A 230686-nucleotide genomic window follows, 5' to 3' on the forward strand; every position below is an offset into this window, starting at 1 on the left:
AGAAGGAGAAACCGAAGCACTACCATTCGTTCCACCGAAACAAGACACATTTGTCTGTGAACCGGTAGCAGTACTAATTGCCGAAGGCTGTGTAACAGAAACGGGAACCGTTCCCGTACAACCATTGGCATCGGTAATGGTTACGGAATATGATCCTGCTAAAAGAAGAACCCTGTCTTCGGTAGTAATACCACCACCCCAGTTGAATGTATAAGGGCCCGTACCACCTGTTGGTGTCAGGTTAATCGCACCAGTGTTACCGCCGTTACAAGCTACATTTGTGACAACTGTAGTTCCTGATACAGGAGCCGAAGGCTGGGTAACAGAAACGGTAACCGTCCCTGTACAACCATTGGCATCAGTAATAGTTACACTGTAGGTTCCTGCCGCAAGGCTAATCCTATCTTGGGAAGTAATACCACCACCCCAGTTATAAGTATAACCAGGTGTTCCACCAGTTGGTGTAAGATCGATTGAACCGTTAGTTCCTCCAAAGCAGGCTACATTGGTGACAAGCGTAGTTCCTGCTACAGCCAAAGGCTGGGTAACAGAAACGGGAACCGTTCCCGTACAACCATTGGCATCGGTAATGGTTACGGAATATGATCCTGCAGCAAGGGCAGTCCTGTCTTCGGTAGTAATACCACCACCCCAGTTGAATGTATAAGGGCCCGTACCACCTGTTGGTGTCAGGTTAATCGTAGCATTGTTACCGCCGAAGCAGGCTACATTGGTGACCACCGTAGTTCCTGATACAGGAGCCGAAGGCTGTGTAATGGTAACGTTTTTCGTTATTACTGTTCCTTCAGCATCAGTGATGGTACAATCATATACACCTGCTGTTAATCCAGAAGCTGTAGCTCCCGTTCCTCCTGAAGGGCTCCAGGAGTAAGTATAAGAAGCCGCTCCACCACTAGCTGTAACTGAAGCAGTACCATTACTACCCCCGAAACAAGATACGTTACTTTGGCCGGTTGTCGCTGATAAAGCAGCATTTGTTGTAAAGGTCAAATCGGCCCCATAGCTAGTTCCAAATGAGTTAGTAGCAAACGCTCTAAAATGAATTGTCGTGTTTGGTGGGACGCCAGTTGCAATTCCGCTAAAACTTCCTGTACCGGTTCCAGTCGATACAGCTGGGTCTACATTGATTTCTGGATCGGCAAATGTACTCCAGACAATACCTCTCCAGGTTACTGGATCTCCGCCGTCATTGGTCACATCGCCTCCTAAAGTGGCTTTTACCGCACCAACATTTGTTGCGGCGGATGTTACTACTGTTGGTGCTACCGGCACAGCTTTTACATTTGACACCATACGCCCCGGAGGATCAATGTCACTTGAGGCCATGACCTCAGTCTTTACCGCTAAGGTGAAAAATAATAACGCAAATGCGATCATACCTTTCCTTAATAAGTAGTTAAAAAAGAGTAATTGTTTTTTCATATAAAAGGTTTAAAAATGATGAGTACGAAACAAACGTGTTTTTCTGGTTAATTTTGTTGCCAAATTTACTTGTATCGCAAGTATTTCTGTCATTGCTAGATCCGAATAGTGGTACGGGATTATAATTCCGTACTCCTTTTTTCTTGTGATAGGTTAAATTGTTTATCTTAAATTAATTATTTGCTAATGTTTAGCTAATTGCCCGATGGGGATTATTGCACTTTATATCCTTTTATCGAAGCGTTGCGCCCCAAGGCATTAATTTAAATTATTTCGTAAGTTTGCGCCCATGTCAGCAGCAAATAAGCCACACATTGCAATCATAGGTTTAGGTTACGTCGGGCTACCTTTAGCCATCGAGTTTGCCAAACAATACCAGGTTCTCGGTTTCGATATCAATGAAACCCGGATACAAGAACTTTCGGCAAATAAAGATATTACCAAAGAAGCCGATTTAACTGCATTGCAGGAAGTGCTTGGTAAAGGACTTACCCTTTCTTCAGATGTCGATATGTTGCAGGAATGTAACGTGTATATCGTTACCGTTCCTACACCAATTGATCAGTTCAAGGCACCGGATTTAAAACCATTATTAGCCGCGACAGAAATGCTGGCGAAATACCTGGAAAAAAGTGATATCGTCATCTACGAATCTACCGTTTATCCGGGCTGTACAGAAGAAGACTGTGTGCCGGTGCTGGAGAAATATTCAGGACTGAAATACAATGTTGATTTCTACTGCGGTTATTCGCCGGAAAGGATCAATCCGGGAGATAAAGTAAATACCCTGACTAAAATCATGAAAGTTACCTCAGGCTCTACACCTGAAGTGGCCAATTGGATCGATGCACTATACGGTAGCATTATTACTGCAGGTACCCATAAAGCACCCAGCATCAAAGTAGCAGAAGCTTCAAAAGCAATTGAAAACGCACAGCGTGATGTGAACATCTCCTTTGTAAACGAGCTGGCGCTGATCTTCGATAAAATGGAGATCGATACTGCTGATGTAATCGCTGCTGCGGGAACAAAATGGAACTTCTTAAAATATAAACCAGGATTGGTAGGTGGACACTGTATCGGTGTGGATCCTTATTACCTGGCACATAAATCCAATGCACTCGGCTATACTCCTCAGGTTATCCTGTCGGGCAGAAGGGTAAATGAAAACATGGGTGTTTTCGTAGCCAGCAAAGTTGTAAAAATGCTGATCGCTAAAGATATCAATGTTAAAGGCGAGAAAGCACTGATTCTGGGCTTCGCGTTTAAAGAGAACTGTCCGGATGTGAGAAACACAAAAGTGATCGATATCTATACGGAATTGAAACAGTATGGTATGGATGTGCATGTGTATGATCCATGGGCTATTGCGGAAGAAGTGCATGAAGAGTATGGCATCACACTGGAACAAAAGTTGGATGATGACTATAAAGCCATCATCATTGCGGTAGCGCACAATGAATTCCTGAGCATCGATTATGCGAAGTATAAAGCCAGCGGAGCTATTATTTTTGATACCAAATCATTTATCGACCGCAGCTTTGCAGATGCGAGACTGTAAGAAAAAATAAATAAATCCGTATGTTTACGGCTGTAAATTAAAAGACAAAAATTGATGAAGGTAGCTTTAATAACTGGTGTTACAGGACAGGATGGTGCATATTTAGCAGAGTTCTTGCTAAAAAAGGGATATTTTGTACACGGTATAAAAAGAAGAGCCTCATCATTCAATACCGATAGGATTGATCATTTGTATCATGATCAGCACGAACAAGGTGTAAGTTTCAAACTGCATTATGGCGATCTGACCGATTCAACCAATTTAATTCGCATCATCCAGGAAACACAACCTGATGAAATTTATAACCTCGCGGCCATGAGCCACGTGCATGTAAGTTTCGAAATGCCCGAGTATACCGCCAATGCCGATGGTATTGGTACCTTAAGGTTATTAGAAGCCATCCGCATTTTAGGAATGGAGAAAAAGACCAAGATTTACCAGGCATCAACTTCCGAACTGTACGGATTGGTGCAGGCTGTTCCACAAAGTGAAACTACGCCTTTCTATCCGCGTTCGCCATATGCTGTAGCTAAAATGTACGGTTACTGGATCACGGTTAACTACAGGGAAGCTTATCAGATGTATGCCTGCAACGGGATCTTGTTTAACCACGAAAGTCCGCTTAGAGGCGAAACCTTCGTAACCCGTAAAATTACCCGCGCAGCGTGTAAAATTGCCTTAGGACTACAAAATTGCCTTTACCTTGGTAACCTGTCTGCACAAAGAGATTGGGGCCATGCCAAAGATTATATTGAAGCGATGTGGTTAATCCTACAACAGGAACAACCTGAAGATTATGTTATCGCTACCGGAATCACTACCACAGTAAGAGACTTCGTTAAAATGAGCTTCGCCGAACTGGGTATTGAAGTGGAGTTTAGCGGAAAAGATGAGTACGAGCGTGGTGTGATTATTGACGTTGATCAGGAAATGTTGGTAAAACTAGGCTTAAATGATACTTACCTGAAACCGGGAACCGTAGTGGTACAGGTAGATGAGAAATATTTCCGCCCAACTGAAGTTGACTTGTTGCTGGGCGATCCAACTAAAGCCAATACCAAACTGGGCTGGAAACCTAAATACGATTTACCTGCATTGGTGAAGGATATGATGCAATCTGATTTGCACCTCATGAAAAAAGACGAATACCTGAAAGAAGGTGGTTTTAAAACCTTAAACTATTTCGAATAGGGAGGACTTAATTCCTTCGCTTCCAGTACTCGGGATATCCTAGATATTACTATCTTGCTTTTTAATTTTAGGATAACCAATGATCATTATTATTCAGTGTAAAGACCGGGTAGGACTGGTTGCCGACATATCGGCTATATTATCGGAAGCAGGGTTGAACATCATTTCCATGCGTGAGCATGTGGATAAAGCCGGGGAACGGTTTTTTATGCGCCTGGAAGTGGACGGTACGACAGATGAAGTTGCCCTGGAAAAAAGCATGGAGCAGGTTTTACCCGAGGGCGCGCTGATCCATGTCAATCCGGTTCCTGATAAAAAGATCGTGGTGATGGTAACCCGCGAATACCATTGCCTGGCTGATATCCTGATCCGGAACAGTTTTGGTACGCTTGGCGCTGAGGTGCTTTGTGTGATTGGAAACCATAGCATCCTGCAAAAGATTTGCGAACGCTTTGATATTCCCTTTTATCTGATTCCTTACCATGAGGAAAAAGCAGTTTCCGAACGGGAGATCATTCATAAAATTAATTCCTATAATCCTGATTTCATTGTTCTGGCTAAGTTTATGCGGATTTTATCACCGGCATTCGTAGCCAGTTTCCCAAATAAAGTGATCAATATCCACCATTCCTTTCTACCTGCCTTTGCAGGGGCAAATCCTTACAGGCAAGCTTTTGAAAGAGGGGTTAAACTGATTGGTGCAACAGCGCATTTTGTGACCGATGAGCTGGATGAAGGACCGATTATTGCGCAACAGATTATACCGGTTAACCACTCCTTTACCGCTGCCGATATGGTGAAATCAGGGAAGGAAATTGAAACTGCTGTACTGGCAAAAGCCTTGCGCCTGGTTTTGAATGACAGGGTATTCGTCTACCAGAATAAAACAGTTGTTTTTGAGTAGTGCTCAAATCTTATTTTCCTCCTTCGTAAATCCTGATGATTTCGTATTGAAGTTTAATGACCGCACTATCTTTTTTTGCCAGTATGTTTTTTAGCTGCGCTATATTTAAGTAATGCTTGTTTTTTTCTTCTGGTGTAGTGACGAGCTCCGCAGGTTCTACATTGAATACTCCTGCAATTTGATTTAATCTGGAAAAATTTAAGTCTGTATCGCCGGCTTCAATTTTAGAAAGGGCTGGCGTTGTTATTCCTAGTTTTTTGGCCAGGTGTCCCTGAGTCCAGCTTCTTTGCTGGCGCAGGTGTCTAATGTTTTTGCTGATTGCGTTCATGTTTTTCTTTTCAAGATACTGAAATATCGGGAAAAGATCCTCGTGTTGGGTTGTGTTTTTGTATTCTAACTCAATATACCAGTTGCTTGAAAGCAAGCGCAGAATTATATTCTGTGAAGAGGAGTTCATTTGGTTACGAGAAGTATATTCTAATCAATGTCGACTAAGAGACAACCTCCCAAAGGGTTGTTTGCAAATTGCCTGCTCCATTATGGATACAGGCAATTTTATTGAATGATTAGGAAATTATTCCAGTTAAGGCTTAAGCCCAAGCACGGCTACAACCGGTAAATGATCCGATTGTTCAGGAGCTGAAATCACTTCATGAGCCTGAACAAGCAATGGTTTCCTAGTGGTAAAGCCTATAAAATCAATACATTTAACCGGTTTATCAGCAGGTATTGTTGGCCCACAGGTAAAACAAGTTCTTGTGAATACCTGATCCATTGCCATAATCACCTCGCTACCGGGCACTGCATTAAAATCTCCTGTAATAATAAATGGGGTGCTTTCCTTTAATGCAATTGCATTGATCTCTTTCATCTGCATACTTCTGTTTGTCGGATTACTTGTCGCATCCAGATGTGTGTTTGCAAAACGAATAACTTTGCCCGAAGGCAAAACTACGCTTGCCGTAACTAATACACGCGGTTCTGCATTTGTAGCAGGATCAGAACTCAGGGGGTAAACCTGAACATCACTAAGTTTGTATTTACATAAAATTGCCACACCATATGCTCCTCCCTGATAATCGATTGCTTTGGCGAAGTAATAGTTCATATTGGTCTTTGCAGCGAGTTCTTTTGCCTGGTTCAGTGCTTTGCCCGAGCGTGTCGTATTTACATCAATCTCCTGTAACCCTACAAAATCAGGTTTTGCAGTATTAATTACTGCGGCAATTGCATTCAAGTCGATCACATCAGGTTTTGCGGGGGGATTGCAATGATGAACGTTGTACGACATTATTTTAATGGTTTCCAGATCTTTGCCTCCGGGCTTAGCGATATGCTTTTTCTCCGAACAAGACAACAACAAAAGGCAGCCAGCTGTGATAAAGCAGAATAGATTCTTCATGTTTTAATAGTTAGGATTCTGAGTAAATCCAGGGTTCGCCTGCATTTCTAATTGTGGAATTGGCCATAAGAAATCTCTGTTTGCCTTTGCCAATCGCGTTTCAACAGGTACTGCAATCCCGGTTAAGGGATCAATAGCTCCGGTAACGGGTCCATTCATAACCTGTTCAAATATCCCCCAACGTCTGATGTCAAAATACCTTACACCTTCAAATGCAAGCTCTACTCTTCGCTCACGCCTAACCAGTTCACGTAATTTCTCCTTCGTATTATACACCGCTACATTTACATTTGGCATTCCAGCGCGGTTCCTAATTTCATTTAAGTACTTAACAACATCAGGATTTGTAAAGTCATCTGTTTCTATTAAAGTCTCTACATAGGTTAATAAAACCTCGGCATACCTGATAATCATAAAGTCGAGGGTTTTTGAGCCGGTCTTATCTTTTGGGTCAAGGTATTTGTTTTGCCAATATCCGGTCGCGGTTGAGTTCTGTGCACCAATTTTATCAGCGTTAAGTGGATTCAGATCAAAAGGCTTCAGTACAAGAGCTGCGTAGGTCTGTAGTGGAAACAATACCGAAAATGCTAACCTCGGGTCCCTGTTGTTTTTATATTTGGGGTCTTTTAAATAAATGGCTAGTGAATCGGGGCCCAGTTCGTAAATTGTTTTGCCCTGTTTGGTTTCATAACTGTTGATCATATCAGCGGTTGGCGACAACACCGTTTTACCACCCAGGCCCTGTGGAGCAAAAGTATCCCAGGCACCAGAACAACCATTTTCCCTAAAAAATATACGTTCTTTGTTTAGCTCTCCGGTGTAAAGAAACAAATCTGCATAGCTATTCTTCACGTTTGCACTCTTATAAAGCGCATAAATATCCAGTTTAATAACTTCCTTTGCAGCATTTTTAGCCACCTCGTAGTTCTTGTAAAAAGTAGCCAACCTGGTAATCAATGCCCAGCATACTCCCGAAGTTATTCTTTTAATGTCTGCATTGGTGTATTCCTTTGGCAAGTTACCGGCACATTCCGTTAACTCCGCCAACACAAAATCATAGACTTCCTTTTCGGTATTTCTTTTCAGGTAGCTGGCATCGGGAACCACAGAATTAGTCATCAATGGCACACCTCCAAAAAACAACAATAACTCCATATGGTAATAAGCCCGTAGCGCTCTGGCTTCATATTTATATCTTGTTTTCAACTCTTCGCCCATATAGCATTTATCTACATTTTCTAAAAAGCGATTCGCACGTCTGATTGTTTTATAATCGTCTCTCCATATGCCCAATCCCACACCCCAGGTGCCAGTCTGCAAGCCTTTTACATAAGACTCATAATCACCCCGGAAAGTCTGACGTGCAACATTTTCATCCGCCATCGCAGATAAAAATAAGGTTTGCCTGCCCGAAGCTCCATCAGGAATACCTACATATGCAGTGTTTAACGCATTTGTTGCATCAGCCTCTGTTCTCCAGAATTCTTCATCCGAAATACTCGTTGGATGATCATGTGTCAGAAACTTTTCGCATGATGTTAGCGTTGCCAGCATCATGACTATGATAAAATAAAATTCCTTTTTCATATTTAACATATATTAAAATTGAACGTTTAAACCAACTGTGTATGTTTTCATAATTCCATAAGTCCATTCATCTCCCCGGCTTTCCGGATCCGTGATTTTTAAGGAAGAATAGGTAACAGGGTTTTGCGCATTTACATAAAACCTGATTGAATTGATGCCCATCTGTTTCACAAAGGAATTATTCAGGTCATAACCCAACTGAATGTACTTTACCCTCAGGTAAGCTGCATTCTGGAACCAGAAATCAGATGACAATCTGTTATTAGAAGGGGCCGTCGAGATCCGTGGATAACGGGCGTCTGTACGTTCCGGAGTCCAGTAGTTCTCTGCATAGTAAATAGTTGGTACACCGCCATTTCCACTCATATCTAGTGGAAATGCGAATTCATTTAGCAAGGGGGCATTACTTTTTCCGGTTCCCTGTAATAAAAATTCGAGATTAATCTTTTTATAAGCAATTCTGAAATTTGCAAAATAATCTAACAGTGGGTTTGGATTGCCAATATTGGTTTGATCATCAGCATCGATAATGCCATTCTTATTTATATCCAGATATTTAATATCGCCGGGTTTTGTACCTGTTAATATTGGAGTCAATGGATTCCCATTGCTATCAAAATCGCTACTTTGCAACAATCCGTCAGTCCGATAACCATAAAAACTGCCAATACTACCACCTTCTTCATTCACTGTAGTTGTAGTTAAGTATGGTCCACCCTTTAAAGATAGAATCGTGTTTTTATTATAGGTAATTCCGGGCGAAAATGTGAAATCTACATGCTGGCCAAACTTCTCATTATAATTCAAAGACAGTTCGACACCTCTGTTTTTAACTTCTCCGGCGTTAATAGGTACTACACCTTCAAAACCACCGATTAAAGGCAATTGCGGGTTAAGAATAATCCCATCGGTAAGCTTGTTGTAATAATCAAAGGTTAGTCCCAGTTTATTTTTAAAGAGCGATAAATCCATACCGATATCCAACATGTTCACCGTTTCCCATGAAACATCTGCATTTCCATAAGTTGTTTCCTGCCCGTTGCTGTTACTAATTAAGGTCTGGTATTTGTATAATCCTATATTCTCATTTCCAAGCTGTCCGTATGATGCTCTCAGTTTCATGTTATTAATAAACTTCATCCCCTTCATAAAACCCTCGTTGTGAACGTTCCAGCCCACAGCTCCTGAGGGGAAAAAGCCAAATTTGTTTCCCGGACCAAAGCGTGAAGAACCATCGGTACGAACGGTTCCTTCCAGCAGGTACTTGTCTTTATAAGAGTAATTTAATTTAGCATAACCAGACATCATTGAATATACTTCCCAGTCACCACTATTCGTCTCCTCCTGAGAATAGCCAGCCATGGCAAATAAATAATGATCTTTAACATTCAGGGTATAATCGATATTACCTCCCATATAGTAGTAGGTCGTTCTGGCCATAGTTGCAGTTCTTTGTGCAGACCAGGATTGCAACAGCTGTCCGGTATTATAGTCGAAGAAATTATAAGCATCTCTTACATCTCTGCTTGCATCGCTGTTCAACCTGAAGCTAAACTGACCTTTAACATTAAAGTTCCTAAATACCTCCCATTTGGGTTGCATATTGATGCTGGTTTGCCCACTTTCATAATTTCTAACGCCTCCTTTTTCAGCGTAGGCCAATGGGTTTACAATGTCCACATATCTCCCATAAATGGTAGGTATACCTTCTTTTTCCGGATATTTAGGTAAAATGGTTGGCGGTGTGCGGTAAATGTCCTGCAAGAGCCTGTTTCCATTAGATCCACTCGGTCTGTTTGGTTGTGTGGTATTTCTTTTTATGGCAAGCATGTCCAGATTAACAAGGAAATTCTTACTCAATGAAGTAGAAGTATTCGCTCTGATGGTGATTCGGTTAGCATCGTTTATGGGTAACATTCCCTTTTGATAAAGGTAATTCCCCGTTAGTGCAAACCTGCTGGTATTGTTACCACCACTTACAGAAACTGAATGACTGGTAATTTCGGCCGATCTGTCTATGATCAGGTCAGCCCAGTTGGTATTTGGGTATTTAACCGGATCAACATTATCGATGGTATTTTGAATGTCTTCATTTGAATAAAACAAGGGCTTACCGGCATTGAGCTGACCTTCATTATACATATTCATGTAAGTAGACGCATCAACGGTTTTGGGTAAATAGGAAGGCGAAGCCAAACCAAAATAACTATCATAAGCAACTTTAACCTTTCCTGGCACTCCTCTTTTAGTGGTTACCAGGATCACGCCATTCGCTGCTCTTGCTCCATAAATCGCTGCTGCTGCGGCATCCTTCAATACCGTAACGCTTTCTACCGTAACAGGATCAATGTAGTTCATATCCATAGGAATCCCATCAACCAGCACCAGCGGATTAGAATTGCCTAAAGTGCTGATTCCCCTGATTTTTATCGTAGCTGCGTCGCCACCTGGTAAGCCAGAGCCCTGGGTTACATTAATCCCCGTTACGCCACCCTGAAGTGCTTGTGATAGGGAGGTGATCGGTTTTCCTACAATTTGGGAATTCACATCAAGGGAAGCGATTGAACTTGCAATGTGGTTCTTCTGTTGTTCAGATAAACCAACAACTACGATCTCATTCAAGGCTGAAACGTTCTCCTTCAGGGAAACATTCAAACTTCTGTCAGCTCTCAAAACGGTATATTCTGTACTCAGAAAACTAATCATGGAGAAAACCAATACATCATTTTTTCTGGCTTTAATGGTAAAGTATCCATCTCCATCAGTTGTGGTTCCTGTTGTTGATCCTTTTATCCTGATGCTGACTCCCGGAAGTACACTTGGTGGCTCATGCGTGTCATATACGCGTCCGCGAAGTGTTAGCAAACTGTCTTGCACAAGGCCCCGAGCCCTTTCCTTCGACAGAATTACAATTTGTCTGCCCGAAATGGTATAAGTAAGTCCGCTATCTTCTAAAGCTTTATCTAAAATCTCTTTAACTGTCTTTTTGTTCAGTTTTAAGTTTAGCTCTTCGTACTTATTTAATTTAATAAAATCGTCTTTATAAAGGATTTGGTAATCACTTTGCTTTTGAATTTGCTGAAATAATTCTGGTAAATTACCCCTTACAAGGTCTATATTCATCCGCAATTGAGCGGATGTATTGGCAAAAGTGGTCATCATTCCCATCCATAATAAAACCACTGTAACTTTCATAGTTCTTATTATTTTAGTTTTGAGCCTTAAATGGAATGCATGAGGTTCACATACATGAAGTTTTTTCATATTTTTGTTAATGAGTTAAATAATAGCTTGAATTGGTTATTGTTTGAAGGAGGTGTTGGCGCATCTCCTTTTTTTATCAAATAGTTAGCGTTTTCTCAGTTCGAGCCTCCTTTCTACACCATTATAAACGTATGGTGTTCCTGCGCATAAAATGTTCAATACGTCATCTGCACTAGATTGAAAATCCAGCCTTCCTGAAAATTTCTCATCGGACAGGTCTAAATTCTGGATGCTGATCTCCATATTATAATATTTAGCAACCCGCTGTATGATTGCATCTAAAGATTCACTGTTTACATCAATATAGCCTTCCTTCCATGACCGAAATTCGGTTGTTTTAACTTCAGCTATTGCAAGTGTATTTTCTTTAAGGTTGTAATTGATCCGCTGACCAGGCACCAATTGATGTTCTTTTTTATTTAGCCAGGTGCCTGTCGAAAATACAATGCTACCCTGAACCAGGACGGCATAGTTATTATCGTTCCCCTCACTGGAACTTACATAAAACTCTGTACCCAGTACGCTGATATTCATGTTGCTTGAACGTACATTAAAAGGATGCTCCTTGTCGTGCGTCACGTCAAAATAAGCTTCGCCTTCCAGATATACTTCCCTGATATCTCCCGAAAACTTAACCGGATAAATTAATCTTGAACCGGAGTTTAACCAAACCTTTGTACCGTCAGGAAGTTTGATTGCCGAACGCTTTCCATTTCCCACAACGAATGTGTTGAAATCATTTGTGGTGATGATGTTTTCTTCTTCACTTTCGTTGGAAGGTGCTGTTACATCTGTATTTGTTTTTGATGTCTTACTGCTAACATTCATGCTTTTTTTACCTACATTTTGTGCAGCAAAATCAAGTAGTTTATGGGTTGGTGTATTTTTCTGAAACTGCCAGATTCCAATGCCCAATACCATCAGCAGCATTGCTGCAATCTGCATATAGCGTCTCCATGGATATGATGTAGGTTTGTTGATGGTCTTTTCCTGAATTCTTTCCCATAGCTCGGCCTGTTCCAATAAGGGCATACGTTCATTGCCTACCCTTTTTAAGGTTTGCCTGATCTCGCCGGCAAGCTCGCGCTCGCTATCCGACATCAGCCTTTCTCTACCTTCAGGAATGCGGTCCGACAAAAAGTCTTCCGCGTTATAATTATTCTTTGAATCCATTATACGTCAATAGTATCTAACAGAGTAAAGAACTTGTGTTTTATAGACGCCAAAAAGAACAAATATTTGAAAATATATTCAAAAGTGCTTTAAGCCAGTGCTTTATGGATATGGCTGATTGTCATTTTTTCTCTCAATTGCTTTACACCCCGATATACAAGCGTACGGCAGGTCTCTAAAGAAATATTCATGATCAGGGCAATTTCCTCATATTCCAGTTCGGCATTGAATCTCAGATAGAGTGCTTCCTTTTGCCTGCTTGGTAATAATTCTAATTGTTTATTCAACTTTAATAAAAGCGCGGATTGGTTTTCGTCGTGTATAACTTGTTCTTCGATACTAGGGGAAAGTAAAAAAGGTATTTCAAAGCTATGGTTAGCGGCTGCTGCATTCTTTTTTAGCACCAGACAAATCTTACGTTTTAAAGATGTAAACAGATATGATTTTACGTTTACTTCAATAGCCAATGTCTCCCGGTACTTGTATAGGTCAACAAACAGGTCCTGGATACCATCCTTAACCAGTTCACCGTCATCTGTAAATCTTAATCCAAAAGCATATAGTACATCAATAAATTGCTTGTACAATAAATTCAAAGCATTGTCATCTCCATTAATGAATGAAGTCCATAAATCTCTATCTGCGTTTTTAAACATCATTCATCAGGTTTATGCAAAGCGGCTGGCAACGCTAATTGTATTTGGTTAAGTATCGAATGGATTGAAACGATCTCAATATTAGGGAAAATTTTCTAAAACCTTATCGAATTTAATACTGCAAACCTACGTCGGGGATATAATGTTAAGTGTAAGTCCTTGTTAAGAATGTATTAAGTCTGTAAGGACATTGGATAATAGAGAGTCCATCTTTGCTTTCAACCATATTTTATTTCGTTAAGCGTAGCCATTCTGGTGGATTCCACCAAATTTCCCAGTAGGTGGTGGTGCCCATTTGTGTTCAGTGTATTTTGGCTGAAATAATTTTCACATATGCTAAGCCCTACAGTCGTATCCGACATTAAAAGTATTATAAATACCGCGAGAGAAAAAGCTATACGTGCTGTTGATACTGAACGGGTACTGATGTACTGGCATATTGGTCAGAGAATATTTCTTGAAGAACAGCAAGGGAAAGAAAGAGCCGATTATGGAAGGTATCTTATAAAGTCGCTTTCCGAGAAACTTGAGCCAGAATATGGCACTGGTTTTTCATTTCGCCATTTGAACTGGTACCGTCAATTTTATCGCACGTTTCCAATTGTGAACGCACTGCGTTCACAATTGAGTTGGACCCACTATAGGCTTCTTATTCGCCTTGAGAGCCAAGACAAAATAGAGTTCTATATAGCTGAAGTCGTAAAAAACAATTGGTCTTCACGGCAACTCGAACGACAAATTTCTGGGCCATCGCCTTGTTAATCATTGCACAATTTAGCTTTCTATCCAAACGCCAGTACTTCAAAATTTTGCTATTATCTCCCTCATTATTAGCGGCCTTCATGGCTGTTATTATATAAAACAACACCTCTCATTTGACAAGAAAAATATTTATTTAAATCAGCTTTTTTCCTTAACTTGTATATAAACCTAGATGGTTCATATTCTTTTAGTTACCTAAACCTAAAATTGACCAATTATGAATCTTAAACTTTTACTTATTATTTTCTTGTCTGCCTTAAGTACTGCAAATGTATTTGCACAAGAAAAAAAGACAATCACTGGTATTGTCAGGGATGCGGCTGGCATCCCATTGCCGGGAGTTAGTATCAATGAAAAAGGAAGTACGACGGCTACTTCAACGGACAACTATGGTAAATTTGCCATTCGTGTAAATGCGAATGCTACCCTTAAATTTTCCTTTTTGGGGTATGCTTCGCAAGAAATTGCAATTGGCGACAATGCCACAATCAATGTAACACTGCTGGAAGATACCAGAGCATTGAGTGAGGTAGTCGTTACAGCCTTGGGTATTAAAAAGGAAAAAAGGCAATTGGGATTTTCTGTTACAGAAGTAAAAGGAGATGTCCTAGCCAAATCAAATGAAGTAAATCCAATTAATGCATTACAGGGAAGAGTGGCCGGGGTGCAAATTGATCAGGGCGCTGGTGGTCTGTTTGGAAATGCAAAGATTCTGATCCGTGGAAACTCTACGACTCGCAAAAACAACCAACCCATATTTGTAGTTGATGGAGTAATCATGGACAATGATGTGTTCGAAGGTACAGGCAGGGATTTTGGTAATGATCTTAAAGATTTAAATGCAGACAATTTTGAAACGATATCCATTTTAAAGGGATCTGCCGCTGCGGCCTTATATGGTTCAAGAGCTATGAATGGTGTAGTGTTGATTACTACTAAAAAAGGATCATTAAGGAAAGGTATTGGAATTACTTTCAATCATGCAACCAGCATTTCAAATCCTTATTCAGGCCCGGACTTTCAAAATGAATTTGGAGGGGGGTCTGTGGGTGGTTTTTTTACAGATAACAGAGATCCAAATTATCAAGCTGATAACTGGACAACAAAAGTTTTCCCTATTAACCCTTCTACCGGACTGCCTTATATAGATAAACAAATCGGGAGAGAGTTGGAAAACTGGGGTCCAAGAATGTTGGGGCAGGATGTAACCAATTATGATGGAACGCCAACGAAGTATTTACCTCAACCAAATAATTACCTGGATGCCTTTCAAAATGGTGTAGGTAACAATACAAATGTTGCACTGGAGGGAGGAACAGAAAACTCCACATTCAGATTAACATACAATCATAATGACGCCAAAGGTGTAACCAGAAACAATGACCTTACAAAAAATGCATTTGATCTGAGGGCTACACATAATTTCAATAAAAGGATAAGTATAGACGCAAGTATTTCTTACACCAATTTTAATGGGAAAAACCCACCAAGATTGGGTGGACTCGATGCATTTGGTTCTTTTAACCTTGGGCACATGTATACCTGGGTATTACCACGTAATTACGATACCAAGTATTGGATACAAAAGGATAAATACACCAGTATTTTAGGTGGTGCACCTGATCCGAATAATGCTAATGAGCCAAATGGTGCTCCGGAATCCAGATTCTGGTATTCTCTTTATAATAACAATTATACGCAAAATGAGCAATTGTTCAGGGGCCGTGCTGCCGTAACCACGGTATTAACCGACTGGGCAAAATTAGTACTGGAGGGCAATTTTAGTAATATTTACACCAAAACTGAAACTTCAGAACTAGGTTTAGGAATTAACTTTACCGGCGGATCTTATGGCCTTGGCTTTAGTAATAAGCAAAGCAACTCTTTAAAGGCTATGTTAATGATGAACAAAGACATCAGCGAAGACCTTACACTTAATGGCTATATTGGTGGGGAATCACAGCGCAACAGAGTTGATTTTGAAAACAGCACAACCGCTGGCGGACTGCTTTATCCGGGAGGATTCTTCCTTTCCAACTCTACTAATCCGGCTACTGTTAATGGTGGTGTTTTAAGTAGAAAGAATTATAATTCGTTGTATGCCAGTGCAGATGTAGGATATAAGAATATGTTGTTCCTTCAGGCAACATGGCGCGGCGATTGGTCATCAGCACTGACTTATTCAGATGGAAGTGGAAACAATTTTTATAATTATCCGGCAGTCAGTTTATCCTGGATATTCTCTGAAACATTTAAAACGCTTCCTTCATGGATCAGCTTTGGAAAACTGAGGACCAATATTTCTGCGCTAGGTAATGATACTGATCCTTATAAACTAAATTCAGGCTTTTTGATCAATGGATTTACAAATGCAAATGGCGGTACAGTGCCAATCTCTACTTACAGCACCAGTACCGTAAATCAGCCTAACCTTCAGCCTGAAAGAAAAATAGCTAAAGAAATAGGTCTGGAAATGCGCTTCCTGAAAAGCAAATTAGGTTTGGATTTCAGTTTTTATCAAGACAATACTAGAAATCAAATCATCAATATACCAACACCTGTTGAATCGGGCGTTGGGGCTATTCTGATCAATGCAGGTAATATCCAGAATAAAGGTATTGAACTGGCGATTGATGCAACACCTGTAGCAACAAAAAACTTTACCTGGAATACAGCATTAAACTTCTCCAGAAACAGAAATTTAATTGTTGAATTGTATCCTGGAAGATCAGAACTTAATCTTGATGCTAATATTACGGAAATAAGTACCTGGGCGGTTGTAGGTAAAGCTTATGGCACCTTACGTAGTCAAATTCATTCTACCAAATTCCAGGCGAAAGATGGAAGCGGTAACAATATTGATGATCCAAGGAATGGAAAGCCGATCCTGTCATGGCGTAGTGATGCCAGAGCTGCATTCCCGGCCAGAAGTAATCAGTTTCAGGATGTAGGTGATATCAATGCTAAGTACAGGGCGGGATTTGACAATACTTTCACCTATAAGAGCTTTAGTTTTAATTTCTTACTTGATGCTAAAATCGGTGGTGATTTTGTAATGGGATCTTACCGTTTCGGTACGCACACCGGTGCTTTGGCCAATACGCTGGCAGGAAGGGATGCAGCAACGGGTGGTATTACCTGGACGAGTAAATACAACAACGTACAATATGACGATGGAATGATTCCTGATGGGGTATTTCCGGCGGGACAAATGATAGCACAGCCAAATGGAAGTCAGGTTAATGTAGGTGGCATGACCTTTCAGGAAGCTTATAACCAGGGATTCGTAGAGCCCACACATGCTCCTCAGTTTTATTATCGTTATGGTTCATCTTCTACCGGTGTTTCAGATTACTGGATTAAGGAAAATTCATACATATCATTACGTCAGGTTGGGCTAACCTACAGCTTCCCTCAGCGTATATATGAAAAAATGAGGCTGAATGGCCTGACCCTTTCTGCTGTCGGACGTGACTTAGGGTATATTTATCATACCCTGCCTTTAAATTTCAATCCGGCATCTAACAATTCAAATAACACCGCTTATTCAGGTGAAAATGGATTTTTGCCAATGGTACGGTCTATAACATTCTCAGTGAGGGCATCATTCTAAAAGCGTTAATGAGAAAGGTTTATTTAAAAAATTAATTATTCAGATCATGAGAAGATTATTATTAATATATATAAAACTCGCAGCAGTTATAACCTGCCTGGTTTGTGTCTCATCTTGTAAAAAGAACTTTGGAGAGATCAATACAAATCCAAGTAGTGTTACGGTACCGGATATAAAGTTTTTATTTAGCTATTCAGAGGATAGATTGGCTACGTACCAGGGTACAGAATGGATATGGGAAAGCATGGAACAGCTTTGGCGTTTTACGCAACACATTACTTCCGATCCTTATGAGATATCCAATAATGTGAATAGCAGATACAATGCTTTTTATCAATCCATATTACCCAACCTTTTCGAAATCAGAAAGCAAATAAATATGAAAGCGGATAAGGATGCTTTTCAGAAAATGGCTGCTGTCACTTATGTCGTACAGGTAATGCAAGGAATTAAGGTAACAGATATGAATGGTTCTATTCCTTATAGTGAAGCTTTGAAAGGGAGATATGATGGTAGCTACAGTCCTGTATTTGATAACCAGGAAACCCTTTTCAATACCTGGCTTAAAGAACTGGATGATGCCATAGCTGTATTGGCAAATAATTCATTACCGGCACAACAAAGTTATGGTACTAATGATATTTATTACAAAGGCGATTGGACAAAATGGGTAATGCTGGCCAATACCTTAAAGCTGCGTATCGCTGCGAGGTTAGAAAATCAAAACCAGACCAAAACAAGGGAAATTTTTCAACAGGTAATGAGTAATGCAATAGGACCTATCAGCGTTGATAATGCGCAATTGTCTTACTCAAGCGTTGATTATTTCGGTCCGGCTGATATTGATTACCGATCTCCCCGTTACGCTACTACTTCAATTATGAATTTTTTGAAATCAGCGAATGACCCCAGACTACCTGTGTATTTTGACAAGAATGATTTACAGGGAGACTTTAGAACTGTTCTTACTCAAAATGGTGCAACACTTCCTTCCTTTATTAATATCAATGATCCATTGATTATGTACCAGGGCGGCCCGGCCGATTGGACTGTTAATCCTACCTTTGCCGCCTACATAAAGAATGCTTTTCAGGTGGGTAGCACTACAACAAGGTATTTTCTGATTTCCCGTATTAACCGAAAATTCTTTGCACCCAGGTTTGGTGGAAATACCACCGGTGTATTTACAGATGTAATGGTGAGCAATGCTGAATCTTGCCTGCTTGTTGCAGAATTTATTCAGAAGGGCTATGCAGGCGGTGTAAATACAAAAGGTACGGCCGAAGACTGGTATAAAAAGGGAATTACCTCTTCTATTAAAACCATGAACAGTATCGCAGTGGCAGCAGCATCAACCCCTGCGTATAGCACCGGCGATGGAACAACAGAAATCAATGCCTACCTGGCTAATGCCAGGGTGATGTTTAACGGAACTGGTAACCTGGAAAAGATCTATATACAACAATACCTTAACCTGTTCCGCAATCCTACAGAAGCATTTGTTTTTTGCCGTAGAACCGGATATCCCAGAAATAATTCTACCTATTATCCAAGAGAAGTATTTAATGAACTTATCCCACGCCGTTTCTGGACAAATGATCCAGGCGAAGTGAACAGGGCCAATTGGCAAAAAGCCTTACAAGAGCAGGGTTTTACACCATTGGCGCAAGATGTACCAACTTTAAACAGTCAAAGAATCTGGTATGATAAAAATGCCCCTGCTTTTGGAGGAGGTTCATAATAGGTTAAACACATAAATATGGTCAGCACATAAAGTAAACGGTCAGGTTCTGGAAACAGGGCTTGACCGTTTTGCAGTTTTAGTAGGAACCCGTCCACATATGTTGCAACATACTGTAAAGTATTACTTCTTGTACCCGATACGGAGATTTCCTGCAAACCCTTTTTTAAAACTGTTCCCTGATATAGTGGGAAGCTGACTTCCGCTTTTGATTCTCTTCAAAAAAAAACTGGAACTATTGCGATTTATAATAAACTGTATTATATTCGTGATATGTTCATACATATGAACAAAGTGCCATTGGCTGTCTTTACTTTGTTCCAGGACGTCATAAATGGGGCTTACTTCCCATTACAGGATTAACGGGTGATATGGATGCCGTAAGAACAATATCCAAAAGGTTGGCCTTTGCGTAGAAGGTATTAGTTTAATCAGATTTTTATGAGACAAAAAATAAAGGTGCTTTTTATTGTTATGCTATTAACAACAGGAGCACTTGCACAAGGGCAGAATAAAAATAATCAGGGCATTTCGAAAGTGACTGACGTATGGGTCGTATTTAAAACCCACTTTGATTTAGGATTTACTGATTTGCCGGAAAACGTTTTTAAACGTTACCGGGAAGAAATGATGGATAAAGCTTTGGGTGTAATAGAAAAAAATACAGCTACATCGACACAAAAGCAATTTGCATGGACAGTCCCCGGCTGGCCATTGTATGCTCAAATATTAGGCCCTTTGCAAACCCCCGAACGCAAAGCAAGGATAGAAAAAGCGATTAAAGATGGTTCCATTGTTGTTCATGGACTTCCCTTTACTACGCACACTGAGTCGCTGGATTATGAAGATTTGGTTCGTGGACTTGGTTATTCGTCCCAAATTGGTCGCACTTATGGACTTCCGCTCACCATCAGTGCAAAAATGACTGATGTGCCAAGCCATTCCTGGGTATTACCTACTTTATTGAATCATGCTGGTATAAAATTTTTACAATTAGGTTGTAATCCGGCCAGTCAATATCCGCGATTTCCGGAACTATTTTGGTGGCAAGGTGCTGATGGTTCAAAAATACTGTGTAATTACACTGCTTTGTATGGTTCTGACATTAAACCAACGAAAGATTGGCCAAGTAAGAACTATTTGGCCATGCAAATGACAGGCGATAACCATGGACCACCTTCTGAGAAAGATATTGATAAACTGTTAACATACGCAGAAAAGGAGATGCCAGGGGTGAAAATTCATTTTGGAACCCTCGACGATTTTGCCAAAGCGGTTTTAGCTGAAAATCCCAGGCTGCCTACTGTTAAAGGTGATGCTCCCGACACCTGGATTCAGGGATTACTTTCAAATCCTCAGGAAACAAAGCTTGCACGAAATATCCGTCCATTACAATCAGTGCTTGATGGACTAAATACACAAATGAGAATTTGGGGCATACCTGGTGGATCTATTTCGGAAAAACTGGCAAAAGCTTACGAGCAGAGCCTTTTGTATGCTGAACATACATGGGGTATGAATGCAGAGTATGGGCCACGCTACAGCTATGGTGATGATTGGAAAAAATGGATGGCAGAAGCTGCGGCAGAGCCTATTCCTGAAAATGGAGATTATTCAAAACTAAAAAATAGTTATGCAAGCGACACGAAAATAGGAAGTAAAAGAAAATGGTTGAATTCATATGATAAAAAACGTGAATACATCCTTAATACAAACAACATTGTAAGTGATGAATTAAAAAGTCATCTTGATTTACTTGCAAAATCGGTAAATGCCGCGGGAAAACGTTTAGTAGTTTATAATCCGTTACCTTGGAAAAGATCAGGAATCGTTGAAAATCCCTGGGAAAAAGGAAAATCGTTTTATGTTAAAGAAATTGAAGCATCTGGTTATGCTACCTACACTCAAAATGATTTAAAAGAATTAACAACTACAAATGATGAGCAATCTGCATTTAGCACACCTTATTTTAAAATAGTTTTTGATTTAAACAGAGGTGGAATATCTTCATTGATAGAAAAAACAACTGGTCGTGAATTAGTTGATAAATCCTCAAAATACGCAGTTGGTCAGTTTTTGCATGAGCGGTTTAGTACAAACGAAGTCGATAAATGGTTTAATGTTTACAGCAGGATAAAAGATGGATGGGGTTTAAATGATTTGGGGAAACCCGGAATGATGAATGCTGAAAAAGCGCCATATTTAACGTTTACGCCCAATGATTGGAAAATCTCTGTTTCTCATTCAGACATTGCAGATATCGCAACTTTGACAGCTGTTGACACAAAAGGCTTTGCAAAGAATTATACATTAACATTTACCTTCCCTCGAAGTGCTGCTTATGTAGATATAGAATGGTTTGTTGATTCTAAAACACCAGATAAACAACCAGAAGGAGGGTGGCTTTGTTTCCCTTTTGCCGTCAATAAACCTATATTCACAGTTGGTCGTCTAGGTGGCCCAATAAATCCTGCAACAGACATTATTCAAGGTACTAACAAATATTTGATGGCTGTAAATTCAGGGGTTTCAATTACACAGGCAGATAAGTCAGGCGTTGCGCTATCGCCAATGGATTCTCCTTTAATTAGCCTGGGTGAACCTGGATTATGGAAGTTTTCAATGGATCATGAACCAAAGATACCATCAGTATTTGTCAATATTTATAATAACATGTGGAATACTAATTTTCCATTATGGCAAGAAGGTACATGGAGTGAAAGGGTTCGTATCTGGGCTGTTGATAAACACGCTGCAACGGTGCCAAACCTAACCCAAAATTCATGGGAGGCCCGTTTGCCTTTATTAACAGGAATTGCAGAAGGAGAAGCGGGAAAACTATCAGTGAAAAAGAATGGTATATCCACTTCACGCCTCAATGTTTTGGTCACCGCTTTTGGTGAAAACCCTGATGGAAAAGGAATTATTTTGCGTTTGTGGGAACAAGGAGGGATTTCTGGTAATATGACGGTTAGATTACCTACAGGGTCAATTTACACTAAAGCAACTCCCATAAATCTTCGTGGCGAAGTTATTGGAAAACCTATCTCTGTTTCCAATAATAAACTGACGTTTTTTCTGAATGCATTTGCACCCGTTAGTTTTGTGATGGAATGAAAGGGATTAATTGCAGCATGGCATTAAAATATTAAACAATCATTAAAGAAAATTATGGCTACAAAAAAGATTAATCCTACAGCTATCTGTTCAGAAAGACAGGTTAAGCATTTTGTTTACATTGTGGCGTATAAAGAGAAGCTGTGTAAGCTTGTTAGCAAATGTATTTTTCCTGCTTTGCTCATAACAGCATCTTTATCTGCATTTTCTCAGAACTACAACAAACCCATCTCACCTATACCCGTACCAGCATCAGTATCAAATTTGCTACCTGGAAAAAAAGCACCTGTAGTAACCGATATCTGGGTAGTATTTAAAACCCATTGCGACCTGGGTTATACCATGTCTGCAGGTGCGGTATTTAAAAAGTATCGTGAAAATATGATGGACAATGCCATCCGTTTAATAGAAGCCGATAAGAAAAAACCGGTTGATGAACGTTTTAAATGGACCATTGCCGGATGGCCCATGAAAGGAGCCATATTGGGGCCATTGCAAACACCTGAGCGAAAACAAAAAGTGGAACAGGCACTCCGGGATGGTACTATGAGTGTACATGCCTTACCTGCCACTATGGAATCGGATGTAATGGAACAGGAAGACTATGTAAGAAGTTTGATCTTCTCTTCTCAGATTGCCCGTGACTATGGCCATAAGTTACCTATTGCGGCAAAGATGACCGATGTGCCCGCCCACAGCTGGTTGCTTCCTACTTTATTGCATCATTCGGGTATAAAATTTTTGCAAATAGGATGTAATTACACAGTGCAGCCGGTACGCCTGCCACAACTTTTTTGGTGGGAAGGACCCGATGGATCGAAAGTACTTTGCAACTACACGCCTCATTATGGTTCTGGTGTAACTCCTCCAGAGAATTGGCCCTCTAAAAATTACCTCGCCGTAATAATGACGCATGATAATGAGGGTCCTCCGTCATCCAAAGAAATTGAAGGCGTAAAAAAGCAAGTGGCTGGAATGCAAGGCGTTCGCTTGCATTTTACCGATCTGGAAGAATATGCAAAAGTTTTACTGGCCGAAAATCCACAAGTGCCTACCATTCGTGGCGATATGGTTGATCCATGGATCCATGGTGTAATGGCGATGCCACAGGAGTCGAAAACAGCCAGGAACATTCGCCCGCTCGAACCGGCCTTAGATGTATTGAATACACAATTGAAAGGATGGGGCATTCCAACCACTTCCTTAACCGAGCCATTGGCAAAGGCTTATGAAAACAGTATGCTCTTTAGCGAACATACTTTTGGCGCCGCCTCACCAGGTTATGGTGCATTTTCAAAAGATGGAAAAACACAACTGTCGGAAGCTGAACGTTATAAATACAATGAGGACTTCATTAAAGCAAGAAAAGAAGGCTTTTATGAAAAATTCGAATCCAGTTTTAGAGATAAAGCGAAATATATCAATACCACGGATAGCATTATTGGAACTAACATTACTGCACGCTTGAACCTGTTAGCCAATCATGTAAGAGCAAACAAAGGCGATATTGTCGTGTATAATCCATTGCCCTGGATGCGAAGCGGGGTTGTTGATTTTAATGGCGGAAAAATAGCAGTAGAGAATATCCCTGCCAATGGTTACAAGATAGTCAAGAATACCGCGTCAAGATATACGGTGTCAGATGCCAGCAAAACTACGCTAAATACAAAATTTTATACGGTAAACTTTGATACCCGGAAAGGAGGAATTGTTTCATTAATTGAAAAATCAACTGGCAAAGAATTGGTTGATCAACATTCGAATTATGCACTGGGTCAGTTTCTGCACGAACGTTTCAGTTTTGCACAAACCAAAGATTATCACGACAGAAATTATACAAGAAATAATTTTGCTGCAGGTCTAAAACCAAATTTACCTAAAGACATTTCTTATCTGGCTTCCACACCTACTGATTGGAAAATGAAAGTTGAACAATCCCCCGTTGCCGATAAGGTTACATTGGTTACAACCAATGCAAATCCTATTGCCGAATCGGTTGCTATTACGTTCACTTTCCCGAAAGCATCTGCTTATGTGGATGTGGAATGGAATGTTACCAATAAAATACCCAATACCGTTCCTGATGGAGGATGGCTTTGCTTTCCGTTTAATGTAAATAAACCAAAATACATCGTAGGTCGTTTGGGTGGTGCGATAGATTTAGCAAAAGATCAGATTGTAGGCGGTAACCGCTATCTCTACGGCGTACAATCTGGTGCATCCTTGGTTGCTCCGGATCAATCAGGCGTTGGAATTTGTCCTATTGATGCACCTTTACTCAGTTTTGGCGAACCAGGGCTATGGAAATACGATTATGATTATTTCCCAAAACAACCATCTGTATTTGTGAATTTATATAACAATATGTGGAATACCAATTTCCCTTATTGGACGGAAGGTTCCTGGAGCGAGCGGGTGCGTATCTGGGGCATCAAAAAAGGAGAAAAAGCGACAGAAAATCTCGCCATTCAATCATGGGAAGCAAGAACACCTCTTATGGCTGTTGCTGCAACAGGAAAGGGAACAAAACTGCCATCACAGCAAACTGGTATTTCTGTTTCACGTAAGGGGATACTGGTTACGGCGTTTGGTGAAGATCCTGACGGTAACAAAGGTGCCTTATTACGCCTGTGGGAACAAGGTGGCGTTTCAGGAAATACCACAGTTACATTGCCCAAAGGATCACATTATACTAAAGCAATTCCAGTTAACCTTCGAGGTGAAATAAGCGGGAAACAACTATCGGTTTCCAACGGTAAACTGACGTTTTTCCTGCATAATTATGCACCTGCAAGCTTTATACTTCAGTAAAAATCACATAATATAAAAAGATGGCCCTTATGAAAATAATTTTACGATGTACATTATTAAGTATCATTAGCTGGGGTATTTATGCGCAAAACAGTTTTGCCGACAGCAGCAAATCCCGTTATAAAGAATACCACGTATCAATAAAGGGTAATAATGCAAACGATGGAAGCCAGACAAAACCATTTAAAACCATTTCTGCAGCTGCTAATGTAGCGATGCCCGGAGATGTAATCACTGTTCATGCAGGAGTTTATCGTGAACAAATTACACCGCCACGCGGAGGAAATTCTGATAATGAACGCATTGTTTATCAGGCAGCAAAAGGAGAGAAGGTAGAGATTAAAGGTTCGGAAATAATTAAGGGATGGCAAAAAGAAAAAAACGATACCTGGGTTGTGAAAGTCCCCAATACGCTTTTCGGCAACTTTAACCCCTTTAATGATTTAATCCGTGGCGATTGGTATTGGCCACCTAAAGGGAGCAAGTTTCATACAGGAGCCGTGTACCTTAATGGCGATTGGTTGATGGAAGCGCTGACGAAAGAAAATGTCATGAAAGCTGCCAATGAAAAAAACACACTTTGGTGGGCAGATGTTGATTCGACTACAACCACGATATGGGCGCAGTTTAAAAATGTTGATCCTAATCAAGAAACGGTCGAGATTAATGCACGTCAAAAAGTTTTTTACCCTGAAAAACCATTTACTAATTTCATAACGGTTCGTGGTTTTATTATGGAGCATGCAGCGACCAATTGGGCACCGCCAACGGCAGAACAAATGGGATTGATTGGCACCAATTGGAGCAGAGGTTGGGTGATTGAAAACAATGTTGTTCAATATTCCAAATGTGTGGGTATAGCACTCGGTAAGTATGGTGATGCTTTCGATAACAAAGATACCGAATCGGCAGAAGGATATGTAGGTACCATCAATAGAGCGTTAAAGTTTGGATGGAATAAAGGGACTATTGGAGGACATTTGGTGCGTAACAATAAAATTGCTTATTGTGAGCAAACTGGTATTGTTGGCAGCATGGGATGCGCATTCAGTATTGTTGAGGGCAATACTATCCATGATATTCATGTCAGAAAATTATTTAGTGGTGCAGAAATGGCGGGCATTAAATTTCACGGTGCCATTGATGTGCAAATCCGCAACAACCATATCTATAAAACGAATATGGGTGTTTGGCTCGATTGGATGGCACAAGGGGCGCAGGTGAAAAATAATTTGATGCATGATAATGATTTGGATATCTTTTTAGAAGTAAATCACGGACCGATGCTGGTGAGCAATAATATTTTACTTTCTAAGGTCAGTTTATACATGAATTCAAGAGGTGCTGCGATTGCACATAATATTTTTGGTGGTAAAATGAATGTTATATCATATGATAGTCGTTTAACGCCATACCACAAGCCGCATGCTAGTGATGTAGTAGGATTGCACGATAACCCCGCTGGCGATATTCAATTCATCAACAATTTATTTGTGAATGGCGGGGATGCAAGCCAGTATAAGAAAAATATTTTACCCGTAATGTTCGATGGTAACGTATATACAAAAGGAGCAGTAAGAGCCGTGTCGGGCAATAAGCAAAGAAGTTTTGGTGATATGAGTGCAGAAGCAAGAGAAAAAATTAAAAGTGTTCCAGATAAAGACGCCGAGGAAAAGAATTTTATAGCAGATGAAAATTTTGATGCAGGAGCAAAGCTGATTAAGGAAGGGGATAAAATGTATCTGGAAATTTCATGGGATAAAAATTGGCTCACTAAACAAAAAAGAAAATTGGTAACAACAGCTTCATTAACAAAAGCGATCGTTTCTAATTTACCCTTTGAAAATGTAGATGGTTCACCCTTAAAAATCGATGTTGATTATTCTGGAAATAAACGCAATGTGCTTAATCCTTCGCCGGGTGTATTTGAAATAGTAAAAACCGGGAAACAAAAAATAAAAGTGTGGTAAGTTAAACAGTTAATTAAATAGTATATAACCCTAAAATAAAATGAAAAAGTCTGTTTTTTTAATACTAGTCATGTATAATTTAGTATCCTATTCGCAGAGAAATAGTATCTGGCAAGTAGGAAAAGCAGACAATTCTCCCAATGAATTTGCGCTAGCACCAAATAAATTCAAGGCTTTTATAGGTCATGATTTTGGTTATGAAGACAAGTTCTATTTAATTGGATTTTCAAAAGAAAAAGAAAATTTTCCTTATGTGCTGCCAGGTCCGGCAGATACTTGGGGAGGCACCTGGCCGACTTCGGGATGGAGAACAAATCAGGTTAATATTTTATTTGGTGTTCAAAAGTTATCCGTAAATGGAGAATATAAATTAGAAATTAAGTTGGCCGATTATGCGAAAAAATTCTTGCCCTTAATTAAAGTTTCTGTTAATAATTATGATAAAATTATCCAATTAGGAGCACCCGGTTATGATGTGAATAAGCAAGTTCACCCAAAACTAAATGAACCATATATAGATACCTTGTCAATTACTGGGAATTTAGTAGCTGCCACTCCAAAAATAATTGAAATTCCCATAGCACATAACGTAATTAAAAAAGGGGGGAACAGGGTTACAATAACGGTCTTGCAAGGCTCTTGGATACTATTTGATCAGATTCAAATGGATGGCCCCGCAAGTACATTATCAAAATCAACCAAATTGTTTGTTAGAAATGTTGCACCTGCCAATTATTCTTTAGGTAAAGGCGATAAAGAAATCCAACCTTTATTAGTAAACGTTGAACATCTGTTGGGGAAACCAAAACTAAGTGTTGAATTAGATGGCAAAAATGTATTTAATGAAATTGTTGAAAATGGAAATTATGAATTTGAAGTTCCTATGTCAATAGTTTCTGCGCCAATTCGAAGTAGATATAAAATTTTTGTAGATAATAAAATCGTTGAAGAAGGACTCGTTAATCGTTCTAAACAAAAGAAGCAAACGCCAGCTGATTATGTAGACACTCGTATGGGTACTTCACATTCCCGATGGATGATTGGCCCTGGCCCATGGATGCCATTTAGTATGGTTAAAATGAGTCCAGACAATCAGAATTCCGGTTGGCAGGCAGGGTATGAACCAGCTTATGAAAGCATTGGAACTTTTAGTCATATTCATGAATGGACATTAGGTGGATTAGGTGTTTTTCCAACAAACGGAAAGTTGAAAACATATATTGGAGATGATTTAAAATCCGAATCGGGCTATAGATCTAGAATAGATAAAAAGTCTGAAGAAGCTCCTATTGGATATTATACAGTGCTTCTTAAAGATTATGATATCAAAGCCGAAGTGACTTCGACTACCCGTTGTGGTTTTCAAAGATATACTTTCCCTAAAGATAAGGCCGATTCACGAATTTTGGTTGATTTGCATGTGCCTTCAGAATATAATTATCAATTGAAAGAAATTTTTATTCGTAAGGTAGGTGAAAACAGAATCGAAGGATTTTCTCATCAGTTATCTTCTCGTGTTTGGAGTAATGATGCCGATCAAGATTATACGGTCAACTTTGTTATTGAGTTTGATCAGCCAATAAAGAAGATGGGGAGGTGGATAGATGGGGATATTAAGTATGAAAATTCAATAAGCGCAAAAGACATTAAAAATGCTGGAGTTTTCTTAGAATTTGACACCAAAAAAAATCCTGTTGTTCAAACACGTTCAGGGATTTCTTTAGTAAACATAGCAAATGCTAGTCAAAATTTAAAAACAGAAGTAACTAAACCATTTGGTTGGAATTTTGATGCTGTTCGAAATAATCAAGTAAAAACTTGGAATGATATCTTTAATCGTGTTAAAATTACGACAACAAACAGGCTCGATAAAATTCGTTTTTACAATTCAATGTACCGTTCGGTTTGCAGCAGAAATATTTGGAGCGACTTAAACGGCGAATGGAAAGGAACAGATGGTAAAATTCAAAGACTTAAAGGGAAAGATGATGTAGCCTTGGGATGTGATGCCTTTTGGAATACCTTTTGGAATTTAAACCAATTCTGGAACCTTGTAACCCCGGAATGGAGTAGCAAATGGGTGAAATCTGAGTTAGCGATGTATGATGCTTACGGATGGTTAGCCAAGGGACCAGCAGGAATGAACTACGTTCCCGTAATGGTGGCAGAGCATGAAATTCCTATGATGGTTAGCGCCTATCAAATGGGAATAAGAGATTTTGACGTTAACAAGGTTTTGGAAGCGGCCGTTAAAATGCAATCTACACCAGCCCAAAAAATATTTACAGGCTTTGCAGGCAATAGAGATCTGGTAGAATATCTGAAACTTCATTATGTTCCTTCAGATAAAGGGCGTTTTTCTAATACTATGGAATATTCTTATGATGATTGGTGTGTGGGTCAATTAGCAAAATCAATAGGAGATTCGTCGGTTTATAAAACGTATAACGATAGAGGTTATTGGTGGAAAAATGCTATTGATAAGTATGGATATTGTCATATGAAGTTGAGCAACGGAGAATGGGCTCCAAATTTCGACCCTTTCCGTAGCGGTGCCAACGATCAATATGTTGAAGGAAACGCATGGCAACTGACCTTCTTTGTCCCACAAGATGTACCAGAATTAGCCAAAATGATTGGTAAAGAAGAGTTCACAAAAAGACTTGATTGGGGATTCAGCCAAAGTGAGCCATGGAGATACAATGGAATGAATGATCAATATTGGGACTACCCAGTCGTACAGGGAAATCAACAGTCAATGCACTTTGCCTATCTTTTTAACTGGGCTAATAAACCGTGGTTAACACAAAAATGGAGTCGTTCTATCATTGACCGTTATTATGGAAATGGAGTTGCCAATGCTTATCTTGGAGATGAGGATCAAGGGCAAATGAGTGCCTGGTTTGTTATGGCTTCAATAGGTTTGTTCCAAACAGATGGGGGAAGCCGATCAACGCCTATATATGAAATAGGAAGCCCACTTTACCAGAAGATTGAAATAGATTTAGGAAAGAAGTATGGCCGAGGAGAGAAATTCATAATTTCAGCCAACAATTCCAGCAGGCTTAATAAATATGTACAAAAGGCTACGCTGAATGGAAAACCATTAAATAATTTCTTGTTTCCAGCTAGCGAACTTCTTAAGGGAGGTACATTGATTTTAGAAATGGGTTCTGAACCAAATTATAAATGGGGAACAAACAGTAAAATGTAAATCTTAACCTATATAACAATACCATGCTAAAAGGAAACTTACTTTTACTAATTATTCTACTGACCATCTTTTTTCAGTCGATGGCTCAGTCGGTCACCAGGAAATTAACAGATTACGTTAATCCGTTTATTGGTACAGCAAAATCTCGTTGGTTCTTTTTTTCATCGGCAAGTCGCCCTTTTGGCATGGTAAGCCTTAGTCCGGATACCTGGGCCTTGGGTAGCTGGAACTCTGGTTACTTATATGATTCAACGGCTGTTCGCTGTTTCAGTCACATTCATTGCTGGGAAATTTCAGGTGTTCCTGTAATGCCTACTACAGGTACTGTTAAAGGGCATTTGGGCTTCGAAGCTACAAAATCAAGGTTTTCGCATAAAAATGAAATCGCAAAGCCGGGATACCATAAAGTGGTGTTGGATAATTATGGGATAACGGCAGAACTGACTTCTACAAACCGGGTTGGTTTTCACCGGTACAGTTTTGGAAATATCGATACAGCTAATGTTCTTTTTGATGTTGGTGCGGCCTTGGGTCAGGGCAAAATGGATTCGGCATCCATACAAATGAATAATGAAAAAGAGTTGTCGGGCTATTCGGTTATGTCGCCAACAAACCGTAGAAAAAAACCTTTAACTGTTTATTTTGTGGTTCAATTTAACACGCCTTTTTCAAAATTTGGCGGATGGAAGAAAAATGGATCTGCCAAGCAGCGAACATTACTTGAAAATGTAAAAGCCGTTTCGGGGAAAGAAGCAGGGGGCTATGTTTCTTATTATAAGCCCAAACAACCGGTTTTAGTAAAGGTAGGTATCTCATTTGTCAGCCTGGAGCAGGCGCGATTAAATCTTGAGGCCGAACTTCCGCATTGGAATTTTGATAAAGTGGTCAGCGAATCAACAGACGAATGGAATGCCGAACTTGGAAAAATACAAGTGTCGGGTGGTACAGAAAAGCAGAAGGTTAAATTTTATACCGATTTGTGGCACACGCTTTTAGGTCGCCATATTTATAGTGATGCAAACGGGAAATATGCAGACAATACAGGTGTCAAAACTGTGATCAGACAAGTACCTTTAGATAAAAAGGGGAAACCGCTTTTCAATGTCCATAATTCTGATTCCTTTTGGGGCTCTGAATGGAATTTGAATATCTTATGGTCAATAGCTTACCCAAAGGTAATGAGTGATATGGTATCAACCTTAGTTGAATACTATAAAAATGGAGGATTGATTGCCCGTGGGCCAAGTGGAGGTAATTATACCTATGTGATGATGGGTGATCAGGCAACCCCACTAATAGCAGCAGCATATAACAAGGGTATTCGCAGCTTTGATGTGGCGGCTGCCTATGCCGGATGTATTAAAAATTCCATGCCTGGTGGCATCAGAGATCATGCAGGATATGAGGTGGTGGGATATCCATTCGTAGATCAATACATTAAAATGGGTTTTGTACCTGAAGGTGTAGATGGCAAAGGCTGGCAAAGGGGAGGATGTGCATATACACTTCATTTTTCTTATCAGGACTGGTGTATGGCGCAGTTTGCAAAGGGGAGAAATAAGGGGGCGGATTATCAGCAATATCTAAAGCGTTCGTTTAATTACCGAAATATTTTTGATAAATCAACAGGTTGGATGCGGCCAAAAGAACTGGATGGTAGCTGGATGAAAGATTTTTCTCCGACAGCCAAAGGTTTTACCGCAAAAGGTTTTATTGAAAGCAATTCGGCAATTTATTCCTACTATGTTCCACATAATATGGCCGATTTAATTAAACTGATGGGAGGTAATGAAACGTTTGCTGATAAACTACAAAAGCAATTTGAGTTAGCTGCACCTCTGAAATTCATTGTTCCTCATGGCCATCATGCTGAAGGTTGGTTAGATTATGAAAATCAGCCCTCATTACACATGGCACATTTATTTAATTATGCTCAAAAGCCTTGGCTTACACAATATTGGGTTCATAGGATTAAAGAAGAGTGTTACGGTGATACCACACCGTATGGTGGTTATAATGGCGATGAGGATCAGGGACAAATAGGAAGTCTTAGTGTACTGATGGCAATGGGATTGTTTGATGTAGAAGGTGGGGCCTCTGTTAATCCACATTATCAAATCACAAGCCCGATTTTTGATAAAATAGTTATTCAGCTGGATGAACGTTATTATCCGGGCAAGTCATTTGTAATCAAAACAATTAACAATAAACCGAGTAGTATTTACATTCAGTCGGCCAAATTAAATGGAATTCCTCTCAATGATTTTCGGTTCCAGCATAGCACGCTGGCAAAAGGTGGAGTTTTGGAAATTAAACTGGGTGATACACCTAATAAAAATTGGGGAATAGGAAATACTAGACTTTGAGCAGTCAACATAAAATATTTACGATGAAAAAAAATTGGATTACGGTCTTGAAAACCGGAAGAAAAGTAAAAAGTGCATGTAAACCTGTAAGGATACTGATTGCTCTAATCACGCTTCCTGGCCTCTTGCTCGCACAATCAACCAGTTCGCTATTGCAATATGTCAACCCCAATATTGGAACGGCTCATTGCCGTTGGTTTCATTATGCACCTGGGGCTTTCCCTTTTGGGATGGCTAAGCCAGCTCCCTCAACCAACGGTAGCCTGGGCAATGCCAGTGGTTGGGAAGCCACAGGTTACGATTATCGAAATGAATCAATAGAAGGCTTTCCTAATTTTCATGAATTCCAGGTCGGTGGAATTGTGTTTGCTCCCATAACCGGGCAATTGCAAACTATTCCGGGCAGACTCGAAAAGCCAGATGAAGGTTATCGCTCAAAGTTCGACAGGAAAGATGAAATTACCACTGCAGGTTATTATGCTGTTTTGTTGAAAGACTACGGTATAAAAGCTGAAGTAACTGCTACACCACGGGTGGCCTTTCATCGTTATACGTTTCCTGAAAATAAACAATCGCATATACTTTTTGATATTGGAAATAAACAGGGGGAAAGCGGTGAAGTAAAAGACGCAAAAGTGGTTCTTACAACCGATGGCCGCATTGAAGGCTTTGTAACTACGTTACCGAGATATGTCCAAAAGTATCAGCCCGGCGCTGTAATAACCATGTTCTTTTCGGCAGTGCTGGATAAAAAACCAACATCATTTGGTGTATTCACTGGAAAAGAAGTTATAGTCGGTGGAAATGAACGATCAGGTAAAGGGGCAGGACTATATCTCACGTTTGATACGAAAGAAGGAGAAAGTATTACCATAAAAGCAGGTCTTTCTTATACTTCTGTTGGAAATGCCCGGTTAAATTTAACTGCGGAAGCCGAACAATTAAAATTTGATGATGCCCGGAAAAAATCAGCAGTTGCATGGAATAACTACCTCAGCAGAATACAAATTGAAACACCCATTTATAATGATAAAGTGAAATTTTATACGGGCCTCTATCATGCGTTGTTGGGTCGTGGGCTTGCCAGTGATGTAAATGGTGCTTATCCAAAAAATGATGGTTCAGTTGGACAAATACCATTGGATAGAAATCGGAAGCCACTTCACCATCATTATAACACAGATGCTATATGGGGGGCTTTCTGGAACCTTTCACAGTTATGGGTTTTGGCTTATCCCGAATATTATTCTGATTGGGTAAAAAGCCAGCTATTAGTGTATAAAGATGCCGGCTGGCTGGGAGATGGTATTGCTAACAGCAAATTTGTTTCGGGTGTTGGAACCAATTTTGTAAGCCTTGCTATTGCCAATGCTTACCTTTCAGGTATTCGTGATTTTGATATTGCGTTAGGCTATGAAGCCGCACTTAAAAATGAACTGGATGGAAAAGATCGTCCTTTTGGGGCTGGTAAATCAGATGTTGCCCAGTTTGTGAAAAAGGGTTATGTGGGCCATTTAGATAAAGGGAATGGGGGAAGTGAAACATGGCAGTTTTCAGCTTCTCATACACTTGAATATTCTTTCAGCAGTTATGCCGTTGCACAGTGGGCAAAATTATTGGGGAAGGAAAAAGATTACCAGCAATTAATGCAATTATCGAGAGGATGGCAACATCTGTTCAATCCGAAACTTAAATTGATTCAGCCTAAATTGGAAAGCGGAGCGTTCATTGCCAACTTCAAACCGGCTCAACCCTGGAGAGGATTCCAGGAAGGTAATGCCTGGCAATACAGCTTTTATGTTCCACACGATCCTTTGGGATTGGTTGCCAGGATAGGACGTGATACGTTTAATTTACGCCTGGATAGTGTTTTTAGTACAGCACAAAAAAATGCTTTTGGCGGCGGCAAAGTGATTGATGCTTTTGCCGGTGTTGAAAGTTTATACAACCATGGCAACCAGCCCAGCCTCCATACTTCCTGGTTGTTTAATTTTTCTCAAAAACCTTCGTTAACCCAAAAATGGGTAAGAGCTATTTGTAATGAGTTTTATGGCGTAGAAGGCATTCATGGATACGGATATGGACAGGATGAAGATCAGGGTCAGTTAGGAGCCTGGTTTGTCATATCAAGTATGGGATTGTTTGACGTTGCCGGCTTAACCGATAGTAAACCACAACTGGGCTTAGGAAGTCCGTTGTTTACTAAAATTAAAATTAAGGGCAATAAAAAATATTACGATGGAAATGATTTTGAAATTGAAGTGAAAAATAATAGTGCGGAAAATATATATGTGCAATCTTTCACCTTAAATGGAAAGACGCTACATCAACCTTTTATTCAATTGAGTGCTGTGCAAAAGGGGGGTAAGTTGATTGTCAAAATGGGTAAAGAACCCAGGGACCAATATTAAAAAAATCTTCAAAGTAATTTCAAAAAAACAAACATCAGGCATGAAAAATAAATCACTCATAATCTTATGGCTTATACTTTGTCCTTTCTTATTGTTTGCCGGACCAGGTAGTATAGCAAGTAAGGCAAGAATAACGGCTTCTTCCGAACTTGATAACAAAAGTGGTGCAAATCATATTGTGGATGGGGTTATCAGGGCCAACGGAACGGGAGAATGGGTCTCAAAAAGTAAGGTGACATTTTGGGGGCAAATAGATTATCCCTGGATAAAATTGGATTGGGATAAAGCACAAACTATTAATCAAATTATTTTATTCGATCGCTCAACAACGGACGCTCATATAGCTGGGGGCACTTTGTTTTTTAGTGACGGAACACAAATACCTGTTTTTGAAATACCGAATAATGGAGCTCCCAAAGTTGTTTCTTTCAAAGAACGCACTATAGAGTGGGTCCGTTTTGAAGTAACAGATGGAGACGGGGCAGCTCTTGGTTTATCAGAAATTGAAGTGTATCCAGCTACAAAACAGCTTGTATACCCAGTTTCTTTAGTTAACCCTTATGTTGAATCTGCTCGTGGGCGTTATTTTTTCTTTGTGACGGGAAGTCAGCCTTTTGGAATGATCAGTGCAGCACCATTAACGCGAAACAAAAATCAATATGGTGGGGGATATAACTACAATTCAAAAGAGGTGCTGGGGTTTCCTCAAATTCATTGCTGGATGCTTTCGGGCATTACGCTGATGCCTACAACGGGAAACATCGCACCCAATAAAGGTGAGCAGGGCTGGAAGTCAAAATTCTCGCATGAGGGCGAAATTGTTCAACCAGGTTATCATCGGTTATATCTTGACGACTATGATACCTGGGTTGAACAAACAGCAGGCGATCGGGTAAGCTTTTACAAGTTTACTTATACCAAAGATGCTTTAGCGAATGTTTTAGTAAACCTGGGTGGTTATGTTGGGGAATCGACGATGAATGATGCAAGGGTAATAAAGGTAAGTAGTACGCGTATTGATGGTTCTGTTAATACCACGGGTCGACTTTGGGGTGGTCCGGAAAACATCCGGATTTATTTTGCAATTGAATTTGAAAAACCTTTTGAAACATTAAATGGTTGGGATGGGAAGCAGGATCTTTCAAATGTTAGCGCGTTGAAAGGTAGTCCAGAAAAAAGAGCGAAAAATGCGGGAAGTATGAGTTATTACGATTCTCCAACAACAGGGGTATCCGCTCAATACAAAGTAAAAGCAGGTGAATCGCTTCAAATGAAAATAGCCATTTCTTATACCAGTATTGAAAATGCACGTAAGAACCTGGCGTCAGAATGTAACCATTGGAACTTTAATAAACTTCGGGAAGATTCTCAAAATGAGTGGAACCAAATGTTGGGGCGCATTGCAGTAAAAGGTGGCAGCGATAACCAACGAATAAAATTTTATACCGACTTGTGGCATGTGTTATTAGGAAGGCATAAACTGGATGATGTATCTGGAGATTATCCCGATAATACAGAGGGTGAAAGAGTTGGTAGCTCCACTGTTAATACTAAGTTTAAAATTCGAACCCTGCCAAAGGATAAAAATGGAAAAGTAAAATTCCACATGTATAATTCTGATGCGTTTTGGTTAACTCAGTGGAATTTGAACGTGTTGTGGGGGCTCGCCTGGCCTGAAGTAGTGGATGATTTTGCAGCTAGTTTAATTCAATATGCTGAAAATGGAAAGTTACTTCCAAGAGGCCCATGTGGCGGAGGATATTCATATATCATGACCGGGTGCCCGGCAACGAACCTCATCACAAGTGCTTATCAGAAAGGGATTCTGACAAAGAAAAGCCCACTTACTGCTTTTCAAATGATGAAGCAAAATCATGAACCGGGAGGGATGATGGGTGGAAAAGATGAACTGGCTTTTTATATCAAAAATGGATATTACCCCTCTAATGCAGGCATCACACTCGAAATTAGCTTCCAGGATTGGGCCTTGGCACAGATGGCGAAAAAAATGGGCAAAGAAGGAGATTATAAGTATTTTTTCAAGCGTTCACAGGGCTGGACAGAACTTTATGATAAGGAGAATAAATTAATTTTTCCAAAAGATAAAGAAGGGAAATGGTTACATAAGAATCCACTAAGCGGAGCAGGTTGGGTAGAGGCTAATGCATGGCAAGGCACATGGTCAGTCTCACATGGATTAGATCAATTGGGTAAACTAATGGGGGGAAAAGATACGTTGTGTTCAAAATTGAATTATGCTTTTGAAAATTCAAAACAAAGTGATTTTGTATTTGGCTATAGAGATGGGTATATAAGTTATGCGAATCAACCGGGATGTTCCAATGCACACATTTTTAATTACGCCGGCCGTCCCGATTTGAGCCAGTACTGGGTGCGAAGAGTGAAGGAACAGGCTTTTGGGGCAACTACCCCAGATAAAGGGTATGGCGGACACGACGAAGATCAGGGTCAGATGGGAGGAGTTAGCGCGCTAATGGCAATCGGATTGTTTAGTGTAAATGGGACGAGTGCTATCAACCCTACTTATGATATTACAAGCCCGATTTTTGATGAAATAGTAATCAAGCTTAATCAGAAATATTATCCAGGAAAAGAATTTGTGATTAAAACCTATAATAATTCCGAAAAGAATTGCTACATACAAAAAGCGACACTGAACGGAAAAGTTCAGAATGGATTTACTTTTTCACACAGCGATTTTATTCGTGGCGGAAAGCTGGAACTATGGTTGGATGGTAAACCCAATTTTAAGTGGGGAACGCAACAAAATTGATTTGGTAAAAAGCATCATCTCGATCCAGTGCTTTTTGATTCATTCTTTGTAGAATGTTTGTTTGTATGTACATTTTGCAAGCCCTCCATCCAGAGGGCTTTTTTTGCGCAATTGGCTGTTGTGTAGAGCTATCGTAGAGAGCTATTGAACCTGTTTGTCGAAAAAAGTAAAAAAAGAATTGCGATTTAAAATATTTAATGTATATATGTATATACAAACGGCAGTTCTGTAATGGTTAGGATTATTTGATCGTTGTTTGGCTAACAAACCAAATTTCAAACTAAACTATTATGTATCGAAGAATTTTTACTTGGCTAAGAGTGAAATACCTCTGCTATCTGCTTCTGTTAATGGCTACGGCTTTTAAATCAGTTGCTCAATCAAACATCACGATCACCGGTAAAGTAACGGATGTAAAAGGCGGGCCCTTGCCCGGAGTAAGCGTTAAGCTGAAGGGTAACACTAATGGTGATGTTACTAACGGAGAAGGAAAATATGCTATTAAATTATCAAGTGGAGGAGGAACCCTCGTTTTTTCATTTGTAGGCTATAAGAAACAAGAAATAGTTATTGCAGGCCGAAGGATCATTAATGTTGAGCTACAAGAAGACGATAACGCCCTGGAGGAGGTTGGTATTGTGGCGGCCTTCGGGGCAACACAAAAGAAGGGGACTCTGGTAGGTTCTATTACCACCATTAATCCTAAAGAATTAAAAGGGCCTACCAGTAACTTAACCACGATGTTGGCCGGTAAATTGCCAGGAGTAATTGCCTATCAAAGAAGTGGAGAGCCAGGTGCTGATAATGCGCAGTTCTTTATCAGGGGGGTTGCTTCTTTTGGATCAGGAAAGATTGACCCACTTATCTTGATCGATGGGATGGAGTCTACGCCTACTGACCTTGCAAGGATGCAACCAGATGATATTGCGGCCTTTTCAGTGTTAAAAGACGCATCTGCTGCAGCATTATATGGTTCCAGAGCTGCAAACGGCGTGATACTGGTTTCGACCAAATCTGGTGTTGAAGGCAAAACAAAGTTTAGCTTCAGGGCCGAAAACTCTGTTTCTGGTAACACGCAAAATTTCAAGCTGGCCGACAATATTACCTATATGAAGATGGCAAACGAGGCGGTATTAACCAGAACCCTACCGGGCCTCAAATCTAACCCGGAGCCATATTCTAAAACTAAGATTGACCGTACAGCTGCAGGCATGAATCCGTACTTATACCCAAATAACGACTGGATGAGCGCATTGATTAAGGACTATACCATGAATCAGCGTTTTAACATGAGCATGACTGGAGGGGGGAAAAATGCCCAGTACTACATTGCAGGTACGCACAATATAGATAATGGGGTGTTAAGAACTGAAGCGCTCAATAAATATGATAACAATATTAAATTAAAGACCTCCCAAATACGTTCAAACGTAAATGTTAAATTAACGCCAACCACCGAAGGAATTGTAAGAACTTCAGGTACTTTTGACGATTATCAAGGACCAATAGGTGGTGGGTCCGGTATTTTTAGTCAGGCCATCTCGTCCAATCCGGTATTGTTTCCAGCCATTTACCCGGCATCGGCATCACCATTTGAGAAACACCCTTTATTCGGAAATGCATTAATTGGTAATAGTACGACTAATTTCTACAATAACCCGTATGCCAATATGGTTTCGGGCTTCCAACAATACAATACGTCAACTTTAAATGTACAATTGGAATTAAAGCAAGACTTTAAGTTTATTACGCCAGGGCTTAGCGCTCGATTGATGGCTTATACCCAAAGGTATTCTTATTTCGATTTCAGCAGGAGGTTTAATCCCTACTACTATAGTGCAACGCCGACTGATGGAAGTGGACAAAATTATAACATCAGCTTGTTGAACGAATTTTCAATTTTCGGAGCACCTACAGAATACCTCAATTATGTGCCAGGTGAGCGTAAAGCAAATACTAAAACCTATATGGAGGCTGTAGTAAATTACAGTAATACATTTGGTGGAAAACATACAGTGGGGGGAACGTTGATTACTTTATTGAGCAATTATGTAACAGCGAATGCCAACGACCTTCAAGCGGCTCTTCCTGCCAGAAACCAGGGGCTTTCGGGTAAGGTTACCTATGGTTATGACACCAGGTATCTTTTTCAAGCAGATTTTGCGTATAATGGTTCTGAGCGTTTTGCTAAAAAAAACCGATTTGGTTTTTTTCCTACAGTTGGTGTAGCCTGGAACGCATCTAACGAGAAATTTTTTGAGCCACTACGCGCTGCCATTTCTAACCTAAAGCTTAGGGCTAGTTATGGTATGGTTGGTAACGACCAGATTGGAGAAGCAAAAGATCGGTTCTTCTATTTAGCTAATGTGAACTTAAATAGTGGTGGAGCATTTTTTGGTGCCGATAACGGATATTTTAGACCTGGTGTTGCTATCAGTAGATATCCAAATGAAAATATTACCTGGGAAGAATCAAGAACCCTAAATTTAGCGATGGATTTGAGCTTGTTTAATAGCTTAAATTTTGTTTTTGAGGCTTACAAAACGCATAGGAGCAATATTTTAATGCAAAGAAGTTCCATTCCAACTACCATGGGGCTTGCTGCCAATATCCAGACCAACGTAGGCGAAGCTGAATCACAAGGTATTGATGTTTCGATGGATTACAATAAAACTTTTGGAAACTTTTGGCTTCAGGGCAGGGGAACATTTACGTATGCCACTAATAAATTGCTGGTTAATGAAGAACCGGATTACGGTGCTTTAACCTACCTCTCCAGAGTTGGTAACCCACTTGGCCAAACTTATGGTTATATAGCCGAAAGGTTATTTGTTGATGACGAAGAGGTAAGAAACTCTCCTCTTCAATCCTTCGGAAATGAGCCGGTTAGAGGGGGAGATATCAAATATAGGGATGTGAACAGAGATGGTGTAATTAGCGGACTAGATATCGTTCCTTTAGGTTTGCCTACCTCTCCTGAGATTGTATATGGTTTTCAGGTAGCTACTGGTTATAAAAAATTCGAGATCGGTATATTCTTTCAAGGTTCTACCCGCTCTTCATTCTGGATTGACCCTGCTAAAATTACACCATTTGCCTTATACGGAGTTGACAATGGCCCTGTGAATCGTCAGAATGGTCTTTTGCAAGGGATTGCTGATAGCTATTGGTCTGAAGACAACAGAAATATGCAGGCATTTTGGCCACGTTTAAGCTCTTCTGTTAACCCAAATAATACCCAAACATCTAATTGGTGGATGCGAAACGGTTCTTTTTTAAGGATGAAATCCGTAGAAGTGGGTTATAATATTTCGGGGAAATCAATTCAGAAACTAGGTATTGGTTCCATTAAGGTTTATGCCAATGGTACTAATTTATTTGTTAAAAGCAGCTTCAAAATGTGGGATCCTGAACAAGGAGGTAACGGATTAGGTTATCCTCTTCAAAAGGTATTCAATTTTGGACTTAACGTGAATTTCTAATTTTTTTTAAGAAAAAGAGATGAAACTATTTAAAACTACATATTTTATTTTATCAGCTATGGTATTAACGCTCGTTATGCCATCCTGTAAAAAAGGCTTTCTGGACATTGTGCCGGACAATTTACCCACGCTTGATAATGCTTTTGTTAATCGAAGTGAAGCAGAAAAGTATCTGTTTACTTGCTACAGTTCTTTACCAGATGAAGCAAATCTAAATACTAACCCTGGTATGAATACAGGTGACGAGTTTTGGATTAATCCGATTACTGCTCCTTTCGCTCAGATCGGTACGCTTGAACCGTTTAATATTGCAAAGGGTTTGCAAAGTAAGATAAGCCCGGCCATGAATTACTGGGATGGATCTGGTGGTGGAAAATCGCTATGGTTAGGCATTCGTAACTGTAATATTTTCTTAGAGAATGTTGACAAACCAATCGATTTACAACCTTTTGAGAAAGAACGTTGGATTGCTGAAGCAAAGTTTCTGAAAGCGTATTTGCATTGGTACTTGTTCAGAATGTATGGCCCTATTCCTATCGTTGATAAAAATATAGCAGTTGACGCAAATGTTGAGGAAGTAAGAGTAAGTCGCCAACCGGTAGATTCTGTAGTCAATTACATTTCAAATTTATTGGATGAAGCCACAGCTGGAGGATCAGGAGTAGGATTGCCAGATAAGATCGTGAATTTATCTACCGAATTGGGACGGATCACTAAGCCTGCCGCCCTGGCCATTAAAGCTCGATTGCTGGTAACAGCTGCCAGTCCGTTATTTAACGGAAATCCAGATTTTAACAGCTTAAAAAATAAGGATGGGCAAGCCTTGTTTAACCCTACTTATGATGCAAAGAAATGGCAACGTGCTGCTGATGCTTGTAAAGCGGCCATTGATGCAGCAGAAGCGCAAGGAGTGGCTTTATATAAATTTTCGCCAAGCAGTCTTCAAACCGCTGATAATGCTACAAAAATTGAAATGAGCATTAGGAATGCAGTGTGTGAAAAATGGAACAAGGAATTATTATTTAATAGCATTGTGGGCAGTACAAGGAATATTCAAATGAACGCTTGTCCGAATTTATTTTTAGCTCCTAAGTTCGATAATGGCTTAAGTGCGCAATTGGCGCCTACACTAAAAATGGCCGAAATGTTTTATACCAAAAATGGTGTGCCTATTAACGAAGACCGAACCTGGGATTATGATAATCGTTATAATTTGAAGACCGTTACCGCTTTAGACTCGGCGATGGTGAAAGATTACCTAACGGTAGGACTGCATTTTGAAAGAGAGCCTCGTTTTTATGCTGATGTTATGTTTGACGGTGCAAAAATGTATATGCAAAGCAATCAAAAACCCGCAATACCGATCTATGCTAAAAGAAATGCAATTTCAGGAAAGAAACAAAATATAATCTATTCAATAAGCGGCTATTATACCAAAAAACTAATCAATATGAATTTGGTAGTTGGTGATAACGGCGGGGTGACCACAGAAAATTATCCGTGGCCGGTCATGAGACTTGCAGATCTTTATTTGCTTTATGCGGAGGCCTTAAACGAAACGGGAGATTTGGCAACCCCATTAATCTATCTTAACAAAATTAGAGAGCGTGCAGGTTTGCCAACAGTAGAAACTTCATGGACCAATTTCTCAACAAATCCTGGCAAGTACACCAATAAAGATGGATTAAGAGAGATCATACAGCGGGAGCGTACAATCGAATTGGCATTTGAAGGCAGTCGTTTCTGGGATTTGAGAAGGTGGAAGCAGGCAGCTAACGTACTCAATGCACCCATTTATGGCTGGAACGTTGATGTAGAGGGTGGTGCGACTACCAGTATTGCGGACCTTAATAAAAATGCTCAGGAATATAACACGCGGGTACTGTTATTTAATCAAACCTTTGTTAGTCCAAGAGATTATTTTTGGCCAATAAGAGAAAATAACTTACAGGTAAATCAACGTTTAGTACAAAATTTGGGTTGGTAATTTTTATAATTCATCAATTATTTAAATGGATAATTAAACTTAAGTAAAATGAAACGATTAATAAATAGATTGTTCATCGGTATGTTAGTTGTAATGACTACACAAGCCTGTAAAGAATCAGAAACAAGCACTATAGTAAATGATGGGGTGGCACCCGGTCCGGTAACCGGGCTAACCGTAACCAATCTTAGTGGGGCGGCAACCATAAAGTACAATCTACCTTCAGACCCTGATGTACTGTATGTAAAAGCAGTATATAAAACGAAACAAGGTATTGAAAGAGAGACGAAGGTAAGTTACTACAACAATACGATCACTGTTGTTGGCTTTGCAGATACCGACGGGTATGAAGTAAAATTATATGCGATAGACAAAGGCGGAAATACATCTCAACCGACATCGGTTACCGTCAACCCGCTAATGCCTCCCTTTAGAATAATCCGTAATAGCTTAGGGGTAATATCTAATTTTGGCGGGATTGATGTGAGTTTTGAAAATGCTACCCAGGCTGATGTGGCCATCGTCGTTATTGCCCCAAATGCCTTGGGGGATTATACTGCCGTTAATACCAATTATACGACGTTAAAAAAAGGAGTATTTTATACCAGAGACCTGAAAGCAGAGGAAACAAAGTTCGGTATTTATGTACGCGACAGGTGGGGCAATATTTCTGATACCTTACAAACAACACTTACACCTATATACGAAGAAAGGTTAGACCGGAAATTGATGAAAGGAATAAGCTTGCCATCAGATCCAGGTTTAGCCTATGGAGGATCGCTAAATGGTGTTTTTGATGGAAGTGTGACTGGTGGAACCTACCATAGCAACGATGCGGCAAGAATGCCTCAACAGTTTACTTACGATATGGGTGTAACCGCTAAATTAAGTCGCCTGGCCTGGTGGATGAGACCCGATGGAGGTGGTTATTATGCGATACACGCGCCAAGAAAAATTGAGATTTGGGGTTCAAACGCGCCAAATCCAGACGGAAGTTATGATGGCTGGACAAAGTTAGTGGATTACGAGCAAATTAAACCTTCTGGCTTGCCAGTTGGGCAGTTAACTACGGCAGATAATGATGCCGCCAAAGCAGGTGAAACCGTTTTGATACCATTGGATGCACCAAAAGTGCGTTACATTAGGTTTAAAACACTAACTAATTGGTCTGGTGGAACTTATGTATGCTTTTATGAATTGGCCATGTGGGGTAATCCGAAACAATAGAATTATAATTATTTAATGAATTAAATCATGGAAAGAATAAAATATTTGATTTATCCCTTTCTTATTGTAGCAGGATTATGTGTAATCTCTTGTTCAAAAGAAGACGGGTTTAAAGAATTTACAAAGAATGGGGAAATTACATACCCTGGAAAGCCAATTACAGTAATTGCTCAAGCAGGAAATAAACGGGTGCTATTAAGAGTGGTATTGGGACCAGATCCTGCAATTACAAAAATAAAGACGTATTGGAACAGTAGGACCGATTCTTTAGAAACCCCTGTGGTAAGAAGTAATGGAGATACGGTAAATATCTTTGTTACGCAACGTTTGAACGAGGGGGCGAATAATTTCGAGTTGTACGCGTATAACAATAAGGGCGACAAATCTATAGTAACCAATGTATCAGGAACGATGTTTAGCGATAACTACCTGAGTACGGTGCCGAAGACCAACAGGTCGATTACCTCGCTTAAATTTAGTGCTTTTGGTAAGGCTACAATTGCCTGGGGTCCCGCTTTAACAAGCGAACAGTTTATTGAATTAAAATATCTGAATGCAAAGGGAGTGGACACAACGCTTATTGCTCCCTCGCAGTCGATAACCACATTACCCAGCTATAAATTAGGAACAGCAATAACCTATCGTTCTATATATGCACCAGAGGCGACTGCTTATGATGTGTTAACAGTTGCTCCAAGTACGGTAGATTTAACTAAAGGAACCTATTCGGCTGTTACGTCGGGTTACTTATATTCTTCAACTACTAAAAAATTACTAGGCGCTGCAAAAGCCTGGGTTCCAAGTGGTACAAATGGTATTATTATAACTTCAGGAGATATAGGTGCTACTACCCAAGCCTTGATCGTTATTAACCCAGATAATACCTTAACCATTACGGCTGCTCCGGGGTCTGCAAATGGTCCGTTTACGATGTATACTTCGGGCTTACCAACACCTTATACAGCTGGCTGGCTAAATTCGGCAGCTTGCAACAACACTTATGATCCGGTTACCAAAACCTATAAAGTAAGGTATGGCATTAGTGGAACAGGTGCTCGTGTTATTGAAGAAATTATTGCACTTAACTAATTTTTACCCCGGTTTTCTTGAGACCTTGGGGATATAAATTTTATAACCATTTAATAATTAATATTTTGAACACCTGAGCGTTAAGCTTGGGTGTTCTTCATCTATATGAGTGCTTTTTAAATAGAAACATACAATCATTTCATAATAACCTTAAGCAATGAACAAATCGACGCTTGTCTTATTTTTTCTAATAGTGGTATGCATTGCCAAAAACAATGTTTGGGCGCAAACGGTAGTACCTCAAAAAAACAAACAACCCGACAGTGCTGCAATTAATAAAAATGTTAAAGAAATTATTGTGGTGTTTAAAACACATTTCGATATCGGCTATACACATCGTGTAAAAGACGTGGTTCAATATTACCGAACCGAAATGATTGATAAAGCACTCAAAGCCATGAGTACTTCACAGACAGTGCCAAAAGGACAAGAATTTAAATGGACTGCCCCAGGATGGGTAATGGCTAAGGCTATGGAACCATGGCAGGGGCAAACTCCAGAGCGGAGGAATAAACTTGATTACGCGTTCCGCAACGGGCGATTCATTACCCACGCAATGCCTTTCACGATAGAAACGGATGTTTGTGAACCCGAAGTAATTACCCGTGGACTTGGTTTTGCATCTCAACTTTCCCGCCAATACCAGCTCCCACTTCCAATATCGGCAAAGGTTACAGATATGCCCTCACATTCAGGAGAGCTGGCAACGGTCTTGGCAAATGCAGGTGTGAAGTTTTTACATATTGGTTGTAATTGGCCTAGCGGTTATGTGCGCACACCGGGAATATTCTGGTGGCAAGGACCGGATGGTTCCCGCTTGCTTACTTTTTATTCGAGTAATTATGGTACGGCAACCGGATTGGGCTGGCCACACGAATGGGGCAAAGGCGATAAATTTATTGGACGGAATTTAATGCCACCAGCCGACTGGCCTTATAAAGTATGGCCGGCAATTTTAGTAACAATGGATAACTCCGGACCACCTAAAGAAAGTGAAGTAAAGGCTTTGTTTGATGAAATTCATAAAAAAATGCCTGGTGTTAAGGTAAGGACGGGCAGTATGGACGATTTTTATAATGCTTTTATGGTAGAGAAGCCAACCTTACCTGTTTTTAAAGAAGAAATGCCCGATACCTGGGTTCACGGTGTAATGTGCGATCCGGGTGGTGCAAAGCTATCCAGAGAAACTGTGCCCTTGTTAGCAGCTGATGAATTAATGAACACCCAATTGAAAAATTGGGGAGTGCCGGCAACCGCTATCAGCGACTCTGTAAAAAAAGCTTTTGAGATGATGGTTCTGTATGCCGAGCATACTTGGGGCGGGTCGGCTTCGGTAAATAGTTATGGTGAGGCTTTTAAAAAACTACCAGCCACAAAATATGCTGCCCTTGAAGCTTCCTGGGAAGATAAAACGAATTATGTGCGAAACGCCTCGCGCATTGCTAATCAAGTGAAACAGGATAACCTGAGATGGCTGGCGCAATCCGTAAAAGCTACGCCGAATAGTATAATTGTGTACAACTCATTACCTTGGCAGCGTAGCGGGATCATAGAGGTAAATGGAACATCAATGTTTGTGAAAAATATCCCTGCAGGTGGCTATACTACAGTTCCCTTGCCTGCTAAACAGGTAACAACAACTTCGGGCAACAAGTACATCGAAAATCAATTTTATAAGATCACCTTCGATACTGATAAAGGCAACATCCTATCGCTTATAGATAAACGAACCGGCCATGATTGGGCAGCCAATCTATCGGGACACCAGACGGGAACCTATATTAATGAGCGGTTTACTTACGAGCAAACTGCAAAGTATACAGCAGACTATCAGGAAAAACGGGCATGGCAAATGTTTGGCGAAAGTGGCAATTGGTTGCATCCGGGGATAGCCAAGCCGGGTATGATTTCCGAAAAACAAGTACCTTATCGCAAAGCTTCTCCCGGGGGTGGTAAATTAACCGTCAGCAATAGTGCTTTGCAGCAAATAGCAACGCTGGAAATGCCTGCCGATACCGCTAACCATTTACCTGCATCACAATTAAAGGTAACACTGGTAAACGGGCAGCCTTATCTTGATTTGGAAATAACCATCCTCAACAAAGCAAAAGACAACTGGCCGGAAGCAGACTGGCTGGCACTTCCGTTTAACATCAGGAGTCCTGTTTTTAAGGTATATCGCCCATTGGGAATAATGAACCCTGCAACAGATATTGCAATCGGCGCCAACAAAAACATATATGCCGTAGGACAAGGTGTTACCATAACCGATCCAGAAGGTAAAGGGATTGCAGTAGCACCAATTGATCACCCACTTATCAGTTTGGATACAACAGGCATTTGGCAATTCTCACATGATTTTATACCAAAGAAGCCTATTGTCTATGTTAACCTATACAATAACCAGTGGAATACCAATTACCGATATTGGTACCCTGGTACCTGGAGCTCCCGGGTAAGAATATGGAGCTTTAATGGTAATACTGCAAAAGAAGAACAGATGGCTGTTCCTGCTTTGGAAGCACGGAATCCATTACAGGTAGTAAGAACTGAAAACAGTGCAGGCAAACTACCTGCCCAACAAAAAGGAATTGAGCTTTCCCGCAGAGGCATTGTTATAACAGCATTTGGGCAAGATCCAGATGGAAATAATAGTATCCTGTTGCGCGTTTGGGAGCAAGCCGGTAAAAGCGGTATCGTTAATATTACACTACCTGGAGGTAAAACATTCCGTAAAGCTACACCGGTTAATCTTCGCGGAGAAGTAAACGGGAAGCCTGTTAACATTGTTCAGGGAAAATTCAGTTGTACAATCAAGGCATTTGGACCGGCTAGTTTTGTGTTGGAGTAACTATTCTAAGTTTTTATTTATTAATCTTTTCGTTATACTTGCATAGCCTTAAACTTATGAAGTTCTCCATTGATCATAAAAGCCCTGTTTCTCTTCACATTCAAGCTGAAGAATTGTTGAGGAAGCTTATACAAGACCCTCAATATCAGGATGGGAAAATGCTTCCAAATGAAATTGAGCTTTCCAGGCGGCTTTGTATATCGAGGACAACATTAAGACAAGCATTAAATAAGCTGGTTTATGAAGGCTTACTCATTAGAAAAAAGGGAGTCGGAACAAAAGTTGTTGATGCGAAGTCGATCAGTTCAAAATCTAAAAACTGGCTAAGTTTTTCACAGGAAATGGCTGCCCGGGGAATCCCTTTAAAAAGCTTCGAATTGCATATCAGCTGGGTCTATCCTGAAGAAAAAATCGCAAACTTTTTTGAAATCAAAACAGATAAAAAAATTCTGAAACTGGTTCGTCTAAGAGGACGTCCGGAAGGGCCCTTTGTTTATTTTGAATCTTATTTTCATCCTAGAGTAGGCTTAACAGGAGATGAGGATTTTAAACGTCCTTTATATGAAATGCTGGAAAATGATCATTCCATTGTCGCTTACATATCCTCTGAAGAGATTAGTGCCCGCCTGGCAGATAAATTTATTGCAGAAAAATTAGAAGTTGAAGTAGGAAGCGCAATTTTACTACGTAAAAGATTTGTATATGATATTGCTGAAAGGCCAATTGAATATAATTTAGGCTATTATAAAGCAGATAGTTTTATCTATACAGTTGAAAGCAGAAGAGAATAGAGTACAGACGTCACTGGTATTGTCAGGGATGCGGCTGGCATCGCATTGCCGGAGTTAGTATCAATGAAAAAGGAAGTTGTAATGGAGCTATAGGCTCAAGTTAGTTATCTCGCTAATAGCATACAGAGGAAGATTGGTGAGCCAGTCTTCCTTTTTGAAATCAGACATGGAAGTTCTTATGGCCAGAGGTGGATTATATTTGTCGGTGAAGCTTTTTAAGCTTTTGGCGCGAAGGTTTTCTTCTGCTTTTACTTCTACCGGTATGATGTTGCTGGCGTGTTGCAAGAGGAAGTCGATCTCTGCGGTGGCCTTTTCTGCCGACCAGTAGTAAATGGTGATTTCTTTATTTGTTTTCATTTGTTGCAGGACATATTGTTCTGTGAGTGCTCCCTTAAATTCTTCGAATATTGCGTTTCCCTCCAGCAGTGTTTTGACATCAATATCACCCATAGCAGCCAACAGGCCAACGTCAAGTAAGAATAGTTTGAATGCACTGTGATCTTCGTATGCTTTCAATGGCATGGCGGGTTTACCAGCGCGGTAGACTTTGTGGACCAGTCCGCAGTCGATGAGCCAGGACATAGCCAATTCATAGTCTTTGGCACGGGAGCCCTGTTTTATGAGGCTGTATATGAACTTTTTGTTTTCCTTTGCCAGCTGGGCTGGTATAGCGTTCCACAGCATTCTGATCCTCGGCACAATTTCGTGAGGAGCATGCTTTGAAAAATCCTGTTCATAAGCGTCCAAAATGCGTTTTTGTATCGCTCTTACTTCTGTGAAATCGCCCTGCCTAAAAGCAAGTACGGCTTTCGGAGTATTTACAAGAAACCCGGACCATTGTTGCAGCCGCCGAATTTATCACTTTACTGCAGAGTAGTGACATTATTCACAACCGTCATAGGTCTGTTTTGTATGACCAGGGCATTGTTGATCTCCTGAGTAAGGACAAAATCTGCGGGTACATTCAAAAAATGAGGAAGGATAAGCAAGGTCATAAGTTTGAAGCCTGGCTACACATTAGAAATTACATAGGTCATATAGTCGCCTGCGAAAAGCCGAAGGCTGGCTTAAGTTTGTGGGTGGCTTTTCCTGATGCAGAATTACTGGCCGAATCCTTGTCTTTTTTCGAAAAATCTGGTTTTAAAGTACTGTATTTCCCTGGTTCCAGGAGGCCAGGGCCAGGTCTGAAGTATGTTCGTTTTGGCTTTGGCACATGGAATGTTGATGAACCTACGGAACCGTTAAAATTACTCTGCGAGAAACTAAGCTCCGTTCGTAAAGGCTGTTCATGAAGCGGTCGTAAATCTATCCCTATTGCGACGCCTCTTTATACTCTTAAAAATCTTTAATGTTTTAGTGAAAATTTTAAGCGAATTGACTGAAATCAGGTCAATCCTTAATTTAAAGCACGTTGACCAGCAGTTCGAAAATGAACAACTGCTGGACAATAGTGATGCTAAAAGTCTACTCAAAATCTGTGATAGAACGCTATATGAGTGGCGTAAACAGAACCTGATCTCCTATAGGGTAATCGGTAATAAATACTATTATCTGAAGTCCGACCTGCTTAAAATGAAGAAAGGTAAATAGGACAAAATCGGAATTATTCGGAATTGTCCGGAGGAATTCGGATGCAAGCTGTTGTTTTTTAGTTTTTTATGTTTTCCGATTCTACATTTGAACCGTTGTTGAATTGCGCAATTCCTCCAACCAGCCTCCCAGTACGAAAGGTGGAAAAAAGGAAGTTTAAAGGATGTTCGTAGGACCTTTATAGGGTCTGGCGTCCTTTGAAGGACCTTTAAGATACCTGTAAAGGTCCTAAGTTGAAAACATGGATCTGAGACAGATTGGGGAGGGAATTAAAAATGTTGTAACCCATAAAAAAAAACAAAATGGCAATAATTAGAAATGGTATTTTAGGACCGGTTTCCGGAAAGTTAGGTTCGGTAGTATTTGTACAAACTAAGGGCGGTAATTTTGTGCGGCAAGCGCCAAAAAAGAAACCAAAGGGTAGTCCACGTTCTCCTGCCCAGACTGCTAACCAGCAGAAAATGAAATTCTTCAACGAGTTTTTGACTCCCTTTTATCCTTTTTTCACCGTTGGTTTTCAAAATCTTCCGCCAGGTAAAACGGCCCTAAGTATCGGCTATTCGGTAAACTACCACAGGGTATTTACGGGCGAATACCCGAAATTGGGTGTGGATTGCAGTAAGGTGGTGATCAGTGAAGGAACGCTTCCCCAGTTGAACGAGCCGGAAATGAAACTCATTGCTGATGATATTCTGGAACTTACCTGGCAGCAGAATACAAATCCCAAAGCATCTTTTGATGATCAGGTGATGTTGGTGGTATACAGTCCCGAGCTTAAAATTGCGGACGGATTTACCGGTGGAGCAAAACGTACTTCAAGGCAATGCTTGTTTAGGTTTGATCGTAGACTTGTTGGAAAGCAGCTGGAAGTATATGTTGGGGTAACTTCCATGAACCGGAAAAAAGTAGCGGATAGTGTTTATTTAGGGAGGATAGAGGGATGATGAAAACGACATATCAATATGTGCCGGTTACAGACCGGCCCGATCGCTTGTCCATTCTGGCCGATAGATGTCTGGAGCACGTGCTTAGGCAAATGGAAAACAAAGCTGAATCCAGCTCAGAAGATCACCGGATCAGGGTAGTGTTTTCTGTTGACGTACTGGCTTATTTCTTTAAGCTTTTGCACAAGTCTGGTGCGCTGGATAGCGGACCACTTACTCAGCTGATGGAGGCCATTTCCAAAAACTTTGTAACTAAAGGTCTGGGACAAAACTTCATCTCGCCATATAGCTTAACTACCAAGTATAAGCAGGTAGTGCAAGGTACGGCTCGGACTGTAAGAGCCTTATTGGCTAAAATGCTAAAGCAGCTGGATGATGAATTTGAACTAATTTAAAATTTTTCAAAAAAAAGTAAATGCCCTGTGGTATGTCTCAAGCGGGTTTTTGGGGTGTTTTTGCTAAGGGGTACGGTACCCCCTGGGACTGCCACAGGTTTTTTCAATTCTGTCTCTTTGTAATGTCATTTGCAAACAACAATGAGGATAACCATCCTTCTTGTTCTACTCAGGTAAATGGCATTAACAAATTTTTTAACCATTTAAATTTTAAAAATTATGGGACTTATTGAAGAAGGAATGTTTGGTGCATTTCGTAAAAGAACGGGAAAACTGGTTGGCGCCCGATGGAGAAACCTGGATGTAATCAGGACGTTACCTCGTAAAAGTAGTAAGCCACCTACCCAGGCGCAAATCGATCAGCACTTGAGGTTTGCTTTGATCACCTCTTTTTTTAGTCGGATCAGCAACCTGATTGATGCTTATTTCGGTAAAGGAGATAGCACACCTACCCAGATGAACCTGGCGGTATCTTATCATTTGAAGCAAGCAATTACCGGGGTCTCGCCTAACTTTACAATTGATTATGCTAAAGTAAGGTTTAGTGTAGGTAATCTCAGTTTAGCTGATAGCCTTGCTGCCGATTCAGTTACAGCTGCAAAGGTTGACTTTACCTGGCAGGATGATGGGGAGGATAATAAGCTGAAGGATGCTACCGACATGGTTAACGTGTTGATCTACAATTCTACCAAGGATAAGTTTGTTATCCGCATGAAAGCGGCACCGAGGTCGGCCTTGACCTACAGTTTACAACTGCCGCCGAATTTTAGCGGTGACTCAGTTCATTGTTTTGTCAGTTTCACATCGGTGATGAAAAAGCAGTTACATAGTCGTAGTGAGTACTTAGGCCTGGTGCCGGTGCTGTAATGACGGCTTAGTAACAAGCTAAATTAACAGAGGGCCATTTTGTTTGAGTAGGGAATGGCCCTCTCATTTTATGAAATGTTTTATTTAAAAATCATGAACACATTAAAAATTAACAATGAAGAGCTTGCTATGAAGGCTTTTGTTGAAAGTGAAAACCGCGTAAATCGTTCCGTAAATTATGTGCCTTTTATATTGTTAGGCCTGTTGTTGTTGCTTTGGCCAATATTGCAGCACTTCATTATGCGTGGTGCCCCTAATGTTGCCTACCTGGATCCAAACATCTGGCTGTTGGTTTTATTAAGCCTGATTTGCTTTCTGATCTCGATCGGTTTATGCTGGTGGTTACTGCAGCAGTTTTGGACGAGTATAGGTTTGCCTTCAATAGGCGATATGGTTTTACAATTTAAACAATTACAGGGATGGCAACAATTAGGTTTTTACTGGGCGTCATTTGGCTTCTTGCTATTGGCAGCAGTTGGGGTATTGATCGCAATATTATAGGACATGGATCTACTTATAACAACAATTATAGAGGGTTCAGTTACGACGATAATAGTAGAAAGAAACTGGTATCAGCGGCACAAAATGAAGTTGGCGTACAAGAAATTGGGGGCAATGCTGGCGCGCAGGTGGATCAGTACAACGCGTACGTTGGTTTCAAAAAAGTACCCTGGTGTGCGTCGTTTGTTTCGTGGTGTTTTGGGCAAGTCGGGTATCCGCAACCGAGAACTGCTTGGAGTCCTGCGCTTTTTCCCGTTGCTCGGCTTACCAAGGATCCGATGGCTGGAATGGTGATGGGTATTTATTTTAAGGACCTTAAGCGGATAGGGCACTGTGGAATTTTGGAACGGCAGCAAGGAGATTTTTGGCAAATAATTGAGGGGAATACCAATGTTAAGGGCAGTAGGGAAGGCGATGGGGTTTGGCGAAAAATAAGGCATAGAAGAGCTATACATTGTTTTGCGGATTGGTGTAAAAAATGAGTGATATGAAAACAATAATAATTGCTATGGTACTGCTCTTATCTGGCTGCGCTTTGTTTAAGAACACCAGCAAGACCAATGTAAAGGAAATCCAGCAATTTTCGAAGGAGGTTGATTTCCGAGAGTTTGTTTTGAAGAGTGGTACTAAAGAAACACAGGTGTTCAGTTATCGGAACGATAGTGGATTTTATCAATACCAACGGATAATGGAGCAAGTGGATCAGTCAGCTTCCAGGGAATTGAAAACTGGAGAAGAAGCATTGGTGAAAAAGGAACTGCTAAGTAAGAAAACTGAACCGCCAGAATTTTTGGGTTGGTTTGTTGTGATGCTTATAAGTATGTTATGCTACTTATTATATAGAAGATTTTATCGGTAATCCTGTTGTGGCACAATAAATGTTAAATGCAATGGGAATTGTATTTGAAAAATTACATTTGTATTGTAATAAATAACAATAGGGGGAATTAAATGAAAAAATGTTTACTTGTCGCGCTCTCTCTTTTACTAACTAATGCCGCTTTTTCGCAAATGAGCGGTGATTATAACTACAGCATCGCTGTTCGTGGATACAGCTTGATGCAGATGCCTAAAGTCTTAAACCAAAAAAACTCGGACAAATTCCGGGAAGCTGCTTTTAGTGGTGGTATCCTGAAATTTAATGACAACCAGATCAGTTATCGACTGAGTGGTAATTACTTCAAAAAGGATGTTCAAATCGTGAACAATTGCCTGAACTGTGAAGAAGCCAATGGAAAGATGACGGATTATAGTTTTAAGATTGGGTTTGAGAAGAATATTAATTTCTCGATAATTCAGCCTTATTTCGGATTTGATATGGGGTATCGGAGTAATAAATTTGTAGGTATGTTATCTTCAAAAAGTTCGGCGGATGCAGCCGCAGTGGCGATTGTACCGGGCCCTGATGGTGTTGAAGCCAGCAAGTCGGGCTTTACTGCGGCACCGATACTTGGGGTAAAGGTTAATCCGATACCGCAAGTAACGCTATTTGCAGAGGGGAACCTTGAGTTCTTCTATTCATACGAGCGGCAGGAGACAGCAGGACCGAATCAGGAACGGACTTTTAAAAAGTTCAATAAATCTGAATTCCTGGTGAATCCTGTATCTATAGGTGTACAGATCAATTTAGGGAGTAATAGGTAGTGTTATGCTTGTGTTAAGCCTTTATCACAATTCAATTAAATTGATATATTTGCAACCGATACGAAAACCTATGAAATTGTCGAATAAATTCAACGATTTCTATTAAACCTCTCAATACTGAATATGAATTTTAAGAAATCGATCACCGCAATATTATTTTTATTTGCAGTTTTGATCACCCAGGTTGCATTTTCGCAATCTAACTATTCTAATGTAAAAGTTGATGAGTTATCTGATGCGCAGATCAGGGAAATGATTTCGCGCGCAGAATCTATAGGGTATAATGATGCTCAATTGGAGCAAATGGCTAAGGCGCAGGGAATGAAAGCCGAAGAGGTGGAGAAACTGCGTGCAAGAGTTGCCAAAATCAGAAGTGGAAAAGAGGATCAGGCTGCATCTAAAGCACAAGAAACAGACAAGGGCAGACAATTTGAAGGTGGAACTCAAGGGCGCAGAGATAGTACAACTACCAAAGTTGATCTATTTGAAAGTTTACGACCTAAGATTTTTGGTGCGGAATTGTTTGCTAACAGCAACATCTCATTTGAACCAAATTTTAGAATGGCTACGCCGAGGAATTATGTGATTGGTCCTGATGATGAGTTACTGATTGATTTGAGCGGTGATAACGAAGCTGATTACAAGTTAAAGGTTAATCCTGAAGGAATTATCCGCTTGCAATATACCGGACCGGTTTCGGTTGGTGGATTGACAATTGAACAAGCTATAGCAAAAATACGTACAAAATTAGCAGGTACTTATCCAGGTTTAAGAACCGGACGCACTAGTGTTGCTGTTAATCTAGGTAACATCAGAAGTATTAAAATCACTTTATTGGGTGAAGTGGTCAAGCCAGGTTCTTATACCCTATCTTCTTTATCTACTGTTTTTAATGCTTTGAATGCTTCTGGAGGTCCGAATATGAATGGTTCCTTCCGTAAGATTCAGGTGATCAGAGGAAATAAGATTGTTGCTACTGTTGACGTATATGATTTTCTGTTGAATGGAATTCAGAAAACCAATATCCGCTTACAGGATCAGGATGTGATTAACATTCCGGTTTACCAAAGTAGGGTAGAGATGTCGGGCGAAGTAAAGCGCCCGGCTTTGTTTGAGGTTTTAAGCAATGAGAGCCTAGCTGATGTTATTCGTTTTGCAGGTGGCTTTAGCAATGAGGCTTATACAGCACAGATTAAAGTTTTACAGAATACCAATAAGGAGCGTAGGATTACTGATGTGACAGCAGAAAAATTTGACACCTATGGTCCGTTAAACGGGGATAAATACATTGTTGAAGGTATTTTAGATCGCTTTGAGAACAGGGTAGAAATAGCAGGTGCTGTTTTTCGTCCGGGTAAATTTGAGCTGGACAAAGGTTTAACCTTAAAAGGTCTGATCGCTAAAGCTGATGGATTAAAGGAAGATGCGTTTTTAAACAGAGGTTATATCAACCGTTTAAATGCGGATAATACATTGGCCTTGATTTCTTTTGATGTGGCTAAGGTATTAGCGGGAACAGATCAGGACATCGCTTTGCAGCGTGAAGATAGGGTAACAATTTCTTCTTTATTTGATTTAAGAGATGAGTACAAGCTGAGCATCCAGGGTGAAGTTCGTGCGCCTGGTGATTTTGACTATGCAGATAACATGACTTTAGCGGATATGATACAATTGGCAGGTGGTTTTAAAGAAGGAGCTACACCTAATCGTATTGAGATTTCGAGAAGGGTGAGGAATAGCGATTCTCTTTCAAAATCGGCTATTACTGCGGAGTTGTTTACCATTAATATAGACAAGAACTTAAGGCTTGAAGGTGACCCTTTTATATTGAAGCCTTATGATATTGTTACTGTTCGTAATTCGGCAGGTTATGCAATACAGAAACAAGTTAAACTGGAAGGTGAAGTATTGTATCCGGGTGTTTATACGATTTCATCTAAAGATGAGCGGATTTCTGATTTGATTAAAAGAGCAGGCGGATTGACGCCAATTGCTTATGCAGAAGGTGCTTCGCTAAAGAGACCTGGAGCAGAGAAAGTGAATCCTGATGATAAGAATGCGATTGACAATAAGGAAGAAGAGAATAAGAAGTTTTTGAGTTTAAAACGTGCACAGGAGGCTGGCGTTAAGGATACGCTTCATGCAGATGTAGAACAGAAATTGATTCAGTCGGATTTAGTAGGAATTAGTTTAGAACGCATTTTACATAAACCACATTCAAGATACGATCTGATTGTAGAAGATGGTGATCTAATTCGTGTACCAAGACAATTGCAGACGGTTAAAGTAACCGGAGAGGTTTTGAATCCTAATAGCATTGTTTACTTGCCTGGTAAAAGCTTTAAGCAGTATGTGAATGGTGCGGGAGGTTTTACAACCAGTGCTTTAAAAAAGGGTGCATATATTAAATATGCGAATGGTTCTGTTGAAGCAGGTAGTAAGTTCTTATTCTTTAACAATTTCCCGAAGGTGAGACCCGGAGCGGAGATATTAGTGCCGAAGAGGGCAGAGAGAGAAAGAATGTCAGCACAGGGATGGATTGGATTGGGTACTGCTTTGGCTTCATTAGGGGCTATAATAGTTAGTTTGCTTAGATAGGCGCATAAAATTTAAAAAAAAAACATTTTTCTATCTTTTTATAAATTATGATAAATGGCGACTACTGAAAGTCTCAATAATATTAATACTAAGCAAAGGAGTGATGAAGTCACTTTGAGGGATCTAATTATACAAATTAAACAATGGTGTAATTATCTTATTTCTAAATGGGTAATTATTTTAATAGTTGGTGTAGTCGGTGCGATCCTTGGTCTTCTGTATTCTTCCTCTCAGGGAGTGGTCTATAAAGCAACTACAACCTTTGTGCTTGAAGACAGCGGAAGTAAGGGTGGATTGGGTCAATACTCAGGGTTAGCAGCAATAGCTGGTATTGACATGGGTGGGGGTGGAGGATTGTTTTCGGGAGATAATATCCTTGAGCTGTACAAGTCTAGGAGCATGATTAAGAAAGCCCTTCTACGAACAGCAATGTTCAAGGAAAAAGAGCAAACAGTGATTGATCGCTATATAGAATTTAATGATCTAAGAGAAAAGTGGGCTAAGGACCCAAAACTTAAGGATGTTAGTTTTTCTAATGATCGGGAGTTTACAGTTGTTCAGGATAGTATCTTAAATAGGATGATCATAGATATCCGTAATAACAACCTGTTTGTGAACTATTTTGAAAAGACAAAATCAATAATAGAGGTGGAAGTTAAAGGACCAGATGCTTTATTTGCTAAGGCCTTCAACGAAAGTATTGTTGCTACAGTTAATGAGTTTTATATTCAGACAAAAGCAAAAAAATCTTTGGAAAATCTAGTTATCCTGCAACATCAGGTTGATTCAGTTAAAGCGGTTTTAAATGGTTCAATTTTTAGTAGTGCTGCAACAATGGATGCAACACCAAATTTAAATCCTACCAGACAAGTCTTGAGGGCACCGGTGGAACGGTCCAGAATTAATGCAGAAACTAATAAGGTAATCCTTGCTGAATTGGTTAAAAATCTGGAAATATCTAGAATTTCAGTCAGAAAGGAAATGCCATTAATCCAGGTGATCGATTATCCTGTTTTACCTTTGGAAATTGAAAGGATGTCCAAATCTAGTGGAATTATTTTAGGCGGCTTTTTAAGTGGCTTTTTAATCATTTTTATATTATCATCAGTGTTCTTCTACAAAAAAATAATGTCAAGTGAATAAGTATAAAATCGCAGTAATAGGCCTCGGTTATGTGGGTTTACCATTGGCAGCAGAGTTTGCCAAAAAATACGCTACAGTTGGATTCGATATCAATAAAAAAAGAATTAAAGAGTTAAATGAGTGCATTGATAGCACATTGGAACTCAGTAATGAAGACCTAAAAATGGTTGTTCAAGGTGACAAGTACAGTCCTTTTGGTCTGGTTCCTACGGACGACATTAATTTAATTAAAGATTGTAATGTCTATATTATAACCGTACCTACTCCGACTGATAAGAATAATCGTCCGGTTCTTACACCGTTATATAAGGCAAGTGAGACTGTGGCGAAAGTGATAAAGAAAGGAGACATCGTCATCTATGAGTCTACAGTATATCCAGGCGTAACAGAGGATGAGTGTATTCCGGTTATTGAGAAAGCCTCAGGACTAAAATTCAATGAAGATTTTTATGCTGGTTATTCTCCGGAACGTATTAATCCTGGAGATAAGGAACATACTGTAAGTAAGATATTAAAAGTTACTTCTGGATCTACTGCTGAGATTGCCGAAATTGTGGATCAATTATATAAAAGTATCATTGTTGCCGGGACACATAAAGCACCTTCGATCAGAGTGGCTGAAGCGGCGAAGGTAATTGAAAATTCACAACGTGATATCAATATTGCCTTTGTGAATGAACTTTCAAAAATTTTCAATCTCCTTGGAATAGATACCAATGAGGTTTTGGAAGCAGCAGGGACTAAATGGAATTTCCTGAAATTCAAACCCGGTCTCGTTGGTGGTCATTGTATTGGCGTGGACCCATATTATCTTGCTCAAAAAGCACAGGAAGTTGGTTATCATCCAGAGATCATCTTAGCTGGAAGAAGGCTTAATGATGGCATGGGTGAGTATATTGCTCATGAGGTAATTAGACTTATGGTTAAAAAGGATATTCCTGTTAAGTCTGCTAGAATATTAATTATGGGTATCACTTTTAAGGAGAACTGCCCAGATGTGAGGAATACCAAAGTTGTCGATATCATTAAGATCTTGAAAGAATTTAGCATAGATATCACACTATGGGATCCATGGGCTAATCCTGAGGAGGTCTTTCATGAATATGGAATCAAATCTCTAAATGAATTATCCGATGGCGATCATTCATTCGATGGCGCGATATTGGCAGTTGCTCATAAGAGTTTTTTGGATTCAGACCTAAAAGCACTTTTAAAACCTAATTCTGTAGTTTATGACGTTAAATCTGTTTTGGAAAAAGTAGATGTTGATGGGAGACTTTAATTTATGAAACTTAATAAATATCATACCATGGATCTATCAAATTACTCTTTTCTTATCACTGGTGGTGCTGGATTTATAGGCTCAAATTTAGTAGAATATCTCTTGAACAACAATGCAAAATTAGTTCGTGTTCTTGATAATTTTGCTACAGGGAAAAGAGAAAATATAGCACCTTTCCTTCAAAATGAAAGATTTCAGTTGATTGAAGGAGATATTAGAGATTATAATACTTGTAAAGATGCTGTTGCAGCCATTGATTTTGTCTCACATCAAGCTGCTTTAGGTTCAGTTCCACGATCTATAAATGATCCTATTACGACCAATGAAGTAAATATTGCAGGATTCTTAAATGTGCTAAATGCGGTTCGTGAGTGTGGTGTAAAAAAAATGGTGTATGCTGCATCTTCTTCGACTTATGGAGATAGTAAAATATTGCCAAAAGTTGAAAATGTAATCGGCAATCCATTATCACCTTATGCAGTTACGAAATATGTTAATGAACTATATGCTCAAGTGTTTGCAGACCTATATAGTTTAAATAGCGTAGGGCTTCGCTATTTCAATGTGTTTGGGCCTAAGCAAGATCCTAATGGAGCATATGCTGCAGTAATTCCACTATTTATGAAATCTGCTCTGGCAAAGGAGTCTCCATATATCAATGGAGATGGAGAACAAACCCGAGATTTCACATATGTAGAGAACGCGGTTCAGGCAAATGTGAAAGCATTGTTGTCTGAAACAAATGGACATGAAGTGATGAATATTGCATTTGGTGAAAGAACTTCCTTAAATCAATTATGGAATTATATCACCGATTTGGCGGATGTCTCTCTGAAGCCAATTTACAGGGAGAATAGAGCTGGTGATGTTAGAGATAGTTTGGCAAATATTTCAAAAGCTACAAATACTATTGGATATGAACCCAAATTTTCCGTTGTAGAAGGTCTTGAAATTACATATAACTGGTATAAAGGCCATGAATAATGAGATTCAAATGGTTGACTTGAAAAGTCAATATCTGAAAATTAAGCCTGAAATTGATGAGGCCCTGTTAAATGCGGTTGAAGGTGTTGCTTATATTAATGGCCCCCAGGTAAAGCAATTTGCAAATAGTTTAAGGGAGTTCAATAAAGTTGCTTCAGCTGTTACTTGTGCGAACGGAACAGATGCTCTTCAAATTGCCATGATGGCTTTGGATTTTAAACCTGGAGATGAAGTCATTGTTCCTGCCTTTACTTACATCGCTACGGTGGAAGTAATTGCTTTATTGGGCCTTGTACCTAAATTTATCGATGTAATAGAAGATACCTTTGAGCTTGACCATACGAAATTGGAAAACTTAATATCTGATAAAACGGTTGGTATCATTCCAGTACATTTGTTCGGCCAATGTTCTAATATGGAGGCTATTCTATCCATCGCAAAGAAGCACAATATTGCAGTAATTGAAGACACTGCTCAGGCTATGGGAGCAGAGTATATTTTTAATGATGGCTCAAAACTTTTTGCTGGAACGATAGGAGATATTGGTACAACCTCTTTTTTCCCTTCTAAGAATCTGGGTTGTTTTGGTGATGGAGGAGCTTTGCTAACTCAAAATATTGAATTGGGCGAAAAGGTTCATATCATAGCCAATCATGGTCAAAGAAAGAAGTATTATCATGAGGCTATAGGTGTAAATTCTAGACTAGATACAATTCAAGCAGCGATTCTGGATATAAAGTTAAAATATCTTAATGATTATAGTTTCGAAAGGCAAAAAGTTGCTAAGAAATACGATGAATTGTTAAATGGGCTGCAAGGACTGAATATCCCGGCAAAGGCACCTTATTCCACTCACGTTTATAACCAATATACCTGTCGCATTGAAAATAATAGGAGAGACGAGTTAAAGATTTATCTTCAGGATAAAGGAATTCCTACTATGATTTATTACCCCGTACCGGTTCATTTACAAGACGCTTATCAGGTTTATGGATATAAAGAAGGAGATTTTCCAGTTGCTGAAAAATTATGTAAAGAAGTTATTTCTTTTCCAATACATACAGAAATGAAAGCAGAAGTTCAGGATTATATTATAGAAAACATAATTGGCTTTTTTAACTAATATGGAAGATAAATATTTTGTACACCAGACTGCAGTGATAGACGAAGGAGCAACGATAGGAACAGGCGTGAAAATCTGGCATTTTTCTCATATCATGTCTAACTGTGAAATTGGGGATAACTGTAATATAGGTCAGAATGTTGTGGTTTCGCCACGTGTTAAATTGGGACGGAATGTTAAAATACAAAATAACGTTTCCATTTATGAAGGAGTAACTTGTGATGATGATGTATTTCTGGGCCCATCAATGGTATTTACCAATGTCATCAACCCTAGAAGTGCCATAAACAGAAGAGGCCAGTACTCTAAAACAAATGTCGGAAAAGGAGCATCTATTGGCGCAAATGCGACGATTGTATGTGGCCATGATATTGGTCAGTATGCTTTTATTGGTGCGGGAGCTGTGGTCACGAAAACCGTTCCTGATTATGCGTTAGTTGTGGGAAACCCAGCTAAGCAAATTGGTTGGGTTGGCGAATATGGACATCGTTTAAATTTTAACGGAGATGGTGTAGCTGTTTGTGAAGAGAGTCTTCAGGAATACAGGTTAGAAAATAATGTTGTAAACAGGATAAAGTAAAATGACATCTAAAGAAAAAATAAGATTTGCAGTAATTGGTTGTGGACATATTGGAAAGAGACATGCTGAAATGATTGTTCGTAATGAGGAATCTGAATTGGTAGCTTTAATTGATACGAAAGAAAGAAGTGACTTAGGTATTGATCAATATGATGTTCCGTTCTTTAAGTCTTTAGAAGATTTTTTACAGACTAACATTGAGGTAGATGTCATTAATATTGCCAGTCCAAACGGCTTTCATGCAGAACAATCGTTGAAGTGTCTGGCTGCAAAAAAACATATTGTCGTAGAAAAACCTATGGGTTTACGCAAACAGGATGCAGAAAGTGTAATATTCAAGGCTTTACATGTACACAGACACGTATTTGCAGTGATGCAAAATCGATATTCTCCGCCTTCAGTTTGGATTAAAGAATTGATAGAAAGCAATAAGCTGGGGAAAATATTTATGGTTCAGATGAACTGTTATTGGAATCGTGATGATCGTTATTATAAACCGGAAAGTTGGCATGGTAAAATAGATCTGGATGGTGGGACATTGTTTACTCAATTTTCTCATTTTATAGATATCATGTATTGGTTGTTTGGAGATATTGAAAATATTCAGGCTAAGTTTGACGATTTTAATCATAAAGATCTGACTGATTTTGAGGATTCAGGTTTTGTAAATTTTGATTTTGTGAATGGAGGAATGGGATCTATTAATTATTCTACCGCTGTTTGGAACAAAAACATGGAAAGTTCCATGACCGTTGTTGCTGAAAATGGATCAATAAAGATTGGAGGACAATACATGAACGAGGTAGAATATTGTCATGTTAAAGATTACGAGATGCCAAAATTGAGCCCAACTAATCCGGGTAACGATTACGGGGCTTATAAAGGCTCCGCAGCAAATCACCATTATATTATTGAAAATGTTGTGGATGTATTAAAGGGAAGGGCTCCAATTACCACAAATGCCTTAGAAGGATTAAAAGTAGTTGATATTGTTGAACGTATTTATCAAGAAAAAAAGAAATAATAATGGATTTGAAAAACTCAAAAGTATTAGTAATAGGTGGTGCTGGTTTTATCGGCAGTTATGTAGTTTCTGAACTACTAAAAGAAGATATAAGCGAAGTTGTTGTTTATGATAATTTTGCCCGTGGAAAAAAGGAATATTTAACGGAATCATTAAAAGATCCAAGATGTAAAATATTTCCAGTTGGGGGGGATATCAGAGAAACAGATATTCTGAACGACGCCATGAAAGGTGTTGATTATGTTTTCTGTTTAGCTGCTATGTGGTTATTACATTGCAAGGACTATCCCCGTACTGCATTTGAAGTTAATATTGCTGGTACATTCAATGTTTTAGAAGCTTGTGTTAAAAATAATATCAAAAAACTAGTCTGGTCTTCTTCTGCATCTGTATATGGTGATGCTGTTGAGGTTCCTATGACTGAGGCTCACCCTTTTAATAATAAGAATTTCTATGGCGCTTCCAAAATTGCTGGCGAAGCAATGGCGACCGCTTTTAATGACCGTTATGGATTGGAAGTTATTGGTTTAAGATATATGAATGTTTATGGTCCTCACCAGGATCAGACAGCTGCATATACCGGAGTTATTCCAATTATGCTAAATAAAATTGATGCAAATGAAACTCCTGTGATCAATGGAGATGGAAGTCAAGCTTATGATTTTATTTACGTAGAAGATGTAGCACGTTGTAATGTAGAGGCGATGAGGAGTGCTGTAAAGCATGGTTTTTACAATGTTGGAACAGAGGTTCAAACTTCTATTGGCCAGCTTTGTGATACCATCCTGAGATTGAAAAAATCGGATTTAAAAGTTACTTATAAGCCTTATAGTGCTGATGATGCAAGAGCTATGGTTCAAAACCGTATTGGTTCCAAAGAAAAGGCAGAGAATGAGCTTGGGTTTACTTATAAATATTCTTTAGAAGAGGGGTTGTTGAAATTAATTGAATGGCGTAACAATAATCCTGTTAAATAATTAATGTATTCTAGAATTGGTATAATCGGTGGCGGTATCGTCGGACTTGCAACGGCATATAAACTGCAAAAGCAATACCCTAACAGTAAGGTTTATCTGTTTGAAAAGGAACAGGATCTAGGTATGCACCAATCTGGAAGAAACTCCGGAGTATTACACTGTGGATTATATTACGAACCTGGATCTTTAAAGGCAAAACTTGCTGTATCAGGAATTCAGCAGATGACAGACTTTTGCAGGGAACATCAGGTATCTCATGAAATATGTGGGAAAGTCGTGGTTGCTTCTGACGAACGTGAAGTAGGATTCTTAAATAATCTCGCAAAAAGAGGCGCGGCAAATGGTTTGCAGGGATTGAAATTTTTGAATAAAGGGGAGCTAAAGGAAAGGGAACCCTTTGTTGTTGCACAAGAAGCCCTGCTGGTCCCTGAAGAAGGGATTGTTGACTATAAAATGGTCATGCAAAAGCTTAGCCAATTGATTAAAGAAGCAAACGGGGAAATTCTATTAGGAATAAAAATAATTAAGGCCACAGAGCTGACAAACGAAGTCATCGTATCGGATGGGCAAAGGGAATGGGCTTTGGATCTAGTGGTTAATTGTACGGGCCTGCATACAGACCGTACATTTAAAGCGTTAACGAATAGAAAAGATAGTCCCATCAGAATTGTTCCGTTTAGAGGTGAATATTATAAGTTGCTACCTGAAGCAGAGAAATTATGTAATCACTTGATTTATCCTGTTCCAGATCCTGAATACCCGTTTTTGGGCGTACATTTTACCAGAATGATTGCTGGAGAACGAGAAGTTGGGCCAAATGCTGTATTTGCTTTTAAACGGGAAGGGTACACAAATAGTGATTTCTCCATTAATGATACGATTGAGTCTTTAACTTATAAGGGTTTTTTAAACTTTGTAAGACATAATTTTAAGTTTTCCATGGATGAGTTAGGAAGCTCACTTTTTAAATCATTATTCCTAAAGAAGGCAAGAAAGCTGGTCCCGGATTTAGATGGGAATCACTTTGTTAAGGGAATGGCTGGAGTAAGGGCACAGGCAATGGACAGTACCGGAAAATTGATTATGGATTTCCGAGTAGTTAGAGAAGGACGTCAAGTACATGTATTAAATGCGCCTTCACCTGGAGCAACTGCATCATTGGCTATTGCGGATTATATTATAAAAGAATATATCAATGAATCCTTATAAATTCAATTAATCGATCATATAAACTTATATGTTATTTCACTCTTTTGATTTTCTCATTTTTTTGCCCATCGTGTTCTTTGTATATTGGATGTTCTATGGTAAAACTAAAATCCAAAATGCAATTATACTAATTGCCAGCTATATCTTTTATGGTTGGTGGGATTGGCGCTTTCTCCTCTTATTACTTGTGTCAACTTTAATAGATTTTTTTTTCGGTCTAATAATTCACAGCAATACAGGCAGAAAGAAATTAATATATTTATGGTTGTGCATATTGAATAACCTTGGGATTCTATTCGTTTTCAAATATTATAATTTCTTTATAGAGTCATTTACAGAGTTATCTCAATCTATCGGATTTAATTTTAGTCCTTATTTTATCAGTATTGCTTTACCTGTTGGTATTTCCTTTTATACTTTCCATGGAATGTCTTATGTTTTTGATATTTACAGAGACAAAGCTGTTCCTACAAGAAATTTCATTAATTATGCGGGTTTTGTTTGTTTTTTCCCTCTTTTGGTTGCCGGACCGATAGAAAGAGCTTCAAACCTCTTACCTCAGTTCATTAAGGCCAGAAAATTTACAGTTGAAAATCTTGTTAATGGATTTAGATTAATCCTCTGGGGTTATTTTAAAAAGGTTGTTATAGCTGATAACAGTGGGATTCTGGCAAGTGATGTATTTAATCAATATGGGAGTGCCTCAAGCTTCGAGTTGATTTTGGGCGCATTTTTCTTCGCTTTTCAAATTTATTGTGACTTTTCTGGTTATTCTGATATTGCCATGGGTGTTGCAAGATTATTTGGATTTGAACTGTTAATTAATTTTAGAACGCCTTATTTCTCCAGAGATATTGCCGAGTTCTGGCGGAGATGGCATATTTCATTATCATCCTGGTTTAAAGATTATTTATATATCCCTTTGGGTGGAAGTAAAAATGGAATAGCAGCTACGATCCGAAATACTATAATTATATTTGTAATTAGCGGATTATGGCACGGCGCAAACTGGACATTTATAGCATGGGGTTTGCTTAATGCGCTTTATTTTATACCATTATTTCTTATGGGTAGAAATCGAAACAACATGGATCATGCTGCCGATGGCAAGCTAATTCCCTCCTTTCGTGAAATTGTAGGGATATTCACGACTTTCACCTTAACCTGTTTTGCCTGGATATTTTTCAAATCAACGACTATAAATGATGCTTTTTCATACATACATAAGATTTTTGTAAACCACAACACTGGAATTAATCTTGACTATAAACAGTCTTTAGTATTAGTTTTGATTTTTATTTTGATCGACTGGTTATTCAGAACAGATGTAATTCCATTTAAGATAATAAAAAGTAGAGGGATAAGATTTTCAAGTTATATTATCATTTTTACACTCATATGCTTGTTTGGTTCATTTATAAACAAACAAGATTTTATTTATTTTCAGTTTTAATATGAAATCATTTCTGATCCGTCTGAGTCTATTTCTTTTGTTTTCATTTATATTTTTATTTCTCTACAGCAGACTATGTGATTATTTATTTACAACAGTTGAGTATGCAAATAAGGCAGCGAAGAGAGAGTGGATTTTTATGAAGAACGGAGAAAAATATGATTATGTAATTCTGGGCTCAAGCCGGGCTGAAGGAGCTTTAGATATTAAACTTGTTGATAGTATTACTCAAAGAAAAGGGGTAAATCTTGGAGTAGGCGGTGCTGGATTTGCAGATAATTATTTGATCTTAGATAAATTTATAAAAAGTAATAAATTGAAAACAGTATATCTGCAAGTAGATTTGTATTCATTTGATTCTGATAAAGGATTTACAAACTCATTTAGTATACCGAATTATCTGCCGTTCTGGAATGAACCCGTTGTTAATGAGGTATTGCGTGATTTCAATCAAAAAAATGATAACGTGTTATGGACTTATGTACCTTTTACAAGGTATATGAAGTATAATAAGTATTACAATCCTTTTGAACTCTTGAGAAGGCTAAGGAAGATTGATGCGTATCAAACTGATAAATTTGATTTCTCTTCCGGTACGAAAAGCCCGGAGGAGAAGGTTTTCAATATGGATGTATTTAATACGAACTATAAGGTTAGTCAGAATTTCGATATCAAAAAGAAAGATTTGAAATACCTGAATAAAATTATTGAGTTGTGTAAAATAAATAATATCGAATTGATCACATTCCGAGCCCCTGAGTTTTACAAAATAAAAGATTTACAAGTAAATAGAGCGACGACTATGAGCCATATTTATAATCTTTTAAAAAATAAGAACCTACCTGTTCTAGACAATAATAATAGCATTGAAATTGATCATCGTAATTTTGTAGATGCAACGCACTTGTCAGTAAAGGGACAAAATTTGTTTACCTATAATTTCATACAACTTATAACTCAAAAAAATGATTAAAAGAAATATACCTATTGGCCTGCCTTCTATGGGCATTGAAGAATGGGAAGCTTGCAGAGGTCCGATTGAAAGTGGTTGGATAACTCAAGGACCCAAAGTAAAGGAATTTGAAACTAATTTTGCTAAAAGGCACCAAGTTAAACATGCCTTTGCGGTAAGCAACTGCACCACTGCTTTGCATCTTGCATTAGTAGCTTGTGGTGTTGAACCAGGTGACGAAGTGATTGTTCCGGCTTTCACATGGGTGTCTACCGCAAATGCGGTGAAATATTGTCATGCAACACCTGTTTTTGTTGATATTGATATTAATACTTTTAACATAGATATCAATAAAATTGCAGAGAAAATAACCGCCAAAACAAAAGCGATTATACCAGTTCATTTGTTTGGTTTGTGTGCTGATACTGAAGAGATTAGGAAGAGATTCCCACAACTAATGATTGTCGAAGATGGTGCATGTGCTGCAGGAAGCGCTTTAAATGGGAAACCAGCAGGAGGATTAGGTGACGTTGGGTGTTTCTCATTTCATCCCCGTAAGAGCGTAACAACTGGTGAAGGTGGGATGCTAACAACAGATAATGATGAAATTGCTGTCCGTTTAGACAGGCTAAGGAATCATGGCGCTTCAATCTCTGAAGAGCAACGTCATCACGGGCCAAAACCTTATATTCTCTCGGCCTTTGAAATGGTTGGTTATAATTATAGAATGACTGATATTCAAGGTGCAATTGGTGTCGTGCAACTTGGGAAGCTTGATCTTTTCATAGATGAGCGTCAAAAATGGGCAGAATATTACGCAGAAGAGTTGAAAGATATAGCCTGGTTAAAAACACCGGAAGTTCCTAAAGGATATAAACACGGTTGGCAAAGTTATGTAACTTATATAGACGAAAGTATCTCTCCACTGAAAAGGAATGACATCATGGAGTTACTTCAACAAAAGGGAATTTCTACAAGACCAGGTACACATGCAGTGCATATGTTGGATGTCTATGCAAAGATGTATGGAATTAAGCCGGAGGATTTCCCTGAAGCATTTAAAGCAGATCAGTACTCTATGAGTATTCCGATGCATAATAAAATGGTAAAGGAAGATTTTGAGTATATTGTTGAAGCATTAAAATCTATTCAATAGATGTGTGGAGTAGCTGGAATATTTAATTTAAACGGGGCACCTATTGCGAGGCAAACAATAAAAAAAATGGCTGATACCATGGCCCACAGAGGCCCAGATGGGGAAGGTTTTTTTATTGAGAATAATATTGCTTTGGCGCATCGGCGTTTAGCAATTTTAGATGTTTCAGAAAGAGGGGCGCAGCCTATGTCTTCCCATGATGGTGATTGGGTGATTAGTTTTAATGGTTGTATTTACAATTATTTAGAACTTCAACAGGAATTACGTTCCAAAGGGCATTCTTTTGTTTCAACGAGTGATACGGAAGTGATTTCAGAAGGATTGGCCGCTTATGGGCCATCTTTTTTTGAACGTTTAAATGGAATGTTCGTAGTTGCGGCATGGCATAAAAAGGAGAATACATTATACCTGAGCCGGGATCGGTTTGGGGTTAAGCCACTATATTATTGGTTTAATCATAAAAGTCTTGTTTTTGCTTCAGAGGTGAAAGCAATCATTGCCCACCCAGATTACAAGATTGGTGTGGACCTTGACGCTTTGAACCAATACTTTACGTTTCAAAACGTATTTACATATAATACCTTGTTTAAAGGGGTAACGATGTTACCCCCTGCAAATACAGTTAAAATCAATAGCCTTTCGAACCATGTTCATCACTATTCCTGGTGGGATTACAATTTTACCGAACCAGACAATAACATGTCTTTTGATGAGGCTAAAGAAGAAACAAAAAGGTTGTTTTCAAATGCTGTAGCAAGGCAAATGGTTTCAGATGTTCCGGTTGGTTCTTACTTGTCTGGTGGAATGGACTCAGGTTCTATTGCTGCTGTGGCTTCGAAACATGTAAGTCGTTTAACTACTTTTACTGCCGGATTTGATATGTCAGAAGTGACTGGTGTCGAAGCGAATTACGATGAACGAAGAGATGCTGAGCTCATGGCGAATCATTTTAAAACAGAGCATTATGAGCAAGTTATAAATGCGGGTGATCTGAGCTGGTCTCTGCCTAGGTTAGTTTATCATCTGGAAGACTTAAGGGTAGGTATGAGCTATCCGAATTATTATATCAGCAGATTAGCTTCAAAATTTGTTAAAGTCTGTCTGCAGGGTACCGGAGGAGATGAATTGTATGGAGGTTATCCCTGGAGATACTATCGGGTTTTCAAATCCCTGAATCAATCCGAATTCTTCGATAATTATTATGGGTTCTGGCAACGTTTGGTTGCAGATGAGGATAAAAAACGATTGTTTACTAAAGATGTGTTTTCAAAAATTGATTTGAGAGGACCACGGGATGTGTTTGAAAGGGTATTCACATTTAATGAAAAACTAAAATACGATACACCCGAACATCATATTGAAAATAGTCTGTATTTTGAAATAAAGACCTTCCTGCCAGGTCTATTACTAGTAGGGGATAAGTTGGCGATGGCAAGTGGCCTGGAAGAAAGGTTTCCTTTCCTTGATAATGACCTGGTAAACTTTTCTCAAAAAATTCCTGTTAGACATAAACTGGGGAACCTTGAGAACAGATTAAAAATCGATGAGAATTCCTATGGAGATAAACGTAAAACTTATCAGGAATTTGATGATGGAAAGAATGTTCTGAGAAAGGCAATGATGGATTTTCTACCTGAAAGAATTATAAACAGAAAAAAACAGGGCTTCTCTGCACCGGATGAGTCATGGTATCGCGGAGAGAATGCACAATACATTAAAGACTTGTTATTAAGTAAAAAAACAGTATCATCAGAGTTTATTGATCCGGCATATGTTGAACATATTATTCATGAACACATGGATAAAAGAATAAACCACAGGTTACTAATCTGGAGCTTTATGAATTTTGAATGGTGGTGTAAGATATTTTTGAACAATGAAAAGTTTGACTAGGATACAATCTTTATTCACGAGATTTTTTCGATTTAAACGTAGTCTTATACGGAATAAATACAATAGGGCATTACCTTTAAATGAACTTTTAACCGATCGATGGGAAAAAGCAAAGTTCTTAGGTTTTGGACAAGGAACCAGTGTTTATGATTCTTCTTTGATTATAGGAGATGTTGTAATTGCTGAAAATACCTGGGTTGGACCATTTACAGTAATTGATGGAAGTGGTGGTGTTGAAATTGGCAGTAACTGTTCCATCTCAGCGGGTGTTCAGATCTATTCTCATGATTCTGTTAACTGGGCAATTTCGGGAGGAGACAAGCCTTATGAATATGGCCCAGTGAAAATTGGTAATAATTGTTACATTGGCCCAAATGTTGTAATTACTAAAGGGGTTGAAATAGGTGATGGGGTAATAATAGGAGCGAATAGTTTCGTGAATAAATCATTCGGTTCAAAAAGTAAAATAGCAGGTAATCCTGCAAAGCAAATTTAAAGTAGGGAAAAATGAAAGTTTGTACAAGGTGTATTTATGATGAACGTGTAGCAAGTATAACTTTTGATGATCAGGGAGTCTGCAATTACTGTAAACAAATTGATGATCTGAAAATTCAATATAACACAGGCGAGAAGAAAGGCGAAGAAGAGCTGATGAGTATCGTTGATCGGATTAAAGAGGATGGGAAAGGTAAAAAATATGACTGTGTAATTGGAGTAAGCGGTGGTACTGATTCTTCTTATATGGTGTATTTAGCACTTAAGTGGGGGTTACGACCGCTCGCTGTTCACTATGATAATACCTGGAACTCGGCGATAGCTACTGAAAATATCAGAAAAGTACTGGGTAAATTAAAAGTGGACTTATATACACATGTTACCGATAACAAGGAGGCGGACGATATTTTTAAGTCATTTCTATATGCCAGTGTAGCTGAGATTGAAGCATCGACTGATTTGGCTCTGGCTGAAACGATGTATAGAGCAGCAGCTAAATATAATTTAAAGTATGTTTTAGAAGGACATTCTTTTGTCACTGAAGGTATTACTCCCGTAGGACGGAATTATTTTGATGGAAAGTATATCAAGTCCATCCATAACATGTTTGGTAAAAGGAAGATAAAGACCTATCCTTTAATGACATTCGCGAAATTCATGAAATGGACTTTGTTTAAAAGGATAAAAAAGATAAGGCCTTTCTGGTACCTGGACTATAATAAGCAACAAGCAAGGGAATTTTTAGAAAAAGAATATGGATGGACCTATTATGGAGGTCACCATCTTGAAAACAGAATGACTGCTTTTTTTCACAGTTATTATATGCCGGAAAAATTTAATACTGATTTCAGGAACAATACACTCTCCGCTTTAGTTCGAAATGGTGAAATGAAAAGAGAGGAGGCATTAAGACTTTACAGCGAACCGCCACACCTGGAAAATGAATTATTGGCCTATTTTAAGAAACGTCTTGAACTTAGCGAAGAAGAGTTTACCAGAATAATGAATTTGCCAACTAAATCATGGAAAGAGTATCCGACTTATAAAAAAAGGTTTGAGAGACTGCGTCCCTTGTTCTTTATTCTGGCTAAGAAGAACCTGGTCCCTATGAGTTTCTATTTAAAGTATTGTTTTCCATCTAAATAATTATGATTACTATAGTTGATTACGGAATGGGGAATCTTGGCTCAGTAGCCAATATGTTTAAAAAGATAGGTGCTACTACTGAGATAACCGGAGATCTGGAAAGAATAAAAAACGCAGAGAAAATTTTGTTACCTGGTGTTGGGGCATTTGATGCTGCAATAAAAAGAATCGATGAAGGAGGGTTCAGGTCTGTTCTTAACCAAAAAGCTTTGGAAGATAAGATCCCAGTATTGGGTATTTGTTTGGGTATGCAATTGCTTACCCGGAAGAGTGAGGAAGGAGAGTTAGCTGGTTTAGGATGGATCCCTGCCGACACTTTGAAGTTTTCCTTTAAAAGGGAAGAGAATTTGAAAGTACCACATATGGGCTGGAACCGTGTATATGAAGTTAATTCATCTCGGATTATACAAAATATGCCTGAAGAACCAAGATTTTATTTTGTTCATTCTTATTTTGTTAGGGCGGATAAGGATGATAATGTATTAATGCGGACACATTTTGGACATGATTTTGACGCGGTTATTACCAATGGTTCAAATATTTTTGGAGCTCAATTCCATCCTGAAAAAAGCCATAAGTTTGGAATGAAACTATTCGAAAACTTTGCTAAACTTTAATACATGTTACAAACAAGAGTAATTCCATGCCTCCAACTAATTGGAGATAGTTTAGTGAAAACGGTAAAATTTAAAAAACCGGGCTATATTGGTGATCCAATTAATACAGTTCGGATCTTTAATGAGCTTGAGGTTGATGAACTTTGCTTCTTGGATATCAGGGCGACCCTTGAAAATAGAAATCCAGATTTTGATATACTTCACCAAATTGCTGATGAATGCTTTATGCCTTTAGCTTATGGAGGAGGGGTGAAGGACGCAACAACGGCACAACGAATATTATCTATTGGTTTTGAAAAAATAATTATTAATAGCGTGATTCTTCAGAGGCCAGATATCATTGGAGAAATTGCAGCACATTCTGGTGTCCAGAGTGTGGTTGCATCTGTTGATGTGAAAAAGAACATCTGGGGAAAATACCAGGTATTTAGTCAGGATGGCACAAAAAAAGAAGATAAAGATCTGATCTCCTGGGTTCAAAAATTAGAAGAACTTGGCGCAGGAGAAATTTTGTTGACATCTATGGATAAAGATGGTACATGGGAAGGCTTTGATATCGAGTTGGTTAGACAGGTGACGAATTCTGTTTCCATTCCTGTGATTGCGAATGGAGGTGCTGGTAGTATTGCCGACATCGAAAATGTCGTGAAACAAGCACATGCCTCTGCCGTAGCATTAGGAAGTATGGTTGTATATCAAAAGAAAGGCCTTGGAGTTCTTGTTAATTTTCCTGATAAAGAAAAATTAAGCAATGTTTTATCATGAAAATTGCATTAGTTGGGAATTTAAATAATAATTTTAGTTCAATCGCCAGATATTTACTGGATGAAGGTTTAGACGCATCTCTATATAGATTCGAAAATGAACCGGATCATTTTGCACCCGAGCAGGATATGTTTATAAATGTGCTTGCGGATCGAACGTATATTTTACCTTTCTGTAAGACTATCGATATTTTTAACGGTAATTTGAGATCACTACGATTAGAATTTGATAAATATGATCTGGTTATTGGTTGTGGATATTTACCTGCATGGTTTAGTAAAATAGGTAAAAGGCTAGATGTCTTTATTCCTTATGGATCTGATATTTATAGCGCTCCATTTTTCAAATTCACACTTAACCCTAAATATTTTATAGGAAATTTAATTTTCAGCAAACATCAGAAAGAGGGGATTCGAAATACATGCTTTACTATGTTGGAAATCCAATCTGATCTTACGGAGCATCAAATATTGAAGATTGGCTTAAAAGGTAAAAGAGTCAAAACCTCCGTTCCAATGATTCACCTGCCAACATATCAAAATATTTCTGAAGAAAACTTAAAAAAACTACAGTTTTACCCACAGTATAAAGCATTGCGGGAAAAGTACGATTTAATCATTTTCCATCATTCGCGCCATTCATGGTTTAATCCTGAGGATTTAAATGAACAAAAAGGGAATGACCGTTTGTTTAATGGGTTTGCCCTGTTTTTAAAAAATAATCCTGAGTGCAAAGCCGCAATTATTACACTTGACTATGGAAAGGATGTAGATAAGTCCAAAGAACTGATCTCAGACCTGGGAATTGCCAAAGAAGTTTATTGGTTTCCCAAGCAATCGAGAAAAGAAATCATGGTAGGAATCAGTTTTGCAGATATTGTAGTTGCTGAACTTCATGGGGATTATAACTTATATGGAACGGTGGTAGAAGGCCTTGTTTGCGGAAAGACCATTATGCAATATAGAGATGAAAATAAGCATAGGAACGCTTATGATAAAGGTTTGCATCCGGCGCTTATTGCAAATAGCCCTGAAACAGTATATGAGCAACTTTCTATATTTAATAACAATAAAGCATTCTATGCTTCCGAGGGCCTAAAAGGACTTAGTTGGTATAAAGAGAACATTGTTCTACCTTTTAAGGAGGCTATCAATTATATTCTTAAACAAAAAAATGAGCGATCAAATTAATAAATTAAGATCATCTAATACTGCAGGTCGGTTTAAATTGTTGATGAAAGATTCTTTTGTCTTCGGTGGATTAAGTGCGTTTACCAAGTTTTTTTCTCTTTTTTTAACGCCCATTTTAACCAGACTTTTAACTAAGGATCAGTATGGTAGCATGGATATTCTCAACCCGATAATGGGAATTGCTGCGACTGTAATTATCTGCGGTATGGACAGCGCCGTTGCCAGGTTCTATTATAAAACAGAAGAGGTTGCTGAAAGAAAACAGATCATCAGTAATGGGTTTTGGGTACAGATCATTGTTAGTTTATTTGTAACAAGCTTGCTGTTTTTTTTTAAGAAGCCTTTACTGGAATGGTATTTAGGTGATAGTTATCATCCTGTTCAGGAATCCTACCTGAATATGATCATCTTAATTATCCTTTTTTCGGCACCGATTAGATATGCACAAAACCTTTTAATTTGGATTTTTAAACGAAAGCAATACGTTATCTTATCCGTAGGTTATATCAGCTCAAATTTCATTGGGATGATTGTGGCGATCTATTTATATGAAGATAAGGTTCTTGGCGTATTTGTAGGACAGGTGATCCCTGCTTTGTTTTTTGCAGGCATAGCACTTTTTTTTATTAAGGATAATCTTGCTTTCAAGATCAATAAGGAAGTCTTATTTCCAATGCTTAAATATGGGGCGCCACTCTTAATTGTGGCTTTTATTCCCGCATTAGTCCCGTCTCTGGATAGATTTATGATCAATAAATACCTCGGTTTATCGCAAGTTGCTACTTATGGGATTGGTTACAGGGTTGCATCACTGATAGCAATTCCGATAATGAGCATAAATACTGCATTGGGACCTTTCATGCTGGCATTACATAAAGAGAAGAATGCAGAGAAGCTGTTCAATCTACTTGCCTATTGCATTATTATTTTTATTTCCATCTTGATAATGGGAATGGTAATTGTTGCACCCTACATAATTAAGATTTTGGCTACTTCCGCGTATCTTCCCGGACTAATCGTAGTCATACCACTAAGTTTTTATTTTTTAACTGAGATGCTTAGGTCCATTGGTGCCGTGGGGATAGATTTGTCTATGAAGACCTATTGGAATTTGATTCTGTATCCTATCGCATTATTGATTTTATTTAGTTTGCTAACCATAATGACTAAACATTTTGGTATTGTCGGCGCGGCTAATGCACTGATGGTTTCTTCTCTTTTAAGTTTTTTAATATTTACTTTTGTAGGTACACAGTTATACCCTTTTAAATATAATCTATTCAAAAAAGTTATGGTTTTGGTATTTGCATACGCATTTTCATTATTAATATTAAATTTTGGACATTTATTGGGTAATACACTAGCTTTTATCACGCTTTTTACATTTGTAATCCTGTCCTATAATTTATTTTTAACAAAGGCTGAAAGGTCACAAATAGTTTCAGTTATTAGAACAAAATTCCTAAATAAAGGATGAAAGTAGCTTTTTTTATATTTCATCTTAGAAGTGGTGGCGCTGAACGTGTGATTACAACTCTTGCAAATAACTTTGTTAACAGTAATAATGAAGTAAAGATATATACTGTATCTGAAGAAGCTTCTTTTTATCCATTAGATGAAAAGGTAATGCATGTTAAATTTGGTTTAAGGTTTTTGGGAGTTTTAAGAAAGCTTAATTTCATCAACAGCCTGCTGTCCTTATACACGAATCTTAAAAAAGATCGTCCTGATGTTCTGATTTCTTTTATTGATAAGAACAACTTAATGGCAATTATTGCATGTCTGATGCTTAAAATACCTGTGATTATATCAGAAAGGTCAAATCCGGAAAAGTATAATCATGGAAAAGTGCTCATGCTTGGCTTTAAGCTTTTATATAAAAAGGCGAGTCTTATTGCACTTCAGACAAATGCTGTAGCTAAGAGTTTTTACAGATTGAATATTAAACTTCCTGAAATTGCTGTTCTACCCAATCCTCTTGGTTCGGGGTTTATAGATAACAATATCTCCATCAATAAAAAGAAAGTGATTTTGTCTGTAGGAAGATTATCTCAGGAGAAAGGACATGATATTTTATTGAAGGCCTTAACCGGAATCAAACTTGAGGGATGGATCGTAAAGATTGTGGGTGATGGACCTTTATTCCGTCAGTATCGGGAATATATTGATAACCATGGTTTATCTGAATTTGTAAGTCTTGAGGGGCGGAAAACAAACGTTGTTGATTATTATGATGAGGCAAAGATATTCGTCTTGCCATCAAGATTCGAGGGATTCCCAAATGCGATAGCAGAGGCCATGTCAAGAGGTTGTATGGTAATCTCTTCTGATTGTGAATATGGACCTTCGGAAATCATTAATCAGGGAGTGAACGGCTTTTTGTTTCCTTTAGAGGATGCAGAATCGTTAAGGACCTACATAAATGAAGCATGCAATACTGACGATGCGATCGGAATTTCTAACCAGGCTTTAAATACAGCAATGAAATATGACGCAGATATTATCAGCCGGGAATGGATGAACATTATAGAGAAGGTGGCTAAATGTTAAACTTTAATGAGATCATATCCTTATTAATAAGTATCTCTGTGCTTACATTCCTTTCAACAATCATTTTGTACTATTATACGAAACGATTTTTTTTCTCTGTTTCAGTTTCTATTATTAAATATGCCTTTTGTTTTATTTATTTTGTATTGTGGGTTCAATATCGTCCGATAATTCTTTTAGATGATCAGACATATTACGAACAATCTATTGTAATTTTCGAAAAAGCAAATGGCTCACTGACTTATCTTTTTAGTTTTAAGAACATTGCATTCATATCTTCTTTAGCAGGAGGAACTCACTTTGGTTATTATATTTACAACTTTATTTCGTTCATTATATTTGGACAAAATTATTATTCTCCAGTTATATTAAATATCCTTTTTTCTGTTATTACGGGGATTATAATTTATAAGACCTTATTGTTGGCTAAATTGGATAAGAAGTTTTGCATATTTTTTCTCCTCTTTTTTTTATTACACTGGGATATTTTAAGTTGGTCTAGTTTTATAAACCTAAAAGATATATTGGTTTTATTCTTTGTGGTATGGGCTTTAAACTGTATGATAAGGTTAAAAGAAAAAGGGAATCGATTATTCCTGATACTGAACCTCCTGTTAATAGGTACAGTTTTACTATTCTTTCGCTTCTATCTGGTTTATTTTCTTATTGTATCAGGAGTTGTTTATATGGTAATTACACAAATGTATAAGGTCAAATCCAGATGGACTGGTGTAGTTATGAGATCTCTAGTTTTAATTGTGATGCCAGTTTCCTTTTATCTTGTTTTTATAAAAGTATTTTCAGCTTCTCTTGCCGAAATAGGTGGGGCGACTAATGTTGTATCCGGGTTTATTAGATTTATTTTGACTCCCCTGCCATTTTCAATCGAAGAGAATTATTCGTTCTTGTTTATAAGTTCGTTGTTACATTGGATGATGCTACCTTTTATAATCTATGGAACTTATCTCTTCTTAAAAAGATATTTCATTTCTTTAATGCCTTTTGTAATTCTGGCATTGTTATTATGTGTTTTCTATGGCTCATTTGGCGAATTACAAGGACCAAGGCATAGGGTGCTCCTGTTATATTTCGTCTCATTAACACAAGCCTTATCGATATATGAGTTTTTAATATTATTAAGTAAATCAAAGCAAAAAATATGTGTGGAATCTTTGGAACAACAATAAAATATAAAGAGGCTGATATCTATGATAATAAGCTTGAAACGATGCGCCAGCGAGGCCCCGATTTTAGCAAACATATAGAAATTAATAATAAACTTGTTTTTGGCCACAACCGTTTGGCAATAGTTGATCTGGACGAGCGGTCAAATCAGCCCTTTGTCTATCAGCATATTTCCATAGTATTTAATGGGGAAGTATATAACTTTTTGGAGCTTAAAAGAGAATTAATTGAACTGGGTTATCATTTTGAGACTACCTCTGATACTGAAGTAGTTTGTGCGGCATATCTTGCATATGGAGAGAATTGTGTAAACCATTTTAACGGGATGTTTGCTTTTGTAATCTATGATCCAACGATGGAAATTCTGTTTGGAGCAAGAGATCGACTAGGCAAAAAACCTTTTTATTACTATTTGAATGATTCAGGATTTGAATTTGCGAGCAAGCTTTCTGCAATAGAAATAGGTAATGAATTGGAAATTGATTATGAATCACTAACACGATATCTATATTGGAATTACATTCCGGAGCCTTATAGCCCGTATAAAAAAGTTCATAAGTTACCGTCAGCGACCTGCTTCACATATGATTTAAATTCCAGCGTTTTTGAATCAAGGCTATATTGGGATTTACCCAATGAAAATAACGTCACTTACTCTGATTTTCAGCAGGCAAAGACAGATTTGAAAGGCGTATTGCAAGATTCTGTTAATATTCGTATGATCGCCGATGTTCCATTAGGTGTTTTTTTATCGGGTGGCGTGGATTCTTCGTTAATAGCCGCTATGGCCCAGCATAATAGCCCTAAGCCTATTAAGACTTTTTCAGTTAAGTTTAGTGAAAAGGGTTTTGATGAGAGTGTATATGCGAAAAAGGTTGCCGATATTTTAGGTACTGATCATACGGAAATACAATGTTCTTATGAAGAGGGGATCGATTTTATAAAGAATTTTAGTAAATACTATGATGAGCCATTTGCTGACAGCTCTGCAATTCCAACTCTTTTGCTTTCTAAATATACTAAGGAGAATGTAACAGTGGCATTGTCTGGTGATGGGGGAGATGAAACATTTTTAGGATATAATATCTATGATGTGGTTCAAAAAAGGAAGAAAATTTACCAAATTCCCTTTGCACTAAGATCTATGATTGCAGTTGTCTTAAAATATTTACCCGGTATCCGTTTTCAGATCATCGCTCGTGGACTCAAACTGAAAAATATCCGGGAATTTTATTTGTACTATTTTAAGACACTAAATACAAAATGGATCTTAAAGAAAGAGCATGATCCAAAATACTTATCTTATTTAAATAACAGTAAGAAGAATTTGCTAGAGGCTATTTCAGATTTTGATACAAAATCATATATGAACGGTGATTGTATTACAAAAGTAGAGCGAGGAAGTATGGCTTTTTCACTTGAAGTTAGGTCTCCTTTAATGGATTATAGAGTATTGGAGATTGCCAGGAAAATGCCTACCAATTTCAAATATGGAGATGATGGGAATAAGAAAAGAATTTTAAAGGAGGTACTTTATGATTATTTACCTAAGGAAATTTTTGAACGTAAAAAAGCAGGGTTCAGCATGCCACTTGGAATTTGGTTTAAATCGACCCTAAAAGATTTTGTAATGGAAACTTTTAGCAACGAGAATCTGAAGCTTGTTGAGCCTTTAATTGATAAACGCGAGTTTATGAAGATTGTTGAACAGCACATGAATGGCCAATGGGATCATACACCTAGAATTTGGAAAATGCTAGTTTTAATAAATTGGCTAAAAAGGAAAGATTATGCTTAGAAGAGGATTTTATCTGTTGTCGTTCTGGATAAAAGGAGGGGTTTTTTATGCAAGGCGGATGGGGGTTACTGTAGGTGATAACTGTAGAATTTATACGAGATATTTTGGAAGTGAGCCTTTTCTAATTTCGATTGGAAATAACGTGACTATAACAAAGGGCGTTTCTTTCATTACCCATGATGGTTCTCTTATATTATTTAGTGATGAAAAAGGTAGAAGATATAAGTATCAGAGAATTGATATCGGTAATAATGTTTTTATTGGTTTAAATAGCATTATTATGCCAGGTGTTAAAATTTCTGATAATGCCATTATTGCTGCTGGAAGTGTTTTAACTAAGTCTGTTCCAGAAGGTTCTATCGTTGCAGGTGTGCCAGCTAAAATTATAGGAAATTTTAATGAATTAAATGACAGATCATTAAAAGAATGTATTAGCGAAGTTGATATTGATTTTGACGAAAGCTATAAAAATCGGATACTTAAAGTTGCTGACTTAGATTTTAAACCTTATTTAAAAAGATAGTATAAATGAAAGTAGCCGTATTTTTACCTTCAGGAAGTTTAGGTGGAGCAGAGCAGGTCTTGTTGCAGATCGCTAATGCCTATGCAGAACGAGGAGTGGTTGTACATGTTTATCTGCTGACCAACTTAAAGGCCGATGATTTTAAAAAGCGCTTGAGAGATAATATTAAGTTAATCTGTTTTGAAACAGGCAGGGAATCCATTGGAATCTTTAAGTTTTTTATGCATTTTGTTAGAACGTATAATAATTGTGAATTTGACTTTGCTTATTCTTCTCATGTACATTTGAATGCTTTTGTTTCAGTCCTTAGAAAATTCTCAGCATTACGGATTAAAAAGCATATAGTCCGTGAATCGACTTTGATATTTAACAGATTTACGGGTTATAGACTTAAACTTTTTAGTTTTTTGTATAATATTGGTTATGGTAAAGTCGATTTAATAATATGTCAGACGGAACTGATGAAAGCCCATTTGGTAAGAAATAAGCCCAAGTTAAATACAGAGAAAACGGTGGTTATTAATAATCCCATCACACCGCTGAATGCTAATGTTAAGTTTTCAAATCCATATGTAGGAAAGCAGTATATTGTTTCCGCAGGAAGGTTGATTCCGGAGAAAGGGTTTGATCTTTTAATTAAGGCTTATCAAAAGACTCTTGTACAGTTTCCTGAGCTTGAATTGGTCATCTTAGGTGAGGGAAGCTGCCGCTTGGCTTTAACAGAGCAAATAGAGAAAGCTGACCTGACTAATCGTGTTCACCTGCGGGGCTGGACTAACGATGTGTATAGTTATTTTAAATACGCAAAGGCATGCGTTGTAGCATCGAGGATTGAAGGCTTTCCAAATGTCTTATTACAGATGATGACGGTAAATAATTCTGTGGCTTCCACTCTTTGTGCCGGAGGCGTAGATGAAATTGAAGGAATCCATACCTGTATGGTAAATAATGTAGATGAGCTAAGTAATGCGATTTTATTGGCATTGAGGACAGATCAAATAGAAACCAGAAAACTCTTTGATGCTTTCTTAGATAAGAATAATATTATTACATATATCAGAACTATTGAGCAGAATGTAAATTAGGCCATTATGGCCTAATTTACATTCTGCTTTGAATAAGCTGATCAATTGTCCTAAAGAGAACTGAAGGAATCAATGCAGGATAAATAAATGAATTGTTGAAATCATGAAAACAAAAGCAAACATTACCTTATTAATTTCTTTTTCAAAGGGGACTTTAGTTGTGGCACTCCTTTTTTTTATGACCATCCCTGTTTTTAGTCAGATTGGGCTTAACGTGAAAAAATATGGAGCTAAGGGTAATGGTATAAATAATGATACTAAGGCAATACAACAGGCTATTGATGAGGCAAAGAAAAGGAATACAAATGTCTACCTGCCTGCCGGTACCTATATGGTGACTAACCTGTCCATTCAATCTAGTATGTCAGGGGAAAAGAATACCATCATAAAAAAAATAAGCAACGCTGATGAAAAATATACTTTTTGTAACATCAGAAATCAGCGGAGTCTAATGATAAAGGATATCATCTTTGATGGTAATGTCAAATTGGATGCTAAGAAGGAGCCTGTAAGAGGAGCTATTCCATTATTTATTTTCACGAGTAATAATATTGAAGTCTTAAATTGTGCTTTTAACAATTCGGCTATGAGTGGAATTCGCATAGAGGGTTCTCAATTTATAAAATTAAGCAATTGTACACAAACGAATAGTTATGGCGTTTTTGGTGACGGCTATTACATTGATAGTAGCAATAATATAGACATTAAATCCTGCAAAGCTAATAATTATACCCGCATAGGTTTTGTGACAGATAGAGATACTAAAAACGTTAACTTTTTAAATTGCATTGCAACCAATGGTTCAAATGCGTCCATTTTAAAAGGCGGAACTGAAAGTAATGCAGGGTTTTGGTTTGAGCTATCGGCGTATATTACGGCAACGAATTGTATTGCTAAAAATAATATTCATTATGGGTTCGTTGTGACTTCTGGCATTTCAAAAGAAAAGATTAATAATGCAGCCTTTGTCTCATTCAATCTTAATGGTTGTAGCAGTACCAACAGCGCAGTGGGTTTTAAGTTAACTTCGGCGGGTAATGCAGTGAATACAAGGCTTCACAATTGTCAGGCGAATCAGGTTATGACGGGTTTTGTGGCTGCTTCTAATGATGTTAATGATCGATTTTATTTCACGAACTGTTCTGCCTCATTGCTCCCATCAACATCGGGCAGCGTAAACGATGCCGGTTTTATGTGGGAAAGTAAGTCAAATGTTAATGCTGGGCAAATGCCTTTATTCAGTTATACGAATTGTTATATAAAATATATTGAACCCGTTTCATTGAAAAAGTTATTTGATAGGAATACGAATAATGCTGATTTGAGTACGTATGGCGGAGGTACGGCTAGGATTTTAATAGATAATATGAAAAATTCTTTGCCAAATAGTGGTCCGGTTATAAAGGCAATAAAAGGGAACCCTTTCATTGAAATTAAAAATACAAAAGCAGACCTAAGATTTATGGTTAAAGGTCAAAATGTCAAAATTCAATAATGAAGAATATTTTATTTTTTTTTTCCAGTACACTGGTCGGAGGTGCTGAAACTAATATTCTTAAAATCTCTAGAGAATTATCTCTCGATGGGTATCACATTTATTGGTGCTACTTAATGGATGATGGGCCACTTCTGGACTTAGTAGATTTTGAATTGAAAGATCATTTAGAAACAGGTTTATTTTATAAAAGCCCAATGGCCTTTTTTTCAAAGTACAAGGCTTTTATTGAAAAGAACGAGATTGATGTAGTACTTAATTTTGGTCTGAGAACGGAAATTATCTCTCGATTGGTTTCTAAAAAATTTGGTGTAAAAAAAATGGTTTCCAATATTAGGAGTACTGATGATTGGAGAAAATGGTACCATACCACTTTAGATAGGTTGACAAAATCATCTGTTGATTTGTGGGTTTCAAATAGCATCGCAGGGAAAAGAATTTTTCATAAAAGGGAACGGATTTCTGAAGATAAAATTAAGGTGATCTATAATTTTTATGAGTCTCCTGAAAGCCATGAAGTACAAATAAATTTAATTAAACCCGGTATTTTGAAAATTGGAATATTGGCAAATATTACCAGAGAAAAGGGATATTTTGATTTAATAGATTTGTCTAAAGAATTAGAGTCGATGGGAATTGCACATCAGTTTACTTATGCTGGTATAGATAAACTCAATGGAGCGTTTGAAGCGGAACTTGAAAAGAATGGTTTGTCAGATAAATTTGAATACATGGGATATATTAAGAAAAAGAAGACTTTTTTTGATCAAATTGATCTCTTTTTATTACCTAGTTATCTCGAAGGGATGCCAACTGTAATTCTGGAAGCAATGGCATTCAAAAAGCCTGTGATTTCAACAACTGTGGGTGGAATTCCCGAGTTAATTGACAATGGAAAAAACGGCTATTTATGTCCTCCTGGTAATATCAAATGCTTTGCTCAATCTATAGAATCTGTTTATCATGGGAAATCAGTTTCTTTTCAGGAGGAGTGTGAGCAAAGACTGAAGGAGTTCTCCAAAGAGAGCATCATGACGAAGTGGAAAGAGGCAATAACTAATTATTTATAATATTTTGAAAGTTCTACACGTAGTTAATATTTCTTTTGTAATTCCTTATTACCTTGGCGCTCAAATAGATTATTTACAGCAAAGAAAGATAGACATTTTCATTGCCTGTACACCTTCGGAACATCTTTTTGAATATGCTAACGAGAAGGGGTTTATTCCGCTTGGAGTCTCAATTCTTAGAGAGATTAGTGTTCTGCAAGATCTGAAAGCAGTATGGACGTTGAGGAAGTTAATTAAAAAAGAAAGGATAGACATTGTGATAGGGCACACCCCTAAAGGGGCGTTAATTGGGATGTTGGCTGGTTATTTAAGTGGGACAAAGAAGCGCATTTATTTTCGGCATGGCCTCGTCTATGAAACTTCTAAGGGGCTTAAACGTATCGTATTAAAAACCATAGAGCGCTTTACAGGGTTTTTATCTACTAAAGTAGTTTGCGTCAGTCCCTCTGTTTTAGAGATTTCAAATCGAGAAAAGCTTAGTAATAGCTTGAAAAACGTAATACTCAATAAGGGAACCTGTAATGGTCTAGATGCTGAGGGGACTTTTAACCGGCATCTTGTCTCAGACACTGCCTTGAAACAGTTGAAAACAAAGTATCTCCTGGAGGATAATGATCGGGTTATTGGATATGTTGGAAGATTGGTTAATGACAAAGGAATCTGTGAATTGATTTCAGCCTGGCAGGAAATATGTAAAGAACATAATCATGTAAAACTTTTATTGGCAGGCCCGTTTGAGCGGCGCGATTCTATTGACGATGCTACTAAAAAGGTTATTATGGAAGAACCCTCGATTATACATACTGGTCTGATAAGTGATGTTGTTACCCATTACGCTTTGATGGATATTTTTATTTTACCGTCTCATCGTGAAGGATTCCCGACTGTAGTGCTTGAAGCATCAGCTATGGAGTTGCCCGTAATCACTACCAATGTGACTGGTTGTCGCGATGCCATTGTTCCAGGGGAAACGGGCCGTTTTACAAATATAAATCCAACAGCCATAGCAGAGAATGTTGGATACTATCTTGATAATTTTGAGCAGGCGAAATTAGATGGGATGAATGGACGTAAATTCGTTATTTCTAATTTTAATCAATTGGGAATCTGGGAAAAAATAGAGAGGGAATTAATACGATAAATACAGAAAGTTTAAATAAGTAGACCAAGAATTATATTGTAAACAGCGCCAGGGTAAAAGAGGTTTTAGGAGTTGATTGCTATTTTTGTGCTAAGGAAGGTTTAAAAATTATAGCTTCATCTTTTTTTATGTAATAATAAATATGAACAGCAACAATAAGATTTTAGTATTCGGAGGAATAGGCCAGCTTGGTCAATGTATCCAAAAGATCAGCATAGAGAGAAATTACGATCAAATCGTATTCTTAGATGAAATAGCAGGGAATATATTAGACCAAAATCTATTAAGAAAACTATTTACAACAAAAAAGCCTCAGTTTGTTATAAATTGTGCTGCATATACCGCTGTGGATAAAGCAGAAGATGAAGTGCTACTCTGCGAAAAGATCAATAAAGTAGGTGCCGAAAATTTGGCAAAGTCTTGTGCTGAATTTGGTGCTACACTGATCCATGTATCTACTGATTTCGTTTTTGAAGGAAATGTTCCTAAATTATTAAATGAGACAGATGAAACAACACCGATCAATGTTTATGGTAAGACTAAGCTGGAAGGGGAATTGGAAATCTGCAAAGTCTTAGATGCATATTATATTTTAAGAACGAGCTGGTTGTACTCAGAATTTGCCAGCAACTTTGTGAAAACAATGCGTAAGTTGGGTAGTGAACGTGATGAACTAAGTGTAATTGTTGATCAGGTTGGTACGCCCACCTATGCCATTGATTTGGCTGCTACGATTCTAGATATTATAGAAACAGATAGCGGTGCTTATGGTACTTATCATTACAGCAATGAAGGGGTAACTTCCTGGTATGATTTTGCCAAAGCTATTTTTGATATCAGTGAAATCACTGTAAAACTCAATCCAATTCCCGGATCGGCTTATCCGACAAAGGCAGTTCGTCCGGCATTTTCTGTAATGGATAAAACAAAGATTAAATCTACATTTGGTATTGAAATTCCTTATTGGAGAGATAGCTTAGTTAGATGTATTGCAAAATTAAATTAATGGAATTTAGGTCATAATGAATGTTTTAATTACTGGATCTACAGGATTCGTTGGAAGAAATCTTCTTGGTTATTTAGCTCTCATTAATGGAATAAATATCAAAAGATTAGATCTTAGAAAGGTGAATTGGGAAATAGCTGATGCAAAAGCAATTATCCATCTTGCCGGTAAAGCACACGATTTAAAAAAAACAGCTAATCCTGATGAATACTATCAGGTCAATTTCGAATTAACTAAAAAGTTGTATGATGCTTTTTTAGATTCTGATACTGAGAAATTTATTTTTATCAGCTCAGTAAAGGCTGCTGCTGATGTCGCTAAGGATGTTTTAACCGAAGAAATTATACCTAATCCCCAAACTCATTATGGTAAATCCAAATTGATGGCGGAGGAATACATCCAAAATCAGCCCTTACCGGCAGGTAAAACCTATTACATTTTAAGGCCTTGTATGATTCATGGCCCTGGTAATAAAGGGAATCTTAACCTTTTGTACAAATTTGTGCAAAAAGGAATTCCCTATCCACTAGCTGCTTTTCAGAACAGACGTTCATTTTTAAGTGTAAAGAACCTGTGTTTTGTAATTAAAACCATGCTGGAGAAGGAAATTCCTTTTGGTATTTACAATGTAGCCGATGATGAAGCTTTGTCAACTAATGAGGTGGTATCGATACTGGCACAATCAATGGATAAAAGACCTAAGCTTTGGGCAGTTCCATCAAAATGGATTCAGTTTGTAGCCAAGATTGGCGATAAAATTAAACTTCCTCTGAATACAGAACGCTTAAATAAGCTGACTGAAAATTATGTGGTAAGTAACGCTAAGATGCATCATGCTTTAGGGGAAGGAATGCCGTTAAGTGCTCAGGAGGGTTTGAAAATTACAGCTTCTTCATTTGGAAAACTAAAACTATAGGGAGTCCATATTTGATTTATAGAATGAATGCGTATAAAAACCAAGATTAGGTTTACCTTTGAACCCAAAATCTCATAAAATAGAATGCTTTATTTAATATTAATCGCCTTAATGTTTATTGTAATGGTGCTGTATTTCAAAATCGCAGATCATTACAACATCATTGATCACCCCAATGAAAGAAGTTCCCATACGGAAATTACGATCCGTGGAGGGGGAATCATATATCTTTTTGCTGCACTTGCAGCGCTAGTACTTCATACTGAATTCTGGTTGCCGGTTCTCGGCATGCTCATTATTGGAGTTATTAGTTTTATAGACGATCGTATTTCCCTGTCTAATAAAATCAGGTTGTTTTTTCATTTGGCCGCAGTTACCCTGCTTTTTATCTTTCTAAATGTGTTCCAGCTTTTTCCAATATGGTTGAGCATTATCCTTTACGTCTTTGTAATAGGAATCATCAATGCTTATAATTTTATGGATGGGATTAATGGCATTACCGGTATATATAGTCTGGTGGTGCTTGGGGGATTACAGTATGTAAATTATAACATTACCGAATTTATTGAGCCCGATATGATTTGGATGCCGATTATGGCTAGCCTGGTGTTTTTGTTTTTTAATTTCCGTAAAAAAGCGAAATGCTTCGCGGGAGATGTAGGAAGTGTAACCATCGCATTTTGGATCATATTCCTGCTGCTAAAATTGATGATACAAACAGGAAATTATGCCTATATCTTATTCCTAGCTGTATATGGTGTTGACGCTATTTTTACAATCATACATCGATTGATGCTCAAAGAGAACATTTTTGAAGCGCACAGGCTACATTTCTATCAGATTTTGGCCAATGATCAGAACTGGGAACACATATGGGTTTCGGCTATCTATGCCATGATACAATTGCTTATTGTAGCCATTGTTATTTTAGTTCCGTTTAGTTTTGAGCTACTCTTTTTGTTGACGACCCTACCATTAGTACTCGTTTATATTTATTTGAAGCCAAAATTGATGTTTAAGATAGATTAAGAGCGAAAACCACGATTATTAAATTTTACCCAATACTAGGGATTCAATTTTGGTTTAATTATTGTTAGTTTTGCCAAGGTCATTTTACTGAAGGAGTATGTTTACAAAACTACAAATTGTATCTCGCTGGGTTATTTTTACAATTGATATTTGCTTAAGTATCATAGCACTGCTATTTGCAGTGATTCTGCAGCGTAATTTTGTAGTCACCGGAATGGATTTTATTGCCTTCTACAAGGCAGTAGTAATGATGGTGGTGATTAACTCCCTGGTGTTTTTTAGTGTTAAAACCTATGCCGGAATTGTAAGGTACACTTCGGCCCAGGATTCTTTCCGGATCCTGTTTTCGGTAGTGCTGAGTTCATTAATTCTCTTTTTTTCACATGCAATTACCATTGTGGTAACCGGCCATCAGGTGATTAGCAGTGTGGTCATCGTGATTTATACTTTATTTAGCTTTCTCTTGCTTATTACCTATAGGGTAATTGTAAAGTACTTTTTTATGTACATCAAGAATGCCAATCTGGATAAGCGCAGGATCATCATTTATGGAGCCGGTGAAGCAGGGGTGGCTACAAAAAGAACTTTTGATCATGATGCTAAAGTAAACAAAACCATCATTGCTTATGTGGATGACGACGTCAGAAAAGTGGGTAAAACCATTGATGGGGTAAAGATTCTGGATGCGAAAGAACTGGAACATTTAATTGTAAAGCATGAAGTAGATGAGATCATCTTTGCATCTTATACCATTCCTTCAGAACGTAAGAACCAGATTGTAGACATCTGCCTGGAAAATGAAGTTAAGATTTTAAATATTCCATCCCCTGAAGTTTGGGCAAGAGGAGAGGTAACCACTGCACAAATCCAGAACATTAATATTGAAGACCTGCTGAATAGAAAGACCATTGAAATAGACATTGATGCGATTCAAAACCAGTTAAAAGGTAAACGGGTTTTAATAACCGGCGCTGCAGGCTCTATCGGTAGTGAAATTGTAAGGCAGTTGTTAAAATTTGAAACCGGTCTGATCATCCTTTGCGATCAGAGTGAAACTGCCCTGCACAATATTTATCTGGAATTAGAAGCAAATCATGTCAATACCAATTTTCATGCCTTTATAGGTGATGTGAAAGATATGAAACGTATGCAGCATTTATTTGAGACTTATAAGCCTCACTACGTGTATCACGCCGCTGCATATAAACATGTGCCTTTGATGGAAGATAATCCGGCAGAAGCCATTAAAACGAATGTGATGGGTACTAAAACCATTGCCGATCTATCCGTTAAGCACGGTGTACAAAAGTTTGTAATGATCTCTACCGATAAAGCGGTAAACCCAACCAATGTGATGGGCGCGTCGAAAAGAATTGCTGAGATTTATGTGCAATCTTTAAACCGATCATTGAATACGCCTGATTTTATCTTTTCTAATGGCCTGAGTTATTTAAATGATGGGAACGTTAAGGCGGTTACCAAATTTATCACCACGCGTTTTGGTAATGTATTGGGCTCAAATGGTTCGGTAATCCCACGCTTTAAACAGCAGATAGAAAATGGTGGACCTGTTACCGTAACGCATCCTGAAATTACCCGTTATTTTATGACCATCCCGGAAGCTTGTCGATTGGTACTGGAAGCAGGTTGTATGGGTAAAGGTGGCGAGATTTACGTATTTGATATGGGTAAATCGGTAAAGATTGTAGAGTTGGCCAGGAAAATGATCCGTTTGGCAGGTTTGGTGCCGAATCAGGATATAAAAATAACTTACTCTGGTTTAAGACCGGGTGAGAAACTATTTGAAGAATTGTTAAATGATAGTGAGAGCACCATGCCTACGCATCATGAGAAGATCATGATTGGCCAGGTGCGTGAATATATTTTTGATGATGTGGAAACTCAGATTTATCAATTGTTACAACATGCCGTTTCGAACAATACAAGGCAGGTGGTAAAACAGATGAAGTTAATCGTTCCTGAGTTCCTGAGTAAAAACTCTGTATTTGAGGAATTAGACGCCCAGATAGAGGTTGAAGAAAAACCCTGAAAATGAAGAAAATCCTTATGATGGGTGTGCTGGCTTTAGCATTCAATAGCCTAAAAGCGCAGACACCTAATGTAAACATACCCTACTCTTACCAATTTTATCAGAAGCTGAATAAATCAGTATATGATGTAAACAGTCGCTCGCACTCTGCGATTAAGAGTTTTTATGCTGATGATTCTTTACTAGTCAATCGTTATGAAGGCTTAATGCAAATGGGCGTTGATTCCTTAAACAAACGTTCATGGGTTCGCAGAAAATTAACAGAAGAACATTTGTTTAATTTTAAAGGTGAGGATTATACGGTGTATGCTGATTTTCTTCCCGATTTTCAAATTGGTCGTGATTTTAAGAACAGCAGCACGACCTGGAAAAATACCAGGGGCTTCCAGATTGGTGGTACGGTAGGAGAGAAGTTCTCTTTTTATACCAATGGTTTTGAAAACCAGGGCGTATTTGCCAACTACTTAACTGATTTTATCAATACCAATCAGGTGGTGCCAGGTGAGATGAGTGGTAAGTTTGGTAAAGAGACCAAAGACTGGTCATACGTTACTGCTTTATTATCTTATACGCCTAATAAGCATTTAAACATCGCATTAGGTTACGATAAGAATTTCATAGGTGATGGTTACCGTTCTATGTTATTATCTGATGTAGCGGCTAATTATTCCTTTTTAAGGGTAAGAGCTAGCTTAGGTAATGTACAATACCAAACCATATTTGGTTACATGCTGGATCCGGGAGCAGAAAAGCTAACCACCGACAGGCGTTTAGGCGATAGAGGTAAATGGGCTGCCATGCATTATGTGGATTGGAATGCGACCAAGCGTTTCTCTATCGGGTTTTTCCAGGCGGTAACCTGGGCTGATGCTGAACCAGAAGGTAAGCGTGGTTTTGATTTCAACTATGTACACCCTTTCATTTTCTTAAGGCCTGTTGAAGGAGCTAATGTGAATTCTCCAGATAAAATGCGTTTGGGTATCAACACCAAATATGAGATTCTGGATAAAACCACTTTGTATGGTCAGTTCATGATCGATGAGTTTACAGCAAAAGAGTTTTTTAGCAATAAAGGTTATTGGGCCAATAAATGGGCTTTACAAGTAGGGCTTAGAGGCGCGGATCTATTTAAAATAGAAAATTTGAATTACCTGGCAGAGTTTAATACCGCCCGTCCCTATACTTATGCGCATTTTGAACGTATATCTAACTATGCCGCGATGAACCAGCCCTTAGCTCATCCGCTTGGTGCGAACTTTAGAGAGGTGCTGGGGATGTTGAATTACAGTTATAAAAGGTTTGATCTGCAAGGTCAACTGATGTATGCCAGGTATGGACTGGATCCTGATGGTGCGAATTACGGAAAGGATATTTTTAAAGATTACGATACAAGATCAGTAGAGTATGGTAGCCATGTTGGTCAGGGTATAAAAACTGATCTTTACTTTGCAGAAGGTCGTGCTTCTTATCTGCTCAATCCAAAATATAACTTACGCCTGGAACTTGGCGGGGTGCTAAGACGAGAGGTTAATGGTGTTAAAAATACCAACACAGCCTTGTTTACTTTCGGCTTGCGCAGTACGTTTAGAAACTTGTATCAGGATTTTTAGTCTTCTTTGCTTTTCATAAATATTTTTATATTGTAGTACATATTAACAAAAAAATATCTCATTTTTGTTGCATCACTATGGCAATAAACGATTTAAGTAAAGACCTTGCTCCGATATCTTCCAACACAATGGCAGATATTGTAGAGATCAAGCTAAGAGAATATTTGAAAAAGAAGTCCTTCCGTCCGGGGGATGCATTACCTAAGGAACTGGAACTGGCTGAGGCATTGGGCATCAGCAGAAACGTTTTACGCGAAGCGCTGAGCCGACTAAGGATGCTCGGGATGATTGAGACGAAGAAAAAAAGAGGGATGATTCTGGCTCGTCCGGATATCCTTGGTTCTTTTGAACGTGTGCTGGATCCCCTGATTATAGATAATAATACCCTGCAGGATATTTTTGAGCTTCGCCTGGTCCTGGAGATGGGGCTGGCAGATCTGCTGTACATCAGAAAAACAGATAAGGATGTTGAAGAACTGGAGAACATTGCAAAGAAAGAAGCAAAACTGGATGAGTCCTTCCGCATTAAAAGTGAGATTGCTTTTCATGGTAAACTTTATGACATGACTGGCAATGATACCTTGAAAAGATTTCAGATTATGCTCATGCCTATTTTTGACTATGTGCTTACCCAGGAGAAGAAACCAATCAGAGGGAAAGTGAACCATATGGATCTGGTTCAAATTTTAAAAACCGGCACAAAAGAAGATTTTAAAATCGGAATGCAGGCACACCTGCAACCACATTTCGACAGAATAAATAAAATAAAAACCAATAAGTAGAAAATATTTTCTTGTTTGAAAGCCCTTTTAAGGGCTTTTTTTGTTTCGTAACAGGATTGTCACCTAAATTTAATTTGTAATTTGATAAAATAGTTCACACATTTGATATGTAGTACATAAATACTAAACCAAATATCAAATTTTGTATGATGAACAAAAAAAACATGCTTTGGCTGATAGGTATATTTTTACTTTTCGCCTATAGTAGTTATGCCCAAAAACCGGTTACAATTACTGGTACAGTAACCGGCAATGGTTCGGAAACGCTTCCTGGCGTTGGGGTTAAATTAAAGGGCAGCACCACAGCCTCTACCACAGACGTTAATGGGAAATATGTGATTCAGGTTCCGGATGGTAAAGGAACACTGGTTTTTTCCTATATCGGTTATGATACCAAAGAGCAGGCAGTAAACGGTAACACGGTATGGAATGTAAACCTGCTGTCGAATGTTAACGCACTGGATGAACTGGTCGTTATCGGCTACGGAGAGCAGTCGAGGACTACCCTGACGACTGCTGTATCCAAGATTAGTGCGCAGGAATTTAAAAACGCACCGGGAACCAACCCCCTGATGCAGCTGCAAGGAAAGGTAGCCGGACTTTCCCTTCAGATGTCGAACGGACAGCCTGGGGCAACACCACAGATTTTTATCCGTGGTGGGAGCTCAACTTCTCCTGAAGGTGATACACCACTAATCATCGTAGATGGGATAGTAGGTACATCCAGAAATATAGTTGACCTTAATCCTGATGACATCGAATCTATGCAGGTGCTTAAAGATGCGGCATCAACAGCAATTTACGGTGCCAGAGCAGCAAATGGAATTATCATCGTAAAAACCAAATCCGGCAGACAGGGAGCTACGCAAATAAATTTTAAAGTGTCATCGGGCGTAGATGTTCAGGCAAGCCAATATGATTTTGCCAGTGCAAGAGACTACGTGTACACCTCCCGCAAAAATATCATGAATTACAATAAGAATAATCCTGATTTTTTCCTTACTGGCGGCCGTTATGGCATGTCGACCGGCAACCCCAGGGATTCCAAAAACACATTGGAGTTTTTAGATACTTACATTCAGAATTATGGTCAGGAATATGTATCCTCCTTAATCGCAAATGAAGGTTGGGAAACCATGACAGATCCTGTGACCAACAAAAAGCTGATTTTTAAGGAAACAAATTACCAGGATGTATTTTTTCAAAATGCCTTAAAAATGCAGTACGACCTGAACCTGTCTGGAGGTAATGAAAAAGCTACTTACTACTTTGGTGCAAGTCATTCTGATCAGAAAGGAATAGTGCTGGGCACTGGCTATAAAAATTACAATGCTTTATTTAACGGTACTTATAAGCTAAGCAACAAATGGAGTTTAAATGCAAATGTTGCTTACTCCATCAGCGACAACGATTCGCCGACCAGTTATTTCAACTCCTTAAGCAGATCTGTCCTGATGCCTTTTACCTACAGGCTAAACTATGAAAGCGGATTACCTGCTCCGGGAGAAGGTATTGCTTCTTTTAGAAACCGTAATCATGAAGTGTATTATAAGGAAAATAATAACGACATTAAAGTTTACAGAACAACTTTAAGTCTTGGTGCCAAATGGGATATTTTGCCTGGCTTGAGTTTTGCCCCGACAGCCTTTTTGAATACAAGTGAAGGCATAGAGAATCGTTTTGAAGCCTTTAATGAAATTGTTGGAACCAGGCCGGTGAGTGCCAACCATAATTTTTTCAAAAAGATACAATTAGATGGGGTATTGACTTATGATAAAAACTTAACACCAGATCACCACATTAATGCTATCGTTGGTACCAGTTACACCAATGACTATACTTATAGCATGTCGGGTTCGGGAAACTCTGCACCTACCGATTATATCCCAACCTTAAATGCAACGGTAGCGACTACACAAAGGGTTTCCACCACGAAAGTTACTGATGTTGTGGATAGTTATTTTACCAGGCTGACCTATGACTTCAGAAAGAAATATCTGTTTTCGGGTAGCTTAAGGTATGATGGCTCTTCACGTTTCGCAGATCAACATAAAAGAGGATTTTTTGCTGGTGCTTCGGCCGGATGGAACGCCCATATGGAGGATTTCTGGCAACCCCTGCAACCTCTTGTGTCTACATTTAAATTGAGATCGAGCTGGGGACAAACCGGAAACGATGCCTTAACTATCGGCGATTCGCAGGGTGCTTATGCGACCGGCTATAATTATATGGGACAGGTTGGAATATTAAATACGGTGTTGGCAAATGGCAATCTGGTATGGGAAACTACTTCATCATTTGACGTAGGTGCAGACATGGGTTTGTTCAACAATAAACTCACCTTAGTGCTCGACTACTATAACAAAACTACATCCGACAGGTTGTTTGCCAAACCGCTGACCGCTACCACTGGTTTTACTTCTATAACCAGTAATTATGGCTCCATACGTAACCAGGGCTTTGAACTGGAACTGGCTTTTAACCCGGTTAAAAATCAGAATTTCTCCTGGAATACGGCTTTTAATTTCTCTTTTAACAGGGGGACAGCGTTGGAATTGCCGCAGAATGGGGAATATAAAAACAGGATTGGTGGAAATTATGTGTTCGATCCCGCAACGCAAACTTACATGAAAGTAGGAGGAGTGGCCGAAAATGAGCCTTATGGTCAGCGCTGGGCCTATAAGTCATTGGGGGTTTATGCAACAGATGCCGATGCAGCTAATGCACCTTATGATCAGGAAACAGGCGGGCGACAAAAGTTTGGCGGCGATGCAATATGGGCTGATTTAGATAATAACGGCCGTATTGACAACAATGACATGATTTTTATGGGGCTGATAAGACCAGACAAAACCGGGGGGATGGTAAACACCTTTAACTATAAGGGACTAAGCATGCGTGTGGTATTGGACTATGCATTTGGTCATGTGATTGACAACAACTTCAGGGCTAAAACTAACGGTAGTGCCCGGAATAACAACATGATGCTGAAAGATGCACTGGGACCTGATGCTTGGAAAGAACAAGGTGATGTGGCAACGATACCTAGATATACGGTACAGAGTGATGTGGATTATAATTTCAGGAACCATTTGCGCTTCTCCAATTCAATAGGTAACGACGCTGACGGCAGTAACAACTCCTTGTACTATTCGAAGGGCGATTACCTGGCTTTTAGAGAGGTGTCATTCGCTTACTTCTTCAAGCCTAAGTTTTTAGGGAAGACTTTTATTAAAGGGATTGAACTTACCGCGGGTATTTACAACATCGGTTACTTAACCAAATACGACGGGTTGAGCCCGGAAATTTTTACCGGCAGGGATGAAGGGAAATATCCCAGACCAAGACAGTATAGCTTCAGCTTAAATATGTCACTATAATTTAAAGCGCATAAACATGAATACATATATAAAAACCATTTCGCTGATCGCAATTGTATTTTTCACAGGGGGCTGTAAAAAAGTGCTCGATGTGAAGCCTGTTTCGAGTATAACCAGTGCCAGTTATTGGAAGTCTGAAGGTGATGTTACCGGTTATTTAACCGGGATATACACAGATTTCAGAGCTTCTGTTAATACAACTTTTTACATGGAAGACAGGGGCGATACTTTTAGTCCTGGCCTGGAATCTGGCTTGTCTAGTGCATGGCAACATAACCTGACTTCCTCAAACGCACCCAACTGGATCAATTATTATAACTTGATTCACCATTGCAATCTGGTAATCAAATATGGTAACATCATTTCATTTTCAAATGGCAATAATAGAAACAGGGCATTGGCTGAAGCTCATTTCATCAGGGCATTTACTTACTTCTGGTTGTTGCGCTCCTGGGGTGATGTGCCAATCGTACTGGAGCCTACAGAAAGTGACGATGTTGTACTTCCTTCCAGAGCACCACAAACGCAGGTGATGGACCAGATCCTGAATGATGTGAACCTGGCGATAACCTTATTCCCTGAAGCCGGCTTTGTAAATAAAAGCCGGGCATCGAAACCAGCAGCTTATGCCTTAAAAACGGATGCGCTGTTGTGGAAGGCTAAAGTGTTGGGCGGAGGTGATGCGGCACTTAATGAAGCGGTTACGGCGGCTGATCAGGCTATGGCAAGTGTTTCATTGGACCCTGTTTTTGCAAACATATTTTCGACCACCACTAAAAACGGGCCGGAGATTATATTTTCGCTGTTCTTTAAGAAGGATGAGAAATCTGATCATTACGGCAGTACGCTTAAACCAAGGGATTTGTTTGTTTTGGATGCTACGAACGTGAATGACATTGCTTTTTCCAGGACCGGTGCAAGGAGTGCTTATGCGCCAAGTGCAAAGTTCAGGGCCTTATTTACCAATGCCGCTGATGTGCGTAAAGCGGGTTCTTATATTGTCGCTGCTGCTGCTAACGGAAGTACCATCGGTATTTTTGACAATAAGTTTAGGGGAACCGCGATCGCTGGTGATGACAGGTATTGGGAAAACGATATTATTGTTTACAGGCTGGCCGAAATCATATTGTTTAAGGCTGAAGCGCTGGCGGCATTAAATCGGGTGCCGGAGGCAATTAATGAACTGAACAAGGTTAGAAACCGCGCCAAGATTGGCGACTACCCGGGATCTATAACAAAGCTTGCTGTAGAAACTGAGATTCTGGACGAGCGTTTCCGGGAGCTTTATCTGGAACTTAAAAGATGGCCTGATTTGATCCGTTTTCACAAAGCAGGAACGATAAACATTTATAATGAAGTACCTAATTTAGGTGCTAAAGGGAACATGCCGCTCTTTTTTCCGATTCCGAGAACACAAATAGATCTGAATCCTAATTTAATTCAAACGCTGGGCTATTAATTATGAAGAATATATTAAATCTAAAAAATGCTATGATCAGACCTGTTAGCAGCAGCAAATACCTGGTTGCGATGATCATGTTGTTAAGTTGTGCCGGTATATCGTGTGGTAAGCTGGAACTTGGTGGTGGTGGAACAACAACTTCGCCTAATGCTCCTGGCGGTGCTACCGGTAAGCAATTCAATTATATTTTTAAAGAAAAAACAAATGGCTTTGCTGTATTCAGGATTCCTGCTATTGCAAAAAGCAAAAACGGAACGTTATTGGCCTTCGCTGAAGCACGTAAACTGGCTTCGGCTGGGGATAGCGGCGATATAGACCTGGTTTTGAGACGTTCGTTGGATAACGGGAAAACATGGGAAGAGCTGATCACCGTGTGGAATGATGGTGCAAATACCTGCGGTAATCCGGTACCAATTGTTGACGAGGAAACGGGGGTAATTCACCTGCTGATGAATTGGAACAATGGGGAGGATACTTATGGCGAAATTAATAACATGACATCAATTGATACCAGAAGGGTGTATTATACGCAGTCGGCTGATGATGGTAAGACCTGGAAAACCCCGGTTGAAATTACATCATCAGTGAAGAATAGCAATTGGAGATGGCACGGTACCGGCCCTTGTCATGGTATTCAGATTTCTGAGGGCACATTTAAAGGAAGATTAGTAGTGCCTTGTTACTATTACGATGGTACAAATGGTAAAACCTATTCTAATACTGTTGTTTCTGATGATCATGGTCTGACCTGGAAATTGGCGGGAATTACGCCTCAGGATCAGGGTGGGGAATGTGCCGTAACGGAATTGTCGGGCGCTAAGCTGATGCTGAACATCAGAACAAATGCGACAAACAGATTGGTAACGACCAGTATTGATGGTGGAAATACCTGGGGAAATCTAAGTACAGATTTTTCATTACTCGATCCGCAATGTCAGGGTAGCTTATTGTCGTACAAGAACAATAGTGTAGTGAACCTGTTTTTTGCCAATGCAGCAAGTGCCGAGCGGGTAAACATGACGGTAAAACAGAGCCTTAACGAGGGTAGTACCTGGGCGAAAGTATTTACAGTACATACCGGGCCATCAGCTTATTCGGACCTGGTAAAAATTTCGGATCAGGAGATCGCTATTTTATATGAAGGTGGTATTGGCAGACCATATGAGGGGATTTCTTTCGAGATTATTAAAATTTCAGATTTTAAATAAGGGATGATGAAAGGATTTTTAACTGCGCTGCTCCTATTGTTGTCGGCCGGGATTTATGCCCAAAAGCGAGTGTTGCAGGATAGGCTTCAGGTGCCGGTATTAAAAGGCAAGCAGATTAACCCGGTGCTCAGACTTAAAGTTATTCCCTCGGGTACTGATGTTCCCGTTTTTGTAAAAAGCATTGCTTTAAGTGCTGCGGGGACAACGCAGCTGTCGGACATCAAGCGTGTTTATGTTTATCATGCGGTAAAGGACTCTACATTTGGTCATTTCGGCAATTTGAACAACGCAGTTTTGGTTGGAGCGCTATCTGCTCCTTTCGGCAGCAATCAGCTGATTGAAATTAACCAGTCGCTGGGCACAGGTACCAAATACCTCTGGATTGCTGTAGAGCTTAATGAAAAAGCCGATTTATTGAACAGGATAGCTTTAAAAGCTACTGCTGTTGCGTTTGACAATGGTAAGGTTAATTTACCGGCATCAAAAATGGATGCCAACAGAATTGGAATTGCCCTTAGGACGCATAAACAGGATGGGGTACACACCCACAGGATTCCGGGACTGGCAACAGCAAAAGATGGTAGTTTACTGGCAGTTTATGATGCGCGCAGGGATACGGGAAGAGATTTACAGGGGAATATAGATATCGGTGTATCGCGTAGTCTGGATAAGGGAAAAACCTGGCTTCCGATGGAGATTGCCATGGATATGGGTACCTGGGGTGGTTTGCCGGAGAAGTTTAATGGCGTATCGGATGCTAGTATATTGGTGGATAAAAACAGTGGAACCATATTTATTGCCGGACTCTGGATGTATGGGGTGATTAATGAGGATGGTAAATGGCTGGAAGGTCTCAATGAAGGAAGTAAAGACTGGAATCACCAGTGGAAAACCAGGGGCTCGCAACCGGGCTTCGGCGTAAAACAAACTTCGCAGTTCCTTATTGTGAAAAGTGAAGACCATGGAAAGAGCTGGAGCGAACCGGTAAACCTGACCAGGATGTGTAAGAAAGAAGAATGGTGGCTTTGGGCACCGGCACCCGGACAAGGTATCACCTTAAAAGATGGAACGCTGGTGTTTCCTACTCAGGGAAGAGATGGTACGGGAAAAGCTTTTTCGAACATCACCTATAGTAAAGATGGCGGCAAGACCTGGATCGTCACAAACCCGGCTACGGAAGAATCGACCACAGAAAATATGGCGGTAGAGGTGTCTGATGGTACGGTGATGCTGAACATGCGCTCGAATGCCAATACAAAAGATACGGGCAGTACTAACGGACGCGCCGTATCGGTTACAAAAGACCTGGGTAAAAACTGGAAAATCCATTCGAGTAACCATGGCGGACTAATCGAGCCAACCTGCATGGCGAGCATCATCAGACATGATTTTTCGCAGCAAGGGAAAAAAAGATCGGTATTGCTGTTCTCGAATCCGGACTCGAAGGTACTTCGCCACAGGATGACGATTAAAGTAAGTGATGATGATGGGTTGACCTGGTCGAAGGATAGGAAAATCATGCTCGATGAAATGAAAAGCAGGGGATACTCTTGCTTAACGAGTATCGATGAAAATACGATTGGGATTGTGTACGAAAGTAGTCAGGCCGACCTGGTGTTTCAAACGATAAAACTAACTGAATTACTGAAATAATTAAGGTGGTGGAACCATCACATGATAGCTTCATCGCTTTAAAAAACGAATTATATAACTAAAGAAATTTAAACAAAATGGATAAAATTAAGGGATTGGTTGCGGCAGTTTTTGCTGCTTATCACGAAGATGGGACAATAAATACAGCTATCATACCTGAATTGGTAGAGAAAATGATTGCCGACGGTTTGTCGGGGGTGTTTATTTGTGGTACAAACGGAGAAGGACCTAATTTGACCATGGAAGAGAGAATGGCCATTGCTGAAGCTTATGTACGTGAGGCAAAACAAAGAATAAAAGTTTTGATCCATGTGGGACATACCTCTATAGCGGAATCGCGTAAACTCGCGGCGCATGCACAGGAAATTGGTGCTGATGCGATCTCTTCTGTTGCTGCATTTTATTTTAAGCCTTCTGGCGTTAAAAATCTGGTAGACAGTATAGCGGAAATTGCTGCCGCAGCTCCGGAATTGCCTTTTTATTATTACCACATCCCTACCTTAACGGGAATTGCGATGGATATGGTTGAGTTTCTGGAAATCGCAGAAACCAAAATACCCAATCTTGCAGGGATCAAATACACTGCATCTACGTTACATGAATATCAGAGTTGTCTGAATTATAAGAATGGAAAGTTCGATATGCTGTTTGGATATGACGAAATGTTGCTCAGTGCATTGTCTGTTGGCGCTCAGGGCGCGATAGGCAGTACCTATACTTTTGCGGCTCCTTTGTATTTGAAAGTGATGTCGCTTTATGAGAACAATGAGCATGAAAGGGCAAGAGTAATGCAGTTGCATGCTGTAAATATGGTACGCTGCCTGGTTAAATTCCCTCCTATTCCGGCACAGAGAGCAATTATGAAGTCGGAAGGAATAGAATTGGGAACATGCAGACTTCCGCTGGTGGCTTTGGATGTGGAACAGGAAAAAGCTTTGCACAGTTCGTTAACAGCGGTAGGATTTTTTAGCATACTGAAAGATGTAACCCTGCTACAGGAGACAAAATAAACCTAACCGGGGAAACCATAACATGACCAAATATAAACTCATATGATAACGAATAGACTTTTAATTTTTTGCCTGATGGTGACGTCTGTTTACTGGATGTCCTGCAAAAAGAATGAGCTTCAGGAGCTGAAAGCCGATTTTAGTGCCTCTACTCAGGAAGTAAAGGCTGGTGCTGAGGTTGTTTTTACAGATGTTTCTGAAGGACAGCCAGCCAGCTGGAACTGGGTTTTTGAAGGCGGAATTCCAGAAACCTCTAACTTATCTACGCCAACGGTAAGGTATGATAAACCGGGTACTTATGCGGTTACCCTGGTGCTGAAAAATGGTAGCCAGGAATCGGTTGGTACAAAAGAAGGTTTTATAACTGTTGGGTACAATGATGTTAATCCGGACTTCGAAGCCAGTATAATTTCTGCGCTGGAAGGTGAAACGATTAAGTTTACAGATAAGACAACAGGATTACCGCAAACATGGAACTGGGAATTTAGGTCGAAGGACGGAGCCACAGTGCTTACGGCTACTCAACAGAACCCTGAGGTTAAGTTTATGGTGCCGGGTATTTATACCGCTAAATTGGTGGCCTCGAACCCTAAGTCTTCCAAAGAAATCGTTAAAACCGACTACTTAACCATTATCGATAAATTCTCGGTAATCGCAGAATTTGAATCGGAAGCTACGGCGACTTATGGAGGTGGACAAATTCAGTTTACTGATAAATCGATCGGAAATGCAACCAGCTGGGCCTGGACATTTGAAGGGGCTACTCAAACAAGTTCGAACGCACAGAATCCTAAGGTTACGTACCCCACTGCAGGAAGATTTAAAGTTAAATTAGTAGCTTCTAATCCGGTGAAGTCTTCGACGATAGAAAAGGAAAGTTATGTTTTGGTGGTGCCATCAAGTGGCTTGTCTGCATTTTTCCCGTTCAATGGTAACGTGAAAGATGTTGGGCCAAGTGGAACAATAGGCACAGTTACCGGAACCATCGCTTTTACTGCTGCGGATAGAAAATCGGTAACCAGTAACGTAGCTGAATTTAATGGGGCGAGTTACATTGTGGTGAATGACCATGCGGCATATAATTTTGGAAAGGGAGATTATTCTGTTGCTACCTGGATAAAAACAAACCGTACCAACCGGATGCTGATCTGGATGGAAAGTGGGGGCCTTGGCAGTAAAGATAATCAGACCTGGCTTCGCCTTGGCGCGAATACGACCACACAGTTGATAGGTTTTGCAACTGAAGATGCTGTCAGTGGTTCGTTCCTGGGAATGAGCGAGGCAGAAAAAGGTAAAATGTACGATAACGTATGGCATCATGTGGTATGCGTAAGACAGGGGTTGGTTACAAGGGTATATGTTGATGGTGTTAAAGCCAAAGAGGTGACCTCGACCAATGGAATTAAAGAAGTATCCAACACTGGCAACTTTAAAATAGGTGCCCAGGAAGGAGCGACTAGCTTCTCAAATTATTTTAACGGTCAGTTAGACGACATGATTATATATAAGAAGGCATTATCACAGGCAGAAATTACAGCATTATTTAACCTATAATGGACAAAAGCGCATTAACTAAAATATCTATAATCATTATGCTAAGTACAATTACTGCAGCTTGCAGTCAAAAAATGCCTGCAACATATAGCTGGAGTCAGCTTCCTGTAGTTCCTGATCCTGTTGGCTTTGCCGGTTCGTATTCGGGTATAAGTAATGGGGCGCTGATTGTAGCTGGAGGAGCAAATTTTCCGGATGGCGGTGCACCCTGGACGGGTTCAACCAAGGTATGGCATGATGATGTTTTTGTACTGGAAAAGGCGCATGGAAAATGGTTGCGGGCAGGGAAACTGCCTGCCCCTTTGGGCTACGGCGTTTCGTTGAGCTGGAAGGATGCTTTGGTGTGCATTGGAGGGAGTAATGTTTCCGGACACTACGCAGATGCCTTTATGTTGCGATATAAAGACCAGAACATGCAGGTAGAAAAACTGCCTGATTTGCCGGCTCCATTGGCAAACTCCTGTGGTGTTCTTATTGGTGATGTGGTTTACATTGCTGGTGGACAAAAAAATGCGGGTGACCTCGTGGCTTCAGATAATTTCTGGTCATTGGATTTGTCGGCACCTGAAAAAGGCTGGCAGATTTTGCCCGCATGGCCTGGCTTACCCAGGATGCTTGCGGTAGCTGGTACTGCTAAAGGTGCTTTTTATCTGTTTAGTGGCGTAGCACTTAAAGCGGGAAAAAGGGAATATCTGAAGGATGCTTTTAAATATGAGCTGGGTAAGGGATGGCAAAAGATTAGTGATTTGCCGGCTCCGGTGGTTGCGGCACCTTCACCGGCTTATAGTCCTGACAATACAAATCTGCAGATATTTGGTGGTGATGATGGAGCCCTTGCTGCCAGGGCTGCGGAGTTGAAAGGGAATCATCCCGGATTTTCAAAAGCTATTCTGAATTATAGTGTGATTGCAGACCGCTGGACAGTAGCCGGGCAGATTGAACCCACAGCACCCGTTACTACGCCATTGGTGGTGTGGAACGGGCAAGTCGTGTTGCCTGGGGGGGAAGTAAGACCTGCTACCAGGACGCCAAATGTATTGATTGTTAGTGTAGAAGAGACCAAAACCAAATAAGAGTTTTATGAATAAGAAATCCGCTGTATTGTCCTATCCATGGATAATCGTAGCCGTATTATGGGTTGTCGCTTTCCTTAATTATTTGGACAGAATCCTGATTACCTCAATGAGGGATCCCATTGTAAACGAATTTGGGCTTACTGATGCTCAGTTTGGCTTATTGACTTCTGTGTTTTTATGGTCATATGGTTTTCTCAGTCCTTTGGGTGGGTATCTGGCCGACCGGTATAGTCGTAAAAAAGTAATTGTTTTTAGCGTATTTGTTTGGTCGGCCGTGACGTTGTGGACTGGCTTTACGCGGTCTTTTGAAGAAATGATTGTGGCCCGGATTTTTATGGGGGTTAGTGAGGCCTGTTATATCCCGGCTGCATTGGCCTTGATTACAGATTATCACAAAGGCCGCACCCGATCGCTGGCCACAGGTTTACATATGAGTGGTCTTTATGCTGGCCTTGCGCTGGGCGGTATTGGCGGATATATTGCTGAGATTTGGGGTTGGAGATATGGTTTTCAGATTTTTGGCGCATTTGGTGTTTTGTATTCCCTGGTGCTATTGTCGGTATTGAGAGATTATAAAAACAGTCCTGAAGAAGATGCGGAGGAAGAGAAACTGGGGGCTGAACCGGGTATGAGTCTTGCGCAAACTTTTCAGTTCCTTTTTAGTAAAACCGCCTATGTCATTTTGCTGATTTATTTTTGTGTACTTGGGATGGTCAACTGGCTGGTGAACGGCTGGCTGCCTACTTTTCTTAGGGAGCATTTTAACTTGAACCTGGGAGAGGCAGGAATGTCGGCAACAGGATATATACAGATAGGCTCTTTTATTGGAGTAGTGCTTGGGGGCTTATGGGCAGACCGCTGGGCAAGGACGAATGTAAAGGGTAGGGTTTATGTAGTGATCATTGGCTTCTCTGTTGGTGCTCCGGTTTTGTTTCTGATGTCTGCTACCAGTGTATTTTGGATTGCCATTTTGGCCATGATGTTTTTTGGAGTGGCAAGAGGTTTTAACGACGCCAACCTGATGCCGATTATGCGTCAGATTGTTGATGGCAGGTACAGCGCGACAGCATATGGCTTCCTTAATTTTTTAAGTACTATTGTTGGCGGTATTATGGTGTATGTAGGAGGGGCTTTGAAAGATGCAGATATAGGATTGGCTATTGTTTACCAGGTATGTGCGGTAATTATGATACTGGCAACCTTTACTTTGTTTGCATTGAAACTGAAACGGCAGTAAAGTAAAGCTACTGGATCTATTTCAGTGGCTTTTATTATTTAAATAGCCTCCGGTATATCACGTTATTGCTATATTGTTTACCTTCAAATTTAATAATCAGAATTTTGATAATGGTGGATACAATAACGGGCAAAGATTTACATGCAATTATCAGTGAAGGGCAAATTCAGGAATTTACGAAGTTTTACAGTTTTTTTTTCGAGAAACTATTACTTACAAGCGATAAGTATGTAAAGGATCTTTTTATTGGTGAGGAGATCGTACAAAATGTATTTTTAAAGATTTGGGAGACCCCCGAAAACCTGGAAGAGATCAAATCCATTAAATCTTATCTTTATAAATCGGTGATCAATGCATCTATCAATCATGTTAACCGACAAAAGAATATCGAGCAACACCATCAAAAAATAGCAGCGGATTATTCAGAAGAACATTTAATAGAACTGGATGAAGAAAATGAGCTGATCATTTTATTGCATCGTGAAATTGATAAACTCCCTCCTCAATGTCGAAAAGTTTTTAAATTGAATCGATTTGAACACTTAAAATATAAAGAAATAGCCATGTTGCTTGATATTTCGGAGAAAACAGTCGAAAACCACATAGGTATAGCGCTAAAAACACTCAGAAAAGCGATGTTGGCTAAAGAAACGATCTATAACGCTCCTAGCAGCAAGTTGATATTCAGGATGTTTCTTTATTAGTTCGTTTTTTTAAAGAAATCCTTAGGGGTTTTCTCGTCCCCATTTGTCATAGTATAGAACCAATGCTATGTACATGCCTCAAAACGATAAATTCCTGCACACAATAACGGAATATTTAAATGATACCTCCGACGACGCGCTTCAATCAGAAATCGAAAGATTTCGTGCCGAATCAGCAGAAAATGAACGCTACTATTTAGAAATAGAGAGAATCTGGAATTATTCGGCCAGAGCCTCAAGACTGGATGGCGTAAATATTTCGGCATCAACCCAACGATTTAAAGAAAACTTAAAACCACATACTTCGAGCCGATCAATTAGGTTAACATGGTTTAGCCGGGTGGCTGCCGCTGTATTGGTTTTGTCAATAGGTTATTGGACCTATCTTCAAATTACTGAACCGACCTACCTTATAAAAGCAACGGTAAAAAACCAGCTTGATTCCCTACGCTTAACCGATGGTTCGACCATTATTTTGGCCGAAAACAGCGAGTTAAAGTATCCCGATAAATTCGAAGGCCCAACCCGAGAAGTAGTTTTAGCTAAGGGACAAGCCTTTTTTAAAATCGCAAAAGATAAAAAACATCCATTTAAAGTGCTGATGAACGAATCTGAAGTGGTTGTTTTAGGGACTTCCTTCAATATTAAATTAACAGCAACCAATATTGATCTTGGCGTTAAAACGGGTAGGGTAATGTTTTCTCCTTACAAGCATGGCCCGACTTCGCTGTTAACAGCTGGACAGGCCCTGTCCTATGATGCTAAAAAGAAAGAATTTTTAACCAAAAGGGCAGAAAATCAGGATGCCTGGCTTACTAAAGAACTGGTGTTTTCGGACGCGCCATTGGAAGAGGTTTGTACCCAGCTAACCGATTATTATGGCATACCCGTTAAACTGCAGGATCATAAGCAAAGTTCGAAGAAATTGAACGCCAGGTTTAGTAACCAAAGCCTGGATGAAGTACTGCTTGTATTACATGAGACCTATGATTTTAATATCAAAAAAGAAAATAACCAAATCATTTTAACAACACCTAAACCAATCAATTAAAACCACTATGAAGAAAAAAGTGCTGCTTATTTGCGCCATTTTTTGGACTCTCTTTGCCAGAGCTGATTTTCAGCAGGGTAAGACTAAACCAGAAAGATTAGAAAATTATTTAAAGAAGATAGAACAAGCGCATAAGGTAAGCTTTGTATACGACGCTGAAGAAATTAGTAAAAATATGATGTTGGAGGTGCCCGAAAAATTAGGTACCATCCAGGAATCACTGGCGCCATTAAAACAAAAAAACATCAGCTACCGACAAGTTGGCAAGCAAGTGATATTAAAGGTTGATGTCAGCGCTGCAAAACCTGCACAAAATATCATTATTAAAGGAACGGTAAAAGATAAAAAAGGAGGTAAGGGTATTCCAGGGGTAAGTGTGGTGATAAAAGGAACCACTACCGTCGTATCTACCAATGATAATGGGGAATATCAGATTGCGGTAAAGGACATGTCGAGTGTTTTAGTATTCAAGTATTTAGGCTATAAAACAGCAGAAGAAACTGTTGGTGCAAGAAAAGTTATTCATGTAAGCCTGGAAGAAGATGCGGGTCAGCTTAAAGAAGTAAATATTGTATCTACAGGTTATCAGAATTTAGATAGAAAGCTGTTTACGGGTTCAACAACAAAAGTTAGCGCAAAGGATTCTGAAAGAAGTGGGGTGCCTGATGTGAGTCGTATGCTGGAAGGGCAGGCTGCCGGGGTTTCTGTACAAAATGTTTCCGGTACTTTTGGCGCAGCGCCAAAAATCCGTGTTCGTGGAGCCACCTCTTTGTCGGGGGATAATAAACCGCTATGGGTGGTAGATGGAATCATCATGGAAGATGTGATCAACATTTCTAATGAAGCACTCTCCACAGGAGATGCGGGTACCTTGATTGGCTCATCGGTAGCGGGTTTAAATCCGGATGATATCGAATCGTTTACCATCCTTAAAGATGCTGCTGCAACAGCGATGTACGGAGCAAGAGCAATGAATGGGGTGATTATTGTAAACACGAAAAAAGGTAGAGATACCGAGGGTAAGGCAAACATTAGCTATTCGGGTACGCTGACTACTTATCTAAAACCAAATTACAACAATTTCGACATCATGAACTCTGCAGAACAGATGTCGGTATTGCTGGAAATGGAGAACAAGGGATATTATACACATAGTTCATTGGCAAACTCTTCAAATGGAGGCGTTTTCAATAAGATGTATAACCAGATGTATGAGTACAACAGTGGCAGTGATTCCTTTACCTTGAAAAATAATTTGGACAGCAGACTTAACTTCTTGAGCAGGTATGCTAAAGCCAATACCAATTGGTTTGATCTGTTGTTTAAGAATTCGCTGCTTATGGAACATTCATTGAGTGTCACCAGTGGTACTGCAAGGGCTCAAACGTATATTTCGACGAGTTATACCCACGATAGTGGACAAACACTGGGTGATAATGTGAAACGTTACACGGCAAACTTGAGAAGTTCATTTAAGGTGAATGATCGGTTAAGCGCCGAATTATTGGTAAATGGATCGATACGTGATCAAAGATCACCGGGGACGTTAACCCGTCAGTCTGACCCAGTATTTGGTCAGTACTCCAGAGATTTCGACATTAATCCGTATTCCTACGCTTTAAATACAAGTCGTGTATTAACACCATTTGCTGAAGACGGAAGTTTAGAGTTTTTTACACGTAACTACGCGCCTTTTAACATCATGAATGAGCTGAAAAACAATTACCTCAGTTTGAAAATGCTCGATTTAAAAGTACAAGGCGGGATTAAGTATAAAATTATACCTAAGCTAACCTACTCTGTAGATGGATCCTACCGTTATGCCCGTTCAGAAAGACAACACCATATTTTAGGGAATTCGAATATGGCAAGTGCTTACAGAGCAAATCAAAATCCTACAGTTAATAAGGACAATCCTTTCCTATACGATAATCCTGATTTCCCAAATGATCCCTCGGTAGTTGTATTGCCGGAGGGCGGGTTTTTTAATGTGGTTAATAATAATATCCTCAACTATTATCTGAGAAATAACTTAGAATTTGACTCGAAATTTGGTGAGGATCATCGATTGAATGTTTTTGGTTCTTACGAAATGCGTTATACCGATCGCCAGAATTCTGATTTTGACGGTGTGGGTTACCAGTATGACAACGGGGGACTGGTAAATCCAAATTACAGATACTTTAAAAAAGCAATTGAAGGTGGAGATCCTTATTTCGGTATGGGTTATGGTTATGATCGTTTCCTGGCCGTTATGGGAAGAGCTGCCTATGCTTACAAAGACAAGTATAGCCTGAATGCAACCGTTAGAAATGATGGTTCCAATTTGATGGGGAAATCAAAGGTTGCACGCTGGTTGCCTACATGGAACATATCGGGAGCCTGGGACATTGATCAGGAAGAATTCTTTAAAGGCATACAGCCGGTTGTCTCTGGAGCCAGAGTTAGGGCTACTTATGGTTTGGTGGGTAGTTTAGGTGCCGCAACAAACTCGTCGGCGGTGTTTTATAACCGCATTACCTATAGACCTCATGAAGCGGAGAAGGAAGCGCAGACGTATACCTCGAGCTTAGAAAACTCTGAATTGACCTGGGAAAAACTATATGAGTTGAACTTAGGTACTGATTTAACCTTATTTGACAACAAGATCAACTTAACTTTTGATTATTACAAAAGGAATATCTTCGACCTGATCGGTTCGATCAGAACTTCAGGTATTGGTGGTCAGTTTACTAAATTGGCCAACTACGGTGAAATGAAAGCGCATGGTTATGAGTTAACCATAGCCGGTAATCCGGTAAAAACTGCTGGTGGTCTTAAATGGAGAACGCAGTTTAACTTCGGTATCAACAAGAATGAGGTAACAAGATTAGATGTAGATCAAAACATCTGGACCATGGTTAGGGCCGAAGGAGCGGCGAGAAAAGGGTACGCGCAAAGAGGCTTATTCTCTATTAAGTTTGATGGTTTAGATCCGACTTATGGATACCCAACATTTGTTGGTGTGAACGGAACCAGGCACGAAACCAGTATTTATCTTCAGGATACCAATATCGAAAGTCTGGTTTATCACGGCCCTGTTGATCCTACGTTTACAGGTGGTTTCTGGAACCAGGTTTCTTATAAAAACTTCACTTTGTCGGCCTTGCTTACCTTCTCGACAGGGAACTATGTGCGATTGCAGCCTACGGTTACTTCGAACTACGATGATATGACCGCCATGTCGAAAGATGTGTTAAACAGATGGATCATGCCAGGTGATGAAAAGTTGACAAATGTCCCGGCAATTTTGGACAAGTTCACTACAGCGGCCAGGGTATACAGACCAAATGGAAGTGCTGTTAGTGCAGCTTATCCCTATAATGCTTACAACTATTCTGATGAGCGCGTGGCGAAAGGCGATTTTGTTCGTCTTAAGAATGTTAGCGTCTCTTACCAAATACCTGCAGGTGTAGCCAGTAGACTGGGGCTATCCGGTGCTCAGTTATCACTGGTAGGGAACAATGTGGCTTTATTGTATGCAGATAAGAAATTGAACGGTGCAGATCCGGAATTCTTTAACAATGGTGGGGTAGCGATGCCGATTCCAAGACAGTATACAGTTGCTTTAAAGGTTGGTTTTTAAAATTTGAAAAATGAAAAGATTTAATAAATATATAGTATCATTAATTGGCGCTTCGGTATTGTTCTCCTCTTGTGAGAAGTATCTCGACCAAAGTCCGGATATGAGAGCTGAGATCAACAGCATAGATAAAGTTGGTCAGTTGCTGGTCTCGGCCTATCCAAAATACAATTACCTGGCCATTGCCGAAACCTATTCAGATAATGTGGTGGATAAAGGTTTTGGCGTGGGACACATCAACGAACCTTTTGTAAGTCTTTACGCCTGGGAGGATATTGAGGACAATGGTAACAATACGCCAATTCAATATTGGAATGCCTGTTACACGGCTATTAACAATGCCAACCAGGCCCTGGAGGCCATTGTAAAAAACAAGTTTGGCGATGAAGCAAAACAATATAGGGGAGAGGCTTTGGTAGCAAGAGCTTATGCGCACTTTATGCTGGTTACTTTTTTTGCAAAGGAATATACCATCGGCGAGGCTAACACTGCTCCGGGTATTCCTTATATACTTGCTCCCGAGACCACCACATTGCCGCAATACAATAGAGGTACCGTGGCTTCGGTATATGCACAAATAGAGAAAGATCTTGAGGAAGGTTTGCCTTTGCTTGAAGGCGGTAAATGGAAAGTCCCTAAATATCATTTCACGCCTGCAGCAGCACATGCTTTTGCATCACGGTTTTATCTGTTTAAGGGCGACTGGGATAAAGTGATCCAACACTCTACTTTAATGGTTCCCGGTGGTAGTTATGTGAACAATTTGAGGCCCTGGAATACAGCTTTAACGAACTATACGGCGGCAGAGTTTCCGGTTGAGATTACGAAAGCGGATAAGAGTTATAATATCCTGTTAAGTGAAACCTTTTCAACTTTTCAAAGAAGCAGCATTAGCGGGACAACGAGATATGGTTTTGGAACGACCATTTTCCAGAATATCTATAATGGCTTAACGGTAACGGGTGCAAGATTTTATAATAAGGGCCTATTGTGGTCGGATAATAACTATACAACTTTTGTGTTCAAGGAGTATTTTCATTACACCAATGTTACAGCCGGAACTGGTTTGGCATGTTTGATGCAGCCGCTATTTATTAGTGATGAAGGCTTAATGAACCGTGCAGAAGCTTATATTCAAAAGGGGGAGTTTACCGCTGCTTTAGCCGATCTGAATACTTTTGCAGCTGTACGTATTACCGGCTATAATCCCACTACCCATGCGGTAACGCTTGCTAAAGCTAAGACCTTCTTTAAGGTAACTGATGATAAAGATGCATTAATCAAAACCGTTTTACAGTTTAAACAAATCGGCTGGATGAATGAAGGGATGCGTTGGCTTGATATTTTAAGACATCACCTGCCAGTAGTACATAATCATTTGGCAATAGACGGTACAGAAACCTTCAGAACACTGGAACCAAACGATAACCGGAGAATGTTCCAGATACCAAAAGAAGCACAAATAGCAGGTGTAGCATTAAATCCAAGATAATTATGAGAACGTCATTATATAAACTAACAGCAATTGTTCTACTTTTTGCACTTTACTCTTGCAGTAAGGAAGAAAATTTAGAGGTTGATCTGAACAAATTCAATGTGGATACCTATGTTAAGGGGCCTATAGATAATTGGTTGATTACGAATTTGGAGCAGCCTTTTAATATCCAAACCGCTTATAGATTTGAAAGGAATCTGACTGATGTAGACCGGGATTTATCGCCTGTGGACTTAGGTAAGGTTGAGCCTATGATGAATGCGGTATTGCAAACTTTTTTAAAGCCGTACGAAAAAATTGCGGGCAAAACTTTTATCAAGACTTATACCCCAAAGCAATTTGTATTGTATGGTTCTCCATCTTACAATTCTAATGGTTCAATTACTTTGGGTTCAGCTGATGCGGGCAGAACCGTGATTTTATATGAGTTAAATGGATTGGATTTCAGTAATCCAACTGATGTGAAAAGGAAAATAAGGACCATACATCATGAGTTCACACACATCTTAAACCAGAATATCGTCATTCCGTCAGCTTTTGAGCAGCTTTCGAAAGCTGATTATACCGCAAACTGGACTGGTACTGGAAATACTGCTGCACTTGCAAAAGAATTGGGCTTTATCTCGAGATATTCGAGAAGCAGCTATGGAGAGGATTTTGCCGAAATGGCTGCACATTTATTGGTGGAAGGTCAGGTTTACTTTGAGAATTATTTAGCCAGTTCGAATGAAGAGGCTGCAGCTAAATTAAGGGAAAAAGAGAAATTGATTTATGGCTATTTTAAAGACTTCTATAATATTGATTTTAAAGCCTTGCAAAATGAAGTGCAAAATGTTTTAAAGACGGTTTATGGGGCTACAGATCCTTTAGATTTGGGACAAACATTTCCTTTCTTGTTAAAGGGTGCTAAGATTAACAACCTGGTGTATAACCCTGCTGCTGCCCATTATACAACTTATGGTTCATCAGCGGCTTTTACCGCGGTGTACGATAAATATAAAGCAGCCTTAGCCGCAAATGGAAGAAAATTAAGCAATTTCCAATTCGTGTTTTCAAAGGCCTCGGTGATGGTATTTAGGGTGGTACATGCTAATGCTGTAACCAATCAGATCGCTACCGCAGATTATAATTTTAATTATACGATAAATACCAATACGGGAGAGGTGCTATTTACAAAAGCTATTCCTGAGGGTACTGGGGTACCGTATACTAATGGTCAGGATCCAACTGTTTTACCGGCATTTGAATCCATTATGCTGCCTTATTTAACGACCAAAATATTTATTGCGTCCTGGCTTCCAGATGCAATATTGCCTACAAATCCATTGTATGGAACTTTTGCAGGGTTTTCGGTAAAAGGAGCACCGACAAACTATTTCTACGGACCTATATTTAAAAAATAACATGAAGAAAATATTTATATTATTTACAGCAATACTCGCATTGACCGGCTGTAAAGAGTCTGAAATACTGGTTTTTGATGACAAACCGGAGGTTAGGCTAAATCAATCGATAACAGAAGTGCGGACTGGCTTATTAAGTGCTCAGAACGGTTGGATTGCTACATTGCCTACAAATGCTGGTGGCGGTTATGGCTTTTATATGAGCTTTGATGCCAGCGAAAATGTAAAGATGTATGCGGATTTGACGTCAACTTCAATTATAACCCCGAAGACCTCTACTTATAGACTTAAAACGGTATTGGGTACGGAATTGATTTTTGATACTTTTAATTACATTTCAATGCTTGCTGACCCTGTTCCTACGGTTTACGGGGGAGTATCGGGCTCTGGTTACAAGAGTGACCTGGAATTTCTACATGTCAGATCAACGGCCGACAGCATGATTTTTAAAGGTAAAAAATATGGTCAGCCATTCGTGTTGGTAAAAGCGACTGCTGCGCAGAAAGCGGGTTATGAGGCTGGAGAATATAAAACGGCTATCGATAAAATTCAAAACTTCTTCGCTACCACTAAGCATCCTTATGTAGAAATTGTTTCGGGAGCTGCTACATTAAAAGCTGGAATTTCTTTAGACATGAGTGCAACGCTGTCCAGCGGCAAAAGGATCAATTTTATTGGTCCGCTAGCTGATGGGAAAGTAGCTGACGCTAAGGGTAAATTTGCTTATACCTTTAATGGGATTGACATATTAGGTGGTACATGTGTATATCAGGGTATCACTTTCGTAAGAATGGCCTGGAAAGACAATACTACTTTAGCACTTTATGATGCTAAGCAAAAAGAGTATGTTGTTAAGAGTAGTCCTGAGGTATTGGTTCCATTAAAATTATTAATGAGCTATAATGGTACCTATAACGAGATTACCATTGGTACCCGATTACCATTGGGTGTGACTTCCGGATTTAACGTGGCTTACAATTCAAGTGTTACCAAATTTGCTGCATTGTTTATTGCAGGGCTGCCTGAACCAAGAACATTAAATTTTGTTAAATTTTCATTGGTAAATGCAACAATAGCAACAGTAAGCATAGAAAGTGATAATGGAACTAAATCTTATCCTGCCACAGCTAGTTATAATTATACTTTAATCGATGGTGTGCTTACCTTAAGTAATCCTGTTTATGATGCGAATTGGACATCGCGGAATGCTCTATTAATTGATATTCGAAATTACTTCCTGAGCGGGCCATTTAGGCTTGATTGGGTTACGAGTACTGATCCAACAACTTCAAATTTAGCTGGATTGTACCGTGTGGCTGATCCAACCTCGTTCTTTTATGGTACGTTATAATTATTAATCACGCCTCGAGAGCCCTTACCCTAAAAAGTAAGGGTTTTTTTATATCATTTTGTAGGTTGCAACCAGCAATTTTTAAGTGGCTATAGTATTTACTTAAGGAATAGTGGTATTTTATTCGTTTTACTAATATGGTATCAGTTTTATTTATTGAACCTCTGTTTTTATATGTTTTACTGATTTTTGGTTAAATTTTATTAATTTTACTGAAGCGATATACGTTTTACTGAAAATTATGGCAAAGCAAGTAGTAGGAAGTGAATGGTTAAAACAGCACTTAGGTCTGGCAGGATATCAACTTACCAAGAGGTCTTTTATTGGTACGCAAAATAAAACTGAAATGGCTCCTGATGGAACCATAGATCAGCAGTTTGGCTCAAAATATATTCCTACCGAGGATTCAATGCCAGCTCACTTAGAGTTCCTTTTGAAATATGATGATTTGAATCTGGACTTTCTAAGTGCAGTATTTGCTCACATAGATGAACAGGAACTGATTCCGTATATTTTGAGGAGCCCTTCTGGTAAATATAGCAGAAAGCTTGGGTTCCTATACGAATGGTTAACCGGGAAGCAACTTGATCTTTATTTGCAACCAAATGGTAACTACGTTGATTTATTGGATGAGGTAGATTATGTGACTGGAAAGACAGTCAAGAATAGTAGATGGAGAATTAACGATAATTTGCTGGGCGGGCCTAAGTTCTGTCCAATTGTTCGTCGTACCGAAGAGTTAGAGGCAACTTTGCTCATCGATTATAAAGCGGAAATTGAAGACCTAAAGCAGGAGTTTTCTCCCGAAGTTTTTAAGAGAGCTACTCAATATTTATATAGGAAAGAGACAAAATCATCTTATGAAATTGAGAGTGAAAAGCCTTCTCCTGAAAGAGTTGATCGTTTTATAGCCATTTTATATCAAGCAGGAACTGCAAGCGGTGCAGAAGTGTTGGGAGAAAGAGGCTTGACCGCATTGCAAAATGCCATTGTTGATCCGCGCTATGCCCAACCAGGTTTCAGAGATTTTCAAAATTTTATCGGACAAACCTCTTATCGTATGGAGGAAATTTATCACTATATATGTCCCCCGCCAGATATGGTTCAATCTATGATGGTAGGTTTGATAGATGTGGAAGAGAAGACTGTGGGTGAACCAGCAGTAGTCCGTGCCGCGATTATAGCTTTTGGCTTTGTTTTCATACACCCCTTTGAGGATGGTAATGGAAGAATCCATCGGTTTTTAATCCATGATATGCTAACGCGTGATGGATTGGCTGAGCATGGACTCATCATTCCTGTCTCGGCGCACATGGTGGACAACATGGGAGATTATGACGCTGCCTTAGAAAGTTATTCTAAGCCTTTAATGCAGCGAATTAAATTCTCTCGTGATGAAAAGGGAGAGGTAACAATAACCAATCCTGAGGAGGTAAATTCTTACTTCCGTTATCCTGATCTGACAGCTCAAAGTACGTACCTGGCTAAAACTATACAAAATACCATTCGGCAGGATCTTTCGGAGGAACTACAATTTCTGGAACGTTATGATGAATTGAAACGAGAATTACAGAATCTAATTGATATGCCAGATAGAAGGCTAAATGACATTATTGTATTCCTGCATCAAAACAGAGGCGTGTTCCCGAAGCGTAGAAGGAAAAATTTCGAAGAAATTACCGAGGAAGAATTTGAGAAAATGGAGCGAATCTATAGTGATGTATTCAACAATAATTAGATGATGGTCGCATTAAGATTCTCTAATGTGCTTATGTTTAATACCTGAAAAAGTTATAAGTATACTTATAACTTTTGCTATTTTACATGAAAGTTGTAAGTATACTTATAGTTTTTTGTACATCCTAACCAGCAAAATTCATGTTGTTTTGCTGGTTCCAACCAGCAAAACTGATTAGTTTTTGTATATTTGAACCAGCAATTTGTATAATTATGGAGCCTTTAATACAATATCAGGATAATTTATTGAGATCAGTTGACAACTCCTTTAGGCGTTATCTTCATCAAAATATAAACTGGAACCAGCGAATGATTGGGATTAAAGGACCTAGAGGTGCCGGCAAAACCACGCTGATGCTTCAGTACTTGAAATTTGATCTTAAGGAAATGACTTCTAAAGCTTTGTATGTTACAGCAGATCATACTTGGTTTTACAACCATACCTTATTGGACACAGCTATGGACTGGTTTAAGCAAGGAGGTAGGGTGTTGTTTATTGACGAAGTGCATAAATATCCGCAATGGTCGAGAGAGTTAAAAAATATCTATGATGGCTTGCCGGAAATGCGTGTGATCTTTTCAGCGTCCTCAGCGTTAGATATATATCGCGGAGAAGCGGATCTGAGTCGAAGAGTGATCAGCTATACACTTGCCGGATTGTCATTCAGGGAGTACCTCGCTTTTACAGCGCATATTATTTTTGAACCTGTTAGTCTAAATGATATTCAAACTAATCACAGAGCCTTGAGCATGAAAGTTCTGGAAAAGTTACAGCCACTTCCAGCATTTAATAAATATTTGATGAATGGTTACCTGCCCATTATTGCAGAAGGTGAAGATGAATACCTTTCGCGTTTGGAACAAGTTATAAATGCCATTGTAGATACCGATCTGGCATATATCGCAGCATATAACGCAGGAACTGCAGTTAAAGTGAAAAGGCTTTTGGGCGTAATTGCCGAATCTGCACCATTTAAACCCAATATGTCGGCATTGGCCAGGAAAATGGAGATAAACCGAGAGAGTATTTATGAATATGTTTATCAGCTTAAAGATGCCAGGCTCTTAAATATTCTTGCTGCAGAAGGGAAGGGCGTATCGAGATTACAGAAACCGGATAAGATTTTTCTGGAAAATACAAATCTAGCCTATGCTATGAATGTAAATCCGGATAAGGGGAATATTAGAGAAACATTTTTGTTAAACCAGTTCATCAATAAAGGGCTAGAGGTGTATGCTCCTGCTGAAGGTGATTTTTCAATTGCAGGTTTAAATATTGAAGTGGGGGGTAAATCAAAAACTGCTAAACAAGTAAAAAACACAGATGCATATATTGTAGCTGCAGATGATATTGAAATAGGATTTGGAACTAAAGTTCCGCTGTGGTTATTTGGGTTTTTGTATTAGTGCTTTATGTATTAAATACCTTGTTGTGTAAGGTTACCGCTTCATTTTAATTATACTTATAACTTTTGTAAAGTTAGCTATGAGTTATAAGTATAATTATAATTTTTTCGGTTTTTAATGAAAGTTGTAAGTATACTTATAGCTTTTTGTGATTGGATATCACTGAATGTGATATCCAATCTGATCGTTTCTCATTCATCTGGAACATAAAATCGCCTGGGAAGCAAACACCCACGCATATTCTGGCTGGGCAAGTTTGGATTTGATAAAGTCTGATATAGCGCCAACAAGGACTATAGAAACAGCAGCCAGCTCATACTGATGTAGATGGATGAATAGTGCTGAAAAGCTGCTGCTCACCATAATGCCTGTAGTTGCAGCTAAGCTGTTAATCCGATCAATACGATTAAATGCGTTAATCAAAAACATAATGATCAGCACAGATAAGGTTACACTGGGCAAAAAAGGTAACTCGTAAAACCCAAAAGCATCCTGCAACTTGTAGAGGCGGATATTACCGGGGGTAATCAGAATCAGTGAAGCTATACATGTAATGAAAAGCTTAATATCGTATATGCAAGGGAGATCATCATTGACCCCGATGGCAAAAAGTATCACGCAGGCTGTAAGCAGATAATTATCTAGTAGCATAGGACTATTAAAACTCCATAATAACAAGGGCGTGGGAATAAATATCGCTACACCTTCTCGTCTGGGAATACTTATAGGTTGAATTTTGATTTGGCTTACCTCAATGCTGCAAGGAATGCTGAGCCAGGTTATGAAAATGGAACTGATCCCGATAATCGCATAGTATAATAGGTACTGCTCTTGAACTGGAGTTGTCATCATTTATTTAATTAAATGTCAAGCTTATTGCTAACAATCTAATTTGTTTGAATCAAATGACCCTCGTTTTTTTGGCAATAATTGTTATTCACCGACTTTGGGCATGACAGTACATGACAGACCTATGTTTTGATTGCGCTATTTTAGAGGAACCAAATTTAAAAACCTAGACATGCAGATTCTTTTCGGCGTTATTTTCCATTTTATCGGCGGCTTTGCCTCCGGCAGTTTTTATATCCCTTTTAAAAAGGTTAAAGATTGGGCCTGGGAGACCTACTGGATCGTGGGTGGTTTGTTTTCATGGTTGATCGTTCCGCCTTTGGCAGCCTGGTTAACCATCCCTAATTTTATGGAGATCATCTTCCAAACCAATGGTAAAATATTATTGCTGACTTATTTCTTCGGTTTACTATGGGGGATAGGTGGTTTGACCTATGGATTAGGCGTTCGTTACCTCGGCATATCACTGGGTAGCACTATTATTCTGGGGCTGTGCTCTGTATTTGGCGCGCTAATCCCTTCATTATACTATGATTTCTATCCAACGACGGGTAAAGACAGTCTTTCGGATATGGCCGGTACGCATTGGGGACAAATGGTGTTGCTTGGATTGCTGGTTTGTGTAATCGGTATTGTGATCTGCGGAATGGCAGGGAGCATGAAGGAGAAAGATCTCGTTGCGTCTGGAAAAGCTGATCCATCAAATAAAGAATATAAACTGGGCCTGGGGCTGATTGTATCGATTGTTTCGGGTGTTTTGAGTGCCTGCTTTGCCTTTGGTATTGATGCCGGTAAAGATATGGCCCATCATGCCAATGAAGCCTGGAAAGTGCTTAACCCTGAACAAGGGGAGTTTCTTTACCAGAACAATGTAACCTATGTGGTGATTTTATGGGGCGGATTAACTACCAACCTATTCTGGTGCATGTTGCTGAATTCGCGAAATAAAACTTTTGGCAATTATACCGACAAAAAAGCACCATTACTGAAAAACTACATCTTCAGTGCGCTTGCCGGTACCACCTGGTTTTTGCAGTTCTTCTTTTATGGAATGGGCGAAAGTAAACTCGGAAACGGTGCAAGTGGCTGGATTTTACACATGGCCTGTATCATCCTGGTTGCAAATGGATGGGGATTGGTATTTAAAGAATGGAATGGGGTAAAGAAAAAGACCTTCGCAACCGTAGTAACCGGGATTGTGGTCCTGATTTTATCCATACTTATCGTAGGCTACGGTAATTCAATCAAGTAAAAAACAATTAATTTAAATATTTTTATGAGTACTCGAACAACTGATTTTAAACATGTAAGCTATTTGTGGGATGAAGCAAAGGCTGCTGAAATGGCCGGTGATGAAGTCGCGCTGTTAATCTACCGTTCAAATTTATTAGGTGCTGATTTGCGCTTAACCAATTATGGTGGTGGAAATACGTCTTGTAAGGCCATTGCCAAAGATCCGCTCACCGGAGAAGATACTGAAATTATGTGGGTAAAAGGATCTGGTGGCGATTTGGGTACCTTAAAAAGCAGTGGCCTGGCGGCTTTGTACGTCGACCGACTGCGTAATCTTAAAAATATCTACAGGGGCTTGTCGCACGAAGACGAAATGGTTGAACTGTTTAACCACTGCATTTACGACCTGAACTCGAAAGCACCATCTATTGATACACCTTTACATGGCTTTTTGCCCTTTGCGCACATCGATCACCTCCATCCGGATGCGGCCATTGCCATTGCAGCGGCTAAAGATGGTGAACGCATTACCAAAGAATTGTTTAACGGAACAATCGGATGGGTGCCATGGCAGAAACCCGGTTTCGAACTGGGCCTGATGTTGCGCAAATGTCTGGATGAAAATCCGGGTATAAGGGGCATCATGTTGGGTTCTCATGGTTTGTTTACCTGGGGTGATACGGCTTACGAGAGTTATATGAATACCCTGGAAGTGATTGAAAGGTGTGCTGCATACCTGGAAGAGAACTACGGTAAAAAAGGTCCTGTGTTTGGTGGACAAAAAATAGAAAGTGCTGCTAAAGAACAACGCGCTAAGCAAGCTGCGGCTATCGCTCCGGTATTGAGAGGCTTCTGTTCCAGCGAAAAACATATGGTAGGTCATTTTACCGATGATGCAAGGGTATTGGAGTTTATTAACTCGAACGACCTTGACCGCCTGGCTCCATTGGGGACTAGCTGTCCGGATCACTTTTTACGCACTAAAATCAGTCCGCTGGTACTGAAACTGGAGCCTAACGAAGACCTTACTGATATTAAATCATTAAAAGAAAAATTAGCGCCTGAATTTGAAGCTTACAGGAAAATGTATGCGGAATACTACAATTCATGCAAACACAGCAATAGCCCTGCCATACGTGATGCCAACCCGGTGATTATCCTTTATCCTGGAATCGGAATGTTTTCTTTCTCTAAAGACAAGCAAACGGCAAGGGTAGCTGCAGAGTTTTACACCAACGCCATCAATGTGATGAAAGGGGCGGAAGCCATTTCTGAATACACTTCTTTACCGAGACAGGAAGCGTTTAATATTGAATATTGGTTGTTGGAAGAAGCTAAACTGCAAAGAATGCCTAAAGCTAAGCCCCTTTCAGGAAAAATTGCCCTGATTACAGGTAGTGCAGGCGGTATTGGAAAGGCTATTGCCCGTAAGTTTGTAGAGGAAGGTGCTGTAGTAGTACTAAATGACATGAACGCGGAACGTTTGCAAGGTGCAGCCGATGAGTTTGCCGCTAAGTTTGGTAAAGACAGCTATGCAACTGCAGTGTTGAATGTAACCAGTACTGAAGACATTGCTGCGGCATTTGATGTTGCTGCACTGGCCTTTGGTGGTGTAGACATCATCGTGAACAATGCGGGTCTTTCGATTTCGAAAACCATTGCCGATCACACCGAAAAGGATTGGGATCTGTTGTATGACGTGTTGGTAAAAGGCCAGTTTTTTATTACTCAGGCTGCGGCAGGCGTGATGCAGAAGCAGGATATAGGTGGTGATGTGTTGAACATTGTAAGTAAAAACGCACTGGTTAGCGGTCCAAATAATGCCGGCTACGGTAGTGCTAAAGCTGCTCAGCTACATTTAAGCAGATTGAACGCTGCTGAACTGGGCGCAGATGGTATCCGAGTAAATGTGGTGAATCCAGATGCAGTAATCAGTGATAGTAATATCTGGGCAGGCGGATGGGCTGAAGGTCGTGCAAAAGCTTACGGAATTACCGTGGCGGAGTTGCCTGCTTACTATGCAAAACGTACCTTGCTTAATGAAATAATTTTACCGGATGATATTGCCAATGCTTGTTTTGCCTTTGTAGGTGGACTGCTGAACAAATCAACTGGAAATGTATTAAATGTGGATGGTGGTGTAGCTAATGCCTTTGTCCGTTAAAAACCTAAGAAATGAACATTGAAAATTATCAGATAGAATCACACAATAGCGATCTTTTAGCTAAACATCAGCGTAAACTGGCATTTGTTACGGAAGAGGTTTCGAATGCTCAGGATATCATACAAAAATTGATTGATTTCCAGATCGGGATTCCAAGCTGGGCATTGGGCACGGGTGGTACACGTTTCGGTCGTTTTTCTTCCGGTGGCGAGCCTCGCAACATTGAAGAAAAGATTGAAGATATAGGTTTGTTGCATAAGTTGAACGCAGCGAGTGGTTCAATTTCCTTGCATATTCCATGGGATACTGCAGAAAATGTACCTGCAATAAAAGCATTGGTTGCGCAGCAGGGCTTAAGTTTTGATGCCATGAACTCCAATACTTTTCAGGATCAGGCCAATCAGGCGCATAGCTACAAATTCGGCTCTTTACAGCATGTAGATAAAGCAGTAAGGAAGCAAGCGATTGACCATAATATTGAAGTAATCCGTCAGGGCGTTGAGCTGGGATCAAAAGCATTAACCGTTTGGTTGGCCGATGGCTCTTGCTTCCCGGGACAATTGAACTTCCGCAAGGCTTTTCAAAACACCTTGGAAAGTTTACAGGAAATATATGCCGCATTACCGGCAGATTGGAAAGTGTTTGTGGAGTATAAAGCTTTTGAACCAAATTTCTATTCAACAACTGTGGGAGACTGGGGCCAATCGTTACTGTATGCCAACAAGCTCGGCCCTAAAGCCTTTACGCTGGTCGACCTTGGTCATCACCTGCCTAATGCAAATATCGAGCAAATTGTGGCTTTATTGCTGATGGAAGGTAAACTTGGTGGTTTCCATTTTAACGATTCTAAATATGGTGATGATGATTTAACTGCTGGCAGTATGAAGCCTTACCAGTTGTTTCTCATCTTTAATGAACTGGTTGAAGGAATGGATGCACGCGGCATGAACCACAGTAAGGATTTGGGCTGGATGATTGATGCATCTCATAATGTTAAAGATCCGCTGGAAGACCTTCTACAATCGGTAGAAGCGATTATGCTGGCTTATGCGCAGGCTTTGTCGGTAAACCGCACAGCTTTGCAACAGGCACAAGCGGAAAATGATGTTGCCCGTGCACAGGAAATCCTGCAGCAGGCATTCCGTACAGACTTACGTCCATTGGTAGCCGAAGCGCGTTTACGTGCCGGAGCAGCATTGGCACCGCTTGATTTGTTCAGGAAATTTAATGTGAGACAGGAATTGATTAAAAGTCGTGGTTTAAACACTGTGGCAACTGGATTGTAATTAATGGAATTAAAGATGAAGCCGACTCCCGTAATAGCTGTGTTTGATGTGGGTAAAACCAATAAAAAACTGTTCCTTTTTGATGAGCAGTATAAAATTGTTTTCGAAAGATCTGCGCGGTTCCTGGAGACTGTTGATGAAGACGGGGATCCCTGCGAAAATCTGGAAAGTCTGCGGTTGTCTATTTTTGATTCCCTTAGGGAAGTATTCAAAAACCCTGCTTTTGAGGTTAAATCCATCAATTTTGCTACTTATGGGGCCAGCTTTGTATACATTGATGAGGATGGGAAACCATTAGCGCCACTGTATAATTACCTTAAAGCCTATCCGGAAGATTTAAAGGAACAATTTTACAATACTTATGGGGGAGCAGCCGAGTTTTCTAACCGGACTGCATCTCCTGTTTTAGGCAGCCTAAATTCAGGAATGCAGTTGTACCGTATAAAGTACGAAAAGCCGGAGCTGTTTGCGCAAATAAAGTATGCACTTCATCTGCCTCAGTATTTGAGTTACCTGATTTCAGGTGAGGCCTATTCGGATATTACCAGTATAGGATGCCATACCAATTTATGGGATTTTACTAAAAATGATTATCATGAATGGGTTAAAAAGGAAGGTATAGCGGAGAAACTGGCACCGATAGTTGCGGCTGATAGTGTGATTCCGGCAGCCTTTCCGGGCAATAATTATGCGGTTGGCCCTGGTGTTCATGATAGCTCGGCGGCTTTAGTACCTTACCTGGTTAACTTTCATGAGCCTTTTGTGCTGTTGTCGACCGGAACCTGGTGCATTAGTTTAAATCCTTTTAATTCCAGTCCGCTTACAGCAGATGAACTGGAGCATGATTGTCTGTGCTATTTGCAATACGAAGGGAAGCCCGTGAAAGCTTCGCGTCTTTTTTCCGGATACGAGCACGAACAGCAGGTGAAACGCATTGCCGCTCATTTCGGTACAGATGTGATTGCTTACCGCTCAGTGCCTTTTGATCCTAAAATTATTGAAGAACTTCAGCAGATGGGTAAAGAGGAGGAGTTTGCAAAACGCAACCTTAATGCTTATGCTACGGATGTGATGGCTTATCATCAGCTCATCTTAGATCTGGTGAATCAGCAATACATTTCTACCAAAAGGGTGCTGGATGGAACTGCGGTGAAACGGATATTTGTAGATGGGGGCTTTAGCAAGAATGCCATATTTATGAACTTATTGGCGATGGCTTTTCCCGAACTGGAGGTGTTTGCAGCTTACATGGCGCAGGCTACAGCCGTTGGAGCAGCCCTGGCTATCCATAAATCATGGAATACCAAGCCCTTGCCTAACGATATTATTGAGCTAAAATATTATGCAGGAGGAACGGTTTTAAACTAATTACTCCTATATTAACCCGATGAAGCCGGTGAAATTTTTTGATTACATCCATGTAGATGAGTATTCATCAACGCCAAAGTACTTGCAGTTAACTAACTCTATTCTTAGTGCGATAGAATCCGGCAAGATTCAGAACGACTACCTGCTGCCTTCTATTAATGAATTGAGTTGTGAACTGGATATTTCCAGGGATACTGCCGAAAAGGGGTACAAATACCTTAAAAAGATTGGGGTGGTAGGCTCGGTGCCTGGTAAAGGGTATTACATCATCAGTACGGATTTCAGACGAACGCTTAAGATCTTTCTACTTTTTAATAAGCTAAGCGCGCATAAGAAAATCATTTACGATGCCTTTATTAAGGCTTTAGGTGATCACGTTGCCGTTGATTTTTACATTTATAACAACGATTTTAACCTCTTTAAAAAGCTGCTCTCTAATAAGAAGGAGGATTATTCGCATTATGTGATTATTCCTCATTTCATGGAGGGGCATGACATGGTGCATGAAGTGATTAATCAGATTCCTAAAGAGAAGCTGGTGATGCTCGATAAGCTGGTACCTGGGGTAACCGGTGAATATGCAGCCGTGTATGAGGACTTCGAGAACGATATTTACAATGCACTTGAGCAGGCCCGTGAGCATTTGAGTAAATACCATACCATTAAGATCATTATGCCAAAGCGAAGTTATTATCCGATGGAGATTTTAAAAGGATTTTATCGTTTTTGTCAACAATATGCATTTACATCAAAAGTCGTAAACCAGATTCTTACTGAAGAAATTGGAGAGGGAGAGGTTTATATCAATCTTATGGAAGATGATCTGGTGATATTGATCGAGCGACTCGTTAACCTTAAGCTAAAGCTGGGTAAAGATGTGGGGGTGATTTCTTACAATGAAACACCTTTAAAGAAGATCATTTTGAATGGCATTACGACTGTCTCAACAGATTTCAGACAGATGGGTGAGATGGCAGCCAATCTTATCCTGGAGAACTCTAAAGCGCACCAGGAGGTGCCTTTTCATTTAACCCTTCGTGCCTCTTTATAGATTCGGTTTAAGAAAAACGGCCTGTATCATTAATCATGATTACAGGCCGTTTTTTTATTGCAATGCTGATTAAATCAGCATTTTATTAGAATACGAAACCGATACGAACACCAGTGATAACACTTGGGCTCAGATCAAAGCTGTTTCCAGCAGATTTGTGAGTAACAGTAGTTGTAGTTCCAGCAGCTGTGTTGGTTACAGTAGTTTCACCGTCTTTTTCATATGCGAAACCGAAACCAGCTTCAGCACCTAAGTATAAACGCTTAGCGATATAGTAATCAGCACCTACAACACCACGTAGACCAAAAATAGTGCTACCTGGACCTTTTGTTTCGCTGCTTACACCGTCAGCATATACTGGCGCAGCAACTGCACCTGTTGCATTTTCGTAAGTAGTTTTAGTTGATGATCCACCGATAAGGAAATCAGCACCTACATATGGAGATAAACGATCAGTACCTGCAAAGTGTTTCTCAACACCTAAGTTGATCAAAAACTGAGTTTCAGTTCTTTTAGCAGAACCTGTTTTGTCTGCATTAGGAGTTCCGATAAGGCCATAAGCGTTACCTTTATCAGTTGAAGAACCTACGTTAAAGCCTAAACGGAAAGCTAAGTTTTCTTTGTGGAAATAACGGAAACGCAATAAACCAGCGCCATCGTTTAATTCGAAGTTTGTATCGTTGATACCACCTGTTAAACCAAATTCAGTAGTAACATCACCTTTAGCTGGTTTGAAATCTTGTGCTTGAGCTGCTAAACCTAACATAGCAACGCTTAATGATAGTAATAATTTTTTCATTAGTATTTGTGTTTTTTATAAATAATATGGCCGCAAAATTAGCCTTAATACATTCAAAAATGTCAATCGAATGTCATTACAATTGGGTTTTAGGCTAACGCCTTGATTTGCTGACTGATGAATTTATGGGCATTGAGCAACCCATTTACAAAGATTTTTGCACATAAAAAAATGGCCAGACTGTGAGGTTTGGCCATTTCTTTATAGGGTTAATATTGTTAATTATGATGCGATAGTAGCTGTTTTTCTGCTTACTGCAATTTTCTTTATAGTTGTGATGATGGCATTGGTATCATAGCCACAAAGCGCCCATAATTCAGGTTGTTCGCCATGTTCTATAAACTCATCAGGGATGCCTAATCTGATGACCTGAGCATTGTATTTATGATCAGCCATAAACTCGAGTACAGCGCTTCCCATTCCGCCTTGTATGCAACCATCTTCAACGGTTACTACATGCTTGTAGCGTGTAAATACATCATGTAACAGTGCCTCGTCTATAGGCTTCACAAAACGCATATCAAAGTGTGCGGGATGGATTCCCTCGCTGTTTAGCTCTTTGCAGGCTTCAACAGCGAAATTTCCAACATGGCCAATGGTTAATATGGCTACATCTTCACCGTCACAGATCTTTCTGCCTTTACCTACTTCAATGGCTTTAAACGGACGTTTCCAATCTGGCATGACTCCAGTTCCACGAGGGTAGCGGATAGAGAACGGACCTGCATTTTCGAGCTGTCCGGTATACATCAGGTTACGTAACTCTTCTTCGTTCATAGGTGCTGCAACCGTCATGTTTGGAATGCAACGCATATAGGCAAGGTCGTACGCCCCGTGATGTGTAGCGCCATCAGAACCGGCAACACCGGCACGGTCAAGGCAAAACACTACATTAAGGTTTTGTATGGCCACATCATGGATCACCTGATCGTATGCCCTTTGCATAAAGCTGGAATAGATGTTACAAAAGGGAACCAATCCCTGAGTAGCTAAGCCAGCCGAGAAGGTTACGGCATGTTGCTCTGCAATCCCCACATCAAATGCGCGGTTTGGCATCGCCTTCATCATGATGTTCATCGATGAACCTGAAGGCATAGCAGGAGTAATACCTACAATATTTTTATTTGCTTCAGCCAACTCAACCAGGGTATGTCCAAAAACATCCTGGTATTTAGGTGCCTGCGGCTTATCTGATACTGATTTTTTAATCTCACCTGTGATCTTATCGAACAAACCCGGCGCATGCCATTTGGTCTGGTCTTTTTCGGCCAGCGCAAAGCCCTTACCTTTTAAAGTCACACAGTGTAAAAGCTTAGGGCCGGGAATATCTTTTAAATCCCTGATTACCTGAGCCAGACGTTGTACGTCGTGCCCGTCAACCGGACCGAAATACCTGAAGTTCAGTGCTTCAAATAAATTACTTTGGTGCAGTAAGGTGCCTTTTATGCTTTTCTCAATTTTCTTAACAAAATTGTGCGCATTGGGGCCAAGCTCAGAAAGCTTGATCAGTACATTCGAAATGTCGTCCCTGAAGCGGTTGTAAGATTTTGAAGTGGTGATGTTTGTTAAATATTCCTTTAAAGCGCCAACGTTAGGGTCGATAGACATGCAGTTGTCGTTCAAAATCACCAATAGGTTTGAATTCTCAATCCCTGCGTGATTTAAACCTTCAAAGGCAAGTCCGGCCGTCATAGCGCCATCTCCAATTACTGCAACGTGCTGGCGGTCTGTTTCTCCCTTGTAATGTGAAGCTACAGCCATACCTAATGCCGCAGAAATTGATGTAGAAGAGTGTCCTACACCAAATGTATCGTATTCGCTTTCGCTGATTTTAGGGAATCCGCTGATTCCATTTATGATGCGGTTGGTATGAAATACCGACTTCCTTCCGGTTAATATTTTATGACCGTAGGCCTGGTGCCCTACATCCCATACCAGCTTGTCGTAAGGGGTGTTTAATACATAATGTAAAGCAACAGTTAACTCAACAACACCAAGACTGGACGAAAAATGTCCCCCATTCACACTCACCACGTCAATGATATACTGACGTAGCTCCTGGGCTATTTGCTCTAAGTCTTGTTCTTTATACCGCTTTAAATCAACAGGATAATTTATGTTGGGTAATAACGGACCTTTAATATCTTCCATGCAGGCTTTATAGAATAGAAAGTACAAAGTAAGGTATTTTGTTATTAAACTAAGAAGGAAAATCGCTAATTTTACAAAAAAATACATTGATAAATGACTAGAGATACATTAATTTTTGATTTGATTGACAAAGAATTGGCCCGTCAGGAGAATGGTCTGGAACTGATCGCGTCAGAAAACTTTGTAAGCAAACAGGTGATGGAAGCTGCAGGTTCTTGTTTAACCAATAAATACGCTGAAGGCTTGCCTGGTAAAAGGTATTATGGTGGATGCGAGGTAGTTGATAAGATCGAAAAACTTGCAATTGATCGTGCTAAAGAACTTTTTGGTGCAGAATGGGTAAACGTACAACCGCATTCAGGCGCTCAGGCAAATGCTGCAGTAATGCTTGCAGTACTTAACGCAGGAGATAAAATTCTTGGTTTTGACTTGTCACATGGTGGCCACTTAACTCATGGTTCTCCGGTTAACTTTTCCGGAAAATTGTATCGTCCGTTATTTTACGGTGTAAAAAAAGAAGACGGTTTGATCGATTACGCTAAATTAGAAGAGATAGCTTTCGAAGAACGTCCTAAATTAATCATTTGCGGTGCATCTGCTTATTCTCGCGACTGGGATTATAAATTTATCCGTCAGGTAGCCGATAAAATTGGGGCATTGGTTTTGGCTGATATTTCTCACCCATCAGGCTTAATTGCTCATGGATTATTAACAGATCCACTTCCTCATTGTCATATCGTAACCACAACAACACATAAAACTTTACGTGGTCCTCGTGGTGGTATGATCATGATGGGTAAAGATTTTGAAAACCCATTTGGTTTAAAAACACCTAAAGGAGAAACTAAAATGATGTCTGCTCTCTTAGACATGGCTGTTTTTCCTGGAACTCAGGGTGGCCCGTTAGAGCACATTATTGCTGCCAAAGCAATTGCATTTGGCGAAGCTTTAAGCGAAGAATACGCAACGTATATCGCTCAGGTTAAGGAAAATGCAGCGGCTATGGCTAAAGCGTTTGTAGCAAAAGGATATGATCTTGTATCTGGTGGTACTGACAATCACTTGATGCTGATTGATTTGCGTAATAAAAATATCACTGGTAAAGTTGCAGAAGCCGCGTTGGAAAAAGCAGACATTACGGTGAATAAAAATATGGTTCCTTTTGATGACAAATCTCCATTTGTAACGTCAGGAATTAGAGTTGGTACAGCAGCGATCACCAGCCGTGGCTTTAAAGAAACGGAGATGGCAGAAATCGTTGATCTGATTGATCAGGTGATTACTAACGCAGAAGATGAAAATAATTTAGCAGAAGTAAAAGAAAAAGTGATAAGTTTAGTTAGTCGTTTCCCACTATATAAAGAAACGGCTTTAAAAAGCTAAATGTTAACAGAAGATCCGCATTCATCAACCAATGAGAATAAGCGTGTAAATGCGTTACATGGCCATAACATCCTTGATACTCCAGAGCATCAATTCGATAATATTGCCAAATTAGCATCATTGATATGCAGCGCACCCATCGCATTAATTGCATTGGTTGATGAAGACCGGGTCTGGTTTAAATCTTTAATAGGGATTACTTTCAATGAAATCCCCCGCGGAATATCCTTTTGTGAACATACCATCCTCGGTGATGGTGTATTCGAAGTATATGATGCCCTGGTTGATGACAGGTTTAAAAATCACCCCTCCGTAATAGAAGAACCTCATGTGAGATCTTATGCCGGCGCCTTGTTGATCGATGAGAACGGTTTTAAGCTGGGCACAGTATGCGTTTTTGATGTCGTACCCCGACAGTTTAGTGATAACCAGAAAGAAGGTCTGGAAACGCTCGCTAAAGAGGTGATGATGCATATTTCGCTGAAAACAAAAACGGAGCAACTTGCCGCCAAAACCCATCGTTTTGAGGAACTCCTTGACATTTCTGCCGTATCTCCTGAAATACATTGCATTCTGGATAGCCAGGGTAAAGTGTTGTTTATTAATGATTCCGTTACAAATATTCTGGAATATAGTGTTCAAGAAGCAATAGGTCTGAACATGTGGGGGTTCTGCCATAGAGATGATCTGGACCTGGTGGTGGAAACCATTGAGTGTGGACTTAGAAAAGGGACTAAGCAATTTTTGATCGACTTCAGAATTGTAAGTAAGACCGGAGTAATCAGGTGGATCAGCTGGACAATGGTGACTAAAAACAGTCGCTGGTATACTTATGGTAGAGATATTACCGACAATAAGAAGGTAGAATCCGAATTGCAGGTATTATCCCTGGTGGCCAGCGAAACCAATACAGGTGTGAATATTTCTGATGCCAAGGGCTATACCACATGGGTTAATCATTCGCTGGAGCAATTGATCGGCTATTCGATAACGGAACTTCAGGGGAAAAGACTTGGTGATATATTGAGTACGGAGATTGATGACGCCCAGCGGTTGCTGATAACCGAATCAAGAGCGCGGGCACAAAATAAGCAGGCCTACTCCATAGAAGTGCAGGCCGCAAAGAAAGATGGGACGCCTGTGTGGCTTGCGGTTTCAAATACGCCCATCATCGATGCGAATGGTAATCTGGAAAGGCAGATTGACCTGATTACCGACATTACCCAGCGTAAGCAGGTAGAACGTGAGATGGTAGAAGCAAAGGAGCAGGCTTTACAGCTGAGTGAAGCTAAGGAAATGTTTCTTTCGGTGATGAGCCACGAGATCAGAACTCCGTTGAATGCAGTGATTGGAATAACCCATCTGCTGATTGAAAATGATCCTAAGCCATCTCAAGTAGAGGATTTAAACATTCTTAAATTTTCCGGAGAGAACCTGTTGAACATTATTAATGATATCCTTGATTTTACAAAAATAGAAACAGGAAATCTGCAGCTAGAGTCGTTTCCTTTTAGTTTAAAGGCGCTCACAAGCGATATCATAACCTCATTAAGTGTTAATGCGGGTAAGAAGAACGATCAGCTGGAGCTATTGTATGACGATCAGATCCCTGAGTTGGTGCAGGGTGATAAGACCAGATTATACCAGATCCTGATGAATTTATTGGGGAATGCAATTAAGTTTACCGATGGTGGCAAAATCAGTTTAAAGCTGAATCTTATAGCTTTACATGAGGAGCATGTTGAAATCCATTTCGATGTTACGGATAATGGTATTGGTATCCCTGAAGATAAGCTAAATTATATCTTTGAGACTTTTACCCAGGCTAAAACTGATATTTCGAGGAAGTACGGAGGTACAGGACTGGGATTGGCGATTACTAAAAAGTTGTTGGAGTTGTATCATTCCGAAATTCAGGTTTGCAGCTCAGAAGGGGTAGGGACATCTTTTTCTTTTACGCTTAACTTTGGGACAGCACTGGCCGCTTATCCGGAATTTCCACCAGCAGTGCAGTCTGCTGTATTTAACGGTAAGAGAATATTGATCGTGGATGACAATGAGATTAATTTACTAATTGCCAGACGTATACTAGGTAATCTTGGCCTGCATATAGATTTTGCCTTTACCGGAGAAGAAGCCATAGAAAAAATTCAGCAGGATATTTACGACCTGGTTTTTATGGACATCAAAATGCCTGGTATGGACGGGTTTGAAGCAACACGTAGCATAAGAAATATACCGGGCGATTATTTCAGAAATGTTCCTATCATAGCCTTAACGGCATCGATCTTGCATAACGAACACAATAAATTTAAAGATTCGGGGATGAATGGCCATATTTTAAAGCCTTTTAAACCTGATGATATCAGAAATCTGCTGTCTGTGCATTTGTAAGCAATATTTTTCAGGTAGCATTAACGGATTCTTGTATTCAAGAACTCGCAAGCCAGGTTCACTGCTGTTTGTATTGTTATACTTGTGTGGTTTTGGGGAATCTGGTAGCAGATTTTTGCCTGATAGGGCTTAAAAGATAAAGGGCCGAAAATCCATAGAATGGATTATCGACCCTTAAATTAACGCTCTCACAACAAAGATGGGAAATATTTTTGAATTGCAAAATATTTTTGAAGTTTTTTTATCAATATTTTTTGTAATAGCTATCTAGCTATGATGAATTACGGTGGTTTTATTCGGCGAAGGCAACGGTAGCGATGCTGAGCTTACTGATGTTGTTTTCAAATAGTACCATTCCGCAAGCTTCGAGGGTAGCGCCTGTTGTAATTACATCATCAACCAGTAAAATGTGTTTGTCATTTAGTATTTGTTTATCTGCGACAGAAAATACCTGTTGCATGTTCTCAAAGCGGTTATACCTGCTTTTTTTCGTCTGACTGGCCGTTATCTTTTTTCTGATTAAGCTATTGGTGTTTACCGGTACTTTTAATACGGCTGCAATGCCTTCGGCTATGCATAAGCTCTGGTTATAACCCCGCCGGCGTTCCCTACTCAGGTGCAATGGCACAGGGATGATCAGGTCTATGCCTTCATATGCAGCGCTCATCAGCAATTTTTGAGCAATCATGTTGCCTAGCTTTACGCCCAGATCTTTGCGGCCTTTATATTTCAAATGATGGATGATGCTTTGGGTACGGCTGCCCTTTTTAAAATAAAGGAGCGACAGCACTGCATTGCAGGGCAGGCGGCCCCATAGCTGTCTGGCTGCTTTATTCGCTGCGTGAAGGTGATGGTCGGTATAGGGCAGTTGATGAAGGCATACCGTGCATAACTGCCTTTCAGCCTGGTATAGGTAGTTTCCGCATCCGCAACACAGATCGGGAAATAGGAGGCCAAACAGATCCCCTAATAAACATTTGAACAGCATCATGCTGTCAATCTATGTTGTTTTAACGTAAGGCTGGTAAAAAAGCGCTAGTTTTGCTCTTTAACGGCAAGTTGTCCGCACGCTGCGTCAATATCTTTACCGCGACTACGTCTGATGTTGGTGGTGATACCCTGACTTTTCAGGTAATCAGAAAAAGCATCGATTTTGTCGCCATCGGCATTAAGGAAATCAGCAAATTGAATAGGGTTATATTCAATCAGGTTTACCTTACAAGGGATATGTTTACAGAACTTAGCCAGTTCCATTGCATCCTCAATTTCATCGTTAAAATGGTTGAAAACGATGTATTCGTAGGTTACCGGATTTTTGGTCTTAGCGAAATAATACTTTAATGACTCTGAAAGGGCCTTTAACGAATTGTGCTCATTGATTGGCATAATTTCATTACGCTTCTTGTCGTTCGCTGCGTGTAAGGATAGGGCCAGATTAAACTTCGCACCATCATCTGCCAGCTTCTTGATCATTTTCGAAATACCTGCTGTGGAAACTGTTATCCGTTTGTATGACATGTTCAATCCATCGGGAGCAGTAATGCGCTCAATGGATTTCATTACGTTGGCGTAATTTAGCAATGGTTCGCCCATACCCATATAAACGATATTGGTAAGGGGAGCATTGTAGTTTTTCTTCGCCTGCTGATCAATAAGTACAACCTGATCATAAATCTCGTCTGCATTCAGATTTCTTTTACGATCCATATAACCTGTTGCACAAAACTTACAGGTTAAGCTACAGCCAACCTGAGAGCTTACACAAGCTGTCATGCGGTCGTCCATAGGAATCAAAACACCCTCCACAATATTGCCGTCATATAATCTGAAGGCATTTTTGATGGTATGGTCGTTGCTGAACTGTGAATTGTTTACTTCTACCACATTGATGGCATAGTTCTCATCCAGTTTATTCCTAAGGTCTTTAGAAAGGTTGCTCATTTCGGCAAAAGAACGTGCCGATTTTTCCCAAAGCCATTGGTAAACCTGTTTTGCCCTATAGGCAGGTTCACTCATCGCTGTAAAGTGCTGTTGTAGCTGGGGAAGATCCAATGAACGGATATCTATTTTATTTGTTGCAGACATTGGGCGCAAAGGTATCAAAAAAATATGCTTTCCCCGTCATGCTGGGCTCATTTTGATTCGCAGAGGTTTGTAAGTCAGTATTTTGCGTACGCATTACTGATTTATTAAGCCCGGGACGATGAGATCAGAGGGGAAAGAATTAGGGATATATAATTGGATTAGCGTTTTGGGCTTCTGGTTTTAGCCCCAGGAGTGCCTGATCTTCCGCTACCCGGTTTAACCGGTCTTCTGCTTGGACCACCGGCTTTAAACCAATCGTTTCCTCCTGTGCCTGGCTTTTTGGCTGCCGGAGTTTTACCGAATGATTTGCCTTTACCTCCAGCCGCACGTTCATCACGGGTTACTGAAGCTGGTGCTGCTTTTCCTGGTCTTTTACCTGCCGGGCCTCTGCCTGAAGCTTTTGGTCCGCCGGCTCTGCCTCCGGATCTTCCAGGAGTAACATTTTCCGAGAAATCTTCTTCAGCCTGAGCTTTAGGTTTTTTATTCACACGTTTCGGTGCAGATGCGGCTTCCGAAGCGCTTGATTTTGCAACCAGGTTATAGATTTCAGTTTGTTCTTCATTGGTAAGTTCACGCCATTCGCCAACAGGAATGCCCTTTAAGCTAACGTTCATGATGCGTACACGCTCCAGTTTGGTTACCTCAAATCCGAAATGCTCGCACATTCTTCTGATCTGACGGTTAAGACCCTGGATCAATATGATTCTAAATACAAATGTACTCTCTTGTTTTACTTTGCATTTTTTTGTCATTACACCCAATACCGGAACACCCTTGGCCATGCCAGTCAGGAAAGCCTCAGTAATTGGTTTATTTACAGTAACGACATATTCTTTTTCGTGATTGTTGCCGGCTCTTAGAATTTTATTCACCAGGTCGCCATTATTAGTCAGGAAGATCAACCCTTGAGAGTCTTTATCCAAACGTCCGATAGGGAATACTCTTTCGCTATGGTTCACATGATCAACCATATTGCTTTTAACACCGGCCTCTGTAGTACTGGTGATGCCTACTGGTTTGTTATAAGCGATCAGGATAGAGTTTTCAACTTCTTTTGGTTCTATTGTTTGGCCGTTTACGGTTACGATATCGCCAAAATATACCTTATCGCCTACTTTAGCTTTTCTGCCATTGATAATTACATTTCCTTGCTCAATATATCTGTCGGCCGCTCTTCTTGAGCATAAACCGCTTTCACTAATGTATTTATTTAACCGTGTGGTAGAGTCAGACATGAATATGGGTATTTATTAATTTACAAAGAACGATAAAAATAACCATTCTTTTCAGAGCCTGGCATCTTTTCTGAAAAAGAAAAGCGCCTCAGGTCTCCTCAAAGAAGGTAATTTTTATGTCAAACAGGGTGGGAAATCTTAAATCAATTCTTGCCCTGATTTAGAAATCGAAAAACTCGCTTAAAAACGACTTCTTCTTTTTGTGTGGATTCCTTTTGTAGTAATCATCGTCGTGGTCTTTATTATCATAGCGTTTATAGTCGCTGTCGTAGTTTTCCTTTTTGGAATAGTGATTTGCTGAATGCGCTATGATTTTCTCCAACTCTCCGCGATCCAGCCAGATTCCGCGGCAATTAGGACAATAATCAATTTCAACACCGCTTTTTTCGCTCATTAATAGGGTTTCGTTACATGAAGGACATTTCATAATTCTTTCAAAATTAGTTATCAGATATAATTAATGCTATGTAACGAAAAATTCGGCACTTTAATGTCTGCGTATCAACAATGATATAATTAAGACATCTCAGTTTCATCGGCACTAGGCCCATAACTGCCCGGTATAGGAATGTTGAGCATACGCAGGCAAACGCCGAGTTGGGCCCTATGATGAATAATTTGGCTAAGGCTCATTCTTATAATTGATGCTTTTGGTTCTTTGCTGTAAATCTGATCACCTTTCCTTAATACCCACAGGTTATCCAGTTTGGATTCGTTTTCGGGTTTGAGTTCTGCTTTTCCATCAGCAAGTGATCGCTCGAAATAGGCTAGTAGTTCCTCTTTAGTGTTCAGATCTTCAGGGATGTAGGGGTTGTTTTCGAAATCCAGCTCATCAGTATTTAGGGCCATAGTAACCCATGATGGCAATTCGGCAATATGGGTGGCCAGTCTTTTGATACTCATGCTTTTTGGGTGCAACTGCCAGTCAAATTTTTCGGTTGGTACGCGCTCTAACATTTTGCGGGTAGTTACTGCTTCTTTTTCCAACTCCTCTAAGTACATGCTGATTCTGTTCATAATTTTCTTCGTTTGTTTTTGTAAGACAAAGAAAACATGGGCGACTGACAACCCTATGGCAGTCTGTTTTTAGATAGGAATTAATAATTTACCGGTAACAGTTTTATGTATTCATTTAGTGAAATATGCGCGGTTTTTCGGAAAGGGAGGTCAAGCGTTTTGACATGAATGATTCTTGAAACCCTAAAGTCGCGGTATTCATTGCGTAGGTGACACCAGGCAATCAGATGCCAGTTGAAGGCATAAAAAATTAGTCCAATAGGCTCCACCTCACGTTTACTGCCCTCGGCATTATAGTTGGCATAAGCGATTTCAATAATTGATTGTGCAGAAATGGCATTTTGCAAAGGCGATAAATGGTCAAATTCATTCTTGATGGATTCAGGTAACTGCAGTTTGATGTTGTTGTTTAAAAACTCCAGTTTTTCCTTTTGAGAATGTTTTAATACGGCTTTTACTTTATTTAAAGCGGTGTTGTAATGGGTCGTAATCGATTGGTCGGTGAAACCAGCAACAAGTCGTTCCATAATTAATAAGGCATTCGCTTCCTCCGAATTGAATGAAACAGGCGGGAGGAAATAACCTTGTACAATGTAATAACCTTTCGGTTGTTCGAAACTGATAGGGACCCCTTGCTCCAGCAATGCCTTGATATCCCGATACACAGTTCGCGTGCTGATTTGAAACTGTTCTGAGATTTTCTCTGCGGAAATATATTTCTTGGTTTGCAGTAGTAAAAGTATTCCAAAAAGGCGGTCTATTCTGTTCATCTGAATTTGAAAGGTTATCTTCATACAAATGTAACCGGCTAAGAGGAAATAGTAGTTTTTAGGTGGAAAAATCTTTTATTTGCGTATGATTTCTCACATATCAGCAGCGTATGTTTACCCAGTGGTTGCTGCGCCTATAAAAAACGGGGTGCTTGCAATTGATTCGACCGGAGTGATTCAAGCTATTTATACAGCGCAGGAAGCAAAGGAAAAGCAAATCAAGGATATTGAATACCATGATGGCATTCTGGTTCCCGGATTTGTAAATACCCATTGCCATATTGAATTGTCTAACCTGAGAGGTAAGATTCAGCGACATACAGGTTTGCCTGATTTTGTTAAATCGGTAATTAAGTTGCGGACTTCGGACGAATATGAATTGAACCTGGCCATTTTAAAGGCTGATATAGAGATGTATGAGAATGGAATTGTAGCTGTTGGCGATATTTCCAATCAGTTGATCTCAAGGTCGCTGAAAATAAGTACGCCGGTTTATTACCATACTTTTTTAGAAATAATGGGCTTTAATCCTGAAGTGGCTGATGATGCCATGAAAAGGGCGGAGCAGTTTAAACAGGATTTTGGTGCATTGCCGGTTTCTATTGTACCTCATGCGCCATATTCAGTATCACCTGAATTGTTTCAGGCCCTGGGCGAATATGCCGGAGCCGAAAAAGGTCCGCTGACCATACATAACCAGGAAACTGCTGATGAGAATGCTTTTTTTGAAGAGAAAACAGGGGATTTTTTAAACCTCTTTAAATTTCTTGGACAGGATGTTGAGTTTTATCAACCTTCAGGGAAAACCTCTTTGCAAACTTATTTGCCTTTGCTGCCAAAGGATGTGAGAACCTTACTGGTACACAATACGCATACTTCTGCTGCAGATGTAGCATTTGCTGAAGACATTCATCCCAATTTGTATTGGTGCTTATGTCCGAATGCAAATTTATACATAGAAGATATGCTGCCTGATGTAGATATGTTGAGGGCGGCAGACCTGAAAATTACGCTTGGAACGGATAGCCTGGCGAGTAATGATGCCTTAAGCATCCTTTCGGAGATGACTCTGTTGCAGGAGCGATTTGATGTTCCTGTGGAGGAATTGGTAAAATGGGGTACTTTTAACGGCGCTGAATTTTTAGGTATCGCAGATCGCTTTGGTAGTTTTGAACCAGGTAAGCATCCGGGCATAAACTTGCTTGGCTTTAAAGAAGAAAATGGTAAAGTAGTTTTGAATAATAAGATAAAACGTTTGTTTTAACGTACTTACTTATATAATATGGCGAATAAGATTACTGAACTATTTGGAATAGAATATCCGGTTGTACAGGCTGGAATGGTATGGTGCAGTGGCTGGCGATTGGCTTCGGCAGTTTCTAATGCAGGTGGTTTGGGGATTATTGGTGCCGGCTCCATGTATCCTGAGGTTTTACGCGGCCATATCAGAAAATGTAAGTTGGCCACAACAAAACCATTCGCGGTAAATGTACCTTTGCTTTATCCCAACATAAAGGAGATTATAGAGATTATCGTTGAGGAGGAGGTTCGCATCGTGTTTAGTTCGGCGGGGAATCCGGCTACCTGGACAAGCTTTTTAAAAGAAAAGGGCATCATTGTAGTGCATGTAATTGCCAATACAAAATTTGCTTTAAAAGCAGAATCCTGTGGGGTTGATGCGATTGTGGCTGAAGGCTTTGAAGCCGGAGGGCATAATGGAAGGGAGGAGACGACCACAATGTGCCTGATTCCGATGATACGGGATGCGGTTAAAATACCTGTTATTGCAGCCGGAGGGATTGGAAGCGGAAGAGCAATGCTGGCGGCGATGGCGCTGGGCGCTGATGGGGTTCAGGTAGGTTCGGCATTTGCGGTTTCGGAAGAGTCGTCGGCTCATCCTCATTTTAAAGAAAAGATTGTAGATGCTGGTGAAGGCGATACAAAGCTGAGCCTGAAGAAACTGGTTCCGGTGCGTTTACTTAAAAATGAGTTTGCTGATGCAGTAGCAGAAGCTGAGGCTAAGGGTGCTGATGCGGAAACACTGGAGCGTATTTTAGGTAGAGCCCGTTCTAAATTAGGTATGTTTGAGGGGGATATGGAACAGGGAGAGCTGGAGATCGGTCAGGTATCAGCGATGTTAAATGAGATAAAGCCTGCTGCGGAAATATTGAACGGGATTTGGGAAGCGTTTTTGCAGGAAAAAGAGAGGCTTTGCAATTTGAAACTCTAAGGAGTGATGCCGTTTGGAAAGGTATTTTTGCACAATTAGAAAATGAACAATGGAGATAAAACATATACAAATTAAGATTACTGGGAAAGTGCAAGGCGTATCTTTCAGGGCTGTTACTAAGGTAGTTGCCGACCAGATGGGGATTAGAGGGATGATTAAAAATGAAGTGGACGGCAGCGTTTACATAGAGGCCGAAGGGGATGATACCTTACTGGAAGTCTTTACGGATTGGTGCAATGAGGGGACAGACCGCGCTAAGATTGAAAATGTAGAGATTACCCCGGGATCTGTCAAAAACTATCAGAACTTTGAAATCATTAAGAAATAGATGTCATCAATAAAGAGATTTCTTGGACAGACAGCTATATATGGTGTTACTACAGTAGTTTCCAGGCTATTCAATTTCATACTTACGCCACTTTTTACCGATGTATTTCAGCCGGGTGTATATGGGATCTTTACAAAGATGTATGCTTCGGCATCTATGATCAATGCCATTCTTGCTTTTGGTATGGAAAGCACATTTTTCAGGTACCTGAATAAGCATGAAGATAAAAAACAAGAGGTTTACAACAATACATTTTTCTGTGTAGCCCTTATCGCAACACTCTTTTTAATATCGGGTATCATTTTTTCTTCGCCCATTGCTGCCTATTTTGCCAGCGGACCTGAGGAAATGGCCGATTATAAAAAGTACGTACACTATTTTGTGTGGTTACTTTTTATAGATGCGATCTGCGTAATTCCATTTGCCAAGGTTAGGGCTGATGGGCGTCCGATGCGGTATAGTCTGATCAAATTCCTGAATATTGGCAGCTTTATTGGCTTCAACTTACTCTTTTTATTTGGCGTTCCTGCCATCATTAAATTTGGCGGCCCAATAGGGGAATGGCTTGGTTTATGGTACAGGACCGAATGGGTTGGATATGTTTTTATTTCAAATCTGATAGCAAGCGTGCTGACTTTGATTTTGCTTTTGCCTGAATTGATGAAGCTGCAGTTTAAGTTTGATAAGGAACTTTTTGGTAAAATGGTTTCCTATTCATGGCCTGTTTTGGTGGCTAACCTTTCTTTTGTGGTGAATGAAAATCTGGATAAAATGATCATTACCCAGCTGGGGGTTTCTGAATATAATCTGGGGATTTATGGCGCCGTTTGTAAAATTGCAGTGTTTTTAAGTTTGTTTATCACGGCATTCAGATTAGGAGCAGAACCTTTCTTTTTTAGTCACGCTAAAAGTGCAAATGCCAAACAAACCTATGCGATGATTTTGAATTATTTCGTCATTACCCTGGCCGTTATTTTTGTTGGCTTGATCGCAAATATTGATATCCTGAAGTATTTCATTGACCGGGAATATTGGGTGGGCCTGAACGCTGTGCCTTTTTTATTGCTTGGTTATGTGTTCCTGGGGATTTATGTCAACCTGTCTATCTGGTATAAATTGTCTGATCAAACAAAGTTTGGCTTGTATATTTCTGTTGTGGGTGCAATAACCACTATAGTTTTGAATATTGTATTGGTGCCCAAATATGGTTATATGGGCTCGGCTTGGGTATCTATGCTGGCTTATTTTGTGATGATGCTGATTTCGTATATTTTGGGACAAAAACATTATCCTATTCCTTATGATTTGAAAAGGATGCTTGCTTATCTGCTGGTTTCGGCGGTATTGGTGGTGCTTTCTTTTTGGGTATTTAACAGGAATATCTATATTGGTAATGCCTTGCTATTGATCTTTTTAGCGGGTGTGGTTTATTTTGAAAAAGATCAGTTGAAACTTATATTAAAAAAACGATGAACATAAATATCATTAACAATTCCGGACATCCATTACCACAATATGAAACTGCTCATGCAGCAGGTATGGATATGCGTGCTTTTATAGAAACTGAAATTACGATTAAACCTTTACAGCGTGTATTGGTTCCAACAGGTTTATATATTGAACTTCCGGTAGGATATGAGGCGCAGATTCGTCCGCGTAGTGGTTTGGCTTATAAGCACGGCATTAGCATAGTGAATTCGCCGGGTACCATTGATGCAGATTACCGTGGAGAAATTAAAGTGCTTTTGGTAAACTTGTCGGACACCGATTTTGTAGTAAACAATGGCGACAGGATTGCACAGATGGTGATTGCAAAGCATGAAACCATCGCCTGGAATACAGTTGAAGAATTAAGCGACACCGCCCGTGGTGCGGGTGGTTACGGACATACAGGTAAATAAATGATGAAGTATAAAGTACTTTTACTGGTGTTGCTGGGCTATGGCCCGATACTGTTTGCCCAGAAGCCTGCGGTTTCTAAGGTAGATACGGCCATGATAAAAGTACTTTTCTTTGCTGGTTTACGTGATAAACTAAATGAGGATTACAGCAAGGCGAACGAGAGTTTCAATAAGATTCTGAGCCTTGATCCGAACAACGCTGCAGTGCACTATGAAGTTGCGGTGGTAAACTACAGACAAAATAACCTTTATGAAGCCGAAGTGGCGATTAAAAAGGCTACTGCGATTGAGGCAAATAATACCTGGTATTGGATGTTGATGGCGGAGTTGTACAAGCGTAAAGGTGATATGTTGGCTATGACTGGTGTTTTAAATCAGTTGATCAGGCTTTCTCCCGAGAAGCCGGAATATTATTTTGATCGGTCTAATGCTTATTTGCTGGCAGGAAAAACTGCTGAAGCGATGAAGAGTTATGATGAGGTGGAGAAAAAATTTGGATCTTCAGATGAATTGACCAGACTTAGACGACGGGTAACTTTGGGTGGCCGGGAAGCGCTATCTTCGGAGGGTATTGGTGATGCTAAACAGGTTAAAGAACCTACTGCTGAGGAGCAAAAAATACTGCTTGCCGAAAGTTTGTATAAAAAAGGCGATCTGAATGGAGCATTGACCCAATTTAAAGCAGTATTGGAAAGCAACGAGCAGTCTTACAGGGCCTGGGAGCAGGCTTTAAACATACAATTACTATTAAAACAGTATAAGGATGCCATAAAAATGGCAGATGCAGCGTTATCTATATATCCTAATCAGGCCATTTTGTACTATTTTATGGCTTTAGCCCTGCAACAGGATCACCAAAATGATCTGGCTTTGACAAATGCCAAATCTGCTTTGGAACTGGATGCGGAGAATGGAGTTTACCTGGAGCTTTATGGAGATATTTTATTTTTAAAAGGGGATAGGGAGCTGGCTCTGGTACAATGGAAAAAAGCCAAAGCAGCAGGGAATGGTTCGGAAAAACTTAATAAGAAGATTAATGAGCGGAAATATTTGGAATAATTTATTGTGTGTGGCTTTACTTTCGGTAAGTATGACAGCCTGTAAAACCAGGAAAGTAGCGGTGCTGAACCCAAAGACTGTTGTGACTGAACTGAGCAATAAGAATGCGGAGAATATTCTACTTTTAAAATCTAAAGATTTGTCTTTTAATACCCTGTCGGTTAAAGCCAAAGCTAAGCTGGATTTTGGGGGGAGTAAGAACAATGCTACAATGAATATCAGGATGGAAAAGGGGCGCCGGATCTGGGTGAGTGTAACTGCTCTTGCTGGGATTGAAGTTGCAAGAGCCTTGATTACTCCGGATAGCATTAAGGTGCGGAACAATTTTCAGAGCGTTTACTTAAAACAACCTTTTAGTTATATCCATAAATTTGCCAGTAAACAGGTGAGCTTTGAATGGCTGGAATCTATTTTATCCGGCAATACGATCCCTGATTTTTTGAATGAACAAGCTACAATAGAGCAGACAAACGGACTGTGGATGCTGCAGGGTGAGAAGGAAGCCCTTGCATATAAGGTGCTCTTTGATGGGGTGATGAAGGTGAGTGAAAACAATATCAATGATACCCGGTCTGGACAGGCTTTAAAGGTTCAGTATAGCGGGGCTTATCAGGACCTGGGAGGCTCGTTATTTCCCAATGGCGTAACGATAAACTCGATGACGGGTGCTAAAATCGTAAACATTGAATTAGAGTATTCTGGGGTTCAGCGCAATGTTCCGCTTGATTTTCCGTTCAGTGTTCCTGGGAAGTATGAAGTAATAAACTGATTTTTTTTATACTTTTGACCCAATGAAGCTACGCAAATTTCTTTTCCTCCTGCTATTTATATTATCCGCATCAGTTGCATCTGCCCAGAGCAGCTCGGAACTTAAAAGAAAAAAAGAGGCCATACAAAGAGAGATTGAGCTGTTGCAGCGAAATTTAAAAAAGACGGCAAATAACAAAAAATTAACCCTGGGCCAGATCAATGCATTAAACACTAAGATTAGTTTAATGCAGAATAAGATCACGGTGATCAACTCTGAGATCAAGAACCTGGATAACCAGATCCACGAAAATACCAATACTGTAATTAATTTGAAAGGGCAGCTGGGGAAGCTGAAAAAGGATTATGGAGCGATGATCCGGTTTGCTCAACGTAATAAAAACGCTTACGACAAAATGATGTTTGTTTTTGCGGCAAAAGACTTTAATCAGGCCTATAAACGGATTAAATATTTGCAGCAATTTGGACAGTACCGTAAAAAACAGGCGGGATATATACAGGGAACACAGAAAGACCTGAACTACAAAATTGTTATTCTGGATAAAAACCTGAAAGAAAAGAGTAGTCTTTTGCATGAGCAGGAGAACGAAAAGGATATACTGGGTAAGAATAAAACAGCGCAATCAGCGGTGTTGAACAAGTACAGTAAGCAAGAAAAGCAATACCAACGGGATATCGCCAGTCGTAAAAAACAACAGGCACAGCTTGACCGTAGCATCCGTGCTGCGATTGTGCGTGAGATTGAGCTGGAACGGAGGCGTGCTGAGGAAGCGGCAAGGGTAGCTGCGGCAAAAGCCGCTGCGAAGGCTAAGGCTGCGGCCGAAGCTGCTGCTGCAAAAGCTAAAGCCGAAAACAGACCGGCACCAGTTATACCTGCAGCGGTAGCTGCTGTTAAACCAAAAGCTAGTGGTACTTATCTGGCCGCAACTCCGGAGGCTGCAAAATTGTCGGCCGCATTTGAAAGTAACCGTGGCTCATTACCATGGCCGGTAACATCCGGATCAATCACGGAAAGTTTTGGAAAGCACAAGGTAGGCCAGGCGAATTACGACAATGCCGGGGTAACGATACAAACCGCTGAAGGAGCTGCAGTGAGAGCTGTGTTTAATGGTAAAGTAAGTAAAGTGGGGAATGCCCTGGGCTTATATTACGTGTTAATTAAACACGGGCAGTTCTTTACTGTGTACCAGAATTTAAGGTCGGTGAGCGTAAGTGCCGGGCAGGATGTAAGTACAAAACAGAATATTGGGTCGGTAGGTTCGTCGGGCGATGTACCGGAACTTCAGTTCCAGATTTATAGAGGTGCAGTAGCACAAAACCCGGCATCGTGGATAGCTAAATAAACTATTGCAATTAAATGTTTATATTTGTGTTACAGAGTTAAAAACAAAGAGTAAGATGTATACAGGGACATTAGTTGAATTCTTAAATATGGGCGGAGGCGAGATTATGCTTATTCTTGCCGTGGTACTTTTGTTATTTGGAGGTAAAAAATTACCCGAATTGGCCAGAGGACTTGGAAAAGGTTTAAGAGATTTTAAGGATGCCTCTGAGGGAGTGAAGCGTGAGATCCACAGGAACATCAACTCTGTAGGTGTTACAGATGAAATCAATGATTTCAAATCGATGGTGAGTGATGCTGATAACAGCAGACACCATCCATATGAATACAGTTCAGGCGGCGGACAAAACTATAACGACGAGGGTTCAACACCTCATCATAGCAGCGATAACGGTAGTCAGGTTGAAAGCGTTGATCAGACTGAGAAAGTGGCAAGCGTTGAGAGCATTCATACTGCACAGAATAACCATAGCGATAACACAACAATAGAAACAGATAAAACTAAAATTTAACTAAAAATATCATGTTCGACACAACAATATTGGCATTTGGATTAGGCGGCGGAGAAATTGCTGTCATAGTAGTAATTGTATTATTACTTTTTGGCGGTAAAAAAATTCCTGAGCTAATGAGAGGGCTTGGAAAAGGAATTAAAGAATTCAAAGATGGTAAAGACGGTGCTGATGATACTACTGAGCAGAACCGTACAAATAAGCCATTGTAGGTTTACGAACCCAATTTTTTTAATTTAATGTATTCTTGATTTTGAAGAAGTATAACTCCTTAAAAGAGATACAAATCCTTATTGAGCAAAAGCAACTCAGTTTGCCAGCGCTATTGGACTATTATTTTAAGCAAATAGAAATACATGAACACCTCAATGCGTTTAATGAGGTGTTTTTTTATTCTGCTACCCGTCAGGCTAAGCTTGTACAGGAAAAAATAGAAAATGGAACTGCAGGTAAGCTGGCCGGAATGGTGATTGGTATAAAAGATAACATCTGTTATAAAGATCACGTGGTTACGGCTTCATCTAAAATGCTGGAAGGGTTTGTTTCTCCATATTCTGCTACTGTTGTAGAGCGGTTAATCAGTGAAGATGCTGTCATTATTGGCAGATTAAACTGTGATGAATTTGCGATGGGAGGATCTAACGAGACTTCTTACTTTGGTCCGGTTAAAAATGCAGCCGATAGCCTGAAGGTAGCCGGTGGTTCATCGGGTGGTTCGGCAGTCGCTGTACAGGCAGATATGTGCTTGTCGGCTCTGGGTACCGATACCGGTGGCTCGGTAAGACAACCAGCAGCTTTTTGCGGATGTATTGGCTTAAAGCCTACATATGGCAGGATTTCAAGATACGGTGTGATTGCTTATGCTTCCTCATTTGACCAGGTTGGCCCAATCACTTCTTCGGTAAGTGATGCAGCGGTTTTACTGGAGGTTTTGGCGGGAGCTGATGAGCATGATAGTACGGTTTCTAAACATGCTGTGCCGGATTATTCCGCTGGCTTGAAAAATCATTCACCTAAAAAAATCGCGGTTCTGAAGGAAACGCTGGAAAGCCAAGCACTGGATGCAGATATAAAAGAAGCTATGTTAGCCGCGATATCGGCTTTTAAAGCACAGGGGCATACCGTTGAATATGTTTCGTTTGATTTATTGGACTACCTGGTGCCTGCATACTACGTGCTGACTACAGCTGAGGCTTCTTCTAACTTATCGCGTTATGATGGCGTACATTATGGTCACCGTAACCTGGAAGCAGTAAGTTTAAACGACCTTTACAAACAATCCAGAGCTGAAGGTTTTGGAGAAGAAGTGAAGCGCCGCATTTTGTTGGGAACCTTTGTTCTAAGTGCGGGATATTATGATGCCTATTATCAGAAGGCACAGCAGGTGAGAAGACTGATCAGAGAGAAGATGGAAGAAATGCTGAGCAGTTTTGACGTAGTGATCAGTCCTGTAACACCAACACCGGCTTTTAATATCGGCGAAAATATTGATGATCCTTTGGTCATGTATATGGCTGATATATTTACTGTATTGGCTAATTTGACAGGAATTCCGGCAATTGCCTTACCCTTAGGCAATAATGCTCAAGGTTTACCGTTAAGTATCCAGTTGATGGCACGTCATTTTGGAGAGCAGGAACTGCTATCCTTGTCTGATGCTTTTTTGAGCGCAGAGAAAGTTGAACCCATTAACAAACAGGCAAACTAAACCATCACCGCTTTTTAAATGTAGCCTGAGTTAGATTTTATTAACCGATAAAAAGGAAATAATACGCCTATGAAGATCATCGTATGCTTTGTATCCGCTTGCTTTTTAGCCTTGACCGGCTTTTCGGCAGCAGCACAACAACAGCAAAAGCTGGCTTTAACCGACACGACTTATGTTCCGGTTGTAGATGAAACCCCAACTTTTTATAATCACAATTATATTTATAAGGCCAGATTGGATTCGATCCAAAAGATGGTGCCACTTAGCTATAATGAATATGTACAAAAGTATATAGATGTTTATGCAGGTCGTAAAGATATGATGGGTAAGATGCTGGGGCTTTCGGGTTATTATTTTCCAATTTTCGAAAAAGCACTTAAAAGCTATAACATTCCTGAGGAGATTAAATACCTCCCGATCATAGAGTCGTCGATGAACCCCCATGCCGTTTCGAGGGTTGGGGCTACCGGTTTGTGGCAGTTTATGTTTGCTACAGCAAAAGGCTACGGACTGAACATGGATAATTTTGTGGATGAGCGTAAGGATCCTATACAGGCAAGTTACGCTGCTGCGGCTTATTTTAGAGATGCTTATGAAGAGCTGGGCGATTGGCTCTTGGCCATTGCAGCCTATAACTGCGGAATGGGTAATGTAAACCGGGCTATAGCTAAAGCTGACTCCAGAGATTTCTGGGAAATCAGACGGTTCCTTCCTACGGAAACACGTAATTATGTGCCGGCCTTTATTGCTGCAGTATATGTAATGAACTATTCCGGTGATCACCAGATCAAAGCGCAGAAATCTGTTTTTCTTAAAAACACAGATACCATCCAGGTTAATCGTTTTGTTTCTCTGGCCTCATTGGCCGAAGCACTGGATACGGATTTGGATGAGTTGTCGATGCTGAATCCTTCATACAAGAAGAAGATTGTAAATGGTACGGAATTGGATCCCAAACGAGTGATCTTACCTAAGGTAACTCTGGCCAGTTTTGCGCGTGTATACCAATTGTTGAACGAAGAGGTGCTGGAGGTAGATAAACATATTGTACTGGCTTCGAATGATGGCAAGAGTACACGTAAGTCGAAAACAGTAAACAAACCCGCAGTTTCCTACCATAAGGTTACATCCGGACAAAATCTGAGTACCATAGCAAACAAATATAATGTTGAAGTACAGGATCTGAAAGTCTGGAATAACCTGAAAGGGTCGGCAATTGTACCCGGACAACGCCTGAAAATTTACCATAAGTCTGAAAACAAGCGTATCACAAATGCTATGAGAAGTTAGCCCTCTGATTCCTTTGCTTTTGTAAAAAATTTAAGTATTTTTTTTATTTATTGGCTTATCAAAAGAATTGTAACTTTGGCCCTTTACATAGGATCATTTTATGAGTAAGATTAATAGAAAGCAAGATGCATTAGACTACCACTCGCAAGGGCGGCCAGGGAAAATTCAGGTTATACCAACCAAACCAACAAATTCTCAAAGAGATCTGGCACTTGCTTATTCACCTGGGGTAGCAGAGCCTTGTTTAAGCATAGCAGAAAATCCAGAAGATGTTTATAAATATACAGCTAAAGGTAACCTGGTAGCAGTAATTAGTAACGGTACCGCAGTTTTAGGATTAGGGAATATTGGCGCTGCGGCTGGTAAGCCGGTAATGGAAGGTAAAGGTCTGTTGTTTAAAATATTCGCAGATATCGATGTTTTTGACCTTGAACTGGACACCACTAATGTTGATGATTTCGTTAAAATAGTAAAAGCATTGGAGCCTACTTTTGGTGGCGTCAATCTTGAAGATATCAAAGCACCTGAGTGTTTTGAAATTGAGCGTCGTTTGAAAGAGGAAATGAATATTCCTGTAATGCACGACGATCAGCACGGTACAGCCATTATCTCTGCTGCAGCATTGTTAAATGCCTGCGAGTTGCAGAAAAAGAAAATGGACAAGATTAAAATTGTAGTTAATGGTGCTGGTGCCGCTGCAATTTCCTGCACACGTTTATACGTTGAGCTTGGTGCAAAAAAGGAAAACATTGTGATGTGCGACAGATCAGGTGTAATCAGAGATAACAGAGAAAACCTTGACGCGATTAAAGCTGAATTTGCAACTTCCAGAAAATTGAATACACTGGAAGAGGCCATGAAAGACTCTGATGTGTTTATCGGTTTATCATCTGCTGATTGTGTGACAGAAGATATGTTGAAATCGATGGCTAAGAATCCAATTGTGTTCGCAATGGCAAATCCAAATCCGGAAATTGCTTATGAACTGGCCATTAAATCCCGCAAGGATATCATCATGGCAACAGGCCGTTCTGACTATCCTAACCAGGTAAACAATGTACTTGGATTCCCATATATTTTTAGAGGAGCACTTGACGTAAGGGCTACAGCGATTAACGAGGAGATGAAGATCGCCGCAGTTAGAGCAATTGCTGAACTGGCTAAGAAATCAGTTCCTGAGGCTGTGAATATGGCCTATAATGAAAAGAACATCAAGTTTGGTAAGGAATATATTATTCCAAAACCAATGGATATCAGGTTGATGACTAATGTGTCGACAGCCGTAGCTAAAGCTGCTATCGAATCTGGTGTTGCACGTAAGATCATCACCGACTGGGATGCTTATGTGGAGGAACTGAAACTTAGATTAGGATTGGATGATGCCATCATGAGAGCAATCACCAATAAGGCTAAATCTGACCCTAAGCGTGTTGTTTTTGCCGAAGCAGATCATTATAAAATCTTAAAGGCTGCTCAGATTGTAAAAGATGAGAACATTGCCATCCCGATTTTATTGGGTAATAAAGAGGTTATTGAGCGAATCATTGAAGAGAATGCACTGGATCTTGAAGGTGTAACGATCATTGATCCGTTTAAAGAACCTGAATTGATGCAGAAATATGGTCAGTACCTGTATGAAAAAAGACAGCGTAGAGGCTTAACCTTGTTCGAAGCAACCAAATTGATGCGCGACAGAAATTACTTTGGCGCTTCGATGGTGGAGTTTGGTGAGGCTGATGCAATGATCTCTGGTTTGACAAGAAACTATGTTTCGACCATCAAACCTGCTTTGCAGGTGATTGGTACCGCGCCTGGTGTAAACCGTGTTGCCGGTATGTATATGATGATGACCAAAAAAGGACCTGTGTTTTTTGCGGATACAACAGTAAATGTTGATCCTACAGCAGAAGAATTGGTTGATTTAACTCTGCTTGTAGAAAAAGCAGTAAGCAAATTCAATATTCAGCCGCGTATTGCCTTGTTGTCATACTCTAATTTTGGCTCAAATCAGGGCGTGATTCCTGAGAAAGTAAGAAAGGCCGTGAAAATATTACATGAACAACATCCACATATCGTAGTTGATGGTGAAATGCAAGGTAATTTTGCAATGAACCATGAGCTGTTGAAAGACAATTTCCCTTTCAGCAGATTGGTAGATGGACCGGCAAATACTTTGATCTTCCCTAACCTGGAATCGGGTAATATTGCCTATAAGTTATTACAGGAACTAGGCGAAGCAGAAGCTATCGGGCCTATTTTACTTGGTATTAACAAGCCTGTTCATATTGTTCAACTTGGAAGTTCTGTTAGAGAAATTGTAAATATGATTACTTTAGCTGTTTTGGATGTACAAGGTAAAGAGCAGGAAGCAGGCTCAAAAAAAGGTGGTTTATTTAAAAAAGTAACTAAGAAGTAAATTATGTTTGAATATATTGATGGTAAACTAGCATTCAAATGCCCCACTTATATTGTTGTAGAGGCTGGAGGTATTGGCTATCACATCAATATATCTTTAAACACATATAGCAGCCTGGCAAACACTGAAAGGTGTAAGATTTATGTCTGGCTGCACGTAAAAGAAGACGCGCATACCCTTTACGGCTTTGCCGATGAAGGGGAGCGCCGCCTTTTTTTACACCTGATTTCCGTATCCGGAATTGGGCCGAATACCGGCAGGATGATGCTGTCATCCATTACACCCCTCGAAATACAAACAGCAATTGTAAATGCCGACCTGGCGCTCATCCAAAGGATAAAAGGGATAGGTGCTAAATCGGCACAGCGTTTGGTATTAGAGCTGCAAGATAAATTGAAGAAAGAAGGTTCGGGATCGCTAATCTCGGCTCCTTTAAACAATACAGTAAGGGAAGAAGCACTATCGGCATTAATGATGCTGGGATTTGCTAAGCCTGCCTCTGAAAAGGCAATAGATAATGCGGTGAAAGTAGGTGGTCAAGATTTGTCTGTTGAACAAATGATAAAAATAGCATTGAAGAATTTATAGAAATTGCCCATTGAAAACTTTATTAACGCTATTTATCTTCCTGACGATCTGTTCTGGTGGACTAGAAGCATTCTCACAGGTTTCGCCTAAAAAAGCGAAACAGGATACTATAAAAAATACTTTCGGTCTGAAAGAAAAACAAAGACTTGGAATCAGGTCGATGTCGAGCCCTTTTTATCCAATGCCCGACAACGTGCAAAGGAGGGTTGAGTACGATGCAGTAAACAAGAGATACGTAATTCAGGAATTGATTGGAGATAAGCCTTTTGGTGCAGTACAATATTTAAGCGTAGATGAATACCTGCGTTTGGTAAACAGTGAAATAAAGCGCGAAAACTGGCGTGCACTTTCTGATCAGGAAGTGAGTGAAGTAAGAAGAACCGGAATTATCCCGAGTTTAAAAATCAACAGTAAGGCTTTTGAAAAGATATTTGGTGGGACTACCATTGACATTCAGCCACGAGGTGAAGCCGAGCTGACCTTTTTAGGAAGGATAAATAGAAATGAGAACCCTTTGTTTAATGAGCGCCAGCGCGTTCAGGGGAACTTTGATTTTAACCAACGCATTCAGATGGATGTGATTGGTAACATCGGTACAAGGATGAAGATCAACATGAACTACAACACGGAAGCTCAGTTTGATTTTGAAAACCAGGTAAAACTGGATTATACCGGGGGCGAGGATGATATTATACAGAAAATTGAGGCTGGTAACGTTAGTTTACCGCTTAACACCACCTTAATTAATGGCACCCAGGCTTTGTTTGGGGTAAAAACGCAGTTGAAATTTGGTAAACTGAATGTGGCTACGGTGTTTACACAGCAAAAGTCACAATCCAGACAAATACAAATTAATAATGGCGCACAGCAAAACGAATTCAGGCTAAGCGCAGATAATTACGAAGCAAACAGACATTATTTCCTGGCGCAATATTTCAGGGATAACTATAATAAATCACAAGGCAATCCACCAACCATCACTTCGGGGGTGTTGATAACTAAAATAGAGGTATGGATTACCAACCGGGCGGGAAGTACACAAGACTCCAGAGATGTGTTGGGTTTTATAGATCTGGGCGAAAATGTAGCTTATAACCCTTCCATACAGGGTGGCTTTTCGGCCCTACCATCAGGCTTTGATAACAATACTTTTCCACGTCAATCCAATAACCTGTTATCACAGTTACCTGCAGATGCACGTTTATCGAATTCAAACAGCATTATTCCTTTTTTTGCACCTAACGGGGCAACTGATAACTATGCGAAACTAACTTATGCCAGGAAATTGGCTGATAGAGAGTATACCTTTCATCCTCAACTCGGTTATATATCTTTAAATAATGCCTTAAATAGCGATGAGGTATTGACTGTAGCCTACCGTTATACTTTTAATGGTGTAGAATATCAAGTGGGTGAGTTCTCTACTGATGTGCCCTTTGACCCCGTAACGCCTAAGGTGTTGTATACGAAATTGCTGAAAAACGAGACGATAAAGACCAATTTGCCAACATGGGATTTGATGATGAAAAACATCTATTCGATAGGGGGATATCAGATCAGTCAGCAGAACTTTAAACTGGACATCTTTAGAATTGATGAAAGAACAGGGGTTGAGAAACCCTTGATCCAGGAAGGAGAGAAACTGGATGCCGACCGCAGACCACTGAATGGTAAGCAATGGATTCAGGTTACCGGACTAGACAGGTTGAACCAGCAAAAGGAACGCAAGCCCGATGCTGTATTTGATTTTGAAACAGAAAACAAACCTTTTGGTTCTAATGCAAGTAACGGGCAAAATTCTTCATTTAACAGTGGAAGTAGCAGTGGCTCGACTACCAATAGTATGATCAATTTTTCTACCAATACGGTTAATGGTTACATTACCATTGATCCGTTAAATGGACGAATTATCTTCCCGATTATTGAGCCCTTTGGAAAGGATCTGGCCAGCCAGTTTTTACCAACTGAACAACCGCTGATAGACAAGTATACTTTTACAGCCTTGTATGATTCGACAAAGGTGGTGGCCCAGCAGTTGTTTAGCAACCAGAACAGGTACATCATTAAAGGTGCCTATCAGTCGGAAATTGCTTCGGAGTTTAGTTTAAATGCAATCAATGTTCCGGAAGGTTCTGTGAAAGTATTTGCAGGAACGATCCCATTGCAGGAAGGTATTGATTTTACGGTAGACTACCAGGGTGGCAGGGTACGGATTATCAATCCGGCATTGTTGAGTTCAGGACAGCCGATTCGGATATCCACGGAAAACAATGAATTGTTTGGTCTGCAACAACGTTCACTATTCGGAACGAGATTGGATTATAAAGTGAACAATAAGCTAAATCTTGGAGGTACTTTAATGAACCTTACCGAGAAGCCACTTACACCGAAGGTTAATATTGGCGAGGAACCCATCTCAAATACGATGTGGGGACTGGATATGAACTATAGTTCGCCTTCAAGATTTTTGACTAAGATGATAGACAAATTGCCGCTTTTGTCGACTAAAGTTCCATCTAACATTACTTTTGCCGGTGAGTTTGCGCAATTGATTCCCGGACATCCAAGTGCTTTGAATTTTGGTGGCAAGAAAGGCGGGGTAAGTTACCTTGATGATTTTGAAGCCTCGCGTTCGGTGATTGATTTGAAAAGTGCAATTGCATGGCAGCTATCTGGAACACCACAACTTTTCCAGGAAGCAGGTAGAATTGACGACCTGAGTTATGGTTTTAACAGAGCTCGACTAGCGTTTTATAATATAGATCCTATTTTTTATAACAGAAGCTCGGGCGATATCCCAAATAGTTTAAAGAACAACGTAAATGAGCGCTCAAATCATTACGTACGTGAAATTATAGAGCAGGAGGTATTCCCTTTTAAAGAGACCAGTACCGGACAGGCCTTTACTTTGCCAACGCTGGATGTTGCTTTTTATCCTACTATCCGCGGACCTTATAATTATACCACTACAGGGTTTAACGCGAATGGAACATTGACCAACCCAAGGTCAAGATGGGGAGGTTTGTTTAGAAGAATTGAAACAACGGATTTTCAGGCTTTGAATATTGAATATATTGAGCTTTGGGTAATGGATCCAAATATCTATAAACCAAATTCGACAGGTGGTGATTTGTATTTTAACCTGGGGAACATCTCTGAAGATATTTTAAAGGATGGACGTAAGTCGCTGGAAAATGGTTTGCCTGCAAATGGAGATTCAAATGCTTATGAGGAGACCAACTGGGGCAGGGTACCTAAACTGCAACCAGTAGTTCAGGCATTTGATAATGATCCGGCAGCCAGAAAAGTACAGGATGTGGGATTGGATGGATTATCTAACCTGGATGAGAAAGCAAAGTTTGCTACATTGATCAACCAGATAAAAGGACAGTTGAATCCTGATGCTGCGGCTGAGATTGATAATGACCCTTCATCGGATGATTACATATATTTTAGGGGTCGACAACAGGATCAGGCTAATACCGGAATATTGAAACGCTATCAGCGTTATAATGGTCCGGAAGGAAACTCAAAAACTTCCCAGCAATCGCAGGAAGATTTTGGTGTGGACAATTCTGCATCAACATCTTTACCCGACGGCGAGGATATCAACAGGGACAATAACATGACCCAGACGGATGAGTATTTTCAGTATAAGGTTTCTATGCGTCCGGGTGATTTAATGGTTGGACAGAACTTTGTTACAGATAAGGTTACTTCGCAGGTTAAACTGGCAAATGGAAAAACAGAAGCCGTAACCTGGTACCAGATACGTATCCCGCTGTCTCAATATCAGCAGAAGGTAGGAAACATCCAGGATTTTAAATCGATCCGTTTTGTGAGAATGTTCATGACAAATTTCGCGGATACTGCGGTATTGAGGTTTGGGAAAATTCAATTGGTAAGAGGAGAATGGCGACAGTACAATTCAAATAATGAGGCTTCGCAGGTTATCCTTGATCCTTCATTACAAAACCAGGGACCGGATAACTCGACCATTGAGATCTCAACTGTAAATATTGAAGAGAACGGCAAAAGAACACCGATTCCTTATGTAGTGCCACCGGGTATAGAAAGAGAACGTGATTTTAGCAATTATCGTGGAGATACCAGGCAAAATGAGCAATCACTGGCTGCAACGGTTAGAGATTTGCGCGACGGATATGGTAGAGCAACGTTTAAAACAGCATTGAATGACTTTAGGTCGTACAAACACCTGGAGATGTATATACACGTGGAAGCCCTGGGTAATTCGGTATTAAATGACAATGACCTGAGTGCCTTTTTACGAATTGGTACGGATAACCAGGATAACTATTATGAGTATTCTCAACCTTTGAAAGTGACGCGTCCGGGTACGAGTGATCCATATGCAATCTGGCCTGATCAGAATAAAATGGACATTGAGCTTGAGTTATTTCAGAAGGCCAAAATAGCGAGGAATAACGCGCTGGATGCAGATGGTTTACCATGGAATATCAGCAAGCCGTATAGGTATGTGATTGACGGCAAAACGATCGTTGTAAAGGGACAGCCCGATATGAGTAAGGTTCGTGTATACATGCTGGGAATCCTGAATCCATATAGAAATAGCGCAAATGGTGTGGGAGATGATGGTTTGGATAAGAATGCGCAGGTATGGTTCAATGAAATGCGACTGACAGAGTTTGATGAGCGTGGAGGATGGGCTGCAACAGCAAGGATGAATGCCAAGTTAGCTGATTTTGCTGATGTGAATGTTTCGGGAAGTAAGTCGACAATTGGTTTCGGGTCGCTGGAAAAACGAATCAGTGAAAGGAATCGTACGGATAATGTGTTCTTTGACATCTCTTCGAGTATGGAGCTAGGAAAGTTCTTCCCGCAAAAAACTGGGATTAAAATTCCAATGTTTGTGAGTTATTCGAGTCAGGTTAGTACGCCACAGTATGATCCTAAAACGCCGGATATTGAATTGAAGAATGCTTTAGATAAAGCTTCGAGTTCGGAAAAGAAAGCCATCCTGGAGTACGCCCAGGATTATACCACAAGAAATAGCATCAACTTTACGAATGTACGTAAGGAGCGGACAAACCCTGATAAGAAACCGCAGGTATGGGATATAGAAAACTTTAATGTAAGCTATGCCTATACGAAATATGCACACAGGGATTTTATCAACGAGAAGAATATTCAGCAAACTTATAGAGGATCGCTGGCTTATAATTACTCCGGACAATCGAAAGCGATTGAGCCTTTTGCCAAAATCATTAAATCAAATACCCTGGCATTGCTGAGAGATTTTAATGTAAACCTTTTGCCAAATGCGATTAATTTCAGGGTTGATATGGATCGTTTTTATTCGGAAAACACATTGAGAAATAATGATCCGAACAATTATATCCCGATCAACACCACCTTTAATAAGAACTTTTTGATTACGCGGGTTTATGGTATTTCATGGAACCTGACGAAGTCGCTGACGCTGGATTTTGATGCAACCAACTATTCAATTATTGACGAACCGGAAGGTAGAATTGAAGGCTTGAAACGGGATACACTATGGCAGAATTTAAAACGCCTGGGAAGAACAACCGATTACAACCACAACATGAACATTACCTACTCACTGCCATTGAATAAGATTCCGGGCATGGATTGGGTAACTGTTGCTACGAGATACGGAACTAACTTTAACTGGCAAACGGAGCCTTTATCAACTTTAAGGGATCCATTGATTGACCTGGGTAATACCATTCAAAACTCGAGAACGATACAAGTGAATCCAACGTTGAACCTTGCCGGTTTGTACAACAAGTTTGGTTTTGTAAGACGGGCAAATGCTAGTGGAGATAAGCAATCGGGCAGTTCAGTTCTGGTTGGCTTACTGACCAGTTTAAAGAATGTTAATGCTGCCTTTACGCAAACCAAGGGTACGTTTTTACCGGGTTACCTACCGCGTGTAAGTTATTTTGGTATTGACGATGCTACAGGTGCACCGGGACTGGGATTTGTATTTGGTAGTCAGCGTGACATTAGGGAAATGGCTTTAAGCCATGGCTGGATTACAAGAGATACCTTACAGTCGCAACTTTACATCAATACCTTGAGGGAAGATTTAAGCTTTACAGGTTTGATTGAGCCGATTAAAGATTTGAGCATTACACTTACTGCGAATAAAAACAGAACACTGAACTATTCTACCAATTTCAGGTTCGATAGGTCGATCCAGGATTTTCATAACCTGAGTCCTTTTACAACCGGTGATTATAGCGTTTCCTTTATCTCATTGGGAACAGCGTTTTCTGAGAAACAAGGTAGCACGGTTTCTAAATTATTTGGTCAGTTTATGTCGAACAGACAGGTGATTTCTCAGCGTTTGGGTGCACAAAATCTAAACTCTGTAGGTAGCTCATCTCCTGGTTATGCGGATGGTTATGATAAAAATTCGCAGGATGTAATTGTTTCGGCTTTCCTGGCTGCTTATACCGGAAAGAGCGCTTCATCAGTAAGTTTAAATTCACTTCCTAAGATTCCATTGCCAAACTGGCGTTTAAATTATAGGGGACTTACCCGGATACCTTTCCTTGAAGAACGTTTCAGCTCTATCGATTTAAGGCATTCTTATCGTTCTGTTTATAGTGTTAATGGTTTCAACTCGCTAATCCGTTATCAGGAAACAGATGGCTTTGTAAGCAGCAGAGATGAGAACAGAAACTTTTTACCTTATTACCAGTATGCGCAGGTTACCATCGCTGAGCAGTTCTCGCCATTGATTGGTGTGGATACCAGGTTGAAAAATAACATGACGATGAACTTTGAACTAGGTAGAACACGTTTACTCGGATTGAGTCTGGCCAATAGCCAGCTGGCTCAGTTGTCTGAAAATAATATGGTGTTTGGGCTGGGTTACCGGACCACTAAGTTCAGATTCCCTTTTGGATTGTTCAAGGAATTGAAGATGGATAACAACATGGACTTTAAGCTGGATGTAGCCATACGCGATAATAAGACTGTAATTTACAGAGCTGATGTTGCTGAAGCAGAAGTTTCGTCAGGTGCTAAAAACATTACCCTACGACCAAGTGTTGATTACATATTGAATCAACGATTTAATGTAAGGGTATTTTACGATTCTAATATTACCAAGCCTTATACTTCTCAAACTTTTAACACCTCGTTTAGCAACTTTGGTTTTAGCTTAAGGATTACCCTGAATTAGAGTTGTTTTAAATGAGCAGATTTAATTACCTTTGGAGCGGATTTGGCATCCTGGTGCCCGATTCCATTTAAAAATATTGCAACTAACAAATAAAATAGAAAAATGAATTTTCCATCAGAATTAAAGTACACTAAAGACCACGAATGGGTTAAAATTGAAGGTAATGAAGCTTTTATTGGTATTACTGATTTTGCTCAACGTGAGTTAGGTGATATCGTATATATTGATATCAATACTGTAGGTGATGAAGTAAGTAAAGATGATGTATTTGGTACTGTTGAAGCGGTTAAAACTGTTTCAGATTTATTTATGCCAGTAACAGGTACAGTATTGGAAATCAACGCGGCTTTAAATGACAATCCTGAGTTGGTAAACTCTGATCCTTACGGACAAGGATGGATGGTTAAAGTTGCTATTTCAGATGCATCACAAGTTGATGGTTTGTTAACTGCTGATGCTTACAAGGCTTTGGTTGGTGCATAGTAAATGAGCATCTTTGGTCAGTTAAAGTATCAGATATGGGCCGTGCTATGGACCGTGGTGATTGTTGTGCTATGCAGCGTGAAAATGCCTTCTGGTGGCGGTGGTTTCTTCTTTCAGGGCTTTGATAAAATGGTCCATTTAGGATTTTTTTATGTGCTGACCATATTGCTGTTTTACGGTAAAATCCGATATCAGCATAATTATAGCTTTAACTCCTTAACGATTTTTAAAATCATTGTAATTACTGCCGCACTTGGTGCTGGAATAGAAATGTTACAATGGAAGTTTTTTAGCTACAGATCTGCCGAATGGTGGGACTTTGGTTGTGATATGGGTGGGGTATTTATGGGCGTTTTTAGTTACGTACTACTTCATAAATCAAATTATAATGAAACCATCATGAGCAAACGCTCATAAATAGCAATGATATTGCTCATGATAGCTTCATTACCATTGAAAAACAAAATTATATTACAATGAAAACACTGCTAATTAAGTTAGGTGTATTGCTATTTGTTTGCCTTTTAGGCAGTTGCAGTGTCTTTAAAGGAGGCTGTAAATGTCCGCCGGTAAGGTACAATACTTATCCGGGACGATAGGATTTCATTCCTTTGTTTCGAGATTCCAATTGCTAAGAAAATGACTAAATATAGACGGTGTAGGATAGGCTTCCTACACCGTCTTATTTGTAATTATTATAAATTAAGTCTAAATTGCGCCCATTAAGCCATTGAGTAAATCAGATTAAAATGATCCTCAACCGGCTGATTTATACAAACCTTAATATAGATGAAACTTTCACAGCTTAAGCCGGGAGAACAAGGAACTATTGTAGCATTTACAGATTTAGAAATGTCTGTAAAATTAATGGAAATGGGTTGCCTGCCAGGTGAAATTGTAGAAGTTGAACGTTTTGCACCACTTGGTTGTCCTATTGCTATTCGTGTAGCAGGTTACCAGCTTTGTTTGCGTAAAAGCGAGGCATCTGTTATTATAATTCAATAGTGATTTGGGAAGAGATATAAAAATTGCTTTAGTTGGGAATCCTAATACCGGAAAATCTACCCTTTTTAATCTGCTTACAGGGTTAAATCAGAAGATCGGGAACTTTCCGGGGATTACAGTCGATAAAAAAGTTGGTTATTGTAAACTTAACAATGGTAAACAGGCTGAGGTAGTTGATTTACCGGGTACCTACAGTTTATACCCGAAAAGTCGGGACGAAAGCATTGTTTTTCAAGTTTTAGCCAATAAGGATAATTCCAGTTATCCTGATGTTGTAGTACTCGTTGTTGATGCTACCAATCTAAGAAGAAATTTATTGCTTTACTCACAGGTAGCTGATTTGAAGTTGCCAGTTGTTTTGGCTTTGAACATGACCGACATGGCCAAAAAGGAGGGGATAGAAATTGATGTGGATAAGCTTTCTGAAAGATTGGGCATTCAGGTCGTTTCTATATCTGCCAGGAGTAATTCGGGTTTAGCTCAACTAAAAGAAGCTATAGCTCATACCACTGCTATTCCTACTCAGGTTGCAGGTACTGATGTGCATGTATTGGTTCCTGAAGCAATTGACGAGGCCAAATCGCTACTTAAAACCGATAACAATTATTTTGCATTACAGGTGCTTCATCAATATGAAACGCTTGATATTTTATCTGCCGATGTTAAAGCCGGAGTTGGGACGATAAAAAAGGAACATCATTTCGAATCCTCGAAATTGCAAGCTGCCGAAACGATAGCACGTTACCGCTATCTGGGAACGGTATTAACAGGTATTGTAAAAGATACTGGTGCTGCGAAGAAGTTTGTTTTTAGTGATAAGATAGATGCCGTACTGACCAACAAGTTCTGGGGCTTCATTATTTTTATCGGGATATTATTCTTTATTTTTAACTCTATTTTCTCCTGGTCGTCGTACCCAATGGAGTTAATTGAATACGCATTTGTATGGCTTACGGAGTATGGCCATCAGCACCTGCCTGAAGGCTTACTGACCAATTTATTTTTGGATGGTATTGTTGCCGGATTAGGTGGTGTAGTGATATTTATTCCTCAGATTGCTATCCTCTTTGCATTTATTTCCATACTTGAAGATACTGGCTATATGGCTCGGGTGACTTTCATGATGGATAAGATCATGCGTAAGTTCGGGTTGAGCGGTAAATCTGTAGTACCCATGATTGGTAGTTTGGCTTGTGCTGTACCTTCAATTATGAGTGCCAGGAATATCGAAAGCTGGAAGGATCGGATCATCACCATTATGGTATCGCCTTTGGTGAGCTGCTCGGCCAGGTTGCCTGTATACACGTTGCTGATTGGATTAGTGGTACCCGAAAAAATGGTTTGGGGTTTCCTCAATTTGCAGGGCTTAACGCTGATGGGTATGTATCTGATCAGTATTGTTGCGGCAGTATTGGTGGCATTTGTAATGAACTTTCTGATCAAAGCCAAAGAGAAATCGTATTTCATTATGGAGTTGCCGGTATACCGGATGCCACGCTGGAGCAATGTGGCTTATACCATGTACGAAAAATCTAAAACCTTCGTAGTGGAGGCCGGTAAGGTTATCATTGCGATATCCATCATTTTATGGGTAATGGCAACTTACGGACCTTCTGATCGCTTTGTGGAAATAGATAAAAAATACGAGGCCATTGAGGCGCAGAAAGACAGTGTTCAGGTGAGCACTTTGGAGCGTGACAGAGCGGCAGAAAAGCTAGAAAACTCGTATGCCGGTATATTGGGGCACGCTATTGAGCCCGCTATTAAACCATTGGGCTTCGACTGGAAGATTGGTATAGCACTGATCACTTCATTCGCTGCAAGGGAAGCTTTTGTGGGTACAATGGCTACGATTTATAGTGTTGACGGGGGAGATGAAGAGGTTGCTACCATAAGAAACAAAATGAGGAATGCTAAAAATGCGGATACCGGATTGCCTGTATTTACATTTGCAACGGCATTCTCTTTAATGTTGTTTTATGCTTTCGCGATGCAGTGTATGAGTACGGTTGCGGTGGTCTATCGGGAAACCAAATCGTGGAGATGGCCAGTTACGCAATTGGTGTATATGACTGCGCTCGCTTATATGGCAAGTTTAATCGCATACCAGCTTTTAAAGTAATTTAGTTATCTTGTGAAGGTGGAAAAGGAGCATATTTTATCACAATATATGCCTGCAGATGCGGCACCGATCATAGCTAAGTGGATTGATTACTTTCAGTGTGAGTTTAAAATCGCTAAAGGTAGGGCTACAAAGCTGGGCGACTACAGACATCCCTATAAAGGGGATGGTCACAAAATCTCTGTAAACAATAATCTCAATGCCTATGCTTTCCTGGTTACTACCGTGCATGAGTTTGCACACCTGCTTACCTGGAATGACCATAAAAATAAAGTAAAACCTCATGGAAATGAGTGGAAGTATAATTTTAAGCGGATGATGGTTCCTTTTCTGGAACAGCATATTTTTCCGGAAGATGTGGAGAAAGCCATCATTAGCTATTTAAGTAATCCTTCTGCTGCCAGCTGTACAGACTTAAAACTATCCCGCGCTTTAAAGAAATACGACGAGCTAGTGGATGCTTCCAGATTGGAGGAATTGCCTTTACACGCAGTATTTACCATTAAAGATGGACGCCAGTTTAAAAAGGGCGAAAAGCTGAGGAAACGCTACCGTTGCGTTTGTTTGGATAATGGAAATGTCTACTTGTTTAATCCACTTGCAGAGGTAACCCTGGAGGCCACTGGTACATAATTATAGCTTACTAATAAGCTAGCAGCCGTTTAATGGTATCAGCAAGTCTACTTTTTGCCAGGAAATCTTCTTCTAAAGCTTTACTCATTGGAATTGCAGTATCACTACTGGCGCAACGCATTACCGGAGCATCAAGGTCTTCAAAGCAATGTTCAGCGATCCAGGCCGCCAGTTCGGCGCCAAATCCGGAGCTCAGGGTGTCTTCATGTAAAATAAGCACTCTGCCTGTTGTTTTAACGGCGTTGGCGACAGCTTCTCTATCCCATGGTTGCAGACTTCGTAAATCCACTAAAGTAGCAGATATCGCAGGATTTTCATTCAAATACGCCAGTGCCCAGTGAACGCCTAATCCATAAGTGATGATGCAACATTGCTCACCTTGCTGTAAAACATTCGCTTTGCCAATTTCTACGGTATAATATCCTTCAGGAACTGGTCCTGATAAACTTCTATACAGGTATTTATGTTCGAAATAGATAACAGGATTGGGGTCTTGAAAGGATGCCAGTAAAAGACCTTTTGCATCAGTCGGGAAAGCGGGGTATACTACTTTCAAGCCGGGAGTTTTGGTAAACCAGGCTTCATTGCTTTGCGAATGAAATGGGCCTGCACTAGTACCTGCACCTGTAGGCATACGTACTACAACATCTGCTTTTTCTCCCCATCTGTAATGGGTTTTGGCCAGGTTGTTTACAATTTGATTGAAGCCGCAGGTAACGAAATCGGCAAACTGCATTTCCATCATTGCTTTAAACCCATTAATAGAAAGCCCTAATGCGGCACCTACAATTGCTGATTCACAGATAGGGGTGTTGCGTACTCTTTCTTTGCCAAACTCCTGTACAAAGCCATCTGTAATTTTAAAAGCACCTCCGTAGTCGCCAATATCCTGACCCATCAATACCAGATTGGGGTGGTTTTGCATGGCCAGGCGAAGTCCGTCTGATATAGCATCGAGGTAGCGCATTTCCGTTGAGGGACCAAGCGGATGTACCGCTGGTGATGCGTAAGGGAAATACATATCATTGAGCTCCCGATCCGTATTAACTTCAGGTTCGGCTTCATTAAAAGCGGTTTCAATATCTTTTTCAATTTTTGCTCTAAAATGCCGTTTTATCTCTAAAACTGATTCTTGACTAAGGATTTGTTGTTCCATCAGGTACCGCTCAAAATTGCGTACCGGATCTTTCTCTGCCCATTCTTCAAGTAGTTCCTTGGGTACATATTTTGTTCCTGAGGCCTCCTCATGTCCGCGCATTCTGAATGTAAGACATTCAATCAACACAGGTTTTGGCGTTTCCCTCATTCTCCTGGCTATGCTGCTGATTAAATCATAGACTTCAAGGATATTATTTCCATCTACCTGAAAGCCCTCAATACCATAGCCAATAGCACGGTCGACCAGGTCATTACATTTATACTGTTCGTTTATTGGAGTAGACAGGCCGTAGCCATTGTTTTCTATTAAAAAGATGACCGGCAGATCCCATACTGCAGCGACATTAACGGCTTCATGGAAATCGCCTTCGCTGGTGGCACCTTCGCCGGTAAATACGAGTGTTGCGTGTTGTTTATTGGCAATCAGATCAGCTAGTGCGATACCATCAGCAAGGGCCATTTGCGGACCAAGGTGAGAGATCATCCCAATGATCCGGTGTTCTTGTGTACCGAAGTGGAAGGAGCGATCCCTGCCCTTGGTGAAGCCGGTAACTTTACCTTGCCACTGTGCCATTAACTTAGTTAAAGGAATGTCTCTGGAAGTGAAAACTCCCAGATTTCTGTGCATCGGAAGAATGTATTCCTCTTTGTGCATGGCCAGTGTACTACCTACGGCAATCGCTTCCTGTCCTATACCTGAAAACCATTTTCCAATTCGACCCTGACGGAGAAGGATAAGCATCTTTTCCTCTACCATTCTTGGGTAGAGCAACCTTTTATAAAGGTTTAGCAGTGTGGTGTTATCCTTATCCTTTCTGTCGAAGATCATGTTTATTGGTCTTTGGCGCCTTTATTTTTTTCTTCCCATTGTTTGGCGAAAGACTTGGGCGCTACTTCCGGCATTTCGCGGTACTTGCCCCACATCTTTTTAAACAAAAATTTGAGGAAGAAGTTTTTGAGCTTCCCGCCAAAGCGATCCATTCTGGATCTTTTTTGCATACTGGTTTTCCAGATTTTCCAGCCAATCTCTTCTGATTTGGTATTTTGATGGGTTGCCGCGGCGTCTCTTCTGTTTAACAGCAGCATCTTGTGAATGTCTATTTTAACCGGACAAACTTCCGAGCATTTTCCGCATAAGCTGGATGCATAGCTTAAGTGCTTAAAGTCCTTCATCCCTTTTAGGTGAGGGGTGATGATGGAACCAATCGGGCCGCTGTAAGTCGTATTGTAAGTATGACCGCCAATGTTTTTGTAAACCGGACAAGCATTCAGGCAAGCTCCACATCTGATACAGTACAGCCCCTGACGCTGATCTTTTTGCGCTAGCAAATTGGTACGGCCGTTGTCGAGCAATATCACGTACATTTCTTCTGGACCGTCCGTTTCTTCCCCACGTCTCGGACCACTTAATATTGTATTGTATACGGTTAAGTTTTGTCCGGTACCATGACTGGCAAGCAGCGGCCAGAACAAGTCAAGGTCTGCCATGGAAGGGATGATCTTTTCGATGCCCACAATAGCGATATGAATTTTTGGGAAGGTTGTACAAAGTCTTGCATTTCCTTCGTTTTCTGTTAATGCAATACTCCCGGTATCAGCAATCAGGAAGTTTCCTCCACTAATACCTATATCTGCATTGAGGTATTTTTCTCTTAATAACTCACGCGCTTTTTGAGTAAGCTGTTCCGGCGTATAATCTAAAGGTGTACCAAATTTTTCATGGAAAAGCTTGGCAATATCCTCTTTATTCAAGTGCATTGCAGGAGTTACAATATGGTAAGGTGGTTGTCCAAGTAGTTGAACAATATATTCACCCAGGTCACTCTCCAATGATTCTATACCATGTTCTCCAAGAAAGTCGTTGAGATGTATTTCTTCAGTGGTCATGGATTTCGATTTAATCACCGTCTTTCCGCCACTTTTGTTGATGATGTTCAGGATTTCTTTCTGCGCTTCTTCCGTATTGTTCGCCCATATCACTTTTCCTCCTCTGCGTTGGAAGTTTGATTCAAACTCTGGTAAAAACTTATCCAGATTTTCCATCACGCGCCATTTTATGACATGAGCTTTCTTTTTGGAGTTCTCCAGGTTCTCGAATTTAGATAAGCCCCGCTCAACCGCAGTATTGTACTTGCCAATATTGTGATTAATCGTTTCGCGATGCCCCAAATCAAAGGCCTTCTCATCAGCCTTAACCAAAAATTCCTCAGATACCTTCATCATCTTCCAAATATAAAAATAATTAAGTTTAAGCCTCGCATGCCAAATTTATATTACGCTTTGTTTACGACTAACGCTCTATCAGAGTTTAACGTATAAAAAAACCTGCCGGGTAGGGCAGGTTTTGAAATGTAATACTATTTAATTTTTTCTGGTACCGTCTTCGTTTTTATCAACGACCGGTCGTTTCGCCGCATTTGCTAATTCCCAGGCAGTAAAGTAAACCAGTTTCGCTCTTTTTGCCAGCATTGGGAAGTCAATTTTGCTGATCTCATCACCAGGCTGGTGATAATCATCATGAACCCCATTGAAGTAAAAAATAACAGGGATACCATGTTTGGCAAAATTGTAATGATCGGAACGGTAATAAAAACGATTCGGATCTGTACGGTTGTTGTAGCGCTCATCGAGGCTCATTTTTACATAATCTTTATTCGCCTTTTTACCAATACGATCCAGGTCGCTGCTCAGCATATCAGAACCAATGATATAAACAAAATTATTGTCAGCCGCATGGTCCTTATCACCACGGCCAATCATGTCGATATTTAAATTGGTAATGGTATTTGCCAAGGGGAAGATCGGATATTCGGAGTACCATTCAGATCCAAGTAATCCTTTTTCTTCACCTGTTACGGTCATAAACAAGATACTTCTTTTTGGTCCTTTTCCTGCTTTTTTAGCTTTAGCAAAAGCATCAGCTATCATCAATACACCTGTGGTCCCAGAACCATCATCATCTGCACCATTGTTAATCTTGTCATCACCTTTTACATCAGGCGTGATGCCGATATGGTCGTAGTGAGCAGTAATAACCAAAACTTCATTTTTCAGCTTCGGATCGGAACCTTCAAGGAAACCTAATACATTTTCAGCTCTTACTTTTGCCTCTGTTTTCTTTGCACTGGCCGTTAGAGCAACAGTTATGTCCTGGGAAGCAGGTTTTCCCGTTTCAGCAATTTTCTTTTTTAGAGCATCAATTGTATTTTTTGAGGCTTTAAGTATTTGATTCGCTGTAGTTGTTCCAACATAAATCACGGGGGTGCCTTGCGGACCGGCCATACGGTCAAGGTTTTCTTTGGTTTTCATCACCATTTGCTCTGATTGCAAATAGTTTTTTAAATTATCAGGCATGGCATCAATTGTAGGGTCAATTACAATTACAGCCTGTACTTTATTATCCGATAGATATTTGATTTTATTATTGATGTTTCCACCATTATTTTTGCCGGCCGATGCAGCTGAAGGATCTCCTGCTCTGAAAATCATCACAGTTTTTCCTCCCAGATTTAAGCCTTCATAGTCATTGTATCCTTCTTTGTTCAATCCATATCCCGCAAATAAAACACTACCGGTATTGAAAGCAAATCCTTTCTCTGATACGGTACTGGGCATGATATAAAAATCTTTTAAAGGCTCAGCTGGTTGTCCTTCAATGGTCAGGATCTGTGAAGTTCCGTAGTTAACCATATCGATAGGCTGAAAATAATCTCCCTTTACAGGACCTTTTAAGCCGATACTTTTAAAGTGAGCTTTTATATAATCAGCGGCCATCCATCCACCTTTTTTACCTGTATTTCTACCCTCATATTCATCAGAGGCCAAAACAGAAAGATGTTTGTATGCGTGATCTTTGGTGATGCTTTGACTGAATTTAATGGCGTCTCTATTTTGTGCCACAGCCGTGCAACCCATAAGGAGGACCAGACTGGTATATAAAAATTGTCTTTTCATATTTAGGGTTTTTAGCAAGACATTTTATTTACTCTACCCTGATGTCTGCCACCTTCAAAAGCCGTATTCAGAAATGCAGTTACCATTTCTTTAGCCAGGTTTTCTGTTACGAATCTTGCAGGGATACAGATTACATTAGCATTGTTATGTAACCTTGCCAACTCCGCTATTTCCTTTTCCCAACAAATTGCAGCCCGAATTTTTTGGTGTTTATTGGCCGTTATCGCTACACCATTGGCGCTTCCGCAAACCAGTACGCCAAAATCACAGGCTTCGGTTTCTACAGCTTCAGCTACAGGATGTGCAAAGTCAGGATAATCAACCGAGTCGGCAGAGTAAGTGCCAAAATCTGTTACCTCATAATCACTTAAAAATGATTTTAGGAGTTCCTTGTATTCAAAGCCGGCATGATCCGCGCCAATAGCAATTTTAAGTTTGGTATCTGTTGACATTTTTTTAGTTAGTTTATGAGTAATAAAATAAGAGGTTTTATTTTCTGTTGATTGTAGATACACCACGGAGCTCTTTATTTCTCTTGCGTTCGATGTTAGCCGATATAAAGATACTTAGTTCGTATAATACAAATAGTGGTAAGGCAACAACAAGCATCGTCATCACATCTGCAGTAGGTGTTACAACCGCTGCAACGATCAAAATGACAACTGCTGCATATCTTCTGCTGGAGCGCATGAATGCAGGCGTCATGATACCAAATTTCGATAAAATGTAGATGACAACCGGCAATTGGAAAATAATACCAGAACCAATTGTTAATGTGGCTACAGAAGATAAATAAGAGGTGATGGTAAAGGTATTTTCAATATCCGGACTTACCGTAAAATTGGTTAGAAAGTTAACGGATAGGGGACAAACAATATAATAGCCAAACATGATCCCTATGAAGAAAAGGACGGAGGCAAACGTTACGAAGCTACTTGCTGACTTACGTTCATTCTCATGTAATGCAGGTTTAATGAACAGCCACAATTCAAATAATATGTATGGAATACCTAAGATAATACCGACCATCACGCAGGCATTGATTTGCAGGGTAAATTGTCCGGCCATTTCTGTATTGATAATCTTCGCATCAATATGGGTGATACAAAGATCTGAGCTGATCATACTTGGCCATGCCGCAGCCATCTTACACATCATTCTGTAGGTCCAGAAATCAGGGTTTTTAGGGCCCATGATCAGTTCATTAAAAATGAAATCTGAAAACCAAAATGCACCTATTGTAAATATCACAACTACCAATAACGCCCGCAATAGATGTTTTCTAAGCACATCTATATGGTCAAAGAAAGACATTTCCGCTTCTATTGTTTTTCCTTTTTCTTTTATGGCCCCAATCAGGTCACGCTTTTTATTACTGCTCATGTAGGTTATTTGTAAAACAAAAATACCATTCTTTTATTGAGAATGGTATTCAGGCTTTAAATCTAGCAAATAGTTTTTCAACTGTATACTTATTGTGAGGGATTCTTATTCCGAAAATTCGAAAGTCTCCATAAATTTAGTGGTAAAATTACCTGCTCTGAAGTTGGGGTCTTTCATTAATTTTAAGTGGAAAGGAATTGTTGTTTTAACACCTTCGATTACAAATTCGCTTAATGCACGTTCCATGGTGCTGATAGCTTCTTCACGTGTTTGTGCCACACAAATTAGCTTAGCGATCATTGAATCGTAGTTTGAAGGAATCTGATAACCTGCATAAACGTGCGTATCAACCCTTACACCATGACCACCTGGAGAGTGGAAGTTTGTTATTTTACCTGGTGAAGGTCTGAAGTTGTTAAATGGATCTTCAGCATTGATTCTGCATTCGATAGCGTGCATATCAGGTAAGTAGTTTTTTCCTGAAATTGGAACTCCCGAAGCTACTTTGATTTGTTCTTTGATCAAATCGTAGTTGATTACTTCTTCAGTTACCGGATGCTCTACCTGAATACGGGTGTTCATTTCCATAAAATAGAAATTGCGGTGTTTGTCTACCAAAAACTCGATAGTTCCCGCACCTTCGTACTGTACAGCGATGGCACCTTTAATAGCTGCTTCACCCATTCTTTCACGCAGTTCAGGAGTCATAAATGGCGAAGGAGCTTCCTCTACCAATTTTTGATGCCTGCGTTGAATAGAGCAATCACGCTCAGATAAGTGACAAGCTTTACCATATTGGTCGCCGATAATCTGGATCTCAATGTGGCGTGGATCTTCAATGTATTTTTCAAGGTAAAGACCATCGTTACCAAAGGCCGCACCCGACTCTTGTCTTGCGCTATCCCATGCATTTTCGAAGTCTTCATCTTTCCATACTACGCGCATTCCGCGACCACCACCACCGGCAGTAGCTTTTAGTATAACAGGATAGCCAATTTCGTTAGCAGTTACAATTCCGTCTTTTATATTTTCAACCAAACCTTGAGAACCCGGAATAGTAGGAACACCTGCTTTTTTCATGGTCTCTTTAGCCGATGCTTTATCGCCCATAGAGTTGATCTGCTCAGGAGTTGCTCCAATGAACTTAATTCCGTAATCACGACAAACTGACGAAAACTTAGCGTTTTCAGATAAGAATCCGTAACCAGGGTGTATCGCATCTGCATTTGTTAATTCAGCTGCAGAGATAATATTTGGAATGCTCAGGTAAGAATCCTTACTTGGCGGAGGCCCAATACAAACGGCTTCATCTGCGAAGCGTACGTGTAAACTCTCTCTGTCGGCAGTAGAGTAAACCGCTACGGTTTTGATGCCCATTTCTTTACAGGTGCGGATAATGCGTAAAGCAATCTCGCCCCTGTTGGCAATTAATATTTTCTTAAACATATATTTTATATAGTGTAATTTGCTTTAAGCAAATATTACATCGGTTCTACTAAAAATAAAGGTTGGTCGTACTCCACTGGTGATGCATTATCAACAAGGACTTTCACAATTTTACCTGAAACTTCACTTTCAATTTCATTGAAAAGTTTCATAGCTTCAATGATGCAGATCACTTTTCCGGTTGTAACCTCATCGCCAACATTTACGAAAGAAGGTTTATCCGGGCTCGCAGAACGATAGAATGTACCGATCATAGGTGATTTAATAGTGATGTACTTTGAAGTCTCTTCAACAGGTGCAGATGCTTTAGTTTCTGTAGGGGCAGCCAATTGCTGGGCAGCAGGAGCTGGTGCTACAGCAGGAGCAATCTGAGCCGGTACAGTCGCCTGAACATAAGTAGGTGCCTGATTGGTTTTGATTGTGATTTTGAAGTCTTCCTGCTCAATAGCTACTTCATTTACGCCCGAACGAGAAACAAATTTAATAAGTTCCTGAATTTGTTTAATATCCATTTTTTAGGTGTTATTTAGAAAAAATAGTACGTCTTTAGAACTATCTAAGTTAAGATTATTTATTTTATAAAATTAGTAGGCCCATTTTAAATAAACGGACCCCCATGTAAAGCCACCTCCAAAAGCAGCCAATATGATATTGTCGCCTTTTTTAAGTTGATTTTCCCACTCCCATAGGCATAACGGAATTGTACCATTGGTCGTGTTTCCATAACGCTGTATGTTGATCATTACTTTTTCAGAACCAACGCCCATTCTCGATGCCGTAGCATCAATAATGCGTTTGTTAGCCTGATGTGGTACCAACCAGGTTACATCATCCGAAGTAAGACTGTTGCGATCCATAATCTCAGCAGCAACATCGGCCATATTGGTTACGGCAAATTTGAATACTGCTTGCCCTTCCTGATAAACAACATGCTCGTTGTTATCTATGGTTTCATGTGTTGCCGGTCTTGCAGAACCACCAGCTTTTTGATGTAAATATTGTTTTCCTGCGCCGTCGCTTTTTAAAATAGAATCCATTATTCCCAAACCTTCTTCATTAGGCTCAAGTAAAACGGCACCGCAACCATCACCAAAAATGATGCAGGTTGTGCGATCCTGATAATTGATGATTGACGACATTTTATCGCCACCAACAACTAAAACTTTTTTATGCTTACCGGATTCTATGAATTGTGCACCTGTCGACAAGCCATAAATAAAGCCTGAACAAGCAGCCTGAAGGTCATAGCCCCAGGCATTTTTAGCACCAATTTTATCTGCCAGAATATTCGCAGATGCAGGGAAAGGCATATCCGGAGTGGTAGTACAGAAAATAATCAGCTCAATTTCTTCAGCGCTGATTCCACGTTTTTCAAGTAAGCCATTCACAGCATGAACTGCCATGTCTGAAGTACCTAAGCCTTCACCTTTTAATATTCTTCGCTCTTTGATACCTGTTCTGGATGTAATCCATTCATCGGTAGTGTCTACAATTGATTCAAGCTCTTTGTTGGTCATTACGTAATCAGGTACATAACCATGAACAGCTGTAATCGCAGCGTGAATTTTACTCATTTTAATTAAAATTATTTAAATGCGGCTTGTATTTTTCCAACCAAGCCGGTTGTAATCATGTCCCTGGATTGCAGGATCATGTTTTTAACAGCCAACGGGCTCGAAATGCCATGGCCAATTACTACAGGGGCGTTTACACCTAAAACAGGACTACCTCCGTAATTTTCATAATTAAAGCGGTCAAAGAATTCGTCCTTTAACCCTCTTTTTTTAGTCAGTACATAAAAAGACTCAGCAAGTTTAAGCATCACATTTCCCGTAAAACCGTCGCAAACAATTACATCGGCTTTATCGTTAAACAAATCCCTTCCTTCCACATTACCGACAAAATTGAAAAGATTAGTATCCTTCATTAAGGGGAAAGTAGCCAGGCTAAGCATATCACCTTTTTCATCTTCCTCGCCAATATTCATCAAGGCAACTTTAGGGTTCTCTATCTGCATCACATATTCAGCGTACAAACTTCCCAAAATACCAAATTGAAGTAAAGTATCAGGCTTGCAGTCGGCATTAGCGCCAACATCAAGCATTAATCCTATGCCTCCGCTTAGTTTAGGAAGAAAAGTAGTTAAACATGGCCTGATAATACCGGGAATGGTTTTAACGCTAAAAACAGCGCCAACAAGCATTGCGCCCGAATTACCTGCACTTGCAAACGAATCAAGTTTACCTTCTTTAAGTAAATTGAATCCAATAGATATACTGGAATTAGGCTTTTGAACAATAGCCTTAGTGGGATGTTCGCCCATACCAATCACCTCTTCGGTATGAACATACTCAAAGTGATCCGGATTAAATCCGTTTTCAGATAGGATGGGCTTAATTTGCTGGGTATCTCCAATAAGCACTATTTGCTCATCCGAAGATAACAATGGATGAGCCGCTATTGCTCCTAAAACATTTGCTTTAGGAGCATAGTCTCCGCCCATTATATCGAGACCTATTCTCATAGTAAAAAATCAGTTTGTGTACGAGGCAAAATCGCCTTTTTTTAAAGGCTCTAAGTTAAACTTTAGTGGCCTTAAAACACAAACTATTTTTCAAGAAAATTAACCTATTGAGGTGTTTTCAATAACCAATTTACCGTTGTAGTACAAGTTACCATCAACGTTGTAAGCGCGGTGAGGAATGTGTATCGCACCTGTTGTTTGACAAGTAGCTAAAGAAGGAGCTTCTGCTTTATAGTGAGTTCTTCTCTTATCTCTTCTGCTCTTAGAAATCTTGCGTTTTGGATGTGCCATTGTTGATTTATTTAAATATTATTATTTTAATTTCTTTAATGCTGCCCACCTTGGGTCATCACTTTGTTGTTCTTCTTCTTCCTGTGATCCTACTGCTAAACTTTCCAGTCTTGCAATCATTTCCTGGTCGCATTTCTGACCAGTACCATTTTCCTCACAAATTTTAATATAAGGAACCGAAACGGTAATGAACTCGTAAAGAAAAGCTGATACATCTAGTTCACTCTCTTTTTTACTCAGTACAATGATTTCTAAATCATCGCTCTCTAATTCATCTTCAGCAAATTTTACAATCTGCCTTTCCTTTATATTTATTGGTGCATCAAATTCAGCTAAACACTTGTCGCAATCCAATACTATAGTCCCTTTAATGTGGATTTGTAGTATCAGCATTGCTTCTTGCTTGTCCAGCTCAACCTCCGCTGTTAATTTTCCCTTTTTTACCAGAGAATATTCAAAGGCGTCAAAAAAACTGCTATCAATCTCAAAATCAAACTGATGTTTGCCAATTTTTAAGCCTGTAAAGGGTATAGAAAATTGTTTTAATGCTTTCAATTGTAACAAAATTTTAGCCCGCAAATGTAGAGATTATTTTTAATGGTTGCAAATCTTTTTTAATTCGCGTCATCTTTCACATCTGCCGCAGTCTCAATAACTTTACCACCGCTTCTTAGTTGATTGCTCAATAGTTCTTCCTGCTCTCTCCTGTTCTTTACAATGTGGGTAGCTGCAAACACTGCTTCGATAAACGAAGAAGGGTCTGCCAGGTTTTTTCCTGCAATATCATAACCCGTTCCATGGTCAGGAGAAGTACGTACGATTTTTAAACCAGCCGAGAAGTTTACCCCTGTACCAAAAGCAATCGTCTTGAATGGAATCAATCCCTGGTCGTGGTACATGGCCAGCACAGCATCAAACTGTTTGTGGCTTCCCTTTCCAAAGAAACCGTCAGCAGGATATGGTCCGAAACAGATAACTCCTTTATCAAAGGCCTCATGAATGGCTGGTGTGATAATATCTTCTTCCTCTTTACCCAATAAGCCATTATCGCCGGCATGAGGATTTAATCCCAATACCGCAATTTTTGGTTTTTCAATCCAGAAATCCTTTTTCAGGCTTTCATTCATCATTACCAGTTTCTTAACGATTTTTTCTTTAGTGATGCTCTGCGAGATTTCTTTAACAGGAATATGTCCTGTTACTACACCTACGCGTATTTCTTCACTAATCATAAACATCAATACGTCGGCACTGTTACTTTGTTCCTGTAAATATTCGGTATGTCCAGGAAACTTAAAGGTTTCCGATTGGATGTTATGCTTATTGATTGGAGCGGTAACCAGGGCGTCAATTTCTCCTTTTAAAAGTGCATCTGTAGCTTTTTGAAGTGAGATGAGTGCATATTTTCCTCCGGTCTCGTTTGATACCCCAAGGTCAATTTTCACATCTTCCTCCCAGCAATTGATCAGGTTGGCTTTTTTTGGATTGGCGCTGGCCGGATCAGTAATTACGTTAAATACGAAATCAGTCAGACCCAAAGCCTTTCTATGATAAGAAGCAACTTTTGTATGTCCGTAAACTATTGGCGTACAGTAGTCGAGGATGCTGTTATGCGATAAGGTTTTTAAGATTACTTCTAACCCAATCCCATTTATATCACCAATGCTAATCCCAATTTTAATTTTATTGCTCATACCTGAATAGAAATTTGGCGCAAATTACAGATTTTCACCTTAATGTTAGCCGGATACTGGTAAAACTTTAGTTATTTTGTACCTTTTAAGGGAGAATATATGAGTTTGGTTAAGGCAAAAAAACATTTAGGGCAACACTTTTTAACGGATAAAAAAATCGCAGCAAAAATTGTAAACGGTCTTATTCACACCGATCAGTACAAACAGGTACTGGAAGTTGGTCCGGGAATGGGCATCCTGTCGGATCTCCTGCTGGAGCGTGAGGATCTCGAAACCTATATGATTGATATTGACGTAGAATCCTATCATTTCTTAAAAGAAAAGTATCCTCAAATGGGCAAAAGGCTTATCAATGGAGATTTTCTTAAGCTCGACCTTTCTGAAACTTTTAAAGACAAATACGCTATTATAGGTAATTTTCCTTACAACATATCCTCACAGATCCTGTTCAAGATCCTTGAAAATCGTCAGAATGTTGTCGAGATGGTGGGGATGTTCCAAAAGGAAGTTGCAGAGCGCTGTGCCTCAAAATCCGGGACTAAAGATTACGGAATACTAAGTGTACTGATTCAGGCTTATTACGATATAGAATATTTGTTTACCGTTAAACCAGGTACATTTAATCCACCTCCAAAAGTAAACTCGGGGGTAATCAGACTTAGCCGCAACAATGTTGAAACACTTCCTTGTGATGAAAAGCTGTTCTGGCGAACTGTAAAAGCCGGATTTAACCAAAGGAGAAAAACATTGAGGAATGCGCTTTCGGGTGTAGTACCTAAAGATAAAATGGATACCCATCCGTTTTTTGATAAGCGTGCTGAGCAGCTAAGTGTAGCTGACTTTATTGAACTGACTTCGCACCTTACAGAACTTTCTAAATAACATCAAATACTGAACATGAAGGGTAAAATATTAATAGTTGATGATCTGCATCCTGTATTTAAAGAACGTGCCACTGCAATGGGTTATGAAGTTCATGATGAGCCTTTAATTACCAGAGCACAAACATTAACTACAATTGCGGATTATGTTGGTATTGCTGTTCGTACAAAATTCAAAATAGATCAGGAATTGATGGAAGCTGCGCCGAACCTTAAGTTTATTGCGAGGGCAGGGGCAGGACTGGATAATATTGATGTGGCTTTTGCCAAACAAAGGAATATAACTTTGTTGAATGCCCCTGAAGGAAATATGGATGCTGTTGGCGAACATGCTATAGGTTTATTGTTAAGCCTGATGAATAATTTCCGGAATGCAGATGTAGAAGTACGTAATGGCATATGGGATAGGGAAGGAAACCGTGGTTATGAGTTGAAGGGACGCACTGTAGGGATCATTGGTTATGGCTTTATGGGCAAAAGCTTTGCTAAAAAACTTTCGGGTTTTGGAGTTAATGTGATTGCTTACGATAAATATAAAACCGGTTTTAGTGATGAATACGCCAAAGAGGTAAGCATGGAGGAGATTGTGAAGCAGAGCGATGTGCTTAGTCTTCATGTACCGCTAACAAAAGAAACAAGGCAAATGGTTGATGAGGAATATTTACTTCATTTCCGTAAGCCTATATTTTTTATCAATACGGCCAGGGGCGAAATTGTAAATACAAAAGCAGTTTTATCTGCGATTAAAGATAATAAAATCATTGCCGCTGGATTAGATGTACTGGAGGTAGAGAAGTTTCCTGCTTTGGGCAGTCAGGATTGGTACAATGACCTTAAGGCATCGGGAAGAATCATCTTAACTCCACACGTTGGAGGCTGGACATTTGAGTCGTACCGTAAAATTTCAGAAGTTTTGGTGGATAAATTAATTCAATTCTCATAAGGCCTCTATTACAAATAGAATGCATTTATCATGTTTTTTCGATATATTTACTTTTTGAAAATACATGACTACTTTTTTATCTCATCGTGGCAACAGAAAAACCTCTCGTTTCAGTAGTTATAGCAACTTATAACCGTAGTAATGTATTAAAATTCAGTATTGCTTCTGTTTTAAAACAAGATTATCAAAATTTCGAAATTATTGTCATTGGTGATCATTGTACCGATGATACGGAAGAGGTGGTAAATTCTTTTGTCGACAAAAGAATCAGTTTTTATAATCTGGAAGAAAATTTTGGGGAGCAATCTTATCCGAATAATATTGGTTTCCAAAAGAGTACTGGAGAATTAATTGCATGGCTAAATCATGATGATTTATGGTATCCTGAACATTTGAGTGCTTTGATGGAAAGTCTTTATCAGTCGGAATCCGATTTAGTATACTCCTGGTTTCTAGCTTATAATGTTCACAAATTTAATCTGGCTTATAACCTTCCTGTATTTACCAAAGAGAATCGATACTTCCCGTTTTTTTTTATTCCGGCTTCTACATGGTTGGTAAAAAGGGATACCATTACCAAAGCTGGCTTATGGAAAAGTGCGAGGGAGATTTATAATGCTCCATCGCAGGAATGGATTAACAGGGTAAATAAATTAGGTATGAAAATAACACCTGTACAGAAATTAAGTGTTATTGCTATTCAATCGGGCTGTCGCAAAGACTCCTATTTAAATCGACAGGTGGAGGAGCATGAATATGTCTTTGAGCGTATGTACACTGCTGAATTTAGAGAAAATGTACTGACTGAGCTTTGTTATCATTTAGCTTTACGGCACAACAGGGTCTCTTTAAAAGAATATTTTTGGTTTTTTTTTAAGAAACCGATTGTCTTTTTTGCTATTCGTTATCGATTTAGCCCTCATGCTTTGACCAATAGAATGAAATTTAGAAAAAAAGGTGGGGTGATTGATTATTTACGTGATGTACGTGGGTTGTCAAAACTAAACAGAGATACAAAATAGTTTTATGATAAAAAATTTCACGAAAGACAAGCAAAATATTACTGCAGATTGGGAGCCGATAAATGCTTCAATGATTGAAGGTGTTGAATTTAAGGAAATCAGAAATGTAATTAAAGACAATGGTTATTTAACAGAAATGTTTAGGTCAGAATGGTTTGATAACACTGAAATAGGCCAGGTATTTAGAGTGCATTTACAACCAGGAGCCATCTCTGCCTGGCATGCCCATGCTATAACAGTTGACAGGCTCTCGATAATTTATGGGGCTGTTAAAGTAGTTTTATTTGACGCTCGTCCTGATTCTCCTACTGCAGGGAAAATTAATGAATTTAAACTTAGCGAACATCGTCCGGGAACTGTACTTATTCCGCCAGGTGTGTGGCATGGCGTTCAGAATATCAATCACAATGCGAGTATGATATTAAATATGGTAGATAAAGCATATGTATATGAAAATCCCGATCACCTGCGTATAGATTTTGATGATCCTCAGATACCCTATACATTTGAAAAAAGATCAATTTAATACAATCAACCGTTGATCAGGAAAAGAGTATTTCAATACGGGGCTGCTCTTGTATTTACCAGGGGCATTTCTTTTTTATTCACTTTGCTGATTATTCGATCTTTACCCATTGGGGATATAGGTACTTACTACTTCCTCATAGGGATCTCAGCAGTTTTGGAAGTGTTTATAACCTGGGGAAGCCCAGTCTCAATCCAAACGCAAAGCGGCAAGAGTGAACATAGTAATATGGCATTTTCTGCTGCCCTACTTGGTGCTGGACTGTGCTTTTTTAGTTTAATTTTATTTTTCTTCTTTCAAGCCCTTCATTTAATTCATGATTCGCTTAGTCCCATCGCAGTCATCTTTGTAGTCTCAAGCACTCTGGTTAACTCTTTTACAAGTATTGCTTTGGCTTATTATCGAAGTATGCTCAATGTGAAGAATGATATTTATATTCTGCTGGCTAAAGAACTTGCCAAGTTCGTTATTCTGTTGGTAATTAAATCAGTGTTTGATTTATCACTCCAGAGTATACTTGTTCTTCTAATTTGTATTAATGTGCTAACTATTCTATCCATTTTGATAGATCTTCAAATAAGAAAAAACAAAAAAGAGCTAACAATAAAAAAAGATATTTCCTTTTTAATGAAGCAGGGGAGGCTGTTAATGCCTACATTTTTTGTTTACTCATTTCCATTCATTCTTATAAGAATATTTGGCTACACCCATTTTGGTAAAGAAGCTACGGGGTTATTGAATATTTGCCTGCTTACCAATGCCGGATTTCAATTGTATGCAAGTAGCTGGGGGATGGCTGTGAAACCTATTATCGGGCATTTTAATAACTTGGAAGATAGATCTGCTATTTTTAAGGTATGGAAGGAAACAAATTGGGTCTATCTTTCTGGCTGCATTGTATTATACATCGTTTGCTTTGTATGCTATAAACAGGTTTTAGGATTATTTAAGTTAGATGCGGATGTGGCATCTGTCAGGCATTTGTACTTTATAATACTTTTATACAATCTGGTTTATAGCATCGGTGCAATTAATAACAGTTTCCTGCAAATGCTGAAATTAACCGGGTACGAATTAAAAGGGATGAGATTAGGCCTTCTTTTCTACCCGTTGATCATATGGTATTGTTTCGATAAGGACATTCAGACATTAGCATGGGCAGTAGTGCTTTTAGAGTTGTTTAAGCTAAGTGTACAGGAATTTGTACTCTATCGTAGATGTGAATTAAAACCACGATACCAATTATCAATTAGTGCTGTTGTTATTCTAATAACAGGGACTATAACTTTAATATGCGTTTTTTGATATCTAGTGTCTCATTAAACCTAACCATGTAGGGAAATATACTGAAAGACCATTTTAACAGAAACGCAATTATTCTATTTTTTGGAGGATCATTGCCTCAATGAATAGCAAAAACTACTCAGAAATATATTTATTATAATATAAGTTAGTAATCGTAATTTTTAGACCAAAAATGGACGTCGACCGCCTTTTTGCGTTATAACAGCTCAAAATCATTTCAGCTTAAAAATTTGGTTTTATGCTATTACCCTGTTATCTTCGTTTTAATTGAAGCAAGACTATGTAGGCTTAGTAGCCGATGTAGTCTTGTTTGTTTTTTATAGGATTTACACAAAAATAAACGAGCTATGACAGAGGTAACGTATTATACCCAAGATGGTTTAGATAAACTGAAAGAGGAATTGCAATATTTGAAAACCACCGGAAGGCAGTTGATTTCAAAGGCAATTGCCGAAGCCAGAGATAAGGGCGATCTTTCAGAGAATGCAGAATATGATGCAGCTAAGGAAGCACAAGGTTTACATGAAGCAAAAATTTCTAAAATGGAGACAACCCTTTCAACCGCAAGGCTGATCGATGAGTCTAAATTAGATACCACGAAGGTGCTTGCGCTTTCTATAGTAAAAATAAAAAACATTAAAAACGGCGCTACCATGTCTTACCAGTTGGTAGCAGAATCAGAGGCCGACCTTAAAACAGGAAAGATCTCTGTAAAATCACCAATTGCAAAAGGATTACTAGGTAAATCTGTAGGTGATAAGACAGAAATCGAAGTGCCTGCAGGTAAAATGGAATTCGAAATATTAGAGATCAGCAGATAACATTAAAATATGGCAAGTATCTTTTCAAAAATCGTTAATCGTGAGATTCCAGCACATATCGTTGCTGAAACTGCCGATTTCCTGGCCTTTCTGGACGTGAGTCCGTTGGTGATGGGACATGTACTGGTAATTCCTAAAAAGGAAGTAGATTACATTTTCGATATGGACGATGAAAGCTATTTAGGCTTATCCCTGTTTGCAAAAACAGTGGCTACTGGTGTAAAAAAGGCTTTCCCATGTAAAAAGGTAGGTGTTGCTGTAATTGGATTAGAAGTGCCACATGTGCACATTCACCTGATTCCAATGAACAATGTGAATGATATGAATTTCAGCAAAGCTAAGCTGCAACCAACGCAGGAAGAGCTGGCCGAAGCAGCAGCGAAAATTAAAGCTGTACTCTAAAAAAATAAGATCAGGCTTCTGAAGCTTTGATATAGCACAAAAAAGGAGCGACAAATGAATTGTCGCTCCTTTTTTGTGCTGGTATAAGACAAGTTGTCTGTCTTGGTTTTTGTGAACAAAAAAATTGGTATCTGCGAAAGGGCATAGGAATATTTGCCTTCCTTCAAGGCAACTGTTCCAGCCATTGAGTAGATTGCCTATTTTTTTAACTTGTCATTATTCTTATGCCTGTCTGCATCCCTGATACTCTTCTTAATCAGGTTCCTTTCCATCGCAGCAGTCAGATCGATTCCAGTCTGGTTAGCCAGGCAAATCAATACGAATAACACATCCGCCATCTCGTCACCTAAATCAACAGCCTCATCACTCTTTTTAAACGACTGCTCGCCATATTTTCGCGACATGATTCTGGCTACCTCGCCAACCTCTTCCATCAAAATAGCTGTGTTAGTTAATTCATTAAAATAACGGATACCAGTCGTTTTAATCCACTGATCTACCGTTTCCTGTGCTTCTGCTATAGTCATGTTATTCTTTATTTTTTGTGTCAAGAATTATCGTTACCGGCCCGTCATTTACCAGGCTGATCTTCATATCAGCACCGAAAATGCCCGTTTGTACGTCTTTATTCAATAGCGAAGAAAGCTGTTTAATCATCGCTTCGTAAAGTGGAATTGCCTTATCTGGTCGGGCGGCTCTGGTAAAACCAGGCCTGTTTCCTTTTTTTGTGGCTGCAAACAATGTGAATTGGCTAATCAGTAAGATGTTCCCGTCTATGTCGGCCAAAGCTTTATTCATTAAGCCTTGCTCATCTCCGAAAACCCTCATGTTAGCTATTTTCCCTGCCAGCCATTCCATATCTTCTAAGCTATCGGCATCCTCAATGCCAAGTAAAACTAAGAAGCCGAGTCCGATAGTGCCGGTGGTATTCCCCTCTACAACACAGCTCGCTGAAGTAACTCTTTGTATAACCGCTCTCATAATGTACTTAAATTGCGTTTAGGCTCTGGTTTCGTTACCATGATAAATGCTCAGATAGCTTTCATATCTGCTCAATTCTATTTCACCATTCTCTACTGCTTTAAGTACAGCACATCCAGGTTCATTGACATGCCTGCAATTGTTAAACTTGCATTGATTCATCAGGTCCCTCATTTCCCTGAAGTAATGTCCAAGTTCCTCAGGTTTAATGTCGAATATGCCCAGTTCGCGTATGCCCGGTGTATCGATTAAGTAACCACCAAAAGGTAAGGCATGCATTTCGGCAAAGGTAGTCGTATGTTGCCCCTTGTCGCTCGCTTCCGAGATTTCACCTGTTTTAATGCTATGGCCAGGTAGGAGCACATTGATCAGACTTGATTTTCCCACACCCGAATGGCCGGAGAATAAAGTGGTTTTATCTTTTAGTAAACTTTCAATCAAAGGAATGTTTGTGCCTTCAAGGGCAGAAACTGTATAGCAAGGGTAACCAATGTTTTCGTAAATCCTTTGATATTCAGCCAATACCTCTAAGCCATCTTCATTATAAAGGTCGAGCTTATTAAAGATAAGCATGGCCGGGATATCATAAGCTTCGGCTGTTGCCAGAAAACGGTCAATAAAACCTAATGATGTTCGCGGAGAAGCTAAGGTAACCACTAAAAAAGCCTGGTCGAGGTTGGCCGCAATAATTTGCGCTTGTTTGGATAAATTGATGGATTTACGGATGATATAATTCCGCCTGTCGTACAATTTATTGATCACGCCATTGTCTGAGTTTGGTTCCAGCTCAAACCCTACCTGATCACCCACTGCAACAGGATTAGTGGTTTGAATACCTTGAATTCTGAACTTCCCTTTTATTCGGCAGTTGTATTCAAGCCCATTTTCTCCATGTACCTGATACCAGCTTCCCGTCGACTTTATTACTAATCCTTGCATATAATTGGTAAAGGTAAGAATTTACTAAATACTATATCCCTCATAAATATTTTTACAAATGCTTGCTAATTAGAAAAATATAACTTTACTTTACGGCACATAACAGATAGTGTAAAAAATACAATGATTAACAATTCAACCACAACTACGATTACCACAACCACCGGCATAGCACGGAGGACGGTAAGCTAGTGGGCTGAAAAAGATATAAAAAACCACAAAAAAGCGCCTTCCTCTAACTGGGGAAGGCGCTTTTTTTTTGACCAAACCTGTCTGAACCTTGCCATTGCAAGTAAAGACGCAAACGAATTATTGAAAAACTATGAATATTTTAAAATTTGGAGGTACATCTGTCGGTTCAGCTCAAAGCATAAGCGCGCTGATGGAAATTCTTAAAAAGGAAAAGGGAGATGAGAACCCTATCGTTGTTCTTTCTGCAATGGGGGGCGTAACCAACACCCTATTGGAGATGGCAGAAAATGCGAGGAATGCAAGCGATTACGCTGATCAGCTGAAACAGGTAGAGGCCAGACATTTTGAAGTCATCCGCACCTTACTTCCTGCAGGCGCTCAAAACCCTGTACTTACCAAATTGAAGATCTATTTCAATGAGTTGGAAGATATTCTGCAGTCGGTTTATAACCTTCGCGAACTGAGTTCGCAGACTAAAGATTTGATTTTAAGTTATGGTGAACGCTGTTCGACAGTAATGGTTAGCCATATTGCCTGCCAGCATTTTGCCAATGCGCTATTTGTAAATGGGGCCGAACTGATCAAAACTGATAGTAATTTCGGACAAGCGAAAGTTAATACTCAGCTTACAGAAACGCTGATCAGAGATTTTTATGAATCTAATAAGGATAAATTACTTTTTGTTACCGGATTCATTTCGAGTAACGAGGAAGGTCGCATCACTACTTTAGGTCGCGGGGGTAGCGATTATACTGCCGCAATCTGGGGAGGCGCTTTAAATGCGCAGGAAATTCAAATCTGGACAGATGTTGATGGGATGCTTACTGCCGATCCAAGGATCGTTAAGAAAGCTTTTTCTTTACCGGAACTCAGTTATATAGAAGCAATGGAGCTATCTTATTTCGGTGCAAAGGTGATCTACCCGCCAACTATGACTCCCGCTTTCTTAAAGAAAATTCCCATTGTTATTAAAAATACTTTTAACGTTGATTTCGAAGGTACTTATATCAAACATGGTGCACATGCATCGAACCTTCCTATAAAAGGGATTTCCTCAATCGATGAAATCAGTATTTTAAATCTTTCGGGAAGTGGAATGGTAGGTAAGGCTGGTTTCAGTGGCCGACTGTTCTCGCTTTTATCCAGAGAACAGATCAATGTGGTGCTGATCACACAATCTTCTTCAGAGCATAGCATCACTTTTGCTGTTAAGCCTTCTGATGCTTTAAAAGCATTGTCGTTGATTAATAAGGAGTTTGAATTGGAACTTCAGGCCCGCAAACTGGAATATCCTGAGGTGGAGAACGGGCTTTCGGTATTGGCCATAGTAGGTGAAAACATGAAACGTACGCCGGGGATTTCGGGGAAATTGTTTAATGCGCTGGGTAGAAATGGTGTAAACATCAGAGCTATCGCACAGGGATCTTCAGAATATAATATCTCAGTAATTCTATCAAGAGCTGATCTTTCAAAAGCAGTGAATGCTGTTCATGATGCGTTCTATTCAGACTTGAAAAAAACACTGAATGTATTTTGTCTTGGTACCGGTAATATCGGAAAGACACTGTTCCAGCAACTGCAAAACCAGATGCCTTTTCTAGCGAAGAACAATGATCTGCAGGTGAAAGTTATGGGCGTTAGTAATACCCGTAAAATGTATCTGAATCCAGATGGTTTAGATCTGGCTAATTGGGAAGAAACACTGGAAACACAGGGAGAACAGGCGGATTTGGGCGAATTCATTAAACAGATGAAGAATATGAATCTGGCCAATTGTGTGTTTGTAGACAATACTGCAAGTCATAATCCAATCCAGTTTTACCTGGATGTATTGCAGTCCAGCATCTCTGTAGTTACTTGCAACAAGATCGGGAACTCTGCTGAATACGATCAGTATGTGGCTTTCAAGCAAGCCGCGAGGAAACATGGGGTTGACTTTTATTACGAGACAAACGTAGGTGCAGGCTTGCCAATCATCCGTACACTAAAGGATTTAATGCTTAGTGGTGATAGGATTGGAAGAATCGAAGCTATTTTATCTGGTACTATATCCTACATCTTCAACAATTTTAAAGGCGACAGGTTATTTCATGAAGTAGTGAAGGAAGCGCAGGATTTAGGTTATACCGAGCCCGATCCGAGAGACGATCTGAACGGTAAGGATTTTATGCGCAAAATGCTCATCCTTGCGCGTGATGCAGGATACGCCCTGGAAGAAAAGGATGTTGCTATAGAAAGTATGCTTCCGGCAGACTGTTTGGCCGCCGCTAGTGTACCTGATTTTTATGTGGCTATGGAAAAAAATGCCGCGCACTTTGAAAACCTGAAACAGGAAGCCGCAAAAGGCAATAAGGTATTAAGATACATTGGTAAACTGGAAGATGGTAAGGTTGCTATTACCCTGCAAATGGTGGATGATAGTCATCCTTTCTACATGCTTTCAGGTAGCGATAACATCATCTCATTTACAACAGATCGCTATAAAGAACGTCCTTTAGTGGTTAAAGGGCCTGGTGCAGGTGCAGAAGTAACTGCAGCAGGGGTATTTGCAGACATCATAAACGTTGGTAAAAGATAAATAGCAATATGAATAAATCGATAAAAGTTTTCGCTCCGGCCACAGTGGCCAACGTAGTATGTGGTTTTGATGTGTTGGGTTTCGCGGTAAATGAGCCCGGCGATGAAGTAATTATGCGCCTTACGGATAAACCAGGTGTTTCCCTTTTAAAAATTACCGGTGATGAAGGTCGTTTACCTTTAAATCCCGACAAGAATACAGTGAGTGCGATTGCCAAACAATATTTAGCACATATTGGCCGACCTGATGTGGGTATTGAAATAGAACTACATAAGAAGATGCCTATAGGAAGTGGCTTAGGTTCCAGTTCGGCCAGTACAGTAGCAGGTTTATTTGCTATTAATACTTTGTTTGATAGTCCACTAACGAATAAAGAGCTTGTTCCTTTTGCGATGAAGGGGGAGGAGTTGGCCTGTGGATACGGTCATGCGGATAACGTGGCACCTGCCTTAATGGGTGGTTTTGTACTCATCAGGAGTTATAGCCCGCTGGATATCATTAGTCTGCCTTTTCCGCAAGATATGCATGCAGCTATTGTATATCCTGAAGTTGATGTGCCTACTAAAGATGCACGTCAGATGATTCGGTCGAAAGTGTTTTTAAAAGATGCGGTAACTCAATGGGGGAATGTTGCTGGATTGGTAAGCGGCTTGTTTATGAATGATTATGATTTGATTGGTCGTAGTATGACCGATGTGCTGGTAGAGCCTACACGCTCTATTTTGATCCCGGATTTTGAAAGATTAAGAGGACTGGCTATGGAAGCCGGAGCTATAGGTTTTGGAATTTCGGGCTCAGGACCATCTGTGTTTGCATTAACTAAAGATGCAGAAACAGCTAAGCAGATCACTCAGAAACTACAACAGCATTTAAAAAATATTGCTATCAATAGTCTGGCTTTTGTTTCGGAAGTCAATAAAAAAGGGCCAATAATTTTAGATTAAAGTTATTGTTGAACATAAATACTTCGTCATGCATGAGCAATTGTCATCCTGCTATTAACGGATCCCGGCCTTCGCTGGGATGACGAACGACTTAAATAAAAATGATTAAACAAAATGAAATTATACAGTACAAACAACCATAACCTAAGTGTCGATTTTCCAACTGCAGTGTTCAACAGTATGCCTGCAGACAAAGGCCTATATATGCCTGTTCACATTCCGCAATTGGATCAGGAATTCATTGATACCATTGATCAGTTTACATTGCCTCAAATCGCCTTTAAAGTGGCTTCAGCTTTATTACAGGGTGCTATTCCTGCTGATGACCTGAAAAGAATCATTGATGATGCCATTAATTTTGATGCTCCGGTAGTAAAACTGGCTGAGGATGACTATGTGCTAGAACTTTTTCATGGACCTTCTTTAGCATTTAAAGATTTTGGGGCTAGGTTTATGAGCCGCATTATGGGCTACTTTTTAAAAGACAATGAGCAGATGCTTGATGTACTGGTTGCTACTTCGGGTGATACCGGTGGCGCTGTAGCGCTTGGTTTTTTAGGCGTACCAAATACACGGGTAACCATTCTTTATCCAAAAGGGAAGGTGAGTGATATACAGGAACTTCAGCTTTGCACTAATGGACAAAACATTCATGCTATTGAGGTAGAGGGGACTTTTGACGATTGCCAGGCCTTAGTAAAACAGGCTTTTGCAGATGATGAGCTGAATGCCAAGCTTCGCCTTACCTCAGCCAACTCTATAAATATTTCGAGACTGATTCCACAAACATTCTATTATTTCAATGCCTATGCGCAGTTAAAAAAGCAAGGTAAAAGGGAAGTGGTATTTGTGGTGCCTAGCGGGAACTTTGGAAATATTGCCGCTGGTTTACTGGCCTATAAAATGGGCTTGCCTGTAAAACAGTTTGTGGCTGCGACCAATGTGAACGATACTGTTCCAAGGTTCCTGGAAACTGGGGTGTACGAAACCCGACCATCTGTACAAACTTATGCCAATGCCATGGATGTGGGGGCACCAAGCAACTGGGTAAGGATTATGGATCTTTTCCAAAATGATAAAGCCGCATTACAGCAAATATTGAAAAGTTATCGTTTTACAGATCAGGAAACCCTGGAGGGCATGCAAGTCCTATATAGTGATTTCAATTATATTGCTTGTCCGCATACCGCAATTGCATGGAAGGCTTTACAGGAATATAGAAAAGATGCTGCGGATAAAGACTTTGCAGGAGTTTTCCTATCCACTGCACATGCCTGTAAGTTTCCTGATATTTTCCCTGAAGAAATGAAAGCTAAAATTGAGATACCTGAACAGGTGAAAAACCTTGCTAAAAAACAAAAGCAGTCAACCGTTATGGATACTGCCTTCGAATCTTTTAAAGAATATCTGAATAGCTATTAGCTATTTTTTAGTAAAGCGCATAATGGCAATATCACCCATCATAAAATTAAGGGTACTGTCGCTGGTTATCGCATAAGTACTTGCTTTCTTCAGCATCTCTACAAAAGTGGTCTCTCCTTCACCAGGACAGGCCATTTTTGTCATCATAAACGGTTTTGTGAAGTTAATTGTCGTATCGTCTGCTATCAGTTGACCTGAGAACGAATTACAGCTGGTATTGCCGCTAAACCTCTTTTCTGCGACATCAAATTTGATGATTGGTTTTTTACCAGGATATAAACCATTGAATGCTATTCTTGGTCCGGATATGTAAGTCAATTCCCATGTTCCACCCAATTGGGATAATCCACCATTTTCTATTGCCCCAGACTTCATTGTTGTACAAGCAGCTAAAGAACTTGTAATAACTAATGCAAATAGCATCAACCTTTTCATATCGTGTTTTTTATGGTTATAAAACAGATATCCAAAGAAATGCTTCCCTGGATATCCTGTTTAGAATAATAAATCTCTTTGAATGAATATACAAAGAGTGTTCCAAAAAACGCAGTCAGTTAAGATCTTCTTTAAAAAACGGCCTGTGCAATTCGTTTTGTAGGCTCCGGATTTCCCATTGTATAGAAATGCAATACAGGTGCGCCCATCGCTTTAAGCTCATTACATTGGTTAATCATCCACTCAATTCCCACTTCTTTTACCTCTTTCTCCGATTTGCAGGCATGTACTGCTTCAGTCAGGGCCAGAGGAATATCCAGATGGAATATTTTAGGTAAGCTAATGAGTTGTTTGCTGCTGGTGATTGGTTTCAATCCGGGAATAATGGGCACATTAATTCCGTTAGCCCTACATTTTTCTACAAATTCTCTGTACTTGTTGTTGTCGAAGAACATCTGGGTTACAATAAAATCAGCCCCTGTATCTACCTTATGTTTCAAATATTTGAAATCGGTATCGAGATTAGGTGATTCAAAGTGTTTCTCAGGGTAGCCCGCAACACCTATACAGAAATCTGTTTTTTCAGCACTTTCCATATCATCATGCAGGTATTTGCCTCTGTTCATATCTACAACATGACTCAGCAGTTCTGAAGCGTAAGCATGACCATTGGCGGTGGGAACAAAAGAACTATCGCTTTTTCGCGCATCGCCCCTTAAAACCAATACGTTGTCGATACCCAGAAACTGAAGATCGATCAAAGCATTCTCAGTTTCATCTTTAGTAAAACCACCACAAATCAAATGTGGTACAGCATCTACTTTGTACTTGTTCATGATTGCTGCACATGTAGCTACAGTACTTGGGCGCTTGCGATAAGCTACTTTCTCCAATAAACCATTGGGATGTTGCTTATAAATATAGTCCTCACGTAGGTAAGTTACATCAATAAAAGGAGGGTTGAACTCCATTAAAGGATCAATAGCATCAAATATTCCCTTAATACTTTGGCCTTTTATAGGCGGTAATAATTCAAATGAGAATAAGGTCTTACCCTTTGCATTATGTATATGATCTATAATTTTCATTAGTCTAGTCGTTTTTGGTTTGTGTTCAATAGAGGATTAATACGCAAGGTTAGGACTCAGCCATCTTTCTACTTCTTCAAGCGGCATGTTTTTCCGTACTGCGTAATCTTCAACCTGGTCTTTGGTGATTTTACCCAATCCAAAATACCTTGATTGCGGGTGTGCGAAATAGAATCCGCTTACTGCTGCGGTAGGGTACATGGCATAGCTTTCGGTTAAGCGAAGTCCAATTTTTGCCTCAGCATCCAGCAATTCAAACAAGGTTCCTTTTTCGGTGTGTTCCGGACAAGCAGGGTAACCTGGTGCAGGACGGATACCGGAATATTCTTCCTTAATTAAGGCTTCATTGTCCAGGATTTCGTCTTTGGCATAACCCCAGTAGTCTTTACGTACCAGTTCGTGCATTTTTTCAGCAAAAGCTTCTGCAAGCCTATCAGCTAATGCTTTAGCCATAATGCTGTTGTAATCGTCATAAGCCGCTTCAAATTCTGCTACCAATTCATCACAACCTATACCAGTTGTTAATGCAAATCCTCCAAAATAATCAGGTACACCAGTTTCTTTCTGTGCAATAAAGTCCGAAAGCGCATAGTAAGGTTGGTCCGCAGTTTTTTCAGCTTGCTGCCGCAAAGTATGAATAACCTCTTCTTTACCATCTACATTTAACACGATATCATCACCAACTGCATTGGCCGGCCAGAAACCAATTACCGCTTTCGCAGTTAACAATTTCTCATCAACTATCCTTTTTAACAAAGCCTGTGCGTCAGCAAATAGTTTCTTTGCCTCATCACCAACTACTTTGTCCTCCAGAATTCTTGGGTATGCACCGCGCAGTTCCCAGGTCTGGAAAAACGGAGTCCAGTCAATATAAGGTACAAGCTCTTCTAACGGATAATTTTCAAAAACCCGTGTGCCAGTAAAGGTTGGAGCAGGAGCCACCAAAGCCGGATCTATTTTAAAGTTATCCTTACGTGCTTCTTCAATGGTTTTGAAACGTTTGTCAGACCGCTTGTTTAAGTGTGCTTCGCGTGCTTTATCATATTCAGCTCTAATGCCGGCGATATATTCGTCACGTGCATCCTTATTCATTAAGGTACTGGCTACAGTTACGCTTCTCGAAGCATCCAAAACATGTATAGCAGGACCTGAATAGTTTGGTGCCACTTTTACTGCCGCATGGATACGGGAAGTCGTAGCTCCACCAATCATTAAAGGAATGGTAAAGCCTTCGCGTTCCATTTCTTTGGCAAAATGCACCATCTCATCCAATGAAGGAGTGATGAGACCACTTAAGCCAATAATATCTGCATTGATTTCCTTGGCTTTTTTAATGATATCCTGTGCAGGAACCATCACGCCCATATCAACAATTTCGAAGTTATTACAAGCTAAAACTACACCTACAATATTTTTACCGATATCATGTACGTCACCTTTTACGGTCGCCATTAATATCCTTCCTGCAGATGAATTCTGATCCTGATCCGGATTGTCTAGTTTTTCCTGTTCAATAAAAGGCAATAAGTATGCTACCGCTTTTTTCATTACGCGGGCTGATTTTACCACCTGAGGTAAGAACATTTTTCCGGCTCCAAAAAGGTCGCCGACGATGTTCATCCCATCCATCAGAGGACCTTCAATAACCTGGATTGGTCTTGCGTATTTCTGACGAGCTTCTTCCACATCATTGTCCAGGTATTCTATGATCCCTTTAACCAAAGCATGCGAAAGTCTTTCTTCAACAGGACCTTTACGCCATTCTTCGTCTCTTACGATTTCTTTACCTTTTGATTTGATGGTATCTGCAAATTCAACAAGCCTTTCGGTTGCGTCGTCTCTGCGGTTTAGCAAAACATCTTCAACCAGTACTAGTAGTTCAGGTGGAATCTCCTGATAAACTTCCAGCATGCCGGCATTTACAATTCCCATATCAAGTCCGGCTTGAATGGCATGGTACAAGAATGCCGAGTGCATGGCTTCCCTTACCGTGTTATTCCCTCTGAAAGAGAAGGAAATATTAGATACACCACCGCTTACTTTTGCATAAGGAAGGTTTTCTTTAATCCAGCGCGTAGCATTTATAAAGTCTACCGCATAGTTATTGTGTTCTTCTAAACCGGTAGCTACCGTCAGGATGTTTGGATCAAAAATGATGTCCTGTGGCGGGAAACCGATTTCATCAACTAAAATATCGTATGATCTTTTACAGATCTCTTTTCTTCTTTCAAAATTATCAGCCTGTCCTTGCTCATCAAAAGCCATTACAACTACAGCAGCGCCGTAGGTCATAATTTTACGTGCACTCTCTCTGAACTTTTCTTCGCCTTCTTTTAGGGATATGGAGTTTACAATTCCCTTACCCTGTAAGCATTTTAAGCCGGCTTCTATTACAGTCCATTTCGAAGAATCGACCATGATAGGCAGTTTAGAAATATCTGGCTCAGACGCAATCAGGTTGAGGAATTTGGTCATTGATGCTTCTGAATCAATCATTCCTTCATCCATGTTTACATCAATCACCTGCGCGCCGCCTTCAACCTGCTGACGGGCAACGGCCAGTGCAGCTTCAAAATCGCCACCTAAAATCAGCTTAGAGAATTTTGGTGATCCGGTGATATTGGTACGCTCACCTATATTTACAAAAATACTCTCTGGAGTTATCGTTACCGGCTCCAGACCGCTTAAGCGCATGTATGGCTCAAGCTGAGGGATTTTACGGGGAGCTATATTTTTTGCCTTCTCGGCGATGCAGCCAATGTGGTCAGGTGTGGTACCACAGCAACCACCAACAATATTTACAAAACCATGCTGGATAAAATCTCCAACCAGGTGAGCTGTTTCATGTGGCATTTCATCATAGGCACCAAACTCGTTTGGCAAGCCTGCGTTTGGATAAGCTGAAACGTAACAAGGCGCTTTTGCGGAAAGTTCCTCAATGTGGGGCCTCATGTCTTTAGCACCGAGGGCACAGTTAAAGCCTATGCTTAAAGGGTTGGCATGGATTACTGAATTCAGGAAAGCCTCAGCGGTTTGACCGCTTAAAGTCCGCCCTGATGCATCAGTAATGGTACCAGAGATCATGATCTCTATCTTGCGACCAATTTCTGTTTCATATTTTTTAATAGAAAATATGGCAGCTTTGGCATTTAACGTATCAAAAATAGTTTCAATTAGCAGCACATCAGCACCACCATCAATCAAGCCACGAACCTGTTGGTCGTAGGCATCAACCAGCTCATCAAATGTGATGGCTCTGAAACCAGGGTCATTCACATCCGGGGAAATGGATAATGTTCTGTTGGTGGGGCCTACAGCACCGGCTACAAAACATACGCGACCAGGGTTTGCAGCCATGAATTCATTTACGGCTTCTTTGGCAATTTTAGCGCCTTCAAAACTCATCTCATAGTCCAACTCTTCCATCTGGTAATCGGCCAGAGAGATGCGCTGCGTACTAAAAGTATTGGTCTCAATGATATCAGTACCGGCCTTTAGGTATTCGGTATGTATCGCTTTGATGATGTCGGGACGAGTTAAGTTTAATAAGTCGTTGTTTCCCTTTACATCACATGGGTGGTTTTTGAAGCGCTCGCCTCTAAAATCCTCTTCAGTTAAAACGTAACGCTGTATCATAGTGCCCATTGCACCATCGATAATTAGGATCCGTTTTTCTAATTCTTCTCTAATGTTCATTTACAAAAAATCATATGAGCAGGTAATAAGCTATTTTTGATAGAGGCTAAAGCCTAAACAAGTGCCGAACTCATTACATACAAAGCTTATTCGGAATTCTGGTGTTGGACGAATTCAACTTATCTTTCCGGAACTAATGGTTCAGTTCCAGTAGAATTTAGCACCTTGTAAGCACAGGTTGCCAAGACTTCGTAGGGTCTAATCCCTCCGTCTTTCTCTATAAGCCTTACAAAGGTGCAACAAAGAAAAGTCATTTCCAAAAAAACAGAGGTTAAAGCATATAAAATTGTATAGAACTGACAGATTGATGGTAAAATTGGAATTATATTCTGTATTTTAGTAGTTTAGAGTACTAAATCGCTGAAGGGCTAAATGGCGAGTATGAAACTCAGGGATTACTATTGTTGTTAACTCTGGTAACATGTAATGCCCGGGTATTTCCTCTGATAGATTTTATTTTGCCGCGCAATGCGTCATTATCAAAAGTGTTATACCAGCTTATCTTTATTGGGCCGACGGATTTCAAAGTTCCTTTGGAATCATGTATGTCAAAGCTGTTGTTGTATTTGATGTCAATATTCCCGATAGATTTTAGTGTACCGTTAATATCATGAATGTCAAAATTGTTATTGTATTTGAAGGCTATCTTTCCAATTGACTTTAAGCGTCCTTTTTTGTCATGAATATCAAAATTGCTGTAATAATCGAATGGAATTCCATCTATTGATTTTATTTTTCCGGACTTGGCACTGTCAAAATTATCATAATAAGTGACATCTAAGTCGCCGATTTTTTTTCCTCCATTGACAGCGTTGTCTTCAAAGTCGTCCCAATAGTTTGGGACGCTTCTTTTTAGAGGTTCAACAAAGCAAATTTTGCCCTCAGGATCTATTCCAATAATGAAGTTGTTAAAAGTAAGTTCTATTTCCTGTATACCCTTTTTATAATCTTCAATCATAAAATTAGTGCGGATAATTTCCTGTGTTTTACCGGCCAACCCAATGCATAGCATTAAGCTGAGAATAAGTAGTTTCTTGTAATTCATTTGTGTAGATGTGTTTTGTGGCAGTACCTAACGCTGCCGGTACTAATGTAATCGTTTTTAATATTGTGAAGTATTTACTGGTGTAACTATTTAGTTAGATAGAATAGGGGTTTGAGAACATAAAAAGACGATACAAAAGAAGCCCCCTGATTTTTAGGTCAGAGGGCTTCTTTTATATAAGTCAGAAAGAATTATCTTCTGTCGCCAAATATTCTTAATAAGTAAATGAAGATGTTTAGGAAGTCAAGATAAAGTGATAACGCACCCATAATAGCTAATTTCTTAGTATCTGCATCTTGCATAGTTGCACCACTTTCTTCAAGGCCAGCGCCTATTCTTTTCAGTTTCTGAACATCATAAGCAGTTAAAGCTGTAAAGATTGCGATACCGATGAAGGCCATAAACAGGCTAAAGTTTTCACTTTGAATGAACATGTTTACAACACTTGCAATAACCAAACCTACTACACCGATCATTAGGATAGGACCGAATTTACTTAAGTCTACATTGGTAGTATAGCCCATTACGGCCATAATACCGAATATACCGGCTGCGCCAATAAAACAGCTCAATACTGAGCCTGAAGTGTAGGCTAATAAGATAAAGCTTAAACTAACCCCTGTTAATACAGAGTAAAGGATGAATACACCTAACAGTGCAGCGTAAGAAAGTCGGTTCAATCCGGCGCTCATCAGCATAACCAGACCAAGTGGTGCAAGCATAGCTACCCAGCCTAACATACCCATTTTACCTGTTTCCTGATTGATCAGGTATGTCATCATTTCTGGAGTGCTTGACATGTAATAAGCTGCGAAACTTGAAATGCTAAGCGCTACAAACATCCATAAGAACACGTTTGCAAAGAATTTTTTGGCAACTTTACCCGTTATATCTTCTACAAATACAGACTGTTGCGACCAGTTTTGATTGTTGTTATCCATTTGTTTTTAAATTTATTTAAAGGTATTAATTGTTTTGATTATACAAAAGCTATGCCCCGAGCCTTTTTGTCAGGGTTTCTTCAACTTTTTTAAAGAATTGAAGGGGTTTTAAGGTGCGCCATGCCAAATCGTCAAGCTGTCCACCAAAGTTGATATAGTAATCAATATTGTTGCGTTTAAACTCATCAATGACGTGTTGCTGGAAATTAATGCCTGTAATCCAGCCATCATCAACTTCCTGAAACCATTCTTCGTAATAGCTGTCCTCTTCTGAAGAGTGGAAGTTGAGTACGTTTTCGCCAATAAGTATAAACTTATTGATGCCTTCGTCCATCATCATCTCCAGGATCTCGCGCTTTAAAAGCATAATGTCGTTTCCTATGGCATCATTCCACTCACCAATAAATTCAATGATGGTGAAATGTCGGTCGTAGTCCACATACAGCACCTTTAGGTATAAAGTTGCTGAGCCAAAGTCGTCCCACTGGGGATGAATAAGAAAATTATACAGTTGTTTATCGAAGTAAAATTCTGAATACTCTGTGTTGTAAAAGGGCGAACGCTCATCTTCTGCCGCTATATAATCATCCCGCCAGAGATAATAAGGTTCAATTTCGTGCATAGTCTGGATTTGTAATTATAAATTTTGACCGGCTTCAACTGCTTTGCGAACGCTTCCGTAGCGTAACAGCAAATCGGCAGCTTTATCGTAGTCGATGTTTAGTTCATGCATTACCATTTGCGTACCTCTGTCAACCAGTTTATCATTGGTTAACTGCATATCCACCATTTTATTGCCTCTTACTCTACCCAGTTTAATCATTACTGTAGTACTCAGCATATTTAAAACCAGTTTTTGTGCGGTTCCGGATTTCATACGTGTTGACCCTGTTAAAAACTCAGGTCCAACTACAACTTCTACCGGATAATCACTTTCCGCTGCGATAGGGCCGCCCTCGTTACACACAATACATCCTGTAAGGATCCCATTTTTGCGTGCGGTATTCAAGCCGCCGATCACATATGGTGTAGTGCCAGATGCGGCCAATCCGATTAAGCAATCTTTTTCATTGATGCTGTACTCCTGAAGGTCTACCCAGGCTTGTGCCACATCATCCTCAGCATTTTCAACTGCTTTTCTGATGGCAATATCACCGCCGGCAATAATGCCTACCACCCAATCAAAGGGAACACCGAAGGTCGGTGGACATTCTGAAGCATCAACTACTCCTAAACGACCACTGGTGCCTGCTCCGATATAAAATAACCTTCCCCCCTTAGCCATGCGGTCGGCAACAGCTGTTGCTAATTTTTCGATCTGAGGAATGACTTTCTCTACAGCCTGAGGGACAAGTTTGTCTTCCTCATTTATGTCCTTTAAGATCTCAAGCACAGACATTTTGTCGATGTCATTGTACTTAGATTCTTGCTCGGTTATTCTTATCATGTTCTTTTTTTCTACGTGTGTAATGTTATAGGGTAAATAGAATTCTGGAATAGATTTATAAAATTCGTTATTTTCTTGTTAAACAAGAAATATAAGCATAAAAACAGCATAATTTATTCATAACTTTACGCTGGAATTAGTCATGAAGAAGAGCACCTGTCATAATCTTTTAATAGCGCTCACTTATTCAGTTACATTAATAGGTGGGATGTTTTTTGGTTACAAATTTTTGAAAGATCAGGGCTTTCAGTTTCAGCGACCTGTTCAGTTTGCCAGCAATGAGCATACGGAGAAAGTTGACGAAATTATCCATATCATCAACAGAAATTATGTAGATGATGTAAATGCCGACTCTCTAAACCATTTGCCTATAGACAGCCTGTTACATGAGCTGGATCCACATAGCATATATCTTCCGCCGGCTAAAGCCAATGAAATGACTGAAAACCTGGAAGGGAATTTTGAAGGTATAGGTATTGAATATTATATCCTTAAAGATACTTTGCTGGTAACCAACGTTGTAAAAGGTGGGCCTGCGCATATGGCGGGAATCAAGCAAGGCGATAAGATCTTAAAAATTGATACCCTTATGGTAAGCGGAAAAGCTTTGCCCAGGGAGCAAATGATCGGTCGGATCAGAGGTAGGAAGGGAACGGCAGTAAAGTTAACTATCGTTCATCCGAGAGATTCACAACAGGTGGTGTTTATTGTAAACCGTAGCCGGGTGAAAGTTAGCAGTATTGATGTTGCTTATTTATTAAACCCCGAAACAGCCTATATCAGAATCAGTAAGTTTGGAGCAGATACAGATAAAGATTTTATAGAAGCAATCAGAAGCCTTAAATCGAAGGGCATGAAAAAGCTGATACTGGATTTGAGAGATAATGGTGGTGGCTATCTGAACGCAGCAACAGGATTGGCTAATCAGATATTGGAAGAGAACAAGTTAATCGTTTACACCGAAGGAAAACACGAACCCCGTACTGATTATACAAGTTCAGGTGGTGGTGAGTTTGAACAAGGGAAACTTGCTGTACTGATCAATGAGAATTCGGCTTCGGCCAGTGAAATTCTTGCGGGTGCTGTACAGGATTGGGGTCGGGGTGTAATTATAGGTCGACGTTCTTTTGGAAAAGGTCTGGTGCAGGAACAATTTCCTTTTGGTGATGGCTCTGCTTTAAATCTTACCATTGCCCGTTATTATACGCCATCCGGTAGAAGTATTCAGAAATCATATAAAAAGGGATATACGGCCTATAAGAATGAGATCGACGATCGTTTTAACGATGGTGAGCTGACTGGAGATAATGCTTCAGTAAAGGACACGCTAAAAAATAAGAACATTGTAAGGGGCGGAATACAGCCGGATGTATATGTTAAACTCGATACAGCTGGGTATAACAAGTTTTATAGCACGCTGGTTTCTAAGAAAATTCTGTTTGACTTTGTTTATGATGTGCTGGCCAACAGGTATAATCCGGTAATGCTGAACCAGAGTATAGCTTCATTTTCGATCACTGATACGGATTACAAAGATTTACTGAGGTATGCCCAGAATAGGAATGTGGTTATAGATCAAAAGCAATTGAGCGTATCAAAATCACTTATATATAATGATGTTAAGCTGCTTTTGTATAAGTATCACTTAGGTGATGCCGGTTATTATAAGGCACTAAACCTAAGTGATCCTATGATTAAGCAGGCCGTTTCCAGCCTGCAATAGTTTTTTATTACTTCTGTCTGAAGTAGATTTGAATTGGCACTCCGCTAAAATCAAAGTGCTCACGTAGTTTATTCTCGATGAAACGTTTGTAAGGTTCCTTAATGTATTGAGGAAGGTTACAGAAGAAAGCAAACATTGGTGATGTGCCGTTAATTTGCGTAATGTATTTAATCTTGATGTACTTACCTTTTAATGCAGGGGGTGGGTATTTTTCGATAATTGGCAACATTACATCATTTAATTTTGATGTAGGGATTTTCTTGCCCCTGTTTTTGTATACCTCCAATGCTGTTTCAATTGCCTGGAATATACGTTGTTTGTTTATCGCCGAAGTAAAGATGATAGGAATATCGGTAAACGGTTGTAATTTCTGGCGGATCTGCTCTTCGAAAACATTTACTGTTTTGCTGTTCTTTTCTACCAAATCCCACTTGTTCACCAAAATCACGATACCTTTTTTGTTCTTTTCAGCAAGGTGGAAAATGTTCACATCCTGTGATTCCAAACCTTCCATTGCATCGATCATCAAGACAACTACATCAGCTTCTTCAAGCGCCTTAATGGTACGCATAACAGAATAGAACTCGATGTTTTCTTTTACCTTGGTTTTCTTACGTAAACCTGCAGTGTCAATAAACATAAATTCGTGCCCGAATTGATTGTAGTGAATATGAATAGAATCCCTTGTTGTACCTGCGATAGGGGTTACAATGTTTCTTTCTTTCCCGATCAATGCGTTGATCAGAGATGATTTTCCAACATTTGGTCTACCTACGATAGTAAGCTTAGGTAATGTGTTTTCTTCTTCAGGAATATCTTCAAAGTGTTTGATCACTTCATCCAATAAATCTCCTGTTCCAGATCCGGTCATAGAAGATATAGGATGGATCTCTCCAAGGCCGAAGCCATAGAATACAGCTGCGTCGTTTTGTAATTGGGTATTGTCTACCTTATTTACAACAACAAATGCAGGTTTTTTACTGCGTCTAAGTAATTGTGCAATCTCATCGTCAAGATCGGTAATGCCTGTGGTCACATCAACCATAAATAGAAGCACAGTGGCTTCTTCTATGGCAATAACCACCTGTTCGCGGATCGCAGTTTCAAATACATCTTCCGAATTGGCTACATAGCCTCCGGTATCGATAACGGTAAACTGTTTGTCTGTCCACTCTGCTGAACCGTAGTGACGGTCGCGCGTTACCCCGCTGAAATCATCAACAATAGCTTTACGACTCTCAGTTAAGCGGTTAAAAAGGGTAGATTTGCCTACGTTAGGTCTTCCGACAATTGCAATAATATTTGCCATGGGTGTTTTATACGAATATTTTAAAAGCCACAAAGATACACAATCCCATTGATATGGTTGGTTTTAGTTTTCTGTGGACTAGGGTAGAGCATAATTACGCTGGTTAATTGCTTCGAATGCAATTAACCAGCGTAATTAAATTATGATTTATACTTTTCTAAAAGTGCTTTTAGTACATCTTCAGTAAGCTTGTGATTTTCGAGTAGTGGGAAGCCTTCCCAAATGACCACACCTTTTGGATTGATAAGTATGATATGTGGGATGCCCTTAACTTTTAATTCAGTTTTCAATACTGCTTTGGTATCAATTGCTTCACTGTAGTTAATTTTTGGGTTTGCAAATTTTTCAACTGTTTCTGCTGGCTCATCTGATAAACCGATGATGGTCAGCTGATCACCAAATTTCTCATGAAAACTATTTAAAGTAGGGATATATCCCCGGCATGGACCGCACCAGGTGGCCCAAAAGTCAATTAATACAAACTTTCCTTCCGTTTTTGGCTGAGCTGATACCCATTTCTCGACTACAAGCTCGGGTGCTTTTTGGTTGAGAATTGAGGATGCCCATAGCTTTTTATCGTTATTGGATTCCTGAGCAAAAGCAATGTTTGTGCTTAAAAGAGCAATAAATAAAAGTAGTTTTCTCATGTTTTTATGTTTTACGAACAAGTTAGCAACAAAAAGAAAAATATACTACTCGTAACCGAAGCTTTTAAGGTAGTTCTTTTTACTGCGCCAATCAGGGATAACTTTTACAAAGGTCTCGAGAAAAACTTTCTGATCCAGGAACTTCTCTATGTCTTTACGGGCTTCCATGCCTACTTTTTTCAAGCTGGCGCCGCCTTTACCAATAAGAATGTTCTTTTGAGAATCGCGCTCTACAATAATTTCTGCACTAATACGCGTGATGGTTTCTTCCTCTTTGTACGAAGTAATGATTACTTCAGTACTGTATGGAATCTCTTTCTGATAGTTGTTAAAGATCTTCTCGCGGATGATTTCAGAAACAAAGAATCTTTGATTACGATCTGTAAGATCTTCTTTATCATAGAAAGGAGCATGCTCCGGTAAGAACTCAAGTACCGTTTTCATGATCCCATCCAGATTATACTGGTGAAGAGCTGAGATCGCGAAGATGTGCTTTGGCTTTAATTGTTCTTGCCAGTAGGCGATTTTCTCTTCAACCTGTTCCTGCGTAGCATTATCAATTTTATTGATCAGTACGATCATTGGGATGGTGGTATTGATGATCTTTTCTAATACATCGTTCTCATCATGTTGTTCATTAATATCTGTAACAAACAAAATCAGATCCGCATCTGTAAGCGCTCCTTTTACAGAACTCATCATAGAATCTTGTAGTCCGTAACGCGGTTTTATGATGCCGGGCGTGTCAGAAAAAACTATTTGATAGCTCTCTTCGTTCACAATTCCTAAAATACGGTGACGTGTAGTCTGTGCTTTTGGAGTGATGATAGAAAGCTTTTCGCCCACCAGGGCATTCATTAAGGTTGATTTACCCACATTGGGCTTACCTATGATACTTACAAAACCTGCTTTATGCGACATTAAAATATTTTTTAAAATAAATTTGCACCACAAAGAAACGAATTATATCTTTGCATTCCAATTCGGAAGAAGAGTTAAGGATTTAACAAACACTAACGAAATTGTATATAGTGCGGGGTGGAGCAGTTGGTAGCTCGTCGGGCTCATAACCCGAAGGTCATCAGTTCGAGTCTGGTCCCCGCTACCAAAGTAAGGCATAAGCAGCAATGTGAGTCGCCATTACAAAATGGCCCGTTCGTCTAGGGGTGAGGACGCCAGATTTTCATTCTGGAAACAGGGGTTCGATTCCCCTACGGGCTACAAACCCGCTTTACGATAAGTAGAGCGGGTTTTTGCTTTTAAAAAGAAATTAAAACCGTCCAGGAAAAGCAGAATCGAATAGTTTTATGCCAAAAAAAACACCTGGTCTGCAAGCAGACTCAGGTGAGAATTTTATTTTTTATTGAAAATGATTAGAAATGATGTGGATGGTATTCATTCTCCACTGTTCCATCTGCATACATTTTGAGAATAGCATAGCCTGGAGGCGTCTCCAGGTAATATCCTGGTCCGGCCGACTCATTGTCTCCCTTTCCCCACCAGAAGCCGCTCATTGAACCATTGCAACAGTAGTGTACACCGTTATAGCTGGTATCATCGGATAAATGGTTGTGCCCACTCAGACAGATCTTTACTTTATCGCGGTGTTTGTAGAAAAGGTCTTTCAGTTTTTTGCAGTCTGAATGGCCTCCACCAACCAATACCTGGGTAGTTCCTAAAATAGGGTAGTGCGACATCAGTAGTGTTGGCGTACCGGCAGGTAGTTTTTTCAAATCTTCCTCAAGCCAGTTATATTGCTCGTCATCTAATGAGACTTTACTGTTGTTACTATCTAATACGATGAAGTGCCAGTTTTTTTTAGAAAAGCTATAATAGCGATTAGGAATCTTTAAGCGCTTAACAACATAATCTTTTCCATACATTTCATCAGTTTTGGCCGGAGCCTTCCACCACATATCATGGTTGCCAAGACAGCTGTGTAATTCGTATTTTTCTATAATCTTGGTACAGTCATCCCAAATGCCCCATTGTTGAGTAACCTGATCACGAACCACATTATCGTAAGAAGCATCCATGATTGAGTCGCCTCCATTTAGAAAGAAGTCTGGTTTGTGCTTACTGATAATGTGCTTTAAGCACTCCTTAAATCTTTCCGGTGCCTGTGAACCTGATGCGATATGTACATCAGTAATGTGTGCTACCGTTAGCACTGCTTTTTTATCCTTTGACTTCGTCGGTTCTATAACTGACGAAGCTATTGTAGGTAGTGATCCAGTTAATACCGCTCCGGCGGATAATCCTATAGCCTTTAATAAAGACCTTCTTTTTATTTCTTTCATATTTACCAGCCGAAATTTTGTTTTAAGTTAGGGTTTAAAGTCACATGTTGTTGAGGAATAGGGCGGTAGTAGTATTTTGGTTCCTCGAATTTACGGATGATATTCTCTGTAACAATGTTACCTCCACTGGTTCCGTTTTTCAAATATACTGTTGCGTCGGTATCAAATGCGCCAGTACGGTAATATATGAGCTTTACTCCAAGAGCGTTTTTCTCTTTCTGATCTTCGGCTGGAATAGTTTGAGATCTATCAATGAGGATAATATCTTCAATAGCGTCACCAGTAAGGTCATATTTCCCTAATCCGGCAAAGTACATGCCTTCCGGACTCTTAGTTAGTAATCTACCTGCTTTCCAGCGCATCAGATCATCGTATCTCATATTTTCAAAAGCATACTCTACTCGTCGCTCTCTTCTGATTTCCAGAATCACACCAATACTTCCACTCACATCAGGAAATTGCTGTACTAATATCGGATCTGGATTTCCGTTTGCTGCAGCGAGATTAAGATCCGGCAAGCCAGCTCTTTTTCGTAATAGATTCACCGATTTGTCAAGATCCGATTGGGTTAGGGTACCCAGTTCTGCCAGGGCTTCAGCATAATTTAGCAATATTTCAGCATAGCGGTACACCGGAAAATCCACTCCGTTTAAGATAGCATTGTCTGTGCTGTTCACAAACCCTTTTAATTGATGATAGCCCGTAAATTTTTTATTTAAGCTTTGAACATAAGGGGTAGCATTGGGTACCCTGATCCATCCTGGATATACGATAGTTTGTGATAAACGTGGATCACGGTTTTTGAATTCCTCTACAAAGCTCATCTGTGCATAGTTTGGTAGACTAGTAAAACGGCTTCCATCCTTCATCAGATAGGTTTGCAGAAGATCTTTTGCCGGTGCCTGTTCGTAGTCTCCAAATAAATAACCGTTTAAGTTCTGGCCTTTGCCTTTACTCTGGTCAAATATATTCACCAGGATAACTTCTTTATTGCTAGTTAGATCCTGACTGGAGAACAGGGCTGCATAATCCTGCTCAGGTTTTCCTGTGTTGTAAATGGTAAATTTATTAGAAGCGATAATCTCTCCTGAGATTTTTGCTGCAGTTTGCAAAAAAGTATTTGCAGAGCTGGCTAAGTTTAGTTCATTATGGTATTTACGGAATGTGCCTTCGTAAAGCGCTGCACGAACGTAAGAAGCTGCTACTGCCCATTTGCCTGGGGTTCCTACTGGAACTGCTTCTTTAACATTTTTATAGGCAAAATCTAAATCGGCCATAATACTGTCCGCAATTAACGCTCTTGGATCACGTCCTTTGTACAGATCTTTATCTCCTGGATTAAGTGTGCCTGAATACCATGGTATATCAGAGAAACGCTTCATTTTATCCAGATAGAATTCAGCACGGTAATATCTCGCAAGTCCGGCATAGTGGTTCTTTACGATTTCAGTAACCTGTGCCTTTCTATAGTTTTCTAAAAACCAGTTGATGTTGCGCAATCTTGTCCAGGTCCAGCCTGTGGTAAGGTTCTGTGCGCTTACATTTCCGCCCATGATATTTTTTACCTCAACTGCAGCAGTGGTGGCTACGTTGTCGCTACTTTGATCGTTAAGGTAACTGCTCTGGTCAGGTTGTGACAATAATCCGTTAACATACAGCGAAAGGTCACTTTCATTGTTTAAGAAAATCTCTGGTGCGATGGCGTCTTGGGGAAAACGGTCCAGCCCCCCCTTCTTACAGGCCGAAAACGTGCTCAGCGCTGCTATTAATATAATATATAATTGCTTTTTCATTTGACTATCGAATTGAATGTTTGAATCTTTTTTAGAAGTCGAGGTTTATACCAAATGCATATCTGCGCTGGAAAGGGTATGCCCATGCGCTTGGTCCCTGGTTAACTGCTTCAGGATCAATGAATTTTTTGATTGATGAAAACTCGTATAGATTCTCTCCTGTTGCGAACAAACGCAGACGGTTTACATTAATTTTTTTGGTCCACTTTGTTGGGAAAGTATAACCTATTGAAACGTTTTTGATTCTCAGGTAAGCACCATTTAAAAGGTATTTCGTTTGGGGAATATCAAGTCCGGATCCATAATTTGCATCGGCAAGCCAGGATTGTAGCACAGGATATTGGGAATTAACGTTCGCATCGGCAAGACCTGCAGCTATATAGGAAGCTGAATGTTTTGCTCTTTGCTGCGGAGAATCTGCTGCACCACGATAAAAGTCAAGATTCCAAGGGTATACGTTTGCATAAGGCTGCTGATAAGGTCCCCAGAAAAGGTAGTGATGAGGATAGAAATCTCTTTTCAATACTCCTTGAAGAAAGACAGAAAGATCAAATCCTTTCCAGTCCATGTTCAGGTTGGCACCAATTGAATAGTGATCAGCACTGTTTCCGATGATCTTCAAGTCTTTTGGGTCCTTTGCGGATAAGCCTTTTTCGATTTTTCCATCTCCGTTAAGATCTTTGTATTTAGGCCAGCCTTCAATAATAGAAAGCGCTCCCCATGGAATAATAGCGGATTCGTCTAAAGCGGCAATTTCTTGCTTGTTACGGAAAACACCATCATTTTCTAGGCCCCAGATATCGCCAATAGTTTGATTAACACGGTAGTCTGAAAATAATTCCTGCGGATTTGCGAATTTGGTGATTTTAGTTTTTGAATCGGCAAGGAAGATTTTTGCATCAAAGTTAAAAGGTTTCGATCCCAACTCAAATGAGTTCTTGTAGGTTACTGATAACTCCCAGCCTTTGGTACGAAGATCTGCAGCGTTTTGGCGAGGTTCAGGGGTGCCCAATACGGCCGGCTCGGATTTTCCTTTTGTTAGCATCCCCGTTGTATTGCGGATATAATAATCGAAAGTTAGAGAAAGGTGGTCATTCATAAGACCAATATCCGTACCCATATTTAATGTAGATACCCTTTCCCATGTATAGGTATTCGGGTCTACAAATAAATTTGGCGCACCTTGAATTATTTGATTCTGTCCATTTCCACCAATCAGGTAGCCGGAGCCGCCTGGTTTCAGTAATTGGATATAATCAAAGTTACCAACGTTCTGATTCCCCAGATCACCATACGAAGTACGCAATTTAAAGGTAGATACGGCTGGCGCAAGTGGTTTAAAGAACTCCTCAGCACTTGCTATCCAGGCTGCAGATGCAGATGGAAATAATCCCAGGCGTCTTTGTACTGGGAATCGGGATGACCCATCATATCTTGCGGTCGCTTCTAAGATGTATCTTTCTTTAAGCGTATAGTTTAATCTGGAGAAAACGCTGTTCGTAGCATAGGCTGAATAACCACCCCCCACTGAAGCAGTACCACTGGTTAGATAGATATAAGGAACCGATGAAGATATCAAATCACTCTTAGAGGCATTGATTGAGGAATAATTATAATCTTCACTATTGAATCCAACCATGGCACTCATGAAGTGATCGCCAATTGTTTTTTTATAGGTGGTATATAAGTTAAAAGCGTTATAATACAGAGAAGAATTGTTTTCCGTTACCGATCCTGTTCCACCTTCTTCTCGGATATCATTAGGGCCAAAACCAATTTTGAATTTTTTACTATCACTATGGAACTTCCATAGTTCGCGTTTAAAGGAGGCATCACCAGTTACCTGCAAATCGCCATTTAAAAATGAGGCTGTTGCACTTGTAATATTTTGGAAACCAAACATACTAGAACGATTTTCTCCACCATCCACTAACCTGGCAGCTAGTCTTCCCGCGTCGCTATTGGCCCAACTACCATCAGGGTTTTTAGCCACACTTGTTGGCCTCAGATAGTACAGGTCGGTTATACTTGCGTTTGGAACGGCACGTTTGGTCTGATATATATTGAGGTTATTGTCAATCTTTAACCAGGAAAGAGGAGAAAAGCCTACTTTCGATCTCAGACCATAACGGTCCCAATAGTCGGCAGTAAGTTTATTCAAACCATTATCTTTGGCATAATCAGCAGAAAGGTAATAAGTAAGAGGCTTTTCGTTCATCAAAGCCCCTCCCGAAAAGGTAAGTGTATGGCTTTTGGATACGCTGGCATTGTTAAAGAAGTAGCTATACCAATCGTTGGCCCCCATGTATTCCCACCTTGTAGGGTCAGCTGGATTCAAACGTGTATCAGGTATTGAAGGGTTATCAGATCTTTCTTTTGCCCAACGGTAATATTCATCAGAATAGTTCACGTAGTCCCATGGCGTGTTATCGGTAGAGATCTCCAATATTCGGGAAAAGATATAAGGATCTGTTACCGGTTTAGGGAGTAAGGTTGGCTTTGCGCTTGAATAAAAGCTATTATAGCTGATTACATTGTTACCGGCTACACCTTGTTTTGTGGTTATTAATATGACTCCAAATGCTGCTCTGGCACCGTAAATGGCCGAAGATGCTGCATCCCTCAATACTGTAATAGAGGTAATGTCGGAAGGTGTCAAACGAAGCATATCATCGTTACTCGTGGCTGGAATACCGTCGATAACAATAAGCGGAGCGCCACCGTTAATAGATGTAAAGCCCCGGATATTGATATTGGGTACGCTTCCCGGAGCGCCGCCTGCATAGGTGATGTTTAGGCCAGGACTAATGCCCTGTAAGGCCTGCATCACGTTGGCTACCGGTCTTGATTCAAGTGCTTTGCCGGAGATCTGGTCAATGGCACCTGCAACGTTGATTTTTTTCTTGGTACCAAAGCCGACTACCATTACTTCGTCCAGGTTGGCATAGTCTGTATCTAGCTGAACATTGATGGTATTCCTGCCTGCTACAGCAATTTCCTGCTGCTTGTATCCTATATAGGAGAAAATCAGGATAGCGTTGTTGTTGACGTTATTGAGTGCATAAGTTCCGCTGCCATTGGTAGCGATGTGCAGGCCAGTCCCTTTCACGCTGATGTTAACTGCAGGAATTGTTTCCTTAGTCTTTGCGTCGGAGACTACGCCCTTGACGGTGATACTCTGCGCAAAACCGCTAGCGGAGATGAGCAGGAGATAGAACATCCAGAGTAGTTTTCTTTTCATTTTGATTAAAAATTAGTTTTGTTTGATTTGGTTACAGGTTGTTTAGTTAAGTACTAAATTAAAATATTAATTGAATGTTCATTCAATCTATTGAAAATAAATTTGCAAAATTTTTCCGAGTCTTATTAACTCGCCTGAACTTTCAAAAGCCCCACTTGCAGAATTTAGATAGTAAATAGCACGTGTAGAGTAGTTTTTTCCCATTTTGATTGATAGTTTGTTTGTGTGATTTGTATTGCTATAATTTTTTCAGCGCCGCTAAATTCGGCATGTCTTATTAAGGTGAGGTTAAGAACTGATTAAAATATTAATTGAATGTTCATTCAATTAATTGGAAAAATATTTTATGAAATCTATCTGATTTTTATTAGTTTGCGACCAAATTAACAGCACGATGGGACGCAAAAGTCTAAAGGAAACGAGACGCCAGGAGATCATTCAGGTATTTTATAAAGTAGCAAAGAAAGAGGGATATGAGAATACATCTATAGCCAAAATCGCTAAGGTGATGGATATCAATCCCAGCTTGATTATTCATTATTTTGAGACAAAAGAAGATCTAACCTATGGTTTGATTGACTATATACTGGAACGATATCTTTCGATTTATACGAATAAGCATAAGGGAGAGGCAACTATTGAGGATCTGCAACGCACAATTGAAATGCTTTTCTCTAAGAAATGGAATCTTCTTTTTGACGATGGGCTGTTCTATACCTTTTATGCGCTTGCTTTTAGAGAGAAAAAGATCAAGTTAAAATATAGGCTTATACTTGATGCACTTAGAAAAGGACTCGCGGTTATGATAGAGCAATGTAATGCGCGGTCTCTGACCAGCATTGATAATCCTCAGGTTGCTGCTGACTTTATTTTTGTACTTGTTGATGGTGCTTATTTCTATCTTTCTATGCAAAGTGATGGTAAAGCATACTTAGAGCGGCTGGAATATTATAAGCAAAAAGCATATGAAGTATTGTCTATCCCTCCTTTAGGACGTTTTACGGATCCGCTTGTTGAACTGCCTGCTGAGCGCATATAAACCGATAGACATCCAAAGTACGTTTGCTGTAGCATTAGGTAGGTCATACGCATAAAATGCGCTTAGTGCTAAACACAACCCTCCCAAAATGTTGAGGATCTGGAATGAAAGGGAATCTGGCCTGATGGTTTTCAGGCTCAGTAAGAGGTATCCAAGTGTGCAGAACAGCACTCCCGCCCATCCTATAAGGTTCATCGCTAGTTTCATCTGTCCAAATATAACTTTTTATGCTTTAGGTCCTATAATGAAGGTAAGATTTGCAGCCGGCGATTGGGTTATTCTATTTACGCAATAGATTCCAGGTAATATCAGCAGCGGAAAGCAATTTATATAGGTAAAAGAAAAGGAATGAAGTCATTTTTAAATTATTTAAAACAATATGGCTGTTATTTTGATTTTTATAGAAATCAGAAATTAATCGTTCATTTATTTAAATGTATCATGAAAAACGTAACCTTTTATTTGTCAATCTTAACTCTGCCTTTATTGTTCAGCTGTAATCAAGTCGAAAAAAAGAATAAGAAAGTTATTGATAGCTTGAGTAAGGTAGTTAGTAAAGAATGTTTTACCGCAATAGATGAAAAGGATACGGCTCATTTAAGCATTAATAACCTGGCTAGTGGTAATGTAAATGGGAATCTGCTGATCAAATACATTGATAAAGGAAAAAATGAGGGGACGATTGAAGGTGCTTACAAAGGAGATACGCTATTCGTTGATTTTACCTTTAAAATTGGAACAGTTAACAAAACCATTTATAAAAATCCATTGGCTTTCTTAAAGAAAGACGGTAAGCTGATCCTTGGGGTTGGTAGGATCGAAACAAGTGTAGGCAGATCATATTTTGTAAAAGGAATGCCAATTCGTTTTGATAAAGGAAGATTTAATTTTTTACCGACCGATTGTAAGGACTAAATCGATAATATAGCTTGTCGTTTCTGTATCGTTCAGGTCGTAAGCAGGAAAACACTGTAAAAAATCCTAAAAAATCAGAACGTTTTTCGATCAAGCACTATCTTCCAAATAGTATTGCAGTTTAAAACAAAGAAAGTCATCAGTAACAATTGCTGCTGACTTTTTTTGTTTTATATTTACCTGCAACGCTAGTTATGTTATGAAGAAGATCCTTTCTATAGATGGTGGGGGAATAAGAGGTATTATTCCAGGAATGATTCTGGTGGCGCTTGAAGAAAAGCTAAAACGGGAAAGTAAAAATCCTAACGCAGCCATTGTAGATTATTTTGATTTTTTTGCTGGTACCAGTACCGGAGGGATATTGATTTGCTTGATGTTATGCCCTTCAGAGGAAGACCCGACACGACCACGCTTTTCTGCAAGAGAAGCACTGGATCTGTATCTGAAACATGGAAATGATATCTTCAAAATGAGCTTCTTTAAGCGGATTCGGGCAAAACTAGGGCTTGCCGGAGAACGTTACAATAGCGCAATTTTTGAAGGTGTATTGAAAAACTATTTTGGTGAGTTGAAACTCAGCCAGCTCATAAAACCATGCATCATCAGTGCCTATAATATTGAACTGAGGAAAACACACTTTTTCAGACAGCAAAATGCCATCACCAGAGGCGATAGCCGCGACTTTTATTTAAAGGATGTTTGCCGTGCTACATCTGCTGCTCCAACTTATTTCAGTGTAGCAGAGATCCACTCACTGGCCAATGTGCGTTATCCACTGCTGGATGGAGGAGTATTCGCTACAAATCCTGCTTTAAGTGGATTAATCGAAGTTACAAAAGCATATAACCAAACCAGGATCAATGACATCTTTTTAGTCTCCCTGGGAACCGGCCGCTCCAAAAGGTCGTACGACTACGATTACTTCAAAAAGAGTAGTGCGATGGCCGTTGTACCTGCAATATTGGATATCATGATGAGCGGTGTGGCAGAGACCAGTGATTTCTTTCTTCGTCAGCTGTTTCATTCAGCCGGCAGATCTGAAAACTACATTCGGATTGAACCTAATAGTTTAGAAAGCATTAAGGAAGGATTGGATGCTGCGAGTCCTTCGAATATGGAAAAACTGGTGGCACTTGCCGACAGGACCATCAGTGAAAACGACGCCATGATTACCCAGCTCGCCCGTATACTTATTGAGGAACAAAAACAGGCTGTAAATAAAAAACCATGGGATTTTTTAAAAGCAGTTAGATCATTGGGCTCGTTATAACCCGTTAATCAGTAATTCATTTTTAGCATACTTTTTGTTTTTATAAGCAAGGAGGCATTAAAACCCGGTTATTGCCGTTTTATAAATAGCAACAATGAATAACGTATCCGAAAGTAGATTCTTTAAAGCCATAAAAGGAAAGATTATTATCGCTTTACTATTGGCCTGCTTTGCGCTTTTTATGGCCTGGAGCGTAAGCAAATCTGCCTTTAAGGAGATGTTAGGTACAGTAGAGAATATAACTGCACCAAGTGAACGGTTGAGGGTCGTAAATGCCATATCCAGAAAAATCGGAAGTCTTGATCAGTTACAAAAAAAACAGGCATTTAATGATCCCGGTAATTATAGCGAACTATTTAAGGAGTCGGGGCAATTGCGTCGGGTATTGGATACTTTAGCCGGATTATATGTAAATGACTCTATACAACTAGCCAGGATTTTAACCATAAAAAAACTGCTAAGCGAAAGGGATAAGCAGTTTATAAATTACCTTAGAGTAAGAGAGCGTCTGGTAAACAACAGATCCTTTTCCGATCAGGTAAAAAACCTGAGTGCAATAGTAGCCAGAGGGGCTGAACAAGCCGATAGTACGATTGTTGCCACTGAGCAAAAATTGTCGACCACCACCATTTACCCTACAGAAGAGCGACCAAAAGGTTTTTTTGGTAAGTTATTCGGTAGGAAAAGAACGAACGAAGAAGACAAATCCTTCAAAATCGTAAATGAAGAAAAGGTAAAAAGAGATACCATCGCCTTATCGGCTGAAGACCGGATGTCCAGAAGCCTGGAAAAATCATTAAAGGTAATTGAACAGGAGCAGCGGATTAAAAATGAAAGTTTCTTAACCAGGGAAGCCATTTTAACAGATGCCAATAATCGGTTGGTTAGTCAGATGCTTGATGTGCTCAGGAAAGTAGAAAGTGAAGTGGTGGCACAGATTGAGTTAAATGGTATTCAAGCAAAAAACGTGGTGAATACCGGCATCAGTACCATCAGTATTATTATGCTGGTATTTTTCTTTTTAACGGTATTGCTACTCTATTTCATTTTAACAGACATTACCCGCAGTAACAAGTACCGTGCTGAACTGGAAAAAGCCAAAGACGAAGCAGAGTATCATGGGATGGCTAAGCAAAGGTTTCTTTCTAATATGAGCCATGAGATCAGAACGCCCCTGCAGTCTATTATTGGATACTCCGAAATCATCAGAAAGCAGGAACATCCTCAAAAAAAGGATATTGAGGCAATATATCAATCTTCAGAGCATTTGTTACAGATTGTTAATGAGGTATTGGATTATAACCGTATTATTTCGGGCAAGTTCACCTTTTCCGACAAGGCATTTGATATGGCTAAACTTTTAAACGAAGTGGTTTCTGTAATGCGTGCCCAGGCCGAAAATAAATCACTTAAGCTGGTTGCCGAATTTGATCTCCCGGAGCTAAAGTACATGGAAGGTGATCCCTTTAGATTGAAGCAGATTTTGTACAATCTTTTAGGTAATGCGATCAAATTTACCACAAAAGGAGAGGTAACACTTTCTGCATTTTACAAAAAACAGGGCGATCGCTTTCATTTTACTTTTATGGTGAAAGATACCGGAATTGGGCTGACCGAAGTCGAAAGCCAGCAGATATTTAACGAGTTTGAGCAGGTCAATACCCTGGAGAATGAAGAGATAAATAAGGCCGGAGCAGGCTTGGGGCTGACAATTGTTAAATCGCTAATTGAAGAGCAGGGGGGAAGGATATATGTAAAAAGTAAAAAAGGTGAGGGTAGTGTTTTTACAGTTTACCTCACATTTAAAGCAGCCTTAGCGCCCCAGGATGAAAGTCCTGTCATTGTTCCGGATCTATCTAGTGTAAAGGCTTGGGTAGTTGATGACGATAAACTAATTCTTGATCTGTGTGAAATCATCTTTCAAAAACACGGGATTGATGCAAAGTTATTTAACTCCCCTGCTCAATTGCTGGCAACCGATTGGGACAAGGCAGTAAAGTACATCCTCATGGATATGCGTATGCCTGAAATGAATGGAATAACACTCTGTAGATTATTAAGAGAAAGACTGGGGGATGAAGTAAAGATCTTTGCGATTACCGCTCAGGTTTTACCCGATGAACGCGAGTTTCTCTTAAATAATGGGTTCGATGGATTGGTGATGAAGCCTTTTAAAGAAGAAGAACTTTTATCCGTGTTTAGTCAGGTCCGGTATAAAGAGGAGGATCATGATGAGGATCAAGAGGAGGTGGAGCTGGATTTGACCGGCCTAAAGAAAATGACGTTTGACGATGAAGAACAGTTACAGCGTATACTTATAAGATTTAGAGCCGATAGTTTAAACGACAGTGGTGAAATTCAGGAGGCGATGATTCAAAATGATCAGGCTTCATTGAGGTTGCTTATGCACAGGGTGGCAGGAAGAATAGCCCAGATCGGTGCAAAAAAGCTGGCTTCGGCGTTTAGGTTAATGGAAATGCAACTGGCATCCGAAGGCTTAGATGAACATAAAAAGTACGGCATTAACACATTGCTCAAACAGCTGGACTTGCTATTAGCGCAACTTAAAAAATAAAAGGTTTATTCAATATCGTAACGTTCCATTTTGCTGTACAACGTTTTCCTGTCAATATTTAGCAGTTTTGCAGCTTTGGATTTATTGTATTTGACTTTAACCAGCGTTTCAATAATCATGGCCTTTTCGTTTACCTCATTAATAGCTTTAAGGTCTGATGTGCTGGTTCGGGGTGCCTGGTTAACAGAAATAATCATTTCTTCAGGAAGGGAATCTATCGCTGCGGTATCAGAAGAGGTTAATAAAACCATTCGCTTTATTACATTTTTTAATTCTCTAAGATTACCGGGCCAGTCGTACTGCAGCAAAAGGTCTTTGGCTTCTGCCGAGATGTGCTGCACGTTACGGTTCAGTTCCTCATTAGATAGTTTTATGAAATGGTTAATAAAGAGTTCAATGTCCTTTCCTCTTTCTCTTAACGCAGGTAGTTGGATTTTAAATTCATTTAGGCGGTGATAAAGATCTTCTCTAAATGATCCATTTGCAACACTCGTTTTAAGGTCGTCATTCGTAGCTGTAATAATTCTTACATTGACCTTAATCGTTTTGGTACTGCCAACTGGTTGGATAACCCGCTCCTGAAGCGCACGAAGCATTTTAACCTGAACTTCATAGCTTAAATTACCTACCTCATCTAAAAATAAGGTGCCCCCGTTTGCGGCTTCAAACTGACCTTTTTTATCAGTTAAAGCACCGGTAAAGGCTCCTTTCGAGTGACCAAATAATTCGCTTGCGGCAAGATCTTTTGATAATGCACCACAATCAATAGCCACAAATGGCTTATTACTTCGGTTACTTTGCATGTGTAATGATCTGGCGGCATATTCCTTACCCGTACCACTTTCTCCTTGTATAATGACCGACATGTCGGTCGGAGCTACCAGGTTAATGTGTTCGTAAAGTTTATCAGCAATAGCACTTTTTCCTTTTATCGCATCAGCATGCTCAACGGATGGTTCGGATTTATCTTTTCCTTTTTTACCCAGTGCATCTTTTATAAGCATGAGTAGCTCATCTGGGTTAACAGGCTTTGTAATGTAATCGAAAGCACCGAGCTGTATGGATTTAACAGCTGTTCTCACATCATTAAAACTGGTCATGATAATCACCGGTTGTACTAATCCTTTCTCAAGTACATGCGATAGAATATCTAACCCTGTGCCATCCGGTAAGCGATAGTCGATGAGTAACAAGTCAAATTTTTCCTGATCTGTTATCTTGAAAGCTTTTTTCACATCATTTACAACAGATGGTTCATGGCCATTTTTTGCAAGAAAGCCTTCCAGTACCTGTGAGAAAGTCGAGTCGTCTTCAATGATGAGTATTTTTGCCATAGGGATTTCGCTTCAGAATATAGCAAAAATACGAAAGCCGGAACAAATCCGGCTTTCGTAAGGTGTTAAAAATTGTTATTTATTAAGGGATATATAGATTATTCAATTATCACACCATCTTTTCCTACTTTCAATGAAGCAGTTTCTTCTTGTTTTTTAACGTCAATTTGATAATATTCGGATTTATCTGCTTTTGTTACCAAAAACGATGCAGTTGGAATCCATTCTTTATACTTGTCAGATGATAGGGTCTTTTTAACAGCATCTGGTAGGTCTTTCAATTCAACCGGCGTTTTTGTTACGCTATCTTGAAGTGTGCTAATTACAACTGGAACTTTGATTTCGCTTGCTTTTACTGTGGTTAATCCTGCAAATGCCAGGAACGCTGCTGATAAAATGATCTTTTTCATAATTATAATTTTTAAATTTTATTCTAATTAGTTACGATAAGGTATAGTACAGAATAGTGCCAAAAATGGTTTTTATTTGTATTTATCTTTTAATCAGCTATTTATGAGTTTTATTGCTTTTGAAAATTGTAGCATTATTCCACAATGTGTAGAGAGATGAATCATTCTCAAACTTTAGGATCTGTTACAAATACGTAAATCTTTTCTTAGCTTTGCTAGTATGCTGTCTAAGAAAACGAAATATGCAATAAAGGCACTGGTTGCTCTTGGTAAGAACAGAGAAAATCCTCCTATGCAAATAGTAAGGCTGGCAGAGCAAGAAATGATTCCAAGGAAGTTCCTGGAGCAGATTCTGCTGGATATGCGTAATGCAGGCTATTTATATAGTAAGAAAGGTGCAGGGGGGGGATATAGCTTGAATAAGGATCCAAAGGATATTTATTTGGCTGATATACTTCGTATAACTGACGGACCAATAGCAATGGTTCCATGCGCCAGTTTAAAATTTTACCGTAAATGTGATGAATGTCACGATGAAGTGACATGTGGCATCAGAAAAACATTTATTGATGTCAGGGATGCTACATTAAAAGTATTGGCACAGACTTCAATAGCCGACGTTATTGCCAGAGAGACCGACGATACCGTTGTGAGTTAATAGGACTTACGTTTATGTACTCGGATGTTGAATTAATTTAAGCATCACGACCATATCTTTTTAAACCAGGACTTGTCCTGGTTTTTTTGTTGTGTGCCAGGCATGGCAATCGACTATAGGGTGTGAATCCCGAACACGCTTAGCAGTAGGAAGTGTTAGCTAAAGACAAGGGTGTCGTGGGTGACTGCGAATCTGAAGGAAGTCGGCGGCAAATATGGGAGCCCACGAAGAGGAACTGTATATAAGGCGGGATAGTGTGGATGATGTTGCAATACAAACAGAAGTCCAATACTGCAAGGATACTATTACGTAGATACAGGGGCTACATCCATAGAAAGTAGATTGTCTTACCCTGGGAGATCTGAATACAATCTGTCAAATACATGCGCGAATGTAAGCGAGGAAACATTTTCCGGAGACGGATTATGGGGTATTCAGAAGTCAGCCGAAGTCGTAGTACCGCAAGAATGGGAAGGACTAAATGTTAGGATGGCAAAGGAAACATAAAGTTTATGGTAAAGCGTTTACAGCGGAAACACATTAGAGAACTGCTTGCATGAGGGTAGGACAGAATCCGAGAGTAAAATGCAAGAGGAGCTGAGCCTAGCCGTGCAACCAATGTGCACAATGCCTGGGAAGGAGTTTTTTTTTAGTAGTATGCTTGAAGAAATATTAGACATCCGAAATGTACAAAGAGCCTTTAGGCAGGTTACTGCCAATAAGGGTGCCGGAGGTATTGATGGTATGCAGACCGATGAACTTCGTGACTACCTGAATGCAAACTGGCAAACATTAAGATCTGATATCTTGGAAGGCAGTTATCGTCCACATGCTGTTAGGAAGGTAGAAATACCCAAAAGTGATGGAGGGAGAAGGATGTTGGGTATCCCCACTGTCATTGACCGATTAATTCAGCAATCCATCTCACAATGGCTCAGTCCAAAGTATGAGGGGGACTTTTCATCGAACAGTTACGGATTCCGACCGAAACGTAATGCCCATCAGGCTGTACTTAAGGCGCAGGAATACCTCGATTCAGGTTATATCTGGATTGTAGAACTGGACTTAGATAAATTCTTTGACCGGGTTAATCACGACAAACTTATGAGCCTTCTGTCATTGAAGATAAAGGATAAACGAACATTGAAGCTTATCCGCTCTTATCTGAGTAGTGGTATCATGGAAAATGGACTGGTTACCCCAAGAAGAGAAGGAACGCCGCAAGGCAGCCCTCTGAGTCCTCTTTTATCAAACATCATTTTGGATGAACTTGACTCTACACTCGAAGAGCGTGGGCATCGTTTTGTTAGATACGCAGACGACTGTAGTATCTACGTTCGAAGCAGTAAGTCAGCCCATAGGGTGATGAATAAGATTGCTGTCTATCTGGAAGAAGGTCTAAAACTGAAGGTAAACCGGGAAAAGAGCAAAGTGAGTACTCCTACGCAAAGTAGGTTACTTGGTTTCTCATTCTATAGTCGTGATAAGAGATGGAAGGTGCGAATTGCACCCAAATCGTTGTTGCGTATTAAGGAGACAATCAGGAAACATACAATGCGTAGTAAGCCAGTGCCACTAACTTCAAGGATATTGAAACTCGGAGCCATAATTCATGGTTGGGTGAATTACTTCTCGCTTGCGGAAGCTAAAAGCCATATGATAGGACTCGATGAGCTAACAAGAAAGAGACTGAGAATGATTTTGTGGAAGCAGTGGAAAGTTAGTCGAGGTAGGGAACGTAATCTGATAAAGTTGGGCATTGCGAAAAGTAAAGCCTTCCAATTGGCTAATACCAGAAAGGCTTACTGTAGAGTAGCGAATAGCCCAATCTTGCTTACCACCCTAAACAAAGCATACTTTTCAAAACTTGGTTTTGAAGGATTCGCCAACTACTATTATTGGAAAACAACACACCAAACGAAGTTATTCTAACAAACCGCCGTATACCGAACGGTACGTACGGTGGTGTGAGAGGACAGATAGGGAAGTAATCCCTATCTTCCTACTCGATTCTGGTGATATTGACATGTAGGGCCTTACCATGTTGGTGTCAAATTTGATTAACTTTGAACAAATTTTGAAAACTATGAATAAGATGAACAAGAATTTTTTCTGCAATAGGGGAGTGTATGTTGCGTTACTAGCAGCTATGCCTTTTGTGTCATTTGCACAGAAACCTAACTGGCAGAACCTTGATTTGAAAGCAGATTCTACATTCGGTATAAGTACAGAGAAAGCTTATAATGAACTATTAAAAGGTAAGAAATCTGTGCCGGTTATCGTTGCGGTCCTTGATGGCGGTGTAGATATTCAGCACGAAGATTTAAAGTCTGTATTATGGGTAAATAAAAAAGAAAAAGCTGGCAACGGTAAAGATGATGATAAGAATGGTTATATCGACGACGTAAATGGCTGGAACTTTTTAGGTTCATCAAAAGGATCTATAAACTACGAAACTTTGGAACTTACCCGTTTGGTGAGAAGAGACAATGCTAAATTTGCGAATGCAGATGCCACCTCGGTAAAAGCAAACGAGCTTCCTGCTTTTGAAACTTATCAAAAAAACAAAACTGAATTAGATCAGGAATTAGCTGAGGCTAAGACTGGTTTAGAACGCTTTTCAGGTATAAAAAATGCAATTGATGCAGTAGTGAAAAAGATTGGTAAAGAAAAGCCTACACGTGAGGATTTTCAAGCTTTTAAACCTGCTGATGAGATGGAAACCAATATTCAAAGAATTATGGTTGCTCAGTTAAAAAATGCAAGTTTTGAGGAATTTTATAACAGTCAGATTGTTCCTGGATATGATCATTACAAAAACCAGGTTGAGTATAACCTGAATGTTGACTACGATCCGCGTGGTATCGTTGGTGATGATCCTAACAACAGTAAAGAGCGTTTTTATGGTAACAATGACGTAGCTGGACCTGATGCAAAGCATGGTTCTCACGTAGGTGGAATTATCGGTGCTGCACGTACCAATAATCTTGGTATTCAAGGTGTAGCTGATAATGTATTGATTATGGGCGTAAGAAACACACCAAATGGTGATGAGCGCGATAAAGATGTTGCTAATGGTATTCGTTATGCAGTTGATAATGGTGCTAAAGTAATCAACATGAGCTTTGGGAAATCATTTTCATGGGACAAAGCAATCGTTGATGAGGCTGTAAAGTATGCAGTTTCTAAAGACGTATTACTTATCCATGCTGCAGGTAATGACAATAAAGATCTTGAAGTAGATTCAAACTTTCCTAGCCCTGACTATATCGGTGGTGGTAAGGCGGCTACATGGATCACTGTAGGTGCTTCAAGCTGGACTAACGATGATAAGATTAAAGCTAATTTCTCTAACTACGGTAAAACTAAAGTTGACGTTTTTGCACCGGGTGTTGACATCAACTCAACAGTGCCAGGATCAAAATATGAGAAGTTAAGCGGAACGAGTATGGCTGCTCCTGTTGTAGCTGGTTTAGCGGCACTTATTCGCTCTTACTATCCTAAATTAACTGCTGTTCAGGTTAAAGATATCATTCTTAAATCGGTAGTTAAAGTTAACCAGTCTGTACAGATTAAAACTGATACGGATACTAAAACAGTTCCTTTCTCAGAGTTAAGCGTTACAGGTGGTATCGTTAATGCATACGATGCTTTAAAACTAGCTGCTGAATACAAAAAATAGGCCCTAGCTTTAGTTTATTAGGCAAAAAGAAGCCTGTATCATGATGATGATACAGGCTTCTTTTTTTAGCGACGTTTTATGAAAGACGCTCTTGGTGAAAAGAACATGCCACTGGAAATGTTGTTCTCATCCATCATGCAAAGTCGCTCGTATTTATATTCGTTCACTTTAGGGATATTGTTCATACGCGAATAAATGGCTATGATTAGATTATACATCATGATGCCATTTAAATTCAGCTTATATTTCTTGAAAAGGTGTATACACTCGTCGCAATATTCGCAGGCTTTTTCATATTCCCCTTTGTTTCTATGCTGATAGGCCCGTGTCATTTTTAATATTAAAGCCGAGTATTGGGTCGTTTTGTATCGGTCCCTGGTCTCGTGAAGACGAATAAGAATCCTTTCCAGCTGATCTGTCTTCTTAGAGGAATTCATTCTTGATTTGGAAAGCCCCATTAAATTAAGGATAAATATGGAGAATTCCGATCTCTTTGAAAAATCTTTAGGGTGAAGATTGATAATTGTATCTATGATCTTGACGGAACTATTGTCTGACCCATAAAGTAAATTGAGTACGATAACCAATAAATAGGTAATTCCTTGCTGGGTGTTTAATTCCCTGTTATGATCTAAAAATGGGTACTCTGAGCGTTGTATGCAGCTGATTAGGGGATTGTCCACTATCGGCGCATTTGTGATTTTCGCATAAATGAGTTGTGTAGCTTCCCGCGGATCGATCAGCCAACCGGTGGCATTCAGATCATTCAGCTTTTCCAATCTCATTTTTATTCTTTCCTCATTCATACTCAGGATATCAATCATTGCAAGTAAGGACTGATAAATCAAAGTATGCTCCTCTGAATCTGAAAGATCAGCCAGTACTTCAATTGCTTCTTTATAATTGGAATCAACGAAGTCAAAATGGATCAGCTCTTCAATAATTCGATCATGTAATTTATACTCTCTTAACAGGTTTATGGTATCTGCACTATATTTTGATCTGTATTTTAAATTTTCAGCAATAAAAAGAATTAAATAATTATGCTCAAGATGATCGAACTGTAAATCAAACAACCTGAGTAAGGCTTTTAAATCTCCTATCCTGACGATAAAACGGACAGTCCATTGCAGTAGCTGGAAACGCGTGTTATTATTGTGATACTCCTCATGTATATGTTGGAAAAAATGCGTGTCTAATTGTAAGTGGAACTTTTCAAGGAGTTCAATAAATAGAAAATATTCGAAGATATGGGTATGAATAAACCGCACAAACTCCCGTGGATGGTAGTCCTGGTAATGTTTCTCTTCCATAATTATGCCATCAGAAACAAGTTCCATATAAGCATTTTTAAATGCCGATAGTTCGTTGATCAGGCTATCCTTAGGAACAGCGTTTCCGGTTTTTCCATAAGATGTAAGTTGGATTATTCTTTTTAGGAAAAGGATTTTTTCTGTGTAATAATTTGAGCGGTAAATGTTCTCCTGAATAAACCTCGATATCAGTTCGTGGAAAGTAATGTTTGTTGAATAATTGAAGAGCGGATCTTCCTCACGCAATTGATGGTATAGTTCAATATGGAAAGGGAACTTCAACTGATTTTTAAGCTTAGGGTTTATTTCCCTGATATTGATGCCATCTATTTTTGAAATGATTAAATCAACTTCCTTTTCTGTAAGCGGTGGGACATTGGAAACTTCATTCTGGTTAAAGTAGTTCCCCATAAACCACTTACTTTTTAAGTAGGCCGAATGCCTGATCTTCTCGTAAAATCTGATCCAGGCTGTACTGCGCATGCTCATCACAAGTTTTATGGCCTTTACATGTTCTATCGAACATATAAAGCTGATGATGCCATCGAACAATTGCTTTTTTAAATCATTTTTATGCGCCAGCTCTGAGAAACCGTCTAAGAAGATAATGAATTTTCCATTTGACTGCTTGCAATTTTCACTGATATAATTTACCAGACTTTCCTTTTTGGAAATATTTAGTAATGACTTTAGCTGGTCCTCAAAATTGAGTGCAACATTTTCTGAATTGAAAAAGTTTGAGGCCTGTACAAATAGTACAGTGGAATCCTTATAGGCAGAGACATTGCTTATCAGCCTTTCTGCTAAGTGACTAAGTAAGATTGTTTTTCCGTATCCGGGCTGCGAAATGAAAGCTGTGAAGCTGAAATCGCTTTTATAAAAAACATCAAAATCATGTTCGGCAAATTTCCTGCTGATGGTCATTTGATAAGGCATACTTGAACGGTTCTTAATTCCTTTCAATGTGAAATCTGTGACCTTGGAAATTTTAAATTTTACATCCGACCAGTTTGCCGGAATGATATGTTTGTTGGAAACATGGGCATGAACGGGCCAGTTCTCCGGGTTCTCGCCATTTACATATTCTGACAGCGTCGTAATCGTAAAATTGGAAAAGTTGTGTTTTGCCTCAGCAAAGCCAAATAACCTTTTGATGGTTGTCTCACTAACGTTCTTGTTTAATGATCTGCTAATCTCTATCGATATCCTTTTGCAATCAGATGGCGTAATTGTTCTAATTCCTGTCTTAATTAGAATCAAACGCTTGAGTTCATTTAAGATAGCCGTTTCGTCCATACACTTTATAAGTGAGCGTTAAAAAATTCAACTAAACGAATATAATGCTTTAAAGGTAATAATGAACGTAAATTATTTAAGGAAAAAAATGAATAAAGAAAATTGGAATGGGACAAAAACTTGTCTGCCAATCTTTTAAAGCGGGGTAGGAAGTCTACTTGAAGTTTGTAATAAATTACAATGAACAGAATGAACGGAATGAACCCCTGGGAGCGATGAATGAACAAGTCGAATAAGAAGTCGAATTGAATCTATGAGTATAATTGCGGCAATAAATTATGATCATCTCAATCCCCTACTCATGAAAAGGACATCTACCTTATCAAGCTCTTTTAACTTTTTACTTATTTTTCTCGGGCTCACTTGTATAACGTTTTTTAGTTTAAACACGTATGGCCAGACCAAAAATTATCTAACTGTAACTCCGTCTACCGGAATTGCCAGGTACACCACGGTACTAGGGATTGGCTCAGAAAATCCTGATGTTAGCTCTACAGGTGCCGGACAGGTCGATGCCCCTGGTAATGCAGCAGCTAATCCATCCGTAGCTGCTGCGACTCTTAAAGCGAATTATTTTAGTGTGTTGTTGGCAAGTTTTGAGGGGGAAGCTTACATTCAACTTAAAAATGCAGGCCAATTGACGGCAGGAACAACTACTTATATTCCTTTCGACCTGCCAACAAATAATGGGGTAAATCTTGATTTGCTCGGCGTTGTGGGTGATCTTACCGGGCTTCTTTCCAGTAAGGTTGTGCGGATAGATGCTTACAATAATGCAGATGCAAGTAACGATGGTACAAAGGTAGTGGATGCAAATGTTACCGCTACGGCAGTAAAAGATGTAGCAGGAAGAAACTATTTTGCTGTGACCTCAACAGTTCCTTATAATTCTGTTCGCATCAGACTAAGGGTTCGAAATAATTTGCTTTCGTTAAGCCTGGGAAGTACAATCAATATGAATGTGTACACTGCGTTTACTACTGCGAGTGATAATTGTGGCTCGCCACTTTTTACCAGTGTAGAGCAGTCTGGTTTAAACGTTTCTTTAACATCGTTAGTAACAAACCCTGATCGGGCGATTGATAATAATTTAAATACCTTTTCTCAGATACAAGCGGGATTGGTGGGCTTAGGTACATCCGTATCACAAACGATTATAATGAATGGCCTTTCTGAGATCGGGGATGTTGCTAAAGTAACGTTTTCACGACCAGGATCAGTACTCACGCTTGATTTGTTAAAAACAATCACATTAAGAGCTTATAATGGGAATAATCCTGTAGGTCAGGCGGTGCCATTGAACACCCTTCTTAACCTGGATCTGTTGGGTGTATTCTCTGATAATACGGCTGTTCCAGTGTTTTTTACACCTAGCGGGATATTTGACCGGATAAAGATTTCCATAGATAATACATTGGCCGTTGGTGGAAACATCTTAACCGGTGGAATCAATATTCATGAAGTGCAGCGAACAGTTGCAAGACCAACATTTACGGGTATAACAGGTAATGCTTTAACATTATGTGGTGGAACGGAACTTTCCTTGATGCCTCAAAGTCCTAATGCAGGATATACTTATAATTTTTACAAAAAAATAGGGGTTAATGGCCCAAGAACTTTGGTATCGGGTGTAACAGGTAATAATCTTAAAGAAAGCGGACTGGCCGCCGGAAACTATGTTTACTATGTTGCTGCGGTAGAAACAGGTTGCGTCGCTGAGTCTGATTTGGATAGTGTAAGAGTAACCGTTAATCCAACTGTAGTATTTACAACTACTATATTAAGTAATGGCATGGTGGGTGAGGCATATACTAAACAAATAGATCCTGCAACAGGAGGTGTTCCTGGGTATACCTACGCGCTGGCCGTTGGAAGTCAATTGCCGGCAGGATTGAACATTTCATCCAGTGGTTTAATTTCAGGTGTGCCATCCGCCGCAGGAACCTTTACTTTTTCAGTCGTAGCTAAAGATGCTGCAGGCTGTACTGCTATGGCAAATTATACTTTAACAATAGCCGCAGTTTTAAGTTTTCCGGTCGCCACTTTACCAAATGGAATGGTGGGTAAAACTTATCCGTCAACAGCCCTTCCAAGCCCTACTGGAGGTACAACTCCTTATACATTTACTGCGGTAAATGCACCCCCGGGGCTTTCTTTAGATCCTGCTACGGGTGTATTCACGGGGACGCCGATTACTGCTGGTACATATACCTTTCCCGTAACAGTTACAGATGCAGATGGAAATACCGTTACTACTAATTTTACAATTGTAGTAAGAGACGTTTTGGCATTGACTCCTGCTAATTTATCGGATGGTGTTAATGGAGTTAATTACCCTTCACAAATTATTCCTCCGGCAACAGGGGGTAGTGGTGTTTATACTTATGCTGTTGCGCCAAATAATTTACCTCCGGGATTGAGTTTTGATCCTTCGACAAGGGCCATTACAGGGCTGCCATCGCAATCAGGAACTTTTACTTTCCCTGTTAATGTAACCGATAGTGAGGGTAATACAGCATCCTTAGCTTATACCATAACGATTAAGGATCCTTTGGTGTTAGGGGCAGCCTCTCTTCCTGATGGAACGGTCAATGTTGTATATCCTACGCAAACTCTTCCAACAGCCACAGGTGGTACGGGGCCATATACTTATGTAGGAGCGAACACGCCTCCAGGCCTGACCTTCGATCCGGGTACTAATCAGATTTCCGGTAAGCCAACGCAATCGGGATCATTTAATACCACGGTTACTGTAACAGATGCAACAGGCGCAACTGTTACACAAAATTATCATATTAATATCCAGGGTTTATTGGTGCTTCCGGGTGCAACATTGGCAAACGGAACAGTTGGAACTCCTTATCCTACGCAAACATTGCCGGGAGTTTCCGCTGGGGGGACTTCGCCATATACTTACAGTGTTCCTGTGCTTCCTTCGGGATTGTCGTTCAATCCTGCTACCCGCGAAATTACAGGAACGCCAACAACTGGTGGTACATTTACCATCACACAAACTGCAATGGATGCAAATGGCATTACCACCAGTACAGATTATACCATTGTGATCGGTGTTGCAGATCCTGTAGTTGCAAATGCAACGATATGTGAAGGAAGCAGCAGCCCGTTATCTGTAACTAATGTACAAGCGGGTGTAACTTACAAATGGTATGCTTCGAGCGGTAGCACATCTATATTTACGGGAACTGTTTTCCAAACACCAACATTAACAAGTACCACTACTTATTATGTTCAGGCAAGTTCCGGAACTGCAATAAGTAATCGTGTAGAGGTAAAGGCAAATGTAAATCCTGCTCCTGTAGCAGCTGCTATCATTACAAACAATCAAATTATTAATGATGGACAGACAACTGTTCTACAGGCCAGTGCTACAGCTGGAAATACGATCAGCTGGTATGCAGCTGAAACCGGAGGCGCTCCTCTCGCCAGTGGATCTAGTTTTACAACTCCGATATTGAATGCTACAACTACCTATTATGTAGAAACTCAAAGTGCGGAGGGGTGTGTAAGTACTACCCGAACAGCGGTTGTCGTAACGGTAGTTACAGGAAGCTCAAATCCGAATTGTAATGCTGCTAATCGTCAGGAAACAGGCACCAGCGGTGTACTTTGTTTGCTGTGTAGTGTTCAGGGGGCTGGTAATTCAACTGATGCTGATCCAAACAATTTTACAAGGATTACCTTGTCAGTTGGGGTTGGGGCGACAGGGTATCAACGCTTGATTTTCCAAAATACAGGTCTTGCAACTGATAGCATTCGCCTCGATCTTGAAACTCCGACAGGATTACTGGATCTGAATGTACTGAATGGTGTTACCATTACTGTGCTAAAAGGTACTTCAGTTGTTTCTACATATAATTTAAACTCCTCTTTGGTTGATCTTAAACTGCAAAGTGGCAACCGTTTCAAAGCAACTTTTGTTGCAGGGGGGGAATATGATAGGGTTGAGGTTAGATTTGGGGCTGTTGTTGCCGCATTAAGCAGCCTGGATATTTACGGTGCTGAGGTTATTAATCCAAACCCTACATTGACCGCAGGCAGCCAAACGATTTGCTCGGGTTCAACAGCAACCTTAGCCGCTACGCCAAATGGAAGCACATCCCTTGCGTGGTATAGTGCAGCTACCGGTGGAAGTTTATTGTCTAGTACCAATACATATACTACACCAGCACTTACTGCAACCACCACCTATTATATTGAAATCAGCAAAGCTGGTTGCGCAAATCCGGAAAGACTTCCGGTAGTTGTTACTGTTACTCCAGCTTTAATAACTCCTGTTATCACGGGAACAGGAACGGTATGTGCAGGCGTTCCTGCTGTATTATCTGTAACTACACCACAAGCAGATGTAACTTATAACTGGTATACTGCTGCCAACGGTGGGACACTACTATTTACAGGTACAGAATTTAGAACGCCTGTTGTCAACAGCGATATTACCTATTATGTAGAGTCGGTAAACGGCAATTGTTCGTCTTCGGTAAGAACTCCGGCAGCACTTACTGTTAGTCCGGCTCCGGCTCTGCCACAAGTGAGCGCTTCAGCTACTACCATAAATCCGGGCCAGACTGCAATTTTAAACGCTTCATCTACGGATAATAGTAATGTTCCTGGTGTTGCCCCTGTAGTTACCTTTAACTGGTATACTACAGCCACTGCAACTACACCAGTTTTTACAGGCCCTACTTATGTAACACCACCACTTTTGGTTAATACTACTTATTATGTAGAAGCAAAATCAATCGCTACAGGTTGTGTTTCGGCTGGTCGTGCTCAGATTGCCATTACCGTAAACAATGGAGGTAATCCTAATCCGGTGCCCTGTGAAGCACCAACAACAGAAACAAATGGTGTTACTGGTGTCGCATTGCTTTCAGGTGTATTTAACCCTCAGTTAGCGATCGATAATGATACGCAAACCGGATCATCATTGGTGATGACTGTTGGCGCACTTGGTGCTTCTGTATTTCAAAGTGTAGAATTCCCAACATTATCTAATGTGGGCGATACCGTAAAATTACTGCTCAGTGCTCCTGGAAAATTACTTTCCCTGGGGCTATTTTCGAGTATTAAACTGAATACCTTTAATGGTGCTGCGAATAATAACGATGAGGTAACTGTTAGTGATCCTTTATTAGTTAGTGTAGAATTATTGAATGGCAATAGCCAGGCCCTGGTTTCTTTTGTACCTACGGCTCAATTTGATAAGGTTCGGCTTACCCTAAATGGAGGGCTTGTCGGCGCCTTAAATACCATTGATTTAAATTACGTACAACGTGTAATGGTGGCTCCTAAAGTAGCCTCATCTACCGTTACGGCTTGCGCCCCTAATACCATCCCTCTGGAAGTTGTTAGTCCGATAGCGGGCATCACCTATAAATGGTATAATGCAGCGGGTACCTCAATTGGACAGGGAGTGTCGATCACTAGTCCCGCTTTAACAGCTACTACCAAATTTTATGTAGAAGCGAGTTCTCCTGCTACCGGTTGTACCAGTTCTAGAACTGTCATTAATGTAACGGTTACTCCTGTACCGGATGCGCCTCAATTGTTGTCAGCGAATGTGGTAACCTGCTCAGGATCCAGTGTTGTTTTAACCATCGCTAATCCACAACCAGGATTAACTTATGTCTGGAGAGACGGCAGTAATAGTGTTGTGCAATCCCTTCCTTCCGCTACTTATACCATTACTACGGTAAGCGGATTGGCTACTTATACCGTTACTGCCCAAAATGGATGCGGTGGTGCATCTACTGCGACAACAGCAACTGTCAATGTCGGTGCAACTCCTACACCACCTGCAATAACACCTACAGCAGCCACTATAAATAGTGGTGAAAGTGCCGTCTTAATTGCAACTGCTACTACTCCAGGTGCTACTTTTAAATGGTATACGACTGATCCGACATTAGGCGGAGCGGTTGAAATATCTACAGTAGCCAATGGTCAGAATGGTACTTTTGTAACCGATCCAATTTTAAACAATGGAGCAACTCCTATCCTACAAACCTACTGGATAACCAGTACTACAGGAGTATGTACTTCTGCTGCAGCTTCAGTTGTGGTAACTATTTTACCTCCGGCATCAGGTGGCGGTGTTCCATGTGAAGCTGCTACAGCTGAAGAAATCGGTACGGGCGGTCCTCTTGCACTCTTAGCAGGAGTAGACAATAGACTGCAGGCTGTAGATAACAATGTGAACACAGGCTCAG

General features: G+C 39.8%; 170 protein-coding genes, 2 tRNA genes, 1 pseudogene and 1 riboswitch (1 of these 174 cut by a window edge). Of the genes and pseudogenes, 124 read left to right on the plus strand and 49 right to left on the minus strand.

Features of this window, described 5'->3' with window-relative positions:
• Positions 1 to 1443 (minus strand): annotated as a pseudogene (locus tag B9A18_RS08205) (hypothetical protein); the annotation flags it as partial.
• A 289-nt stretch (positions 1444 to 1732) separates the two neighbouring features.
• Between B9A18_RS08205 and B9A18_RS08210 the strand changes: the two are divergent.
• The 3 genes from B9A18_RS08210 (at position 1733) to purU (ending at position 5099) form a co-directional block, all read left to right on the plus strand.
• Positions 1733 to 3004 (plus strand): nucleotide sugar dehydrogenase, encoded by a 1272-nt coding sequence (locus tag B9A18_RS08210; protein ID WP_084288803.1) that lies wholly within the window; start codon positions 1733 to 1735, stop codon positions 3002 to 3004.
• Between the two features lie 54 nt (positions 3005 to 3058).
• Positions 3059 to 4195 (plus strand): GDP-mannose 4,6-dehydratase, encoded by a 1137-nt coding sequence (gmd, locus tag B9A18_RS08215; protein WP_084288804.1) that lies wholly within the window; start codon positions 3059 to 3061, stop codon positions 4193 to 4195.
• Between the two features lie 79 nt (positions 4196 to 4274).
• A complete protein-coding gene (purU, locus tag B9A18_RS08220; RefSeq protein ID WP_084288805.1) occupies positions 4275 to 5099 on the plus strand; it encodes a formyltetrahydrofolate deformylase in 825 nt (274 codons plus the stop codon).
• 10 nt (positions 5100 to 5109) lie between these two features.
• Here purU and B9A18_RS08225 read toward each other — a convergent pair whose 3' ends face one another.
• From B9A18_RS08225 to B9A18_RS08250, 6 genes are all read right to left on the minus strand, one after another.
• On the minus strand, positions 5110 to 5556 hold the full coding sequence (locus B9A18_RS08225; RefSeq protein WP_235005265.1) for a helix-turn-helix domain-containing protein: 447 nt from the start codon (positions 5554 to 5556) through the stop codon (positions 5110 to 5112).
• Positions 5557 to 5682: 126 nt separating this feature from the next.
• Positions 5683 to 6501, minus strand: coding sequence for an endonuclease/exonuclease/phosphatase family protein (locus B9A18_RS08230; protein WP_144009431.1), 819 nt, complete (start codon positions 6499 to 6501; stop codon positions 5683 to 5685).
• Between the two features lie 3 nt (positions 6502 to 6504).
• Complete coding sequence (locus B9A18_RS08235) at positions 6505 to 8088, minus strand: RagB/SusD family nutrient uptake outer membrane protein (RefSeq protein ID WP_084289101.1); 1584 nt, start codon at positions 8086 to 8088, stop codon at positions 6505 to 6507.
• A gap of 12 nt (positions 8089 to 8100) precedes the next feature.
• Complete coding sequence (locus B9A18_RS08240; protein ID WP_235005266.1) at positions 8101 to 11283, minus strand: TonB-dependent receptor; 3183 nt, start codon at positions 11281 to 11283, stop codon at positions 8101 to 8103.
• A 153-nt stretch (positions 11284 to 11436) separates the two neighbouring features.
• Positions 11437 to 12525, minus strand: coding sequence for a FecR family protein (locus B9A18_RS08245; RefSeq protein WP_084288807.1), 1089 nt, complete (start codon positions 12523 to 12525; stop codon positions 11437 to 11439).
• Between the two features lie 89 nt (positions 12526 to 12614).
• On the minus strand, positions 12615 to 13184 hold the full coding sequence (locus B9A18_RS08250) for an RNA polymerase sigma factor (protein ID WP_084288808.1): 570 nt from the start codon (positions 13182 to 13184) through the stop codon (positions 12615 to 12617).
• 330 nt (positions 13185 to 13514) lie between these two features.
• On the opposite strand from B9A18_RS08250, the gene B9A18_RS08255 reads away from it, so the two are divergent.
• The 16 genes from B9A18_RS08255 (at position 13515) to B9A18_RS08330 (ending at position 49407) form a co-directional block, all read left to right on the plus strand.
• On the plus strand, positions 13515 to 13943 hold the full coding sequence (locus B9A18_RS08255; RefSeq protein WP_084288809.1) for a DUF1016 N-terminal domain-containing protein: 429 nt from the start codon (positions 13515 to 13517) through the stop codon (positions 13941 to 13943).
• A gap of 217 nt (positions 13944 to 14160) precedes the next feature.
• The gene (locus tag B9A18_RS08260) at positions 14161 to 17556 is read left to right on the plus strand and encodes a SusC/RagA family TonB-linked outer membrane protein (RefSeq protein WP_084288810.1); all 3396 of its coding nucleotides are present in this window, start codon (positions 14161 to 14163) and stop codon (positions 17554 to 17556) included.
• A gap of 46 nt (positions 17557 to 17602) precedes the next feature.
• Positions 17603 to 19297, plus strand: a complete 1695-nt coding sequence (locus tag B9A18_RS08265; RefSeq protein WP_084288811.1) for a SusD/RagB family nutrient-binding outer membrane lipoprotein — start codon at positions 17603 to 17605, stop codon at positions 19295 to 19297.
• A 441-nt stretch (positions 19298 to 19738) separates the two neighbouring features.
• Complete coding sequence (locus B9A18_RS08270) at positions 19739 to 22414, plus strand: glycoside hydrolase family 38 N-terminal domain-containing protein (protein WP_084288812.1); 2676 nt, start codon at positions 19739 to 19741, stop codon at positions 22412 to 22414.
• A gap of 54 nt (positions 22415 to 22468) precedes the next feature.
• Complete coding sequence (locus B9A18_RS08275; RefSeq protein WP_084288813.1) at positions 22469 to 25225, plus strand: glycoside hydrolase family 38 N-terminal domain-containing protein; 2757 nt, start codon at positions 22469 to 22471, stop codon at positions 25223 to 25225.
• 29 nt (positions 25226 to 25254) lie between these two features.
• A complete protein-coding gene (locus tag B9A18_RS08280) occupies positions 25255 to 27195 on the plus strand; it encodes a DUF1565 domain-containing protein (protein ID WP_159452616.1) in 1941 nt (646 codons plus the stop codon).
• Between the two features lie 40 nt (positions 27196 to 27235).
• On the plus strand, positions 27236 to 30409 hold the full coding sequence (locus B9A18_RS08285; protein ID WP_084288815.1) for a GH92 family glycosyl hydrolase: 3174 nt from the start codon (positions 27236 to 27238) through the stop codon (positions 30407 to 30409).
• Between the two features lie 23 nt (positions 30410 to 30432).
• Positions 30433 to 32775 carry a GH92 family glycosyl hydrolase gene (locus B9A18_RS08290; RefSeq protein ID WP_084288816.1) on the plus strand — a complete coding sequence of 781 codons (2343 nt, stop codon included), beginning with the start codon at positions 30433 to 30435 and terminating at the stop codon, positions 32773 to 32775.
• A gap of 23 nt (positions 32776 to 32798) precedes the next feature.
• A complete protein-coding gene (locus tag B9A18_RS08295; protein ID WP_084288817.1) occupies positions 32799 to 35186 on the plus strand; it encodes a GH92 family glycosyl hydrolase in 2388 nt (795 codons plus the stop codon).
• Positions 35187 to 35226: 40 nt separating this feature from the next.
• On the plus strand, positions 35227 to 37980 hold the full coding sequence (locus B9A18_RS08300; protein WP_084289102.1) for a GH92 family glycosyl hydrolase: 2754 nt from the start codon (positions 35227 to 35229) through the stop codon (positions 37978 to 37980).
• Between the two features lie 290 nt (positions 37981 to 38270).
• Positions 38271 to 41462, plus strand: coding sequence for a SusC/RagA family TonB-linked outer membrane protein (locus B9A18_RS08305; protein ID WP_084288818.1), 3192 nt, complete (start codon positions 38271 to 38273; stop codon positions 41460 to 41462).
• A 19-nt stretch (positions 41463 to 41481) separates the two neighbouring features.
• The gene (locus B9A18_RS08310; protein WP_084288819.1) at positions 41482 to 43449 is read left to right on the plus strand and encodes a RagB/SusD family nutrient uptake outer membrane protein; all 1968 of its coding nucleotides are present in this window, start codon (positions 41482 to 41484) and stop codon (positions 43447 to 43449) included.
• Positions 43450 to 43497: 48 nt separating this feature from the next.
• Positions 43498 to 44676, plus strand: a complete 1179-nt coding sequence (locus B9A18_RS08315) for a DUF5000 domain-containing lipoprotein (RefSeq protein ID WP_084288820.1) — start codon at positions 43498 to 43500, stop codon at positions 44674 to 44676.
• A gap of 27 nt (positions 44677 to 44703) precedes the next feature.
• On the plus strand, positions 44704 to 45765 hold the full coding sequence (locus tag B9A18_RS08320) for a DUF4998 domain-containing protein (protein ID WP_084288821.1): 1062 nt from the start codon (positions 44704 to 44706) through the stop codon (positions 45763 to 45765).
• A gap of 157 nt (positions 45766 to 45922) precedes the next feature.
• Positions 45923 to 48616: a glycoside hydrolase family 38 N-terminal domain-containing protein gene (locus B9A18_RS08325; RefSeq protein ID WP_084288822.1), complete on the plus strand. Its 2694-nt coding sequence runs from the start codon at positions 45923 to 45925 to the stop codon at positions 48614 to 48616.
• A 56-nt stretch (positions 48617 to 48672) separates the two neighbouring features.
• Positions 48673 to 49407: a GntR family transcriptional regulator gene (locus tag B9A18_RS08330; RefSeq protein ID WP_084288823.1), complete on the plus strand. Its 735-nt coding sequence runs from the start codon at positions 48673 to 48675 to the stop codon at positions 49405 to 49407.
• Between the two features lie 87 nt (positions 49408 to 49494).
• Here B9A18_RS08330 and B9A18_RS08335 read toward each other — a convergent pair whose 3' ends face one another.
• The gene (locus B9A18_RS08335; RefSeq protein ID WP_235005267.1) at positions 49495 to 50154 is read right to left on the minus strand and encodes a DUF4143 domain-containing protein; all 660 of its coding nucleotides are present in this window, start codon (positions 50152 to 50154) and stop codon (positions 49495 to 49497) included.
• Between the two features lie 224 nt (positions 50155 to 50378).
• Between B9A18_RS08335 and B9A18_RS08340 the strand changes: the two genes are divergently transcribed.
• The 57 genes from B9A18_RS08340 (at position 50379) to B9A18_RS08630 (ending at position 119525) form a co-directional block, all read left to right on the plus strand.
• Positions 50379 to 50699: a hypothetical protein gene (locus tag B9A18_RS08340; RefSeq protein WP_144009432.1), complete on the plus strand. Its 321-nt coding sequence runs from the start codon at positions 50379 to 50381 to the stop codon at positions 50697 to 50699.
• A gap of 64 nt (positions 50700 to 50763) precedes the next feature.
• Entirely contained in the window at positions 50764 to 50997 is a 234-nt protein-coding gene (locus B9A18_RS08345) for a helix-turn-helix domain-containing protein (RefSeq protein ID WP_159452617.1), read from the plus strand.
• A 302-nt stretch (positions 50998 to 51299) separates the two neighbouring features.
• Entirely contained in the window at positions 51300 to 51941 is a 642-nt protein-coding gene (locus B9A18_RS08350) for a DUF6266 family protein (RefSeq protein ID WP_084288827.1), read from the plus strand.
• Complete coding sequence (locus B9A18_RS08355) at positions 51938 to 52336, plus strand: hypothetical protein (protein ID WP_144009433.1); 399 nt, start codon at positions 51938 to 51940, stop codon at positions 52334 to 52336. Before B9A18_RS08350 ends, B9A18_RS08355 begins: the two co-directional genes overlap by 4 nt.
• Before the next feature lie 219 nt (positions 52337 to 52555).
• Positions 52556 to 53203, plus strand: coding sequence for a DUF6266 family protein (locus tag B9A18_RS08365; RefSeq protein ID WP_084288830.1), 648 nt, complete (start codon positions 52556 to 52558; stop codon positions 53201 to 53203).
• A gap of 93 nt (positions 53204 to 53296) precedes the next feature.
• Entirely contained in the window at positions 53297 to 53704 is a 408-nt protein-coding gene (locus B9A18_RS08370) for a hypothetical protein (RefSeq protein ID WP_084289104.1), read from the plus strand.
• Complete coding sequence (locus B9A18_RS08375; RefSeq protein ID WP_235005268.1) at positions 53623 to 54186, plus strand: C40 family peptidase; 564 nt, start codon at positions 53623 to 53625, stop codon at positions 54184 to 54186. The genes B9A18_RS08370 and B9A18_RS08375 overlap by 82 nt, the downstream gene beginning before the upstream one ends.
• A 5-nt stretch (positions 54187 to 54191) precedes the next feature.
• A complete protein-coding gene (locus B9A18_RS08380; RefSeq protein WP_144009434.1) occupies positions 54192 to 54563 on the plus strand; it encodes a hypothetical protein in 372 nt (123 codons plus the stop codon).
• A 92-nt stretch (positions 54564 to 54655) separates the two neighbouring features.
• Positions 54656 to 55348 carry a hypothetical protein gene (locus B9A18_RS08385; protein ID WP_084288832.1) on the plus strand — a complete coding sequence of 231 codons (693 nt, stop codon included), beginning with the start codon at positions 54656 to 54658 and terminating at the stop codon, positions 55346 to 55348.
• Between the two features lie 123 nt (positions 55349 to 55471).
• Complete coding sequence (locus B9A18_RS08390; RefSeq protein WP_084288833.1) at positions 55472 to 57946, plus strand: SLBB domain-containing protein; 2475 nt, start codon at positions 55472 to 55474, stop codon at positions 57944 to 57946.
• Between the two features lie 54 nt (positions 57947 to 58000).
• On the plus strand, positions 58001 to 59089 hold the full coding sequence (locus tag B9A18_RS08395) for a GumC domain-containing protein (RefSeq protein WP_084288834.1): 1089 nt from the start codon (positions 58001 to 58003) through the stop codon (positions 59087 to 59089).
• Positions 59082 to 60371 carry a nucleotide sugar dehydrogenase gene (locus B9A18_RS08400; protein ID WP_084288835.1) on the plus strand — a complete coding sequence of 430 codons (1290 nt, stop codon included), beginning with the start codon at positions 59082 to 59084 and terminating at the stop codon, positions 60369 to 60371. The genes B9A18_RS08395 and B9A18_RS08400 overlap by 8 nt, the downstream gene beginning before the upstream one ends.
• A 3-nt stretch (positions 60372 to 60374) precedes the next feature.
• Positions 60375 to 61355 carry an SDR family oxidoreductase gene (locus B9A18_RS08405; RefSeq protein ID WP_084288836.1) on the plus strand — a complete coding sequence of 327 codons (981 nt, stop codon included), beginning with the start codon at positions 60375 to 60377 and terminating at the stop codon, positions 61353 to 61355.
• On the plus strand, positions 61348 to 62478 hold the full coding sequence (locus B9A18_RS08410; protein ID WP_084288837.1) for a DegT/DnrJ/EryC1/StrS family aminotransferase: 1131 nt from the start codon (positions 61348 to 61350) through the stop codon (positions 62476 to 62478). Before B9A18_RS08405 ends, B9A18_RS08410 begins: the two co-directional genes overlap by 8 nt.
• Position 62479: 1 nt before the next feature.
• A complete protein-coding gene (locus B9A18_RS08415) occupies positions 62480 to 63058 on the plus strand; it encodes an acyltransferase (RefSeq protein WP_084288838.1) in 579 nt (192 codons plus the stop codon).
• 1 nt (position 63059) lies between these two features.
• Complete coding sequence (locus tag B9A18_RS08420; RefSeq protein WP_084288839.1) at positions 63060 to 64082, plus strand: Gfo/Idh/MocA family protein; 1023 nt, start codon at positions 63060 to 63062, stop codon at positions 64080 to 64082.
• Between the two features lie 2 nt (positions 64083 to 64084).
• On the plus strand, positions 64085 to 65059 hold the full coding sequence (locus B9A18_RS08425) for an SDR family NAD(P)-dependent oxidoreductase (RefSeq protein WP_084288840.1): 975 nt from the start codon (positions 64085 to 64087) through the stop codon (positions 65057 to 65059).
• Between the two features lie 3 nt (positions 65060 to 65062).
• Positions 65063 to 66268 (plus strand): L-2-hydroxyglutarate oxidase, encoded by a 1206-nt coding sequence (lhgO, locus tag B9A18_RS08430; RefSeq protein ID WP_084288841.1) that lies wholly within the window; start codon positions 65063 to 65065, stop codon positions 66266 to 66268.
• Between the two features lie 88 nt (positions 66269 to 66356).
• The gene (locus tag B9A18_RS08435) at positions 66357 to 67721 is read left to right on the plus strand and encodes an MBOAT family O-acyltransferase (RefSeq protein WP_235005281.1); all 1365 of its coding nucleotides are present in this window, start codon (positions 66357 to 66359) and stop codon (positions 67719 to 67721) included.
• A 139-nt stretch (positions 67722 to 67860) separates the two neighbouring features.
• Complete coding sequence (locus B9A18_RS08440) at positions 67861 to 68694, plus strand: hypothetical protein (RefSeq protein WP_144009435.1); 834 nt, start codon at positions 67861 to 67863, stop codon at positions 68692 to 68694.
• On the plus strand, positions 68687 to 69829 hold the full coding sequence (locus tag B9A18_RS08445) for a DegT/DnrJ/EryC1/StrS family aminotransferase (protein ID WP_084288844.1): 1143 nt from the start codon (positions 68687 to 68689) through the stop codon (positions 69827 to 69829). Before B9A18_RS08440 ends, B9A18_RS08445 begins: the two co-directional genes overlap by 8 nt.
• A complete protein-coding gene (gene asnB / locus B9A18_RS08450; RefSeq protein ID WP_084288845.1) occupies positions 69830 to 71722 on the plus strand; it encodes an asparagine synthase (glutamine-hydrolyzing) in 1893 nt (630 codons plus the stop codon).
• Positions 71706 to 72218, plus strand: coding sequence for an acyltransferase (locus tag B9A18_RS08455; RefSeq protein WP_084288846.1), 513 nt, complete (start codon positions 71706 to 71708; stop codon positions 72216 to 72218). The genes asnB (B9A18_RS08450) and B9A18_RS08455 overlap by 17 nt, the downstream gene beginning before the upstream one ends.
• Before the next feature lie 11 nt (positions 72219 to 72229).
• On the plus strand, positions 72230 to 73363 hold the full coding sequence (locus B9A18_RS08460; RefSeq protein ID WP_084288847.1) for an N-acetyl sugar amidotransferase: 1134 nt from the start codon (positions 72230 to 72232) through the stop codon (positions 73361 to 73363).
• A gap of 2 nt (positions 73364 to 73365) precedes the next feature.
• The gene (hisH, locus tag B9A18_RS08465) at positions 73366 to 73980 is read left to right on the plus strand and encodes an imidazole glycerol phosphate synthase subunit HisH (RefSeq protein WP_084288848.1); all 615 of its coding nucleotides are present in this window, start codon (positions 73366 to 73368) and stop codon (positions 73978 to 73980) included.
• Positions 73981 to 73983: 3 nt separating this feature from the next.
• On the plus strand, positions 73984 to 74745 hold the full coding sequence (locus B9A18_RS08470) for an AglZ/HisF2 family acetamidino modification protein (protein WP_084288849.1): 762 nt from the start codon (positions 73984 to 73986) through the stop codon (positions 74743 to 74745).
• On the plus strand, positions 74742 to 75935 hold the full coding sequence (locus tag B9A18_RS08475) for a glycosyltransferase family protein (RefSeq protein WP_084288850.1): 1194 nt from the start codon (positions 74742 to 74744) through the stop codon (positions 75933 to 75935). The genes B9A18_RS08470 and B9A18_RS08475 overlap by 4 nt, the downstream gene beginning before the upstream one ends.
• Positions 75919 to 77412, plus strand: coding sequence for a lipopolysaccharide biosynthesis protein (locus B9A18_RS08480; protein ID WP_084288851.1), 1494 nt, complete (start codon positions 75919 to 75921; stop codon positions 77410 to 77412). Before B9A18_RS08475 ends, B9A18_RS08480 begins: the two co-directional genes overlap by 17 nt.
• Positions 77409 to 78485, plus strand: coding sequence for a glycosyltransferase (locus B9A18_RS08485; RefSeq protein ID WP_084288852.1), 1077 nt, complete (start codon positions 77409 to 77411; stop codon positions 78483 to 78485). Before B9A18_RS08480 ends, B9A18_RS08485 begins: the two co-directional genes overlap by 4 nt.
• 1159 nt (positions 78486 to 79644) lie before the next feature.
• Positions 79645 to 81468 carry an asparagine synthase (glutamine-hydrolyzing) gene (asnB, locus tag B9A18_RS08495; RefSeq protein WP_084288854.1) on the plus strand — a complete coding sequence of 608 codons (1824 nt, stop codon included), beginning with the start codon at positions 79645 to 79647 and terminating at the stop codon, positions 81466 to 81468.
• Positions 81461 to 81991: an acyltransferase gene (locus B9A18_RS08500; protein ID WP_084288855.1), complete on the plus strand. Its 531-nt coding sequence runs from the start codon at positions 81461 to 81463 to the stop codon at positions 81989 to 81991. Before asnB (B9A18_RS08495) ends, B9A18_RS08500 begins: the two co-directional genes overlap by 8 nt.
• Positions 81992 to 81996: 5 nt before the next feature.
• Complete coding sequence (locus B9A18_RS08505) at positions 81997 to 83076, plus strand: glycosyltransferase (protein WP_084288856.1); 1080 nt, start codon at positions 81997 to 81999, stop codon at positions 83074 to 83076.
• Between the two features lie 103 nt (positions 83077 to 83179).
• Positions 83180 to 84571, plus strand: coding sequence for a glycosyl hydrolase family 28-related protein (locus B9A18_RS08510; RefSeq protein WP_084288857.1), 1392 nt, complete (start codon positions 83180 to 83182; stop codon positions 84569 to 84571).
• Positions 84571 to 85641, plus strand: a complete 1071-nt coding sequence (locus B9A18_RS08515; RefSeq protein ID WP_084288858.1) for a glycosyltransferase family 4 protein — start codon at positions 84571 to 84573, stop codon at positions 85639 to 85641. The genes B9A18_RS08510 and B9A18_RS08515 overlap by 1 nt, the downstream gene beginning before the upstream one ends.
• A gap of 4 nt (positions 85642 to 85645) precedes the next feature.
• Positions 85646 to 86782, plus strand: coding sequence for a glycosyltransferase family 4 protein (locus tag B9A18_RS08520; RefSeq protein ID WP_200816333.1), 1137 nt, complete (start codon positions 85646 to 85648; stop codon positions 86780 to 86782).
• Between the two features lie 142 nt (positions 86783 to 86924).
• Complete coding sequence (gene rfbD / locus B9A18_RS08525; RefSeq protein WP_084288860.1) at positions 86925 to 87788, plus strand: dTDP-4-dehydrorhamnose reductase; 864 nt, start codon at positions 86925 to 86927, stop codon at positions 87786 to 87788.
• Positions 87789 to 87804: 16 nt separating this feature from the next.
• Complete coding sequence (locus B9A18_RS08530) at positions 87805 to 88704, plus strand: NAD-dependent epimerase/dehydratase family protein (protein ID WP_084288861.1); 900 nt, start codon at positions 87805 to 87807, stop codon at positions 88702 to 88704.
• A gap of 84 nt (positions 88705 to 88788) precedes the next feature.
• Positions 88789 to 89733 (plus strand): MraY family glycosyltransferase, encoded by a 945-nt coding sequence (locus B9A18_RS08535; RefSeq protein ID WP_084288862.1) that lies wholly within the window; start codon positions 88789 to 88791, stop codon positions 89731 to 89733.
• A gap of 97 nt (positions 89734 to 89830) precedes the next feature.
• On the plus strand, positions 89831 to 91783 hold the full coding sequence (locus tag B9A18_RS08540; RefSeq protein WP_084288863.1) for a polysaccharide biosynthesis protein: 1953 nt from the start codon (positions 89831 to 89833) through the stop codon (positions 91781 to 91783).
• 2 nt (positions 91784 to 91785) lie between these two features.
• Positions 91786 to 93393, plus strand: a complete 1608-nt coding sequence (locus tag B9A18_RS08545; protein ID WP_084288864.1) for a gliding motility protein RemB — start codon at positions 91786 to 91788, stop codon at positions 93391 to 93393.
• Positions 93394 to 93470: 77 nt separating this feature from the next.
• Positions 93471 to 94175: a FadR/GntR family transcriptional regulator gene (locus B9A18_RS08550; protein ID WP_084288865.1), complete on the plus strand. Its 705-nt coding sequence runs from the start codon at positions 93471 to 93473 to the stop codon at positions 94173 to 94175.
• Between the two features lie 146 nt (positions 94176 to 94321).
• Positions 94322 to 97555, plus strand: a complete 3234-nt coding sequence (locus tag B9A18_RS08555) for a SusC/RagA family TonB-linked outer membrane protein (protein ID WP_144009437.1) — start codon at positions 94322 to 94324, stop codon at positions 97553 to 97555.
• Between the two features lie 16 nt (positions 97556 to 97571).
• Entirely contained in the window at positions 97572 to 99014 is a 1443-nt protein-coding gene (locus B9A18_RS08560) for a RagB/SusD family nutrient uptake outer membrane protein (RefSeq protein ID WP_084288867.1), read from the plus strand.
• 2 nt (positions 99015 to 99016) lie between these two features.
• Positions 99017 to 100225 (plus strand): sialidase family protein, encoded by a 1209-nt coding sequence (locus B9A18_RS08565; protein ID WP_084288868.1) that lies wholly within the window; start codon positions 99017 to 99019, stop codon positions 100223 to 100225.
• Positions 100226 to 100228: 3 nt separating this feature from the next.
• Entirely contained in the window at positions 100229 to 101878 is a 1650-nt protein-coding gene (locus B9A18_RS08570; protein WP_200816334.1) for a sialidase family protein, read from the plus strand.
• 77 nt (positions 101879 to 101955) lie between these two features.
• A complete protein-coding gene (locus B9A18_RS08575; RefSeq protein WP_084288870.1) occupies positions 101956 to 102888 on the plus strand; it encodes a dihydrodipicolinate synthase family protein in 933 nt (310 codons plus the stop codon).
• A 42-nt stretch (positions 102889 to 102930) separates the two neighbouring features.
• Entirely contained in the window at positions 102931 to 104442 is a 1512-nt protein-coding gene (locus tag B9A18_RS08580) for a PKD domain-containing protein (RefSeq protein WP_084288871.1), read from the plus strand.
• Entirely contained in the window at positions 104442 to 105515 is a 1074-nt protein-coding gene (locus B9A18_RS08585) for a galactose oxidase (protein WP_084288872.1), read from the plus strand. Before B9A18_RS08580 ends, B9A18_RS08585 begins: the two co-directional genes overlap by 1 nt.
• Positions 105516 to 105522: 7 nt before the next feature.
• A complete protein-coding gene (locus B9A18_RS08590; protein ID WP_084288873.1) occupies positions 105523 to 106755 on the plus strand; it encodes an MFS transporter in 1233 nt (410 codons plus the stop codon).
• Positions 106756 to 106865: 110 nt separating this feature from the next.
• Positions 106866 to 107459, plus strand: a complete 594-nt coding sequence (locus B9A18_RS08595; RefSeq protein ID WP_144009438.1) for an RNA polymerase sigma-70 factor — start codon at positions 106866 to 106868, stop codon at positions 107457 to 107459.
• A 73-nt stretch (positions 107460 to 107532) separates the two neighbouring features.
• Positions 107533 to 108510, plus strand: coding sequence for a FecR family protein (locus B9A18_RS08600; protein ID WP_159452618.1), 978 nt, complete (start codon positions 107533 to 107535; stop codon positions 108508 to 108510).
• Between the two features lie 7 nt (positions 108511 to 108517).
• On the plus strand, positions 108518 to 112135 hold the full coding sequence (locus B9A18_RS08605) for a SusC/RagA family TonB-linked outer membrane protein (protein ID WP_084288876.1): 3618 nt from the start codon (positions 108518 to 108520) through the stop codon (positions 112133 to 112135).
• Between the two features lie 10 nt (positions 112136 to 112145).
• A complete protein-coding gene (locus B9A18_RS08610; RefSeq protein WP_084288877.1) occupies positions 112146 to 113624 on the plus strand; it encodes a RagB/SusD family nutrient uptake outer membrane protein in 1479 nt (492 codons plus the stop codon).
• 2 nt (positions 113625 to 113626) lie between these two features.
• On the plus strand, positions 113627 to 115030 hold the full coding sequence (locus tag B9A18_RS08615) for a substrate import-associated zinc metallohydrolase lipoprotein (RefSeq protein WP_084288878.1): 1404 nt from the start codon (positions 113627 to 113629) through the stop codon (positions 115028 to 115030).
• A 1-nt stretch (position 115031) separates the two neighbouring features.
• A complete protein-coding gene (locus B9A18_RS08620; protein WP_084288879.1) occupies positions 115032 to 116381 on the plus strand; it encodes a DUF4302 domain-containing protein in 1350 nt (449 codons plus the stop codon).
• 241 nt (positions 116382 to 116622) lie between these two features.
• Positions 116623 to 118119, plus strand: coding sequence for a Fic family protein (locus B9A18_RS08625; RefSeq protein ID WP_084288880.1), 1497 nt, complete (start codon positions 116623 to 116625; stop codon positions 118117 to 118119).
• A gap of 308 nt (positions 118120 to 118427) precedes the next feature.
• A complete protein-coding gene (locus B9A18_RS08630) occupies positions 118428 to 119525 on the plus strand; it encodes an ATP-binding protein (RefSeq protein ID WP_235005269.1) in 1098 nt (365 codons plus the stop codon).
• 195 nt (positions 119526 to 119720) lie between these two features.
• On the opposite strand, the gene B9A18_RS08635 is transcribed toward B9A18_RS08630, so the two are convergent.
• Positions 119721 to 120377: an MraY family glycosyltransferase gene (locus B9A18_RS08635; protein ID WP_084288882.1), complete on the minus strand. Its 657-nt coding sequence runs from the start codon at positions 120375 to 120377 to the stop codon at positions 119721 to 119723.
• Positions 120378 to 120546: 169 nt separating this feature from the next.
• Here B9A18_RS08635 and rhaT point away from each other — a divergent pair, with 169 nt between their 5' ends.
• From rhaT to B9A18_RS08660, 5 genes are read left to right on the plus strand one after another with little or no spacing between them, the layout of a single operon-like run.
• Positions 120547 to 121626, plus strand: a complete 1080-nt coding sequence (rhaT, locus tag B9A18_RS08640; RefSeq protein WP_084288883.1) for an L-rhamnose/proton symporter RhaT — start codon at positions 120547 to 120549, stop codon at positions 121624 to 121626.
• Between the two features lie 24 nt (positions 121627 to 121650).
• Positions 121651 to 123771, plus strand: coding sequence for a bifunctional aldolase/short-chain dehydrogenase (locus B9A18_RS08645; RefSeq protein WP_084288884.1), 2121 nt, complete (start codon positions 121651 to 121653; stop codon positions 123769 to 123771).
• Positions 123772 to 123782: 11 nt separating this feature from the next.
• Positions 123783 to 125057, plus strand: a complete 1275-nt coding sequence (locus B9A18_RS08650) for a sugar isomerase (RefSeq protein WP_084288885.1) — start codon at positions 123783 to 123785, stop codon at positions 125055 to 125057.
• A gap of 15 nt (positions 125058 to 125072) precedes the next feature.
• Entirely contained in the window at positions 125073 to 126425 is a 1353-nt protein-coding gene (locus tag B9A18_RS08655; protein WP_084289105.1) for an FGGY-family carbohydrate kinase, read from the plus strand.
• A gap of 19 nt (positions 126426 to 126444) precedes the next feature.
• Positions 126445 to 127476 (plus strand): substrate-binding domain-containing protein, encoded by a 1032-nt coding sequence (locus tag B9A18_RS08660; protein ID WP_084288886.1) that lies wholly within the window; start codon positions 126445 to 126447, stop codon positions 127474 to 127476.
• 85 nt (positions 127477 to 127561) lie between these two features.
• Here the strand turns inward: B9A18_RS08660 and B9A18_RS08665 are convergent, their stop codons facing one another.
• Entirely contained in the window at positions 127562 to 128275 is a 714-nt protein-coding gene (locus B9A18_RS08665; RefSeq protein WP_084288887.1) for a BT1926 family outer membrane beta-barrel protein, read from the minus strand.
• A 222-nt stretch (positions 128276 to 128497) separates the two neighbouring features.
• Complete coding sequence (dxs, locus tag B9A18_RS08670) at positions 128498 to 130426, minus strand: 1-deoxy-D-xylulose-5-phosphate synthase (protein ID WP_084288888.1); 1929 nt, start codon at positions 130424 to 130426, stop codon at positions 128498 to 128500.
• A 93-nt stretch (positions 130427 to 130519) separates the two neighbouring features.
• Between dxs and glyA the strand changes: the two genes are divergently transcribed.
• Together glyA and B9A18_RS08680 are read left to right on the plus strand one after the other, a co-directional pair.
• Positions 130520 to 131809 (plus strand): serine hydroxymethyltransferase, encoded by a 1290-nt coding sequence (gene glyA, locus B9A18_RS08675; protein ID WP_084288889.1) that lies wholly within the window; start codon positions 130520 to 130522, stop codon positions 131807 to 131809.
• Positions 131810 to 134203 (plus strand): ATP-binding protein, encoded by a 2394-nt coding sequence (locus tag B9A18_RS08680; protein WP_084288890.1) that lies wholly within the window; start codon positions 131810 to 131812, stop codon positions 134201 to 134203. It begins immediately after the preceding gene.
• A gap of 292 nt (positions 134204 to 134495) precedes the next feature.
• Here the strand turns inward: B9A18_RS08680 and B9A18_RS08685 are convergent, their stop codons facing one another.
• The 6 genes from B9A18_RS08685 to B9A18_RS08710 all read right to left on the minus strand — a co-directional run bounded on the left by B9A18_RS08685 (position 134496) and on the right by B9A18_RS08710 (position 139334).
• On the minus strand, positions 134496 to 135194 hold the full coding sequence (locus tag B9A18_RS08685) for a ComF family protein (RefSeq protein WP_084288891.1): 699 nt from the start codon (positions 135192 to 135194) through the stop codon (positions 134496 to 134498).
• A 44-nt stretch (positions 135195 to 135238) separates the two neighbouring features.
• The gene (gene rlmN, locus B9A18_RS08690) at positions 135239 to 136288 is read right to left on the minus strand and encodes a dual-specificity RNA methyltransferase RlmN (RefSeq protein ID WP_084288892.1); all 1050 of its coding nucleotides are present in this window, start codon (positions 136286 to 136288) and stop codon (positions 135239 to 135241) included.
• A 158-nt stretch (positions 136289 to 136446) separates the two neighbouring features.
• The gene (rluF, locus tag B9A18_RS08695) at positions 136447 to 137523 is read right to left on the minus strand and encodes a 23S rRNA pseudouridine(2604) synthase RluF (RefSeq protein ID WP_084288893.1); all 1077 of its coding nucleotides are present in this window, start codon (positions 137521 to 137523) and stop codon (positions 136447 to 136449) included.
• Between the two features lie 160 nt (positions 137524 to 137683).
• Positions 137684 to 137950, minus strand: coding sequence for a TFIIB-type zinc ribbon-containing protein (locus tag B9A18_RS08700; protein ID WP_084288894.1), 267 nt, complete (start codon positions 137948 to 137950; stop codon positions 137684 to 137686).
• Between the two features lie 89 nt (positions 137951 to 138039).
• Complete coding sequence (locus tag B9A18_RS08705; protein ID WP_084288895.1) at positions 138040 to 138540, minus strand: DinB family protein; 501 nt, start codon at positions 138538 to 138540, stop codon at positions 138040 to 138042.
• 80 nt (positions 138541 to 138620) lie between these two features.
• Positions 138621 to 139334 carry a helix-turn-helix transcriptional regulator gene (locus B9A18_RS08710; protein WP_235005271.1) on the minus strand — a complete coding sequence of 238 codons (714 nt, stop codon included), beginning with the start codon at positions 139332 to 139334 and terminating at the stop codon, positions 138621 to 138623.
• A gap of 61 nt (positions 139335 to 139395) precedes the next feature.
• Here B9A18_RS08710 and B9A18_RS08715 point away from each other — a divergent pair, with 61 nt between their 5' ends.
• The 20 genes from B9A18_RS08715 (at position 139396) to B9A18_RS08810 (ending at position 164893) form a co-directional block, all read left to right on the plus strand.
• The gene (locus B9A18_RS08715) at positions 139396 to 140574 is read left to right on the plus strand and encodes an amidohydrolase family protein (protein ID WP_084288897.1); all 1179 of its coding nucleotides are present in this window, start codon (positions 139396 to 139398) and stop codon (positions 140572 to 140574) included.
• 18 nt (positions 140575 to 140592) lie between these two features.
• The gene (locus B9A18_RS08720) at positions 140593 to 141540 is read left to right on the plus strand and encodes an NAD(P)H-dependent flavin oxidoreductase (protein ID WP_084288898.1); all 948 of its coding nucleotides are present in this window, start codon (positions 140593 to 140595) and stop codon (positions 141538 to 141540) included.
• A 49-nt stretch (positions 141541 to 141589) separates the two neighbouring features.
• Positions 141590 to 141868, plus strand: coding sequence for an acylphosphatase (locus B9A18_RS08725; protein WP_317048227.1), 279 nt, complete (start codon positions 141590 to 141592; stop codon positions 141866 to 141868).
• Positions 141869 to 143341 (plus strand): lipopolysaccharide biosynthesis protein, encoded by a 1473-nt coding sequence (locus tag B9A18_RS08730; RefSeq protein ID WP_084288899.1) that lies wholly within the window; start codon positions 141869 to 141871, stop codon positions 143339 to 143341.
• Positions 143338 to 143769 carry a dUTP diphosphatase gene (gene dut / locus B9A18_RS08735; protein WP_084288900.1) on the plus strand — a complete coding sequence of 144 codons (432 nt, stop codon included), beginning with the start codon at positions 143338 to 143340 and terminating at the stop codon, positions 143767 to 143769. Before B9A18_RS08730 ends, dut begins: the two co-directional genes overlap by 4 nt.
• Complete coding sequence (locus B9A18_RS08740; RefSeq protein WP_084288901.1) at positions 143770 to 144828, plus strand: tetratricopeptide repeat protein; 1059 nt, start codon at positions 143770 to 143772, stop codon at positions 144826 to 144828.
• Positions 144806 to 145597, plus strand: a complete 792-nt coding sequence (locus B9A18_RS08745; RefSeq protein ID WP_084288902.1) for a lipoprotein insertase outer membrane protein LolB1 — start codon at positions 144806 to 144808, stop codon at positions 145595 to 145597. Before B9A18_RS08740 ends, B9A18_RS08745 begins: the two co-directional genes overlap by 23 nt.
• 22 nt (positions 145598 to 145619) lie before the next feature.
• Positions 145620 to 146939 carry a murein hydrolase activator EnvC family protein gene (locus B9A18_RS08750; protein WP_084288903.1) on the plus strand — a complete coding sequence of 440 codons (1320 nt, stop codon included), beginning with the start codon at positions 145620 to 145622 and terminating at the stop codon, positions 146937 to 146939.
• A 55-nt stretch (positions 146940 to 146994) separates the two neighbouring features.
• Positions 146995 to 147450 carry a Sec-independent protein translocase subunit TatA/TatB gene (locus B9A18_RS08755; protein ID WP_084288904.1) on the plus strand — a complete coding sequence of 152 codons (456 nt, stop codon included), beginning with the start codon at positions 146995 to 146997 and terminating at the stop codon, positions 147448 to 147450.
• Positions 147451 to 147461: 11 nt separating this feature from the next.
• Complete coding sequence (locus tag B9A18_RS08760; RefSeq protein WP_084288905.1) at positions 147462 to 147662, plus strand: Sec-independent protein translocase subunit TatA/TatB; 201 nt, start codon at positions 147462 to 147464, stop codon at positions 147660 to 147662.
• A 41-nt stretch (positions 147663 to 147703) separates the two neighbouring features.
• Positions 147704 to 149158 carry an Asp-tRNA(Asn)/Glu-tRNA(Gln) amidotransferase subunit GatA gene (gatA, locus tag B9A18_RS08765; protein WP_084289107.1) on the plus strand — a complete coding sequence of 485 codons (1455 nt, stop codon included), beginning with the start codon at positions 147704 to 147706 and terminating at the stop codon, positions 149156 to 149158.
• Between the two features lie 69 nt (positions 149159 to 149227).
• The gene (locus tag B9A18_RS08770) at positions 149228 to 150448 is read left to right on the plus strand and encodes a lytic transglycosylase domain-containing protein (protein WP_084288906.1); all 1221 of its coding nucleotides are present in this window, start codon (positions 149228 to 149230) and stop codon (positions 150446 to 150448) included.
• Positions 150449 to 150548: 100 nt separating this feature from the next.
• Entirely contained in the window at positions 150549 to 152864 is a 2316-nt protein-coding gene (locus tag B9A18_RS08775) for an NADP-dependent malic enzyme (RefSeq protein ID WP_084288907.1), read from the plus strand.
• 3 nt (positions 152865 to 152867) lie between these two features.
• Positions 152868 to 153452, plus strand: a complete 585-nt coding sequence (ruvA, locus tag B9A18_RS08780; RefSeq protein WP_084288908.1) for a Holliday junction branch migration protein RuvA — start codon at positions 152868 to 152870, stop codon at positions 153450 to 153452.
• Between the two features lie 10 nt (positions 153453 to 153462).
• Positions 153463 to 160650, plus strand: coding sequence for a T9SS outer membrane translocon Sov/SprA (gene sov, locus B9A18_RS08785; protein WP_084288909.1), 7188 nt, complete (start codon positions 153463 to 153465; stop codon positions 160648 to 160650).
• Between the two features lie 102 nt (positions 160651 to 160752).
• Positions 160753 to 161133: a glycine cleavage system protein GcvH gene (gene gcvH / locus B9A18_RS08790; RefSeq protein WP_084288910.1), complete on the plus strand. Its 381-nt coding sequence runs from the start codon at positions 160753 to 160755 to the stop codon at positions 161131 to 161133.
• 3 nt (positions 161134 to 161136) lie between these two features.
• Positions 161137 to 161550, plus strand: a complete 414-nt coding sequence (locus tag B9A18_RS08795) for a VanZ family protein (RefSeq protein ID WP_084288911.1) — start codon at positions 161137 to 161139, stop codon at positions 161548 to 161550.
• Positions 161551 to 161922: 372 nt separating this feature from the next.
• Positions 161923 to 162138: a FeoA family protein gene (locus B9A18_RS08800; protein WP_084288912.1), complete on the plus strand. Its 216-nt coding sequence runs from the start codon at positions 161923 to 161925 to the stop codon at positions 162136 to 162138.
• Positions 162139 to 162142: 4 nt separating this feature from the next.
• Complete coding sequence (feoB, locus tag B9A18_RS08805) at positions 162143 to 164260, plus strand: ferrous iron transport protein B (protein WP_084288913.1); 2118 nt, start codon at positions 162143 to 162145, stop codon at positions 164258 to 164260.
• A gap of 18 nt (positions 164261 to 164278) precedes the next feature.
• Entirely contained in the window at positions 164279 to 164893 is a 615-nt protein-coding gene (locus B9A18_RS08810) for a SprT-like domain-containing protein (RefSeq protein WP_235005282.1), read from the plus strand.
• Between the two features lie 10 nt (positions 164894 to 164903).
• Here the strand turns inward: B9A18_RS08810 and B9A18_RS08815 are convergent, their stop codons facing one another.
• The 12 genes from B9A18_RS08815 to pdxA all read right to left on the minus strand — a co-directional run bounded on the left by B9A18_RS08815 (position 164904) and on the right by pdxA (position 177343).
• Positions 164904 to 166880 (minus strand): alpha-ketoacid dehydrogenase subunit alpha/beta, encoded by a 1977-nt coding sequence (locus B9A18_RS08815; protein ID WP_084288915.1) that lies wholly within the window; start codon positions 166878 to 166880, stop codon positions 164904 to 164906.
• A 2-nt stretch (positions 166881 to 166882) separates the two neighbouring features.
• A complete protein-coding gene (locus B9A18_RS08820) occupies positions 166883 to 168274 on the minus strand; it encodes a LutB/LldF family L-lactate oxidation iron-sulfur protein (RefSeq protein ID WP_084288916.1) in 1392 nt (463 codons plus the stop codon).
• 138 nt (positions 168275 to 168412) lie between these two features.
• Positions 168413 to 170005 (minus strand): M28 family peptidase, encoded by a 1593-nt coding sequence (locus tag B9A18_RS08825; RefSeq protein ID WP_084288917.1) that lies wholly within the window; start codon positions 170003 to 170005, stop codon positions 168413 to 168415.
• Between the two features lie 11 nt (positions 170006 to 170016).
• Positions 170017 to 170457: a ribose 5-phosphate isomerase B gene (rpiB, locus tag B9A18_RS08830; RefSeq protein WP_084288918.1), complete on the minus strand. Its 441-nt coding sequence runs from the start codon at positions 170455 to 170457 to the stop codon at positions 170017 to 170019.
• 37 nt (positions 170458 to 170494) lie between these two features.
• Positions 170495 to 171388 (minus strand): twin-arginine translocase subunit TatC, encoded by an 894-nt coding sequence (tatC, locus tag B9A18_RS08835; RefSeq protein WP_084288919.1) that lies wholly within the window; start codon positions 171386 to 171388, stop codon positions 170495 to 170497.
• 105 nt (positions 171389 to 171493) lie between these two features.
• Positions 171494 to 172834, minus strand: a complete 1341-nt coding sequence (gene accC, locus B9A18_RS08840; RefSeq protein ID WP_084288920.1) for an acetyl-CoA carboxylase biotin carboxylase subunit — start codon at positions 172832 to 172834, stop codon at positions 171494 to 171496.
• Positions 172835 to 172869: 35 nt separating this feature from the next.
• The gene (gene accB, locus B9A18_RS08845; RefSeq protein WP_084288921.1) at positions 172870 to 173346 is read right to left on the minus strand and encodes an acetyl-CoA carboxylase biotin carboxyl carrier protein; all 477 of its coding nucleotides are present in this window, start codon (positions 173344 to 173346) and stop codon (positions 172870 to 172872) included.
• A gap of 72 nt (positions 173347 to 173418) precedes the next feature.
• On the minus strand, positions 173419 to 174408 hold the full coding sequence (locus tag B9A18_RS08850) for a beta-ketoacyl-ACP synthase III (protein ID WP_084288922.1): 990 nt from the start codon (positions 174406 to 174408) through the stop codon (positions 173419 to 173421).
• Positions 174409 to 174419: 11 nt separating this feature from the next.
• The gene (gene plsX / locus B9A18_RS08855) at positions 174420 to 175358 is read right to left on the minus strand and encodes a phosphate acyltransferase PlsX (protein ID WP_084288923.1); all 939 of its coding nucleotides are present in this window, start codon (positions 175356 to 175358) and stop codon (positions 174420 to 174422) included.
• Positions 175359 to 175457: 99 nt separating this feature from the next.
• Positions 175458 to 175649, minus strand: a complete 192-nt coding sequence (gene rpmF / locus B9A18_RS08860) for a 50S ribosomal protein L32 (protein ID WP_084288924.1) — start codon at positions 175647 to 175649, stop codon at positions 175458 to 175460.
• Positions 175650 to 175670: 21 nt separating this feature from the next.
• Entirely contained in the window at positions 175671 to 176204 is a 534-nt protein-coding gene (locus B9A18_RS08865) for a YceD family protein (protein ID WP_084289108.1), read from the minus strand.
• 59 nt (positions 176205 to 176263) lie between these two features.
• Complete coding sequence (gene pdxA, locus B9A18_RS08870) at positions 176264 to 177343, minus strand: 4-hydroxythreonine-4-phosphate dehydrogenase PdxA (RefSeq protein WP_084288925.1); 1080 nt, start codon at positions 177341 to 177343, stop codon at positions 176264 to 176266.
• Between the two features lie 99 nt (positions 177344 to 177442).
• On the opposite strand from pdxA, the gene rsmA reads away from it, so the two are divergent.
• The 7 genes from rsmA (at position 177443) to B9A18_RS08905 (ending at position 183243) form a co-directional block, all read left to right on the plus strand.
• The gene (rsmA, locus tag B9A18_RS08875; RefSeq protein WP_084288926.1) at positions 177443 to 178225 is read left to right on the plus strand and encodes a 16S rRNA (adenine(1518)-N(6)/adenine(1519)-N(6))-dimethyltransferase RsmA; all 783 of its coding nucleotides are present in this window, start codon (positions 177443 to 177445) and stop codon (positions 178223 to 178225) included.
• Positions 178226 to 178240: 15 nt separating this feature from the next.
• Complete coding sequence (locus tag B9A18_RS08880) at positions 178241 to 179167, plus strand: 2-hydroxyacid dehydrogenase (RefSeq protein ID WP_084288927.1); 927 nt, start codon at positions 178241 to 178243, stop codon at positions 179165 to 179167.
• 86 nt (positions 179168 to 179253) lie between these two features.
• Entirely contained in the window at positions 179254 to 180189 is a 936-nt protein-coding gene (locus B9A18_RS08885; RefSeq protein WP_159452619.1) for a glycosyltransferase family 2 protein, read from the plus strand.
• A gap of 4 nt (positions 180190 to 180193) precedes the next feature.
• The gene (locus B9A18_RS08890) at positions 180194 to 180715 is read left to right on the plus strand and encodes a dTDP-4-dehydrorhamnose 3,5-epimerase family protein (RefSeq protein ID WP_084288929.1); all 522 of its coding nucleotides are present in this window, start codon (positions 180194 to 180196) and stop codon (positions 180713 to 180715) included.
• 12 nt (positions 180716 to 180727) lie between these two features.
• A complete protein-coding gene (locus B9A18_RS08895) occupies positions 180728 to 182020 on the plus strand; it encodes a lipopolysaccharide biosynthesis protein (protein ID WP_084288930.1) in 1293 nt (430 codons plus the stop codon).
• 347 nt (positions 182021 to 182367) lie between these two features.
• Positions 182368 to 182841, plus strand: a complete 474-nt coding sequence (greA, locus tag B9A18_RS08900; RefSeq protein WP_084288931.1) for a transcription elongation factor GreA — start codon at positions 182368 to 182370, stop codon at positions 182839 to 182841.
• 9 nt (positions 182842 to 182850) lie between these two features.
• Positions 182851 to 183243, plus strand: a complete 393-nt coding sequence (locus B9A18_RS08905; RefSeq protein WP_084288932.1) for an HIT family protein — start codon at positions 182851 to 182853, stop codon at positions 183241 to 183243.
• A 197-nt stretch (positions 183244 to 183440) separates the two neighbouring features.
• On the opposite strand, the gene B9A18_RS08915 is transcribed toward B9A18_RS08905, so the two are convergent.
• The 3 genes from B9A18_RS08915 to rsgA are packed head-to-tail and all read right to left on the minus strand — an operon-like array spanning position 183441 to position 185163.
• On the minus strand, positions 183441 to 183770 hold the full coding sequence (locus tag B9A18_RS08915) for a nucleotide pyrophosphohydrolase (RefSeq protein WP_084288934.1): 330 nt from the start codon (positions 183768 to 183770) through the stop codon (positions 183441 to 183443).
• Between the two features lies 1 nt (position 183771).
• On the minus strand, positions 183772 to 184224 hold the full coding sequence (dtd, locus tag B9A18_RS08920; RefSeq protein ID WP_084288935.1) for a D-aminoacyl-tRNA deacylase: 453 nt from the start codon (positions 184222 to 184224) through the stop codon (positions 183772 to 183774).
• Positions 184225 to 184242: 18 nt separating this feature from the next.
• Positions 184243 to 185163 (minus strand): ribosome small subunit-dependent GTPase A, encoded by a 921-nt coding sequence (gene rsgA, locus B9A18_RS08925; RefSeq protein ID WP_084288936.1) that lies wholly within the window; start codon positions 185161 to 185163, stop codon positions 184243 to 184245.
• Positions 185164 to 185485: 322 nt separating this feature from the next.
• On the opposite strand from rsgA, the gene thrA reads away from it, so the two are divergent.
• From thrA to thrC, 3 genes are all read left to right on the plus strand, one after another.
• Positions 185486 to 187933, plus strand: a complete 2448-nt coding sequence (gene thrA, locus B9A18_RS08930; protein ID WP_084288937.1) for a bifunctional aspartate kinase/homoserine dehydrogenase I — start codon at positions 185486 to 185488, stop codon at positions 187931 to 187933.
• Between the two features lie 8 nt (positions 187934 to 187941).
• Positions 187942 to 188877 (plus strand): homoserine kinase, encoded by a 936-nt coding sequence (locus B9A18_RS08935; protein WP_084288938.1) that lies wholly within the window; start codon positions 187942 to 187944, stop codon positions 188875 to 188877.
• Between the two features lie 114 nt (positions 188878 to 188991).
• A complete protein-coding gene (gene thrC, locus B9A18_RS08940; RefSeq protein WP_084288939.1) occupies positions 188992 to 190299 on the plus strand; it encodes a threonine synthase in 1308 nt (435 codons plus the stop codon).
• Here thrC and B9A18_RS08945 read toward each other — a convergent pair whose 3' ends face one another.
• The 7 genes from B9A18_RS08945 to murQ all read right to left on the minus strand — a co-directional run bounded on the left by B9A18_RS08945 (position 190300) and on the right by murQ (position 198951).
• Positions 190300 to 190734, minus strand: a complete 435-nt coding sequence (locus B9A18_RS08945) for an META domain-containing protein (protein ID WP_084288940.1) — start codon at positions 190732 to 190734, stop codon at positions 190300 to 190302.
• A gap of 131 nt (positions 190735 to 190865) precedes the next feature.
• Positions 190866 to 191822, minus strand: coding sequence for a methylenetetrahydrofolate reductase [NAD(P)H] (gene metF / locus B9A18_RS08950; protein ID WP_084288941.1), 957 nt, complete (start codon positions 191820 to 191822; stop codon positions 190866 to 190868).
• A gap of 36 nt (positions 191823 to 191858) precedes the next feature.
• A complete protein-coding gene (gene metH / locus B9A18_RS08955) occupies positions 191859 to 195518 on the minus strand; it encodes a methionine synthase (RefSeq protein ID WP_084288942.1) in 3660 nt (1219 codons plus the stop codon).
• 116 nt (positions 195519 to 195634) lie between these two features.
• A riboswitch (SAM riboswitch) is annotated at positions 195635 to 195744 on the minus strand.
• Positions 195745 to 195906: 162 nt separating this feature from the next.
• Positions 195907 to 196563: a hypothetical protein gene (locus tag B9A18_RS08960; RefSeq protein ID WP_144009439.1), complete on the minus strand. Its 657-nt coding sequence runs from the start codon at positions 196561 to 196563 to the stop codon at positions 195907 to 195909.
• A 191-nt stretch (positions 196564 to 196754) separates the two neighbouring features.
• Positions 196755 to 197504: a Bax inhibitor-1/YccA family protein gene (locus B9A18_RS08965; RefSeq protein ID WP_084288944.1), complete on the minus strand. Its 750-nt coding sequence runs from the start codon at positions 197502 to 197504 to the stop codon at positions 196755 to 196757.
• 49 nt (positions 197505 to 197553) lie between these two features.
• Complete coding sequence (locus B9A18_RS08970; RefSeq protein WP_084288945.1) at positions 197554 to 198126, minus strand: hypothetical protein; 573 nt, start codon at positions 198124 to 198126, stop codon at positions 197554 to 197556.
• Between the two features lie 15 nt (positions 198127 to 198141).
• On the minus strand, positions 198142 to 198951 hold the full coding sequence (gene murQ, locus B9A18_RS08975; RefSeq protein ID WP_084288946.1) for an N-acetylmuramic acid 6-phosphate etherase: 810 nt from the start codon (positions 198949 to 198951) through the stop codon (positions 198142 to 198144).
• Positions 198952 to 199093: 142 nt separating this feature from the next.
• Here murQ and B9A18_RS08980 point away from each other — a divergent pair, with 142 nt between their 5' ends.
• Positions 199094 to 200674, plus strand: coding sequence for a S41 family peptidase (locus B9A18_RS08980; protein WP_084288947.1), 1581 nt, complete (start codon positions 199094 to 199096; stop codon positions 200672 to 200674).
• A gap of 7 nt (positions 200675 to 200681) precedes the next feature.
• On the opposite strand, the gene der is transcribed toward B9A18_RS08980, so the two are convergent.
• From der to era, 3 genes are all read right to left on the minus strand, one after another.
• Complete coding sequence (der, locus tag B9A18_RS08985; protein ID WP_084288948.1) at positions 200682 to 201983, minus strand: ribosome biogenesis GTPase Der; 1302 nt, start codon at positions 201981 to 201983, stop codon at positions 200682 to 200684.
• 140 nt (positions 201984 to 202123) lie between these two features.
• Complete coding sequence (locus B9A18_RS08990) at positions 202124 to 202630, minus strand: TlpA family protein disulfide reductase (RefSeq protein WP_084288949.1); 507 nt, start codon at positions 202628 to 202630, stop codon at positions 202124 to 202126.
• A gap of 45 nt (positions 202631 to 202675) precedes the next feature.
• Positions 202676 to 203551 carry a GTPase Era gene (era, locus tag B9A18_RS08995; RefSeq protein WP_084288950.1) on the minus strand — a complete coding sequence of 292 codons (876 nt, stop codon included), beginning with the start codon at positions 203549 to 203551 and terminating at the stop codon, positions 202676 to 202678.
• A gap of 111 nt (positions 203552 to 203662) precedes the next feature.
• Here era and B9A18_RS09000 point away from each other — a divergent pair.
• Positions 203663 to 203738: transfer RNA gene (locus B9A18_RS09000), tRNA-Met, on the plus strand.
• Positions 203739 to 203779: 41 nt separating this feature from the next.
• Positions 203780 to 203851: transfer RNA gene (locus B9A18_RS09005), tRNA-Glu, on the plus strand.
• A gap of 152 nt (positions 203852 to 204003) precedes the next feature.
• Here B9A18_RS09005 and B9A18_RS09010 read toward each other — a convergent pair.
• Genes B9A18_RS09010 through B9A18_RS09020 form a run of 3 tightly spaced genes read right to left on the minus strand, consistent with a single transcriptional unit; the run spans position 204004 to position 209964 of the window.
• A complete protein-coding gene (locus B9A18_RS09010; protein WP_200816335.1) occupies positions 204004 to 204930 on the minus strand; it encodes a metallophosphoesterase family protein in 927 nt (308 codons plus the stop codon).
• A 2-nt stretch (positions 204931 to 204932) separates the two neighbouring features.
• Positions 204933 to 206723 (minus strand): RagB/SusD family nutrient uptake outer membrane protein, encoded by a 1791-nt coding sequence (locus B9A18_RS09015; protein WP_084288951.1) that lies wholly within the window; start codon positions 206721 to 206723, stop codon positions 204933 to 204935.
• 31 nt (positions 206724 to 206754) lie between these two features.
• Complete coding sequence (locus B9A18_RS09020) at positions 206755 to 209964, minus strand: SusC/RagA family TonB-linked outer membrane protein (RefSeq protein ID WP_084288952.1); 3210 nt, start codon at positions 209962 to 209964, stop codon at positions 206755 to 206757.
• 394 nt (positions 209965 to 210358) lie between these two features.
• Between B9A18_RS09020 and B9A18_RS09025 the strand changes: the two genes are divergently transcribed.
• On the plus strand, positions 210359 to 211003 hold the full coding sequence (locus B9A18_RS09025; RefSeq protein WP_084288953.1) for a TetR family transcriptional regulator: 645 nt from the start codon (positions 210359 to 210361) through the stop codon (positions 211001 to 211003).
• Here B9A18_RS09025 and B9A18_RS24970 read toward each other — a convergent pair.
• Positions 210953 to 211210 (minus strand): CBU_0592 family membrane protein, encoded by a 258-nt coding sequence (locus tag B9A18_RS24970; protein ID WP_144009440.1) that lies wholly within the window; start codon positions 211208 to 211210, stop codon positions 210953 to 210955. The genes B9A18_RS09025 and B9A18_RS24970 overlap by 51 nt on opposite strands.
• A 234-nt stretch (positions 211211 to 211444) precedes the next feature.
• Here B9A18_RS24970 and B9A18_RS09035 point away from each other — a divergent pair, with 234 nt between their 5' ends.
• The 3 genes from B9A18_RS09035 (at position 211445) to B9A18_RS09045 (ending at position 215763) form a co-directional block, all read left to right on the plus strand.
• Complete coding sequence (locus B9A18_RS09035) at positions 211445 to 211918, plus strand: hypothetical protein (protein WP_084289110.1); 474 nt, start codon at positions 211445 to 211447, stop codon at positions 211916 to 211918.
• A gap of 199 nt (positions 211919 to 212117) precedes the next feature.
• Positions 212118 to 213188, plus strand: coding sequence for a patatin-like phospholipase family protein (locus tag B9A18_RS09040; protein ID WP_084288955.1), 1071 nt, complete (start codon positions 212118 to 212120; stop codon positions 213186 to 213188).
• Positions 213189 to 213282: 94 nt separating this feature from the next.
• Entirely contained in the window at positions 213283 to 215763 is a 2481-nt protein-coding gene (locus tag B9A18_RS09045) for a hybrid sensor histidine kinase/response regulator (RefSeq protein ID WP_084288956.1), read from the plus strand.
• A 5-nt stretch (positions 215764 to 215768) separates the two neighbouring features.
• Here B9A18_RS09045 and B9A18_RS09050 read toward each other — a convergent pair whose 3' ends face one another.
• Both B9A18_RS09050 and B9A18_RS09055 read right to left on the minus strand, forming a co-directional pair.
• On the minus strand, positions 215769 to 217097 hold the full coding sequence (locus tag B9A18_RS09050) for a sigma-54-dependent transcriptional regulator (RefSeq protein WP_084288957.1): 1329 nt from the start codon (positions 217095 to 217097) through the stop codon (positions 215769 to 215771).
• Between the two features lie 98 nt (positions 217098 to 217195).
• The gene (locus B9A18_RS09055; RefSeq protein WP_084288958.1) at positions 217196 to 217507 is read right to left on the minus strand and encodes a hypothetical protein; all 312 of its coding nucleotides are present in this window, start codon (positions 217505 to 217507) and stop codon (positions 217196 to 217198) included.
• A 220-nt stretch (positions 217508 to 217727) separates the two neighbouring features.
• Here B9A18_RS09055 and B9A18_RS09060 point away from each other — a divergent pair, with 220 nt between their 5' ends.
• The 3 genes from B9A18_RS09060 to B9A18_RS09070 all read left to right on the plus strand — a co-directional run bounded on the left by B9A18_RS09060 (position 217728) and on the right by B9A18_RS09070 (position 221847).
• A complete protein-coding gene (locus tag B9A18_RS09060) occupies positions 217728 to 218165 on the plus strand; it encodes an RrF2 family transcriptional regulator (RefSeq protein WP_084288959.1) in 438 nt (145 codons plus the stop codon).
• A 657-nt stretch (positions 218166 to 218822) separates the two neighbouring features.
• Entirely contained in the window at positions 218823 to 220097 is a 1275-nt protein-coding gene (gene ltrA / locus B9A18_RS09065) for a group II intron reverse transcriptase/maturase (RefSeq protein ID WP_200816336.1), read from the plus strand.
• A gap of 163 nt (positions 220098 to 220260) precedes the next feature.
• Positions 220261 to 221847, plus strand: a complete 1587-nt coding sequence (locus B9A18_RS09070; RefSeq protein WP_394335621.1) for a S8 family peptidase — start codon at positions 220261 to 220263, stop codon at positions 221845 to 221847.
• A gap of 65 nt (positions 221848 to 221912) precedes the next feature.
• Here the strand turns inward: B9A18_RS09070 and B9A18_RS09075 are convergent, their stop codons facing one another.
• Positions 221913 to 224456, minus strand: a complete 2544-nt coding sequence (locus tag B9A18_RS09075; protein WP_084288960.1) for an NACHT domain-containing protein — start codon at positions 224454 to 224456, stop codon at positions 221913 to 221915.
• Between the two features lie 301 nt (positions 224457 to 224757).
• Between B9A18_RS09075 and B9A18_RS09080 the strand changes: the two genes are divergently transcribed.
• On the plus strand, positions 224758 to 230686 hold the 5' portion of the coding sequence (locus B9A18_RS09080) for an Ig-like domain-containing protein (protein WP_084288961.1). 3815 nt of this gene lie beyond the right edge of the window; 5929 of the gene's 9744 nt are visible here — the first part of the coding sequence; it begins with the start codon at positions 224758 to 224760; its stop codon lies beyond the right edge, outside the window.

It is taken from the genome of Pedobacter nyackensis, assembly GCF_900176505.1.
Classification (GTDB): Bacteria; Bacteroidota; Bacteroidia; order Sphingobacteriales; family Sphingobacteriaceae; genus Pedobacter; species Pedobacter nyackensis.

What these genes read in the sequence shown, in the direction of transcription:
- B9A18_RS08210 (WP_084288803.1), top strand. Translation starts at nt 1,733, where the DNA reads ATGTCAGCAGCAAATAAGCCACACATTGCAATCATAGGTTTAGGTTAC.
- gmd (WP_084288804.1), top strand. Translation starts at nt 3,059, where the DNA reads ATGAAGGTAGCTTTAATAACTGGTGTTACAGGACAGGATGGTGCATAT.
- purU (WP_084288805.1), top strand. Translation starts at nt 4,275, where the DNA reads ATGATCATTATTATTCAGTGTAAAGACCGGGTAGGACTGGTTGCCGAC.
- B9A18_RS08225 (WP_235005265.1), bottom strand. Translation starts at nt 5,556, where the DNA reads ATGAACTCCTCTTCACAGAATATAATTCTGCGCTTGCTTTCAAGCAAC.
- B9A18_RS08230 (WP_144009431.1), bottom strand. Translation starts at nt 6,501, where the DNA reads ATGAAGAATCTATTCTGCTTTATCACAGCTGGCTGCCTTTTGTTGTTG.
- B9A18_RS08235 (WP_084289101.1), bottom strand. Translation starts at nt 8,088, where the DNA reads ATGAAAAAGGAATTTTATTTTATCATAGTCATGATGCTGGCAACGCTA.
- B9A18_RS08240 (WP_235005266.1), bottom strand. Translation starts at nt 11,283, where the DNA reads ATGAAAGTTACAGTGGTTTTATTATGGATGGGAATGATGACCACTTTT.
- B9A18_RS08245 (WP_084288807.1), bottom strand. Translation starts at nt 12,525, where the DNA reads ATGGATTCAAAGAATAATTATAACGCGGAAGACTTTTTGTCGGACCGC.
- B9A18_RS08250 (WP_084288808.1), bottom strand. Translation starts at nt 13,184, where the DNA reads ATGATGTTTAAAAACGCAGATAGAGATTTATGGACTTCATTCATTAAT.
- B9A18_RS08255 (WP_084288809.1), top strand. Translation starts at nt 13,515, where the DNA reads ATGCTAAGCCCTACAGTCGTATCCGACATTAAAAGTATTATAAATACC.
- B9A18_RS08260 (WP_084288810.1), top strand. Translation starts at nt 14,161, where the DNA reads ATGAATCTTAAACTTTTACTTATTATTTTCTTGTCTGCCTTAAGTACT.
- B9A18_RS08265 (WP_084288811.1), top strand. Translation starts at nt 17,603, where the DNA reads ATGAGAAGATTATTATTAATATATATAAAACTCGCAGCAGTTATAACC.
- B9A18_RS08270 (WP_084288812.1), top strand. Translation starts at nt 19,739, where the DNA reads ATGAGACAAAAAATAAAGGTGCTTTTTATTGTTATGCTATTAACAACA.
- B9A18_RS08275 (WP_084288813.1), top strand. Translation starts at nt 22,469, where the DNA reads ATGGCTACAAAAAAGATTAATCCTACAGCTATCTGTTCAGAAAGACAG.
- B9A18_RS08280 (WP_159452616.1), top strand. Translation starts at nt 25,255, where the DNA reads ATGAAAATAATTTTACGATGTACATTATTAAGTATCATTAGCTGGGGT.
- B9A18_RS08285 (WP_084288815.1), top strand. Translation starts at nt 27,236, where the DNA reads ATGAAAAAGTCTGTTTTTTTAATACTAGTCATGTATAATTTAGTATCC.
- B9A18_RS08290 (WP_084288816.1), top strand. Translation starts at nt 30,433, where the DNA reads ATGCTAAAAGGAAACTTACTTTTACTAATTATTCTACTGACCATCTTT.
- B9A18_RS08295 (WP_084288817.1), top strand. Translation starts at nt 32,799, where the DNA reads ATGAAAAAAAATTGGATTACGGTCTTGAAAACCGGAAGAAAAGTAAAA.
- B9A18_RS08300 (WP_084289102.1), top strand. Translation starts at nt 35,227, where the DNA reads ATGAAAAATAAATCACTCATAATCTTATGGCTTATACTTTGTCCTTTC.
- B9A18_RS08305 (WP_084288818.1), top strand. Translation starts at nt 38,271, where the DNA reads ATGTATCGAAGAATTTTTACTTGGCTAAGAGTGAAATACCTCTGCTAT.
- B9A18_RS08310 (WP_084288819.1), top strand. Translation starts at nt 41,482, where the DNA reads ATGAAACTATTTAAAACTACATATTTTATTTTATCAGCTATGGTATTA.
- B9A18_RS08315 (WP_084288820.1), top strand. Translation starts at nt 43,498, where the DNA reads ATGAAACGATTAATAAATAGATTGTTCATCGGTATGTTAGTTGTAATG.
- B9A18_RS08320 (WP_084288821.1), top strand. Translation starts at nt 44,704, where the DNA reads ATGGAAAGAATAAAATATTTGATTTATCCCTTTCTTATTGTAGCAGGA.
- B9A18_RS08325 (WP_084288822.1), top strand. Translation starts at nt 45,923, where the DNA reads ATGAACAAATCGACGCTTGTCTTATTTTTTCTAATAGTGGTATGCATT.
- B9A18_RS08330 (WP_084288823.1), top strand. Translation starts at nt 48,673, where the DNA reads ATGAAGTTCTCCATTGATCATAAAAGCCCTGTTTCTCTTCACATTCAA.
- B9A18_RS08340 (WP_144009432.1), top strand. Translation starts at nt 50,379, where the DNA reads ATGAGGAAGGATAAGCAAGGTCATAAGTTTGAAGCCTGGCTACACATT.
- B9A18_RS08350 (WP_084288827.1), top strand. Translation starts at nt 51,300, where the DNA reads ATGGCAATAATTAGAAATGGTATTTTAGGACCGGTTTCCGGAAAGTTA.
- B9A18_RS08355 (WP_144009433.1), top strand. Translation starts at nt 51,938, where the DNA reads ATGATGAAAACGACATATCAATATGTGCCGGTTACAGACCGGCCCGAT.
- B9A18_RS08365 (WP_084288830.1), top strand. Translation starts at nt 52,556, where the DNA reads ATGGGACTTATTGAAGAAGGAATGTTTGGTGCATTTCGTAAAAGAACG.
- B9A18_RS08370 (WP_084289104.1), top strand. Translation starts at nt 53,297, where the DNA reads ATGAACACATTAAAAATTAACAATGAAGAGCTTGCTATGAAGGCTTTT.
- B9A18_RS08375 (WP_235005268.1), top strand. Translation starts at nt 53,623, where the DNA reads ATGGCAACAATTAGGTTTTTACTGGGCGTCATTTGGCTTCTTGCTATT.
- B9A18_RS08380 (WP_144009434.1), top strand. Translation starts at nt 54,192, where the DNA reads ATGAAAACAATAATAATTGCTATGGTACTGCTCTTATCTGGCTGCGCT.
- B9A18_RS08385 (WP_084288832.1), top strand. Translation starts at nt 54,656, where the DNA reads ATGAAAAAATGTTTACTTGTCGCGCTCTCTCTTTTACTAACTAATGCC.
- B9A18_RS08390 (WP_084288833.1), top strand. Translation starts at nt 55,472, where the DNA reads ATGAATTTTAAGAAATCGATCACCGCAATATTATTTTTATTTGCAGTT.
- B9A18_RS08395 (WP_084288834.1), top strand. Translation starts at nt 58,001, where the DNA reads ATGGCGACTACTGAAAGTCTCAATAATATTAATACTAAGCAAAGGAGT.
- B9A18_RS08405 (WP_084288836.1), top strand. Translation starts at nt 60,375, where the DNA reads ATGAAACTTAATAAATATCATACCATGGATCTATCAAATTACTCTTTT.
- B9A18_RS08410 (WP_084288837.1), top strand. Translation starts at nt 61,348, where the DNA reads ATGAATAATGAGATTCAAATGGTTGACTTGAAAAGTCAATATCTGAAA.
- B9A18_RS08415 (WP_084288838.1), top strand. Translation starts at nt 62,480, where the DNA reads ATGGAAGATAAATATTTTGTACACCAGACTGCAGTGATAGACGAAGGA.
- B9A18_RS08420 (WP_084288839.1), top strand. Translation starts at nt 63,060, where the DNA reads ATGACATCTAAAGAAAAAATAAGATTTGCAGTAATTGGTTGTGGACAT.
- B9A18_RS08425 (WP_084288840.1), top strand. Translation starts at nt 64,085, where the DNA reads ATGGATTTGAAAAACTCAAAAGTATTAGTAATAGGTGGTGCTGGTTTT.
- lhgO (WP_084288841.1), top strand. Translation starts at nt 65,063, where the DNA reads ATGTATTCTAGAATTGGTATAATCGGTGGCGGTATCGTCGGACTTGCA.
- B9A18_RS08435 (WP_235005281.1), top strand. Translation starts at nt 66,357, where the DNA reads ATGTTCTATGGTAAAACTAAAATCCAAAATGCAATTATACTAATTGCC.
- B9A18_RS08440 (WP_144009435.1), top strand. Translation starts at nt 67,861, where the DNA reads ATGAAGAACGGAGAAAAATATGATTATGTAATTCTGGGCTCAAGCCGG.
- B9A18_RS08445 (WP_084288844.1), top strand. Translation starts at nt 68,687, where the DNA reads ATGATTAAAAGAAATATACCTATTGGCCTGCCTTCTATGGGCATTGAA.
- asnB (WP_084288845.1), top strand. Translation starts at nt 69,830, where the DNA reads ATGTGTGGAGTAGCTGGAATATTTAATTTAAACGGGGCACCTATTGCG.
- B9A18_RS08455 (WP_084288846.1), top strand. Translation starts at nt 71,706, where the DNA reads ATGAAAAGTTTGACTAGGATACAATCTTTATTCACGAGATTTTTTCGA.
- B9A18_RS08460 (WP_084288847.1), top strand. Translation starts at nt 72,230, where the DNA reads ATGAAAGTTTGTACAAGGTGTATTTATGATGAACGTGTAGCAAGTATA.
- hisH (WP_084288848.1), top strand. Translation starts at nt 73,366, where the DNA reads ATGATTACTATAGTTGATTACGGAATGGGGAATCTTGGCTCAGTAGCC.
- B9A18_RS08470 (WP_084288849.1), top strand. Translation starts at nt 73,984, where the DNA reads ATGTTACAAACAAGAGTAATTCCATGCCTCCAACTAATTGGAGATAGT.
- B9A18_RS08475 (WP_084288850.1), top strand. Translation starts at nt 74,742, where the DNA reads ATGAAAATTGCATTAGTTGGGAATTTAAATAATAATTTTAGTTCAATC.
- B9A18_RS08480 (WP_084288851.1), top strand. Translation starts at nt 75,919, where the DNA reads ATGAGCGATCAAATTAATAAATTAAGATCATCTAATACTGCAGGTCGG.
- B9A18_RS08485 (WP_084288852.1), top strand. Translation starts at nt 77,409, where the DNA reads ATGAAAGTAGCTTTTTTTATATTTCATCTTAGAAGTGGTGGCGCTGAA.
- asnB (WP_084288854.1), top strand. Translation starts at nt 79,645, where the DNA reads ATGTGTGGAATCTTTGGAACAACAATAAAATATAAAGAGGCTGATATC.
- B9A18_RS08500 (WP_084288855.1), top strand. Translation starts at nt 81,461, where the DNA reads ATGCTTAGAAGAGGATTTTATCTGTTGTCGTTCTGGATAAAAGGAGGG.
- B9A18_RS08505 (WP_084288856.1), top strand. Translation starts at nt 81,997, where the DNA reads ATGAAAGTAGCCGTATTTTTACCTTCAGGAAGTTTAGGTGGAGCAGAG.
- B9A18_RS08510 (WP_084288857.1), top strand. Translation starts at nt 83,180, where the DNA reads ATGAAAACAAAAGCAAACATTACCTTATTAATTTCTTTTTCAAAGGGG.
- B9A18_RS08515 (WP_084288858.1), top strand. Translation starts at nt 84,571, where the DNA reads ATGAAGAATATTTTATTTTTTTTTTCCAGTACACTGGTCGGAGGTGCT.
- rfbD (WP_084288860.1), top strand. Translation starts at nt 86,925, where the DNA reads ATGAACAGCAACAATAAGATTTTAGTATTCGGAGGAATAGGCCAGCTT.
- B9A18_RS08530 (WP_084288861.1), top strand. Translation starts at nt 87,805, where the DNA reads ATGAATGTTTTAATTACTGGATCTACAGGATTCGTTGGAAGAAATCTT.
- B9A18_RS08535 (WP_084288862.1), top strand. Translation starts at nt 88,789, where the DNA reads ATGCTTTATTTAATATTAATCGCCTTAATGTTTATTGTAATGGTGCTG.
- B9A18_RS08540 (WP_084288863.1), top strand. Translation starts at nt 89,831, where the DNA reads ATGTTTACAAAACTACAAATTGTATCTCGCTGGGTTATTTTTACAATT.
- B9A18_RS08545 (WP_084288864.1), top strand. Translation starts at nt 91,786, where the DNA reads ATGAAGAAAATCCTTATGATGGGTGTGCTGGCTTTAGCATTCAATAGC.
- B9A18_RS08550 (WP_084288865.1), top strand. Translation starts at nt 93,471, where the DNA reads ATGGCAATAAACGATTTAAGTAAAGACCTTGCTCCGATATCTTCCAAC.
- B9A18_RS08555 (WP_144009437.1), top strand. Translation starts at nt 94,322, where the DNA reads ATGATGAACAAAAAAAACATGCTTTGGCTGATAGGTATATTTTTACTT.
- B9A18_RS08560 (WP_084288867.1), top strand. Translation starts at nt 97,572, where the DNA reads ATGAATACATATATAAAAACCATTTCGCTGATCGCAATTGTATTTTTC.
- B9A18_RS08565 (WP_084288868.1), top strand. Translation starts at nt 99,017, where the DNA reads ATGAAGAATATATTAAATCTAAAAAATGCTATGATCAGACCTGTTAGC.
- B9A18_RS08570 (WP_200816334.1), top strand. Translation starts at nt 100,229, where the DNA reads ATGATGAAAGGATTTTTAACTGCGCTGCTCCTATTGTTGTCGGCCGGG.
- B9A18_RS08575 (WP_084288870.1), top strand. Translation starts at nt 101,956, where the DNA reads ATGGATAAAATTAAGGGATTGGTTGCGGCAGTTTTTGCTGCTTATCAC.
- B9A18_RS08580 (WP_084288871.1), top strand. Translation starts at nt 102,931, where the DNA reads ATGATAACGAATAGACTTTTAATTTTTTGCCTGATGGTGACGTCTGTT.
- B9A18_RS08585 (WP_084288872.1), top strand. Translation starts at nt 104,442, where the DNA reads ATGGACAAAAGCGCATTAACTAAAATATCTATAATCATTATGCTAAGT.
- B9A18_RS08590 (WP_084288873.1), top strand. Translation starts at nt 105,523, where the DNA reads ATGAATAAGAAATCCGCTGTATTGTCCTATCCATGGATAATCGTAGCC.
- B9A18_RS08595 (WP_144009438.1), top strand. Translation starts at nt 106,866, where the DNA reads ATGGTGGATACAATAACGGGCAAAGATTTACATGCAATTATCAGTGAA.
- B9A18_RS08600 (WP_159452618.1), top strand. Translation starts at nt 107,533, where the DNA reads ATGCCTCAAAACGATAAATTCCTGCACACAATAACGGAATATTTAAAT.
- B9A18_RS08605 (WP_084288876.1), top strand. Translation starts at nt 108,518, where the DNA reads ATGAAGAAAAAAGTGCTGCTTATTTGCGCCATTTTTTGGACTCTCTTT.
- B9A18_RS08610 (WP_084288877.1), top strand. Translation starts at nt 112,146, where the DNA reads ATGAAAAGATTTAATAAATATATAGTATCATTAATTGGCGCTTCGGTA.
- B9A18_RS08615 (WP_084288878.1), top strand. Translation starts at nt 113,627, where the DNA reads ATGAGAACGTCATTATATAAACTAACAGCAATTGTTCTACTTTTTGCA.
- B9A18_RS08620 (WP_084288879.1), top strand. Translation starts at nt 115,032, where the DNA reads ATGAAGAAAATATTTATATTATTTACAGCAATACTCGCATTGACCGGC.
- B9A18_RS08625 (WP_084288880.1), top strand. Translation starts at nt 116,623, where the DNA reads ATGGCAAAGCAAGTAGTAGGAAGTGAATGGTTAAAACAGCACTTAGGT.
- B9A18_RS08630 (WP_235005269.1), top strand. Translation starts at nt 118,428, where the DNA reads ATGATTGGGATTAAAGGACCTAGAGGTGCCGGCAAAACCACGCTGATG.
- B9A18_RS08635 (WP_084288882.1), bottom strand. Translation starts at nt 120,377, where the DNA reads ATGATGACAACTCCAGTTCAAGAGCAGTACCTATTATACTATGCGATT.
- rhaT (WP_084288883.1), top strand. Translation starts at nt 120,547, where the DNA reads ATGCAGATTCTTTTCGGCGTTATTTTCCATTTTATCGGCGGCTTTGCC.
- B9A18_RS08645 (WP_084288884.1), top strand. Translation starts at nt 121,651, where the DNA reads ATGAGTACTCGAACAACTGATTTTAAACATGTAAGCTATTTGTGGGAT.
- B9A18_RS08650 (WP_084288885.1), top strand. Translation starts at nt 123,783, where the DNA reads ATGAACATTGAAAATTATCAGATAGAATCACACAATAGCGATCTTTTA.
- B9A18_RS08655 (WP_084289105.1), top strand. Translation starts at nt 125,073, where the DNA reads ATGAAGCCGACTCCCGTAATAGCTGTGTTTGATGTGGGTAAAACCAAT.
- B9A18_RS08660 (WP_084288886.1), top strand. Translation starts at nt 126,445, where the DNA reads ATGAAGCCGGTGAAATTTTTTGATTACATCCATGTAGATGAGTATTCA.
- B9A18_RS08665 (WP_084288887.1), bottom strand. Translation starts at nt 128,275, where the DNA reads ATGAAAAAATTATTACTATCATTAAGCGTTGCTATGTTAGGTTTAGCA.
- dxs (WP_084288888.1), bottom strand. Translation starts at nt 130,426, where the DNA reads ATGGAAGATATTAAAGGTCCGTTATTACCCAACATAAATTATCCTGTT.
- glyA (WP_084288889.1), top strand. Translation starts at nt 130,520, where the DNA reads ATGACTAGAGATACATTAATTTTTGATTTGATTGACAAAGAATTGGCC.
- B9A18_RS08680 (WP_084288890.1), top strand. Translation starts at nt 131,810, where the DNA reads ATGTTAACAGAAGATCCGCATTCATCAACCAATGAGAATAAGCGTGTA.
- B9A18_RS08685 (WP_084288891.1), bottom strand. Translation starts at nt 135,194, where the DNA reads ATGATGCTGTTCAAATGTTTATTAGGGGATCTGTTTGGCCTCCTATTT.
- rlmN (WP_084288892.1), bottom strand. Translation starts at nt 136,288, where the DNA reads ATGTCTGCAACAAATAAAATAGATATCCGTTCATTGGATCTTCCCCAG.
- rluF (WP_084288893.1), bottom strand. Translation starts at nt 137,523, where the DNA reads ATGTCTGACTCTACCACACGGTTAAATAAATACATTAGTGAAAGCGGT.
- B9A18_RS08700 (WP_084288894.1), bottom strand. Translation starts at nt 137,950, where the DNA reads ATGAAATGTCCTTCATGTAACGAAACCCTATTAATGAGCGAAAAAAGC.
- B9A18_RS08705 (WP_084288895.1), bottom strand. Translation starts at nt 138,540, where the DNA reads ATGAACAGAATCAGCATGTACTTAGAGGAGTTGGAAAAAGAAGCAGTA.
- B9A18_RS08710 (WP_235005271.1), bottom strand. Translation starts at nt 139,334, where the DNA reads ATGAAGATAACCTTTCAAATTCAGATGAACAGAATAGACCGCCTTTTT.
- B9A18_RS08715 (WP_084288897.1), top strand. Translation starts at nt 139,396, where the DNA reads ATGATTTCTCACATATCAGCAGCGTATGTTTACCCAGTGGTTGCTGCG.
- B9A18_RS08720 (WP_084288898.1), top strand. Translation starts at nt 140,593, where the DNA reads ATGGCGAATAAGATTACTGAACTATTTGGAATAGAATATCCGGTTGTA.
- B9A18_RS08725 (WP_317048227.1), top strand. Translation starts at nt 141,590, where the DNA reads ATGGAGATAAAACATATACAAATTAAGATTACTGGGAAAGTGCAAGGC.
- B9A18_RS08730 (WP_084288899.1), top strand. Translation starts at nt 141,869, where the DNA reads ATGTCATCAATAAAGAGATTTCTTGGACAGACAGCTATATATGGTGTT.
- dut (WP_084288900.1), top strand. Translation starts at nt 143,338, where the DNA reads ATGAACATAAATATCATTAACAATTCCGGACATCCATTACCACAATAT.
- B9A18_RS08740 (WP_084288901.1), top strand. Translation starts at nt 143,770, where the DNA reads ATGATGAAGTATAAAGTACTTTTACTGGTGTTGCTGGGCTATGGCCCG.
- B9A18_RS08745 (WP_084288902.1), top strand. Translation starts at nt 144,806, where the DNA reads ATGAGCGGAAATATTTGGAATAATTTATTGTGTGTGGCTTTACTTTCG.
- B9A18_RS08750 (WP_084288903.1), top strand. Translation starts at nt 145,620, where the DNA reads ATGAAGCTACGCAAATTTCTTTTCCTCCTGCTATTTATATTATCCGCA.
- B9A18_RS08755 (WP_084288904.1), top strand. Translation starts at nt 146,995, where the DNA reads ATGTATACAGGGACATTAGTTGAATTCTTAAATATGGGCGGAGGCGAG.
- B9A18_RS08760 (WP_084288905.1), top strand. Translation starts at nt 147,462, where the DNA reads ATGTTCGACACAACAATATTGGCATTTGGATTAGGCGGCGGAGAAATT.
- B9A18_RS08770 (WP_084288906.1), top strand. Translation starts at nt 149,228, where the DNA reads ATGAAGATCATCGTATGCTTTGTATCCGCTTGCTTTTTAGCCTTGACC.
- B9A18_RS08775 (WP_084288907.1), top strand. Translation starts at nt 150,549, where the DNA reads ATGAGTAAGATTAATAGAAAGCAAGATGCATTAGACTACCACTCGCAA.
- ruvA (WP_084288908.1), top strand. Translation starts at nt 152,868, where the DNA reads ATGTTTGAATATATTGATGGTAAACTAGCATTCAAATGCCCCACTTAT.
- gcvH (WP_084288910.1), top strand. Translation starts at nt 160,753, where the DNA reads ATGAATTTTCCATCAGAATTAAAGTACACTAAAGACCACGAATGGGTT.
- B9A18_RS08795 (WP_084288911.1), top strand. Translation starts at nt 161,137, where the DNA reads ATGAGCATCTTTGGTCAGTTAAAGTATCAGATATGGGCCGTGCTATGG.
- B9A18_RS08800 (WP_084288912.1), top strand. Translation starts at nt 161,923, where the DNA reads ATGAAACTTTCACAGCTTAAGCCGGGAGAACAAGGAACTATTGTAGCA.
- B9A18_RS08815 (WP_084288915.1), bottom strand. Translation starts at nt 166,880, where the DNA reads ATGATCTTCGACAGAAAGGATAAGGATAACACCACACTGCTAAACCTT.
- B9A18_RS08820 (WP_084288916.1), bottom strand. Translation starts at nt 168,274, where the DNA reads ATGATGAAGGTATCTGAGGAATTTTTGGTTAAGGCTGATGAGAAGGCC.
- B9A18_RS08825 (WP_084288917.1), bottom strand. Translation starts at nt 170,005, where the DNA reads ATGAAAAGACAATTTTTATATACCAGTCTGGTCCTCCTTATGGGTTGC.
- rpiB (WP_084288918.1), bottom strand. Translation starts at nt 170,457, where the DNA reads ATGTCAACAGATACCAAACTTAAAATTGCTATTGGCGCGGATCATGCC.
- tatC (WP_084288919.1), bottom strand. Translation starts at nt 171,388, where the DNA reads ATGAGCAGTAATAAAAAGCGTGACCTGATTGGGGCCATAAAAGAAAAA.
- accC (WP_084288920.1), bottom strand. Translation starts at nt 172,834, where the DNA reads ATGTTTAAGAAAATATTAATTGCCAACAGGGGCGAGATTGCTTTACGC.
- accB (WP_084288921.1), bottom strand. Translation starts at nt 173,346, where the DNA reads ATGGATATTAAACAAATTCAGGAACTTATTAAATTTGTTTCTCGTTCG.
- B9A18_RS08850 (WP_084288922.1), bottom strand. Translation starts at nt 174,408, where the DNA reads ATGAGTAAAATTCACGCTGCGATTACAGCTGTTCATGGTTATGTACCT.
- plsX (WP_084288923.1), bottom strand. Translation starts at nt 175,358, where the DNA reads ATGAGAATAGGTCTCGATATAATGGGCGGAGACTATGCTCCTAAAGCA.
- rpmF (WP_084288924.1), bottom strand. Translation starts at nt 175,649, where the DNA reads ATGGCACATCCAAAACGCAAGATTTCTAAGAGCAGAAGAGATAAGAGA.
- pdxA (WP_084288925.1), bottom strand. Translation starts at nt 177,343, where the DNA reads ATGAGCAATAAAATTAAAATTGGGATTAGCATTGGTGATATAAATGGG.
- rsmA (WP_084288926.1), top strand. Translation starts at nt 177,443, where the DNA reads ATGAGTTTGGTTAAGGCAAAAAAACATTTAGGGCAACACTTTTTAACG.
- B9A18_RS08880 (WP_084288927.1), top strand. Translation starts at nt 178,241, where the DNA reads ATGAAGGGTAAAATATTAATAGTTGATGATCTGCATCCTGTATTTAAA.
- B9A18_RS08890 (WP_084288929.1), top strand. Translation starts at nt 180,194, where the DNA reads ATGATAAAAAATTTCACGAAAGACAAGCAAAATATTACTGCAGATTGG.
- greA (WP_084288931.1), top strand. Translation starts at nt 182,368, where the DNA reads ATGACAGAGGTAACGTATTATACCCAAGATGGTTTAGATAAACTGAAA.
- B9A18_RS08905 (WP_084288932.1), top strand. Translation starts at nt 182,851, where the DNA reads ATGGCAAGTATCTTTTCAAAAATCGTTAATCGTGAGATTCCAGCACAT.
- B9A18_RS08915 (WP_084288934.1), bottom strand. Translation starts at nt 183,770, where the DNA reads ATGACTATAGCAGAAGCACAGGAAACGGTAGATCAGTGGATTAAAACG.
- dtd (WP_084288935.1), bottom strand. Translation starts at nt 184,224, where the DNA reads ATGAGAGCGGTTATACAAAGAGTTACTTCAGCGAGCTGTGTTGTAGAG.
- rsgA (WP_084288936.1), bottom strand. Translation starts at nt 185,163, where the DNA reads ATGCAAGGATTAGTAATAAAGTCGACGGGAAGCTGGTATCAGGTACAT.
- thrA (WP_084288937.1), top strand. Translation starts at nt 185,486, where the DNA reads ATGAATATTTTAAAATTTGGAGGTACATCTGTCGGTTCAGCTCAAAGC.
- B9A18_RS08935 (WP_084288938.1), top strand. Translation starts at nt 187,942, where the DNA reads ATGAATAAATCGATAAAAGTTTTCGCTCCGGCCACAGTGGCCAACGTA.
- thrC (WP_084288939.1), top strand. Translation starts at nt 188,992, where the DNA reads ATGAAATTATACAGTACAAACAACCATAACCTAAGTGTCGATTTTCCA.
- B9A18_RS08945 (WP_084288940.1), bottom strand. Translation starts at nt 190,734, where the DNA reads ATGAAAAGGTTGATGCTATTTGCATTAGTTATTACAAGTTCTTTAGCT.
- metF (WP_084288941.1), bottom strand. Translation starts at nt 191,822, where the DNA reads ATGAAAATTATAGATCATATACATAATGCAAAGGGTAAGACCTTATTC.
- metH (WP_084288942.1), bottom strand. Translation starts at nt 195,518, where the DNA reads ATGAACATTAGAGAAGAATTAGAAAAACGGATCCTAATTATCGATGGT.
- B9A18_RS08960 (WP_144009439.1), bottom strand. Translation starts at nt 196,563, where the DNA reads ATGAATTACAAGAAACTACTTATTCTCAGCTTAATGCTATGCATTGGG.
- B9A18_RS08965 (WP_084288944.1), bottom strand. Translation starts at nt 197,504, where the DNA reads ATGGATAACAACAATCAAAACTGGTCGCAACAGTCTGTATTTGTAGAA.
- B9A18_RS08970 (WP_084288945.1), bottom strand. Translation starts at nt 198,126, where the DNA reads ATGCACGAAATTGAACCTTATTATCTCTGGCGGGATGATTATATAGCG.
- murQ (WP_084288946.1), bottom strand. Translation starts at nt 198,951, where the DNA reads ATGATAAGAATAACCGAGCAAGAATCTAAGTACAATGACATCGACAAA.
- B9A18_RS08980 (WP_084288947.1), top strand. Translation starts at nt 199,094, where the DNA reads ATGAAGAAGAGCACCTGTCATAATCTTTTAATAGCGCTCACTTATTCA.
- der (WP_084288948.1), bottom strand. Translation starts at nt 201,983, where the DNA reads ATGGCAAATATTATTGCAATTGTCGGAAGACCTAACGTAGGCAAATCT.
- B9A18_RS08990 (WP_084288949.1), bottom strand. Translation starts at nt 202,630, where the DNA reads ATGAGAAAACTACTTTTATTTATTGCTCTTTTAAGCACAAACATTGCT.
- era (WP_084288950.1), bottom strand. Translation starts at nt 203,551, where the DNA reads ATGTCGCATAAAGCAGGTTTTGTAAGTATCATAGGTAAGCCCAATGTG.
- B9A18_RS09010 (WP_200816335.1), bottom strand. Translation starts at nt 204,930, where the DNA reads ATGAAAGAAATAAAAAGAAGGTCTTTATTAAAGGCTATAGGATTATCC.
- B9A18_RS09015 (WP_084288951.1), bottom strand. Translation starts at nt 206,723, where the DNA reads ATGAAAAAGCAATTATATATTATATTAATAGCAGCGCTGAGCACGTTT.
- B9A18_RS09020 (WP_084288952.1), bottom strand. Translation starts at nt 209,964, where the DNA reads ATGAAAAGAAAACTACTCTGGATGTTCTATCTCCTGCTCATCTCCGCT.
- B9A18_RS09025 (WP_084288953.1), top strand. Translation starts at nt 210,359, where the DNA reads ATGGGACGCAAAAGTCTAAAGGAAACGAGACGCCAGGAGATCATTCAG.
- B9A18_RS24970 (WP_144009440.1), bottom strand. Translation starts at nt 211,210, where the DNA reads ATGAAACTAGCGATGAACCTTATAGGATGGGCGGGAGTGCTGTTCTGC.
- B9A18_RS09035 (WP_084289110.1), top strand. Translation starts at nt 211,445, where the DNA reads ATGAAAAACGTAACCTTTTATTTGTCAATCTTAACTCTGCCTTTATTG.
- B9A18_RS09040 (WP_084288955.1), top strand. Translation starts at nt 212,118, where the DNA reads ATGAAGAAGATCCTTTCTATAGATGGTGGGGGAATAAGAGGTATTATT.
- B9A18_RS09045 (WP_084288956.1), top strand. Translation starts at nt 213,283, where the DNA reads ATGAATAACGTATCCGAAAGTAGATTCTTTAAAGCCATAAAAGGAAAG.
- B9A18_RS09050 (WP_084288957.1), bottom strand. Translation starts at nt 217,097, where the DNA reads ATGGCAAAAATACTCATCATTGAAGACGACTCGACTTTCTCACAGGTA.
- B9A18_RS09055 (WP_084288958.1), bottom strand. Translation starts at nt 217,507, where the DNA reads ATGAAAAAGATCATTTTATCAGCAGCGTTCCTGGCATTTGCAGGATTA.
- B9A18_RS09060 (WP_084288959.1), top strand. Translation starts at nt 217,728, where the DNA reads ATGCTGTCTAAGAAAACGAAATATGCAATAAAGGCACTGGTTGCTCTT.
- ltrA (WP_200816336.1), top strand. Translation starts at nt 218,823, where the DNA reads ATGCTTGAAGAAATATTAGACATCCGAAATGTACAAAGAGCCTTTAGG.
- B9A18_RS09070 (WP_394335621.1), top strand. Translation starts at nt 220,261, where the DNA reads ATGAACAAGAATTTTTTCTGCAATAGGGGAGTGTATGTTGCGTTACTA.
- B9A18_RS09075 (WP_084288960.1), bottom strand. Translation starts at nt 224,456, where the DNA reads ATGGACGAAACGGCTATCTTAAATGAACTCAAGCGTTTGATTCTAATT.